Genomic DNA, 230,686 nt, shown 5'->3' with positions numbered 1-230,686 from the left:
CTAGAAAAGTTACAGATGTATTAGATGAATACAAAATAGCTTACAAAATATTCTCAGATGTTGAACCAGATCCAACATTAAAAGCAGCTAAACAAGGTGCTAAAGAAATGTTAAGCTTCCAGCCAGACGTTATCCTTTCATTAGGTGGAGGATCTCCAATGGATGCTGCTAAGATTATGTGGGTTATGTATGAACACCCAGAAGTTAGATTTGAAGATTTAGCTATGAGATTCATGGATATAAGAAAAAGAGTTTACAAGTTCCCAACTATGGGTGAAAAAGCTATGATGGTAGCTGTACCAACATCTGCTGGTACTGGTTCAGAAGTTACTCCATTTGCTGTTATAACAGATGAAGAAACAGGAATCAAATACCCACTAGCTGATTACGAATTAACTCCAGATATGTCAATAGTAGATGCTGAACTTATGATGAGCATGCCAAGAGGCTTAACTGCTGCATCAGGTATAGATGCTTTAACTCACGCTTTAGAAGCTTACGTTTCAGTATTAGCATCAGAATACACTAACGGTATGGCATTAGAAGCTATAAGATTAATATTCAAATATTTACCATTAGCTTACAATGAAGGAACAACTAACATTAAAGCTAGAGAAAAAATGGCTCATGCTTCATCAATAGCTGGTATGGCGTTTGCAAACTCATTCTTAGGAGTTTGCCACTCAATGGCTCACAAATTAGGAGCATTCCACCACATACCACATGGTACTGCTAATGCATTACTAATAAATGAAGTAATCAAGTTCAATGCTACAGATGCTCCAGTTAAACAAGCTGCATTCCCACAATACAAATATCCAAATGCTGCTTGGAGATACGCTAGAGTTGCTGACTACCTAGGTTTAGGTGGAAGAACTGAAGAAGAAAAAGTAGAATTATTAGTTAAAGCTATAGATGAATTAAAGGCTAAAGTTAACATGCCTAAAACTATAGCAGAAGCTGGCGTAACTGCTGAAAACTTCTATGCTTCATTGGATGAAATGGTTGAACAAGCATTTGACGACCAATGTACAGGTGCTAACCCAAGATACCCATTAATGAGCGAAATAAAACAAATGTATGTAAATACTTTTGAAGGTGTAAAAGCTCAAGCTAAAGAAGTTAAAAAAGACAACAAGAAAAAATAATAAGTTTTAATGGATAAGAAGGTAGTTTGAAATAAACTGCCTTCTTTTTTTACATGAATCATAACTCATAATTAACAACCTTCTTTTGATAAAATGTAAAAAATGGTATGTTAGATATGTTAAAATAAACGCAAAGATAATTGTAGTTAGGTATGAGCCAAGATTGAAAGAACATATTATGCTAACATGAATGAGGAGATAAATATGAGTTTGAATTATAGTTATGTAATGATGATAGATATAAAAAATAAGCAGAAATTTATAGATTTTATTAATAGTCATGGGGAATTTAATGAACAGGATATAGTTATAAATTGTAAAATAGATTCTTCTGTTTTTAATTATTTAGAAGAATGGTATGAAGATTCTTATATAACATATTTAAATTTAGAAAGTTACGGAACTAGGATAATATATTTTAAAGGAGAAGAGGTAAATATAGAATTTAAGGGAGACGGACATTTAAAATTAAAAAGTGGGAAGTTGGTTGAAGTGATGAATGAATTTGCAGATTCATTGAAGTATTATTGGTGGTATCATGATGAGGATTAGTAAGTGGAAATATTATATATGGAGGAAGAAATGGAGAGAGTATATAAACCTTTAGATATATTAACTGATGATGAAATTAAAAAAATATTAGAAAATGGAATTGTAGAAGAGTTATTAACACTTTCATTATCAGTAGGACAATATAATAAAAAATGGAAATATGCACAAGATGTTTGTGTGAAGTTAGCTGAGCATGAGGACTCAGCTGTACGAGCTAATGCAGTATTAGGTTTAGCATATATAGCAAGAACTAAAGGAAAGCTAGAGAAACATATTGTAAAACCTATTATTCTTAGAGAATTATCAGAAAATGTAGAGTTTAGATGGAGAATTATTGATGCAATAGAAGATATAAATGTTTTTATGAAGTGGAATCTTGGAAAGAATGCGCTTAAGCATTTAGAGTAATGTAGTAAGATTAAAATTCATTTATAAATAATAAAAATAAAGTAATTAAATATTATTTAGTATAAATGGTGAGGATAAAAGTATAGTACTTATCAAAATGGAATTAAAAAGTTATTTTAAAAGTGGATTCTTAAAGAGTTCACTTTTTATTTTGGTATATATTTTAATAATATATACTTTTTAAATCTATATACATTGACAGGCGAAGTATATAAATGATAGTATATACTTAAATAGTAAAAAATACTAATTAGGAGATGAGGTAATGTCTATAACTTCCGACATAATAAGGGGGCATACAGAAACTATAATTCTAGCCAATTTAGCTAAGAATGATAGTTATGGTTATGAAATTAATAAAGTCATACAACAAAAAACTGATAATAAGTATGAATTGAAGGAGGCTACTTTGTATTCAGCATTTAGGAGACTTGAGCAAGCTGAACTTATAACATCATATTGGGGGGATCAGACAACTGGGGCTAGAAGGAGATATTATTCTATAACAAAACTCGGACTTTTAGCGTTAGAAAGAAATAAGAATGATTGGAATGAATCTAAACTGTTAATAGACAAATTAATTAATGGAGGGGATTAAAAATGTATGAGAAGTTAAATAGAGAGGTAGATGAACTTTTCAAAAACGCACCGAAAACTTCTAGAGCAAATGAACTTAAGGAAGAAGTGTTAGCAAATCTTATAGATAGATATAATGATTTAATAGCTGGTGGTAAGAATGAAGAGGAAGCTATTAAAAAAGCAATTGCTGGAGTAGGGGATATAGATGAACTTATAAGAGGGCTTAATAAGAGTGATGTTTTTAATTATGAACAACTTCAAAAGGATAAACAGAAATCAGCATTGATTTTATCAATTTCAGTAGGTCTTTATATAATGAGTGTTGTGGTTTTAATATTATGTACTTCATTATTTGATGTATCTGGAGAAATTTCAGTGTGTTTAATGCTTACAATAGATGCTGTAGCAACAGGGCTTATAATATATAATGCTAATTCTAGACCTAAATATATAAAGGCAGATAATACTATGGTAGAAGATTTTAAAGAATGGAAGTCTGCAAATACAGAAAGAAATAATATTTTAAGATCTGTAAAATCATTAGTTTGGACTTTAACGTTAATAGCGTATTTTATTTTTAGTTTTGCATTTCACGGTTGGGCTTATTCGTGGATTATATTTTTTATAGGTTTTGCAGTAGAAAGAGTGGTTACTTTAATTTTTCAAATTAAGGAGTAAAGCATATGAATAAGAATTTGAAGATAATAAATATTACGATATGGGTTATTGTTATAATATTTCTTATAGGTATTTTGATTTATGGAGTTTCAAATGGCGTAGGACGAGGTGGAAACTTTTTTAGTATTAATTTAAGAAATGGAGCTACATCTGTTCAAAAGGAAGAAATTATACAGCTTGATAAATGTGACAATATTAATTTAGATTTTTCAAGTGATGATATAATAATATCATTAACAGATGATGATAATGTTAAAGTGGTTCAAAAGTCTGGCAATAAGTTAAGTGAAGATGAGAAATTTACTTTTTCAAAGGATGAAAATACTATTAATATAAAGAGTGGAAATTTTAAAAAGGTATTTAATATTTTCTTTTTTGGAAGTTTTGATAATAAAATAGAACTTTCTATACCTAAAAAATATAATAAGAGTTTAGATATAAAAACTAACTCAGGTAATATAGAAGTTATGGATAATCTTAATTTAGATAAATTTATATCTTATCAAAGTTCAGGTGATTTTAAGTGTAGAAAAACTATAACAGCTAATGATGTTAACTTAAAAACTAGTTCAGGTAGTATTAGGCCAGAGGATTTGGTAACAAAATCATATAATCTTAGAACTTCTTCTGGAGACATTGTAGTAGGTACACTTTCTGGTTCTGGAGAATTAGAAGCATCATCTGGAAGTATAAAAATAGACTATAAGGAAATGGGTGACAGATTAAAAGCCCATACAAGTTCAGGCGATATAAAAGTAAATATACCTAAGGGTATAAGTTTTAATTTCTATGCGGAATGTAGCTCTGGTGATATAAGTACAGATTTTGATGTGAGTTATAGTAGTAAAAAGAAAAATCGAGCTACAGCTAAGCTTGGCAATGGACCTTATAAAGAGATAAATCTGAGCGCTAATTCAGGCGATATAAAGGTTTATCAAAAGTAAAATAATAGGTTAAATAAAAAAATGTAAAAGAAATTGGGTTAGTTATACTAGATTTTCTTTTGCTTAAACAAGGGTTAATGTTTATATATAGTTATTCAAAAGTTGATAATTCTATTAATGATGGAAAAGTTACTTTTGAACAGATTCTTCTCGTAATATTATTTTTTCCTTTTACAATTTTTATTGCACCCATTGTTGAAGAATATATATTTAGGGGACTTATAATTTCAAGAGCAAAAACTCAAAAAGGAGTAAAAATATCAGTGATTATTTCTACAGCAGTTTTTTTATATTACACTTTCAGGAAGGGATAAATTCAATAGCTGCATTAGCATTAGGCATTATAAATGCTGTATTTCTTTTGAAATATAACAATATAATAATATGTATAATTACGCATATTATAGGTAATATTTATACAATAATAACCCCTCTGAATATAATTAAAAGTAGTAATATTTATAGGTTTATTGGTTATATTTTATGTGTATATAGTTTAATAAAAATAATTTTATACGTTAAGAAAAACTGGGTAAATATAACTACAGATAATCCATTGATAATAAAAGATATTCTGCAGACAAAAAGTATAATTAATAATTAGAATATAGAAAGAAAAATAGGATTCAATATCTTTGAATCCTATTTTTAGTTTATCAAGTAGGTGTATTTATTATATATGTTTTTAAAAAATATATATAGTAAATAGAGGTATGGATTAAATAAAAGTGGTTTACTACGAATAAGAATGCTTTAAAATGATAGAGAAAACATAATTTTTAGTTTATATCAATTTTAGTAAGTATATGTTTAACTTGGTTTCATATTGTTAAAAATTAGCTTTACATAGATAAGGGATGAAAATATCTTTATAAAGAGTATAATTAAAATAAGCCATTTAAAATATAAATCAAGGAGTAGGTTATGGAAAAGATATATTATGAAAATCAATATATAAAAGATTTTGTTTGTGAAATAGAAGAGGTTAAAGAGGCAGATGGTAAATTCCATGTTGTTTTGGATAAAACTGCATTTTTTCCAGGAGGGGGTGGACAGCACGAAGACGTTGGCCATATTGATGGACTACAAGTATTAGAGGTTTATGAAGAAGATGGTGTCATTTATCATGTAATGGATAAAAAGCCTAATAGAATACATAAAGTTAAAGCTTCTATAGATTGGGAGAATAGATTCGATGGTATGCAACAACATTTAGCTCAACATGTACTTTCAGGATGTTTCTTTTCTATGTTTAATGCGAATACAGTAGGATTTCATATGGGGAAGGAAATAAGTACTGTAGATATAGAAGGTATATTAACAGAAGAGACTATTAGAAAGGCAGAAAAGGCTGCTAATGATGTGATAAGAAGAAATTTAAATGTACAATTTTTAACACCAACCAAGAGTGAACTTAAAAAAATAAGATTAAGAAGAGCTCTTCCAAAAACGAATGAACAAATAAGAGTAGTCGTTATAGAGGATTTAGATATAAATGCTTGTTGCGGTGTTCATCCAAATTCTACATTAGAACTTCAAGCTATAAAGATAAGGAGATGGGAAAAGCATAAAGGAGCTACCAGAATAGAGTATGTAGCAGGTGGTAGAGCCATAGAAGACTATTTTGATAAGGATAGCTTTACAAGAGAGGTATGTAGATATTTGAATTGTAGTAGTGAAGATGCTATAAAGGCTATACAAAATTTATCAAATACAAATAAAGGTTTATATATGGAAAATAAAAAGATAAAAGCTATAGTTGGTGATTATGAAATAAAAACTATGGTAGAAGAAGCTGAGATGGCTGGAGAAGCATTAATTATTAAAAATGTGTATGAAAATGAAGATACAAAGTATATAAGTAAGATTGCAAATAAGATTGTTGATGAAAATAAAGCAGTAGTATTATTTGCTAGTATAAATGAGGATAAAGTGAATCTTGTATTTATGTGTTCTAAGAATTTAAAAGGAATAAGTATGAATGATTTGTTGAAAGATGCTATAACGTTAATTGATGGAAGGGGTGGCGGAAGCAATTTTGCAGCGCAAGGAGCGGGGAAAAATAGTAGTAATTTAAATTCACTTATGGACTATGCGATTATGAAGATTAAGAATTTATTAGGATAATTATTTATATATAATTGGGGGAGTGTATATGGAGAGTTTTGAATTTATTAATGGAGGGATAGAACTTTTAGATAATGTAAAACCTTTGTGGAACAAGTTAAATAATTATCATTTAGAAAAAACAATTAGTTTTAAAAAGAAATTTACAAATATGACCTTTGAAGTTAGAATGAATAAAGTTATTAATGATAATAATTTAAAGGTAAATATAGATTTAATTAAGGATAAAATTATAGATTCATATATAGGATATTGTATGAGTACTGTAAATAATGATTTAATTGGAGAATTATCATCCATATATATCGAGAAGGATTATAGAAAACTAGGGCTTGGACATGAACTTATTACAAAGTCATTAGCTTGGCAAAATGAGAATAATGCTAAAACTAAGATTATAGGTGTTGCAGTAGGAAATGAAAATGCTCTTGGTTTTTATGAAAAATATGGTTTTTACAAAAGGACTATAATATTAGAGAGAATTAATAAGGAATTAGAGTAATAACATTATGGAGGAATATATGAGTTACTTATTTTTAGAATATGCAAAATGTTCAACATGTAGAAAGGCTAAAAAGTTTTTACAAGAGAAGGGGGTAGACTTTATAGATAGGCCAATAGTAGAAGAAAAACCAACAAGAAAAGAGCTTGAGACTTGGTATAAAAAAAGCGGTTTACCTATAAATAAATTTTTTAATACAAGTGGAAGATTATATAAAGAAATGAACCTTAAAGATAAAGTTAAAGAAGCATCAGAAGATGAATTGTTAGAATTATTAGCTACAGATGGTATGCTAGTTAAAAGGCCTATTATAGTTAAGGATGATATTGTTTTAGTAGGTTTTAAAGAGGAACAATGGGAACAAAGTGTTAAATAAAGAATATAAAAATAATAATAACCCTTGGCGCATAACTAGATTCAAAGTTATAACCAAGGGTTATAGAATTATTACAAAAAATTAAATAAAGTATACAAAAATGGTGTTTAATTAGCTAATTTAAAAAAAACTACGTTTTACAAATGGAAGATAAATAAGTATAATTATCACGACAATATATTGTGGGATGGATGATGATAATCAATATATAGATACTAGATGTTGTGGAGAGGGGAAAATAAATGGATAGAATACAAGAGCTTTGTAAGTATGCTATTTTAGATATAAAGGATGATGAAGGACTTTATACTGCTGAAAAATTAGAAGATACACTTGAACATATAATAAGAGAAAATATGACTGAGAGAGAAATTATTAATTCTCTAGTACAAGTTTCTTTGGAGCTTACATCACAGGAAGAACCGAAATGGCAATATGCTGCAGCAAAACTTTATACTTATAATCTTTATGATAAAGTTAGGGAAAATAGAGGATTAAATAAAGGAGAAGATCCTTATAGCAATCTTTATAATTTTGTAGTAGAGCTTACTGAAAAAGGATTATATGGGAAGTATATTTTGGAAAACTATTCAGAAGAAGAAATTAATGAACTAGAAAAAGTTATTGATAAGGATAGAGACTTTTTATTTACTTATAGTGGGATTAATCTTTTAGCAAAGAGATATTTAATTCAAGATTTTAATAGAAAACCTCTTGAACTTCCACAACAAATGTTTATGGGAATAGCACTTCATCTTGCAATACCAGAAAAGAAAGAAAATAGAATTTCTTGGGTTAAAAGGTTTTATGATGTGTTAAGTTCAATAAAGGCGACTATGGCTACACCAACCATGTCAAATGCTAGAAAGCCTTTTTACCAATTAAGTTCATGTTTTATAGATACGGTAGATGATAGCTTAAATGGCATATATAAATCTTTAGATAACTTTGCTAAAGTTTCGAAGTTTGGTGGAGGAATGGGAATATATGTTGGTAAGATAAGAGCTTTAGGTTCATCTATAAGAGGTTTTAAAGGAGCCTCAGGTGGAGTTATTCCATGGGTTAAGTTGTTTAATGATACAGCTATAGCAGTTGATCAGTTAGGTGTTAGAAATGGTTCTGTGGCCATATGGTTAGATGCATGGCATAAAGATATACCGGAGTTTTTACAACTTAGAACAAATAATGGGGATGACAGAAAAAAGGCACATGATGTATTTCCAGGTCTTTGTTACCCAGATTTATTTTGGAGATTAGCAGAATCAGATATAGATGCTAATTGGTATATGATGTGCCCTCATGAGATAAGAACATATAAAGGTTATTCACTAGAAGACTTTTATGGTGAAGAGTGGGAAAAAAGATATTATGAGTGTGTAGAGGATGATAGAATAGAAAAAAGAGTAATGAGTGTTAAAGATATAGTTAGACTTATTATAAAAAGTGCAGCAGAGACTGGAACACCATTTGCTTTTTATAGAGATACAGTAAATAAGACAAATCCTAATAAACACAAGGGTATGATATATTCTTCAAATCTTTGTACAGAAATAATGCAAAATATGAGTCCTATGGAAATAGAAACTACAGAAATTCAAGATAATAATGGAGATAAGATTATAGTTGAAAAAACAAAGTCAGGAGATTTTGTTGTTTGTAATTTAAGTTCAGTTGTACTTGGAAATGTAGATGTTAATAATGATAAAGAATTAGAGTATATAGTTGAAACACAAATAAGAGCTATGGATAATGTAATAGATTTAAATTATTATTCAGTGCCATTTGCAGAGGTTACTAATAAGAAATATAGAGCTGTTGGCCTTGGAACTTCAGGTTATCATCATATGCTTGCAAATAATAAAATTGGTTGGACAACAGATGAACATTTAGAGTTTGCAGATAAAGTTTATGAAAAAATAAATTTTTATGCAATAAAGGCCAGCTTAAATATAGCTAAAGAAAAGGGAAGTTATCCACATTTTGAAGGCTCAGATTGGCAAACTGGGGATTATTTTAAGATAAGAGGTTATGAATCCACAGCTTGGCAAGAGCTTAAAAAAGAAGTTGCCGAATATGGTATGAGAAATGGGTATCTTTTTGCGGTAGCACCTAATGGTTCTACAGCAACTATAGCTGGAACTTCTGAAGGTGTAGATCCGGTTATGTCAAGATTCTGGCTTGAAGAAAAGAAAGGAAGTATAATTCCTAAGACTGCGCCTAATCTATCTATGGATAATTTCTGGTACTATATATCTGCTTATAATATAGATCAGGCATGGTGTGTAAAGGTAAATGGAGTTAGGCAGAGACATATAGACCAAGGTCAATCTTTCAACCTTTATATAACTACTGAATATACAATGAGACAAATAATGAATTTATATATAGAAGCATGCAAAGCAGGGGTCAAGAGTATTTACTATGTACGTTCAAAGTCACTAACAGTTGGGGATTGTGAGAGTTGCTCAGCATAAAATATGAGAAGGAGTATATATATGGATATAAATAAAAAACCTTTATTTAATGAATTTGGTGATACTGAAACTGCTAAAAAAAGAATGATAAATGGTAATACAACAAATCTTAATGATTTTAACAACATGAAATATGGCTGGGTCTCAGACTGGTACAGACAAGCAATGAATAATTTTTGGATACCAGAAGAAATAAATCTAGCGCAAGATTTAAAAGATTATCAAAAGCTAAGTGTTGAAGAAAGAACAGCTTACGATAAGATATTATCATTTTTAATATTTTTAGATTCAATACAAACTGCAAATTTAGGTAATATAAATAATTATATAACAGCTTCTGAAGTTAACTTATGTCTTACTATTCAGGCTTTTCAAGAAGCTGTGCATTCACAAAGTTATAGTTATATGTTAGATACTATATGTTCACCAGAGAAAAGAAACGAAATACTTTTTCAATGGAAGGATGATTCTAGGTTACTAGAAAGAAACAAATTTATAGGGGATCTTTACAATAACTTTGTAGAAGAGCCTAATACAAGAAATTTTCTAAAGACGGTAATGGCTAATTATATTCTAGAAGGAATATATTTTTATTCAGGATTTATGTTCTTTTATAATCTTGAGAGAAATGGAAAGATGCCAGGTTCAGCTCAAGAAATAAGATATATAAATAGAGATGAAAATACACATCTTTGGTTATTTAGAAATATACTAAGAGAACTTAAAAAAGAAGAACCAGAAATATTTACACCAGAAATAATAGAAGAATTAAGAGATATGATGAAAACAGGTGTTGAACACGAAATAGCTTGGGGACATTATGTAATAGGGGATAATATTCAAGGTATAAACAAAAAGATGATAGAAGATTACATAAAGTATCTAGGAAACTTAAGATTAGAAACAATAGGTTTAGAAAGATTATATGAAGGACATGACAAGAATCCAGCAACATGGGTAGATTTTTATGCAGATGCAAATTCGGTCAAAACTGATTTTTTCGAAGCAAAGTCAACCGCTTATGCTAAAGCTGGAGCCTTAATAGATGACCTATAAAATAGAAGGAGTGTATCAGATTGAATTAAGATTCAATACTGATATACTCCTTGTTTTATATAATATAGATACCATTTCTATTTTTATCAGTCACTAATAATAAGATTAGCTAGTTGTGGAGTTTTTTGCAGGAATTTGATGTTTTTTATTTATGATGATATTATTATATTAAATGTAAAATAAACAAAAGAAAGGAAAAACATATGAAAAAGAAGAAAATATTATTAATTACAGTACCTTTAATTTGTATTATTGGCATAATTATTGGAGTGGTACATTATAAAGGAAAGCAGGTAGATTCAAAAAAAGAATCTAATAATAGTACTGAGCTTGCAGACAATGAAAAGTCTGATGGAGGTACTAGTAATGAGGAAGTGAAAGATAATAGTAGTGCTTCAGAGAAATCAGACGTAGATCAAAGTGATAACAAAGAAGCTAGTGCTACAACTGCAAAAAAAACGGATACAACAAAGAATAGTAAATCTGTAGCTAAAAATGAAAAGTGGATATATGAGAAGAAAGGCTATTATCTATATAAAACTAATTCAGATAAATCTAATAAAACTAAAGTAAAGACGGAACCTATTTGGGATTATAACATAGATGGGAATACACTTTATTACATATCTGCTAGTGAAGGAAGTAATGGAATAGAATTAAAGTCTCTCTATAAAGTAAACTTAGGAACAGGAGAAAGTAAAAAATTATCGGATGCAGACACTGCTAGGCTTTGTGTTGTAGGAGATGATATATATTTTGATAAAAATTGTGAAGTATTTACAATAAAAACTAATGGGACGGGCTTAACAAAGATATCTAAAGAAAAAGGGTCCATTCTTCAAAAAGCTGATAAAGAATTTGTTGTATATACGTACAATGATAAAGGTAAAACAATGCAAGCAACAGTGCCTACGAAGTATAATAAACATCAAATTGGAGCTGTAGAAGAAGTGAAATAGAGTAAGATTTTATTACAAGTGATTTTATGTAATTTTTAAAGTATGAGGTGTATCGTGATTAATTTTAAATTTAATTTTGATACACTTTTATTTTTAATTTTTATCTTATGTATTTTTTACAATATAAGTTGAGAATTGAGTTTAAATGGAATTTGTTATAGAATTTTAGTATATAAATTTAATTTATTTAAATGAATGTATTTTAGTTTAATGTAGATAAAATTATGAAATAGACATGAAATATTATAAAGAAAGTATATGGTTTTTATATTGAAAAGTAGTTGTAAATATATAGAGTTATAAATATTATGATATTATTAAAATTAAAATTAGTATGCTAATACAAGGGGAAGGAGATAGAATGAATAAATTACCGAATAAAATATATAAAAAAATAACTGATTTATGTATGTTAGGAGATAGGCTAGCTGAGAAGAAAAAATATTCAGAGGCAATAAATGTATATTTTGAAGCATTGGATTTGCTTCCAAAACCTGAAACTAATTGGGATGCTGCAACATGGATTTTAACGGCTATAGGAGATACTGATTTCCTTATGGGAAATTATGAGGCTGGAAGGGATAATTTAATAGCTGTAATGCATTGTCCAAATGCAATAGGTAACCCTTTTATACATTTGAGATTAGGACAATGTCAATATGAGCTTGAAGAGTATGATAGAGCGGCTGATGAACTTGCCCGTGCATTTATTATAGAGGGAGAAGAATTATTCGCTCAGGAGGATGAAAAATATTTAAATTTTATTAAATCAAAGTTAGAGGAGCCAGAAGGTGGTTGGTAAAAAGGAAAGCAAGAACTTATAGGCTAATAGGGAAGAGTTTAAGAAACATATTTTTTATTATGTAATACTATAGGTTGTGATATATTAATTTTAGAAATACTTAATAGTTTATGGTGGAGAGGTAATTAATTTTCTGTAATTTGAAGCTTGTTATGAAACAAGAAAATTAATCACCTCGCCTACTATATTCAGTTTATTTATTTATATCAATATTGTATTTTTTACATTTTAGAGATATTGTTCTATGGGTTAAGCCAAGCGCCTTACCAGCTCTATTAAAACTTTTATACTTTTTCATAGCTAGTGTTATAATTTGTTTTTCATATTCTTCAAAAGGCAGAATGTTCTCTTCATCAAGGTCAAAGCTTCTGTTATTATTTGCCTTTAATTTTTGCATATAAGAAGGTAAATCCTTAATGGTTATATAAGCTTCATCACAAAGGTTCATAGAACGTTCTATTATATTTTCAAGTTCTCTTATGTTTCCAGGCCAAGAGTATTCTTGAAGAGGTAAAAGCGCTTCTCGTTCTATACCTAAGATTCCTTTATTAAGTTTTAGATTTAATTTATTTATAAAGTGTTCTACAAGAAGAGATATATCTTCTTTTCTATCTCTAAGAGGAGGTAAACTTATAGATAGAACATTTAGTCTATAGTAAAGATCTTCTCTAAATTCATCTTTTTTCATCATTTCTTCAAGATTTCTGTTAGTAGCAGCTATTACCCTAACATCTATTTTTTGAGGGGAAAGACCACCAAGACTTTCTATTTCTCTCTCTTGAAGTACTCTTAAAAGTTTAACTTGCATAGATAAAGGCATATCACCTATTTCATCCAAAAATATAGTTCCTCCATCAGCTATAGTGAATTTACCAGGTTTACTTTTAGTGGCACCGGTAAATGCACCTTTTTCATAGCCAAACAACTCACTTTCTAAAAGATTTTCTGGTATAGCAGCACAATTTACCCTAACAAAAGGTTTATTTTTTCTAGAGCTGTTATTGTGAATGGCTTTTGCTATAAGTTCTTTACCAGTTCCACTTTCGCCCCTAATAAGAACGGTAGATGTACTTTGGGAAGCCTTTTCACAAATATACAGAATATCTTTCAAAGTTGAACTAGAGCCTATAATATCTTTAAAGGATGAGTTATGAGAAAGTTGTTTTAAAAATTCTTCTTTGTAGTAATTAAGTTCTTCTTCTGATTTTCTAAGCTTACCTAAAAGCTGCTTAATTTCATTTACTGGTTTAGTAGTTGAAATAACACCTTTAAATTCACCATCTATAAATATAGGATCCACATTTGAAATTACATCTAAACCTTCTTTTTTATGAAATACATTAGTTAGAGACTTTTTGTCTTTAAAAACTTTAGCTCTATAACCATTAGGAGAAGAGTCTAAAATATTTTTACCTATCAAATTTTCACTGTGGTTTGGAAAATGTTTTTTATAAGCTGGATTTATATAATTTATATTACCATGTTCATCTAAAAAGCAAATCATATCATGAGAATTTTCTAAAATTTTGCTAAACTTTTCGTTTAGTTCTTTCATACCAACTAAATCAGAAACATCATGAAAGGCAGCAACAGCTCCTATTGGTTTAGAATTCATAAAAATGGGGCTTCTATTAACCATAGTGATTTTATTATTTATATACTGAAGTTGACCAAATTGTCTCATATTATTTTTTATAATATTCGGTAGTTCTGTATTTGGTATAATATCAGTTATACTTTTGCCTATAACATCTTCATAATTTTTCTCAACTATATTTAAAGCATATTCGTTTATACTAGTTATATTGTTGTATAAATCTATTACAAGTATGCCAATAGGAAGACCGTCTAATATTTGTTCATTAGCTATTTTACTTTCTTCTATAAAAGCATCAATTTGTTCCATATTAGATGAATTGTGATTAATATGAAGTTCTATATAATCAATAAGCTCTTTTACAGCTTTTAGATCATTTTCATTATCATTTTTACTAGCTATTATTATATCATCATTTTGAATAACTTTAAGAGATAAAAGAGCGAGCATACTTATAGCTAGCCAATCTGTATAGGGTGCTTTTTTTACATAAAGATTAACTCCGTATTTAGATTTGATTTGAGATGCTTTGTTTACAATCATTGCTGCAAATCTTGTATGGAGTCCACTTGGGTTTTTTATATATATTTGTTTTGTATAAATAACAATCACCACCTATAATATTTGATAAAAAATATCAACAATAATATATTGATATTTTTTATCAAATATATTATAACATAGATAAAACTTAAATTTAATGGGGAAAAGAAGTTTCTGAATTGATATTTTTTATCAATTTGTTGATAGGTATAGACCATCTTTATTAGACTTTGTATTATTTTGTCGAAGATAACATAGAAAAAACTCGTAAAAAAATTTTTTCAAAAACAACTGTAACAAGGAATATAACTTAATTTTATGGTATAATAATTAGTGTTACATAATTAAGTAATTTATAGCTTGGCATGAAAATTGCTGTATATATTATTGCTAATTAATTATGATTTTGAAAGAAATAAAATAGTATATGAATTATTCTTATTTTGAGGAGGACTACATAATGAAAAAAGGGATTGCTGCATCAAAAGGATATGCAATTGGAAAAGTATTTATTCAAGAACATGAAGAGATAGTAATAACTGAGGAAAAAGTTACAGATATAGTCGCTGAAAAAGCAAAATTACAAAAAGCATTAGAAGCTTCAAAAGTACAATTAGAAGCTATAAAAGCTAAAGCAGAAGAATCAATGGGAGCTGAAAAAGCAGCAGTTTTTGAAGCACACATAACTTTACTTGATGATCCAGAATTCACTGGGGCTATGGAACTTGAGATAGAAAATAATCAAAGCAATGGATTAAAAGCTATTGCAGATGTTACAAATACATTTGTTATGATATTTGAGTCTATGGATGATGCTTATATGAGAGAAAGAGCAGCAGACATAAAAGACGTTTCTAAGAGAATAACTGCTAACTTTGCAGGAAAAGGCGGAGTAGATTTTGCTATAACTGAAGCTAATACTATAGTTGTAGCTCATGATTTAACTCCATCAGATACGGCTCAATTAGATAGAAGCAAAGTTGTTGCTTTCTTAACAAATATAGGTGGAAGAACTTCTCACTCAGCTATAATGGCTAGAACTTTAGAAATACCAGCTATAGTTGGGTTAAAAGATATAACTACAACAGTTAAAAATGGAGATATAGTTATAGTTGATGGTATAGAAGGTATCGCTATAATAAATCCAGATGAAGCTACTTTAGATGCTTATGAAGCTAAAAGAGAAGAGTTTTTAGCTGAACAAGAAGAATTAAAGAAACTTATATCAGTAAAAACTACTACTAAGTCAGGTAAGAGAGTAGAAGTTTGTGGAAATATAGGTAAGCCAGAAGATGTTCACCAAGTATTAGCTAACGGTGGAGATGGAGTAGGTTTATTCAGAACTGAATTCTTATATATGGATAGAGATAGTGCTCCAACTGAAGATGAACAATATGATTCATACAAATATGTTTTAGAAAAAATGCAAGGTAAGCAAGTAGTTATAAGAACTCTTGATATCGGAGGAGATAAAACACTTCCATACTTACCATTACCAGAAGAAATGAACCCATTCTTAGGCTACAGAGCTATAAGATTATGTTTAGATAGAAAAGAAATATTCAAAGTTCAATTAAGAGCTTTATTAAGAGCTTCTATATACGGAAAATTAGCAGTAATGTTCCCAATGATTTCAGGTTTAGAGGAATTTGTAGCTGCAAAAGAAGTTGTAGATGAATGTAAAGCTGAATTAAAAGCAGAAGGAAAAGCTTACTCAGAAGATATCCAATGGGGTATCATGGTTGAAATACCAGCTGCTGCAGTTTACGCTGATGAATTAGCTAAACACGTTGATTTCTTCTCAATAGGAACTAACGATTTAATTCAATATACATTAGCAGCAGACAGAATGAGTGAAAAAGTATCATATCTTTACAACCCAATGCACCCAGCTGTATTAAGACTTATAAAGATGACTATAGAAGGTGCTCACAAACACGGTAAATGGGTTGGAATGTGTGGAGAAATGGCTGGAGACGAAGCAGCTATACCAACACTTGTAGAATACGGCTTAGATGAGTTCTCAATGAGTGCTTCATCAATACTAGGAGCTAAGAAAATAATAATTGACCAACAATAATATAAATATAAATAAATATAAAGATAACACTTTATAACCCTAAATTTTGCGTGGATTGTATCCACGCCTTTTTTTTATATTTTTTTATAACTTTTTTTGATATTATTACGTATATAAAGTAAAAGGGGGCCGGATTTATGGTTTATGATGAAGATAAGAAGCTAGTACAAGAAGTACTAGCTGGTAATATAGATAGTTTCAACATTTTAATAAATAAATATGAGATGATTGTTCTAAGATTTATTTATGGAATTATTAAAGATAAAGAAGCTTCTGAAGATATATCACAAGAAACTTTTATAACTGTTTATAATAAGCTATATCAGTATAATAATGAATACAAATTTTCTAATTGGATTTTACAAATAGCAAAGAATAAAGCTTTAGATTATATAAGGAAGTTTAGAAGAGTTTATGAAGCCAATATAGAAGAATGTGTAGATTTAAAGTCTAATGAAAAATCACCTGAAGAAAGTTATGAATATAAAGAGACTAAGGGATATATAAGGAAGTTTATAGATTCTTTAGACACTATAGATAAACAAATATTTATTTTAAGATATTCTAACGAAAAAACATTTTTTGAAATAAGTGAAATATTAGATATGAAGGAGTCAACTGTAAAAAGGCATTATTATAATGCAAGAGAAGAATTTTTGAAAATTTATAAAAAAAATATAGGGGGGGAAGGTTATGGATTGTAAGGTATTTAGAAAGAATATAGATAAACTTTTAGATAATGCTATTAGTAGAGACATGGAAATAAAGATGAAAGAACACATAGAATCTTGCAGTTCATGTAAGAGAATTTATGAAGAAAATTTGGAGATACAAAAACTATTTAAAGAAAGCTTAGCTTTTGATGATATTACATTTAAAAGTTCTAGAGAGACTATAATAAAAAGTATAGATAAAGATAGGTATGGCAAGTCTAAAAAGAAGAGGGTGAAATTTAAGTTTATGAAAAATAAAAGTAGAATAGCGTTGGTAGCTACTGCTATGTTTGTTTTAGCAATTTTTCCAGTAGGATATAAGATTTATGGTAACAGTTTTAGTGCAAAAAATGAAGTGAAAAAAGAAATTGTTAAAGACACAAAACTTACTGAAAAATCGGCAAAAAATTCCATTAAACAAGATGATTTACTATTAAAAGAGAATGATATGATGAAAAGCTATAAATCACTATCTCAAGATTTTAAATTTGATGAAGTAGTTAAGTTTAAGGCTACTGAGCTTAAAGATGAACCTAAACTAAAGTTTGCAACTCCGTGGAAGGAAATAAAAAATACAAAATATGAGTATAGTATAGAAGGAAAAGGTGAAAATGCTTTAGAAGAAGGCGTAGGAAAGCTTTTTATTAAAGGTAATAGTACTTTTAAAAGCTTTGAAGTAATAAATAATAAAGCACAAAAAACACCTATTAAAGTAATAGGTGGTACAGGAAATTATATATTAGTTATAGTAGGTAATGGATATGGTACTGTAGCTCATGGAGGTGACTTATATTTAATAGATGTAGATAAAGAAATAACTACTTTGTTATATACTAAAAATAGTAATAAGCATCAAATAATAGATGGTGAGCTTAAAGAGAATAGCTTAAATTTAAAAGTAATAAAATTTGAAGATGATAGTTTAAATAATTACACAACTAATAATGAAGAGATCAACTTTGAAAATATAGCTAACAGTTATACAGATGAAAATAAACAAAAAGAAGATGGACTACTTGGCAAACTAGGTCAAAATTCGGTATACGATGAAAATATATTTAAAAATTATTTTATGGGAGATTATAACACTTATCATAAAAACAAATTGGTGGATTTTAAAAATATAGAAGCAATAACTCCAGATAAAATAATAAAATTAGATAAAGAAGTGTATAATAAAATATTTGATAAATTTATAAACTTTGATTATAAAATATATCTAATGGAAGCTAATTATAAATTTAAAAACGAAGATAAAGCAAGGCAAGGTAGCCACTTTCAAATAGTAGTAGTAGGAAGAACTAACAGTGTAGAAGAGTGGAAAATTGTAGATATAATAGAAGCACCATAAAATAAAGGCTTTAACTAGAAGGGGGGATTCTAGTTAAGCCTTTATTTAAATTTATAAGCCTAATAAAGTTTTTTATAGGCTATCGATTATGAAAAATGTCATATTTACTAAGTTATAGCTACTAAGTATATAAATTTTAAGGATTTGCTTTTTTAAAGCTATCTTTCATTTTAGCAGTGACTGCATCTGCTTGAGATTGAGTTATGACTCCATCTGTAACTAGCTTATTTAAAGCAGAATTAGAGAAGTTTCTTTGAGGATTTGGATTTTGATTGTTATTGTCATTTGTAGAGCTTGGCTTATTTCCATTATTTGTAGAATCATTGTTGTGATTTTGTTTATTTTGCTTGTTTTGATTATTAGAATCTTTGTTAGGTCTTGTTGAAAGAGCAGTTGCTACTTTATCAGATTGCTCTTGAGTTAATGTTTTATCATCAACCAAAGGCTTAATAGTATCTTGTACTCGTTTTTTCATGTCTTCAGTATTAAATTTTCTATTTCTTCCACTATTTGAATTAGCTTCTGTAGATGGTTTGTTTTCTTCTTTTGGCGCATTACTATTATTACAACCAATAAAAATAAATGTACTTGCAGATAGTGCTAATAATAAAATAAGTTTTTTCTTTCCATTTGATAATTTTAACATTTTAATATCACCTCATAAATTTATGCTAACCAATTTATATATTTATTATAAAAATATAATGTGTTTAAAATTTGGTCAAATTTTAAATTTTTTGTATACAAAAGTTGTAATGAATATATGTTATATATGGTATAATTAACATAATAAATTTACCAATTAATAACTTAGGAGAAAAAAGATATGAGTAAATCTAAAGGTATATATAAAAAAGCTATTAAAAATTTTCAGATAGGGAAAATAAATAAAAGTCTAGAACAGGTAGAGCTAGCGATATCAGAAAATATGAAGAATTCTTCAGCATTAAATCTAAAAGGTTTAATTTTATATCTTAAAGGCGATTTAAAAGGTGCAGAGTTAGCATGGAAGATAAATAAGGATTTTAATGACGATAATTTATCTAAATCATATTTAAAAGATTTGAATGATGATAGAAATAGGAAAAATATATATGAAAATTCTTTAAAGCTTATAAAGCAAATGAAGATTACAGAAGCTATAGAAGAATTAAGTATTTGTAGACAAAGTGATTTTAATGCTATTAATGTGTATAATGCTTTGAGTTTTTGTTATATAAAGAAAGGTGATTATAAAGCTGCAGAAAGTTGTATATCAAAGGTATTATCTATAGAACTTGATAACAAAACAGCAAAGGATAATAAAAAGATACTTGAAGAATATGGAGTAATAGCAAAAAGAGAAATAAATAAAAAAGTTTTTTTAATACCTATAGCATTAATCATAATATTAGGTATTGGTTATGGTGGATATAAATATTTCCCTAAAAAAATTAGTAAAGACAAGGTTGAAACAGCAAAAGTAGTAAAAACACCAGTGGAAAAACAAAAAGAGCCGCAAATAAAATTAAGCGGAGATACAGAGAAAACAAAAACTAAATTTAATAGTATAGAATTACAGAAGGCTATAGATGAAAATAGATTTGAAGATATATATAATATATTAAATAATACGGATGAAAAAGGTCTAGGTGTAAATGATAAATCTGTATATGAGGCAGGCAAGCAAATTATAAGTTCTAAAGGAGTAGAATATTTTTATAATAAAGGTAGAGAAGATTTTAAAAATAGTGATTTTGGGAAAGCTAATAAAGACTTCTTAAAGAGCTATAAGTATGTAGAAAATGGTTATCTGAGGCCACATATAATATATCTAACTGGATTAAGCTATGAGAAAAATAATGATTATGAAAATGCCCTTAAGTATTATGAGAAATATGTGAATGAGAATGAAACAGGTGATTACGTGGAGGAGGTTTTATATAAGTTATCTACAATATACTACAAAATTGATAAACAGAAAGCAAAAACTTATGCAAGCAAATTAGTTAATAGTTATCCTAATTCAATTTATAACAATACTACTTTAAAGCAGATTTTACAATAAAACAATAGAATGGTAGTTATGGAAATTTTTAAAGAGTAAGGGATTCATTTGACTAAGAAAATAAAATATAATATAATTTATAAAAAAAGATTACCCTATGGGGGTATATTAGGAGGAAAAATAATGGCTAAAAATATTGATGAACAAGAATTTGAAAATGAAGTAATAAAACAAAATGGAGTAGTAGTTGTAGATTTTTGGGCAACTTGGTGTGGTCCTTGTAAAATGATAGCTCCTATAATAGAAGAATTATCAAGTGAGATGGAAGAGGTTAAGTTTGTAAAGGTGGATGTAGATAAGAGTCCTCAAATATCAAATGAATTTAAAATAGCAAGTATACCAACTTTAAAGCTATTTAAAAATGGAGAAGTAGTAGATACAATAGTAGGATTTAGACCAAAGAGTGAGCTTGAAGATATTATTAAGAAGCATATGTAAAGAAATGAGGGAGTAATAGTGGAAAGGTATGATATTGCAATAGTAGGTAGTGGTCCTGCTGGTCTTTCAGCCGCTATAAATTCAAAAATCAGAAACAAGACTATAATAGTATTTGGTAATGATGATTTTAGTAATAAACTTATAAAAGCTCCAAAGATTAATAATTACTTAGGTTTTCATGGTATTACTGGAGAAGAACTTAAAGATAATTTTAAAAATCATATAGATGCTATGGGAATAAAGATTACAGAGGAAAGAATAAATAATATTTATGCTATGGGTGATTATTTTGCCCTTATGGTAAATCAAAAAGTATATGAAGCAAAAGCGGTAATCTTAGCAACAGGAATAGAATACACAAAACCTTTAAAGGGTGAGGAAGAATTCTTAGGTAAGGGTGTTGGATATTGTGCAACTTGCGATGCGCCTTTATATAAAGATAAAACAGTTACAATAATAGCGTATAATAAAGAAGCAGAGGAAGAAGCTAATTATGTTAGTGAATTGGCTAGTAGGCTTTATTATGTACCTATGTACGAAGGTAATTATGATTTAAGAGATAATATTGAAGTATTGAAAGAAAAGCCAGTAGAAGTTTTGGGAGATGATAAAGTAAAGGCAATAGCTTTCAAGGATCGCTTCATAGAAACTGATGGGGCATTTGTTTTAAAAGATAGTATATCACCAGGACAATTAGTACCAGGATTAAAAATTGAAGAAGGGCATATAGCTGTAGATAGATTAATGAAAACTAATTTAAAAGGTCTTTTTGCAGCAGGAGATTGTGTTGGTAGACCATATCAGTATATTAAGTCAGCAGGAGAAGGTGTTGTAGCAGCTTTAAGTGCAGTGTCTTATATAGATAGCTTAAAATAAAAAGAAAAATTGCATAAATTTAAAAATGGATAGCTCAAAGTTTTGAGCTATCCATTTTTTATATTTGGAAAAATACATGTTGGCCTATACTTTTTTTATTCTTCTTTTCTATTTGACCCATCCAAGAACATGTAGAACTTTTAGGATTGTAAAAGAATAAAGCGTTGTTTGAAGGATCTGCGCCTTTGATAGCATCTTTTACTGCTTTGTAACTATCTGTATCAGGTTCTACATTTATAACACCATTTTTAACACAGGAAAAAGCATTTTTTTGCATTATAACTCCTGAAATGGTATTTGGAAATTTAGGATTTACTACTCTATTAAGAATAACAGATGCAACAGCAACCTTACCTTCATAAGGTTCACCTTTACTCTCAGCATAAACAACTTGTGCCATAAGATGAACATCATCTTCTGTTAAGTAGATGCTTTTATTCGAGTGATTAAAAACTTCCACTACACCATCTTTTTCACCATATAAGTCTATATATTCTGAAGATACACCTCTACTCATTATATTTTTAGTAGGCTTTGAACTACTATTATTGTCAATATTTATACTTATTTTATTTTTTTCATAGGATGGTATTGTTTTTACATTTGAATCTAAAGAATAAGAAACTTTAGAATAAAATAAAACAATATTTAGAATGAAGAATGTTGAAAAAATTAATTTTCTCATGAAAATCCTCCTTATAATTAACGACTCCTAGCATAGTGTAACCATAAGAGGATTTTTAATACATTTTATTTAGAATTTTTATATGCTTCATAGCTTTCATTAAATTTATTTAGTGCTGTTTTTAAGTCTTTATATTTAGAAAAAGCATTATCTAAATGAGCATTAGTATTAGGGTCTACCTTGTCATTAGAGTTTAAACCTAGTGATAGTTCAGAAAGATATATATCGTATATAGAGATCATATCACCAAAACTATTAAAACAGTCTAGAGCATCATTTGGTACTGTTAATGAATAGTAGTTACTTTTTATTGAGTTTAAAGTTATAGTTTTATCATTGACAGAGCTAAGAATATCTTTAAAGCTTCTGTTTTCATTTTTTGCTTTATCAATAGCAGGTGAAAAATCAGAATTTAATTTAGAGAATTCCATAATACATTTATCGATACTTAGAAGAAATGTGTTTTTTTGACTGTTGTTTATATCATGATCACGATTCACCTTTAGTATAGTATTCAAATAAGTGAATATTTTAGAGAAAAAAGGTTTTGAATCATTTTCGAGATAAACCTGAATACCTGATTTTTCACAAAGTTTGTAATAAACAAGACAATCATTTTTTATACTATTAAAATTTTCAAAAGCTGAGGATAAATCGTTACTAGTTGGATTGGATAGCATACTTACTGTTTGATCATATAATCTTATATTATTATCCAATGCTAAATTTAAATTTTGGTATAAATTTGAATATTTTTTCGAAGGTTTAATAGCTTTAAGATTATTTTTTGCATTAATTAAAGTTTCTTTATTCTTTTTTAGTAAGTTAACAGATTTTATATTATCTATAATGCTATCTTTAACTGATTCGTTTAAAGATAGATTAGAAGAAGAAATTGTTTTAGCAATATCATTCATAGCTCGCAAATCTTTAGATTGATTAAAAAATATAAAATAGCAGGATAATAAAGCTGCAATAATTATTAGGCTAGTGAAAGAAATTTTAATTAAAATGTTATTTTTAAACTTATTTTTAACTTTTTCCATAAGTATCACCTCACATAATATATACTTTTATAAATATATGATGGAAATTTAATTTGCATTACTAATAATATGTAAAATTAAATATAAAAAATTAAGTTTAAATATTATAAATATAGGATATTTTAAATATTATAAATTAAAATAAATTATTAAAAGTATTAAAATTATAAAAACAGTGTATATTAACAAGTTGTTTTTTAGTGTATAATTTATAATAGGCTTATATACGGGGGTGATTAACAATGAATGAAATATTAAATATGATAATAAACACTATTAAGAATATGGATGTATGGGCCATTTTAGATATATTAGTAGTTTCTTATGTGTTTTTCAAAGGATATATGCTAATAAAAGAGACCAGAGCGGAACAATTACTAAAGGGGATAGGACTTATACTTATTTTGATACCTATAAGTATGTTATTAAAGCTTAATATGCTTAATTTTATACTTAATAAGACTATAACAATAGGAGTTTTATCTATAATTATAATTTTTCAACCTGAAATAAGAAGAGCTCTTGAGCATATTGGAAGAAGTACTTTTGAGGATTTACATGTAATTCAGGATGATGTGGAATTAGAAAATGTAATAACTGAAATTGTAACAGCAGTAGCAGCAATGGCAGAAGAAAGAACAGGAGCTTTAATAGCTATAGAACAAAGTACAGGGCTAGGTGAAGTAATACAAAATGGTACAACGTTAGATGCTAAAGTATCTTCAGCTTTACTTGAAAATATATTTGTTGTTAATACACCACTTCATGATGGAGCAACTATAATAAAAAACGATAGGATAGTGGCGTCCGGATGTGTGTTGCCACTTACTAACAATAATTCTATAAATAAAAAACTAGGGACTAGACATAGGGCGGCTATAGGTCTTTCTGAAAATTCAGATGCATTAATAATAGTAGTATCTGAAGAAACAGGTAATATATCACTAGCTGTAAATGGAAGGTTAACTAGAAATTATGATAAAGATAAACTTAAGTCTATACTTCTTAAAATAATGAGGAATAGAAGGGATAAGAGAGTTAAGTCTTACAAAGAGAAGGTGAAGATATGGATGATAAATCTAAAAAGCAAGAAATAGTAGTTAGAATTATATGCGTAATACTTTCCTTTGGGTTATGGCTATATGTATCAAATGTGGAGAATACGACTAGAGAGTATAAATTTGATAAGGTTCCAGTAGAAATTTTAAATACTGATATTTTAAAAACAGATTATAAATTAGCGCTAGTCCCTAATCAAAACTTCACAGTTACTTTAAATTTAGAAGGACCACAAAATGATGTATATAGAGTAACTAGAGATCAATTTAAAATTGTTGCCAATTTAAAAAATTATGTTCTTAAAAAAGGTTTGAATGAAATACCAGTTGAGATTGTAAATTCACCTTCTAATATAAATATAAATAAAAAAAATACAGGAGTTTTAAAGGTTAAAATTCTTTTAGATGAATATGCTGAAAAGAAAATGCCCATTAAATCTGATATAAAGCCGATTACACAACAAGGAATATATGCTGGAATTCCGGATGTAACCCCAGCTACGGCAACTGTTTCAGGGCCTAAAGAGTATGTTAATAAGGTTAAAGTGTTATCAGTAAGTGGTGAAGTTCAGAATGTAAATAAGAACATGGATATTACATTACCTATTGTGGCGGTAGATGAAAATAATAAGCCTTTACAAGAGGTGAAAGTGGAACCAGAGGTAGCAGCTGTCAGTATAAAGGTTAATAAGGGTAAGAGTGTTCCTATAAATGTTGTTACAACTGGAAAAGCTAAAGAGGGTATAACTATTAATTCGATAGTTTCGGTACCTGATAAAGTTGAATTAATAGGTGATGATAGTATATTAGATAATATAAGTAAGATAGACACAGAACCTTTAGATATATCAAAGATAACTGAAGGTGGAGAGGTAAGCATTGGTGTAAGCATACCTAAAAATGTAAAGATTAATTTGCAGGGTAATAAAGTAAAGGTAAAGATAGCATTAGTAAGTACTATAACTAAGCAGTTTGAGGTTCCAGTAACGCTTCAGGGTTTGGATACCACTTTAGATTGTAAATTAGATGTTCAAAAAGTAACAGTAAGTTTAAGGGGTGAAGAATCTGTAATTAATTCAATTAAGAATGAAGATATAAAAGCAGAATTGAATTTACAAGGTAAAAAAGAAGGAGATTATGTAATAGCACCGAATATAACCTCTGAGAAATTAAATAATGTAAAATTAACAGGAACTGTACCTGATAAAGTTAAAGTGAATATTGTAAAGAAACAATAATAAAAAAATTCCTACTTAGATAAGTAGGAATCTTTTTTGCTATTTTCTTTTTAATACTACTAAAGCTCCAGCACCAGCTAATGCTAGTCCAAATAGTAATGAAGAAGAGGCAAAAGGCATTCCAGTTGCAGGTAACTTGCCTTTTTCAGTTGCTTTTACTTCTGGTGTACTAGGTACAGTAGGTGTAGTAGGTGTAGTAGGTGGGGTATAAGGAACTCCTTGAACATTTAAATCTTTAGCTAACTGAGAAGCTAAAACATTTTTGCTATCACAACTGTAATCCCAGAACATTGCACCGCCTAAGCCCTTAGCTTTTACATAGTCCATTTTTATACTTAAGGATTTTTCATTCTCATAAGAAAGAGCGAAAACTTCCTTTCCATCCTTGTCCTTCATTGTTAAATAAGGAACTTTAGCTGTATCATCCCATTTTTGGGTAAATAAGGGATTGTTAAGCATTTTTGAGGCTATTGTTTTGTAGGTAACAAATGTATCAGCATCTAAATCTACTCCTAATCCTTTAAATACACCCTTTTCATAATCTGTAAAGTATGGGGTAGTGACTTCTTTACCACCTTGATCCCAATCTTTTGCAGGTTCTAAGGCAATTTTAGGAACCCTTCCATAAAAGGCAGCACCTAGATTTGTTTTTTCAGCAGGAAGACCAGCCTTCAAGTAGTTATTAATTATAAAGTCTGTACTATATTTATCACCAGCTACTATTGTAGGAAATTCTTTTGAATCATATAAATTAGAATTAAAATATTGAGAACCGTACGCATAGTCGTATGTCATTACATTTACATAATCAAGTAATGGGACTACCTTAGAAAATTCTGTCCATTCTTTTACAAAGTTAGCATTCGCAGCACCGGCTATTGTAAGAAGACTATCTTTACCTAATTTGTTTCTTAATTCTTGAAGTAGAAGTGTATAATTTTGTTTGTCTTCAGGGATTGATTTTATAACACCCCAACCACCGTTAACTGGGTATTCCCAATCTATGTCTATTCCATCTAGGTTGTATTCTTTAACTATTTCTAGCGCTGAATTTGCAAATTTTTCTCTATTTTCTTTAGTTGCAGCTGCATCACTGAAACCCCTACAGCCCCAGCCACCAACAGAAAGTAATACTTTTAAATCTTTATTTTTCTTTTTTAATTCAGGTATAGTTTTTAAATCTTTTTTTACTTTATCAGGTAGGTATATTGTGTAAAGTTTACTAGAGTCAGTTGGAACTTTTTGCTCATTTGCTTCTTCATTGTGGTAGATTAAACCAAAAGAATAATTTAAGTGTGTTATTTTAGTAACATCAATGTCGTTTAAGTCTCCGGATTCTTGATAAAAATAGCCGATAGACTTATAAGTTTTGTTAATCTCAGCAGCTCTTGCTGTATTTGGAGCAAAGCTAACCATAAGAGTTGAAACAGCTAAGGCTGCTATTAAGCCTTTTAAAGATTTTTTCATTAATTACCCCTCCCAAAAGTGTTTTATACGTTTACAATATAAATGTTAAAATATAACTGAAAATAAGTCAACCTGTTTTTTACATTTATTCAATAATTTTATAAGGAAAAATTTATTATTTTAGGTATTTTGTGATTTGTATAGATTTTATTATTTTAGATATGATAAAATAATGTTTTCCTAATAATTTAAGGAGGTTCAAATATGACAATAAGAATTAATAATATAACTCTTGATATAGATGATGAATTAGAATTAATAAATAAGAAAATTGCAAAAAAACTTAAAATGCCAGAAGTAGAAATAGGTAAAATAAAGATAGTAAAAGAATCTATAGATGCTAGACGTAAGAATCAGATAAAATTTAATTATTGTGTAGATATAGAACATAAAGAGGAAAGTAAACTCGTAGCGAAGCTTAATGATAAAGATGTAAAGATAGAAACTACAAAATATAATGAGGAGTTTCAGTTTGGCAATAAAAAACTTAAGCACAGACCTGTAGTCATAGGTATGGGACCAGCTGGACTTTTTGCTGCCTTGCTTTTAGCTAAAAAAGGATATAAGCCTTTAGTTTTTGAAAGAGGGGAAGCTGTGGATGAAAGAACAAAGACTGTGGAAAACTTTTGGAAAACAGGAAAGCTTAATACTGAATCAAATGTACAATTTGGAGAAGGTGGAGCAGGATCTTTTTCAGATGGTAAGCTTACTACAAGAATAAAAGATACTAGATGTGATTTTGTTTTAGAGGAGTTTGTAAAAGCTGGTGCACCAGAAGAAATAATATATAAGGCAAAACCACATGTAGGAACAGATATATTAAAAGGTGTAGTTAAAAATATAAGAGAAGAAATAAAAAAATATGGCGGAGAAGTTCACTTTAATTCAAAGCTTGAGACGGTAATAAAAAGAGATGGAAAAATAATAGGTGCTATTATAAATGGTAATGAAATACCTTGTGAAGCTCTAATTCTTGCTATAGGACATAGTTCAAGAGATACCTATGAAAGTATATTAAATAGTGGAATTCATATGATACCTAAGCCATTTGCTATAGGTGTTAGAATAGAGCATCCACAAAGTCTTATAGACTTTAATCAATATGGAAATTATTCGAATCATCCAAAGCTTAAGGCTGCGGAATATAGATTAACATATCAAAGTAAAGCATTAGAAAGAGCAGTATATTCTTTCTGTATGTGTCCTGGTGGAGTTGTGGTTGGAGCTTCATCTGAAGAAGAAAGACTTTGTGTAAATGGTATGAGCTATCATGCTAGAGATAAGGAAAATGCTAATTCAGCGCTTGTTGTTACAGTGGGACCAAATGATTTTGAGGGAAGTTCACCTTTAAGTGGAATGGAGTTTCAAAGACATTATGAAAGCTTAGCATATAAATTAGGTGGGGAAAATTATACTGCACCAGTGCAATTAGTTGGAGACTTTTTAAATGATAAAAATTCAACTAAATTAGGAAAGGTGAATCCAAGTATAGTCCCTGCATATGAATTTAGAGAACTTAAAAATTGTTTACCTCATTATGTAATAGAGACTTTAAAGGAAGGCCTTGTAGATTTTAATAAAAAGATAAAAGGATTTAGTGATGATCATGCAGTTATGACTGGCATAGAATCTAGAACTTCAGCTCCTGTAAGAATTGAAAGAAATGAAAAGCTTGAGAGTATATCACTTAGTGGGGTATATCCAGCAGGTGAAGGTGCAGGCTTTGCAGGTGGTATAATTTCAGCTGCTGTAGATGGACTTAAGGTGGCTGAAAGTATAATGAAAGAGTATGCCCAAAAATAAAATAAATACAATTTTCTGAAAACTTCGGTTTTCAGATTTTTTTTTGTTAATATATAGATATAGGTGGTTGATTTTGTATGCAAATTTGTTATAAAATTAACAAGGAGTGTTTAATTGGGTAGTTAATATTTAGGCATATTCAAAAAAATAATAGGTAAATATATTTTTAAAGGAACTCTTACAGAGTAAGTTCATATTAGCCAAATTAAAATTTGAATTCTTGCTTATAGTAGGATTATTATTTTCTTTCATATGCTTAAAAAATTAAAATAAAAAATATTAGAAGAGGTGCATGTTCTTATGAGTAAAAATTTTGAACAATTATTTTCAAGATTAAAAGAAGTTAAAGTCAAAACCCTTTCTGTTGCGGTAGCACAGGATGAACCAGTATTAGAAGCTGTAAAATTAGCGCATGAAAAAGGATTTGTTGAAGCTATTTTAGTTGGTGATGAAAACCAAATAAAAGAAATTGCTACTAAAATAGGAATGGATTTAAGTAAATTCGAAATAGTACATGAAGAAGATACACAAAAAGCAGCTTTAAAGGCAGTAGAAATAGTATCTACTGGAAGAGCAGATATGCTTATGAAAGGTTTATTAGATACAGCAACATTCTTAAGAAGTGTATTAAATAAGGAAATAGGATTAAGAACAGGAAATCTTATGTCACACGTAGCTGTTTTTGATATTCCAAGTCTTGATAGATTATTATTCTTAACAGACGTTGCATTTAATACATATCCTGATGTAGCTACTAAAGCTGGTATGATTAAAAATGCATTATTAGTTACTAAAGCTTGTGGAGTAGAAATGCCTAAAGTTGCACCAGTATGTGCAGTAGAAGTTGTAAATAAAAATATGCCTGCTACTTTAGATGCAGCTGAACTTGTAAAGATGAATGAAAATGGAGAAATAAAAGACTGTATAGTTAATGGACCATTTGCATTAGACAATGCTATATCAGAAGAAGCTGCTAAACACAAAGGAATAGAAGGACCAGTTGCAGGAAAAGCAGATATATTGGTATTACCAAATATTGAAACAGGTAATGTTATGTACAAAACATTAACTTATTTCTCAAATTCAAAAAATGGTTGCGTATTAGTTGGAACAGCAGCACCAGTTATATTAACATCAAGAGCTGATAGTTTTGAGACTAAGGTTAACTCAATAGCTTTAGCAGCACTTGTAGCAGATAGAAAATAATATTAGTTTAAATAAATTTTTAAGGAGTTTTTAAAGATGGCTTATAAATTATTAATAATTAATCCAGGTTCAACTTCAACTAAAATAGGTGTATATGAAGACGAAAAACAATTATTTGAAGAAACTTTAAGACACTCATCAGAAGAAATAGGAAAATATGATACTATATATTCACAATTAAACTTTAGAAAAGATGTAATATTAAAAGTTCTAAAGGATAATAATTTTGATATAAAAACTTTAAATGCTATAGTTGGTAGGGGCGGAATGTTAAAACCTATGGAAGGTGGAACGTATTCTGTAAATGAAGCTTTATTAGAAGATTTAAAGGTTGGAGTTCAAGGACAACATGCTTCAAATCTTGGTGGAATAATAGCAAATGAAATAGCTAAAGAATTAAAAATCCCTACTTTTATAGTAGATCCAATTGTTGTTGATGAATTGGAAGATATAGCTAGAATTTCAGGAGTTCCTGAACTTCCAAGAAAGTCAAAGTTCCATGCTTTAAATCAAAAGGCTGTAGCCAAGAGATATGCAAAAGAAAATGGTAAAGCATATGAAGATTGTAGACTTTTAGTGGTTCATATGGGTGGAGGAGTATCTGTTGGTGCTCATATAAATGGAAAAGTTGTAGATGTAAATAATGCTTTAGATGGAGAAGGTCCTTTCTCACCAGAAAGAGCTGGTAGTGCCCCATCAGGAGATCTTTTAAAGCTTTGTTATAGCAATAAATATTCAGAAAAAGAATTATATTCAAAAATAGTTGGTAAAGGTGGGTGTGTAGCTTACCTAGATACAAATGATATGAGAGATGTATTAAAGATGACTGAAGAAGGTAATAAAGAAGCTGAATTAGTATTTAATGCATTTATATATCAAGTAGCTAAATGTATTGGTGAAAGAGCTGTAACATTTAGAGGAAAAGTAGATTCTATAATATTAACAGGTGGAATAGCCTACGGACAAAAAGTAGTAGAAGGAATAAAGAGCTATGTTGAGTGGATAGCACCTGTTACAGTATATCCAGGCGAAGATGAATTACTTGCATTAGCTCAGGGAGCTATAAGAGTATTAAGCGGAGAAGAAACTGCTAAAGAATATAAATAAAATTGTAGAAAAAATATTTATTTAGTTTAAAATGTGCCCTATAGAGTAGATACTTAAAAAATCTACCCTATAGGGTTTTTATATTTATGGTTATAAAACAGGTTATGTTAATGATTTATATTATTATAAAAAATAGTAGCATATATAAAATAAATGGTTAAATATAAGTTTTTTATATTTAACTGTATTAACAAAAAATTCATACAAATTTATATTTATACATGCGAATTTTAATAAATGATATTAAAGGGTAAAAGGAATAAATAAATTGATAAAAAAAACTCTTATTAGTTAATAAATTATTTATAAAAAATCATAACGCATAACAAAAAGAATTATCTGAATAATTAAAATTATCTCACAAAAATGATAGTATTAAGATAAGTATAATGATAATAGTTTTTAACCTAAACAAATGTATTTGATATAGGCAAGGGGGCTTTATGAAGAGAATAACAATATTTTCTGGACATTTTGGAAGTGGGAAAACTGAAATAGCCATTAATTACGCTTTGAAATTAGCTAAAGAAGGGAAAAAGGTAAATCTAATAGATCTGGATATAGTAAATCCGTATTTTTGTATAAGGGAAAAAATTAGTTTTTTAAATTCAAATGGAGTAAATGTAATATCATCAGATCCACATCTAGTTAATGCTGAACTCATGGTTGTACCACCTAATGTTATATCAGCATTTTGTAGTAAAGATGAATATGTAATATTTGATGTTGGTGGAGATGATATGGGCGCGACTGCTCTTAGTCAGTATAATGAGTATTTTAAACAAGAGGATTATGAAATGTTTTTTGTGATAAATACATTAAGACCATTTACTAAAGATGAGGTCGGTATAGAGGAGTATATAAGGAGTATAGAAAAGGCAAGTAGACTAAAGGTATCAAAGCTAATATCAAATAGTAATCTTTCAGTAGAAACTGAATTAAGTCATATAATAGAAGGTTATAATGAAATAAAACTTGTTTCGGAAAGATTAAACATACCATATGGATTCACAGTAGCTAAAAGGGAATTTGAAAGTGAGTTTAAAGGTTTAAATATTGGAGAATTTTTCTTAATAGATATTTATATGAAGCCATCATGGATGTAAGAAGTAGGAGGAGAAGAAATGGCAAAGGTTACATTTAGGGAAGATAGGTGTAAGGGGTGTGGACACTGTATTTTGGCATGTCCTAAGAGCATAATTTCATTTTCAAGTAAATTAAATGAAAAAGGATATCATCCGGCTCAAATTTTAAAAGAAAATATAAGTAAATGTATAGGTTGTGCTTCGTGTGGAAGAATGTGTCCAGATTTAGTTATAACAGTAGAAAGATAGGGGGCGAAGTTATAATGGGGAAGAAGGTATTAATGAAAGGTAATGAAGCAATAGGGGAAGCTGCAATAAGATCAGGATGCAAGTGTTTTTTTGGTTATCCTATAACGCCACAAACCGAAGTAGCAGCATATATGGCTAAGGAGATGCCAAAGTTAAATAGAGTATTTCTTCAAGCAGAAAGTGAAATAGCAGCAATAAATATGGTTTATGGAGCTGCAGGAACTGGTGTGAGGTGTATGACATCGTCTTCAAGTCCAGGAATAAGTTTAAAGGCAGAAGGTATATCATATATAGCAGCATCAGAGCTTCCATGTGTGATTATGAATATTATGAGAGGTGGACCTGGTCTTGGAGGAATACAACCAGCACAAGCAGATTATTTTCAAGCAACAAAGGGATGTGGACATGGAGATTATTATTTACCAGTGTATGTACCAAATTCAATTCAAGAGATGGTAGATATAATACAAGAGGCATTTGATGTTGCAGATATTTATAGAACGCCTGTAATGGTAATGGGAGATGGTATGCTTGGTCAAATGATGGAACCAGTAGAGTTTAAAGAAAGGGTTTCAAGAGAAATACCAGAAAAGACTTGGGCAGCAAATGGAAGGGGTAATAGAGAAACACATAATGTGATAAACTCTCTATATTTAAATCCAGAACAATTAGAAAATCATAATTTAAAGTTATTTAAAAAGTATGAAGAAATAATGAAAAATGAAGTTAGATATGAGTTATTTAATGTAGAAGAGGATACTGATTTAATATTAGTAGCTTATGGAACTACATCGAGAATATGTAAAAGTGTTATAAGACTTGCAAAAGAAAAAGGCATAAAATTAGGACTAATAAGACCTATAACTATATGGCCTTTCCCTAGGGAAGCTTTTGATAAAACTATTAATAAAACTAAATTTGGATATTTATCAGTTGAGATGAGTATGGGACAAATGGTTGAAGATATTAGACTTAGTGTTGAGGGTAGAAAGCCTGTTGATTTCTATGGAAGAGTTGGTGGGATGGTCCCTACTCCAGAAGAAATTCTTACAAAGGTTGTACAAATTGTAGGAGGTGAAAAGTAATGGCTATAGTATTTGAGCCAACAAAGGCTATGTTAGATGTTCCAACTCATTATTGTCCAGGGTGTACTCATGGAATTATCCATAGATTAATAGGAGAATGTATAGAGGAATTAGAAATTTTAGATAAAACCATAGGTGTGGCACCAGTAGGTTGTTCAGTATTGGCTTATAATTATTTTGCTTGTGATATGTTTGAGGCAGCTCATGGCAGAGCACCTGCAGTTGCTACAGGAATTAAAAGAGCAAATCCAGATAAAATAGTGTTTACTTATCAAGGAGATGGGGATCTTGCAGCCATAGGAACAGGAGAAATAGTTCATGCCGCTGCTAGGCGCGAAAATATAGTATCAATATTCGTAAATAATTGTATTTATGGAATGACAGGAGGACAAATGGCACCAACTACACTTCCAGGACAAGTAACAGAAACTTCACCTTATGGAAGAGATACAAAAACACAAGGTTATCCATTAAAAATAGCAGAAATGATTGCAACTGTGGACGGTGCCTATTCTGTTGAAAGGACTTCAGTAGATAGTGTTCAAAATGTTGTTAAAACTAAAAAGGCTATAAAGCAAGCGTTTCAAAATGTAATAGATGGTAAAGGTTTTTCTATGGTAGAGGTTTTATCTATTTGTCCAACCAACTGGGGACTTAATATAGAAGAGTCTTTAAATTGGGTAAGGTCTAGTATGATGAAATATTATCCACTTGGAGTGAAAAAGCAAGGGGAGGATGTTTAATATGAAAGGTCAGGAGATTATATTTGCAGGCTTTGGAGGACAAGGAATATTATCAATGGGAAAATTTTTAGCTTATGCAGGAATGGATGCTAATTTAAACGTATCATGGATACCTTCCTATGGAGCTGAAATGAGAGGTGGTACGGCTAACTGTTCTGTAATAATAGAGGATGGAGAAATAGGATCACCTGTAGTTACTAAGGCTGATAGTTTAGTGGTTATGAATAGACCTTCATTAGATAAGTTTGAAGATTATGTAAAAACAAATGGATTAATAATATTGGACAGTGATTTAGTTACAAGGGATGTTATAAGGAAGGATGTTAAAGTAATAAAAATTCCAGCTCAAACATTAGCGTCCAACTTAGGCAGTTCTAAAATTGCAAATATGGTACTTTTAGGAGCACTTGTAGAAGAAACTTCAATAGTATCTATAGAGGAATTATTAACTTCACTTAAAGAACATGGAAAAGAAAAGTTTTTTGAGGTTAATAAAAAGGCTTTAGAGTTAGGTGTTGAAATAGTTAAGAATAACAAATAAGGAATCATTAAAATTGAGGGTTGAGAATTAAGTTGTATTTTTTCTAGAAAAAAGTATCATTTTCAATTCTCAATTTTTTTAATATATTTTTAGGTTTTCATTTCTTAATTATGATTGCATAAAACAAGAAAATTTTGGTATAATAAATATTAACATTATGTAGGAGTGAGGTTATGAGAACTTCTTTAAATATACAAAATAAACTTACAAAGATAGCAGAAATGAGTGGTGATTCATTATTTCAAGTCTTAGAGTTTGATGAATTAGCAGGTGGACATGATATTGATTCAGCTACTAAGATAAAGTTTATGAAAGATGCTAAGATTAAATTAAGACAAGTAAGAATAATACTCCATAATAGTGGAGTAAGAACAGAAGCTGGTGCGCTTAGTTATCTAAAGGGAAATATTAATATGACTACAAAGTTTGGTGGTGTAGTAAGTTTAGGAAAAAAGATATTTACGAATAAAGTAACAAATGAAAGCACATTTAAACCTTTGTATGAAGGAACTGGTGAGATATTTTTAGAGCCATCATTTAAGCATTATGCTTTGTTAGAGCTTGAAGATGATGAGATAATAGTTGATGATGGTCTTTATTATGCTTCAGAAGAAAGTGTAGAAGTTGGTGCTTCTATGCAAAAATCAATATCATCTATGATTTTTGGAAATGAAGGTGTATTTCAAACACAAATAAAAGGAAATGGTATTGTGGTTTTAGAATTACCTGTACCAGAAAGTGAAATTTTTAAATGTAGAATTAATAATGATGTATTAAAGGTAGATGGTAATTTTGCAATATTAAGAACTGGCGATATAGAATTTTCAGTAGAAAAATCAACAAAATCCATAGCTCAGACAGTAGCATCAGGAGAAGGTTTTTTAAATGTTTATAGAGGTACTGGTGAGATTTGGTTAGCGCCAACTATGAGTATATACAATAAGATAAGAGAAAATAATTTGAATTTTGAAGGAAAAGAAATGGAAACATTAGAAGAAAGTGACGATTAAATCAATAAACTATTGTATATATTAATTTAGAATAGTAATATATTATTAGGGAAATAACAGAGTATGTGGAGGAGAATTATATGGATATTAAAAGTATAGTTGTAATTGTTTTTATGAGCTTATATTTAATTGGTGGAGCATATGCTATTTATAAGAGTGAAAAGTTTAAAGAAAATCAATATAAATAAAATTTTAATAGAGAGATATTTAAGCCATTGATTAAGTAAAAGGTATTACTTAATCAATGGCTTTTTTAGGGTTAATAACTTTTAATATAGTAAATACTACTTAAGATGATATGTTTGAATTTTTATATGGAGGTAAATATGAAAATTGTAAAAGAAAATAAAAGTCTTAGGAGTAATTTTTATAAATATTACATAATAAGTTTTTCATGTTTATTTTTATTTACTATGAGTATATTTTATTTTATAGCAAATAAAATTTTTTATAATATAGTTTTAAACAATGCAATTGGAAGAACAAATATTATGAGTGAAGATATAGATATAATTATAGAAGCGGCTAGTAAAAATTATCTTAAAAGTGTTGATGATTATATGATTAAATTTATAGTTAGAAAAAATGTTGATTTGAATAAAATTATAAATGAATTAAAAGAAGAGGCTATTGATAATAAAGTTCAGATAAGTATGCTAGATGAAAAAGGTGACTTAATATATTCGAATAATAATGAAGATATAAATAGACTAAAAAACAATAATATTATAAACCAGATCAATGAAGGAGATGAGTTTTTTTATTTAGATATAGATGGAGAGGAGTATATTTATCATATTATAAATGTAAAAGATAAGAATATAACTTTTATAAGTAGAATAAAGAGAAAGGATTTAAAAGAATATATATTAAGAGAATATTTAAATGTAAAAACTCCTGCCTATGCAAACCAAGAAGAATATACATATGTATTGGATACACAAGGAAATGTAATAATCCATCCATTTTATTCGAATAGGAATATAAATGATTTGAAAGATTATAGCGGTAATTCAGTGCTTAATCAAATGGTAAAGAACAAAAATGGCATTATAAGATATAAAATAAATACTGATACAGCTATAAAAGATGAAAAAAGAATTACACAATATAGTTACATTAAGGAGTTTGATTGGATAGTTGCGACATCTATATCAGAAGAAACAGTAATAAATAGAAATGTAAATGTTATAATAACTTCGGTTTTAATGGTTTTAATTGCTTGTTTTATAGCTATAGTGATTATAACTTTCTTTGCAATTAAAGAAATCAGAGATAGAATTAATTTTTTAGATAATGAAATAAATGAATACCTTATATTATTAGATCATAACTCAAAAATAAATTATAAAAGTAAAAATGAAATATATAGATTAAAGGAAGCATTTGATGTATTAATGAAAAAGAATAAGGAATATTCAGATTCATTAGTAAATAAAAATGTTGAACTTGAAAATGAGGTAAGTAATAGAGAACAGATAATAAAAAATAGTCTATTAGATTTAAAAGAAAAAAGTTTAAGAGAAGAGAAGATAAGGGAACTTTCTAATTTTCTTCAAAATTGCTATAGTGAAAAAGAAATTTATGAAGTTTTATCATATACATTACCTCATATATTTGTTGGAAGTAGTGGAGGGCTTTATATTAAGAATGCAAAGAAAATATTAATAGAAAAAGTAAGCTGGGGCAATTTAAAGTTAGAGGAAACAGTGAGATTTTGTGATTGTTGGGCTTTGAAGACTAATTATATTTATTTTAGAAGTGCTGAGCATAAGCCATTATGTAAGCATTGTATAGATGATATTAAAACCTATATTTGTTTTCCTATATTTGATGAAGGCAAAATAATAGGACTTTTAAATATTGATTATAATTTTGAAATGAGTTCTTCAAAAAAGGGAGAGTTTAGAAGATTATCAGGTATTATTTCAGAAACTATTGCTATAAATATAGCTAACATAAGGATAAAAAAGAAGTTAACAGAGTTATCTACAATGGATTCATTAACTTCAATTCTTAACAGAAGATATTTAGAAGAAGTTATTAAAAATGATAGGATAGATAAAAACACTGCTTTATTAATGATGGATTTAGATGATTTTAAAAAAGTTAATGATAAAAATGGGCATGTGGTAGGCGATCAAATACTTGTGAAATTCTCTAAATTAGTTAAAATGGTTTTAGAAGAGGATGCTATATTTTTAAGATATGGTGGGGAAGAATTCCTTATAATAATAAAAAATGTAGATAAAAGTAAGGCTATAGAATATGCTCAGAAGATAAGAAAGAGAGTTTTTGATTGTTTGAAAATTAAGGAATATGGAGTAGCTTGTACTGTAAGTATAGGAATGATTTATAATACTAAAGAGAATCAAGACATAAATATGCTTATAGAAAAAGCAGATAATAATCTTTATATTGCAAAGGGACAGGGGAAAAATAGGGTAGTATATAGTGATGAAGATTTGAAAAATAGTAATTAATATGGTATATTTTATAATAATAAAGTGTTAGAACATATTATTATAAAAGGTATTGTTAGGAGTTTATGAAAAATGGAGAATTTTAATTCCAAATTACAAAGTAAGGAAATGGATTATTTTTTTAATGCTATTTTGCAATTAGAAAATATGGAAGAATGTTATAGGTTTTTTGAGGATGTAGCAACAATAAATGAAATAAAATCTTTAGCTCAGAGACTTCAAGTTGCTAAAATGCTAAAATATAAAAGAACATATAATGAAATTGCAGAGGTTACAGGGGCATCTACAGCTACTATAAGTAGGGTAAATAGGGCTCTTAATTATGGAACTGATGGATATAATATAGTATTAGAAAGGCTAAAAGAAAAATAATACTATTGTTAATTTATACGCAATTGACTATAATAATTAATGAATGAAAAAGTAAAGATTGCAAAAGAGAGGTAGTTACTATGGCAAGATTATTCGGAACAGATGGTGTTAGAGGTATAGCAAATACAGAACTAACAGCACAGCTTGCATACGATTTAGGAAGAGCAGGAGCTTATGTATTAACAGAAGGAACGCATAAACCTAAAATAATAGTTGGAAAAGACACTAGAATATCAGGAGATATGTTAGAATCAGCATTAGTATCAGGAATACTTTCTGTAGGTGCTGAAGCTGTATGTGTAGGAGTAGTTCCAACTCCAGCAGTAGCACATCTAACAAGAGAATATGGAGCAGATGCAGGTATAATGATTTCAGCATCTCACAATCCTGTAGAGTACAATGGAATCAAGTTTTTTAATGATAAAGGATATAAATTATCAGATGAGTTAGAGGATGAAATTCAAAGAGTAATAGAGAATGGATTCAAAGATGTTCCATCACCAGTAGGTGAACATCTAGGAAGAAGAAGAAGAGAAAAAGCGGCGCTTGAAGATTATATAGAATTTGCAAAACAAACAATAGCTGTTAATTTAGATGGACTTAAGGTTGCGTTAGATTGTGCCAATGGTGCTTGCTATGAAGCAGCTGTTCAAGCTTTTAGAGATTTAGGAGCAGATGTTTTTGTTATAAATGACAATCCAGATGGAACAAATATTAATGAAAGCTGTGGATCAACACATCCAGAAGAACTTATGGATTATGTTGTTAAAAAAGGCTGTGATTTAGGTTTTGCATTTGATGGAGATGCGGATAGATGTTTAGCTGTAGATAATAAAGGAAAACTTATAAATGGAGATTACATTTTAACTTTATGTGCAAAACACTTAAAAGAAATAGGTAGACTAAAAGATAATACTTTAGTTGTAACAGTAATGAGTAATTTAGGCTTAATGCTTGCTTGTGAAAAAGAAGGTATTAAGAATATAATAACTAAAGTAGGAGATAGATACGTACTTGAAGAAATGGTTAAGGAAGGATATGTACTTGGTGGAGAACAATCAGGACATATAATATTCTTAGAATACAACACTACTGGAGACGGACTAGTTACAGCACTTCAAATATCTTCAATAGTTAAGAGAAGTGGAAAGTCTTTAAGTGAATTAGCTTCAATAATGAAAGAACTTCCTCAAGTTTTAGTAAATGCGAAAATACCAAACAACATGAAGAATATTCATGAAGAGGATGCTGAAATAATAGCTGAAATAAAGAAGATAGAAGAAGCACTTCATGGTGTTGGAAGAGTTCTTATAAGACCTTCTGGTACAGAACCGTTGGTTAGAGTTATGCTTGAAGGGGAAAACCAAGTAGAGATAGACAAAATGGCTCATGACCTAGCTAAAATGATTGAAGAAAAAGCAAATAAATAATATTAAATTCCTAGTGGTATAATAACTACTAGGAATTTTTTTCGGGGTGCAATACGAGGGGGAAAGTTGATTAATTTTCTTGTTCCGTCGCTGGCGCTCCAAGTCACCGAAAATTAATCAACTTCCCCCCTTCAAACACAGAAAAAAATTACTTCTATTATTAATTTAAATTGTTTATAAGTTTTAAAAACTAGAATCTTTTGTATTATAACTATAAGAAATATTTAATGGAGGTGAAGGTTGTGGCGGAATATAAAAAGCCTTTGAAAGAAGAATTAAAGAGGAAGTTAACAGAGCTTCAGTATTTGGTTACACAAGAAAATGCTACTGAAAGACCTTTTGCTAATGAGTATGATAAACATTTTGAAGAGGGGATATATGTAGATATAGTTTCGGGAGAGCCGTTATTTGCATCAGGTGATAAATTTAATTCAGGGTGTGGATGGCCTGCATTTTCTAAGCCAATAAGTAGAAAGTTTATAAAAGAAAAGGCGGATTTTACTCATAATATGCATAGAATTGAAGTTAGGAGTAAAAATGCAGATTCACATTTAGGGCATGTATTTAATGATGGTCCAGAAGAGGATGGGGGACTAAGATATTGTATAAATTCTGCATCTTTAAGATTTATACCTAAAGATAAAATGCAAGAAGAGGGATATGAAGAATATATTGATCAAATATTGTAATCAGATATTAGAAAAGAGGAGCGAAGGCTCCTCCTTTTATTAAAATAATATACCTATTAAAGATGCATTAAATAGAGTAACTAATGTTCCAGCAATAAGGGCTCTTATGCCAAGCTCACCAATTTGAGATTTTTTATTTGGTGCTAATCCACCAATACCTGCTACTTGAATACCTATAGCAGCAATGTTTGCAAAACCGCAAATAGCATAAGTTAATATAATTCCAGTTCTTTCAGGAAGAGTATTAAATACTTCTCCTAATTTTATATATGATATAAATTCATTTAAAACTATTTTTTGGCCAAGTAAATCACCTGCAAATAGTATATGTTCTTGAGGAATACCTATAGCAAATGCAATTGGCGCAAATAATCTTCCAAGTATCCAAGAAAGACTAAGTGATGAAAATCCGAATAATCCACCTATAGATCCAAGAATAGCATTTATTAAAGCTATACCAGCTATGAAAGTTAAAAGCATAGCACCTACATTTAAAGCAAGCATTAAACCTTGAGAAGTACCAGCTGAGAAAGCTTCTATTGGAGTTTTAAATTCTTTTTCAGAAGAAAGTTCTATAGAACCAGCAGTTTCAGCTATTTCAACTTCAGGAACTATTATCTTACTTATTATTATAGAAGCAGGAGCTGATATAACAGAAGCTATTATAAGATGTTTTGCAGGAATACCAAGAGCTGCATAGCCAGCTAGAGCTCCTACTGATATAGAACCCATACCAGCAACCATCATTGTAAATACTTCAGATTTAGTCATTTTTTCTATGTAAGGTTTAACGAATAAAGGAGCTTCTGTTTGACCAACAAATATGTTAGCAACAGCAGTCATTGTTTCAGCACCAGAAGTACCAAGTAACTTTTTGAAAGCAACTCCTAAAACCTTTATAACTTTTTGCATTATACCATAATGATAAAGTAAGCTCATTATAGCCGAAATGAATATTATAGTAGGTAGTATTTGGAATGCAAATATAAAACCTATATTAGGATTTTCATTATTTAAAAGATTACCAAAAACGAATTTTGTGCCTTCAGTTGTAAATTTAAATAATTGATTTACACCAAATCCTATACCTTGGAAAAATGCTTCAACTACAGGAATTTTAAAAATTGCTAAAATAAGAACAACTTCTAAAGCTACTCCAGTAGCAACCATTTTGTAGTTAATTTTTTTCTTGTTATCAGATAATAAAAAAGCTAAAAATAAAATTAAAATTGCGCCTAAAAAACTTATTATTTTCATTTTTTTCTCCTTTGTTTATAATTTCAACCGATTATACCATAGAAAGTAGACTTTTGCTCATCTGTTGACTTCTAAGAGGTGAATTTAGTTATAGTTGATATTGATTTCACAATTAGTATCCTCGAATTTATATATTTTATTAAGTAAGCGCTTTATTATTAAATTAATAGAGGAATTGTTACTAAATAAGTTAAGTGAAAGAAAGTGTTATTTATTATATTAATAAGGGTAATTTTAAATAGCCAAATAAAAAATTTAAATTTAAGTTTTTGATCCATATATAAATTAGTCTTAAAAAATCAAACCAAAAGTTAATTTTTGGATTCTTTAACGGTATATAAGTATTGATTTTGGAAGCATAAAAATAAGCTAATAAAGAGATGATAAGTGATATAGTGGTATAGACATATGGAGGATTAAACAACAATACAAAGATATATAGAGGTATAGAGAGGAAAATGAACTTAATGTTCGAAAATAGATTATTTTGCCTTAAAATAACTAAAAATACTGGACAAAAAAATTTTTTGTGCTAGAATAAAGAGTGTTCAAAAACAAATTATCTTCATACTATATAGTATAAATTATAAAAAAGGAGATGATTTATGTCTTAAATCAATTTAATATTAATCAAAATTTAATATTAAGCGCCAGAACTAAAGTTGCTATTAAAATCAAGGTTTTAGGGTAAGAGCTAAAATTAATTTTTAGAAGTTCGCCTCATAAAATCTTGATCTTAATATAGATTAATAACAATTACTTTAGTTGACGAGGATGGGGAGTATCGAAATTTTCGGCGGGTGCCCCACGGTATCGCACTACCGTAAAACATTGGCAAAACTAAAAAGTGATTTTTAGAACAAATCCAATGCGGTGTTAAAACCTAATCAAACTAGGGGTTTTTGAGTCCCTAGATTTTTTATACCCTTTTTTAAGTTTTAGAGAATAAGAATGCTTAAAAAGTGGGGAAAATATTAAGAATAAATAAAATGTTTAGAAACGAAAGGAAGAAAAAAGTATGTGCGGAATAGTAGGATATTTAGGAAATAAAAAGGCGGCGCCTTTATTAGTAGAAGGATTATCAAAACTTGAATATAGAGGATATGATTCAGCTGGAGTTGCTATATTAGAAGATGGAATGATAAATGTAAGTAAGTGCAAAGGTAGACTTAAAAACTTAGAAGAAAGACTTAATGAAAAGTCTTATAAAGGAAGTATAGGAATAGGTCATACAAGATGGGCAACTCATGGAGAACCGTCAGATGTAAATTCACATCCGCATACCAATAGTGATGTTACTATAAGTGTAGTTCACAATGGTATAATAGAAAACTATTTAAAATTAAGAGAATGGTTAACTGGTAAAGGATATGAATTTTTATCAGAAACAGATACAGAAGTAATACCAAATCTTGTAGATTATTATTACAAAGGAGATTTATTAGAAGCTGTAATGAAAGCAACTTCAAAAATGGAAGGTTCTTATGCTATAGGAGTTATATGTAAGAATGAACCTAACAAATTAGTAGCTGTAAGAAAAGATAGTCCATTAATAGTTGGACTTGGAGAAGATGAATACTTCATAGCTTCAGATATACCAGCTGTATTAAACCACACAAGAGATGTATACCTATTAGAAGATAAAGAATTTGTAGTTATAGATGAAAAAGGAGTAACTCTTTATAATGAAGAAAAAGAAGAGATTACTAAAGAAGTTTATAAAGTAACTTGGAATGCTGATGCAGCTGAAAAAGAAGGTTATGAAGATTTCATGCTTAAAGAAATTCATCAACAGCCAAAAGCTATAAAAGATACAATGACATCAAGAATAAACTTAGATTCAAAAATAGCATTAGATAAAATAAATTTTACAAAAGAAGATTTAAATAATATAGATAGAATATATATAGTAGCTTGTGGTACAGCTTATCATGCAGGGGTTGTAGGAAAAACTGCTATAGAAAGATTAGCAAAGATACCAGTTGAAGTTGATATAGCTTCAGAATTTAGATATAGAGAACCACTAATAACAGAAAAAACTTTAATAATAGTAGTAAGTCAATCAGGAGAGACTGCGGATACTTTAGCAGTATTAAGAGATGGAAAGAACAAAGGAGCTAGAGTTTTAGCGGTAACAAACGTTGTAGGAAGCTCAGTATCAAGAGAAGCAACTGATGTATTATACACTTGGGCAGGTCCTGAAATAGCAGTGGCATCTACAAAAGCTTATGTGACTCAACTTATAGCAATGTATATAATAGCATTATATTTTGCAGAAGTTAAGGGAACATTAAGTAATGAAGAAATACTTGAGATAAAGAAAGAAATGTTAGAGTTACCAGAAAAGGTAGAAGAGACATTAAAGCATAAAGAAACACTTCAAAAATTTGCGTCAAAAACTTATATGGAGAAAGATATGTTCTTCCTAGGAAGAGGATTAGATTATGCAGTAGCTATGGAAGGTTCATTAAAGCTTAAAGAAATATCTTACATCCATTCAGAAGCTTACGCAGGTGGAGAACTTAAGCATGGTCCTATAGCTTTAATAGAAAAAGGAACAGAAGTAGTTGCTTTACTAACAGATGAAAATTTAAGAGATAAGATGGTATCTAATATTAAAGAAGTTGTAACCAGAGGAGCAAAGGTTATGGGAATAGCGCTTGAAGGTGATACTGAATCAGAAAAATCATTAGATTCAGTTATATATATTCCAAAGACTTTAACTATTTTAACTCCAGTGATTTCAGTAATACCATTACAATTATTATCATATTATATGGCAAAACAAAAGGGCTGTGATGTAGATAAACCACGTAATTTAGCAAAGTCAGTTACGGTAGAATAAAAATAAAAACTATGGTCTTTAAAATGTTGGTTTGAAAAAAAGTTTGATTTATTGAAAAAAAGATTGATTCTTTGGAAAAAAGTTTGATTTATTGAAAAAAAGTTTGAATGGAAAATATTGCTAGAAGTATACTGTAATTAAGATGTGTAGTATACGAATTAAACTAAATGGGGTGAATTTGTATGAATGAAGAATTAGTAAAGTTATTAAACGAGTATAAAGAAACTGAAAGATGTATGGAAATGGGAATGAATTGGTTAAATGAGAAAGAATATGCTAAGGGAAAACTAGATATAGTTAAGACTATAATAGCAGATCTTGAAAGATTATCACAAAAAGTTTAAATATATATAAATAATTAAGGAGCTACACATTTCAAGAGAAATTGAAGTGTGTAGCTTTTATGGCTAAGTTATATATAGCTAGTATAGCATCGTTAAATTTAGTTCAATATTAAAAAATGGTTAGGAATGGGGTTTGTGGGAAAATGATATTGTTATTAAACAATTCGAACTGTAATAGAGGAAATTATGAAACAATGTATGAGAAATAATGTGTTGAAGTGTTAACTCGAAAATAATAATTTTAGTGGTGATACATAAAATGTTCATTATAAAAACACAAAACCACCTACTTTCAGTAAGTGGTAGTTGATTTGTAGGATATTTGAAAGTTCTTTAAATACTAATATACATATAAGCTTGATTGTTTCATAATATAACCGAGGTGTAGTGTAATTTCTAGTATTTATATTATTTTATAGCTTTTATTTTTAGTCGATTAAAGCTTTTTTTTATATCTCCGTATAATTCTGTTATTAAAATATCGTTCTTATTTAGGATATCTAACCATTTTAAAAATAAAGAGCTATCTGCATCATCTTTTATTTCATTGAGAGATTCAATAATTTCTCCGTTAGCAATAGCAGTTGCCGTTTTTGGAAAGTAAGAAGCATCAAGGAAATATAAATTGACTGTATTGTTAGAGCCTCTTTGACCTCTACCTACTAATTGTCGTATATCTACTAATGTATTTGATGCAATAGAATCCTTAATGCTAGATGGTAAGTTAGTATAGCTATAGCATATTTTTAAGTGTATTGATGTTTCATTTGATTGTTTTAAACATTCTCTGAAAGCTTTTTTATCATTCTTACTTTTATTTAATGCATATCTAGTGATAATTGAATTCACATAACTAACATTAGTTGCACTATTATTGGGTGAAGGAAGAATTCTATTTAGGACTAAAATATTGTGTATGTAACTTGAATTCTCACCATCAGCTTTCAGTATATTATAACCTCTATTTATTACAGCTCCAATAACTATAGCTATATCTACAGCCTCATTATCTAAGTTACTCAAGTTTTCAATATTCGAAATATTGAGTACTTCAGTGGCATCTAATTTTTTATTGTTTTGTATGGTGCTATTTGTTAGTATCTTTATATTGTAACCTTTATGTTTTAGACATTTTATTTCTTCGTATACAGTATACGCATCATCGTAGCTTGAACAGCTAAACAAAGTAGCTTTTCCAAACTTTCTTGCATCTTCTACAAGTGAAGGTAAAAAATCTCTAATTAGAATTCTACATAGTTTCTTAATGTTAAATTGTCTTTGATTTTTACTTGAAGAAATATTAACTGCAGAGTTATTTAAACCTTCAGTTAATATTACAGGGGTGAAAAACGTATTAATTGTATTATCATTTTCAGTCTGTAATTTGCTTTTAATTAAATAATCTACAGGATATTTTATTGCGTACAATGAAGAGTTTTCTTCAAATGCTGTGGCACTTACAAAAAGAACAGGGGTTGCAGGAATTTCATATGCTGAAGCTATATAATCTCTTGTAGTATATAGGATTTCTCTTCCTAAAATCGAAAAATCTTTATATATTAATAAACCTTCCTTATCCCATTTTTCAAGAGAAAATCCTGTTAATATCCAAGCTAGAGATTTGGGTAAATAAATCGACTTTAGAAGGCTATTTGAAGGTATTTCATGTCTTTCTTTATCTATAAAAAGCAAAATAGTTGGTAAAAATATATTAGTATATTTTATATAACTGTCAATATGATTTATAAAAAGTATAAAGTTATAAAATTTTATAGCTTTATTTTTATTGTACTTTTTGTTGTTAATGTAAGTAATAGTATATTTTTTCATATATTTAGATTTGATAAAACGATTATATTGCTTGTTAAAGAGTTCAATATTATTCTCAATATTGGTACTTAGATAATCAATATAATTAAAATTTAACTCTTCTTTTAGTTTATTATCTTGAAGATAGTTCATAAAAGATTGGGCAAACTCAATTGAATAATTTTCTTTACTATTATCATAATCATAAATTATATTACCATCAGCATCATGTATTTCTTTGATATAAGTATTACAATACATACTGATTAAATTAAAAGTAGTAAATGTCTTTGTACCAACTAGTTCTTTTATCATTTCATCTTTATCATTTAAAAGGAAGTTGTTGCATGCCACATCAATAAAAGCGTCAGTTTTAGCTGTATCTATAACTTTATGATTATGTAGAAATGGTATAGAACCCATTTTAGTTCTATCAATTGTACTATATAATCTTATAATATTACTTATATAACTATCATTATACAAATTAGCATTTTTGGAATATATTTGACTTTCATATATTGCAGCATTATCAAAATTGACTTGAATCAAGTCGGCTTCGTCGACAATAATAAAATCAGAAATAGCATATGCAGTTTCTATTAAACTTCGATTATATCCATCAAATGAAGCATTCACAGAAGAATAACATAAGTTATACGATGTTGTTATTAATATGTTTGAGTTTAAAAATTCTCTTGTAAGGTTGTGGTAACCACATGTAATTTTATGTTCACATTTTTTACAATTATAAGAGTGACTACTTGTTTCTTCAGCATTTGAAGAAATATAATTATTAAGACAAGTACTATCTAGATTACTTATAACACTTTCATTCCTTTTTATTGTTTGGAATATATTTAAATCGTTATTTGCATTCATTTTTGTCTTAATAAACTCATCCGTATATTTATTTCTATCATGGCCTACAATTACTGAGGCTTTAAACCCCATTTTTGTATATTTTTCTTTAATTTTTATTCCGTCGGCATGTTTTGAAGTTAAAAATAGAATTCTCTTGTTATGCTTTGCTAGTATGAAAACTATAAAATCAATTAATACAGTTTTTCCACTTCCAGTTTTTCCACACAAGTGAGTAATTTCTTTGAGTCTTATTATTTCTGATTCAATTAATTCGTTGTCTTTTAGAGCATAATATATTAGTTCGTTTAATAATTGAGTTTCAATATATTTAAAGTCTTCATTTCTTTGAATTAAATCCTTAATGTAAATTTCTAACTTATTGCTTAGAACTTCGTTTATTAAGTCATAGGATGTTAATGTTTCATTTTTTTTATTATTAATAATAGAGTTTATAGCTTCTTCAAAATCTGTGGAGTCTTTAGACTTTTTGGTTAATCCAATAGTATCCTTTGAGTTAAGAAGATTTACGTATATATTAAATCTTTTTTTATTGTAATTATTCAATGATAACTTAATAATACCCTTATCAATAATAAAGAGCTTGTAATTATTAACTCTATCATTATTATTTTTAAAATACCAATTTATTAAACGGTTTGTTTCTGTTTTACCTTTATAATTACCTAAGTAAATTAAAGATATATTAATTATATTTTGTTGACTTACGTTATAATTAGTAAAATTATGGCTTAAACCGCTGAAGATATAGCCAATATCTTCTTTTTTAAATTCGCTACTAAGTATTAGGTATACAGAAGTTAGTAATAGTTCAGTATATATGAAGTTAGCTTTTAAAATAAAATAATTGTTATCTTTATATGGTAATAAAGGAAAGTCTTTTTCAGAAAAATTATCTAAAGTATCAAATCCTTTTATATTTTCGGAAGCATTCTTGAAAACAATATCATTAAATGTTTTTCTTGCCACTATATCACTCCTTTAAGATACTGAAGAAGAGTATCTATTGAATATATTTTATAACCAAATGCTTTTAAATCAGACATAGAATTATAAACCCTTGAAGGAACTATAATAAGCCTATTTTTGTAATGTGGCTTTTTATCTAACTCTTCTTTTAAATAAGCTGGAATTTCATAAGCCTTTGCATCTAGAAATAATTCTGTGTCATTAATATATACTTTTATATCACCTTCAAGTTCTAGAGAAGGAAATAATTCATATTTATATCCATGTTTATCTAAGGCATCTTTTATTTCAATTTCAAGTCTTGTTGGTAATACGATATCTTTATATGCTGAAGCTTCAGCTACTAATAGATTGTTTGAAGCTTCAATATATAATGTTTTGTATCCTTGGCATTGTTTATGATATTTAAAAGAATTAGAGTCATTACCTATTAGGTAACCACATCTTTCACATATACCAATTTTGTCTTTAGTAACATTTATGGTTTTGTAATTGCTCTTTACATAATCAAATATAAAATCTCTATCTTTCTTTGATATTGTTGGTAGTTTTGAAAGTAGCTTTAATTCGATACCATCTTTTATATTTTTAAATATGTTTCTATGGATAATAGGATAATTTGATATAAATAATCTTGTATTTGTATAAATAATTTGCCCGTATTTATGATTTTGGCAGAATTTATATAGCTTATCAAAACGAGTTTCAGCTCTATTATTAAGGGTATCTAATATTTCAAATAATTTAATATTTACTATATTATTATCTAATAAGGTAATATCAAGCTTTGAAGTGTTAATATATTTCTCTATATTTTCAACATTCATTTCAGAGATAGTAGTTTCATTAAGATAGTTAACAAAATGAAGTATATTAGTAAATTTTATTGTTTCATGTTTATACATTACAGAATATAGATTTTCTATGCTGAAGCTTTTTTTATTTGAATTTAAAAGCATTTCTAATAAATCATCAAAATATTCAATTGTAGTCATTGTAGTAACTCCTCTCTATTAAAAATATTTACTAAAGTATGTTAAATAATTATAGAAACTTGTTTCATTGCAATGTATTTCGGATGTTAGTCTAAATCGTGACAATTTTATTAATGAAGCTAGAGAGATTTTATCCATTTTGTTTTTTATGATTTTTATTCCAAATGCTCGCCTATCTTGATACATTCCAAATGCTCCATTAACAATATTATCATCAGGTTTGTTTTTGGTTTTTCTCTTCATAAAATTAACCAATTTACTACCATAAACTAAAGATTTTCTTTGGGACTGTGTTTTATCTCCAATTGAAACAAAGGTATCATTAGTAAGTGAAAATAATGTTGGAGTAAAAGTTAAATCATCATTAGTTGCATTTTTTACAATTACTTCGATATCTAATAAATCAATTTTTACAACATTATCTGAAATAGAGATGATTTTTTTTAATAAATCAGAATCTGTTTCTTTGAGTTGATTACCTTCCAAAAGAAGTATTTTTTCTGTGTTATCATTTTTAAATATATCTAAAAGATTGATTAATAAAATATTTTCTATTTCTTGCATATTACATTTTTGAAGATCAAAAGTATAGTTTTTTAAATTGTAAAAGTTAGTATATATCTCATTTATACTAACAAAATTAACAGGTGTATTTTTTAAAACTGGTGATACTTGAATAGATTTCTCAGTAATCTTTATTATAAAAGGTAAAATAATTCCTTTACGCGACTCGCTTTCTACAAAAGAAAAAGTATATACTGTTTTTTCATCTAAATACGTTAATGCATTATAGAATCCTATGCATTGGAGTAATTTACACAATCTTTGCTTCAAATTATTTATATTCATTGTTGAAGGTATAATAAATTGATTAATAAAACCTAGTTTAATAAAAGCTTGTCTTATTATTTTTTTTGCATCTGCTTTATCAGATATCATTTCTAATTCAATTAAAAATAAAGAGTTAACAGGTATTTCTCCAATAACTTCAGTAATTAGATTAGCTCTATCATCAACAGTTTCACCTTCATAGGTATCATTTAGTATATAATCGCTACATATATCAATAATATTAATAGTAATGGCAACATTATTATTAAAGGTTACAACGAAAATATTTTCATTGGGGGATTCGACTTTTTCGTAGTTAGTAAATAAACTTTCAGTTTCTGAGGTTGATGTAAAAAGTTGATTTATAAGTTTAATTATCTCACTATTATTTTTTCTTATAACATATAGATTGAAACTATTGTATTTACCTTTGTAAGAAGATACCAATAAATCTATTTTGCTACCATTTCGTGCTGTTTTTTTTATTTCTGAAGGATAAACTACTTCAATTTCAGATACAGAATCAATGATTTCCAGACCTTTAATATTTTCTACGATGAAGTTTGAAATATCCAGTTTGTCATTATTATGTAGACTATCACTTACAAGGTTTTTTTCTTTAATTGATCTATATTGATTGTGTAATAAAAACATATCATTTCTTGAGTTAGTATCTTTTAAGAAATTTTTAATGTCATTAAATGTAATATTTGTTGTCTGTTCTAAATTTTTAATAATTTCTCTATATTCCCATTTAGGAAATATATAAATGATATCATTTTCCGATTTTTTAGTATAAAATTTAACTGATATATATTGTTCACCATCGAAAATGTAAAGCGTTGAATTTTCATTTTTCCCATAATGAATTTTTTTTATTAAATCAGTTTTTTTACCAATTTCATGTTCATAGCTATCAAGGATTACTTTTGTTCCAATAATAATATTTAAATAAAGCTCAGAATTTCTTACCTCTATTTTAGGTGTAATAAATAACGCATATCTTTTTAATTGATTATTATAGTTATAAGCTTCAATGATATCACTTACAAGTTCATGTTTGCCATTATAAGAAGGGTAAAAAGAAATTTCTTTGGCATTTTCTATAGCTTCAGCACATGTTCCTATCCTTACCTTTTTGTTTAAAAAATGTTTCATAAATAACATCTTGATTAAAGTGAAATTTTTGTTGTTTATAAAAGTATTTTTTGTTGCTTCTCCTTTATAATCTAAATCTATATTAAAATTAGTAGTTTTTAAATTTTTGGTTTCTAAATGGTCTTTTAAATCTTTTTTGAATTTATCTTCAATATAATCTGTAACTGAAGTTGATAAAAGCCATTTTATTCTTTGAATCTCTTCTTCATTTAAGGACTTATCACAAAACAAAAGTGGATTTGCATTATCAATATCAGATATAAAAACTCTATATGGTGATATTGAATTAATTTTATAAGGTATGTTTATTAGATTTTTGAATTTCCAATCCTGGCGTAAATCTTCCCAATTTTTATTAAGTACATTTGTATGAAATTTAATTATTTCAAGTATACTTTCTTTAAGTTCTCCATTTATTGAATAAATATTAAAAGTATTATTTTCTAAAAAGGAATTTGTTATTTTGTAAGATAAAACTTGAATTACTTTTTTTGACATCTTATTGCCTCCTTAATATCTTGAGAGTTAATAATGAATATATTTTTATTTATGTAAATATATAGGCATGAAAAATGAAGTAAAAAGCCTTTAAATACTAATATTACTAGCATTTAAAGGCTTAAAAAATTATATTACTTGAATTTAAATTAATAATTTGTTATAATAAACATATTAATTAAATATTGGTAATAAAGAAGTTCTTTCTAACAAGCTTTTATGTGCTAACTACGCATAATGGTTTTGGCCTATAAGATATAGTTCGAAGTATATACTATAGGAGTTGAAAGGCTTTTTTATTTTAATGTTTTCTATATAATAGCATATATGATAAAAATTATCAAATTATATAAATATATATAATATAGAAATTATAATATTTTTATAAATTAATAACTATAGATTAAAATATACTTTTATTATATTTATTAGAGATATTCCTATTATTAACTGAAAAAGTTTGAATAGTAAATATTGTTAGAAGTATACTATAATTAAGATGTGTAGTATTAAAATTAATAGTAGAATTTGTATGAATGAAGAATTAGTAAAATTATTAAACGAGTATAAAGAAATTGAAAGATGTATGAAAATGGGGATGAATTAGTTAAATGATAAGGAATATGCTAAAAGAAAATTAGATATAGTTAAAACTATAGTAGCAGACCTTGAAAGATTATCACAAAAAGTTTAAATATAAATATAGATAAAAATAATTAAAGAGCTACACATTTCAATAGAATAATTGAAGTGTGTAGTTTTTTATTTTAAAAGGGTGAAAAGTATGGCTAAAAGAAGTAGGATAAACAAAATTGAAAAGTTAATAAAGGAAGGCAGAGGGACTGGAAGGTTAGGAGAATATAAGCCTTGGATATTAATTCAGGATGTATCTTCGAGTGGAAGAAGCACTAGATTAAAAGGGATAAAAACAAAAAGACAACATGATTTTTTATCTGACATGGAAACAAATTATTTTTACATATTAGAATATGCTGATAGTGTAATAGACATAAGAGAACAATATCCACTTTTACCAATAGAAGAAACGTTACAAATAGCAAATGAGTTAGGAATAGAGCATCCTAAAAATCCAAGGACAAATGAATATATAGTTATGACAACAGATTTTTTTATAACTCAAAATAATAATTTGGATTTAGCAAGAACAGTTAAGTCTAAAGATGATTTGTGTAATAAGAGAGTGTTAGAAAAGTTTGAAATAGAGAGAGTTTATTGGGAGAGAAAAGGTATAGATTGGGGTATTGTTACAAATGAGGAGATTAATAAAACTGTAGCTCAAAATATAAAATTCTTCCATTCTTATTATGATATAAGTAATTTAGATGTTTTTATTGATTTAGATGAAATGGAAATTCAAGATATAATTTTAGAATACATTAGAAGAATATCTGATACTAATATATCAATTAGAGAGATATCTAGGGTGTTTGAAAATGATTTGAGTTTACTAAAGGGAACTGGAATATCTGTATTTAAATATCTATTAGCTAGAAAAGTTATTGAAGTTGATATAACTAAGGAGATAGATATTAATAAATCAATGGATATAAGTCTAAAAGAAAAAATAGTAAGTAAGGAGTTTAATATATCGTGATTTTAGAGAATATGGTTTTAAAATATATTAATGGTGATGAAGAGCGAATAAGAGTAATTTATATAGATAATGAAAGAGAAAATGTTTATTATGTGGATATTGATAAAGATTCAGATATGCCTAAGTTAGGAACTTTTAATAAAATAAATGAAGAAATAGAAAGTAAGATACTTATACCAGTAAGTGATCCTTATTTAAGAAATATAGAGGAAGATAGATTATCAGAAATAGAAAAAGAAAAAAGAGATGCTAATTGGAAAATTATAAATGATACATGGAATACAAATAAATTAGATATAGTAGATGAAATAAAAAGACACAAAATATTAAGACAAATTTCCAAAGATTATAGTATTAATATATCAACACTAAGAAGAATGTTTTGTAGATTTTTTCAACGAGGGATGACAAAGAACTCCTTGCTTTCTGATTATAGAAATTCTGGAGGAAAAGGAAAAGAAAAAAAACTGAAGGAAAGTAAGGTTGGTAGACCTAAAAAGCATATTTATGATGATAATTCAAATGGAATAAATATAACAGATGAAATAAAACTACAGTTTGAGGTTGCTGTAAACAGGTATTATAGAAAGGCAAATAAAATAAGTATAAAAGAAACTTATGAATATATTCTAAAAGATTTTTTTTCAAATAAGGTTATGGAAAATGGAGAATATAAGTATAAAGTTTGGCCTATTTCGCAAATTCCAACTTATGATCAGTTCTATTACTGGTTTAAAAAGAATGAAAACATAAAGAAGGATATTATATTCAGAGATGGGGCTAAACAGTATGAACTTACAGCTAGACCTATTTTAAGCAATTCTACTTTAGAAACAGAAGGACCAGGAACAAAGTTTCAAATAGATGCAACTATAGCAGATGTTTATTTAGTGAGTGAGTTAGATAGAAGTAGGATAATAGGGAGACCTGTAGTTTATGCAATTATAGATGTGTTTTCTAGGCTTGTAACTGGTATATATGTTGGATTAGAAGGACCATCTTGGATAGGAGCTATGATGGCGCTTGATAATATGGTAGCTGATAAAGTTGAGTTTTGCAATAAATATGACATAACTATAACAGAAGATGAATGGCCAGCAAAACATCTACCAGAAATAATAATATCTGATAGAGGTGAAGGCGAAAGCTATTGCGCTAAGAATTTAATAAATAATCTAAATGTGAAATTTGAAACTACACCTTCATATCGTGGAGATTTAAAAGGAATTGTTGAAAGGCATTTTAGAATATTAAATACTGAAATAAAACATAAAGCACCAGGAGCTATACAAAAGGAATATAGAAAAAGAGGAGATGAGGATTATAGATTAGATGCTACACTTACATTACCAGAATTTACTCAAATATATATAAATTTGATATTAACTCATAATAGTAAAATTAATGATAAGTATCAAATTACGAGGAATATGATGATAGATGGAGTCATTCCTATACCATTAAACCTATGGAATTGGGGAATAGAAAATAAGAAAGGTAGATTAAGAATTGTAGATAGAGAGAGTTTTAGAATTAATGTATTACCAAGAGATAATGCAACAATATCTAGAGCCGGAATAAAGTTTAAAGGATTATTTTATGGTTCTCAAAAAGCTATAAATGAACAGTGGTTTTTAAAAGGCAATGGAAGAAGTATAGAGGTAATATATGATCCTAGAGATATGAATAATATATATATTCAAAATGATGTTGATAATACATTTGAAACCTGTTATTTACTAGAACCTAGCAAACAGTATAGTGATCTTATTTTAGAGGAAATAGAGTTTAATTTTAACTATATTGCTAGGTTAAAAGCTATGGAAAAACAAACTCAAATACAAAATAAAATCGATTTGGATACTGAAATAAATGAAATAGTTAAAAAAGCTAAACAAGAAAAGAATGAGGTAGCTACAGAAGTTAATAGTAAAAGTGCAAAGATAAAAAATATAAGAAATAATAGAGCAGTTGAGAAAGAAATTAATAGAAATAGTGAGGTTTTTATATTAGGCGAGGAGCTAAATTTTAATAATAAAGGAGAAGTTATAGAATTACCAATAATTAAAGATAATGAAATTAGTAATAACTCAACAAGTAAATCTAGATTAATTGACAAGTTAAGAAAAAAGAGGGATGAGAATCGTGAAAAATAATGAAAATATTATAATTCTTAAAGGTCTTGTAGAAGATGCTGTTTATAAGGAACAAGAAATAGTTGAATATGCTAATAATCCTCTTATAGAATCTTTGCCTAATATATTCACAGAAGATGATGTAATCAATAAATTTAGTGTTACTCCAATAATTAGTAGAGCAGATAAAAATAAACCTTCAAACTTACGATACCATATTATTAAAAGGGCTAAACATTTCATACAACCATTACCAGTTCATTTTATAGTGGAAAGACGCTTATCTACTCTTATAAGGAGAGGATATTTAGCAAGAAATCCTTTAGATAAAAGCTATTTAGAACGATTGCGAATAATAAATGAAATTAGAGATGAGAATGTATATGAAGATAGAATATTGAAAGAAAGAATGGTTAATATACGTTCTACAGCAGATAGTATGGCTATAATAGGCATTTCAGGTATAGGGAAAACTACAGCAATAGAGAGATTGTTGCTTATGTATCCTCAAGTAATAATGCATACAGAATATAAGGGAGAACATTTTAGTAGAACTCAGATTACATGGTTAAAAATAGATTGTCCTTACGATGGAAGTTTATCAGTTTTATGTAAAAGTTTTTTTAAGGCAGTGGACGATTTACTAGGAACTAGGTATTTAGAGAAGTTTGGTTATTCTAACAGAATCACATCTAGTATGATGCTTCATATGACTTCTCTAGCAAGTATATATGGAATAGGAGTCCTTGTAATAGACGAAATTCAACATTTACTTAATTCTAAAAACGATATGGATGAAATGCTAAACTTTTTTGTTACATTAAGTAATACAGTAGGTATTCCAACTATATTAATTGGAACGTCTAAAGCACAGAAAATATTTGACGGCAATTTTAGACAGGCACGTAGGGCTACAAGTGAAGGAACTATAATGTGGGATAGAATGGCCAAAGATAGTGATGAATGGGAACTTTTTCTAGAGTGCTTATGGGATTATAATTGTTTAAAGCAAAATACTGAATTAAACCAAAATATAGCAAATGCTTTTTATGATGAATGTCAAGGTATTACAGCGGTTGCAGTGAATTTATTTATATTAACTCAGGAAAGAGCGCTATCTGAGGAGAAGGAAGAAATAACTGTTGAACTTATAAGATCTACAGCAAAAGAAGATTTGTATACAATTCAACCTATGATAAAAGCACTTAGAAATAATAATATCGAAGAAATACGAAAATATGATGATATAATTATAAATTTAGATAATCTATCCTTAAATTATAAAAGAAATATTGAATTAGAAGGTAAAATTCAGGAGCTATTTAAAGAGCGAAAAAATACTATTGAACTTAAAAGAAGAAATACAGTAGAAAATTTAGCTATTGAGATATCTGAAATTGGTATTCTTGATGAACTGGATAATGTAGAAATAAGAAAACAATGTGAAAAGATAGTAGAGCAATTACCAGTAGAAGAAGAATATAATAATATAAAAACTAAGGCGTTGAAGGTGTTAATTGATTTAAATGAAAAGAAAAAAATAGATAAAGATAAAAAGGAAAAGTATATTAATCAAGAAGGATTGATATTTCTATATGAAAAGGCAATTAAAAGTGAAAAACATCCATATGATGTTTTGAAAAAAGAGGGATATATTAAAAATCCAGTGGATGAATTTTTAATGGTTAAATAATAATTCTAAAAAGGGGAATGGGCGGTTTTAAAATGTATATAAAGGAGAATAAACTATGTTACATTTTTTTACTGACCCTTATAAAAACGAACTTATATATTCATCAATTGCAAGATATCACTATTATAGTGGAAATATAGATTATAAAGATACTTTAGAGGAGTTATTTGGTAAGAGAAGTATTATACCTAGTTTAGAAATAGGTAGCAATATAGAACAATTAGCTAATAATTTAGGAGAGAAGTATACGGCTGAAAATATAATCATGAAGCATACTGTATTTCCGTATTATAGTCCATTTCTACCAACTAAAAGAAAGACAGAACTTTTAGATGAAATCAAATATAAAGATGGTGGTGGGTTATACACCAAGATAGGAATGGTGGCTGGGAGTATATGTAGAAAAACGTCAATTTACTATTGTCCTTGTTGTGCTAAAGGTGAAATTGAAAAGTATGGAGAAGTTTATATTCATAGAGAACATCAACTACAAGGAGTTTTTATTTGTCCACATGATGGTGCAGAACTAAAACAATATTCTGTGGATAAAACAAATTCAAGCAGGATTGAATTCATAAGATTGAATAAAAATTTATTGGAGTTTAGGAATATACAAATTATAAATAATAAACAGTATGACAAGTTATATAAATTAGCTAAAGATGCTTATTATTTATTGGAACATGATTTAAGTAAGATATCAAAAGAACGGTTATTAGATAAATATAAAGATATTCTTTATGCTAAAGCTTTAACTACAACAACTAAGAGAGTTAAGCAACAAGATTTATATGAAGAGTTTATAGCGTTTTATGGAAAAGAATTTTTAGATTTAATGGAATCAAATATAGATAATGATGATGAATATAATTGGCTTAGAGTTATAACAAGAAACTTAAAAAGAACAGTACATCCTATAAGACATTTGTTATTAATAAATTTTTTAGATGGTGACATAGAACACTTTTTTTCAAGTTTTAAAGATGAGTTTAAGCCTTTTGGTAAAGGGCCTTGGCCTTGTTTAAATAAAGCTTCTAATCAGTATAGAAGAAATGTTGTAACGGATTTGAAAATAACAGAGGATTATAAAACAAGAGTTCCAGTAGGAACATTTAAATGTGAATGTGGTTTTATATATTCAAGAAAGGGACCAGATAAAACAAAGGATGATAGATATAAAATAGGTAGAATAAAAGCTTTTGGTGTGGTTTGGGAAACCAAGTTAGAAGAGTATTTAAAAGATGAAAGATATAGTTTAAGAGAGTTATCAAGGCTTATGAATTGTGATCCTAAAACTATATTGAAATTTAAAGAAAAGATATTAAATTTCGCTATTAAAAAAGACGGCGAAGTTGAAAAAAATAATAAGATAATTTATAAGAGTGAAATTTATAAATCAAATTTATTGAAATATATAGAGGTAAATAAAAATGCTACAAGAACAGAAATACGGAAATTATGCCAGAAAGAATATATGTATCTATATAGGCGTGATAAAGAATGGCTATACAAGCAGCTACCATCTTTAAAAATGAAAGAAAATAAGACAAAGGTAGTTGATTGGAATAAGAGGGATAGAGAAATATTAACCATATTAAAAGCTACTTATAATAAGCTTATAAATGATAAAAATCCTGTAAGAATAACTAAAAACATTTTAGGTAAAAAGACAAGATTGCTTGCAGCATTGGATAAGAATATAGACAAATTGCCTAAAAGTAAGGAATATTTAAACAAAATACTAGAAACCAAGGAAGAATTTCAGCTTAGAAGGTGCAAAAATATAATAGATTCTTTAATAAACAACAATACAGAGATAAGACTTTGGGAACTTCAAAGAAAAGCTAATGTTAGAAAGAAAGATTTTACTATTATAAAGGATAAAATATTAAATTATATAGAAGTAAAAGAGAGTGGAGAGAAATATGAAAAAGAAAGCAGCTAAAATAACAAATTGGCCGTTTGAAAAGAGTGAAAAAGCAATATTAATGTGGCTTGGGGAACCTTTTAAAAGAGAAAATAAGTGGATGGTAAATACATATTTTAAGGTAGATAATAGGAGAGAAAGAATAACACTAGATTGGTCCAATATACATTTTTTATCTATAGATAAATGTTACATTAATGGAGATTTAAATAATGGAATGAAACTAGAAGAACATGAGATTATAGATATAGATTTAACTGGTATTAAAGCAGAATATATAGAAAAAGATTGGAGTATATGGGGAAAGGGTTTTAATGATAAGCTTAAATCAAAGACATTTAATTTTATTAAAAATGGAGTTTTGTATAACGTACCAACAATTGAAATAATAAGAGCTATTTTGGCTCCTAATAGATTTTTATTAAATAGAATAGTTGAGATGAATACATTAGAAACTTATTTTGGTTATAAATTAAATGAAGGAATATTGGATATACAATTTTATGAAGAATATAATAAGGCTTTATTAACGTTTGAAAGGATATGTCATTTGGCTTGGATACTAACAAATGAGAATATATCAAGAATGTTCTATGGTATAGGACAAAAGCTTTGGTATTCAGGAGACTTAAAATTTGATTTTTTATTTGATAACTTTAATATAAAAGCTAGAGTTGAAAGAAGAGAAAAATATATTAGAATACTAGAGATAGTAGGTTTAAATAATAAAAGAATTAATGTTAATAAAATAGAAGTACATCATCCATCATTAGAAGAAACAGAACTTACAGATGAAGCAAAAAAGAGGGTTTATATACATAAAAATGATCAAAATGAAATAGGCTTAAATCCAAATATACAAGGAGCTACTAAAAGTTTTGATGCGCTTAATACACAACTTATTTCTCATAACTATGAATTGATTCCGAAGATAGAAAAAGTTAAAACAGGCAGAAAAATAAGAAGAAGTAAGCAAGATGAAGATACAAAAATACATTTAACAAATAATGAAAAGATTAGAACAACAGCAGATGAAGGTGGTGAGGAAGTTGTTAGAGGATTAGAATTTACTAATATGCAATTTATTAAAAATGAATCAGTACTTGAATTGAATGAAATCATAGAAGTATTAAAGCTATTAGAGAAAAGAGGTAATATAAAGAAAGTTGAAATAATGCTTGGGGAGTTACCAATAAGTAAAAATTTCTCATGGTTAAGTGATGGGATAACTAGGCGTAGATATATTATAGGTAAAATAATAATGATTGACGGTAGAGAGTGCTTTTTATTAGATGTAGAAAGGGAGAAGAGATCATTATCGATGATACTATTAGTAAGTGACAAAGTAGTTGATTGGAATAAGATATTATGGAGAATGCTATTTGGATTGGTTAATGAAAATGGTAAGTGGAGTAGGATTAAGTTAGGGGGGATTGAGCGATTAGGAGTAAAAGTTATAAGAAAGAAACATATTAGAAAGGATATTTATAATAAAGAAATAAGTATATATAAGGAATTATAATTTTTATTAAGATAAAGATATAGGTTTTTCAACAAAAAAATTAGTTTATTCACTAATTTTTTTGTTTATTTAACTTACTTTAATAACATAGATAAAATAACTCTTAAACTAAAAATCCTATAAATAGTAGTTACATTAAAATATTGTTATAGTTTTTTATAAGGTAATTATAATAGCAATGGTTAGGCTTTTTAATTATAAGGGATTTTTTGAATATATATAAGGGAATAAATTGGTGAAATCTACAAAAATTTGTAGTATACTAGTATTAGATTTAACCAAAATAGAATGACCAAAAGTAATTAATTTATTTAATGTTAAGTTTATTAATAAATTAATTATATATATTAAACTAAAAGTTAGATTCACATTTTAAATTAAATATATTGAGTATAGTTTTAGTGTTAATTTAAAAAAAATCATATAAAAACCTTATATAATATATATTTAATAATATGGTAATTCTTCGGATGAAAGTATAAATGTATAAGAACGTATTAATAATATAATATTGATTTATGTGTAATATAGTAAAATGTTTATTCTAGAATATACAGAAAAATTAGGAGGGCGAAATACAGTGAGTAAAAATAATGTATCACTTTTTTCTTTAAAATATATAAAAGTATCACGTTTTTCATTATATGCAGGAGAACCGCAAATTTATATTGATTTTAATAAACCTATAGTTTGCTTAGCCGGTGCTAATGGATTAGGAAAATCAACATTCTTGAATATAATAGGATTTTCATTAACAGGACTGGTGAAAAGGCCTAATTATAATTTTAAAGGTATTAGTGATATAAGGAAAATGAATTATTCAGGTGAATATTTTAAAGGTAGAATAAGACAAGTTGATAGTGAAATATCAGAAGTAGAAGTTTCTTTAGAAATAGGTGAAAATATAATAAATATAAAAAGAAGTTTTGCAAATTCAGGAGAATTTTTGAGCTGGCGTTTAAATAATGATGAAGAAAATTTTGATGAGAAAAAGTTTGAAGAAAAAATTATAGAATTAATGGGATTAGATAGTTTTGAACAATTTATATTTATAGTTCACTATCTTCTTATGTTTGATGAAAGTAAGGAAATGGTTTTCTGGAATACAAATATACTGACAAATGCTATAAATTTATTGTTAGGTATTGATTCAAAGTATGCAGCGGAAGCAGATAGATTATCAAGGTTGATAAATCAATATGATTCAAAATTTAGAAATCTCTCTTGGGATATAACAGAAGCAAGAAGGTATATAAATAAACTTGAAGCAGAAAAAAAACCTTTATATAATAATTCTGAGGATATGGAAAAATTAAGAGAAGATTATATGAATTTGAAAGAAGAAATTGAAGAAATTGAGAAAAATATAAATAATATAAAGAGTGAAAATACGTCTGTAAAATCATTACTTTCTAATATGAGTGCTAAAAAATATTCTTTAAAAAGGGAATTTGATGAAGAATATAAAAAAATGTTTAGTCATATATCAGGAAAAGAAAAAATCCTTAATAATAATATAGTTATGGAATTATTGGAGAATGAAGAATGTCCTATATGTGGAGCAAATCATATAAATGTAGATAGAGTTAGAGATTTTATAGAGAAAGAAAATTGTCCATTATGTTTATCTGATTTACATGAGAGTAAAGTAGAAGTAAATACAAATAGATTAAAAGAAATTGATATTGAATTAAATAAAACAGAAAATGAATTAAAGAATCTATATATAAGTAAAGAAAAATTAGAAATTGAATTAAATAATAAGATAAAAGAGTATGAAGATAAACAATATAAATTATCAAAAATAGAGGTGGATCCTATATTTGTAACAAAAGACACAAGTGAGAATGTTGGAGAATCAATTGATTTTTTAATTAAGAGTAAGTATGAGTTTATAAATATGCTAACTAAAGAAAAAGACGAAAATAGAATAAAGAGAGATGAGGCAAAAGCTGAAGCGCAAAAACTAAGGAATCTTGTAACAGATAAATATTTAGAGATTCAAGGTGAGTTTATACCGATATTTAGTGGTCTTGCAAGTGAGTTTATAGGATTAAATGCAAATTTAAGATTACAAGAGATTACGACATATCATAGAGCTGAATATAAATATGTATTAGAATTAGGAGATTCAGAAAGATTGTATGAGCATCAATTGTCAGAATCACAAAGATATTTTATAGATATTGCATTAAGGATGACTTTTATAATTTATGCTAGTAAAAGAGGTGAAAATAAATCAGGAATATTATTATTAGATACACCAGAAGGGTCATTAGATATTGCTTATGAAACAAATGCTGGAAAAATGTTATATGAATATGCATTAAACAATATGCAATTAATATTAACTGCTAATGTTAATAGTTCAGGACTATTAAAAGAATTATCAAAACTATCAGGTAGTCAAAACTTTAAATTAATAAGAATGATAAATTGGTCACAATTAACTAATGTACAAGAAAAAAATTTAAAACTCATTGAAGATGTTTTGAACTCATTGGAGAATGGTATGGAGGAAAATAATTAGATGAACTCGGAGGCTAATTTTGATATACTATATATTTTAAATAGTTTAGAAAATACTTATGATAGTATAAACATTGTCGAAATACAAAATATATGCTATTTATCGTTATTGGTGTCAGTATTTGATAAAAATCCAATAAGTGATTGGGGATATGAATTTATATATGATAATGATGAACCATTTTCATATGCAATTATAAATGAAATAGAAGATATGATGAAGTCTGGAACAATAATTAAAGAGGATAAAGAAAATTATAAATTAGGTAAAGAAGCTAAGAGGATATTTGGATTTATAAATAACTTGGAGGAATTTTCGAAAAGAAAAAAATATCTACAAGTATCTGCTGATGCTGCGTTGGTTATTCCAATTCCTGAATTTATGAACTCGATGAATTATGAACCGCTCATTGCTTCAAAAAGAAATTTATTTGATAGAGAAGCTTTGGGCTATGGAATTTCAATTAACAAATTATATGATCATTTTGAAGGGATAAGAAAAATAATTGGAGTAGAAAATTATGATTTATGGGCCGTATCTGTATTATGGTTAAAATATTTAGAAGGAATATCAAATGAAATGGAGGAAGAAAAAAAGTGAATTTTGAATTACTAAAGAGTCAATATGAAAATCTGTTGGTTTTTAAATTGATGAATAAAATACCTAATAAAGATTGTACTAATTTAAGAAAATTAATTAGGTTTTTAAAAGAATTTTATATGAAATGTCCTCCAGAACAAATTGATAATGATTTTACAGTTATTATGAGTGATTATGATTTTAGTAAGAATGGATTAGATAAGAATAAATTTTTCGATACACGAAAAATAGACTTATGTTCAACTATAAAGTTTCCTTGCGTAATACAAATTTATAAAAATGGTAATATTGGAATATGGAATGAGCAAACAATTGACTTATCTCAAGTAGATTTAAATGAGAGTATATCATATGAATTGAAAGATAATGAATATATATGGATTGATAATGATAAAAACCTAGTTGAGGCATCAGCGTTGAATACAAGAAGTTATTTTTCTAGTCCTACTTATTGGGACTTAGATGTTGCATTAAATAATTATTATTTAAATAATGCAAAGAAATCTGTATGTTCTAAAGTAGCAAATTCGTGGACAAACAGTAAAAGAATTAGATGGAAAAATGCACCGGAATCAAATTTGAGAGACTCATTATGGGAATATTTAAGGGCTACTCTTAGAGGTGTCAGCGAAATAAAAAGGGAGCAAAATGTTAATTCTGAAAACCCTATTGATATAAAAGTTATATGGAATTTTAATTTTGCTAGAGCATTAATAGAAATAAAGTGGTTAGGGGTATCTGTTAATGAAGATGAGACACGAAAAACATCAGATTATACAAATCAAAGAGCAGTGGATGGTGCGAATCAATTATGTGATTATATTGATGCTTCAAAAGAAGAAAATAACGAATTACACTTCAAAGGGTATTTAGTTGTTTTTGATGGAAGAAGAAGAAGTGTAAGAAATTTAACAGAAAATCAAATATCACTTGCAGATGCTAATTATTATTTAAATAAAGAAATTGTTAATATACCTGAAAAATTTAAGGATTACAAATGTAGTATTAATAGATTTTTTATCGAACCTGGTATTGAAAAAAGAAATTTTAGTAGCTAAAAGGTACATCTACTAAACTATAGGAATTAAATACAAAGTTTAGTAGATGTAGATACTTTTTTTATCACAATTACAGATTCTCTCAAAAAAGGAATGTTTTCTTTTTGTTGACTGCTTGGGTTTATTCTTCTAGCTTCTCTAATTTCAATTACAGTAAATCCTGACTTTTCAGCTATTTCTGCGATAATTTCATCTGTCTTGATCTCTATATTATGGTAGGCTGAGTTTGCAACATTAAAAAATATTAATCCATCTTTTTTTACTTTTTTATATAAAATATCAAAAAGTATGCTCATATCTTCAAAATATCCTTCAATCATATTAATTAAGCCTTTATTCCAAAAATCTGATTCGTGCTTTTTTAAATTTTCAATACTATTATTTAAAGTTTTTATGCCTATATTGTTACTTTTATTCCATTTTACTTGTACATGTGAACGAATTGTATTTTTTCTAAGATTTTTAACATCATCATCATTTTTTAAATAATCTAATAATCGTAATTCTATCATATATGTATCAGTATAATCTCTTGAATTTAAATATGGTGGAGATGTTATAACTAAGTCTATACTATCATCATCTACTCTTTTATTTAAATTTTTTCTTACATCGCCTAAATAACATTCATTATTATTACTTAGTAGTTTTTGATTTTTTTTATAAGTATTAATTAATTTTATATCAGGTAAAAAAACTTCTTTTAACTTTACTAAAAATTTTTCATGAACTTCTTTTCTGGTTATATGTTGTTCTTTCCACTTTTTTTTATATGATATACATTTACCATTTCTATATACATTACTTATTTCCAGTAAGATAGATGCTAATGCTATAGTAAAAAGTCTTTCGTATTTAGAATTATTAAATTTACTTATTGAATATTTTATATCTAAAATGCCGTTCATTGTATCTTTATCAAAATTCCATTTATCTAAGCCATCTTTTTCAACAATTCGTTTGGAAGCATTAAGATTTACTAGTGCACAAATGTTTTCAACAGGATTATTTAGATATTCTTTTATTTTTGTATAATATTTATTAAAACTTTCAACTGTATAAGAATTTGTTAACTTAACTTTTGCTAAGTTATACATAAAGGGACTAACCTCAAAAGATTTGCACTCTATTCCTAACTTTTGTAGTTCCAATGGTGTTGTTCCACTTCCGCAGAAAGGTTCAAGGCATAAAGACGGAAGACAAGAATTAATATTTTTATATTCATCAATTATAGATAATATAAATTGTTTAGAATAACCTTCTACAAATGGATACCAGCCATGAATATATGTATTTTTATTTCTATTAAATTGCATTATTGAACCATATTTAGTAGTATAGTCTACTATTTTAAATTTTTGAGCCATTGTACTAAAGCCTCCAATACATTTATTCAGGAATAATAACTCCTAAATCTAGGAGTTATTATAATTAAAATATGTTACTTAGTATTCAAATTAAATTATATATTAAAATTTTATAATGGGCAATATAAATATTAGTATGTTTATAATAATATAGGTTTTAAAATTTATTTATATTATATAATATCTTGATATATTATTATAGATCTATTTTCATGTATAGAAATATTAATGAATTAAAGATGAGTATAAAAGTTAGCATATAATATAGAGTTGAACAGAATTGATTATCTAAATACTAATTCCTTTATTTTATCCACATTTATATTAACATCAAGGGCTTTATTTATGAAATAACATATATTGTTGTAGATTTTGAACAAAGTTGTATCATTTTAAATAAAGTCATATCAAGATATCTTTGCTAAATAAAAAATACCGTTTATTCGTTTGAATAATACGGCACTCCACATTTACTACAATTTACGTAGATTATCTTTAAATTCCTTTTTTATTGCTTTATACTTTTCTTTATACGAACTCTTTAGTGGGTCTTTTTCTTTTTTTATAGCTAACAGAAATAATTCTTTAAATTCCTCCATTTTAGCAATAATCAATGGTTGCATTTTGCTTTTTACTTCTTCGCTTTCTACTATAAGGTCATCTAAGCATATAGCTAACCATTTCATACAATTTATCTGATATATTGCATCCATTGAAGTAATAGCTATTTCTTTATTTTCTCCATTAATCCAATTATAGCTATCCGATAGTAAATAATCCCTGCCTTCTAGGTATTCTTGAATTTCTATAGAATCATAATGTTGTTCTATCATTTAGCTTCCCCTCCTATATTCTTTTCTATAATTATATCATTATTTACATATTAAAATAATATTTAACTGATAATACCGTACTATTCAATTTTCAAAGATCAATATTTATTACATCATATTTTCATTTTTTGAACAAACTTTATTATAAAATTTAAAGTTAATATTATTAAAAACTTATAGTTTGATACAACTTTGTTATAAAACCAATGTTTCTATTTACCATATTTAAAGCATTTATAACATAAATTTTGATTAAATTTTATTCAAAATCTACAATTAAGGGCAAGTATCTTATTTTTAATACTACTTATAAAGCCCCAATTTGATTTTGAAACTACTCTTTGGCTTAGATAGATGTGAAAAAGAAGTTTCAATTCTTCGCTTATATTTAAAAACTAACCGTCTAAAGGTTTTAGGAAATTGAGTTTTACTATATCCTCTTTTTATAGAAATAAGAGTTGTATGTTTTTCAGATTTTAATTCATGCGCAAGAGAATTACCGACATATCCATTATCTCATATTATTATTAAATTAGATATATTATTTGTTAGTTATCATATTCGTGCCCTATCATCTACATCAGCTGATGTAATTGAATAGTTACAAATATACCAATCAAGTGCTACTAATGCATGGAGTTTAAATCTATAATATGTCTCTTTTTTTGCTATACATCTTCCATAAGATGCATCTGATTTAAAACTTTTATGAAAACGGGCTCTGCCAAAATGCTATACCGTAATAGGTATAATATCAATTAGTTTATATTTTTCATATTGATAGTTTAGTTTACGGATTATTTCTTTACTTATTTCTTCAATAACTTTAGATAAAGATTTTTAATTCTATGAAATCTCGTTCTTGTACAAAAATTAGGAAAGAAGCTTTTTAAATTACTAGCACGACAAGTTAAATAATAAAATAGTGTATAAAATTCAAAATAATTGGATTATTTGACTTTATTGAGAATTTATTTACCATATAAGTGATAATGTGATAAAATATACTAAAATACATAAAATTACAGGGGGAAATATGGAATCATTACTTCAGTCAACATTAACTGCAATGGGAACCAAAATAGTATGCGAATTAACATGGAATATTTTAAAATCAGGATCTAATAAAATAATAGATAGTTTTAAGGGTAAATTTATGAAAAAATACGATATGAGTGAAAATCAATGCATTGATTTTTTACAAGATATAACTGATAATCAAGCGATTAATCCTAAAAAACCATTTACAGAAATAATTAGTTATTATGAAAAACATACAGATAAAGAGTGCCCATATGAATTTAAAGAAGAATTTCAAGAATGGATACAAGAGAACTATGAGGAATTTAAGAAAATAGATAATAAACCGGCACAACAACAATCCTCAATAGTTGTAAATGGTAATCAATATGCAGATAGAGGAGGGAGTATTCAATTTATTGCAAATCAATATAATAATATTGAAGCTGTAAGAAGATGAATATACTAAAAAAAGAGCCAGATGGTTTAACCATTTATAATCCAATTGCTAAGGATAAATCTAATATGAATATAATAGCTAACCAAAATAATTATTATGAAGAAGATTATCTTTATAATAATTTTCTTAGTATATGTGAAAGTAGAAATGAGGAAGTATTAAATGAAAAATATAATATTATAAAATATATTATAAAGAAAGATACTTTAAAATCAGTTATTAAAAAAAAAAGAATTGATAAGGATATAGTATATAAGCAAATCTTTGAGAAAATTATTTATTGTATAGAAAATGAGGTACAGTATAAAGATATTATTGATAATATAATAGATGATGGATATAATTCAATAATATACTCCATAGTTGCTATTGCATTAGTTTTTCAAAAGTATATTGAAAACACAAATACTATTTTAATCAACAATATTCACAATATATATTGTGAATTATCTTCAACTACATTGAATATAAAATATTCAAATAAAATAAAAAATAGAAAAGAATTGAGGGATACTGAAGAAGTTGCTAGAAACTTGCAGAGTGATTTGAAAAAGATAACATATATAAACAATTTTCATAGCATATATAATTTTAATGATGTTCAAATAAATAATTTTAATTTAGATGACATAAGTTTTATTAATGAGGAAATTAAATATCGTGTAACTACAGGTATTATACCAAATTTAATTAAACCTTTGTATGGAAATAAACCAGAATGTGGAGCTAGAGAGTTAATACAAAATGCTACGGATGCATGCAAAGAAAGACTAATTAGAGAGCAATATAAAGCTAGAATAGACATTAATTTTGATGATGACTTCATTATTATTCGTGATAATGGAATAGGAATGAATATAGATATAATAAGAAATAATTATTTTTGCGTCGGGAATTCAAGCAAGAAAAAGTACGGTAACTTAGTTGGACAATTTGGAATAGGGTCGTTAGCAAGTTTTTTGTTAGGGCATAAGGTTCTTGTTAAAACAAGAAGATATGGTGAAGATAATATATTAAGGTTTGATTATAAATTAGAACAAGATGAAAATAATGACAGTATTATAGATATTTTTATAGAAAAAGATAATAATTTTGATTTTGGAACTGAAATTAAGATATTGCTAAATAATAATTTGAAAAATGATAAAAAATCTTTATTATATAAATTGAAACTTAAAGAATGGTATCTGACTTCAGAAATACAAATTTATATAAATGGACATAAAAATGAATCAATAGATGATACGGGACTGGAGTGGATTAATTTCAAATCAGAAGATGATAATTTTAAAGCAGAATTCCTTTATTCAAGCTCAGAATCTCAAAGTAAACTAAATTTAGACAAAAAAATAATTTATAATGGAATTCCATTATCCGAAAACTATGATTTAACAGATGAGGGAGTGTATCCTGTAAGTATATCTAAATCTCCATGTATTAATATAATAGACATTGGATTAAAGAAAAAAATAGAGATAAATCTAGAGAGAAGCAAACTTACCAATTTTGAATATTTGAAATGGGATTTAAAAAAAGCAATTTATAAAAAAGAACTTCAAGAATTAAAGGGAAAATCACCTGAATTAATAGATAAAAGTAACCTCATAATGAAATATGTGTATAATGGACAATTTATAAAAAATATACCGATTATTTATTCGCGCATGGGAGCAGCGTTATATAGTATTTATACTAAATGTATTTTGTATAGAAACGATATAAAAAAAATCTTTATATTATATAATTGTAGTAATATATCTTTTGAAGATTTAAATCAAGACTATGCATACATTTTTTCAAATCAAGTAGTAACCAAGAAATTTATTGGACAAAGATTACTAAATTCAGATGTTAAGAGTATGTGCGTATATAATTATTTTATGGAAAATTATTTTTTTTCAGCAGATAGTTGGAGTAATGGATTAAAAACAGAAGCTTTAGTATCTATATATAATAATTATGGATACAATATTCAAGGAAATTCTAATTTATCTAAATCTCAAGTTTGGGATGAGCATAATAGAGTAAAATTAACTATGAGAAATAATATTATGAGAAATAGTCAATATGGATTTTGTAAAATAAAAGGACAAGAAATGCTAGATTTGGAGTTGGTAAGAAAAATATTTAGTAACAACAAACAGGCATACATTGAGTGTAGAGATGTTGTGAAATCTAATATTGTAAGTCTTGAGGATTCTTTTGATAATTATTATAACAGCATTTTTAATAGTTCTTTATTTGTGTGGAAGTGGAAGTAGAGCTAAATACTGTAAAGATGAATTGTAGTATTGATTAGGTAAACAATTACTAAAATTATATGATGTCAAGAGAACCTTTTTCAAAAATGAATAATAATAAAAGCTCAAAGAACTAATTTTTAAATCAAACTTTTTAAAAAATTAGTTCTTTTATTTTGAATTTTGGAATTATGCCTCTATTAAATAAAACAATATAATTACCTGATTAATTATAAGTAAAAAAATCTAACGGTTTCTTTAAATCTATAAGCAGTACAATATCATTTGTATCAATCAATTTATATTTTTCTTTTTCAATTATTTAAACTCCTATTCTAATAATTTATATCCATTTTTTATAAATTCTTCATCACCAAAACATCTGTCATTAGGTTCTGAATATCCTTGAATATCTTCTTTCCATTCTTCTTCACTAAATATTGCTCTATCATATCCGCAACCGCATTCTGTATGGGATATTACTTGTTCATTGCACCTTATACATATAATTATAGGTTGTTGATAATTTTCTTTTTCTTTTAACCATTTAGAATTTTCATCTACAAATTTTTTTACTTCTCTATCTGTAGAAGAAAGAAATAATAATGCTGTATCATTACCTAATTTAGTGATTATAAAATTTATCCTTTCTCTTCTATTTCTAAATTCCATACTATCCTCACATTTATTTTTATAAATATTTTTATAAAATTATTTTTATTAATTTTTTTAATTTAATGTTTAGTATATATTTTTAATTTATTTTCTAATTCAAACTTTTTTTCAAAAATAATATTTAATAAAATTTTTTTATCATTACTTCTATTCAAACTTTTTTACAAAATATTTAATTTTAATTTACGAAGTAAAGCCATTTAGAAGTCTTATTTGAATCAAACTTTTTTTCAAATCTACATAAAAATAATTTATGAGGTGAAAAATAATGAAAGATGAATTAGTAAAATTATTATCAGAATACAAGGAAACTGAAAAATGTATGGAAATGGGTATGGATTGGCTAAGTGATAAAGAATATGCTAAAGGAAAATTAGATTTAGTTAAAGTAATAATAGCTGATTTAGAAAAGTTATCAAAGGAAGTATAGAGCTTAAAAGTGATAAAAAAGCTACACATTCAACTTGGGATGTGTAGCTTTAGTTATATACGCTATTTTACTAAAAGAGTTTGAGTATAATGGTGGTAATTTATAAAAATTATTTTAATTGAATTTTATTTTGAACCTATAAAAGTAAATTTCATATTTATAATTGTTAATTTATAACATAAATGTTATAATAAGAATAAGAGTGTGAATTGCCAAAAGGAAGGTGGTGAAATCATCTTATGAAAATGAATTTAAAAGACAAAATGAATTTAATAGTTATAAGTTTTTTAGTATTATGGGTTGGATGTATTAGTTTTATATCGATATTTGTAATGAGAAATAGGATAGATGATGCAAAGTATGAATACTCTAAGGTAAATATCGATACTATAATGACTAAAATTGATACTAAAATAGAGAATTTCGAAAATGATAATAATGAATTAGCTAAAAAAGTTAAATTAACTAAAAAAATTGAAGTTAAAGATCTTTTAGAAAAAGATATACAAGCATTTTATGTTATGGACAAAGAAAAAAATATACTTTTTAAGACAACAGCGTCTGATGAAAGTTTGAATAATTTAGATATAAAATTATATTATATAGATGGTAAAAGTAGAACAGGAATTACAAATATAGATGGATATCCTGCTCTTGTAAGTATGACTAAAGATGAAATGGAGAAGGTTTACATATCTGTATCTATATTAAAACAAGGGAATTTAGATGATTTCAATATTAAAGATAGTGAAGGGTACGGCATATTATTTTTAACGAAAAATAATAATTTGTTTCTAGAAGAATTAAAAGATGTAGGGGTCAGAAAGCGAGAAAAAGTTTATGCTAGGGTACCGCTAGGCACAACAAAGGTAATTTCTAACTTTGTAATAAATGATTACTTTAATAAGCCTACTGTAAATGTTAATTATAATTTTGATAAACAAGTTGGACCTTATATAACTAAGATAGATTCAAATTTCTATATGGCTATAGGTGCAATAAATGTAATTTTCTTAGGATTATTTATTTATTTATTAAATCTAAAAGTATTTAGTAGGTTGGAAAAAATACAACATGAAATAGATAGGCTAGATGAATATAAAACAAATAAAGGAGTTCATAATGATGAACTCAAGTCTTTGGAGGAAAATCTAAGTAGTGTAATAAATTCATTAGCTGGTTATAAAGAACAGGTAGATTTTTATTCAAAGTATGATAATTTGACAGGGCTTATGAAGAGAGAAATCTTTATATATGAAGGAGATCAGTATATATCAGAACATGAAGATGGTATAATAGGATTAATATATATAAATTTAGATGGTTTTTCAAATTATAACAACAGCTATGGATATTTAAAAGGTGATGAAATACTAATAAGGGTTGCAAAGATATTAAATGAGAATATAGATGAGAATTCATTACTTTCTAGAATTGGTGGTGATGAGTTTGGAATTCTAGTTAAAACTATAAAGTCAGAAGAGTATATGGAGAAGTATGTAAAGGACTTGCTTAAGCTTTTAAATGAATTTAAGATAAATGATGAATATAATCAATTTATTTCTGCAAGTGTAGGTATATGTGTAAAGGATAGTAAAGATACTACTACTTTTGAAATGTTAAATAATGCTTATTTAGCTATGATTAGTGTTAAGGAAAGAGTTAAAAATAGTTATGAATTCTTTGAAGATTTTTTAAAGAATGAAATAACTATAGAAATGATGCATAATGGAATAAAAAATGGAGAAATACAATTGTATTATCAACCTAAGGTTAATTCTATAACTAATAGGATAGATGGAGTAGAGGCTCTTATAAGGTGGTTTCATCCAATTAAAGGGTATATTCCTCCACCTAAATTTATTAAAGTTGCTGAAGAAACTGGTTATATAATAACTTTGGGAGATTGGGTACTTAATGAAGCTTGTAAACAGATAAAAGAACTAAATGACAGATTTAGTACAGAGGTTAAAGTTGCAGTTAATGTATCGTCAATACAATTTATGCAAAATGATTTTGTAGATTTATTAAAGCAAGCTTTAACTAAATGGGATTTAAATGCTAGATATTTAGAGTTAGAACTTACAGAGAGTGTAGGGGTTTATAATTCTAGAGAAGTTATAAGTAAGTTCGAAGAAATTAATGAATTAGGAGTAAGTATAGCTATTGATGATTTTGGGACAGGTTATAGTTCATTTAAGTATCTTCAACAATATAAAGTCAATACTATAAAAATAGATAGAAGCTTTGTTCAAGATATCGAAAATGATAGTGGAATAGTCAAATCTATAATAGAGTTATCACATAATTTGGGCTTCAAAGTAGTTGCTGAGGGGATAGAGAACTTTGCTCAATCCCAAAAACTAAAGCAATTAGAATGTGATTATTTTCAAGGATTTTTCTTTTACAAGCCGATATCAGTAAATATCCTTAGTGAAATCATAGAAAAGTATGAGCTTTTAAGATATTAAATTTATCATAAACCAATTTTAAAGTTTTATAAGGGGTGGAGTCTTTGGAAACATTAAGTGAAAGAATAAAGTTTGCTGAGAACCTTAGAGAAAGTGGTAAATATTATGAATCAATTGAAATTTATTTAAAAGCTAAAGAGGATTGTGTTCAAAAAAATTGGATTAATTTTATTATAGGAGATATCTTTTATATTATAGGAGATTTGGAACAATCTAAGAAGTATTATATTAAGTGTTTAGAAAATGGAAATACTGGGGATAGTTTAATTTTACATCTTGGACATGCATTGTTAGATGGAGTTATAAAGGATGATTATCAGGGAGCTTTAGTTGAGGCTTATAAAGAATGGATTGATATTTATTACAAAAATAATGTGGAAAGACTTTATGATTTTGTAGATATTGATTTGGAAGATATGACAAGTTATGACTATAAATGTTATATTGTAGCGAAAGAATATATAGAAAATAATGTATAGATAGGAAGATTTAAATGGATAAAAAAGAGTTAAGAAAACTAATTAAGGAAAAGAGATTGAATTTAGATAGAAAAGAAAAGGAATTATCAGATATAAAAATAGCAGAAAGCTTTTTAAAGAGCGCTTATTTTAAGGAATGCAAAACTATATTTATGTATGTAAGTATGGAAGATGAAGTTGAAACTAAGGAGATTTTAAAAAAAGCATTAGAATTAGGAAAACATATATATGTACCTAAAGTGGAAAATACACAAAAAGTTATGAAGGCTTTGAGGATAAATAGTTTATTAGATTTAAATGAAAGTGGTGTTTTTGGTATACTTGAACCATCAATAGATAATGAAGAACTTAAGGAAGAAGCTGATATAATTTTAGTTCCAGGTTTAGCATTTGACTTAAGTGGTGGAAGGCTTGGCTATGGTGGTGGGTTTTATGATAAGTTTCTAAAAAACAGTAAGAGTAGTAAAAGAATAGCACTATGTTACGATTTTCAAATTGTTGATGAAGTTCCTATGGAAGAGTTTGATGAAAAAATAGATTTTATAATTACAGAAAATAAAGTAGAAAAAATAATTAAATAAACAAGAAAAACACTTGAAAAAAATTACAGAAGGTATATAATTAAATTAAATAACTTAATAAGATCTTTTATCAAGAATGGTGGAGGGACTGGCCCTTTGAAGCCTGGCAACAGCTAGCAGTCATAAGCTAGAATTGTGCTAAATCCTGCAGATTAATATCTGTACTTAAAGGTATAGAATCTTTTTATATATTAGAAAGATTAATCTGAGAGATAAGAAAAAGCTTTGACACTAGCGTTAATAGAGTCTTAAGTAGCTATTTTTCTATCTCGGAATAGAAAAATAGCTTTATTTTTTATATTTCGAGAGTAAGGGAACTGCACACTGTTACACTTGTATAAAGGATGATAATTTTAAATTTATACAAATGTTAGGAGGTAGCGGTTTTGATAAAAGTAGGAGTTCTTGGTTATGGTGTTGTTGGTACAGGTATAGTAGAACTTATAGATAGGAACAAAGAAAATAATAATTTAAGAGGAGTTATTATAACATCTATATTAGTCAGAAATAAGGAAAAGCATTTAAATAAAAAATATTTTGATCTAATAACAGAAAACGCAAATGATGTTTTTAATGAAAATAATAATATAATAATAGAATTAATTGGTGGTATTAATCCAGCCTATGAATATATAAAAAGAGCTTTAAAGTCAGGAGTAAATGTTATAACTGCAAATAAAGAATTAATAGCAGAACGTGGAGATGAGTTGTTTAAATTAGCAAAGCAAAATGGAGTATCGTTAAAATTTGAAGCTTCTGTAGCGGGGGGAATCCCTATTATAAAACCGATGGTAGAAATGCTACAAGGAAATAAAATAGAAAGTATTACTGGAATACTTAATGGTACTACAAATTTTATATTAACTAAAATGTATGAGGACGGATTAGACTATAATAGTGTATTACAAAAAGCTAAAGAACTTGGTTTTGCAGAATCTAATCCTGATGCAGATGTTTTAGGATATGATGCATCAAGAAAACTTTCAATACTGATGACATTAGGATTTAATAATAGAGTTGTATGTAAGGATATAAAGATAAAAGGTATAACAGATATTACAACAAAGCATATAGCATATGCTAAAAATAAGGGGTTTAAGATAAAATTAATAGCTAAAGGATATAGAGAAAAAGATTCTGTATATGCAGCTGTGCAACCTATGCTGATAGATAATGATTCTATGCTATACAATGTTAATAATGAGGTTAATGCAGTAGTAGTTAATGGTGATGCAGTAGGGGAACTAGCATTTATAGGTAAAGGTGCTGGAATGTTACCAACAGCATCAGCAGTTTATGGAGATTTGCTGGATATATTAAATGATAGGAATACTATAATTAATAGTTTTAATTCAGAAGTTGCTAGAGTCAACAATCTAGTAGATAATGAGTTAAAAGCAATTTTAATAATAAAGAGTGAAAGATATGAAAATGTCTTGAATGAGGTAAAAAAAGAATTTTTATATACTGAAATTATAGAAGAAAATGAGGAAGAGTTAGCTTTGTTAATAAAAGCGTGTAATGAAGAACAGATAGACAATTTAGTTAAATATTTAGAAGTTAAAGATAGTAACATTGATGTAGTAAAATATTTAACAGCTTAAAGTTAAAGATAATAATTCAGTAGACCTGAGTTATTATCTTTTTATGCATTGGGTTAAATTCTTTAATGTTTAAAACATGTATTATATTGTTTAGAAAAAAATTAAAATTATCTATATAAAATTAGACTAAAATGTGAAAAATGATAAGGTAAATGTGAAATAGTTATAGTTATGTTTTGAAAATATATAGAATAAAGTAAAAATGTGATACAATGAATTTGATATTAATTTGATATAATAATATAATTAAAATTAATATAATGTTAAATAAGGGGGGCTAAAAGGTGAAATTTAATGAATTTAAGTATGAAAGACCAAATTATGAAGAATTAAAAGCTAAGCTAAATAGTTTAATCAAGGAGTTTGAAGAGTCAAATGAAATTGAGGAGGCAGATTCTAACTTAAAGAGGATAAATGAGGTAAGAAATCATATAGTAACATTAAAGAATATAGCATATATAAGGCATACTATAGATACTACAAATGAATTTTATGATAAAGAGAAAGAGTTTTGGGATATACATGAACCTTTATTTGAAGAACTTAGTTCAAAATTTTATAGAGCTATCACTTTGTCTAAATTTAGAAAAGAATTAGAAGTTAGATATGGAAAGCAATATTTTAATATAGCTGAGTTTTCATTAAAAAGTTTTTCACCAGAGGTTATAGAAGAATTGCAGTTAGAAAATAAGTTAAGTTCTGAATATGTTAAACTTATAGCAACAGCTAAGATAATGTTTGAAGGTGAGGAGAGAAACTTATCAGGGTTGATTCCATTTACTTTATCATCAGATAGAAATATAAGGAAAGCTGCGAACGAAGCAAAGTATAAATTTTTTGTAGATAATGAATCTGAAATAGATAGAATTTATGATGAACTTGTTAAAGTGAGGACTACAATAGCTAAGAAATTAGGATATGAGAATTTTGTAGAGCTTGGTTATATAAGAATGATGAGAAGTGATTATAATCCAGAGATGGTATCTAAGTTTAGAAATCAGGTTGAAGAGTATATTGTACCTGTAGCTACAAAATTGTATAATCGTCAGAAAGCAAGATTAGGTCTAGAGAGTTTAAGTTATTATGATGAAAAATTTGAATATTTAACAGGTAATGCTGTGCCAAAAGGAAGTCCAGAATGGATTGTAGATAATGGAATTAAGATGTATTCAGAGTTATCCAAAGAAACTAATGAATTCTTTAAGTTTATGGTGGAAAATGAATTAATGGACTTAGTAAATAAAAAAGGTAAAGCAGGTGGTGGATACTGTGAGTATATACCAGATTATAAATCACCCTATATATTTTCAAATTTTAATGGAACAGCTGGGGATGTAGATGTACTAACACATGAGGCTGGACACGCATTTCAATGTTATCAATCCAGATGGATAGAAATGAATGAATGTAGTTTTCCAACATCTGAAAGTGCTGAAATACATTCTATGAGTATGGAGTTTTTTACATGGCCATGGATGAATTTGTTCTTTAAAGAGGATGAAGCTAAATATAAATTCTCACATTTAGGAGATGCAATAAAGTTTATACCTTATGGAGTTTCTGTGGATGAATTTCAGCACTTTGTGTATGAAAATCCAGAAGCTACACCAAAAGAAAGAAAGGATGCCTGGAGAAGAATAGAAAAGAAATATTTGCCACATAAGAATTATTCCGAATGTGATTTTCTTGAAAGAGGGGGATGGTGGTTCCAACAAATGCATATATTTGAAATAGCATTCTACTATATAGATTATACTTTAGCTCAAATTTGTGCATTACAATTTTGGAAGAAGGCTAATGAAAATAGAGAACAGGCTTGGGATGATTATTTAAGACTTTGCATAGCAGGAGGAACAAAATCTTTCTTGGAATTAGTGAAAGTTGCAAATCTTAAATCTCCTTTTGAAGATGGATGTATAAGCTCAATTATAGGAGATATAGATAATTGGTTAGAAGCTGTTGATGATAAAAAACTTTAGAATAATTAGAAGAATATAAGAGAAATGAGATAGCAAATGCTATCTCATTTTAATCTTATTATTTTTCTTTATTTTCAATTTCTTTTACTATTCTATCTACAAATGTATCAAGAGCTATAGCGCCTTCTTCTCCATTTTTTCTGCTTCTTACAGATACTTCATTGTTTTCAGCTTCTTTTTCACCAACTACAACGATGTATGGAGCTCTTTCAAGTCTAGCTTCTCTTATTTTGTAACCTATTTTTTCAGCTCTATAATCAGTTTCAACTGATACACCTTTGTTCTTTAAGGCTTTTGATACTTTTTCAGCATAATCATTATATTTATCAGAGATTGGAAGTATTTTAACTTGTAATGGTGAAATCCATAGTGGGAAAGCACCAGCATATTTTTCAATAAGCATTGCTATAGTTCTTTCGTAACAACCGATTGATGATCTGTGAATAACAAATGGTATCTTCTTTTCACCATTTTTATCAATATAAGACATTCCTAATCTTCCAGCTAAAGCAAAGTCGATTTGGACTGTGAATAAAGTATCTTCTTTACCATGAACATTTCTAAATTGAATATCAAGTTTTGGACCATAGAAGGCTGCTTCGCCCTCAGCTTCAACATAGTTAATGTTTAAGTGGTCTAAGATAGTTCTCATAGTATTTTGAGTAGATTCCCAAGCTTCTGGATCATTTATATACTTTTCAGTATTATTTGGATCCCATTTAGAGAATCTGTAAGAAATATCTTTATCTATTCCAAGTGTACTCATAACATAATCTATTAAATCAATTACGCCTTTAAATTCATCTTCTATTTGTTCAGGAGTACAAACTATATGACCTTCAGCTAAAGTAAATTGTCTTACTCTGATTAGACCGTGCATTTCTCCAGAAGATTCTTTTCTAAATAAAGTAGAAGTTTCATTATATCTTATAGGAAGATCTCTATAGCTGTGTTGTTCAGCATTATATACAGTGAATTGGAATGGGCAAGTCATAGGTCTTAAAGCCATAACTTCAGCATCTTTTTCTTCATCACCTAAAACGAACATACCATCTTTATAGTGGTCCCAGTGTCCAGACGCTTTAAATAAGTCATTCTTAGCCATAAAAGGAGTTTTAGTTAATACATAACCTCTTTTAGCTTCTTCATCTTCAATCCATCTTTGAAGAGTTTGGAATATTTTTGCGCCTTTAGGCATTAATAATGGAAGTCCTTGACCTACTTTTTCATCTGTTGTAAATATTCCAAGTTCTCTACCTAATTTATTATGATCTCTCTTTTTAGCTTCTTCTAAGGCTTCGATATGAGCATCTAAATCAGCTTTCTTTGTAAATGCAGTACCATATATTCTAGAAAGCATCTTATTCTTTTCATCACCTTTCCAGTAAGCACCAGCACTTCTTAAAAGTTTAATAGCTTTAATTGACTTAACGGATAAAAGGTGTGGACCTGCACAAAGATCTACGAAGTCACCTATTTTGTAGAATGATATTACTTCATCTTCACCTAAGTCGTTTATAAGTTCTACCTTATAAGGTTCATTTTCCATAAGTTTTAATGCTTCAGCTCTAGGAAGCTCAAATTTTTCTATTTGAGGATTTTCTTTTATTATTTTTCTCATTTCATCCTCTAATTTTTCAAGGTCAGTAGAAGTAAATGCAACTTCCTTATCAAAATCATAGTAGAAACCATTTGCTATAGAAGGTCCTATAGCAAGTTTAGCTTCAGGGAATAATCTTTTAACAGCATAAGCTAATATATGAGATGTTGTGTGTCTAAAAGCATCTTTACCTTCTTGTGAATCAAAAGTACAAATGCTAAGTTCTACGTCTTCAGAAATTATAGTTCTTAAATCACAAACCTTTCCGTTAACTATACCACAGCAGGCATTTCTAGCTAATCCTTCACTGATACCTTTTGCTATATCTAAAACAGAGATACCAGCTTCAAATTCTTTAACTGAACCATCTTTTAAAGTTATTTTTATCATAATAAAACTTCCTTTCATTAATACTATTTTTATTGATATTTTGTGTAAAAATTTAAAATAAAAACTCTCGTCTCTTTTCAAATTTGAAAAGGGACGAGAGTATAAATCCCGTGGTTCCACCCAAGTTCACTTATATAATATAAGTCTTAAATAATCGTAACGTGATTAATACGGACTTTATTAGAGTCACTCAGAGGTGGTTTTCAGCTTTATATAATTTAAACTACTCACACCAAATGTAGTTCTCTCTGAAAATTCAACAAAAGCATACTCTTCTCTTCATAGTTTTAATTTAATTAATAATTCAAATGTAAACTTTATATTATATTTAATTATAATTACATTAGTTTTTAAAGTCAATAAGTAATAATAAATAGTTAGAAAATAAAAGAATTTATAATAATTTATAAATTTTGGTGTATAATTAGATTAAGAAAACTCTTATTTGCTTAATTATTTCAGGTGAAGTGGATTAATTTTCTTATTCCGTCGCTATGCTCCAAGTCGTGGAAAATTAAACCAATTCACTATTACGAACGTTAAAAAAGCTTTTAAAAGTTTAACTTATAAAATAAATTTATAAGTTAAACTTTTTAATTTAAAATTCATATTTATTTATAGTCTTAGGAGTAAGTTTGAGATACAAAATTAAAATTTAGGTTCTCACTTAAAGGAGGTGAATAGGAAATGGATCATATTTATATGTTGGTTTTAGCTTTAATTATATTAGCAGTAGCTTACAATTATTACAGTGAAAGAAAATTTTATATAGGGAGAGGTAATGAAGATATACTAAATTATCTAAAATCTCTAGAACATTGCAATAATATATCAATTATAAAAACAAGAGTAATAAAAGATAAGAAGCTTGTTATGTTTAAAAAAGAGAATTTGCTTGGAATAGTTGTTTTAGGTAAGTGCAGAGACGAAAGATATAAAGTAGAAAAGATTAAATATAGTAATGGATCTATGGCATTAGAGTGTTATAAAAATAAGAAGAATAAATATATTGTGGTTTATGGATTTAATGGAAGTAATAAAATTCATAATATAGGGTTTAATATATCGGAGAATTTACAAAGGCTTAATTTATATGATGAAGAATATTTTTTCAAGGTATGGCCTATGGATAAAGAAGAAAAAGAGTATGATATGCTAAGTTTAAAGGCATATGATAGTAAGAATTATGATATAACAGATAAATTGGAACCAATAAAGTCAAATACATCAGAGGAAAATCATATGATATTTTCAAATTAGTTCTGAAAGCATAAAAGGGATAAGCTAAGCTTACCCCTTTTATAATTCTCATAGATTTGGTGTTCTAAGTGATTTTGTAGAATTTTGGGTGACTCAGAACTTATTGATGAATCAAGAAAAGTCTACAAGAGTACTTTCTATGTTATCTTAATCTCCAAATTATCGTATTGGTATGAAGCCCTTCAATATTTATAGTTTCAACATTTAGGAATTCAATTCCAAGCTCATTTTGATGGACACTTAAGAAACCGTTTAAGCCTATACCAGTTGAGTTCGGAGTGTATGGCGAACCAGTTATTTTTTCTATTATTTTAATTGTTGATATTTGAGAATGATCCTTATTAAGTTCAATTATAGCTTTTTTCACCTCTTCTAATAATGCATCATCTAAGTTTTTCAAAATTACCATCCCCTCTAATTTTACCTATAATACACCATATAGTAATTTATTAAATAAATAATTAACTTATGACTAATAAAAGAAGAAAAATAATAAAATAAATAATGTAAAAGTATTGCTTTTTAAGATAAAATATGTATAATAGAATATGTAAGATGTGCAGGTGTGGCGGAATTGGCAGACGCACTAGACTTAGGATCTAGCGCTTTACGGCGTGGGGGTTCGACTCCCTTCATCTGCACCAATTAAATTAGAAAAAATATGCGGAAGTGACTCAATGGTAGAGTGTCACCTTGCCAAGGTGAAAGTTGCGGGTTCGAATCCCGTCTTCCGCTCCAAAAAAAGAACAGTTTATAAACTGTTCTTTTTTTATTTGTTAATAATTTTAAAAATTCTGTAACAAATTTATAAAGAATATAATATATTATTATATGGATAGCTTATTTTAACCTGAAAAAGAAATTAATCAATAATTTACATATAGCAAAAAATGACATATCAAATTGTAACATGTATCAAAATGTAATATAATCTAATTAGAGGATAATAATTAAATTAATGGTGGGGATGTGATTTATATGCACTCAATCTATAATTCATTAAATTATTGGGAAAAAAAGTTTAGAGCTAATAAGACTATAAAGGCTAAAATATTTAATGATGAGGAATTAACCCATAAAACAGTATATCTTCATTATGTAGTATTTAACAGAAAGTCAGGTATAGAAAGTGTGTGGATGCCATTGCCTAATGTCACAAGCTTATTAGGGTTTATTCAATATTGTTTTTTACCAGAGGCTTTCTATAAATGGTTTGAGGGAAAAGATAGTGTGGTGAAAAAAATTCCAGACCTATCAGTAGATACTATAGTATCTCTAGCTGCATCAAGTGGCAAAGTGGATAAAGATGAAATTCAGCAAATGAAAAAGCAAGTAGCAGAAATAAAGGCTATGTGGAAATTGCCATCTAAAGATCTTATGCGAAAAATTAAAGTTTTTGCTAAAGAGTTTAATAGAAAATGGATAGGCAATAATAGTGAATTTCTTTATTTAAACGTATACAAAAATTCTGAGGAACTAGGAAACTTTGTTGTGAATACTAATATACAAACAGATTTTTCAAAATCATTTGAAGAAAAGATAGGTTTGTCAGAAAGTGAATGGTTAGATTTGTGTAAGAATCCTTTGAAAGATAAATCTACACAAGAAAAGTTTAAGAATATATTATACAAGCATTTAAGTGATGTAGTTTAATAAATACTAAAGCTCTAAATAGAAATATTTAGAGCTTTATATATTAAAAAATATAGAGAAAAATACACAATTATATTTATAAAATAAGTGGAATCAGATATTCAATTTGTTTTTCATAAGCAGGAAAAATTATGTTGACAAAATAATTTTATGTATATATAATATGTTTTGTTAGTAAATGCGTTTTTAGCTCAGCTGGATAGAGCAACGCCCTTCTAAGGCGTGGGCCGGGGGTTCGAATCCCTTAAAACGCACCAGACATGGTGAATGTAGTTCAGTTGGTAGAGCGCCAGATTGTGGTTCTGGTTGTCGTGGGTTCGAGTCCCATCATTCACCCCATATAGGGATATCGCCAAGCGGTAAGGCAACGGACTTTGACTCCGTTATTCGTAGGTTCAAATCCTGCTATCCCTGCCAGAAAAGTGTGAAGTAGTTCACACTTTTTTTTATATGAAATTAGCAATAACTATAAGCTAGCTAATTGCTTATAAATTTAATCTTGTAACTATTTTAAAAATCCATATAAATATTTACATTAAATAAACAATGTGGTAATATGTAAATAGATTTGATGCTGGGGTATCGCCAAATGGTAAGGCAACGGACTCTGACTCCGTCATCTGTAGGTTCGAATCCTACTACCTCAGCCAATTTTTAAAAAGTTTAATTTACTGTTGACAAATTTAGGAGTAGATTATATAATAATAAATGTGTTAAGTGACACGAAACAAATGTGCGGGTGTAGCTCAATGGTAGAGCCCTAGCCTTCCAAGCTAGTTACGTGGGTTCGATTCCCATCACCCGCTCCATATATGCACTATTAGCTCAGTTGGTAGAGCACCTGACTCTTAATCAGGGTGTCCAGGGTTCGAACCCCTGATAGTGTACCAAAGACTGTGAATTAGTCACAGTCTTTTTTTTATACAAATTTATAAAATTAGTTATGAGTATAAATGAGAAGCCATCAATGCTCAAGAGATTACTAATATTTATATTTATAGTTATAAACACAGGTTTATTAATACTTTATGACAAAATTAAAATATATTAATTAAGTAAATATTTTATCGAAAACTACGAAAATAAAATAAATACTAATATAGTGGGGCGTTTTATATGAAGTTTGATATTAAATATAAATTTAAAAATGCATTAATAATAATAATAAATACGCTATTCTGTTGTTTTTTATATTTAATGATAAAAGATTATTTCGATAAGGTAATTACTGGCATAGTAATAATGATAGTAAATGCGATGTTATCAATTTTATTGACTATAAATGTTATAAATAAAGCAGCTATTAATGCAGAGAAACTAAAAGAAGAAGCAAAAGATGTAGAAAAGTATATAACCGAAAATAAAAATTTAGAAGAGCATGATAGATTGAAAAATGAATTTTTATCATTAGTATCCCATGAACTTAGAACCCCTTTAACAGCAATTCTTGGATTTACAAAAATAATAAAAAAGAGGATGAGTAGAACAATAATTCCATTCATAAATGATATTGCTGAAACATATGAAATAGATGATGAAAATATAAAAAAAGTTAATAGGAATAATAAAAAAATATTAGAGAATATAAATATAATGATTTCAGAAGGTGATAGATTAACAGTGATGATAAACAATCTACTTGATATAACCAAGTTAGAGGCTGGAACCTTAGATTGGAATTTTAGCATTATAGATATAAAAAATATTATAAATAAAAGTATTTTAGCCACATATTCTTTGATTGAAGAAAAAGAAATTGAAATTTTAGATGATATAGAAGGTGATATTCCCAATATTATAGCTGATGGGGATAAGATATTACAGGTATTAATAAATATAATTTCAAATGCAATTAAATTTACCGATGAAGGTACAATAACTATTTCTGCAAAACAAACTAAAAATCAAAAAATTATCATAAGTGTTAGTGATACGGGCCTAGGGATAGAGGAGCAGTATTACAAAACAATATTTGATAGGTTTAAACAAATTGATAATGCAATAAATAAATCTAAGGGAACAGGACTAGGATTGTGGATATGTAAAAGTATAATTGAAAAACACAATGGCGAAATTTGGGTAGAAAGTGAATTTGGAAAAGGAAGTATTTTTAGTTTTACTATACCAATGAAAAATGATATTGAGGGGGATTTTATATGAAAAAAATTGTTATAGTAGATGATGAGATATATATAAGAGCCTTGATTAAGGAAACTTTAGAAGACTTAGAGGAGGTAATAATATTTACTGCAGATGATGGGGAAAAGGGGATACAACTAATAGAAGAAAAAAAGCCAGATTTAGTTTTATTAGATCTAGTTTTGCCTATTTATAATGGTTATGAGGTTTTAAATCATATAACTGAAAATGATTTAGATAAAGATATGAAAGTTTTTTTATTAACAGCCAAAGGGCAGGATAAGGATAGAGTTACTGGACTTAAGTTAGGTGCGGACTATTATGTTACTAAACCTTTTGATCCAGAGTTCTTATTGCAAAAGGTTTGTGAAGTTCTGAATTTGAATCTGAATTAGAATATTTATTAAATTAACTTTTTTTATAATATGAATTAATAAAAGGCCTACTCGATTTAAGAGAGGCCTTTTAAGTTACGTTAATAGACAAATACTTTGAGCTGAAATGCCCAAACCTGAGCCTGTAAAGCCAAGCCCTTCTTCAGTAGTTGCCTTTACATTGATTTTGTCTATAGAAATATTTAATGCTAGTGCAATGTTTTTCCTCATAGTATCTATATAAGGAGCCATTTTAGGTCTTTGAGCAATTATAGTAGCATCTATATTTTCAATAGAGTACTTATTTTCACAAAGAAGCTCTGAAACCTTATTTAATAATTTGATACTAGAAATTCCTTTGTATTGTTCATCTGTATCAGGAAAATGCTTTCCTATATCACCAAGGGCTGCAGCTCCTAATAGAGAGTCCATAATTGCATGAAGCAATACGTCTGCATCAGAATGTCCTAAAAGTCCTTTTTCATAAGGTATAGTAACACCACCTAGAATTAAAGGTCTGTTCTCAATTAATTTATGAACATCATATCCTGATCCGATTCTCATTTTAATCATCTCCTATGTTATAATCTTTATAAAATATATTAACATATAAGAATAATTAAAACAAAGTAAACGTTTGCTGCAGCTATAATATTTTTCTTGTGGAATTTAAATTAGTATTAGATTTATTAGACGATTTAAAGAAAGTGCCTATTTTGTAGAAAATATTTTTTATAAAATAAAATCTAGTTTTAGTTGATTTTTTTCTATTTGTAAAATCTACATAGATAATTTTATTATCCATAAAAAACACCCCATATCTTAAATGTTTTATACTACTATTATATCACTAAATATATAAAAAATTAACATATTTACAAAAATAATTTAAAAGGTTTGATATTAATATTCATTAAAAGTTTTTTTATTAATATTTTTTTAAAAGTAATAAAAAATATATAATTTTAATAGAGATATAAAGTAATTTTAATATAGAAATTATAAAATAGTATATGTTATAATAAGTCATATGTTATAAAAAAGAATAAATTATATTTTTGATTATTTTAAGTAATATGCTTAAAATCACAGTTTTCAATTGGAGGAAAAAATCCATGAAAAATAAAATTATAAATATTATTGGAATAGTTTTAATAATAGCAGGTATTATTCTTATTGGTATTACAGGCTATAGAAAGTATGAAACATATCAAAAACAAAAGGCGCTAAAAGAACAATTTGAAAAATCTATGAAGGATTTAGGTGATAATAATAAAAATAAAAAGGAAGATGAAGCATCACCAGATGGTAGACCAGTAGGTCAAGATATAAAAACTATAGCTATGCTTGTAGTGCCTAAGTTAGATTTAAATGTTGCAGTTGCTGAAAGTGTTGATATGGATGTTTTAAAGTATGCAATAGGACATTTTCCTAATACTGCAAAACCTGGACAACCAGGGAACTTTGCATTAGCAGGTCATAGAAATTTTACTTATGCAGAATTTTTTAAGAATTTAGATAAATTAGAAAAGGGCGATGATCTAATAATAAGAACGAAAGAACAGGAGTATAAATATAAGGTCACTGAAAAATTTATAGTTGATCCTGATAAAGTTGAAGTTTTAGATGAAACAAAAGATGCTACAATAACTTTAGTAACCTGTACAGAAGGAGCAAAACAAAGGTTAATAGTTAAAGGAAAATTAGAAAAATAGACTTAGGGAGACCAGAGTCTATTTTTTTAAATATTTAATTATGTGATAAGAATAGGAGAAAACTTTTATATGAGTGAAATAATTTTTGAAAGAGATAAATACATATTTAAAAGTTCAAATAAACTTAAAGTAGTGAAGAATAATGATATTAATGGAAGAGATATATTTTTTTTTGCTAAGGAACTTAAGTTATATAAAGTAAGTTTAGAATCTTTAGTTAATAGTAGTATTACAGATGATATGAAAAATTTAAGTTTAAATATAGCATATTATTTATCAAAAGATAATTCGCTTTTTGAGAAATTCAGTAAAAAAAGAGAATTACCCTTTAATGAGTTAAGTAAGAGTATCAAAATTAGTAAACTTCAACTAGAAAGAATGAATGATTATATAATTGCTTATTCGTTAATAATAGGAAATGAGAATTTCAAGAGTATTAATGAATATGTTAATATAGGCATAAAAGAAGATAATAATGAATCTGATATTAATATAGAAAAAGACATATATAGTGGAATAGTTTTAAAAAATAATAAAAAAAATAATATTATTTTAACAGCTAATGGTGATTTCATAAGTATAAATAGAACAGAGAAAGATAGTTTAGGCCGTGAAATAGTTGGAAAGGAAAAGAAGGGATTAAAGCGTTATAAAGGGAAAATAATATTATTATTAGTTATATTAAGTATGTTGATTGGCGTAATGATTTATAGATATACAAAGTCAGAATCTATAATAAGAATACAAGCAACTTCTGGTATAAAAATAGAGGTAAATTGTTTTAATAAAATAATAAATGTAACGTCTGAAACTGAAAAGGGAAAGATGCTTGCAAATAGCATAAATGTAAAAGGTGAAGATACTAGTGAGGGAATAATAGAAGCCATAAAGTATATAACAGAAAATAAAATGTTTTTAGATAGTGGAACTGGAATGAATATAATAATAATAGGTTCACCTATAAAAGATTCTGATTTGCAAAAGGCTAAGGAATATATAAGATATGAGGAATTAAAGATCAATATCAATAATTCCGGTGAGCTTGTTGATATAAAACCCCTTACTAAAGAGGAAAAGGAAGCGAAAAAGCAAAAGGAAAAAATAATAAAAGCTAAAGAAAAAGAGAAAAAGGAACAAGAAGATAAGATAATAACTATTGAGAAGCAAAAAAAATAGAGGTTAAGAAGCAAAGGTGCACTAATAATGGAAAGTAAAAAGAATGGTAACAAAAAAGTAAAAACTACAAATGTTAAACAAGAACGTATAATAGTACATGAAGATAAAGGAAGTACTACAAGACTAAATAAGTATATAAGTGAATCTGGTTTTTGTTCAAGAAGGGAAGCAGACAAATTAATAGATGAAGGTAGAGTTACTATAGATGGTTCTAGGGCTGTAACTGGAACTAAAGTTTCAATTGGGCAAGTAGTTAAAGTGGACGGGAAAACTATAAATAGGGTAGACGAATTAGTATATATAGCACTTAATAAACCAGTAGGAATAACATGTACCACTGAAGCTAAAATAAAGGAAAATATAGTTGACTTTATAGGACATGAAAAGAGGATTTTTCCAATAGGAAGACTTGATAAAGATTCGCAAGGACTTATTTTTTTAACTAATGATGGAGATATAGTAAATAAGATATTAAGAGCCGGTAATAATCATGAGAAAGAGTATATAGTTACAGTAGATAAACTTATAACAGAAGAATTTTTAAAAGGTATGGCAAGTGGAGTTCCTATATTGGATACAGTAACTAATAAATGCTTCATTAAAAGAGAAGGTAAGAAGGTTTTTAGAATTATATTAACACAAGGTTTAAATAGACAGATTAGACGAATGTGTGAGTATTTTGGATATAATGTAACTAAACTTGAAAGAATAAGGATAATGAATGTAAAGTTAGGTAACTTAAAAATAGGTAATTGGAGAAACCTAACTAAAGAAGAGCTTAAAGAAATAAATAAATTAATAGCTAAATCCGTAAAAATAGCTAAATAAAAAAAGACCTAATAGGTCTTTTTTTATTTAGCTATTTTAAGTTGACTTATAGGATTTTCGGTAACTTGGAGCCTTAAGGCATGACAGGAAAGTTATTTAAGTAGATTTTTTTATTTGTGTGTTTTGCTAATTTTTGATATAAATTGAGATAGAGTATAATTACCACCTATATATAAGCGGTCTATATTATAGGCATTATCATGCTTATCTGCAAGCCCTCCAGCTAAATTAAATCCTAGTTTATAACCAGCTTTTTCGGCAGCTATTCTTGTATTTGGATTATATTTTCCAAATGGGTATGCTATATAAGAAACAGTTTTTTTTGTTATTTTTTCTAGAGCTTCTTTAGAATTAAGCATAGTTTCATATTGTTTATCCAAGTTTAAAGTTGATAGATTGTCATGCTTTTGAGTATGACTTTCTATATCTATACCATAGTCAGACATTTCTTTAATTTGCTCTTTTGTAAGGTAAAGATTATCTTCTATACTATCAGATATAACATAAATAGTTGCTTTGAAGTTAAATTTCTTTAATATTGGAAATGCATTTGTATAATTATCTTTATACCCATCATCAAAAGTTAATACAACTGATTTTTCGGGAACTTCTTTTTCTTCTTTCAAAAATCCATAAAGTTCATCCATAGTTATAGGAGTATAATTATTTTCTTTTAAATAATTTAATTGTTCTTCAAATTTTTTAGGCGATAAAAGAAGATCGTTATTAGTAGACTCTGAGATTGCATGATAACAAATGACTGGAATACCAATATCTTTATTAGTAAGGGTTAAGCCTTCAAAACGGTTTTCAGATATGGCGATAGAAGGTTTATCCTCTTTAGAACTTATAGTATTTGTAGGATCATTAGTTTTTGTTGCTTTAATATTTTTTTCATGGATCATGACTATCACTATAGAAACTACCAAAAAAGTACATATAAATATTAAAGCAGAAGTTGAGTTTTTTTTCATTATATCAAACCTTTCTAAAATTATTAACTAACAACATATTTGTATTATTTGACTACATTTATAATATTATACCATAGTAGTATTGATAAATAAAAAAATAAATATATATGTTGTAATATGATTTCCAAAAATTAAATTTAATATTATATTTATTTTGTGTTTAACAAGTGTATTAATATAAATGTAGGTTTCAAATTGAAATATATATATTTAGTTTAGAATAATACGTATAATTATACTTAAATTAACAAAATACTAAAATTTTTTAAGTATGAAACTATATTTTATTTTTAAAGTTTAAATAAAAAAAATAAAACAAAGAAAAAAATACATAAAATGTAAATTATACACATTATCCACATAGGCTTGTGGATAACTTTTTAATTTATAGGAAAAATCGAGATTACTATAGTTAAAAAGTTAATAATATTAAGATTTTAGAGTGTTAAAGACAGAAATAAATGAATAATTGATGGTATATTAGGGGAATAATAAACAAAAAGAATGTTTTATGTGAGGGAAGAGAAAATATGAGAAAACGAAAGGTTATATTACTTATTGTTTGCATTATTTTATTAATATCAACTAATGGTTTTGCTATAGATGATAAAAGTATTGATGTTAGAGTTACAGTAACTTCAAAGGAAATAAAAGAAGATTTAACCTATATACATCAAGATGTAACATATCCAGTAGTAAATATAAATAAGTATAAAGAAGCTCAGGAGAAAATCAATAAAAAAATAGGTGGAGATATTGAATCCTGGAGGGTTGATCTAAATAAATCAGCAAAACAATATGAAAATGATTATAAAGATATACAAGGGGAATTAATACCTTTTGAAATTGTAAGTAAATATAAAGTAGCTCTAAATAAAGATAATATATTAAGTATACCTGTAGATTATTATCAATATACCGGTGGTGCGCATGGATTAACTATAAGAAATGGATATAATTTTGCAGTAAATACAGGAACTTTATTAAGTTTAGGAGATTTATTTAAAGATAACTATAATTATATAAAGATAATAAATAATAACATTAAAAATCAGATAGCTAAAAATCCAGAAGAGTATTTTGATAATGGGGCCGTGTTTAAAACTATAAAGGTAAATCAAGATTTCTATTTAACAGAGGATGCCTTAATAATTTATTTTCAACTTTATGAAATAGCTCCATATGTAGGTGGTATAAGGGAATTCAAAATACCATATTCAGAAATAAAAGAGGGTTTAAAATATCCTATAACTTAAAATAGTTATATATTTATCATGACTAATATAGTAGAATATATTTATTAAATTTGGTATATGAATGGAGAAAATTTAAGAACCAAAAAATAAAATGGTTATAAAACGGCGGATTATTTAATAATTTATCGTTGGGGGAAAAGTAATGAAATTAAAGAATTATAATGAATATATATTACTTTTTAAATTAGTGGCTATTATTTTATGTATATATTTTTACATAAATGACATTGCACTTAAGGCTGATATAGGAAAGCTTAAAAATAGTATGTATATATTATCTGTATTAGTATATATATCATTGAATTTAGGTATAGCTATAGTAAGTGACATGAAAGCTAAAAGAAATATAATTAGCGGAACATTAATATTTATAGTGATAGTATCTTTATTTGTAGAACCAGAGTTGGCAATATTGATGTCCTTAAATATTTATGATTTTATATTTATAAATAAAAATAAATATTTAAGGATGTTCATGTTAACAATATTATCTTTATATATAGTTCCATATATATATTGGCCAATTTATATAGTTATTTCAATTTGGGCATTTTTATTATATTATATTGTAGAGAATTATGTAAAAGGAATGGACAAACTCTTAAGCGAGAATGATGATTTAAGAGAGTTAAATTTTAAAATTGAGAAAAAATTATTAGAAAGAAATAATTATGAAAAGCAGATAGCATATACCTCACAGTTAGAAGAACGAAATAAGATAGCGCAGCAAATGCATGATAAATTAGGTCATACCTTAGCTGGTGGAATATTTCAATTAGAAGCAGTAAAACTTATTATGAATAGTATGATGAAAACTAATAATGAGGTTGAAAATGAAAAATTTAAACAAGGAAAAACAATGCTGAGTTCTACTATAAATTTACTTAGAGTTGGTATGGATGATATAAGAATGACTTTAAGAGAAATAAGACCTGAAAAAGAAGTTTTAGGTATAAATAGAATAAGATTGATACTAGAACAAGGGGTTAATGGGACTGGCTTTAATTCTAATTTAGTATTTAATGGAGATTTAGAGGTTATAGAATATAATCAATGGCTGATTATAGGGGACTGTCTTAGAGAATTTATAACTAATTCTATAAAATATTCATCAGGGAAAAATATAAATGTAAGCATATATATACTTAATAAGCTCATAAAGGTTGAAATAAGAGATGATGGAAAAGGGTTTATTAATTTGAAGAAAGGTATGGGGATAACAGGGATAGAACAACGGGTTATTGAGGCTAATGGTAAGGTAATAATAGATGGAAGTAATGGATTTTCATTAAGAATACTATTTCCAATATATATAAAGGGGGAAAAACAGTGATTAAACTTTTAATTTGTGATGATGATATGTTAATAAGAGAAAGCCTTAAAATAATACTTGGTATGGATGAAGAGATAGAGGTAGTTGGAACTTGTGAAAATGGAAGTGTTGCTTCAAAATTCATAGTAGAGAATAAAGTTGATGTAGCACTTTTAGATGTTAGAATGCCAGTTATGAATGGAGTTGAAGCTACTAAAAACATAGTTAATAAAAGTGAGACGAAAGTAATTATACTTACAACTTTTGATGAAGATGATTTTATAAAAGATGCTATAAGATATGGTGCTAAAGGCTATATACTTAAAAACACACCTCCTGATAAAATAATAGATACCATAAAAATGGTTCATAAAGGACATAGTGTTATCCAAGATGTAGTATTAGAAAAATTAAAAAATAATATGGATGATAGTTGTGAAAAAATAAATAAAGATAATTTTACAGAAAGAGAAATTGAAATTATAGAATCAATAGCTGAAGGATTATCAAATAAAGAAATAAGCTCTAAGTTATTTATTTCTGAAGGAACAGTAAAGAACTACATATCTAATATATTAAATAAGACTGGGTTAAGTCATAGAACTCAAATAGCTATTTCATATATAAAAGGCAACTTCAAGTAAAATAGCAAAAGAAGTATAAGTAAAATATTATTTATAAGAGTTATTTAGAATATATATAAATCCACAAAGTTTTAGATGAACTTTGTGGATTTCTTTTATCTTTTTTTAGGTTCTGCCCCATTTGCCCTGAAGCCAGGACCATCTGAGACAACCCTACCTATTTTTGTTATTTTTCCAGTTATACAACCTCTACAATGAGATGGCGTATCGCCAGTGCAGATTTTTCCTGGATATAAAGCATAAAGTTTTCTATATTCACCTTCAGTAACATTAGGCATAACTACATTAGCACCACATTGAAGGGCTATAACTCTACCATTTTTATCTAGTGTTTCCATGGCTGTAGTAGCAGGGATATTTATATCAGGTAAAAGTAGTCTAGTAAGTGCCATAACCTTTAAAGATAAAGTGAAATTTCCACCCTCAGCATCGCTAAGTGGTGTATCTTCATTAGGAATAAAAGGTCCTATTCCTATCATATCAGCATCTAAATTCTTAAAGAAAAGAATATCATCTGCTAAAGATTCAATAGTTTGGTTTGGAAGACCCACAAGGCTACCACTGCCAACCTCATAGCCTAGTTTTCTTAAGTCACTTAAACAACGTTTTCTTTCATCATGACTCATGCCTGGATCAAGTTCTTCGTAAAGATCCTTATCTGTAGTTTCTATTCTAAGTAAGAATCTATCAGCGCCAGTTTCTTTTAGTATTTTATATTCTTCGAAACTTCTTTCGCCGATACTTAAAGTAAGAGCAACACCTAAAGCCTTGATTTCTTTGACTATTTTAGTTAATCTTTCTACTGTAAAGTAAGCATCTTCACCACCTTGAAGCACTAAAGTTTTATAACCATAACTTACAGCTTTCTTTGCAAAATCTAAGATTTCATCTTCTGATAATCTATATCTCTTAAGATTTTTATTGTCACGTCTAAGGCCACAATACATACAATTCCTTTGGCAAATGTTTGTAAATTCTATAAGACCTCTTAAATGAACAAAATTTCCTAAATATTTATCCCTGACTTCATCAGCAGCCTTAAATAACTCTTCATTTATATCATTGTTTTTTAGAAGTAAAACTAATTCTTCCTTAGTTAAACTGTGGGTAGTTTTGGCTTTTTCAATTAAATTTAGCATAATTAGAATCCTCCTACGGGGAAATGTTATTATTTAATAATTATATAATGAAAAGTGAATAAGGGAAAGAAATAATATATTCTAAATTTTATACGTATCCTAAATTCTACTTTTTTCAGCATAGGATTGTAGCTTTTTTACAAGTGATTTATTATAAATCAGTACATTTATTAATTTATTAGTTAAAAGAAACACTTCAATAATTATTAGCAAAAAATAGTGTGACTAAATTATTCACCAAGTAACAACATTATACATAAAATGGAATATAAACAATTCATGGAGTTGAAGGCATCTTGCTTTATGCACTTATTTTAGCAGGAGGGAAAGGAACAAGACTGTACCCATTATCAAGATCAAGTCAGCCTAAACAATTCTTAAAAGTAGTAAATAAGAAAAGCTTCTTGGTTAATACAGTTGAAAGGGTCACTCCGGTAATACCCAAAGAAAATATTTATGTAGTGACTAATAATGATTACCAAGAGAAGATAAGAGCAGAGTTATTAGATATAAGGGGCGAGAATATATTTACTGAACCTGCTAATAAAGAAACTGCTTTATAGTCAACAATGGTCATTTGTAGAACGGAATAGTTTAATGAGAAAAACAGTAAGTATGTTTAATGATAGTTGGCTTATTCTAAAAGAAGAGTATGTGAGGCAGTTTGTTTATATAATTATATAAAGTGGAGTATTGGAGAAGTGAGTTTTTCTTTCAATAAACTTTTGAAATTTGAACAAGTTGATATCTTGTTAGCTTTGATGTAAAATATAGGTAATAATTAAAAGTATAAAGTTATAGTAATAGATGATTCACCTTGGATTCTAATTGTAACCATTTAATTGGTAGATTAGATGATTAAGAGAACATCTATGATAAGAAGTTATTTTCAAGAAAACTATAATAACTGATATTAGAGAAAGATATTTTACCTACATCAGTTATTATAAGAAAAAAATAATTTTTATAAAGGTGATTGTATGAGTTTAGAACATGAATTTTTTCTTATTCCTAAAGATTTAAAGTTAGAAGATTGCTTTGACTGGTATTCAGAAAATAGATATACCTGGAAAGATAAAGTAGGTATTGATGATTCATTAATTAGGTATATCAATGATACATTAAAATGGATCCCTTCTTTAAAACAGGGAAAAACTAGTGAATTCTATGGCTTAGATTATTATGGAGAAACTATAATAAACTATTCAGGAGCTAAAAAATTATATCAGGTTATACTAGCGTGGATTGATATATTTTCAGCTGCACCAAGTAAATTTAAATTAGCTAGTGAGCTAATATGGGTAGAAGAAAATGAAACAGATGGATATTGGAAACGGGAGTATGTTGAGTATGATAGGGAATTAGTAGTTGAGAATTTTAAGAAGATTTCTCAATTCGCTGAGGTTACTCAGCAGGGTAATAATTTTATACTTCATATTGGAATTTAGGATATATATTATGAGTTTAAATTAGGTTTTATAGTGTATAATAAAATTTTGTTATCATAAATATGTAACATTATATGACGACTATACAAAGTACATAATGGAGGGGTATATGAGTAGATGCTTTTATCATTATTGAAGTATTAATTCGGTTAAATCATTTTCTGTTTTCTTGAGTATTATTAATTTATCAGAAATGTCTTTGTTAGAGTTATCATCTAAATATAAATTTACATATTTAGTTTGAGATTTTATATTTTCCTTAAGCTCATCTTTAGTAGTATTTAATTTAGAATTAATATTTCGAGTGCAAATTTTTATATAATTATTAAGTCTAAATTCATCTAATAGATCATTTCTAAGAAAATTATTTAATCGCTTAATAAGCTTATTATAACTAATCTTGACATCTGAGCAGTTAGTACATATATATGAGGTATTTGCTTTATGTAATAAGCTAGAACAGTTACCACAAAAAACTTTTCCTTTAAATAAATCTTTTTGTATAGTTTTTAAGTTATCATTAATCTTTTTTTCAGTAACACTTAAATACTTACAGATTGCCTCAAACCAAAGGTTTTCGTCTATAATAGCATCTACGTTTTTACAGTTAATAAAATTATTAAAAGTAAACTCTAGTGGTTCATTAATAGCTGTATCTATTAAATAACCATTTATAAACTTAAAAGCTGGTTTAAAAAACATTTTTCCACAGTAAATAGGGTGTAAAATTAAATTTGTAATCTTTTCTGTGGAAAGATTACAAATGTTTTCATCCAATAGTTTAGTTCTAAGTTGAGAAAAATCTAAAATGTCATCTTTATCAACATAGATTTGAAAAATATTTTTTATCATATCTACATAAGTATTATCTGGGTAAAAATAAGAACGTTCTTTATTTTCAATAAAAATCTTTTCTTTTATAAATCCAAATGGAGCTAAGCGGGCCTCATAATAGCCACTTTCTCTTTTGATTTTTCTACCATTAGCTGTTCTTATAGCAATGTTATTAGGTTCAAGTTCACTAACAGCCATTAATATGTTATCTATAAATGAAGATAGAGGAGAATCATCAGCGACCATTGTATCTGCTGTATAGTGAAGTTTAACACCATATTTTTTAAATTTACTTTTTAGTATTAAGAAGTCTTTAGATGTTCGAGCAAGTCTGTCTCTTCTATATAGTATTAGATTTTTGAATTTGCCAGACTTTGCATCTTGAAGTAATTTCTCAAGTTCTGTACGGTTATGTATATCATTTTTCACAGCAGACAAAACCTCAGAGTATTCTTTAAAAATTAATAAATTATGTTCATAAGCATATTTCTTAGCTAGACTTAATTGTGTTTCTATAGAACAACCTTCACTATTAAGATTAGATTTTCTAGCATATATAGCTGTGTAGTTATTCGCTTGTGTTGCCATTTTCAACATCAACTCTTCTGGCTCTGGAATTTTTATTATCATCTAAAGACCCCTTATTAAAAATATTATCTAATAAAAGGTTTATTACAAATTGGTTAAATTTATTACTTCTAAGACCTTCTTCGTTTAACATAAATTCTATATCATTATCTATCATGAAAAGACACCTCCTATAAAATAGAGTATCCATTAATAAATTGAATATTCATTTTGTTAAATAAAAAATGACTAAGATTTTTCTTAGCCATTTTTAGAATTAGATTTAATTAATTCATATAAATTATTTATTGTTTCGTAAAGTAAAATTAAATTTTCATTACTTGAGCTGCCAGCACACAGTAAATAGAATAGAGAATTATATTGTTCTAGGTGTTTTAAATATATTTCATATAGCTTTTCATCAGTAAGTTTAATAGGGATAGATGTATTATGCTTTGAAAAGTTTATTACAAAGTCTGTTTTAGGGAAAATCACGTCTAAGGGAATAGCAAGTTCCTTTACCAATTTGTTTAATACATCTAAATGGAAAGTATCAACCTTAGCATTTTCTATATTATTTAAAGTACCATCAGATATTTGTAACAAAGTACTCAATTCTTTAGTTGAAAGTTTTCTTGCTTTACGTCTTTCATTAACAACTTCACCTAGCTTTTTATTTATATTAGAAATACCAATCACCTCCATATAGCTTGATTATTGACTCTAATAAAATTAAATATTCAACTTATTGTGACATATAGAAATTTAATATAAAAATGGCTAAGTAAACATAAAAAATAGAAGGTGAAAATTCTAGGTTTATTATCATATAAAGATAAAAGCTTATGTATTAATAAGTAAAGCAATAATTAGGAGAATTAATTTGAAAAATAAGGAGATAGAAGTAAGCTTTATATATGGTAATGAGGATTTTGAGAAAATAATAAAAGAGATAGTAATCAGAAAGTTGAATATTTATAAAAATGAATTAATTAAAGAAAAAGGGATAAGTTATATAAGAGAAGAATCATCAGAGACTCCTATTATTATAAACAGTGGGAGTGAAAGCAAATGAAGAAAATATGGAATATAGCTATATATGCTAGAGTTTCTACAGATAAGAAAGAACAAAGTGAATCTATACCAGCTCAAGTCGATAGTCTTAAAAAATGGGTTTTAGATAAAAGTAAAACTGATGTTGAAAGCATATATAATCTTGTTGAAATCTATGAAGATCAAGGTTTTTCAGGTTCAAATTTTGAAAGAGCTAGCTTTATAAAAATGAAAGATGCTATAGAAGCAGGAAAGATAAATATGGTAGTTACAAGGGATTTATCAAGATTTTCACGTAACTACGTTATGGCTGGTTATTACTTAGAGGATTATTTTAAGGTAAATGGAATTAGATTTATTTCAGTTCTAGATAATGTAGATACAAATAATGAATTTGATGATATTATACCTTTTAAAAATATATTGAATGAGATGTATGTTAAGGATTGTTCACGAAGAATAAAAGATGCATTAAAGCAAAGAATGCTTAGAGGGTCAAGCATAGCTAGTAAGCCACCTTATGGGTATAAGTTTGATACTCTGTATGAAGGAAATGTTAAAACAATAAAGTTAATACCTGCAGATGATATAACGACAGAAGTAGTTAAAGATATTTTTAAATATTATTTAAGTGGCTGGGGAGCAGGTAAGATAGCAACTGAACTAAATAAAAGAGGAATAGAACCACCGTCAGCAAGAATAAAAAACTTTGCAAAGTCTAAGTTTGGATTATGGAATGCAAATACTATTTTATCAATCTTAAAGAATCCTAAATATGGTGGGTATATGGTACAGCAGCGATTTAAAAAAGTAAGTTATAAAATAAAGAAAGTTAAAACAACTGATAAAGATCAATGGGTTTTGGGTGGAGAATTTGAAGGGATAATAGATAAGAATACATTTAATGAAGTTCAAAGATTAATAAAGGTTAGAGCAAAGAAAAATAGACATAAAGGGGAATTACATTTGTTTTCTACAGTTCTTCAATGCGGGGACTGTGGAGGAAGTATGTGCTATAGAAAATCCTATGAAGGCTATAAGTGCTCGAACTCTCAAAGAGGAGGGGGAAGGTGCACAGCACATTCTGTGAAAGAAGAGTATTTAAAATCTATTTTAAAAGAGGAGCTAAAAAGATTAGTTGAGGAAAAGATAGATAAAGACAAGCTGTGCGATGATATTAATAAAGAGCTTAGTAAGGAAAATAATGATGATAAGGAACTTAAAAATATAGAGAAAGAACTAAAAAAATTGGATAAAAAGATTAGTATTATTTATGAAGATAAATTAAATGGTGTTATTAATGAAAGAAACTTTAAAGGGATAATAGCTGATATAGAAAGTAAACAAAAAAAGTTAGAAATAAGAAAAGAACAGATAATTTCTAGAATAAATGATACTAGAAAGCAAGAAGAGATTTTTGAAAGTTATAGAGGATATATTGATAAAATATTGGAATTTGATGATTTTGATAGAGAAACTGTTGAAAAAATTGCTAAAAAGATTGTGGTATTAAAGAAGGATGGAAAAAATAAACTAGAAATATTCTTAAATTTTAATAATTAATTTCAAACTATATTACACTATATTATAAATGATAAATATTTTATAAAAAAAGTGGTGTGGGAGATATAATAATTTATTTTTATAATGAAACAATATATTGAAATAAATGTAAGATGCAATAACTATATTAACTTTAATTAGTAATGGAACAAAGAAAAAAATGTCGTTTTATAAGTGAATTTGAGTTATTGTAAGTAAAAAAAGTAAAAGAAAACACTTGAAGGGTTAAAATGTAAATATTACAATTAAAAGGTAAAGAAGTTTAAGGGGGAATTTATATGAAAATTAGGTTGAATAAGAAGTATATAGCTTATTTGCTTGTAATTGTATTATTTATACAGTTATTACCTGCTAGAATGGTTCTAGCAAATGAGAAAACAAAGGTTGGTAATTGGAGTGAATATACACTTTTATCAACATCTGATTCGACATTAGAAATTAGTACTTCAGAGATGCAGATGAAAGGTGATATTCATTCAAATGGGATTTTTAAATTCTCAGGTTCTAAATTGAATATCAATGGTAAATGCGAAACAAAGGATAAAATTGATGCAAGTGGTTCAATAATTAACATTGATAATAAAATTGAAGGGACAGAAAATATTAAAGTACCAGATTTAAGTGGTGGGATAAAGCAAAAAATATCAAATAATGCAGATGTAATAGATGGAAATAAACAATTAAATAATAAAACCATAAAAGTGGACAAACCTATAATAGTACATGGTGAAATGCAAATTAGTGGATCATCTTTAAATATCAAAAGTTATATTATGGCAGATAAAGACATAAATATTAAAGCAACTAGTTTAAACCAAGATGTATCCGAGAAGCTTGTTATTTGTTCAACTAATGGAAATATAAATATTAATACTACTAAAGCAAATTTTAATGGTATTATTTATGCACCTAAAGGTACTGTAACTATAAATAGTTCAAATTTTAATTTAAATGGTAGAATAATTGCAGATAAGATTATATATAGAGGTAGCTTATTAAATGTAACGAGTAATAATGATGATTTAAGTTTAATTGGTGGAAATATTAATTTAGAAGACGAAGATAATGATGGATTACCAGATATTTATGAAAATGATATTTTAATTTCTGCCATGTTACAAAATGGAGTACAATTACATCATCCGCTTGCAAATGAGGATTATGACAAAGATGGACTAACAAATTTAGAAGAATACAAGCTAGGAACAAATCCTGGATCAGCTGATACAGACGAAGATGGAATATCAGATTATGATGAAGTAAATAAATATCACACTAATCCTAAACTTTATGATACAGATGGTGATGGAATGGGAGATGGGACAGAAATAAAAAATGGTCTCAACCCATTAGTTAAAGACTCCGATGGAAATGGAGTTATAGATTCAGAAGAAATATTAACACAAAAGTTAATAGATTCAAAATATAATGGATTGGATATTTCAAAAAGCTTAGTTACACCACAGTTAACAATTAAAGGTAAAGGAGATTTTAGTAAGGAAATTACTATAAAAGATGTTAGTGAAAATAAAAAATTTACTAATATTCATAGTATGGTAGGACATCCTTTTGAAATAGAGCATAAAGACTCATTAAAATTTGATAGTGCTGAATTGACTTTTAAAATAGGAGATAATGTATTAAAAAGTCATAAAATAAAAAATTTAAAATTAGCTTACTATGATACAGAAAAAAATAAAATTGAAATTTTAGAATCAAAAGTTGATGAAGAAAATAATACAGTATCTTCAGTAGTAAATCACTTTAGTTATTACTTTGTTATAGATGAAGAAGATTATTATTATGATATTGATGTATTAAATAGCAATAGTAAGATAGAAACTGGAAAAGCTGATGTTGTTTTTGTAATTGATACTACTGGTTCAATGTCTAATGCTATAAGTAATGTAAAAAATAATATAAATGCAGTTGTAGAGGAATTAAAAAAGAAAAAAGTAGATATTAGATTGGGATTGGTAGGATTTAAGGATATAACTACAGATGGACTATACTCCACAAAAGATTATGGATGGTTTACAAATGTAGATGATTTCAAAAATTCAGTAAGTGACTTATATGCAGATGGTGGTGGTGATTGGGAAGAATCATCTGTAGATGGGCTTGATGTAGCTAGGAATAAAAATTTCAGGGAAAGTGTGTCAAAATATATAATATTAATTACAGATGCAGGTTATAAAGAAGGTACAGCAAATGATCCATCTATAACTATGGATAAAGAAATAAAACTTTTAAAGGAAAATAATATAAGTGTTTCAGTTATTACTAGTAGTTCTGCTAAAAAATATTATGAGAAGTTATATACTGAGACTAATGGTATAATAGCAGATATTTATGATGTTTTTGCTTCTATTTTACACCCTTTAATTGAAAAAATGTCTTCGTTATCAAATGATGGAGCTTGGATTAGACTTTCAAATGGGAGTATTGTACACTTAGCCAAGGATCCAGAGTTGGGAGATTACTCTGTAGATACGGATAAAGATGGTGTACCAGATTTAATAGAATTGAATAGACAAGAAGAAATATACTATGGTGGATCAGGGAATAAATCTTATAAATGTTGGACATTCAACTCTAATCCAGCAGTTAAAGACACAGATGGGGATAGCTTAGATGATTCAAAAGATATAAATCCAACTAAATATGATATTTGTATAAGCGAAAAAAATAATAATAATATAACTTTCAATAATGGCGATAAATGGATTATGTTTGGACACGATATCTATAGTTTTAGATCAGATATAGCCAAAATAACAAGAGGGATAAAATCAGAGGATGACTATGAAACTTTTACTCATAGTGATATGTATAAAAATTTGCAAAAGCTTTTAGAAAATAGAAAAACTAGCTGGAGTAAAGAAGAGGCGGCAATAATTGCTACATTTGATATTAACGGAGTAAGGGATTATCTAACTGTACAGAATAAAGCTATTGTTAATGATGTATTTAAGATACTTACAGGTAAAAACCCTCATTACTATAAACACGAATGGTTTAATGGATGGGTGGATAAGGGAGAGACACCAATTGAGGAAAGTTGGATAGATTTCTTTACTGGCGATGTTAAAACAGATGCAGAAGGCACATTAACTATTTATTATAGTATTGATTTAAATAAAGTGCTAAAAGATGTTGCATTTGCAGGTATTATAATAGGTGCATCATATTTGGCTGCTGGAGAGATTGCTTTACTTGCAGAAGGAATTGAAGCATTTGGTGCATGGAATGCACTTACAATGTATAGTAATGGTGGAAGTACTTTATTACAAAATAATATAAATTATTTAAAAAATATTGAAGATGCAATTCCAACTTCAGAAATTTTATATTTTAGGGGGACTACAGTTGGATATAAAGGTAGTTCAGGATTACAAAGAGTGAGAATAACTCCTGTTTCTACAGATCCGGTTGTATCAACCGTTTTTGCGACAGAGGCAAATAATTATGGAAATGGAGTATTATATATTGCTACAAAAACAGATTTAGAAGGAATAGTTATAGAGGAGGGAAATGTTATATCTGTATTAGAAAAAGAAGTCGGAATAAATCTACTTCCAGAAGAATTTGCCAAAAAGGCAAGTATCAATTTAACACCAGAACAATCTAGAAGTATTTTAAGATCTATGGGGATTGATTTACCAAGTATAATAAGTGATAAGACCCAATTAAGTTATGTGTTGCATAATACACCACGATTATCAAATGAACAATTAATTGAGTATTATAAAAAAGTGTTAGAATTAGTAGGAGATTAGATAATATGAAGGAAATATTTATAATTGAAGGAGTAGATATAAGAGAGGGCGAACTATATTTAATAGGGAGAACTATAGAGGATTTTAATAAAGAGGATATATTATATTTAAAAAATAATAAAACAAATGAGTATAGACAAATAAGAATAACAAAAATAATAGCTTATCGTAGAGAATTTGATGAATTATATTCTGGGCTAACAGCTGGAATTTTTATTAAAGGGCAATATGATAGTTTTGATGGATTTGATAACTACTTATACTTAAATGATAATTAAAGGTATATTAAGAGAACACTTAAAATAAATAAGTCTATAAATGAATTTTAGAAGTAATAATAGAGTGGTATAAAAATAAAAGAATATACCGCTCTATTATTTTTGTAATATATATAAGTTCCAATTAACTTTCTACATTAAAACAATTCGAAAATATAGGTGACTCTAATGTTATAGATGTAGATTATTTATTAGAGCATATATATTTAAAATGACCAATATAATTTACAGTGCAACTGCCACATGCATAGGTCTTTCAGCAGTTAAGCTTTTAAAGAAGGACAAGGATGCTGTGATGATTGTATTGCCTTCAGATCATCATATAGAAGGAGAAAAAAGTTATTTAGAAACTCTAGAGCAAGCAGTTGAAATTGCTGATAGAAGAAGAGGCATTGTAACCATAGGGATAAATCCTACAAGACCAGAAACTGGTTATGGTTATATTGAAATGGGGGAAAGAATTTCTGGAAATATATCAAGCTTTAAGGTTGCTAGGTTTACTGAAAAACCAAATCTTGAAGTGGCTAAAGACTTTCTATTAAAAGGCACTTATTTATGGAATAGTGGAATGTTTGTATTCCGCGCTGATGCAATTATTACTAAACTTGTACGCTAATTCTTCTATGCTTTTAGTTGAGTGGGAGGTAGTGTTTTTTCATTGTTTAAATCAGCTATTTTACATCATCCTTTATGTTTTTGTTATAGTTTAAGTATTTCCTTAAATTATAAAATAATTCAATAGCGTAATCTATTAAATAAAAATACAGTAATAAATGGAAATTGAATTTGTGTAGTGTTAAACTTAAAATATATTATTTAAGAGGTGATTAGATGTCTCAAAAATCTACTAAAAATAATTATAAAGAAAACTTTCTTAATATTTTAGCTGAAGTAGAAGATACCTATTATAAATCTCAAGAAATTTCCACAATAAGAAGGTTTATTGAAGAGTATAATCCTACAAATGATTTTTTAAAAATATGTTTTTCGCGGAGTGGTGGTAATGGTATAGAATTTAAAGATAGAAACCAAGATTTTCGAGATAAAATTGCAATATATATTTGTTTAAATACCGATGTTACAGTTTCACCACTGCTTTTAAGTGATCTGATTCAAGAAACCGGTAAAGCTTCGCGAGATTCTTGGGGTGCACCTGAATATTTATTTTTATTATCTGAACGTCTCCTAAAGGAGACTGGTGGAAAATATATTGAAACCTTTGGTGAAATGCTTTTTAGTAATATGGATACATATGGAGCATGTATTGGTATAGATTTTAAAAATATAGATATTTTAGGTATTCTTGATGAACTAAAACGAAAGGAACAGAAGGATAAGCTTATATTAGACTTAATAGAATACTTTGAAGCGCAGTTGTAACTTATTATAATAAGGTATTTTTAAAGGATGTGTAAAGAATTCAGCATACTTTGTAGTTCGAATTGATTAGATAGCTTATGTATACTATAAAAACACAATATATACAACCTAGTAAATTAGAATGAAGTAACTAAATTCAAGGAGGGATATAATGAAATTATGCGTTAAGGAAGCTTATTTAACAATGGTTTGGTTTATTGATTCATTTTATTGTGAAAGTAAAGATAATGACTTAGGGGCCTTGCTTGGCGATTTAAGCCCTAGCACATTTCTAGATTGTATATCTGCCGACCCAGCAGCTTGGGATATATGGAATAAAATAATTAGTAAATTTGACTTGAAAGATAGAGAATATAAATATGTCAAAGAGGATGAACTGTTAAAAATCATTGAATTATTTCTTAATGATTTTGCTGGTAACTGTTTTGAATTAGGTATCATATATGAAAATTTAGGATTATTAAGTAATAATAATTTTGATAGTGAACTATTAGAGAGGTGGAACAAGGCAATTAAAAAGGGAAAAGAAAAGCACAGTGAGCATTTTTATGGACTGAAATAGATATTAATTATATTGGCATTTTCCCATAGGTTATTTAGGGTTTGAATAAAGTTTAATCAAAATTAGAGTTATAAGTGTCTAAAATATGTTAAATAAAAATAATAGTTTTAGAATAAAGTTGTATCAAACTTATAAATTTTTTAATAACATTAACTTTAACTTTTATAATAAAGTTCGTTCAAAAAATGAAAAAGCTAATAAATATTTATAATTTATTGTGTTTTTAAATTTTAGTATAGATAACATGTATATTTTGTTTGTACCAGGTGCTGGAATATATAATATGTCTTGAAAATATAGAACAATCTTTTTATGTCATATTGTTAATCTACTTTTTGACTACAATATATATTCCTGAAATTACAATTCCAATAACTCCAATAAAATAAGCTATTTTTAGAGCAACATTAAATGAATGTTTTATATTATTATTTAATATAGTATTGTTATTTACTATAGATACTAAAAATGTTAGTAATACTAAATATAAAAAGGAACATACAGAGCATAAAATTAATTTTTTTTTCATAAAAACCTCCTATAAAATATATTTAAAACATAAAATTACATTTTGGTAATAATACCCTCAACTTATCTTTTAATAAGTTCATTTTTATAATATGTTTTTAATACATTTTCACATCTATTCAAGAAAATAAAATATCTATTAATTGAATCTAACAATAAATCTAATTTAGCGCCATTTGAAATGTTAATTTCTAAATCATCAATATCATCAATATATTTATTTAATATTGTTATAGGGTGATTTATATTATAACAAGTATAGTCAGTAGTTTCTTTAGCATTTTTTATAAATGAATTTATGTTTAGCATAATTTATATTTAGTAGGATAACTCTACTAAAATACCTCCTTAATTTACATTTATATATATTTACTAATAGTACTATTGTAATATTAGATAAAAATGTATAAAATCCTTCAAGAGATATAAGTATTTTCATATGTGGGGTAGAAGATTTAATAGTTTTCTACCCCTTTAACTGTAATGTAATATTGCCAGTATCACCATCAGCAAATACCTTATTAATAACAGAAGATATAAGCTTCCTTTTTTCATCAATATCACAGCTATCAACAAAATCTGTTATATGTTTGAGCTTAGCTATTAGATTATCATAGTTCACAGTTTTATTTTCTTCTTTACTTAATTTTTCTTTTAGTGTAGTAAGTTTTTCTTGTAGCATTGTATTTTCTTTAGTTAGTTCAGTTATTCTATCCATAAATATTTTAGCTGTAGTTTGCTCTGATGTCATTGAAACATTAGTAATTAGGTTACTTATCATAGCTTTATTTTGAGTTATTGAATTAGTTATTGCTTGAATTTCTTTATTTGCATCAGAGTTTAGAAGGTTTTGTTTGTAGTTTTCAACATATTTTATTAATAGGTCTTTATTTATAGACAATTCCTTGAGTTTTTCTATTGCTGCTGCATCTAAATCAAGGCCGTTTATATTCCTATTAGCACATCTTGTTTTTCCTGAGTTATGTTTTAAGCTACACATATAATAAAATCTCTTTTTGTCTATTTTAGCATTAAACTGACCATAGGCAACTCTCATATAACTTTCACATTTAGCACATCGTATTAATCCTGATAATAGGGCTGAGTGAGAAGTACCAATATTGGGAGCTTTACTTCTATTTGCAGCTAGTTGTTTCTGAGTAGAAAGCCATTTTTTAGAATCTATAATACCTTCATGATGAGAAATAACGTAAAGCCAATCTTCAACATTTCTATAGCCACCATTTTTACCTATTTTCTTATTATAAATTAAAATACCATTTATTCCATTAGGGGTTCCTCTAACAGATAATCCCTTGTTTTTAAAATGTTTAATTATACTATTATCAGCCTTAACATATGCAGGATTACTTAGTATATAGCTTAAAGTATTTTTAGACCAATCCTTACCACGTCTTGTCTTTATATTATGGGTAAGTAGATATTTTTCTACTTTGCTTAAACTACCTAATTCTAAGTATAAAGAGTAGATCTCTTGTATAATTTTAAGCTCATGTTCTACGGGTGATAGGATACAATAACTTCTTTCTTTACCACCTTCATCAGTAAAGGAAACTCGTTCGCTTTTAAACCCCATAGGAATCTCACCACCAAGCCAATTACCTTTCTCGGCTAAGGCATACATATTGTCTCTAACTCTCACAGAAATAGTTTCACGTTCAAGTTGAGAGAATACACTACATATAAGCATCATAGCTCTTCCCATAGCGTTTGAAGTATCAAATTGTTCGTTAACTGATATAAATGATATGCCTAAGAGTTCTAGTTCACTAACTAAGGTAGAAAAATCAGCTACATTTCTACTTATTCTGTCAAGCTTATAGCAGATTAATAAATCAAACTTCTTTTCTCTAGCACCTTTGAGCATTTCTAAGAATTTAGGTCTATCTGTATTCTTGCCAGAAAAGCCTTCATCTTTATAAATAATATAATCATCAATACCTATATTAGCAAGATAGCCTATGCATAGCTTAATTTGATTATCTATAGAATCACCTTTTTCAGTTAACTTAGATTTTCTAGCATATATAGCAGCTTTCTTCATATTAAATCACCACCTAAGTCATAGATCAGTTTTTATTTTTTCTATGAATTCATCTATAGCTTCAATAGATTGAGGTAGTTTTGTAACTAATATTTGAGCTAAGGCCCTTGTAAATTCATCATTCAAAAAATCAGGTTCCTTTGGTGGAATAACTGTAATATCTAAATTAACCTTTGGATATTGGTTAGTCATATTTATCTCCTAAAACATATTGAATCACATTATAATATATTCAGAAGTAAGTTGATTAATAAGTATTTATTTTGAAATAAGAAAAGTTTCAATAGATTTTGTAGTTATTCGAAAGATTAGAAAAGCATTTGTTATGAAGAGTGATTTTTCATGAAATTACATTATGTAGCTTTGCAGCATTAATTAGATTTTTATGAAGTAATAGGAGTAATGCTGTGTCAGAGAAAATATCTTTGAAAGAATGTGAAATTTATACATCATTTGGGAAGAAAGAAGCTTATAATAAGTTTTTTATGTTAAAATAAGGTATTATATTAGTAGGATTGTATGAAAGGGGATTATTTATGAAACGAAAAAGATTTATTATTTTAATTCTTTTAATAATTTTTTTAGGCGTAGTTACTAGCTATTATTTACATAGTAAGAATGAAGAAAAGTATAACAAGATACTATCTAGTGCTGAAAAGTTTGAGAAAGATGGAGAATTCGAAAAGGCTGAAGAATTATATAAAGATAGTTTGAAATTAAAAAATAATAAGGTTGTGAGTTCTAAATTAGAAGATATTAATAAAAGCAAAGAGAACTTAAAAAAATTAGAACAAGTTGAACCTATTGTTAAAGAGAACAAATTTGACTATGCATTAGGTTCATTAAATGCTATAGTTGATAATTCAACATATGTAATGGACAAGGTTGATGGTAAAAAACAAGAAGTTATAAAATTAAAATCTGAATATGAAGAGCTAATAAAAAAACAAAAACAGGAAGAAGAAGACAGAAAGAACAGAGAAGCTGAGGAACAGGCTAAACAAAACGCACAGATAAAGCAGAATGCAAGTGTTAATAATCAGAAGAATAATAGTGCTACATCTAATTCGGCTAAAACTACTTCAAATAATTCAAAATCGAAATTGAATTTAAATATTCCTTATTATCCACCTATTAATAAGGCGTATATCTCTTGGGACAAAGCTGTATATATAGCGGTTGAAGATTTTCTAAATAAAAATCCTAACCTTACTCAAAATGATATTGCATTTTATGACGAGTATGGATCAACTACTACTGTAGATGGAAGTTATTGGATTACAATATGTGAAGCTTCCACAAAGAAAGATTTAAGTAGATATGAAATACAACCTACTTGCGGTGGCTGCGTTGCTAAAATTCGTACGCCTTAACAACAATAGGAATTATTTTTTATATTATTATAAAATTAAAAAGTTGATAGCAGATAATCTATCAGCCTTTTTTGTAGAAGTTTAAAATATTTTATTCATTATAACGTTCAATTTTAATGACAAATTTAGAATTTGGTAGATAGCATACATGATACTTTTTTCCTTCAACTAAAAAATCTGAAGAAGGGATGCCATCAATTGAAAACTTTATACCATCAATAATAAACTTTGTAGAAGAACCTCTCCCTTTATGTATAGAAAGATTAGTTAACTTACCATCAACTGATGGATATTCTGAAGTAATAATTTTAGGTATATCTTTGTAGTAATCTGGAAGAGTTGATATACAAAGATAAAATATTAAGCTTACACCAGCTATAGCTAATATATATACTGTGATATTAGTTTTGATTATAGCTTTATTTTTTGACTTTGTATTCATAATCAAGCTATAGATTGTAATTAGCAACATAATTAATAATACAATAGAGAAAAAACTATGAAAAGTGACTGAAGCTCCAAATGCTATTTTACGATTGCTTGAGAAAAGAAAAGGAAAAGGGAGAACAGATAATATAACAAGGATTGCAAATATAATACTAAATTTCTTGTTTCTTTTATACAACATTTTTCTATTCATAAATACCTCCATAAATAATAAAGCAAATATCGAATATACTACGATAAACCTAATGAAGTTAAAAATATGTTATTCTTTAATCTTATAATTAATTTTAAATATATTTTATATTTAGATATTTGTCCTGCTTTCAAATGTAGCAAGTATATTAGAGTTAGACTAAGTTTAAATGTAGTTATTTTATAATTAATCTAGTTTTATTTTTATGATTTGCAATTATACCTTTATATATGATAAGAATAAAGGCATAATTGCTATCTCCATTAGGGTTAAATTAAAATATATTAAAAGTTAAACCATTTATTTATAACATCAACTGTTTCTTTGCTAGGATAATACATTTTATCTGAGTTGTTATTGCCAACTGCGAAAAACGAAAAACCTAAAAACCATGGTTCAGCTTCATAGGTTATTCTATATGCTTCGAAACAGTTAGCTTGTTCTTGATTATTTATTTCTGTTGAAGCATATGGGTTCCAAGGGTCAATAGAGGCTTTTGTTGTCCTTGGAAAACCTAATTCTCCGAAAAAGATAGGCTTTTTCCATTTATCATAAAAGTTTTTTACCTGTGTCTTTATTTCTTGACCTCTAGAAAATTTTTGAGAAGAAATCAAAGACTTGGTAAGATTCTCTACTGTATTTACATCATTGTTAGTTAATTCGAAATATGATGCAATAGATATAAAGTCTACTTTTGAAAATATTTTATTGTTTAACTTTTGATTATATTTTTTATTAAGCTCTTCGACTTGTTTTTTTGTAGCCTCATCAGTCCAATTAGCTGTTACCCATTGACTAGTTCTATAAGTAATTAACCCTTTGTAATAAGTTCTAGAGAAATCAGCTAAATCACAAAGATTATCCTCCATATCCTCTAAATAAGAAAAGCTTGTACCAACAACTAAAGCATCAACTCTATAAGGAATAGCTATCTTATCTATCAATGGTTTTAACGCATTATTCTTCCAGTTTGAAAAGAATTCTTCTTTATTAGTTGGATTAAAGTCGGTTTCTGGTTTGCTTCCATTTGCAATCCATGGATAAGGTTCTAGAATAATATTTATTTTTTTCCCTTTAAGCTTGTCTAAAAGCCATTGAGCTCTTTGAAGGCTGTTGTAGTCTACACTAACATTACTTGACTTTATATCAGGTATATTGATAACTATAGGTAAATTTATAGTGTTTAATTTTAATGTTTCAATATCTTCTAATGCCTTCTCTACTGAATAGTCTGTAGCTAGATTTGCTGACTTAATTTTTGTATTAAATTCTTTATTTAGAGTTTTACCCTCTCTCTTGTTTAGAAAATTATTTATCCATCCTCTGCTAGTATAATTTACTGAATATAAATAATACCCACTCCCAACAAGTATAAAAAATATTATACAACATAGTATTGCAAATTTCTTTTTCATATAGTCTCCCCCTACTTTATTAAATATCTCTAAGTTATAGTAACATATTTATTCAATAAATTACAATTAATTCTATTGGTGAGTTTATTGATAAGGATATTTTAAATTAGTTTATATGAAGGATAGAATGCTTTTAAAAGTGTTCTATCCTATTTTTTAGCGTAGACAGATAATATATTTAGAGATTATGAGATTAATAGGTTCTTATTTTAAAATAATATAATGTTTGTCATACGAGCAGATGTAATCCTAAGAGAAATAGAGAAATATATCCCTAAGATGTATAAAAGTTTAATGGAAATATATAAACACTTAGGAGAGATAGATGAAGAAGAGGTTATAAGAGAACAATATAACTTAATCGATGGAATCTCCATAGATTTTGGAGTTATGCAAAAGACGAGAAAAGCTTTTGTTATAAAGAGTGATTTTTCATGGGATGATATAGGTAGCTTTACAGCATTAAGTAGATTTTTAGGAAGTAATAGGAGTAATGCCGTGTCAGAGAAAGTATTTTTAGAAGAATGTGAAAACTGTGCAGTATTTGGCGAAAAGAAAAAGCTTATAATAGGTTTTGGAGTTAAAGACTTAGTGATAGTTGATGCAGGAGATGTAATACTTGTGATGGACAAAAACAGAGATCAAGAAATAAAACACCTATTAAATAATTTAAGTGAACAAGAAGAATATAAGGATTATCTATAAAATTTTAGGCTAAGCAAGTATATTAAGTAAGCATAAAATTTAAATAGATCCTTTTATAAAAATCTCATGGTATAAGGTATACCATGGGATTTTTAAATTGTTATTGTATTTAGGTCTATGTTAAATATTTCTTTCAATTTATTGACAAACTCTTGATTATTTTCAATTTTAGTTTTACTTTGAACTCCACTTTGGGTTATAGATAAAGTGTCATTTTTTAATGAAATTCTGGCTTCCTCAGTAGAGATAGCACAAATTTTATTATTTACAAATGGTGATGTAATTGAAGCTTCAAAAAATGCACAATAAGGTTTAAAATCTTCAATTTGTCTTTCTTGTAATGAAAATAGATACTTGGTTTTGTAGTTATTTCCGTCAAGAGAATATAATAATTTATAACCCCAATCTTCATGGGTAATTATTTTGAAGTACCCAACTTTATCCTTTTGAACTTCATTTATACTAAATTTCAATGGTTCAAAAAAGTTTTGTTCTAAACCTACATCAAAGAGCCAATTTTCATTTTGCAATTCTACCATTAAAAAGTTATGATCAAATAGAGTGCCCTTATCAGATACTTGTCCAGATAAACATTTCACATTAAATCCAATATATTTTAATAAGCGCAAGGCCAATCCATTTAATTCATAGCATACACCACCTCTATGGCCATTTATTATTCTATTTAGAACTTTATCCGCATCTAATTCAATTTTTTTATTATATACTATATCTAAATTATCAAATGGTATATGTAACAAGTGTTGAATATGTATTTTTTTTAGTGTTTCTAAATCTAAATTAAGATTGTTATGGAAATTAATTTTTTTCAAATACTCTTTTACAAACAGTTCCTTATCCAAAAATATTACTCCCTTTACATTTTTTATATATTAAACATATTTTATCATAATTAAATATTATTTCAAATAATTCTATGTAAAATTTTGTGATTTTGGGGAATATATTAAGATTTTGTGTTATTAAAATCAAAAAAGTTATTTTAATAAGAAATATTTAAATGTTTATTATTTTTATTTAATAAACATTTTAATATAAATTCTAAAAATAAAATATATTTTAAATAATATAAATAAGAACAAAGATATAAGTGTAAAGTAATAATTTATTTAATAAAGATATTGTGATAAAATATATTTTGGATTAAATGTAGAATATTAGAAGAAGGGTAATGTATGAATGTTAAGCAAGTTTTAGAGATTTCATTGTCAGCCGGGGAAATCCTTTTAAGTAATGGAGCAGAAATTTATAGAGTTGAGGAAACTATTGAGCGTATATGTAAGGCTTATGATTTAGAATGTGAGTGCATGGCAACACCAAAGGGTGTTTTTGTTTCTGTTATGGATGAGGAGGATGAAAAGGTTACTTCACTTAGAAAAGTTAAAACAAAACATGTTGATTTATATAGAATAGAACTTATTAATTCATTTTCAAGGAATCTCCAAGAAAAAATACTATCCTATCAAGAGGCAAAAAATATATTAAAAGATATAGAAAAAGCACCTTATTTTAGTTTTCCAATAAGATGTTTAGCTGCATATATGACATCTTTTATATATGCATTATTTTTTTATGGGACAATTTGTGATGCCATTGTAGCAGGAATTATAAGTGTAGGAATTTATTTTATATTAGAAAGAATAGGGCCAGCAGGATTTTTTCAGCTATTTGTTTCTGGTTTTATTATAGGAATTTTAACTTTAATATGTAAGTCATTAATTCCATTTGTGAACAAGGGAAATGTTATTACTGGAGTAATAATGATATTAATACCTGGAGTAGCACTTACTAATGGAATTAAAGATGTTATTTATGGTGATTTTATGTCTGGTATTGTTAGATTTGGCGAATCAATGCTTATAATAATAGCCGTAGGAGTTGGAATTGGTGTGGCGTTAACTTTTGGAATGTGGGTGGGATTATGATAAAGCAAATAGTATTAGCATTTTTAGGGAGCGTATTTCCTGTCATTCTTTTTAACATTGATAGAAAAAAGATAGTATGGGCTGGGCTTTGTGGAGTAATAGGTTGGACAACCTATCTTGGGGTTTATAGTTTTAATAAAAGTTCTGTTGCAGCCGCTTTTATAGGTGCGTTTATGGTAGGAATATATAGTGAATTTATGGCAATAAGACTTAAGACACCTGCTATAGAATTTTCAATACCAGGAATATTTCCGTTGGTTCCAGGAATAACAGCATATAATACTATAAATTGCATAGTAGAGGGACAATATTCTTTAGCATACTCTAAGGGAATGCAAACTATAATAGTTGCAGGGGCAATTGCTTTTGGAATAATGCTTTCTTGTACAACCTATAAGTTTGTAAAGAGAAAAATAAGATTATAAAAAGGAAGTATTTTAAATAAATCTCATGGAAATAAATATATCCGTGAGATTTTTCATTATAAAAAATTCAATTATAAAAGAAAATTTACTAGGAATAAAAATATTAATAAGACTAATACAAAGATAAGATTATATTTTAAAAATAATGAAGAAATTATAAATACAATAGAAGGGGAAAGTCCAGTAAAAATTGAGATGATTAATTATCAAGAAGAATAATATAGATTAAGATTTATACTTGTTGTAAAAATAAGTAATATAAATAATTATTTGACAATCAAAGTTTTGTAAGGTAAACTAATTTGTAGAGAATTGAATAAATGGTTTTAAATTCAATATGTGGTAAAATAATATAAAATTAAATATATTTAAAATTTAAATAAATATTTTGAATATATTTATAAAGTATAAATAATTAATATTTGTTTTATGAATGGGTGCTTTAAATAGATTTGCTGTTTATTAATAAATTTTGTATTTTGATGTTAAAATCCTTTATATTTGTAGTTAAAACCTTATAATCTTAATGATTATAAGGTTTTATAATATATTAATAAATTATAAAAGAGGGGGATTCCATGATAAAAAAGAAGGTTATTTTATTAACCATATTAACTACATTAAGCGTAAGTGCAGTTAATGTTCAAGCATTAGAAGCTTTACAACAGCAAACGAACTTAGCGGTAAATACAAATGATAATAAAAACATATCTAATCAACAAACATCAGATAAGAGCTTAACAACAAATAATCAAGGGATAGCTAATAAGGAGAATAAAATTATAGATAATGTTAAGCAAACACCAAATCAAGACTTTGTGAAGAGTCAAGGAGCACTTACAAATGACAATAAAAACTTACCTATTACCAAATCAAGTACAAATGAAACTAAAAGCTTATCTAAAACACAAACTAATACAAATCAAGTACAAACCCCAGCTAAGAATGAAAAGGCAAATGTACCAATATCTGAGCTTGATAAAAATACATTAGTAAAAGATGTTCCAGAATTAGTAGAAGAATTAGAAGGTCAGACTTGGCTTTATAGTGCAATTGGTAGTTCTAGTAAATATACTACTGAAACACAAGAAACACTTACTTTAAACGATTTAGAAACTTATGATACAATTAATGTTACATCAAGTAATATTCCCCCTTTATCCAAGATACCTAAGATTGTAGGTAGAATGCAAAATTTAACTTATTTATGTTGTATATCAAATAGTGGAACATATAATATGTTTACGCCTACACGATACTTTAGTCCTAACGGACAGTTAGTTTCTATTTCAGAAGAAATAAGTAAATGCCAAAAACTAGAATGGATAGACCTTAGATGGAATAATTTATTACATTTTCCCAAAGGAATAACTAAGCTTGCTAATCTAAAGTATCTAAATTTAGATTATACTGGTGTAGCATTTACCGAGCATTTACCAGCTGAGCTTGTTAATCTTAAAAATCTAAAATTTTTAGGTTTATCAGTAACAGGAATAACTGCTGAAGATATAAAACTATTAAGCAATTTTACAGAATTAGATGAATTACATTTAACTGCTAATGCTACTTTAGACTCTATAGAGAATATATGTAAAATAAAAGTGAAAAAAGCGATTGCATTTGATAGAAATAAAATTTATGGAGAAGGTTCGGAATTATTGAAATATCCTTCAGATTTATCAATTGTATGTAATTCAAACAATCTTCATTTTACAGATGATGATGTATTAAAGATATCAAATTCAGATGATAATAAGCCAAGAACAGTTCATAGCAATTTCTTTGAAAATAATAAACCTACTAATCAAACTCATTTAAAAATGGTAAGTGCTTTAAAGGATAAAAAAATCAAAAAAGGTACTTCTATAGAAGATATTAAAAAGATGTATTTATCTTCAATTAGAATACCTTTATATAGAGAAAATAATACTACTCCAGAGAAAGAAAATTTTGATGTACATTTTCAAGGAAGTCCTTTTAAGATAAATATTCTAGACAATAGTCTTTTCAATAAAGAAGGTGTAGCAATAAATGAAGGGACTTTTAAAGTAGGTGGTTCTTATGAAAATTTGAAATCTAACTTAATAGAAGATTCTTTTGAAGTAATACCAAATATAACTACACTTACTATTAATTATGTTGATGATAAAGGTAATAGTCTTTATCCTTCAAAAACAGTTTCTAAAGATTATGGTTCTAAACTTAGGATTATACCACAAGAAATAGATAAATATACTTTTAAAAATGTAGATGAACCTTCAATGTTACAAAATAATGAGTATACATTTGGAAATGAAGATAAAACTATTAATTTAATATATGCAAAAGATATTCCAGGAGTAAATAAAGCACCAGTTATAACTGGTATCGAAGATTATATATTGATAAAGGGAGAAGCTTTTAATCCATTAAAAGATTTAGAATTAAAGGCTATGGATAAAGAAGATGGTGATTTAACTAAAAATATAAAAGTTATTAAAAACACAGTAGATATAAATAATTCAGGAGAATATGAAGTAGAAGTGTCAGTTACAGATTCTAAGGGAGCTGCTTCAACATTTAAAACAAAAGTAATTGTTAATGAAAAGAATGTAGAACAACCTAAAACTCCTGAGCAAACTAATACTACTAATAGTAGTAATGCAAGTACTACGACTAATATAAGTAAATTACCTACTACTGGATCACCAATTAAAGATGCTACAGCAGTAATAGGGATTTCAAGTTTACTTTTGGGATTATTTTTAAGAAAAAGAAAATAAATTTTAAATTATAATGAAAAAAGTTCTAAGAAAAATCTTAGAACTTTTTTTATTATAATTTTCTTTTTCTAAATAACATAAATCCGCCATATCCGCCAAATATTAGGATTCCCCCGCCTACAGGAATAGCTACTTTAGCAGAGATATTTTTAAAGTAAGAATTTGATTTATTATTGTTGCCATTATTTGAGGCTTTTTTAGCATCTTCTTTTGAGCCTATAGTAAATTTGTAAACTGCTTTACTCTTATTAGATAACTTATCAGTTGCAGTTATTACTAATTCATAATCACCCTTTTCACTTATTTCTTCTCCATTATAAGGCTTACCATTAAGAGTCATTTCAATAGTAGCATCCTTAGAAGCAGAAACTTTAGGTTTTACAGGTTCAGTATAGAATTTACCATTTTCTAAACCGTCGACTACAATTTGAGGTAGAGTTGCATCAAGCGTAAAACTAATACTTTTAGTACTTACATTACCAGCAAGGTCTACAGCTCTAACTATTAAGGTGTATTTTCCACTTTCTGTTATATCTCCTCCAAAATAATCTTCTCCATTTAGAAGAGAATTAATTAATGCACGAGCGTCATCAACACTGATTAAAGGAGTTAACTTTCCACCATTAACTTGGTTTTCAAGAATACCCTTGATTGTTATTATTGGAGCAACTGTATCAATAGTAAATATTATTTTAACTTCTGTTCTATTTAGAGCTCTATCTACAGCAACTAAAGTCAAGATATAATCACCATCTTTAGTTAAAGTAGCACCATCATAACTAGAACTATTAAGGGATGCAGTAAGCTTAGCTGTAATATCATCTACCCTAAAGCTTGGAGTGACATTTTTATTATAATATTTATTATTAATTACACCGTCTACAGTTATTACTGGAAATACAGTATCTAATATAAAGCTCTTTTCAAATTGAGTGGTGTTACCTGCGTAGTCACTAACTGTAACTTTATAGTTGTGTTTTCCGTTTGAAGTTATAGTTGATAAAGGATATACAGAACCATCTAAGCTTATAGTTCTAGCACCTATATCTTCAGAGTTGGTATCACTAACACTAATTTGAGGAGTTATATTGTGATTAATATAATATTCATTATCTTCAGAACAGGAATTACCATCAAACCCATTTACAGATAGCGATGGACGAGTTCTATCTACTACAACTGTATAATTATAATTTGAAGTATTATTTGCTTCATCAGTTAGACTAATAGTAATATTATAGGTTCCTTCTGCAGCTACAAGTTCATTAGGGATATAATCTCCGGACAAATCATAAGTTCTATTATTTATAGTAGCTTTCTTAACTATATTAGAATTACTAGTGTAAGTATCAGAACTATTAAATCTAATGTTAGGAGATTCAGCATTTGAATAATAAACACCATTTACTATTTTCCCATTGCCAAGATTCAAGCTCAAATTAGATAATGTAGGAGCCGTTCTATCAACAATAAAATTAAAGCTATCATCACTAGATTTTCCTACAAGTGAATTAATGTTGTAATTAAATGTGTATATTCCCTCTGCGGCGCTATTAGTAGGTAAAGTAAAGGTTAAATTACCACCAACAGCTTGCCAATCAAAATTACTAGTTAGGAAATCATTAGTAACATTAATACCATTTCGAGTAAGAGAATATGATGAATTAATAAAGCCTGCAATGTGGCTAGCTACATTCACACTAAAAGTTAAGTCTGTATTATAGTGTTTACCCCTTATAAAACCTGTAGAGCCAGAAAGTGATGCGTTAATATTGGTATTATCTACAGTAAAAAATTGATTAAATGAAGAGGTAGCATCGCTATTATTAGAGAAATCTATAGCTGTACTTTCCACATAATAATATCCATTTCCAGGTAAAGGCATTGTGAACATATAGCCATCACCATAAGGTTTTAAATTATTAGAATCTATTTCAAGAAGACGGCCTCTATCAATAACATCTTTAGTTGGATTATTTGAAACTGTATCTAAATATCTAATTTTTAACCTTTCAATAAAGGCTTGTTTGTTTAGATTACTGTCATTAACTTTTATTTCAAAGTTATTGCAATTATTAAATGTAGTAGCCCTAATATCTGTATTTTTAGTTATATCTGTGCCAGATACTGATATATTATTTTGTGGTGCTTCTGAATCAAATATGAATTTGTAGTTATTATTTGTAGATGAGTTATCTAATAGGTCTGTTACACTAAAGGATAAATCTATCTTACATTCATTACGTTTAGTTAATTGAGTTTTTAATCTCTCTATTTCCTTACGGAGCTCTTCATTAAACTTGTCTGCAGAGCAAGAATAACTGGTATTATTTAAAGTATATCTTACAGTTAGTTTAGTATTAGGGGTTAAATCCTGTATCTTAAATTCAGGAATATAATCTTTCTTAGTATAGCACTTAATACTATCAGTAGGATTTTCTTTGTTCATAGTATATATTGGATTATTCTCTAAGCTTACGGTAGGAGCCTCATTATCTACATAAAGTTTGAAATTAGATTTAAACTTATCAGTATTCAAAGTGTTTCCGCATGTATCAATACAATTCACTGCTACATCATAAATTGTATTTGCATTAAATTGCGCAGCAGTAAGCATATCAGTAGTAGAGTCATCAGCAGCTATTTTATAAAAATTAGGGTTATCTTTAGTAGCAATAGAAATAGATTTATTTAATTTAGTAGCATCAGGAATACGAGTAAAGGACGTAGAATTATCTTTAAAATTAAATTTTAAATTTGAAGTATTATCTTTAATATACACATTATAATCTTCGTCAATTACAGGTTGATTTAGGTTTTGATTATCTTTAAATAAATCAATAGTATAAGAAGGTTTTTCAGCATCATAAACAAAAGTAAAGCTTTGACTCCCTGGCTTACAATTTGACTTAGGCTGAGCAGTTAAGTTGACAGTATAAATACCTGATTTTAAAGAGTTTGTATCATTAACTACTAATTTGAATTTAGAGCAATAATCAGAATAACCAGCAGATTTTAAAATAAATTCAGAAGTACAATCAGTTTCAATATCATCTTTACCATTAGCTCTAACTACCTTAAAGTTAGGATTTACTATTTTATTACCATTGCTATCTTCAGTTAATAATTTTGAATAGTTATCTAATATATCTATATCTATATTAGGAGTTTCATTTATATATTTTTCTTTAGTGTCAGCTAAAGAGATTTCTTTAGCGTTAAGTTTAGTTTTTATCTGGGTTTTTGTTTCTATTGCAAAACTACCATTTAGTTTTACAGCATCATCTGAATCGAAAGTAGCATTTTTAAACATGTCAGTAGCTTGAATATTAAAGTTAGTAAGTCCATCACTTAATGAAGCTAAGTTTTGGTCTTTTTGTAATGCTAAGATTTGTTCAGTATAGCCATTATATTTTAATGTTTTAAAGTTAGATAATATATTTTCAATACCTTCTTTATTGCTAGAGGTTAAAGTTTTTAGACTTGATTTGTCTAAAAAGTATGATACATCTTTACCAGAGCAAGTTCCTAAAACACCATTAATCTTTAATGCCGGTGTAATATTAGTATTAAATGAATCATCATTTTTCATTTCTTTAAAATCTTTATTAGAATCCAAATAACCTAATGTAATCTTAGGTGCTGTAACAACAGCAACTTTTACAGTGTAAGGAGTTTGATTTCCACTTAAGTCTACGAAGTAGGCAGTAATCTCATATATACCTGGATTGTTTTTATCTATTGTTTTAGTTATTTCTTTAAAGCTTTTAGTTGTTTCATCACGTTTAATATCAAACTTGTCAAAGGTTATTTCTTCAGTATCACTTAATACTTTTTTTATTTCCACAGTACCAGAAGCAAGATAAGGTTCATCTACTTCTATATTAAAGCTGTTTTTATTATTGTTAGTAGTAGCTTTATTAAAGCTTATATTTAAATCAAGTGAAGAATCAAAAGCATAAAATGATTGGGTTGATTCATTTGGTAAATTACATTTATTGATTAAGCTGGCGCTATTATTTTTAACAACTGGTTTAGTTTTATCAACTATCAAATCAAATTTAGTAGAAAGTTTATTAGAGCTTTTATCTAATGATTCGATATTTATATTATACTTACCCTCAGGTAAAGTTTGTTTTGTTGTAGTTATTGTTTTAGAAGTAGTAGAGTTACCATTAAAGATAGCTTTACCCTCAGAATTAGTTATAGTAACAGCATTTTTATAATCATAATTTGGGTTGTTATTTTTAGCATAAAAACCATCTGAATTATCATGAAAATTAAATTTAATACCTATATTATCATTTGATGTATAAACAGCATTTTCATAATTGGTAGGATTTTCATTGTCACCTATACTTCCATCCTCATTGAACTTGAAATATTCAACACTACAAGTTGGAGCCTCTTCATCATAAATAAATGAGAAGTTTGAAGTAATATCATTTTCACAATAAGAAATAAAATGAGCATTAACCTCATAATAACCTTGAGTTAAATCTGAGTTTGGGTTAGGTTCTAGAGTGATTTTTGGTGTAAAATTAGAAGTACTAATTGTTTGTTTAAAATCACTAGTAACATTATGCCGAGCTCCATTTTTATCTACTTTTGTGATAATTATATTGGTACAATCAGGATCTAAATCAGAATAGTTTTTATTTATTGTAAAATCTATCTTTGGTAAAGATTGAATAAAATTATTTGAGTCATCTTTAATGTCAATTTGCTTATCTTTATTAGTTTCTTTATCTTTTAAAGTAAATGTTGTATTTATTTTTGGTTTATTAGATTCAATAGAAAAATAACTATTTAATACATTAGAAGAATTATCAAATATATCAGAGAGTTGAATATTATAACGAATACGACCATCCTGTAAATTTATTAATTCACTATTGTCGATATTAGCTAATTTAAAATAACCTTCTGAATAGTTATCACAAACAAATTTTAAATTATCCTGATTATATTTAGTTTGATTATAAGTTTCATCAGTTTCAATTAGACTAAATTGATTAAACTTAGTTAAATAACCACATCTTTTGTTATCACTATCTAAATTATAGCCTAGTACACCTTTTACTTTAACTACAGGATTTATTAAATTTTTTAAAGAAGCCCTTTTCTTTAATGGTTTAAACTCACCGTTATCCAAATAACCTAATGTTATTTCAGGTTTTTTTAAAACAGCAAGTAGAACTGACTTTTCTAAAGGTTCATTACTAAAATCATAAATAGTATATTTGACTTCATATATTCCAGAATCTGATAAAGAAATACTTGGTATTTTGTTGTTTTCAAAATCTTTCTTGTAAAATGTTTGTGTTTTATAATTTGTTTTATCATTATTTGAATTTACTTTATTAATAGATACAGAAACCTTTGATAAATTAACTTCATCTATTTTTATATTAAAATTATTATCAACATCTGTTTTGGTAAATGTATCTAAGGAGAAATTTAAGTTAACGTTAGAATTAAAACTATAAAATGAATTTTTTTCAATTTTATCAGCATCAGCATCGACATTAGGTAATAATCCTTTATGTTTTAATAAATATTCATTTGTACTAGCTTGAGGTTTTAAATTGTCCACTACTAAATTATATGATGCTGTATTAACTTGATTAAAAGAATCACTTGCTAGGATATCTATACAATATTCACCATCGACTAATTTTAATTTCTCAAAATTAATATTTAAATTTTTATGCTCATCAAAAGTTAACATATCAGGAGATAATTTGATACTAGAAGTAGTATTGCTATAGTTTAATATGTCAGCATATAAATCATTATAATTAGGAGATTTCTTTTTAGGATAAAGAAATACAGCTACTTCATCGGCTTTAATTGCCTCTTCAAATCCTTCTCTTTTTTCAGGAAGAATATAAGAGTTAGGATCAAATTTAGTAAAAGTATCAGTAATATTAACTTTAAACGAATTTTTATCCTTTTTTAAATAATACTTATTATCTTCAGTATTGTAAGTATAAATATCATTATTCTCGCAAACTTTTATTATAGGTGCATTAAGATCTACTGAAAATTTAACAGGTGCAGAGGTAATAGTACTATTATCTCTTAAATCAGTAGCTATAGCTTTTATAACATAATTGCCTTCATTTTCTTTAACAGTATCAAGACTGATTTCATTTTCTAAATCGTTAGCTTTATACAATTTATAAGTTAAAGACTTTAAATATTTAGCGTTAGTTTCAAAAAGCTCTTTTTCGTTTAATGATATGACTTTGTTGTTAGTATCAGAGGTTATTTCAACTTTATTAACTATAATATTAGAATCTGATGGTATTTTTGAATTAACTTGAAAATCGTTATTGTCAATAGTTATATCTTTGGAAATGATGTTTGATTTGTTGCAAGCATCATCGTAAGATATTACTTTTAGACGATAAGTACCATCAGTTAATTTATCACTATTTTTTAATAAATTTTTAAAATCAAAAGAACCTTTTAGAGTATTAGTATTATAATCGTATTTAGTTTTTAAAGTATCATTCTTAAGGCTAACTTTAGTATCGTTAGCAGTAATATTAGTAAGTTCAAAATATATAGTATTGGCAGTAGGTTTTGCCAAATTTGTATCACTATTTATAATAGGAATTTCCTTTATATTAGAATCACTTCCCTCATCACTATAATCAAAGCTTAAATCTACAACACTAAGATCTGATTTAGAAGGTTGAGGTGAAGGATCTTTAAAGGTTAAAGTTGGTGAAATTGAATCAATAAAATAATTTACATTATAATTAATATCTCTATTAAAGGAGTCTGTATAGCTTATCCCAATATTAGGTATATTATTTTTTATATTAGTGAAAATAATATTATTTTCTTTAACAGTATAATTATATTTGCTAATATTTTTAATTTTAAGTTTTGAAGTGTCTATTTTTTCATCAGTATTTAAAAGAGATATAGTAAAACCAGAGTTTGATGCAGATATTATTTTATAGTTGCTATTATCTATTTTAATAACTGATCCAGAATAATTAGAAAAATCAACATTATATTTGTCTTTAGGTATATCAACAGTAAAATTATAGTCAGCAGCATAATTAGCTTGATCTGTAGCTTTAACAGTTACTTTAGTACTTGATTTGGTTAATTTTAAGTTTAGATTGTTAGTTAAACTATCGTTTAATTTAAAATCATTAGGTAAAAGGTTATTACCCAAGTCATCAGTTATCTTTATATCTTTTAATTTCTTATTTGTATAAATATTAATAGGAAATGTACCTGTTTGTTTATCATCAAATTTTATTGCATCATTATTATATATATCTACAAAATTATATGAAGGAGTATTTTCAGGATGATATTTTATAGAATCTATAGTTAAAGGTGTTTTATCATGAGTGTATTTTTTTGTGAATTTAAATGTAGAATTATTTTCGGTTGATACTCCATAGAAGCTTAAATTAAAATCATCTTTTCCATAAGTATCTATTGCAGCAGAATTATGAGATTTATCTAAACGAAAACTTTTACCATCATCAGTTTTGATCTCTATATAGTCATTGTCATTTTCAATTTTAGGAACTGTAAGATTAAATATAGAGTGAGTAATAGTATCAAAATTACTGTCATTTAATGTTTCATCATCAAAAGAAATTGGAATAATGTTGTTTAAGTTAACTTCTTTTGAATATATTTGAAATAAATTGTCACATGTATATAACTTAACAGAATTATTAGTAGTTTTAGTATCTACCTTAATGTTTTCGTAATTAAATGAACTAGTATTTTTTTTCGTAGGTATTTTTAATTCATTATTAATTAAAATTCTATTGTTATTTTCAATATAATTTCCATTTATATTGAAGCTTAAATCAACATTCAAGTTCTTATTGTCATCAACAACATAATCCTTCTTTATATTAGAGAAAGTAGAAGGTGTAGCAGTAGAATAGTTGAAATCAATATATGTTGAGGTATTATCTTCATAGTTAATAACAAGCGATTTTATAGCTTTATTGTTATTATTATTGAATGTAGAAGATGAATCAATATCTAATGGAAGTACATACAAAAGGTTAGCATTTATTTTGTTAAACTCAAGAATATTTCCATTTTGTAATAAAGCATTTAATTTTGTAATGTTTTTCTTAGGTTCTAAAGTGAATTTAAAATTGTTATATATTGATTCAAATGGAACATCGTATTTATAAAGTCCGTTTGTTATTGAAGTTGGAGTTAATGGAAAGTATGTTTTATCATCAGTTGCTAATAGCTTAAGATTAGAGTCTTTATCGACTGTAGATGTTGAGCTTCTTATGTTATTAAAAGTAGTTGTATCCTTATTTTGGCTAGCAATACTAGCCGTTGTAGCTGAATTAAGTTGTTCTAATGGATGGCTAGTAGTAATAAAATTTTTATATTTATCATCAGTAGTTTGATTGTTTTGTACATTAGTTTGATTATTAGTTGTAGTATCAGCAAAAGCATAAACTGTAGTTAAACTATTAGAAGTAAAATAAGTTAATGCTAAAGCTAAAGTAATAATGGTTTTAAGTTTTTTTCGGTTCAATGAATTTTCCCCCCCTTAGATTCTTCATATTATAAATTATAACTATAAATACATAAAAATACAAATAAGTATTTAAAAACAATATACTTAACAAAATGTAAAAGTTGTAATAAATAATTATAAATGATAAAATATTAAATAAATAATATTTTATGTAATAATTTTTGGGATTTTTTATTAAATGGAGGAAGGAAATGAGTGAGGTAAAAGGCAAAATAATAGATGGTAGGTATAAGATAACTGATATACTTGGTAGAGGAGGTATGAGTATAGTATATAAGGCTATTAGTCTAAATTTGGAAAAAGAATGGGCTATAAAAGAAATAACTTTTGACAGTAATTCAGATGTGGATTTTCTTGCAGAGCCTAATATACTTAAGAACTTAGATCATCCAGCGTTACCTAGAATAGTGGATATAATAAATAAAGATGAAAAAATTTACATAGTACTTGATTATATAGATGGAACTAATCTAAACACATTATTAAATCAATGTACTTCGTTTCAAGAAGATAAAGTAATAGGATGGGCAAAGGAAATTTGTGATGTTTTAATTTATTTGCATAATCAAAAACCAAATCCTATTATATACAGGGATATGAAGCCAGGAAATCTAATGCTAAATAAACAAGGTCATATAAAGCTTATAGATTTTGGTATAGCAAGGGAATATAAGGAAAACACAGAAGCGGATACAGTTGTAATAGGAACTAGAGGATATGCAGCACCAGAGCAATATGGAAATCATCAAACTGATCAAAGAACAGATATTTATAGTTTAGGGGTAACTCTATATCATTTATTAACTGGGAAGGGTCCAAATGATCCACCTTATGAACTTCTACCAGTAAGATCAATAAACAATAAGTTTTCAGAAGGAATAGAATATATAATAATTAAATGTACCAAACAAGATCCTCATTATAGGTATCAAAATGTAGAGGAATTACTTGAGGATTTAAATAATATAGACAAGCTTAGTGCAGAATATAAAATACAAAAAAGAAGAAGTAAAGGTAAATTTTTTATAGCTTCTTTAATTATATCAATTTTATTTGTAGGTTCAGGAATATATAAGATTAATAGTGTTAAAACAGGTGAATATTTAAATGTATTATCAGCAGGTGATAATAACAAAAAATCTAAAAAATATGATGTAGCTATAAGTAAATATAACGAAGCTATAAAACAGGATCCAAAAAGAGATGAAGGATATTTAAATGTTGCAAAATTATATTATGATACAGCACAATTTGATAAGCTTATAAATTATTTAAAAATAGAAGCACCTAAAGAAAATGAAAAAATAACTAAAAATGAGGAATATTCATACCTTTTAGGGTTAGCTTGCTTTGCAAAAAGTGATTATAAAGGTTCAGAAGAGAATTTTAACAACGTAAAGAGTAATAATTTCGATGGAATAGAATTCTATAGAGCTATATCAAAAGCTCTTAATAAACCAGGAAATTTATCAAAAGATGATGAAGCTACTAAAGTGGTTTCAAACTTAAGACAATATATAGAGCAGCAAACAGATGCTGCAAAGAGGGTAAGAGGATATATAATGTTATCAGATTTATATGCTGCTAATGCTCAAGTTTTTGATAATAATATTGATAGTCAAATAGAATTATTAGAAAAGGCTATAGCTCAAAGTGAGGATAAGAGTAATACAGCTCTTTATGAGAAACTAGCACAAGCTTATAATGCAAAAGCTTTTGCTGTAGCAGATGATGAGACACAAAGAAATAAATACTCAAACTTAGCACTTAATAATTACAAAATATTGGAGAATTTAGGCTATGAAACATCCTCACTATATTACAATATAGGGAATATAGAAAGGACACTTAAAAATATTGAAGAAGCAGAATCTTATTATAATAAACTAGTAAAAAAATATCCTAAAGATTTTAAAGGTTATATGGGGCTAGCAAAATTGAACTATGATAGAGAATCAAAAAAAGATGCTGCCTCTAGAGATTATTCAAAATTTGTCGAGAATTATAAATTGGCAGAGCAGAATAATTCAGCTGAAAATAATCCGGAAATAAATAACCTTAAAGTATTATATAAGGAAATCCAAAAGCAAGGATATATAAAATAGGAGGTATATTATGAGGATAGGAATGGCACTTCTAGTAGTTGGAATAATAGGAATTTGCGTATCTATAGTAGGAATATGTATTTGCTTTTTTTCTAAAAGTGTATGGATAACTAGCAAAAAAAATGATATTAAAGTTAAGAGTAAAAGTAAGGAAAAGTCACAAAGAGGTATTAAAATAGGAAATAAAATTACTACAAATCAAGTGATAAGTAATGATACATCAAGTCTTCAAGATGAGTATTCAGATGGGACAGAATTATTAAGTCAAGAATATGAGGACCATATTTCAGATAATAATTCAGAAGGTACTGAACTATTAAGTGAGGAAGAAGGTACTCAGTTGTTAGAAAATAACTCAGAAGAAACAGAATTATTAAATCAGGAGTATGAGAAACATATTTTAAGTAATGGTTCAGAAAATACTGAATTATTAAGTAAGGAAGAAGGCACAGAGTTATTGGGGCAAGAGTATGAAAAGTATAATTTAAATAATAGTGGAGAAGATACTGAGTTGTTAAAAGAAGAAGAGGGAACACAATTGTTAAATTAAGTATATAAGATATTTTAAAGTTACATTTTTTATTTAAACATAAGGACAAAGATAAAAAGCTATGAGGTATAAGAATAAGGCTATTACTTCATAGCTTTAAATGGTTAAAAATGAAATATGAAATGTATTGAACGCAAAGGGATTAAATGGTAATATATTTAAATAAAGGGTATAATGGTAAATTTATAAGGGGGTATAAGATGGCTAACTTTAGAACTAATGTGAATTTTGATAGTAATAAGAGTATAAGAATGCACATTGTTAAGTTATTTTTTTATATTATAAGTATTATTTCAGTAACAATGATACTTTTGCAAAGAATAGGTACAAAACTATTTTTAAAATACAAACTTGATGATTTAGATAATATAACTAGAGAATCTTTAAACCAGAATATAGATAGCTCTTTAAATTATATAACTATTTTACTTATTGTAGTAACTATAATTCTTATAGGGACAGGTTTGTTTATAGTCTGGAAGATATTTGGAAAGTCAGCTAGATTGTTAAATGGCTTAAGAATGCATATAGATTATTTAAGTCATGGGGTTTATCATTATTCAATAAAAGAGAAGTATTTTAAACGTCAGGATGAGATTGGGGCTATTTGTAGAGGAATAGATACAATGCAAAAGTTTACAGTGCAAATGTTAAATGATATGGCAAATTGTAATGATATTATGAAAGATCAATCAAATAATTTAACCAATATTTCTAGTGGTTTAAATAGAACTACTAATACAATATCAAGTTCAATAAAACATATAGCTTGTGGTATATCAGGTGAAACTAACGATATAGAAATTATTGTAAATGGTATAAATGAGTTTAATGAATTATTAAAAGATGCTGTTTACGATATAGAAAATGTTTCAGAAATGGTTAAAAATATTCATAAAGATGCCACTGAGGGAAATGGTTATATGAATGATTTAATTAAGGCGTTAGAAGGGTTTAATAATAATTTTCTAACTTTTGTTAATGTACTCGAAGCGATGAGTGCTAATATAAAAAAGGTTAATGATATATCTGAACTTATAAATAATGTAGCTCAGCAAACTAATCTTTTAGCGTTAAATGCAGCAATAGAGGCTGCAAGGGCAGGTGAGGCTGGAAAGGGATTTACTGTAGTTGCAGAGGAAATCAGAAAGTTATCTGAGAAAACTAAAGAATCCTCTATATCAATAAATACACTTATAAATAATGTACTTATAAGTTCTGATAATCTTAAAAATAAAACATCAGAAATGAGTACAGAAATAGAGAAGCAAAAACAAAGTATGTCTAAATCTATAAAAGCATATAAATATATATCTGAATCTGTTTCAGAAGTAACCCCGAAAATTATAAATTTAACTAAAAGCTCTAACAAGATATTAATTAGTAATGATGAAATTATAAGTAGGATACAAACCTTGTACTCTGTTAATCAAGAAATCTTTAGTACAACTGAACAAATATCAGCATCAGCTGAAGATACAAGTATATCATCCGCTAATTTGTTGAATTGTGTAAATGAACTTAAAAATATTACTGAAATTAATAAAGATTATATAAATAGATTTGAGTTAGTTGGACCTAAGGAGGAAGAATAATTTATGGAATATATAGAAGAGGGTGTTAGGAAGGGGTATGGTAAATTTAAGAGTTTAGAGACAAGTATATGGTTTGCATTAACTTTTTTATTTACTTATATACTTTTTAAGTTAACTAAGCTTATAATAGCTGGAGGTGCTTATAAATTATTATTACCAAAACTAAAAGGAGATATGATTTATTATTCCTTTGGAACTGGACTAATTGCTGAAGTAGTAGCACCTATAATTTTATTCATAGCAGCTAGCTTTTGGGCATCATATTTGACAGATAAAATATTTTTTTGGCTACATTATATTGAAGCATGGGAGTATTTTTTTGAGTATAGAAGTAATAGAATGTTTTATCATATTAGTTCTAATATTATATATACTACAATAACATTTTTGGTTCTTTTTATAGGATATATAGGTATATTAAAATTTAATTATGTTGCTATAACTACTGAGGAATTCAGTCAAAATATCTTAAATATAGAAAACAAAATAATTAAAGTATCAGAATTAGACAAATTTGATATTCGTTGTAGGTATTCTTTTGATCCTAAAGAAATATTTGAACATTCTGTTTTAGATAGTAGAATTGAAAAGGACAATATAACTTTTCAGCCTATGTTAAGAGGCGAAGAACTGGGTGGTATATACATGTCAAAAACAGAAGATGAAGTCTCGAAAATGTTTTTTATGATGGCAAAGAAAAACAATAAACCAGTAACTTATTCATTTGATATAAAAGGACACAATGATAAAAATAATACAGTAATAGAGAATATATCAAAAGATGCTTTAAAAGAAAAACTATCTTTTGTATCTTGTAAGAAATGTTTAGAGAAAATAGATAATGAATTAAAAAAACAGTAAATATTAAAAAAGGGATTATCTTGATTGATAATCCCTTTTAAAAATGGTAATTCTTTTAGATAATTTGAGCCTAATCTAATTGAATTACAGAGATTGAAGCAGTAACAACATTAGAAGAATCACTTGTTGTCTTATATTCTAGTTGTAATAATCCGCCGCTAGTTATTATAACTCCACCGGAAATTGAAACGCTAGTCTCACAAGCATAGGCAGAACCAGAATTTACAAAACTACCTACTACATAGTAATTATTCAATAATAATAAACCAGCTATATTACTTTCGGTATTTGGAAGCATGCTTCTTAAAATATATGAAACATAGTAACTATGACCATCAGCAAGGTTTATTTCAGTTGAGTTATCTTCATGATAAATATCACTACCACTAATTGCTACTGTATCTAGTGGTACTAATTGCCCGTCACATAAAACAACTCCAGCTCCTCCAGCATCTGTGAATTGACCATGTTGTGAAGTACTTGGATACCCGCATGGACCTTGAGGACCTTCAGGACCTACATCACCTTTTGGACCTCTAGGACCAGGACACCCAGGTTCACCTTTTGGACCAGGGCACCCAGGTTCACCTTTTTCGCCTTTAGGGCCTCTAGGACCAGGGCAACCAGGTTCGCCTTGAGGACCAGGACAACCAGGTTCACCTTGAGGGCCAGGGCACCCAGGTTCACCTTTTTCACCCTTAGGGCCTCTAGGACCAGGGCAGCCAGGTTCACCTTTTGGACCAGGACATCCACGTTCACCCTTAGGACCTTCATGACCAGGGCAACCAGGCTCACCTTTTTCACCCTTAGGACCTTGAGGGCCTGTAGGACCTCTAAAACCTCTAGGCCCCTCACAACCGTGTTCGCCTTGAGGACCTTGAGGACCAGGTATACCTTGAGGGCCACGACAACCATGTTCACCTTGAGGGCCCATAGGACCTGTAGGACCCATATGACCACAACATCCTGTAGTACCTCTAGGACCAGTAGGACCTATAGGACCCTGTATTCCAGGTACTCCTTGAGGACCGCGATGACCAGGTAAGCCTTGAGGGCCAGGTATACCTTGAGGACCTTGAGGACCTTCAGGTCCGGTACATCCTTTAGGACCTTGAGGGCCTTGTGCCCCTTGAAGTCCAGGAAGACCAGGTAAGCCTTGAGGACCTTGAGAACCTGTTATACCTCTAATACCCTGAGGACCTTGAGGACCTTGAAGTCCAGGAAGTCCCTGTACACCTTGATGTCCTCTTTCACCTTTTTCACCTTTAGGACCTTGAGGACCCTGAGGACCTTGAGGGCCAGGAAGACCAGGAAGTCCTTGTAGACCATGAGGACCTCTTTCACCTTTTTCTCCCGTTTCACCTTGTTCTCCTTTTTCACCTCTAGGACCATGACAGCCAGGTTCTCCATGAGGACCTCTATCACCTTTCTCTCCTTTTTCACCTTTCTCTCCCTTTTCACCTCTAGGACCAGGGCATCCAGGTTCCCCATGAGGGCCTCTATCACCTTTATCCCCTTTATCCCCTTTTTCTCCTTGAGGACCAGGATAGCCAGGATCACCTTTAGGACCTTGAGGACCAGTTGGACCTTGAGGACCAGGACAACCATGTTCACCTTGAGGACCAGGATAGCCAGGAATTCCTTGAGGACCAGTTACACCCCTCTCTCCTTGAGGACCTTGAGGACCTTGAGGACCATTGTGTCCAGGTTTTCCTTGAGGGCCTTGAGGACCAGTTGGACCTTGAGGACCCATTAAACCACGATCTCCTTTATCTCCTTTAGGGCCAACAGGGCCCATATGACCATCTAATCCATTTTCACCCTGAGGACCTTGAAGACCTGGTTGGCCTTGAGGACCACGTTCACCTTTTTCGCCTTTAGGACCTTGAGGACCAGGGCATCCCTTAGGACCCTGAGGACCTGTAGGACCAACACATCCTCTTTCTCCTTTAGGACCTTGAGGACCTTGAGGGCCTGGAGGGCCTTGATGTCCAGGGCAACCTCTATCTCCTTGAGGACCTTGAGGTCCCATATGACCAGGTTCACCTTTTTCACCCTTATCACCTTTGTCTCCTTTAGGACCTGGAGGACAAATTGGTGGACATGGACATGGAGTAGAATCTTCATAGTGAACTACTAAATATGGAGTATATTCATCTCTGCTAGAAGAAAATGTTATTGATTCTCTAGCGGATGCACCAATTAAGCTTATGCCATAGTTTGTATATAAGTTGTGTGACCAATCCTTAACTAAATCTGTAATGTCTATTGATACATATTCATTTATATCAGATGTTAAGATAGAAGCAGAGTATTTGGTCTTTTCAACCTGAGGAGCGCTAGCCCATGTTACTGTGTTGTAATCAAAGTCTTCAAGGTTTTTATATACATTTAGTTTGAATTTACTTGAAGTTCCAGAACAATGAGTAGCTTTTAGGTATAAAAATAATTCTGCTTTTATAATTTTGTCACAGTCATCAATAGAGGATAAATCAAATTTTAGTAAAGATATAAGTGTATCGTTGATAGTATTTTTAATAGTATTGTCACCAACTATTAAGTATTCTAGCTTACTAAAATTTGAGCTTGAATAGTAGTTAGATATAAAAGTATCATTTTTAATAGATATACGAGTAGAGTCCAAAATACGCACCTCCTGTAAAAGTAAGAAATATAATAAATTTACAATTTCATCATACAATATATAGTATTAATATAAATTTTATTTGTTACTTTGAATTGTAAAAAAAGTCAAAGTTTGCAAAATAATATTGGCTTGTAATTTTAAAGCTTAAAAAAACTATAATTTTACCTTACATTAAAAAATATTAATGATAAAAAATATAATAAATTAAAGCTTAACAAAAACATAATAGTTTGTTATCATTGAAAGTATGATAAACGCAAAATAATATATAAAATTAGGAGATTGAAGTGGAAATTTTTACTGAAAAATCGATAAAGAAGTGTACTGGAACTGTAATGCTTAAACGTGGTGAAAGCTTATATGATTATGGATCAGTTTCTGATTTAAGCAAGATACAGACTTCAAGCGACATAGAAAAAATAACTGCTACTGTATATGAAGGTAGAGATAAAAAATTTGGAAACAATATAGAAATGGAATTGGATTTTAAATCAGGTAATATAAATTATTTCAAATGCGATTGTGTTGATTTTATAAATTTAAAAGGAAAAAAGGCGTGCAAACATATAGTGGCAGCCTTTTTAACTTATTTAAAGCCTAAATCTAATAATGAAGAAAAAGTATCTTATACACCTAAAAATAACGAGGGAGTAGAGGATTTAGAAGCAGGTTTGGATTCTGATAAAAATACTAATAACATAAAAGAAATCAAGGAAAATGAAAAAGAAGTTATAAGAATAAAGAATAATTTCATAATAAATAATTTAGGAAAAGATATATATATATCTTTAGAGTTAGAAGAGAATAGGTCTTATAAAGTAGATAATATACTAGACTTTCTTAATTCATATAAATACAAAAATTATTCAGTAAGTTGTGAAGATGGTTTTGTTTATTCACCAGAAATATTTGAATTCAAAGAAAGAGATACTAAAATTTTAGATATAATATCATCTAATTTAGGAAAAAGAAGCACATTAAATGATAGTGAGTTGAAACTTGAATTAGATGAATTTAATGAAATAATAAAGCTTTTAAAAGATAAACATTTTAAAATTCATTACAATGGTGGAACATATAAAAGAGCTAAATTGTTACAAGAAGACATTCCTTTAGAATTTATTATTAATAAAGATTTTAAAGGTGTTTTTATGCTTAATCATATAGATGAAATTCCTTTAGATTTACTAGATGAAGGTAAGTACTACTTCTATAAAGGAGATATATATGAACCTTCTCAAAATCAGATAGAATTATACAAACCATTACATAAAATGTTCTCAGAACAAAAAAAATCAATAATTACACTTACAGAATCTACAAAGTACATAGAAAATAGTTTTATACCAAGGTTAAAGGATATAAGTGCTAAAGTTTTAGTAAATGATAATAAAGATTCTATAAAGAAAGAGTTAAATGCTATAAAAGAAAATGAATATTTTAAAACTTTTATACATTTAGAGAAAAAGTTAACAGGTTTAGCTGTAAATCTTAAATTTCTTTACGATGATGTAGAGTTTGATATATTTAGTAGTGATAAATTTAAAAAAGCTGAACTTATAAAAAATAGACAGATAGCTAAGGAAAGGCCAATAATAAATGTAATAAAAAATATGGGCTTTGAAATGACTAGAAATTATTTTTTAATGGAAGATGAAGATTCTATAATGGAATTTATGCTTTATTATTTCAATAGCTTAAGTAAGTTTGCTACTGTTACATATGGAGAAGAAGTAGAAAATCTTAAATTATATAACCCTTCTGAGTATAACGTTAATATAGGCATAACAGAGAGGGGAATGCTTGAATTTAGTTTTGATATAGAAGGTGTAAATAGGTGGGAATATAAAGATATATTTCATGCTATGGAAAATAACGAAACATACTATAGAACTGAGAAGGGAAAATTCATATACCTTAGAGATGGTGGACTTATAAGTGTTAATAGACTTATAAAATATATGGATACAGAGAGTTCGTTTGAAAGAGATAGATATTTAGTTTCTTCAAGGCATAATGCTTTTTATGTTGAACAATATTTAAAAGAAAATGAAATGTTTTATGTTAAGAAAAATGCAGAATATAGAAGATTGATAGATGCTCTGGACAATTCAGAATCTAAAGAAGTTATATTACCAGAAAAATTAGAAAAAACATTAAGAAGTTATCAAAAGGTTGGTGTAAAGTGGATAAAAGCCTTAGCCACTATGGGTTTTGGTGGAATTTTGGCAGATGAAATGGGACTTGGAAAGACTCTTCAAGCAATAGCATTTATAGTTAGTGAAATGGAAAATATTAAAAAGTCTAATAAGCCAGCTATAGTAATAGCTCCAACTTCATTGATTTATAATTGGGAAGGAGAAATAAAAAAATTCGCGCCAGAACTTAAAACTTTAGTTATTTATGGAGCAAAAAGAGAGCGGGATGAAGTAGTAAAAGCTATTACGGATTATGACATTGTAATAACCTCTTATGCTGTTATAAGAAATGATATAAGTAATTTTCAAAATATAGAATTTAGTTATTGCTTTATTGATGAAGCACAGCAAATAAAAAATCCTAGAAGTTTAAATACTAGAGCTGTAAAAAAGATAAATGCTTATTCAAGATTTGCGTTAACAGGAACCCCAATGGAAAATTCGCTAGTTGAATTATGGTCTATATTTGATTTTATAATGCCAAGTTATCTGTTATCTCAAAAGAGATTTAATGCTAAATATGAAGAACCTATAGTTATAGGAAGAAATAAAGAAGTTTTGGGAGATTTAAAAAAGCATATTACACCTTTTATGATGCGAAGATTGAAAAAAGATGTGCTTAAAGATTTACCAGAAAAAATAGAAAGTACAATATTAGTAGATATGACTGAGGAGCAAAAGCTAGCTTATGCCAATTTTGTAAATAAGGCTAAAAATAATTTATCTGTACTTGCTAGTAGCGATGGGATTAAAAATAGAAAAATACATATATTATCTGCAATGACTGGGTTAAGACAAATTTGTAGCTGCCCTAGTGTGATGCTTGAAAATTATTCAGCAAGTAGTGGTAAATTAGAAGTATTAGATAATATTTTAGATGAATGTATATCTAATGGACACAGAATACTTATATTTTCACAATTTATAGGTGTGCTTAATGAAATTGCCAATTTACTTAAAAATAAAGACATAGATTATATGTATTTAGATGGAAGTACAAAGAGCAAAGAAAGATATAGACTTGTTGAAGAATTTAATGAAGGGCGTGGAGAAGTATTTTTGCTTTCACTTAAAGCCGGAGGCTTTGGACTTAATTTAACTGGGGCAGATACAGTTATACATTTTGATCCATGGTGGAATCCTGCTGTAGAAGAACAAGCCACTGATAGGGTACATAGGATAGGTCAAAAAAGTAATGTTGAAGTTATAAAACTTGTAGCTAAAGGAACCATTGAAGAAAAAATATTACAACTTCAAAATAAGAAAAAAGAAATCATAGAAGATGTTATTTCTAAAAATGATTCTCAAGATTTAATAATATCAAATCTAACAGAAGAAGAATTAGAAGATTTATTTACGTATTAAAGCAAAAAAAGTGAGTGTGTTAAAATTATATATTTTTAACACACTCACTTTTTTGTTTCTTATCTTTAATAATCTAATATTACTTTATTATTGATTTATATAAAAATATAAACTATAATTAAAGCAAACGGTTGCATAAATAGTAAAATAAGTTACATAAAAAGACAAAAAAATAATGCTTAGTTGCATAGAATGATAATTAGAGGAATATATATTAATGCAAAAGATGCATTGATAATGAAAATTTAAAGAGTTTGGGAGTGTAGAATATGAAAAAAATATGGTGGAAAGAAGCAGTTGCCTATCAAATATATCCAAGAAGTTTTATGGATTCCAATAATGATGGAATAGGTGATATTAAGGGAATAATATCGAAGTTAGACTATTTAGAGGACTTAGGCATAGATGTTATATGGATTTGTCCTATGTATAAATCGCCAAATGATGACAACGGTTACGATATAAGTGATTATAAAGACATAATGGACGAGTTTGGTACTATGGAGGATATGGATGAGCTTTTAGAGGAAGTTCATAAAAGAGGAATGAAGCTTATAATAGATTTAGTTATAAATCATACTAGTGATGAACATGAATGGTTTGTTGAATCTAGAAAATCTATAGATAGTCCTAAAAGAGATTGGTATATATGGAGAAATGGAAAATATGGTGCAGAGCCAAATAATTGGGAAAGTATTTTTGGAGGGTCAGCTTGGGAATTTGATGAAAGAACTAAGGAATATTTTTTACATTTATTTTCTAGAAAACAACCAGATCTAAATTGGGAAAATAAAGAAATGAGAAATGCTCTATATGAAATGATAAATTGGTGGCTTAATAAAGGTATAGATGGATTTAGAATAGATGCTATAAGTCATATAAATAAAGAAAAAGGTTTAAAGGATATGGAGAATCCAAAAAAATTAAAATATGTTTCTTGTTTCGAAAAACATATGAATGTACCAGGGATACACAAATATTTAAAGGAATTGAAAGAAAATACTTTTGATAAATATGACATTATGACGGTAGGAGAAGCAAACGGTGTAAAGGTTGAACATGCTCTTGATTGGGTAGGTGAGAAAAACGGCAAATTCAACATGGTTTTTCAATTTGAACATTTAAATTTATGGTCTACAGATAAAAATAAAAAAGTAGATATAATAAATCTAAAGAAAATACTTTCTAAGTGGCAAAATGGACTAGATAAGGATGGGTGGAATGCACTTTATATAGAAAATCATGATATTCCTAGAGTTACTTCGACTTGGGGAGATGATGAAGTTTATTTAAGGGAGAGTGCTACAGCATTAGCTACTATGTATTTTATGCAAAAAGGAACACCTTTTATTTATCAAGGACAAGAATTAGGTATGACAAATGTCAAATTTAACACCATAGATGAATATAATGATGTAAAAAGTATAAATATGTATAATGAGATGCTTAAAAGTGGAAAGACCATTGAAGAGATTATGCAAAATATTTGGGCAACATCTAGAGATAATTCACGTACACCTATGCAATGGAGTGGGCAAACAAACGCAGGATTCTCCAAAAAAACCCCTTGGATAGGTGTGAATCCTAATTATAAAGAGATAAATTTAGAGGTTCAAATAAATGATGATAAATCAGTATTTAATTATTATAAAAAGTTAATAAGTCTTAAAAAAAGTAATGAGGCATTAATTTATGGTAAATATAATTTAATCATGGAGAATGATGAAAATGTATATGCATATACTAGAGTATTTGGAGAGGAAAAGTATATTATAATATGTAATTTAACTTCTAAAGAAGCTAAATATACTTATGAAAATATAGAATTAAAATTTAATAAACTTATATTAAGTAATTATGATATTAAAAAACACAATGTTTTAAAGAGTTTTGTTTTAAGACCATACGAAGCTAGAATATACAAAATTTAAATTAAAAAATCCCCCGTCCATTTTATGAACGGGGGATTAAATTATTTTATTCCGTGAATTTTTCCCTTAAGAGCTTTTAGACGACCATTAACGTAACTTTTTAGCTTTTCCTTATCATCTTTTATATCGTTAGGAGCATTAGCAACTATGTTGGCTATATCAGGTTTAGAAGCTTTAATTTCCTTACCTAGTTCATGAGCTAAATGTCTATTTTTTACTGACCAGTATGCATCATTAAATTTATAAACATGTCTCTTGTTATAATAACCTTTTTCGATACCAAATTGAAATAGATCAGCTGCAGCCTCCAATTCCTCTAAATCTTCACAATCTAATGTTTCTTCAATTAATTTTTGAAATGTTTTCATAAAATTCACCTCTTTAAGTCTAGGTATTAATATTTTAATCTTATATCTATCACAATATACAGTGAAATTTTAATTATATTTTAGCAACAGATACAAATATAAACTAATCGATAATTTAGTATACCATAAATATTTAATTAAATACAATTTAAAGAAAATTCGAAAAAATAAAATGTTAAAATTTAAAATCAACTGGTCTAGACATATAGATAGAAGATAAGTGAGATAATAAGAGATTTTATATTAAATTTGTATAAAAATAAGCTATAAATGAATTATTTTGATATAATGTTAATTTTTTTATTTTTTTATAAAATGATATAATAATATAGAAAACAAATAATGAATTTTATTAGTAAGAGAGGAATTGAATTTATGAAAAAAATATTAATGATATGTAGGAAAACTGGACAAGCAACAATGTTTCAAAAAGCAGCAGTTGAATATGTAAATGTAAATAATGTAGCAATTGAATGGCTATTTGCAGATGAAAATCAATATAATCAAACAGTGGAAGAAAACAATGTTGATTATGTATTGCTTTCACCAGAAATGGTGCTTTTTGAAAGCAAAATAAAAGAAAGTTTAACAAGTAAAGGAATAGAATTTTTTAATGTTAAACCAGCAGATTTTGGGTTAAGAAGAATTGAAAACATATTAAAGGTTTTAAAACCAGTTTTAGAAAAATAATTTTAGGAATAATACTCCTACGTATTTATATAGATACATAGGAGTTATTTCTATTTAAATAAATTTTTTGTTTTTTGTTTTATTTTAGGAAACACTTTAATAATTTGGTGATATATTAAAAAATTCAAAATGAACTTTATTAAATTTCTAGAGAATTTCATTTTGAATTTTCTAGTGGGCTTATATAATTTTTGACGATTTGGATTTAATCCATATGAGTAAGAAAATTATATAAGCCCACTTTTTTAAAATGTGATATAATTTATAGGGTAAATTTTTTGTATTACGGCAAAGAATGAAAGCTAAGATTATTGATTTTATGAAAATGCTTTTACGGAGTACAAAGAAATGTTACAATTAGGAGTCAGAGAATAAAAGTTAATAAAATGAGGTGTAAATATGAGTGGCAAAGATGTAGTTAATTTAGTAGAACAGCAGGGCAGATTAAGTGTACTTAGAGAAGGCGAAAAAGTACTAGCTTCAGACTTGATAACTCATATGGATTATGAAATAGAGGATAAGTGTTTAGTTACTGATGCTTGGGTGCTTTCAGAGGATTTGTTTAGTGAATATGAAGTCTCTTTAGTTGTAGATTTAGGAGTTAAAAGAATAAAACTTTCAAGTTGTACTTGTGATGAATATGAAAAACATAGTATTAAGAATAATACGTATTGTTGTAAGCATATAATGGCTACAGCTTTAAAGGTAGCAAAGCAGTTAGGAAATTTTAAAAATACTAATGAAAAGCCAAGTTTAAGTAAAAATATTGAACCTATAGAAGAAAAAGGTGAGTCATTATTAAAGGATATATTATTTGAAAAGAAGCAAAGAGAAAATCTAAAATATGAAATTATAGTTAAACGTAATAAGCAAGGATATTTAGGAGAAATAAAAATAGGAATAGATAAACTATATATAGTTAAAGATATTAGGGAGTTTATTCATTGTTATACCTATGGAGAAGATTTAAATCTTGGAAAAGGCTTTTGCTATAATTCATGGAAATATAAAATGCCAGTTAGACTCAAAGAAATAATAACCTTTATAAATTCTTTAAAAGAGACAGAGGATATAGGAGAAAGAATTTTTGAACTTAACAAACAAGGTCTTATAAATGGGAAAAATTTTGTTATAGTTCAAAGTAGACTTAAAGATTTTTTTAGTATATTAGAAGGGGATAAGGTTTCGTTAGAATTAGAATTTGGAAAATATAAAGATGTTAAGATTGAAAAAGAAAATATGAACTTATTATTTGGCATAGATGAGAAAAAGAATAACGTTGTTTTAACATACAAAGGTAGCGTACCAAAACCACTAAATACTAAAGGGGATGTATATTTATTTTCTAATAAATTATACTTATTAGATTATAAGAGAGCTATAGACTATAAAAAATTATTAAAAGCATTAGATAAAGATAAAAAGATATATTTTTCAAAAGATAATTTAAATGTTGTTTTAAATTATCTAGTTCCTATAATCAGAAATATAAATTCAGAAGTAGAAATAACTAGTAAAATAAAAAAGAAACTTATAAAGGAAGATCTTAAGGTTGAACTTTATTTTGATATAGATAAGCAAAAAAATATAAGTTTAGATATTAAGTTAGTATATGGTGATTATAAAATAGGCTTAAATGAGACTACAGTTAATAAACCAATATTAAGAGATATGACTAAAGAAGATAACCTTATGAATTATGTTTATAGTTTAGGGTTTGAAGAGTCTTATGATAAACTATATTTTACAGGTAGTGATGAGAAAGTATATGATTTTTTAACACAGGATATAATTACTTTAAAGGAATATGGTGAGGTGTTTTATTCTCAAAGCTTTAAGAATATAAAGCTTAATAGAAATATTTCACCTAAATTTAAAATTAAATCTAAGGGGAGAAATTATTTTGAATTTTCCTATGATTTAGATGGAATAGATAAAATAGAGGTTAATGATATATTAGAAGCATTTAAAAATGAAAAGAAGTTTTATAAGCTTAAGGATGGTGATCTTTTAAATCTTCAAGATAAAAATATTTATAATTTTTTAGATGCTTTAGATAATGTTACTTATGGTAATGATGTAAACAAAGAATCTTTAAATATAACAGCAGAGAAAGCTGTATATTTAAGTTCTATAGCTGAGGAAGAAAATTTGAATATCGAAGGTGATTTACAAGATATAAACAAGATAAAAGAAAAACTTAAAAATTTAAATTATGAAGAAATAGTTAGTCCTAAAAATCTAAAGGCTGATCTTAGAGAGTATCAAAAGCTTGGCTTTAAGTGGTTTAAAACATTATCACATTTGGGGTTTGGAGGAATACTAGGAGATGAGATGGGACTGGGTAAAACTCTTCAGGCTATAAGTTTTATAAGTAATGAAAAAGATAAAAATACATTAATAGTAGCACCAACTTCTCTTATATATAACTGGGAAGCTGAATTTAAAAAGTTTTCACCAAATACTAATATATTAGTTGTTAATGGTAATAAACAATTTAGGAATGAAGTTATAAAAAACTATAAAAATTATGATGTAATAATAACTTCATATAATCTTTTAAGAATAGATTTTGACTTATATAAAGATTTAAATTTTCATAATTTCTTTATAGACGAAGCTCAAAATATAAAAAATCCTACATCTAATATAAGTAAGTTAGTTAAAGAGATAAATGCGGAAAGTAAATTTGCATTAACAGGAACTCCAATAGAAAATTCTATTTTAGAACTATGGTCTATATTTGACTTTATATTACCCGGGTACTTATATAGTGAAAAGAATTTTATGAACAGATTTGGAAATAACATAAGAAAAGATAAGAATATGATAGTTGAATTAAATAAGATGATAAAACCTTTTATTCTTAGAAGATTAAAGACTGAGGTTATAAAAGAACTACCTCCTAAAATAGAGAAAAAGCTTATTATAGATATGTCAGAAGAGCAGAAGAAGGTTTATGCTGTTTATGTAAATGAGGCTAAAGCTGTGATAGAACAATCCATTAAAGAAGAAGGCCTTGCAAAGAGTAAGTTTAAGATTCTTTCACATCTTACTAAACTTAGGCAATTATGTTTAGATCCAAGTTTGGTTATGGAAGATTACAAAGGTGAAAGCGCAAAATTTGAAGCTCTTAGAGAGCTATTGACACAAAGTTTACAAGCAGGGCATAAAATTCTTGTGTTTTCCCAATTTACATCAGTACTTTCAAAACTTAAAATTATATTAAACGAAGAGAAAATTAAATATTCCTATTTAGATGGAACTACTAAAGCTGAAGATAGAATTAGGTTAGTTAATGAATTTAACGAAGGAGAGAATGCAGTTTTCCTGATATCACTAAAGGCTGGCGGAACAGGATTAAATTTAACTTCAGCAGATGTTGTAATACATTTTGATCCTTGGTGGAACCCTGCTGTTGAAGATCAAGCTACAGATAGAGCACATAGATTTGGTCAAAAAAATGTAGTTGAGGTTATAAAACTTATAGCTAAAGGCAGTGTTGAGGAAAAAATAATAGAATTACAAGAGGAAAAAAAGGAAATAATAAATTTAGTTTTAAATGAAAGTATACAAGGAACTGAAGGTTTCAAGAACTTTAGTGAAAAAGATATTCTAGATATATTTAATTAACTATTAATATTGCTTTTAAAGATATAATTACTAAAATTGAAAGTATAGAGTTTGATATATTAGACTATGTACTTTCAATTATCAAATATTTTTTTATGTATCTATAAAGTTTGGATACAATATGATAAAATGAAACTATAATGTTTGTAAAAAATGGTTATAAGGAGATTAATCCTATGGATGATAAAATTGTTGATTTCAATGAGCTTAAGAACAAGGCTAGAGATAAGGATATAGAAAAATTTGAATCATATATTTATGATTGTTATTATGCATTTGCAGAAGGCAGATTAACTATGGCAGACTTAAATAAAAATATAAGAAAATATATGGATGATAATAATATATCAGAAGAAAAGTTTTTTAATATACAAAAAGAGATGATGAAAAGATATGGTCTAGATGTGGATAGTTTAGAGGAACAAATGAAAGGCTTTGGAATTAATATGGGGGGGCTTAATGTTCAAAAGGATTATGAGTCTATTAGAAAGAATCTAAGCTTTAAGGAAAAATATAAAGGTAAAATTATTGAAAGAAATATAAGTCAGTATAATATAAAAAATGAATTTAATGAAGTAGAAGTATTATTAGAAGATAATAAGGTTATATTAAAAAGTGAAGGACATATAGATCTTAAAGATGTTGAATTAAATGAGTTTTTATGTTCTTATAAAAAAATTGTTAATGACGAAAAATTAAATATAAGTATTTGTGAAAATACTAATAGTTATGATTATTAATACTTAAACGAACTGTAGAGCTTTGGGAATAAAAAATTAAGAGACAAATTTAATTTTTATTATTTATTATACTTTGAATGGTATATTTAATTAGCTTAGAAGAATAGATATGTTAATATAATGTCAGTGAAGAATAAATTTCATATATATGAATTAGTTCAATATTATAATTTTATAACTTTTATATTATAATCTTCTCAAAGCAAGAATAAAAAATTTGTGAGGTGTATGCGTATTGTTAATGAATACTCATAAGATTATAGCTCAAGGTGTAATTACTAATTTAGAATTAAATAAAAAAGTTTTAATAAATGATAAACATTTCATATGGGGAAATTTAAAACCAGATATGACATCAAAATATAAGCTTGTTAAGCATTATAAGGATGAATCCTTCAATCTTATATTAAATAAAATAGATTACTTAAGTAGTTTAAGCTTTGATGATATAAGAAAATGGTATCCAATGAGTAGCTTTAATCAAGAATTAGGCGTTATATGTCATTTTTTATGTGATTTTTTCTGCATACCTCATTATGAGAGATGGGAATTCAAACATAGCATGAATAAACATATAAAATATGAAAGAGAACTTGATTTAGTAGCCAAGGAATATCTTGTGAAGAATGAAAGAGAGATTATTGTAACTGGAAGAACAGCTAAAGATTTTATAGATAAGCTTCAAGTAGAATATAACAGTAAAAAAGATTATATAAATGATTTAGAATATGCAAGTTATGTTTGCAATTCGATTGTAAATTATATTTTAGATAATGTTATTTATAATAGCAATGTGATTGTTTTCTCAGCAGTGTAGCATTAGCTACACTGCTTATCTTTTATGGTAAAGGGGAGTCTTTATGAAAACGTATGTAGCTTTTGATGTAGGTGGAACAAAAGTTAAGTTTGGAATAGTTGATGAGGTTGGAAATATTTTAGAAAAAGGCCAATATAACACAAGAGCTGAGAATTTGGAAAGATTTATAAAGGATTTAGAAGATATAATAAATTCTTATAAAAGAACATATAAGATAGAAGGTATAGCTATAAGTATGCCAGGAGTTATAGATTACAGGACTGGAACACCATTAGTTTGTTACTCTATCAGAGTTATTGAAGGAGTCGGTATTAAGGACTTGTTAGAAAAAGCTACGGGGATTAGGGTGGAGGTTGAAAATGATGGTAGATGTGCAGCATTTGCAGAAAAATTTAATGGAAATGCTGTAGATTGTGAAGATTTTATATGTCTTACTGTAGGAACTGGTATAGGTGGAGGAATATTTTTAAATGGTAAGCTTATAAGAGGTCATAATTTCAAAGCCGGAGAAGTTGGATATATGATAAATAATGGTATAAGAGAAGAGAATAAAGGTTCTGAAATTTGGAGTAATAATGCATCTATAAGGACATTAGTTTTAAAGTATAAAGAATATAGAGGATTAGATAAAGAATTAAATATTGAAGGAACAGAGGTTTTTAGTGTTGCTAAATTTGATAAAAATATACAAGCTATGGTTGATAAATGGTATAAGAATTTGTCATATGGGATATTTAATCTATCAGCATCACTTAATCCACAAAAGGTATTAATAGGTGGAGGAATAAGTAATAGGGAAGATTTTTTAGACAAACTCAAGCTACATTTAGAAAATATTGAATGGTGGAATGAAGTTTATACAACTGTAGATTTATGTAAGCATAAAAATGATGCTGGACTTATTGGGGCAGTTTATCACTTTAGAAATGTTTAAAACTTTTTTTAATTTTGAAACTGTATAAGTTTTCAAAGTCTTAAAATTTAAGGCAGAGAAAGCTTATACAGTTTTATTTTGTTAATAGACTTATATTGGCTATGAAATGAAAGGAAATAAATTTTTTACGACTTAAAATCTATAAAATAAATAAAAAATATATTTCTTTTTGTTGACACAAATTGAAAGTAAGGAATATAATATAAGTGAACATATGAACAGTTATTCATATGTTGCAAATGGTTTGCATATGGAGGGGTAACAATGAATGATAATAAAGTAGAAAATTGTAATTGTACTATCATCCATGAGGATATAGTAAATAAACTTAAGGATGTTTTACCACAGGAAGAAACTTTATATGATTTAGCAGAACTTTTTAAAGTTTTTGGAGATTCAACAAGAATAAAGATTTTATGTAGTTTATTTGAAGCAGAAATGTGCGTATGTGATATGGCAGCATTACTTAATATGACTCAATCAGCTATATCACATCAACTTAGAGTACTAAAGCAGGCAAGACTTGTTAAATTTAGAAGAGAAGGAAAAGTAGTTTATTATTCCTTAGATGATGAACACGTAAAGCATATATTTGATGAAGGTTTAAATCATATTATGGAAAAGTAGAAAGGAGGGTGTATTATGAAAAATATTAAACTTTACCTTGAAGGAATAGATTGTGCAAATTGTGCAGCTAAAATTGAAAATAAAATAAATAAATTAGAAAGTGTAAAGGAAGCTAGTTTGAATTTTGCAAATGGAGCACTTGTAGTAGAACCAGTTGAAGCTGACAATAAAGAAGAGGTTTTAATTCAAGTTAAAAAAATTATAAATAAACTAGAACCTGATGTTATTATAAATAATAAAGAAATTTCTACTACAAAGAATCAAATATCAAAAAAAGTAAAACTAAAAAATAGTAGTATAAATGATGAGAAAAGAATAAATGACCTAAAGAAGGTACAGATTAAGAATTTTAATACAACAAAAGAAAAAAATGAACATGAGCACAATCATAGTCATGAACATGAACACAGTCATAGTCATGATAATAGCGATGCTCATAGTCACAGTCACGATCATTCACATTCTCATGCACATGGAGATGGTAAAATAGATAAAAGTAAGATAATAAGATTTTCTATAGCTGTAATTCTTTTTATGGTAGGATTTATTTCTAAATTAGATATAAAAATAGAATTTGTAATATATTTAATAAGTTATATATTGGTTGGTGGAGATGTTGTTTTACAAGCGTTTAAAAATATAAGAAAAGGAGAAATTTTTGATGAGAATTTTCTTATGGTAGTAGCAACTATAGGAGCTTTTGCAATAAAAGAGTTTCCAGAGGCAGTAGGAGTTATGCTCTTTTATCAAGTTGGAGAAACTTTTCAAGATTTAGCTGTAAACAAATCAAGAAAATCAATTGCTGAATTAATGAATATAAGACCAGATTATGCGAATTTAAAAACTGCAGATGGTGAAAAGGTAGTTTCTCCGGAAGAAGTAAAAATAGGTGATTTAATAATAGTTAAAACTGGTGAAAAAGTACCTCTAGATGGAATAGTTGAGGAAGGAAAAGGATTTTTGGACACTTCAGCACTAACAGGAGAAAGTATTCCAAGAGAGATTGAGGTAGATGATGAAGTATTAGCTGGTTCTATAAATAAAAATGGATTGCTTCAAATAAGGGTTACTAAAAACTTTGCAGAATCAACTGTAGCAAAAATATTAGATTTAGTAGAAAATGCAGGTAATAAGAAAGCTCCTACTGAAAAGTTTATAACTAAGTTTGCAAGATATTATACTCCAATAGTAGTAATAGCTGCTTTACTTTTAGCTATAGTACCACCTATATTTATGGAAGGTTTCACTTTTCATGAATCAGTGTATAGAGCATTAGTATTTTTAGTTGTTTCATGTCCTTGCGCATTAGTTATATCAATTCCACTAGCTTTCTTTGGTGGGATTGGAGCAGCTTCTAAAAATGGTATTTTAATAAAGGGTGGAAATTATTTAGAAGCTTTAAAAAATGCAGAAGCTGTTGTATTTGACAAAACAGGAACTTTAACAAAGGGAATTTTTAAGGTAACAAAAATAAATGCAGAAGCTGATTTAAATGAGGATGAGCTTTTAGAGCTTGCAGCTTATACTGAAAGTTATTCTAATCATCCTATAGCTATTTCAATAGTTAAAGAATTTAAAGGTGAAATTAAAAAAGATTTAATAGAAGATTATTCAGAGATTTCAGGTAAAGGTATAAAGGTTAAGGTATCTGGAAGACAAGTTTTAGCAGGAAATAAAAAGCTTATGAAGGATTATGGAGTAGATATACCAGATACTGATGAAATAGGAACTGTAGTTCATTTTATTTTAGATAATAGTTATGTAGGTAATATAGTTATAGCAGATGAAATAAAAGAAGATGCTAAAAAAGCAATATCTATATTAAAGAATATAGGAATAAAGAATACTGTAATGTTAACAGGTGATTCAATAAAAGTTGGTGAGGCTGTTGGTAAGAGTCTTGGACTAGATAAGGTTTATGGTGAATTACTACCTCAAAATAAAGTTGAAAAACTTGAAGAAATATTCAATAATAAAACAGAAAAAGGCAAAATTATATTTGTTGGAGATGGTATAAATGATGCCCCTGTACTTGCGAGGGCAGATGTTGGAATAGCAATGGGTGGATTAGGTTCAGATGCAGCTATTGAAGCAGCAGATGTTGTAATAATGAATGATGAACCATCTAAAATAAGTACAGCTATAGATATAGCTAAGAAAACTAACATTATAGTATGGCAAAATATAATATTTGCACTTGGAGTAAAAATTGTAATTTTAGTACTAGCATCCTTTGGAATAGCAACTATGTGGGAAGGTGTATTCGGAGACGTTGGGGTTGCATTAATTGCAATAATAAATTCTATGAGAGTTTTAAGAAAGTAAGATTACTATTAAAAATAATGAGTCGATATATTAGGTTAGTCGATTCATTATTTTTTTAATTATATATATTGTATTTTGATTGCTACAAGTTAAATTTAATAGTGCATTTATTTTATGTTTAACAATTAATTAAGATAATTGCAGATTGTAAATTGCAATAAATATAAATGCACTTTACAAGAATTTAACATTAGACTGTAATAATTTACAATATATTTATCATATTAATAGGAAGTATAGAAAATAAGGCATGGAGGGGGATATGCTTAGTTATATGCTCTTAATCTTATTAGTGCTAGGAATTATTTTCTTTATAATAGGGGGAAATAAAGAGAAAACCATAAAATGGATGGGGGTGCTATTTATATCAGTATATTTAGTATATACTATTCCAAGTTTAATAATTTTACATTAAATTAAATGTTGATAATATGAGAAATTATATATTAATAAATAGTAAATAATAGACAAATTTTCTTGTATTCCATAAATAAATATGGTTATTATTAAATTAAAATATAAAATTCAAAAAATAGAAAAATTATATTGTTGACATTAGTCGAAATTTTTCGTATAATCATTTACGTTGAGAATACTTTCAGGCATAGGGAGTTAGTAAAATATTAAATTTTACTAGATTGTCAACATTGTTATTGAAGCTTTTCATCTAGCTTTGAATTTACTTGTGAGACTTATGTATAACGTGGGTTGTGTTATACATAAGTCTCATTTTTTTAAAGTGTAATTTACCATATATTAGTATGGTTCTTTATAAATTGAATTTTTATTTTTAGATTAAATCTTTGAACTACTTATTTAATCTCATTTTTATAAAATATAAAAAGATAATTAATAATCTTTTCAGCTTGTTTTATAGATGATTAAGCGTTTGTAGGTGGAGTAAATACTCTAGTTGCTAATTCATCATCTAACATATAAAGCGCAGCTGGATTGGCTTCAACTCTTCTAAGTTTCTTTATTAAAGAGTTAAAAGTATTTTCTTCTTCTACTTGCTCATCTATAAACCATTTTAACAAACTCATAGTAGAGTGTTCTCTTTCTTCAGCAGCTAAATCAGCTAGCTCATATATTCTTTTAGTCACTGCCTGCTCATGATCATATCCTTTTTGAAATACATCTAATAAATTTTCATATTCAATTTGAGGCTGAGGAATTGCTTTAAGTTCTACAAAACCATTTTTTTGAAATATGTAATCGTAGAATTTCATAGCATGAAAAAGTTCCTCTTGAGCTTGCACTCTAAAAAAGTTTGCAAATCCTGTTAAATCTATAGATTCAGCGTAAGAAGCCATAGCTAAATAAGTGTAAGATGAATAAAATTCAAAATTGACTTGATTATTTAATGTGTTTAATAAATTTTTGCTTAACATAATAAACCTCCTAAAGTTATATTATAAAATTTAGTTATTTGTAATTATTATATAATAATTAATATTATATAATTATTGTTAATTAATATTATAATAGTTATTTTACAAATAATCAAATGTTAAAGAATAATATTGTTAAATATTTTTACAGAAGAAAAATGATATCAAGATAATATAATAAATGATATTTTTAGTATTAAACAATTAATTAAAAATATTATAATATATATGTTGCAATTTAAATTTTATATTTAATCAAATAGAAATAATGAATATAACTTATATATCTAAAAAAAATTTGAGATTAAACCGCTGAGAGAATAGTACAACTTATATATAATAAACAATAAAGATTTTATACAGTAAAACGATAAAATTTGGAAGGTTTAAATTTAGGCTAGGGGTGAATAATATGATTATATATTTTTTATTAGCAATAATGATATTTTTAATAATTATTGAAGTTATAACAGTATTATTTAAATTAACAGGTTTAACGGAAGAAAAAGCAAGATTTCAAGTTATTTCTCTTTTAACAGGTGTTGGGTTTACAACTAAAGAGTCAGAACTTATAACACAACATGATACTAGAAGACATCTAGCACAAGCAGTTATGTTGTTAGGATATGTAGGATTGGTTACGGGTATATCTTTCTTTGTTGATTTTATAAAAAGCTCAATATCTTTTGAAAATGTAATAGTAGTAGTAATATGTGTTATTCTCCTATTTTTAATTTTCAAAAATAAAGCTTTTATTTCTTGGTTTGACGATATAGTAGAGGATCTTATAGTGAAGAAAAGAAAAGGATTTAAAAGTTCCAATAAATTATATAAATTAGTTACAAGAGCAAAGGGATATGGTATTTTTAATGTGTTTATAGATGAGAGTTCTCCACTTATAGGTGTTAGACTTAGAGATTCAAATTTAAAACCTCATAAGATAATAATTTTAAATATAGATAAGGGAAATGATTTTATAGGTTTTGCTAATAGTCAATATATAATTGAAAGTGGAGATAATATACTTTTATATGGGAAAATAAGTGAAATTGCTAGAGTGTTTAACTTAAAAATTTAGGAGTTTATAAGCATTGATTTGTATTTTTATAATAATAAATTGTTTATATTAATATAAACAATAGGAATTTCTATATTTTGTTTGACGAAAAGGATGTTAAAATATAGATTAAGTAGTTGAAAATATGGTAATATATATAATGGAACATAATTTTAAAATTTTAGATTTAATTAATTTATATAAAAGTTGTTCAGTGAGGAAGTAAGTTCGAATAACCAAACTAAAATTTGGCTTAATAAAAATGGAATTCCTACTCATATGCATTCGTAGGAGTAAGTTCGAATAGCCAAATCTAAGATTTGGATTAGTAAAAAGGAAACTCCTACTCATTACATTCGTAGGAGTAAGTTCGAATAACCAAATCTAAGATTTGGATTCTCACTTAAATACAAGAAGAGGTGAAAGAATGGAAAAGAAAAAGAATATATCAATGGCGGTTATAAAAAGGCTTCCGAAATACCATAGATATTTAAATGAATTAATGAATAATGATGTTGATAGAATATCGTCTAAAGAATTAAGTGAAAAAATAGGTTTTACAGCATCACAAATACGTCAAGATTTAAATTGTTTTGGGGATTTCGGACAACAAGGTTATGGTTATAATGTAAGAGAACTATATAACCAAATAAGTTCTATATTAGGACTTAACAAAAAATATAATACTATAATAGTTGGGGCTGGAAATATTGGCCAAGCAATAGCAAATTATAAATTTGATAGATTAGGTTTTAATCTTATAGGAATATTTGATGCAAATCCTAAATTAATAGGAATAAAAATAAGAGATGTAGGTATACAAGATATAGATGAATTAAAGACTTTTTTAGTTGAAAATTCAGTAGATATAGCATTCATATGTGTGCCAAGGGTTAACGCTCAAAAAGTAAGCAATGAACTGGTAGTAAACGGTGTAAAGGCAATATGGAACTTTGCTCCAGTTGATTTAGATGTGCCAGAAGATGTAACTGTTGAAAATGTTCATTTAAGCGAAAGTTTACTAACTTTGGTATATTTGTTAAACCAAAATGAAGAAAAATAAATCAGAAAATTTAATTATTTAAATGTAAAAAATAATTGCAAAAGGTTTCACGATAGATTATAATCGTAATTGAAGTGAATGTAATCACTTCAATTATTTTCATTATATTTGTTAGGAAATTAACAAAGAATTAATATTTGTATCCAATTTTATTCAATTTTGTTACTTAGTTTAAAAACTATAGGGTTAATATAAGGAGGATCAACTAATGGAATTAAAAAATGTTATTCTTGAAAAGAAGGGTAATGTAGCCACTGTAACTATCAATAGACCTAAAGCTTTAAATGCTTTAAATTCTGATACTTTAAAAGATATTGATGCAGTGCTAGAAAATTTAGAATTAGACAATGAAATCTATGTAGTTATTTTAACAGGAGCTGGAGATAAAGCTTTTGTTGCAGGTGCAGATATTTCAGAAATGAAAGATTTAAATGAAGAAGAAGGAATTGCTTTTGGTACATTAGGTAATAATGTATTTAGAAGACTTGAAAACTTAAACAAACCAGTTATAGCTGCTATTCCAGGTTTTGCTTTAGGTGGAGGTTGTGAACTTGCTATGGCATGTGATATTAGAATCGCATCAGAAAAAGCTAAGTTTGGTCAACCAGAAGCAGGTCTTGGAATTACTCCAGGTTTTGGTGGAACTCAAAGACTTCCAAGAATAGTTGGAGAAGGAAAAGCTAAAGAACTTATATATACATGTGACATAATAAAAGCTGATGAAGCTTTAAGAATAGGATTAGTAAACAAAGTAGTTGCACCAGAAGTTTTAATGGATGAAGCTGTAGCAATGGCTACTAAAATAGCTAGCAATGCTCCTATAGCTGTTAAGCTATGTAAGGATGCTATAAATAGAGGAATGCAAGTAGGAATAGATGAAGCTATAGTTATAGAAGCTGAAGATTTCGGAAAATGTTTCTCATCAGAAGATCAAAAAGAAGGAATGACTGCTTTTATGGAAAAAAGAGCAAAGAATTTCCAAAATAAATAATAGGAACGTGCAATAAGGAGGTATCGTCAATGAATTTTGAGTTAACAAGAGAACAACAATTAGTGAGACAAATGGTTAGAGAATTCGCAATAAATGAAGTGAAACCAATTGCTGCTGAAATTGATGAAACAGAAGAATTTCCAATGGAAAATGTACAAAAAATGGCTAAGTTAGGTATGATGGGTATTCCATTTAGTAAAGAATATGGTGGTGCCGGTGGAGATGTATTATCATACATCATAGCTGTTGAAGAATTATCAAAGGTTTGCGGAACAACAGGAGTTATAGTTTCAGCTCATACATCACTTTGTGGTTCAGTAATAAATGAATTCGGAACTCCAGCTCAAAAAGAAAAATACTTACCAGATCTTGCAACTGGTAGAAAAATAGGTGCTTTTGGATTAACTGAACCAAACGCAGGAACTGATGCTGCAGGACAACAAACAGTTGCAGTTTTAGATGGTGATAACTATATATTAAACGGAAGTAAAATCTTCATCACAAATGGTGGAGTTGCAGAGACTTTCATAATATTTGCTATGACTGATAGAAGCCAAGGAACTAGAGGAATATCAGCTTTCGTAGTTGAAAAATCATTCCCAGGTTTCTCAATAGGTAAGAAAGAAGATAAGCTAGGAATAAGAGCATCTTCAACTACAGAACTTATCATGGAAAACTGTATAGTACCAAAAGAAAACCTACTTGGAAGAGAAGGAAAAGGCTTTGGTATAGCAATGAAAACACTTGATGGTGGTAGAATCGGTATAGCAGCTCAAGCTTTAGGTATAGCAGAAGGAGCTTTTGAAGAAGCTGTAAATTACATGAAAGAAAGAAAACAATTTGGTAGACCATTATCAGCATTCCAAGGATTACAATGGATGATAGCTGAAATGGATACTAAAATAGAAGCTGCTAAGCATTTAGTATATAAAGCTGCATGCTTAAAAGATGCAGGACTTCCATACACTGTAGAAGCTGCTAGAGCTAAATTATTTGCAGCTGAAGTAGCTATGGATGTTACTACAAAGGCAGTTCAAATCTTTGGTGGATATGGATATACAAAAGAATATCCAGTAGAAAGAATGATGAGAGATGCTAAGATAACAGAAATCTACGAAGGTACTTCAGAAGTTCAAAAAATGGTTATCGCAGGAAGCGTTTTAAGATAATTTAGGGAGGGCACGATTAATGAATATAGTAGTTTGTTTAAAACAAGTTCCAGATACTACAGCAGTTAAAATAGATCCTAAAACAGGAACTCTTATAAGAGATGGTGTTCCATCAATAATAAATCCAGAAGATAAGCACGCTTTAGAAGAAGCTTTAAGAATAAAAGATGCTAAAGGAGCAAAGATTACTGTAGTAAGTATGGGACCTCCTCAAGCACAAAATGCTTTAAGAGAAGCATTATGCATGGGTGCTGATGAAGCAATATTAATAACTGATAGAGCATTTGCTGGAGCAGATACACTTGCAACCTCAAAAGCTTTAGCAGGAGCTATAAAGAAATTAGAATATGATATAATATTTGCTGGAAGACAAGCGATTGATGGAGATACTGCACAAGTTGGTCCAGAAATTGCAGAACACTTAGGAATTCCACAAGTAACTTATGTTCAAGGTGTAGAAGTTAAAGAAGATGGATTATTAGTAAACAGAGCTTTAGAAGATGGTTATGAATTAATCGAAGTTAAAGCACCAGTATTATTAACAGCTATCGAAGAATTAAATAAACCAAGATATATGAACGTTGCTCACATATTTGATACTAAAAACAAAGAAATCACTATATGGTCAGCTGATGATATAGATGTAGATAAAGCGGTTTTAGGACTTAAGGGGTCTCCAACAAAAGTTAAAAAGTCAATGACTAAAGAAGTTAAGGGCGCTGGAGAACTTATTGTTAATAAGCCAGTAGATGAAGCTGTAAGCTATGTACTAGGAAAATTAAAAGAAAAACACTACATCTAAGATTTAGGAGGTATTGATGATGAATATAGCAGATTACAAAGGCGTTTGGGTCTTCGCTGAACAAAGAGAAGGCAAATTACAAAAAGTTTCACTAGAACTATTAGGTGAAGGAAGAAAGATAGCTGATAAATTAGGAGTTAAATTAACTGCTCTTTTATTAGGTCATAACATAGAAGGTTTAGCTAAAGAATTAGGAACTCATGGAGCTGATGAAATATTAGTTGTTGATAATGAAGCTTTAGCAAACTACACAACTGATGGATACACTAAAGCTATATGTGAATTAGCTACTGAAAGAAAACCAGGAATACTTTTCATAGGAGCTACTTTCATAGGAAGAGATTTAGGTCCAAGAGTTGCTGCTAGACTTTCAACAGGTCTTACAGCTGACTGTACAGTTTTAGATGTTGAAGTTGAAAATGGAGATCTTTTAGCTACAAGACCAGCATTTGGTGGTAACTTAATGGCTACAATAGCATGTCCAGAACATAGACCACAAATGGCTACAGTTAGACCAGGAGTATTCTCAAAGGTTGAAACTTTAAATGCTGATTATAAAGTAGAAAAAGTAGATATAACTTTTGCAGAAGGTGATATCAGAACTAAAGTTGTTAAAGTTGTTAAAGAACATAAAGATATAGTTGATATATCAGAAGCTAACATTATAGTATCTGGTGGTAGAGGAGTTGGAAGCAAAGAAACTTTTGCTATGCTTCAAGAATTAGCTGACGTATTAGGCGGAACAGTTGGAGCTTCAAGAGCTGCAGTTGAAAAAGGTTGGATAGAAAGAGATTACCAAGTTGGTCAAACTGGTAAAACTGTAAGACCTACAATATACATTGCATGTGGTATATCAGGAGCTATACAACATACAGCAGGTATGCAAGATTCAGATATGATAATTGCTGTAAATAAAGATGCTAATGCTCCAATAATGAAAGTTGCTGACTATGCTATAGTTGGAGATTTAAATAAAGTGCTACCTCAAATGATAGCTCAAGCTAAATCAATGAAGAGTGCTGAATAATTCGAATAAAATGAGAAGAAGTTTCCTTTAAGTAAGAATCTAAATTTTAATTTAGTCATTCGAACTTACTCATTCGAATGAAATGAGAAGGAGTTTCCTTAAAAATTATAAAATATATGGGGATGAGAAAGTTGAGATGTTTATATAAATTAACTTTCAACTTTCAATTCTTAACTTTCAACTAAAAAAATGGAGGGTATAAAAATGGAAAAGATATTTGTACTTGGTGCAGGAACAATGGGTGCTGGAATAGTTCAAGCATTTGCTCAAAAAGGTTATGAAGTTATAGTTAGAGATATAAAGGAAGAATTTGTTGATAGAGGAATAGCTGGAATCAACAAAGGTCTTTCAAAATTAGTTGCTAAAGAAAAAATGACTGAAGAAGTTAAAGAAGAAATACTTTCAAGAATTTCTGGAACAACTGATTTAAACTTAGCTGCTGATTGCGATTTAGTAGTAGAAGCTGCTGTTGAAAATATGGAAATCAAAAAACAAATATTTGCTGACTTAGATAAGATCTGTAAACCAGAAACTATCTTAGCTACAAATACTTCATCTTTATCAATAACTGAAGTTGCTGCTGCAACAAACAGACCTGATAAAGTTATAGGAATGCATTTCTTCAACCCAGCTCCAATAATGAAGCTAGTAGAAGTTATAAGAGGAATGGCTACTTCTCAAGAAACTTTTGATGCTGTTAAAGAATTATCAGTAGCAATAGGTAAATCACCAGTAGAAGTTGCAGAAGCTCCAGGATTTGTTGTTAACAGAATCCTTATCCCAATGATAAATGAAGCAGTAGGAATTTATGCAGAAGGAATAGCTTCAGCAGAAGATATAGATACAGCTATGAAACTAGGAGCAGCTCACCCAATGGGACCTCTAGCTTTAGGAGATCTTATAGGCTTAGATGTTTGTTTAGCTATCATGGATGTTCTATACAAAGAAACTGGAGACTCTAAATACAGAGCTCACAGCTTACTTAGAAAGTATGTTAGAGCTGGTTGGTTAGGAAGAAAGACAGGTAGAGGATTCCACAACTATAACGCTTAATACTAATTAAAGTAATTAATTAAATAAACGATAAAATTAATGGCATTATGAATATAGAATTGATTCATAATGCCATTTTTGGTGTTATAAGTTTAAAAAATTAACTTTAATTTTAAGGAGGATTTCATAGTGGAAAATGAAGAACTGTACAACCTATTAGAGGATGGTGAGATAAATTTACCTTCTGAAATGGCATTAGTTTTTAGAAAAAATTCAAATCCAATTAGTTATGAAGATGTAGTTTCTAAATTAAAAGAAAATAATACTTTTGATAATGTTATGTTACAAGTTGATGAAAATGGAATACAAGGAACAATTTCTGTAGATGATGTAGAGTATGATATAAGGATAATGTTAGGTGCTTCAATTGATGACATGATAGATTTAGAAGCATTAACTGTAATGAATAGAATTACAGAAGAAGAAATAGAAGAAATAAAAGAATCAAATATGAATGTATATACTAGCATGAAATTTAATGAAGTTTCCGATAAGTCTTATTTAGTACAACTTAAGATAATGGCAGCTATTTCAGATGATTATGTTGCTTTAGTAGATTTAAGTGCTTGTAAGATTATATCAGGTAAATGGGTAAGAATGACTATAGAGACTGATGTAGAACCTTTAACTAAGTATTTATATACAATACATGGTGTGTATGACGAAAAAAAAGGGAAGAGAAGTTATTGGATGCATACACATGGTTTACATAGATGTGGGTGTGTAGAATTAGAGGTATTAAATATAGATGATTTAGCTACTGAACATCAAAGCGCATTAAATACTTTTGCTGCTAGATTTGTAGAAGAAGGAATGATAAAAAGAGGTGAAGAAATCTCAATAGGATATGCTGGTGATATGTATTTAGGTTATACTTGGTATCCATGGGAGCAGGCTTTAGATATGATGTCTAAGAAAAAATCTATATTTAGCAGAAAAAAGAATTTCTTAGGAGATATACAGGATAGAGATGAATTTCATAGTCAACCATCAGGAATATTATTCGCTTGTAATGAGGGAAATATTGCTGAAGTTACTGTATTCAATGAACTATTAGTTAATAATCCAATTTTCTTTTTAACTAATAGAGAAACTTATAAGATGTCTATGATAGCAAAAAAGAGATTTAATTATTTTAGTGAGTTATTCAATAAATATAAAAATGACGAAGAAAATTGGAGATTTTTATTTAAAGCAGGAATACCTACAAATTTAGATAATGATGATATAGATGCAGAGCATTTATGGTTTATACTTGAAGGAATAAAGGATAATAACCTAATAGGAAGACTTATAAATGAACCATATCACATAGCAGACATGAAGGTAGAAGAAATATATGAAGTAAGTATTGATAAATTAACAGATTGGTTAATACAAAGCACCAAAGGCGAATTTAGTCCAGATACTATTTATAGCTGTATAGATCAATAGATTCTAAGATTTAATACAAAAAGTGATTGCATTAAGTTTATTATTTTGCAATCACTTTTTATAGTCTTAAAAATATATTATTTTCGTCTACTTCTTCTTTTACCTATTAATCCCCTTAGGGTAACTCCCATACCAGCAGCAGTTAAGCCATACATAAGTATAGTATAATAAAGACTTACAGGTCTAAATGAAATTCTAAGACCAAAAAGAATCCCAAGAAGTATAGATATAACGCCAAATATTATAAGAAACCAACCTAAAAAAGATGTATCTTTATAAAAAAGTATTATTATACCTATAAGCAATGGTAATAAAACTAATCCAAAAGGTGGATTAAAGCCTAACATTCCTCCTAAATTAAAGCTAGTGTATATTGTAGTATTTTGAAATATTAAATAACAACCTACACAAAACATTATTAAACCGATGAAAAAACTAGAAAAACTAGGCCCTTCATCATAATCATCTTCAACATCAAAATTTGATTTTCCCATAGATAACCCTCCTCAAACCTATATATGTAAATTATAACACATATTAACTTGTAAGTATCTTAAGTTTTAAAAAAGATTATCTATAATTTATAACCTTTTAGCGAAGGTTGAAAATGTGAATTTATCAGGTCTATGTCTAGATTCAGTATATTCAAATAATAAACCATCTTCAAGATAAACATAGTTTTTTATTATAGCAACTAAATTATAATTTTTTAAATCTAAGTATTTTTTATCATATTCAGAAGCAGGCTCTATTGAAATTATTTTTTGAGCACCTGCTATTTTTAAGTTTAGAGAACTTTCTATATATTCATATATAGAATTTTCAGCAATCTCTTTAGTTAAATCTTTAAGAATATCTTTAGAAAAGTAATTTATATCAAGAATAGTTCTTTCTCCATCTATATTCCTAGATCTTAAAATATGAATTACTTCAGAATCTATATTAAAGTTAGTTTTTTTAGATAGTTTTTCATTAATTTGGATAGTTTCAAATAACTCTACCTTTGTAGAAAAAGTTATTGTATTACTTAGAGACGCTTCTTTAAAACTTTGTAATCCACCAACAAGAAATTTTAATTGCTTTTGTTCTAATACAAATACTCCTTTACCATGCATACTAGTTACAAAACCTTCGAAGGCTAATTGACTAATAGCGCGTCTAACAGTATTTCTACTTACATTAAACATTGTTGTAAGCTCAGTCTCAGAAGGTAATTTTTCACCTGGCTTGAAGTCTAAATTTAGGATTTTGTCTTTTAAATAATCATATATATCAGTGTATTTAACGCCTTTCATAGCTATTAATATCCCCCTAATAGTTTCAAATAATATGGTTAATTATAAGTATAACATATATAACTTTTATCACAAAATTATAAAAAATAAAAAAATTTATAACTTGTTTAAACGAGTTATTGACATACTTGTTTAAACAAGTTATAATGTAATCGTAATCAAAAATAATTAATAAGGGGCGATAAATTGTGGGTAAATTTAAAAATGAAGCAATTGAGTTATTAGATTTAGTTGGTGGCAAAGAAAATATAGCTAGTGTTTCTCATTGTGTAACTAGATTAAGATTCGTTCTAAAAAATGAAAGTATAGCAAAGGCAAAGGCTAAGGAAATTGAAAAATTACCAACTGTAAAAGGTACTTTTACAAATGCAGGTCAGTTTCAGGTAGTTATAGGACAGAGTGTTGAAGCTTTTTATGAAGATTTAATTGGGGTTAGTGAATTAGATATTCAATCAAAGGAAGAAGGTAAAAAAGCTGCTCAGGAAAATATGTCACTTATTCAAAGACTAGTAGCAGGACTTGCTGAAATATTTATTCCTATATTACCAGCCATAATAACTGGTGGACTTATATTAGGTTTTAGAAATATAATAGGTGATTTAGCTATATTTGGAGATGGTACTCAAACTTTAGTTAAATTATATCCTGTATTAGGCGAAGTTCATAGTTTCTTATGGGTACTAGGTGAAGCAATATTTCATTTTTTACCAGTAGCTATAACTTGGTCAACTGTTAAAAAATTTGGTGGTTCTGAAATTTTAGGAATAATATTAGGTATAACTTTAGTTTCTCCACAATTACTTAATGCATATGGTTATGCAGAGGCACTTCAAGCAGGCAAAGTTCCTTTCTGGAATTTTGGATTATTTACAATTGATAAAGTTGGGTATCAAGCACAAGTTATACCAGCAATTTTATCAGGTATAGTACTTGCAAAATTAGAATTAACCTTACGTAAATATATACCAGATGTACTGAAATTGATAATTATACCATTTACAACTTTATTATTAACTATGTTATTATCATATATAATAATAGGACCAATTTCTCGTGAACTAGGTAATGGAATAGCATTTGTATTTAATTATTTATTAACAGGTCCATTCAAAGTTGTAGGAGCAATAATTTTTGGTTTATGCTATGCACCATTAGTTATAACAGGGCTTCACCATACATTTATAGCAGTAGATTTACAACTTATAGCAAATGGTGGAACAATGATTTGGCCTTTAATTGCATTAAGCAATATAGCTCAAGGAGCTTCTGCTGTAGCGATGTTAGTTTTATATAAAAAGAATGATAAAATCAAGTCAATAGCTGCATCAGCAGGAATATCAGCTTGGCTTGGAGTAACTGAACCAGCTATGTTTGGAATAAATTTAAAATTTAAATATCCATTCTATGCTGCAATAATAGGATCTGCTACTGCAGCGGTAGTAGCTATAGTTTCAGGTGTATTAGCTAATTCAATAGGTATAGGAGGATTACCAGCATTCTTAGCTATCAATCCTAAATATTGGGTTCCTTATATAATAGCTATGATTGTTGCTGTAGTAGTACCTATGGTGTTAACAGTAATATTTTATAAAAAATTTGACAATGGAATTCAGGGGTAATTAACTGCTATAGGGAGCGCTATGTTCCCTATAGCTTGATATTTTTAACTAACATATGAATAATTTTAAGGTAGGTGCAGATTTATGGAAAATAATAATTGGTGGAAATCTTCAGTTGTTTATCAAATATATCCTAAGAGCTTTAAAGATAGTAATGGCGATGGTATAGGTGATATAGGTGGAATAATAGAAAAGTTAGATTATTTAAAGGATTTAGGAGTTGAAGTTTTATGGCTTACTCCAATATATGTTTCACCACAAAGAGATAATGGTTATGATATAGCTGATTATTATAATATAGACCCAAGATTTGGCGATATGGAAAAATTTGAAGAGCTTTTAGATTCTGTTCATAAAAAAGGAATGAAACTTATTATGGATATGGTTGTAAATCATACATCAACAGATCATAAATGGTTTAAGGAAGCTCTAAAAGGTAAGGAAAATCCATATCATGATTTTTATATATGGAAACAAGGTAAGGATAATAAAGCACCTAATAATTGGACATCCAAATTTTCAGGTTCTGCTTGGGAATATGTAGAAAGTTTAGATAGTTATTATCTTCATTTATTTGATAAAACACAGGCAGATTTAAATTGGGAGAACCCTAAGCTAAGAGAAGAAATATTTAAAATGATGAGATTTTGGATGGATAAAGGAGTAGATGGGTTTAGGCTAGATGTAGTCAATTTACTTTCTAAAGATAGTAATTTTTCTGATGATGATTATATAACACCTAATAGAGATGGTAGAAGATTTTATACAGATGGACCTAAAATACATGAATACTTACAGGAGATGAATGAACAAGTATTTTCAAGATATCCAAGCAGTATGACTGTTGGGGAAATGTCGTCAACTACTATTGAAAATTGTATCAGATATACAAATCCAGAGAATAAAGAGCTTAGTATGACTTTTAATTTTCATCATTTAAAGGTAGATTATCCTAATGGTGAAAAGTGGAGTTTGGCACCAGTAGATTTTAAGCTTTTAAAAGAAACATTATTTGATTGGCAGGTTGAGATGGAACAAGGCAATGGATGGAATGCAATGTTTTGGTGTAACCATGATCAACCAAGGAGTTTATCTAGATTTGGAAATGATACAAAATATAGAGAAGAATCAGCAAAAATGTTAGCAACTATGATACATTTAATGAGGGGTACACCGTATATTTATCAAGGTGAAGAAATAGGAATGACTAATCCTAACTTTGAAAACATAGAAAAGTATAGAGATGTAGAATCATTAAATATATTTAATGAATTAAAAAGCAAAGGTATGGAAGAAAAGAACATTTTAGATATTCTGATGAGCAAATCAAGAGATAATTCTAGAACACCTGTACAGTGGAATTCTTCTAAAAATGCAGGGTTTACTGATGGAGAGCCTTGGATTGAAGTTAGCAAAAACTATAAAGAAATAAATGCAGAAGTTGAAATGATTAAAGAAAATTCAATATATAAACATTATAAAGATTTAATTAGTTTAAGAAAAAAATATGATGTGATTTCTATGGGAACAATCAAAACTATTATGTTAGAACAGGATAAAATAGTTGCATATATAAGGGAATTTAAAAATGAAAAAATGCTTGTAGTATGTAATTTTTATGGAGAACAAGTAGATATATTTTTAGATATGGATATAAATAAGCAGCAATTTATTATAAGTAATTATGATTTTTGTAGATTACAAAAAGAGATGACTTTAAGACCTTATGAAGCTTTTGCAGTTATGATTTAATAAGTAACCGAAGTTGATTTTTTAATAATAATTAACTTCGGTTTTTATTATATATATATTGTAATATATATTCTACACTATAATTTTAAAATTATTAACAATTATTCTTTTTTTGATAATATTTGATTAAATGTAATATTTTATTGAACATATATATTAATATTTGAGGTTAAATAAATAAAATTTTTATATGGTATTATTGGATAATCAAAATATTTGACTATAATAAAATATTCGTGATAGTATATAGATTATTAAATAAAAAATTTAAAACAAAGGATAGATTATAATGATAAAAAACAAAAGAAAGATATATGGAATAATAGTAGCAATTATAGTTCTAATTTTAGTATCTATTATAGCTATTTCGGTTTATGTAGGTGTGAACTTAACTAGGCCAGAACGAGAAGAAATAAAGGATAATCCAAAAGCCTATGGATTAAATTATGAAGATATTAATTTTAATAGTAAAAAAGATAATACACTACTTAAAGGTTGGTATATAAGTGCTCAAAACAATGGACAAACTATAAAAAGTGATAAAACTATAATTTTTTCTCATGGTTATGGAGATAGTAGAGGTCTTTATGATATTAAAGTAATAAACCTTGCAAAAACATTAGCTAGTAAAGGATATAATGTACTTACATTTGATTTCAGGGCGTCTGGGGATTCAGAAGGTAACTTTTCATCTATCGGTGCATTTGAAAAATATGATTTATTAGCAGCTATTGATTTTGCTAAAAAGGATAAAGGTGCAAAACATATAGGATTAATTGGATGGTCTATGGGAGCAACAACATCTATATTAACAGCATCAGAAAGTGAAGATGTACAAGCTGTAATAGCAGATAGCCCTTTCTCGAGCTTAAAGCCATATTTAGAAAAAAATATGTCATATTGGTCAGGACTACCTGATTTTCCGTTTACAAAAATAATTTTAAGTACTCTTCCTTTAATAAGAGGTATAGATATAAATGAAGTAGATGCGATAAAAGCAGCTAAGTCTTTAGGAGATAAAAAGTTATTTCTAATTCATAGTAAAGATGATAAAGCTATACCTATAAAAAACAGTGAAGATATTTATTCATGCGTAAATAATAAAGAGAATGTAACCTTATGGACTACTGAAAAGGCAGATCATATAAGATCATATTTACTTTATAAAGATGAGTATGAGAAAAAAGTAGTAGAATTTTTGAACTCTAATATAAAATAGTTAATAAATATTTTTAGATTTGGAACTCCTACTTATTATAGGTAGGAGTTTTTTTACGTTTGTCTAGGCTTGACCAAGGATTTTGAATAGCGGTATACTAGATTAAAATAATTAAATTCATGAAAGAAGGTGATTTTTTGTTTAAAAAATTTATAACATATTATAAACCGTATAAAAAAGTATTTATTTTGGACTTATTAGCTGCATTTTTCGTAGCTGCTTGTGATTTGTTTTATCCTATGCTCACAAGAAATATTATGAATGATGTGGTACCTAATAGAAAGTTAAATACATTAATTGTATTTACTATAGTCTTAGTTATTTTATTTATAATAAAAGCAGGTTTAAATTATTTTATGCAATATTATGGACATGTTATAGGTGTTAGAATGCAAGCAGATATGAGAAAAGAAGTATTCACACATCTTCAAGACCTACCTTGTACTTATTTTGACAATAATAAAACAGGAGTAATTATGTCAAGAATAATAAATGATTTAATGGATATTTCAGAGCTTGCACATCATGGGCCAGAGGATTTATTTATATCTATAGTTACAATAGTAGGATCCTTTGTAATCTTATTAAATGTAAATGTTCCACTTACAATAATAGTTTTCGCTTTTTTGCCAGTACTTATTTGGTATACAATTCATAAAAGACAACAAATGTTAGATGCATTTTTGAAAACTAGAGAAAAAACTGGTGATGTTAATGCTGGCTTAGAAAATAGTATTTCAGGTATAAAAGTAACAAAATCCTTTGGAAATAAAGAATATGAACTTCATAAATTTAATGAAAGTAACAATATATTCAAAGATGCTAGAGAATTTGCGTATAAATCAATGGCTGAATATTTTTCAGGAATGTTTTTATTTGTAGATATACTAGAACTAGTAGTTTTAGGGGCTGGAGGATATTTTGCTTATCAAGGTAAGATTAGTTTAGGTGATTATGTAGCATATATACTATATATAAAAATGTTACTTCAACCTATAAGAAAGCTTATAAACTTTAATGAGATGTACCAATCTGGTGTTACAGGCTTCCAAAGAATTATGGATATAGTAAATGAAGATAAAGAAAAAGAAGTTGATAATCCTAAAGAACTTAAAGATGTTAGAGGAAAAATAGAAATAAAGGATGTAAGCTTTAGGTATGAAGAAAAAGAAAGTATATTAGAAGATTTAAGCTTAAAGATAGACGCTGGTAAAATGGTGGCTTTAGTTGGACCATCTGGTGGGGGAAAATCAACACTATGTAACCTGATTCCAAGATTCTATGATTTTGAGCAAGGAGATATATTAATAGATGATGTAAGTATTAAGGATGTTTCTCTTAATTCTTTAAGAGATTCTATTGGTGTTGTTCAACAAGAAGTATTCTTATTTACTGGAACTATAAGGGACAATATTTTATATGGAAATACAGAAGCTACAGAAGAGCAGATGATAGAAGCTGCAAAAAGAGCAAGCCTTCATAACTTTATAATGAGTCTTGAAGAGGGGTATGACACCTATATAGGTGAAAGAGGAGTTAAACTTTCAGGCGGACAAAAGCAAAGAATATCTATAGCAAGAGTATTTTTAAAGAATCCACCAATACTTATTTTAGATGAAGCTACTTCAGCTTTAGATAATGTAACAGAATATGAGATTCAAAAATCTTTAGAAGAATTAAGTAAAGAAAGAACTACTTTAGTTGTAGCACATAGACTTACTACAGTTAAAAATGCAGATGAGATTGTAGTTCTAACAGATAAGGGGATAGAAGAGAGGGGAACTCATTCAGAACTTGTGAATTTAAATGGAATATATGCATCCCTTCATGGAATGTATTAATTATATTTGAATATTATATAAAGGAAACTCCTTCTCATTTCATTCGAGTGAGTAAGTTCGAATTACCAAATCTAAGATTTGGATTCTTACTTATAAGAGATATTAAGTTAACCACAGAACTAATAATTATAATATTAGTTAGTTTGGAAAATGATAAAGATTTAAAAGTAAAATTAACAACAAAATATCTTTTATAAAATAAAATTAATAAATAATAAAAAATATTCATATTAAAGTTGAATTTACAAAAGATGGATTAGTATAATAGAAGTATGATTATTTTTATAAGGGGGTACAAAATTTGTATAAGATAGTAAAAAAAAGTTTGTTAGCAGAAAATATATATCTTATGGATGTATATGCACCAAGGGTTGCAAAAGCAAGTAATCCAGGTCAATTCTTAATAGTTAAGGTGGATGATATTGGGGAAAGAATTCCACTTACAATTTGTGATTATGACAAAGAAGCAGGGACAGTTACTATAGTATTCCAAACTATGGGGACTTCTACAAAGAAAATGGCAGAGCTTAAAGAAGGGGATTTCTTTAGCGATTTTGTAGGACCTTTAGGAAGAGAATCAGAGTTAGTTCATGAGAGTCTAGAAGATTTAAAACAAAAGAATATATTATTTATAGCAGGTGGAGTAGGAACAGCTCCAGTTTATCCACAGGTAAAATGGCTTCACAATCATGGGATTAAGGCAGATGTTATAGTTGGATCTAAAACTAAGGACATGCTTATACTTGAAAATGAAATGAGAGAAGTAGCAGGTAACTTTTATATAACTACTGATGATGGATCATATGGACAAAAAGGGTTAGTTACAACTGTACTTAAGGATTTAGTAGAAAATCAAGGAAAGAAATATGACTTGGTTGTAGCTATAGGACCTATGATAATGATGAAATTTGTAACTTTATTAACTAAAGAATTAAATATACCAACAGTAGTTAGCTTGAATCCTATAATGGTAGACGGAACAGGTATGTGTGGGGCATGTAGAGTTACTGTAGGAGGAAAAGTTAAATTTGCTTGTGTAGATGGACCAGAATTTGATGGACATCTTGTTAATTTTGACGAGGCTATGAGAAGACAAACTATGTATAAGACAGAAGAAGGAAGAAAAGTACTTAGGGAAGTTGAAGGCGACACTCATCATGGCGGATGTGGTCAGTGCGGAGGTGATAATTAATGGATAGATTTAAGAGAGTTCCAGTTAGAGAACAAGATCCAAAGGAAAGAGCAAAGAACTTTAAAGAAGTATGTCTTGGATATAATAAGGAAGAAGCATTATTAGAAGCTCAAAGATGTTTAAATTGTAAAAATCCAAAATGTGTTTCTAAGTGTCCAGTTAATATATCAATACCTGAATTTATAAGTAAAGTAAAGGAAGGGGATATTGAATCAGCAGCTAAAGTAATAGCAAAATCTTCAGCACTTCCAGCAGTATGTGGAAGAGTTTGTCCGCAAGAAAGTCAATGTGAAGGGCAATGTGTTTTAGGAATAAAAGGTGAAGCTGTATCAATAGGTAAGCTAGAACGTTTTGTAGCAGATTGGACTAGAGAAAATAATATAGACTTAACAGAAAAGGTTGATAAGAATGGTAAAAAAGTAGCTGTTATAGGTAGCGGTCCTGCAGGTTTAACTTGTGCGGGAGATTTAGCTAGGATGGGCTATGATGTTACTATATTCGAAGCTTTACATGAAGCAGGCGGAGTTTTAGTTTATGGTATACCAGAATTCAGACTTCCAAAAGAAACTGTAGTTAAGCATGAAATAGAAAGCTTAAAGAAATTAGGAGTAACTATAGAGACTAATGTTATTATAGGTAGAACTGTAACTATAGATCAGCTTTTTGAGGAAGAAGACTTCAAGGCTGTATTCATAGGTTCAGGAGCAGGTCTTCCAAGATTCATGGGAATACCAGGAGAAAATGCTAATGGAGTGTTCTCAGCAAATGAATTCCTAACTAGAAATAACCTAATGAAAGCTTTTAAAGAAGGATATGAAACTCCTATAAAAGTGGGTTCTAAAGTAGCTGTAGTTGGTGGAGGAAATGTAGCAATGGATGCTGCAAGAACTGCATTAAGACTTGGAGCAGAGGTTCACATAGTATATAGAAGAGGTGAGTCAGAACTTCCAGCAAGAATTGAAGAAGTTCATCATGCAAAAGAAGAAGGTATAATCTTTGATGTATTAACTAATCCAGTAGAAATATTGCAAGATGAAAAAGGCTGGGTAAAAGCTATGAAGTGCGTGAAAATGGAACTTGGGGAACCAGATGCTTCAGGAAGAAGATCACCAAGAGAAATAGAAGGCTCAGAATTTATAATGGAACTAGATACAGTAATAATGTCCCTTGGAACTTCACCAAATCCATTAATATCTTCAACAACTGAGGGCTTAGATATAAATAAGAGAAGATGTATAATAGCTGAAGAAGAAACAGGGTTAACTTCAAGAGAAGGAGTATATGCTGGTGGTGATGCCGTAACAGGGGCAGCAACAGTAATACTTGCAATGGGTGCTGGTAAAAAAGCTGCTAAGGCTATAGATGAATATTTAAATAAATAAAAAACATAAAAAGTTCACAGAATAAACTGTGAACTTTTTATGTTTAATTTGAAATTAATATTTACTAATATTTATTATCTGATAAAATTAAATATAGAAGAAAATATAAAGAAATTAGGTGGTAGAAATGGATTTTGAAAAGATAGAATACTGCGAAGATAAGGTTATTATAAAAAATGCAACAAGTTTTAATATAAAACAAACCTTTGAATGTGGTCAATGCTTTAGATGGGAAAAACAAGACAATGGGAATTACATAGGTGTGGCTTATGGTAAGGTATTAGAACTAGAACAAAAAGATAACGATGTTATAATACATAATACTAACAAAGAAGACTTTGAAAATATTTGGTTTAAGTATTTTGATTTAGCAAGAGATTATAATGAGATAAAAGAAGAATTATCAAAGGATGAGTTATTAAAAAAGGCTGTAGAATATGGTTATGGAATAAGGATACTTAATCAAGAACCCTTTGAACTTGTGATATCTTTTATTATATCAGCAAGAAATTCTATACCTGTAATCTCAAAAACTATTAAGAAGATAAGTGAGAAATGGGGAAAAGAAATAGAGTATAAGGGGAAAAAATATTATGCTTTTCCAACAGAAGAAGAGTTTTCAAAAGTAACTGTAGATGAAATAAGAGAAACAGGAGCATCCTTTAGAAGTAAATATATTTATGATACTGTGGCTAAAATTTATGAATGTAATAATTTAAAGCAAGGTAAATCTAAAGAGGAGATAGAATCATTAAGAGCTAGTGATGAAAGATTAAATTATGATTTAGAATATATATATAATTTAAGTGATGATGATTGTCATGTGGCACTCCAAAAATTTATGGGAGTAGGAGCTAAAGTTGCTGATTGTATAATGCTATTCTCCATGGAGAAACATTCAAGTTTTCCAGTGGATGTATGGGTTAAGAGAGCTATGCAGCATTTCTATTTAGCCCCAGATGTATCATTGAATAAAATAAGAATTTTTGCAAGAGATAAATTTAAAGAGTTATCAGGCTGTGCTCAACAATATCTTTTCTATTATGCAAGAGAAAAAAATATAAAGGTTTAACCTCGAAAAATGTAATAATTTTGATTAAATTGACGTTATAAATTTAAAAAAGTTGTGTTATAATTTAATGGTAAAATATTGGGGATGAGGGGAGATATTTATGAACTTTCAATTTGAAACACAATTAAAAAAATTAAAACATGAGGTTTTAAAAAGTGTTGCTATACTTGCAAGAGAAGATAAGGTTACTTTAGATGAACTTGAGAAGATTCCTTATGAAATAATAAAAGGGGATAAGGCAGAATATAGATGTTGTGTCTATAAAGAAAGAGCTATAGTTATAGAAAGAGCAAAGCTTGCAGCAGGATTTTTGGCAGATGGTGATAACAAGGAAGTTAACCTTAAAGATATAAAGGATCATGAGCAAATAATATATGTTATAGATGCGGCTTGTGATAGATGTCCAATTAATAAATTCGTAGTAACAGAAGCCTGTAGGGGATGTTTAGCACATAGATGCAAGGAGGCGTGTCCTGCAAATGCTATTACTTACATAGGGGGAAGAGCTTATATAAATCAAGAACTTTGTAAAGAATGTGGTATGTGTAAAAAAGCATGTCCTTATGATGCTGTATCAGAAGTTATGAGACCTTGTAAGATATCTTGTCCTACTGGTGCTTTGGATGTCGATACAGATAGTAGAAAGGCAATGATAAAAGAAGAAGAGTGTGTTAATTGTGGTAGATGTATGTCGGCTTGCCCTTTTGGAGCTATATCAGACAGAAGCTTAATAGTTCCAGTAGCAGCCGCTTTAGAGAAAAAAGAAAATATATATGCAGTTGTAGCGCCAGCAATAGTAGGTCAATTTGGTAATAATGTTAGTTATGGACAAATAAAAGCAGCACTATTAAGTTTAGGTTTTAAAGATATGGTAGAAGCTGCTTGTGGTGCTGATGCTGTAACAGTTCATGAGAGTAAAGAATTTATAGAAAGAATAGAAAATGGCGAAAAGTATATGACAAATTCTTGTTGTCCAGGCTTTTTATCATATATAGAAAAGAAATATCCAAGTGAAATTAAAAATATATCAAATTCAGTGTCACCGATGATAGCTACAGCAAGGTATATAAAAGCTAAGCACAAAGATTCGAAGGTCGTATTTATAGGACCATGTACAGCCAAAAAATCGGAAGCTGTAAAAGAAGCAATTAAAGATGCAGTAGATTATGTAATAACTTTTGAGGAACTTTTAGCTTTATTAGATGCTTTTAATATAGAAACAGCAAATATAGAACCATGTGAAGTAAATGATGCTTCAATATTTGGAAGAGGCTTTGGTGCTCATGGTGGATTAACAGAAGCTATAAAGAATTATACAAGCTCAGAAAATATTAAATTAGAATTTAAGCCAGTAAAAGCTTCTGGGGTAGAAATCAAGAAATGTATGACTCTAGCAAAAGTGAAGAAACTACCAGGTAATTTTATAGAAGGTATGATGTGTGATGGTGGTTGTATAAATGGTGCAGGTACAGTAACATCGGCTATGAGAGCAAAGAATATATTTATTAAACAAAATTCAGAGGCTACTAAAAAGGCAGTAATAGAGAATGAAGCGCTTGAGGAGTTTGAAAAAATTAATCTTGATAGAAAGTAATTTTTAGAATCAATAGTTCCTTCTGTACACTTAAACAAATGGAATAAGTCACTTTCTATGAATACCATATGAAGTAATATGTGAAAGCTTTTTAGTTTTAACTAAAATTATATGAGTTATAATATGAATGGTAAAAAAAGTACTCGTTAATTAATGAGTACTTTTTTCTTTATGTAGATAATTTTAAGAACTATAGCTTCACATAATAAAGTGGAGATTATAATTAAACCATAGTTCATAAAAACATCTTCAGGTAGGGCTAGTATTATAGGGTCTGTTGAAGGATCAAATATCCAATAGTTATTTGAAAATAAAAGTCTATGAAAAGCATAAAAAAGTTCGGTGAAGTCAAAAAACGTAAAAGTGATTAAGGTTAAGGTAAAACAAAGAGTTATATAAAAGAAATAATTAAAACTTTTATAATTCTTAGTTATTAATTTTTTTCTAGATTTTAAGATAAAGAAAATTTTTATTACTAAAATCAAGATTAATAGGCTATATATAAATATAAAGATATTTTTTACATCACTAAAATGAATTTGCCCTCGTTTAGACATAGAAAAATAAGAAAATTTTAAATTATGTATAAAAGGAGATTGTAAATAATTTATTAAGGTTTTAAATTCTTGTTTAAGCTGTAAAGAAGATAAACCAGTAGCTGCTTCTAAATTATAATATCTTATAAAAAAACCATATATAGGTGTTAAGTTTAATACTGAAATGACAATAACCCCTAAGGAGAATAAGAATATTAATATTGAACTTACAAAAATTTTTAAGTTTTTCATTAATTAAAAAATCCTTTCTTGGCAAAAATATAAATATATCCTATATTATTATTGACCAAATTTCAAACTCTAATAATTAACAATTAGTAAAAAATAGTGAAAAAATTAAAAAAATAGAGTAAACTTAAGAGAGCGGATAATATTTTCATTCAATAGCAATTATTGGCCTAAAAAAAGAAAAATAAATTTGTTATTCTAGTTGAATTAAATCCATGTTTTGGCTATTATAATAATTGTATTAGCACTCTTTATTAATGAGTGCTAACAAAATGAAAATAATATATAAATATAGCTTTAATTTAAAGGAGGTTTTTACTTATGAATATTAAACCACTTGGAGACAGAGTAGTAATTAAAAGGTTAGAAGCAGAAGAAACCACTAAAAGTGGTATAGTGCTTACAGGTACAGCAAAGGAAAGACCACAAGAAGCAGAAGTAGTAGCAGTAGGACCTGGTGCTATAGTAGATGGCAAGAGGATAGAAATGGAAGTTAAAGTTAAAGATAAAGTTCTATTCTCAAAATATGCAGGAACAGAAGTTAAATTTGATGGTGTAGAATACGTAATTTTAAAGCAAGATGATATTTTAGCAATAGTAGAATAAGAGGGAGGTTTTAATTATGGCAAAAACAATTATGTTTGGAGAAGAAGCAAGAAGAGCAATGCAAGCAGGTGTTGATAAGCTTGCTGATACAGTAAAGGTTACTTTAGGACCTAAAGGAAGAAACGTAGTTTTAGATAAAAAGTTTGGATCACCACTTATAACAAATGATGGTGTATCTATAGCTAGAGAAATAGAACTTGAAGATGCCTATGAAAACATGGGAGCACAACTTGTAAAAGAAGTTGCAACTAAAACTAATGATGTAGCAGGAGATGGAACAACTACAGCTACACTTTTAGCTCAAGCTATAATAAGAGAAGGATTAAAAAATGTGACTGCTGGTGCTAACCCAATGTTAATTAGAACTGGTATAAATCAAGCAGTAGATAAAGCAGTAGAAGAAATAAAGAAAATATCAAAACCAGTAGCAGGTTCAGAAGATATAGCTAGAGTTGCTGCTATATCAGCTTCAGATGATACTATAGGTAAACTTATAGCAGACGCTATGAAGAAAGTTGGTAATGAAGGTGTTATAACTGTTGAAGAATCAAAATCCATGGGAACTGAACTTGATGTAGTTGAAGGTATGCAATTTGATAGAGGATATGTATCACCTTACATGGTTACAGATACAGAAAAAATGGAGGCAGTATTAGATAATCCATATATCTTAATAACAGATAAAAAGATATCAAATATCCAAGAAATACTTCCAATACTTGAGCAAATAGTTCAAGCAGGTAAAAAGTTGTTAATAATAGCTGAAGATGTAGAAGGCGAAGCTGTTGCAACTTTAGTTGTAAATAAATTAAGAGGAACATTTACTTGCGTAGCTGTAAAAGCACCAGGATTTGGAGATAGAAGAAAAGAAATGCTTCAAGATATAGCTATACTTACAGGTGGTACTGTAATATCAGAAGAGTTAGGAAGAGACTTAAAAGAAGCTACTATAGATATGTTAGGTCAAGCCGAAAGCATTAAAATAGGTAAAGAAAGTACTACTATAGTAAATGGTAAAGGAGACTCTAAAGCAATTCACGATAGAGTCCACCAAATAAGAACTCAATTAGAAGAAACTACATCAGAATTTGATAAAGAAAAGCTTCAAGAAAGATTAGCAAAACTTGCTGGTGGAGTTGCAGTTATAAAAGTAGGAGCAGCTACTGAAACAGAACTTAAAGAAAGAAAATTAAGAATAGAAGATGCTCTAGCAGCTACAAAGGCAGCAGTAGAAGAAGGTATAGTACCAGGTGGTGGAACTGCTTATGTTAGTGTTATAAATGAAGTAGCTAAATTAACTTCAGACGTAGCAGATACTCAAGTTGGTATAAATATAATAGTAAGATCGCTAGAAGAACCTATGAGACAAATAGCTTACAATGCTGGAGCAGAAGGTTCAGTTATAATAGAAAAAGTTAGAAATAGTGAAGCAGGTATGGGATATGATGCCCTTCATGGTCAATATGTAAATATGTTAAAGGTTGGTATAGTAGATCCAACTAAGGTTACTAGATCAGCACTTCAAAATGCAGCATCAGTAGCATCAACTTTCTTAACTACAGAAGCAGCAGTAGTTGATATTCCAGAAAAGAATCCTCCAATGCCAGGAGCTCCAGGTATGGGAATGGGAATGGATGGAATGTACTAAAATCAAAATTTAAATTTAATTAAATAAAAAATTTAACAAAAAAAGTAAGGCTATAGCCTTGCTTTTTTTTGTTTTAGAATACATAATATAATTGATAAGAATATGAAAAATTTTCATTAATTATAAGATAATTGTATGTAAAGGAAATTTTGCGAAAAATATTTGGCTATAGAATTAAAATTTAATCTTATTTTAATTTTTTAATGTTGAAATCAAGAGATTACTTTAAATATGTAATAATGAAAATTTAAAGACATATATTAAATGTGGAGGAAGGACAATGATAGATATTTTTATATTTATAATTGGAGTAGTAATAGGAAGTTTTTTAAATGTATGTATTTATAGAATACCAAATGAAGAATCTATAGTATCTCCACCATCACATTGTGGTAGTTGTAATCATAAATTAGCAGCTAAAGACTTAGTACCTATATTTAGTTATTTGTTTTTAAAAGGGAGATGTAGATATTGTAAAGAGAAAGTTTCTATAAGATATCTATTAGTAGAATTATTTACAGGTATTGTATTCTTAGCTATTTATGAAAAATATGGACTTGCACTAATAACAGTAAAATATATATTAGCCGCTTCTATAATGATAGTAATATCATTAATAGATTTTGATACTACAGATGTATATCAAGAAGTAACTCATTTTGGTATAGGGGTAGCTGTTATCTTCGATGCTATTGAAATATTTAAATATAATGGAGATTTTAAAAACTATTTAATAGCAGTACTTATTGCAGGAATTACTTTTGGAATAATAGTTTATTTAATATGTGGAATGGGTGCTGGAGATTTGGATATTGCATTAATAGGTAGTTTATTTCTAGGATGGAAGTTAACAATATTTATGATATTAACCTCGTTTATTTTGGGTGGCATTATTGGAGTAATTTTAGTACTGTTAAAAATAAAATCAAAAAAAGATTATATACCTTTTGGACCTTATATAGGAATGGGATTTTTACTAGCTATTTTTATAGGGTCAACAATAATAGAAAAGTATTATTCATTTCTTTTATGATAAATATGGTAAATAAATGTCGATAAGTGAAAAAAAATAAAATAATGAATTTATTGTAAATAAGGTATTTGATTGATATACTTTAAGTATAGAAAGGTATAACTTGGTATTACTAGATTATGAGTAAGGAGCAATGTGACTTATGAGTATTAGAAAAAAGCGTTTAGGTGATTTACTAGTAGAAGAAAAGAAAATAAACTTGCCTCAACTTCAAAAAGCTCTTAAAAGACAAAGAGTAGAAGGGAAAAAATTAGGTGAGATTTTAGTTGAAGAGGGTCTTGTAACCCATGAAGATATTATAAATGTTTTAGAAAAGCAGTTAGGTATAGAACGTGTTCAATTAGATATGATAGTTGTGGACAAAAGGGCTGTAAGACTTATTCCTCAAGCCATGTGTAAGAAACATGATTTATTTCCTTATGAAATAGAAGAAAATATTATAAAAATAGCTGTAGCTGATCCCTTAAATATTTTTGCTATAGATGATGTGGGAATTTCAACTGGACTTCAGGTAAAGGCTTATATAGCTACTAAGGAAGAGATAACACAAGCTACTGAGAGGTATTATTCTGGTGAAAATGTAATAAATGCAGCTGAAGAATTGTCTAAGGAAAAAATGCATACTGCTAAAGAAGAGGAAGAAGAAGAAGAAATAGATGACATTAAGAATGCACCAGCAGTAAAGATGGTTGAGTACTTGTTTAAAAATGCAATTGAACAAGGTGCTTCAGATATACATATAGAGCCTTACGAGAATTATATCAGAATAAGATATAGAGTAGATGGACAACTTCAAACTGTATCAACTTTAAATCGTGATGCTCTAGGTGCTTTAGTTACAAGAATTAAGATATTAGCTAATCTTAATATAGCAGAAAAAAGGATACCACAGGATGGTAGAGTAATGACTAACATAGGAGATAAAGCTGTAGACATGAGAGTTTCCATCCTTCCACTTATAACTGGTGAGAAGGTGGTAATCAGAGTTCTAGACAAGGACAACTATAAGGTAGATAAAAAGGATTTAGGATTTACGGAAGAAGAGCTACAAAAAATAGATAATATTATAAAAAGTCCATATGGAATAATACTTGTTACAGGACCTACAGGAAGTGGTAAATCTACTACACTTTATACTATATTAAGTGAATTAAACAAAGAAGACAAGAATATAATTACAGTAGAAGACCCAGTAGAGTATTCTTTAGAAGGAATAAATCAAGTAACAGTAAACAACAAAGCAGGGCTTACCTTTGCATCAGGGTTAAGATCAATACTTAGACAAGACCCTGATATAGTAATGATAGGTGAAATAAGAGACAATGAAACTGCTCAAATAGCAGTAAGAGCATCTATCACAGGTCACTTAGTGTTAAGTACACTTCATACAAATGATGCTCCAGCATCTATGGTAAGACTTGTGGATATGGGGATAGAAGCATATTTAGTATCTACAGCTGTTTCAGGCATTGTAGCACAAAGACTTGTAAGAAAAATTTGCCCTAACTGCAAAGTGGCTCATGAAGCAACTGCTTATGAAAAAAGGGTTATGGGAGTAGCCGAGGACAAGCCTCTTACAGTTTATAAAGGTGAAGGGTGCGTATATTGCAATAAAAGTGGCTATAAAGGTAGACGTGGTGTATATGAAATAATGGAAGTAGATAGAGAGTTAAGAGAACTTATTTTACACACTCAAAACTCTGATAAGATTAAGGACTTAGCGGTGAAGAAAGGCATGAAAACATTGTCAATGAGATGTAGGGAGCTTGTATTAGAAGGTATAACTACAGTTGAGGAAATGATTAATATTACATTCCTTGGAGAATAAAAATGAGAAGAGGGAAGTAGATGGGAAAGTTTAAATTTAAAGCTATGAGTAAGGCTGGTGAACGTTCAGAAGGTGTCTATGAAGCAACTTCAAAAGATGAAGTTTTAGCTATGATAACCTCTAATGATTGCTATCCTTTATTAGTAGAAGAGTTAAACGAGGGGACAAAAATTGAATTTGGTAAAAATTCAAGGATAAAAACTAAGGACTTATCAATTTTTTGCCGACAATTTTCAACTATGATAGAGGCTGGTGTATCTATAAGTTATGCAGTTAATATACTAGCAACTCAATTACCTAATAAAAGACTTAGGGACATATTAAGTAAGATTGATGAATCTATAAAAAAGGGAGAAAGTTTATCTTCGTCTATGAAAGAACATCAAAATGTCTTTCCTCCACTTTTAATAAGTATGATAGAGGTTGGAGAAGTCAGTGGTACATTAGATACAATTCTTAAAAGAATGGCTGTTTATTATGAAAATGAAAATAAGTTAAATGGTAAGGTTAGAAATGCTATGATATATCCTGCAATATTAGCGATTTTGACAATCGGAGTTGTTATATTAATACTTACTATTTTAATGCCTATGTTTGTTAGTATGTTTACCGAATCAGGGGTGCCACTTCCATGGACTACAAGATTTACATTAGCTTTAAGTTATGGAATAAGAGATTATTGGTTTATAATTTTTCCAGTGATAATAGCTATTGTTGTAAGTATTAGGTATTATTGTACAAAAAATGAAGACGGGATAATGAAATATAGTAGTTTTAAGTTAAAATATTCAATATTTAAAAGAATAAATCAACAATTAGTAGTTTCTAAATTTACAAGAAGTCTTGCAACTGTTCTATCAGCTGGTGTTAGTTTAATGCAATCCTTAGATGTAGTAGCTGGAGTTGTAAACAATAAATTAGCTGAAGCAGAAATAAGGAAAATAAAAGAGAGGATACTTAAGGGTGAAGGATTATCTGAGCCTATAAAGGAAGCTGGAGTTTTTCCTCCTATGTTAGGCTCAATGGTAAAAATAGGTGAGGAATCAGGTGCTTTAGATGATATATTGGCAAAGACAGCAGACTTTTATGATGACGAATTAGACAGAGCAGTTCAGGCTTTTACAGCAATGCTGGAACCTATAATGATAATTATAATGGGGGTTGTAATAGGTTTTGTAATAATATCTATGATGACACCGATGTTTACTATGTTCCAAACAATTAAATAAGATTTATAAGGCTAAGCCTTTTAAATACAAAAAATATTAAAATATAGGGGGTCTTTTATAATGATTAAAAGAACAAAAAATAACAAAAAGAAGGGTTTTACCCTAATCGAACTTATCATAGTATTAGCAGTACTTGTTATAATTGCAGCAATTGCTATACCGAACTTTGTAAATGTAAGAAAGAATTCGGAAACTAAAGCTGATAATGCGAGTATTGAGCAAGTTAAGAGAATTATATTAACAGAAATATCTGATAGAGAAATAACTGGTTCAGGAAAAATTGATTATGTTCCAAGTTCTAAAACATTAACACCAGCAGCTAATGGTGTTACAATTAGTAATCCTCAAACAGTTAAAGATGCACTAAATCAAGTTAAAGAACCAGCAGATAAGACTAAGACAACATTTGAAATAGATGTACAGTCAAATGATGTTAGTGTTAAATTAAAACCATGATATAACTATATTTAAATAAAATAAGTGTAAGGTTCTAAGAACTTTACACTTATTTTTAGAAAAGCCATTTTATTTGAAAGGGTGATATTTTTGGAAGAGAAGGTTGAAAAAAAGGGTCTGACCTTTAAAGAAGCTGTTACTGAAGAGAAAAAAATAAAAAAAGCTTCTAAACCTAAAAGGTCTGTACAAAAATCTATTAAGTTAGTTTCTATAGACATAGGAAGTAAATTTACTAAGATAGTTGTAGGTGAGAAAAGAAAAGATATTCTTTATATAAATAAGGTTATGAGAATTAAAACGGCTGAAAACTCTTTAACAGATGGTACTTTAGTTAATGGGGTCCTTTTAGGTAAAAACATAAGAGCTGTTTTAAATAATCAAGGTATTAAGGTAAAGGATGTAGCTTTTACTAATAATTCTACATCTATAATAAATAGAGAAGTTACAGTGCCTAAGGTTTATGGTGATGAGTTAGATACTTTAGTTAGGTATGAGATTCAACAGTTTTTGCCTATAAACCTTAACGATTATATACTTCAGTATTCAGAAATAGAAGAGGTTCAAGAGACAGAGGCAGTAAGGAATAGGTTAATTGTAGTTGCTTATCCTAAGAGAATAGCTAGATCTTATTTCGATATGGCAGCTAATATTGGATTAAAACCAAATGCTTTGGATTTACACAATAACTCAATAAAAAAGTTATATGATAATTGTAATGCAGTAAATGGAAGTTTAAAAAGTGTACAAGGTACCACATTGTTTATAGATATGGGAGCTGAAAGCTTTGATGTATCTATAATGCTTAATGGAAAGCTTGAGTTTATGAGAATAATGAAAACAGGCGGGAATATAATAGATAATAAAATAGCCGATAAGTTTGAAATAAATTTAGAAGAAGCTGAAAATAAGAAAAAAAGTGAAGTAGATTTAGGAAGTTTTGATTTAAATAATGAGCTTAATGAAGTAGTAAAAGAAACAGTAAATGAATGGATAGAAGAATTAAGAAGGATAATACAATTTTATGCCAATAAAAACATAGGAAATAAGGTTAGTAAGGTTTATCTTTACGGAGGTACCTCTAATTTAAATGGGTTAGAACAATACATGGAAAAGAAATTAGGTATAGCAGTATCTAAAATATCATCCATTGACAATATAGATATAGATAAAAAGATAAAAGTAGATAATATAGAAGATTATTTAAATGCCTTTGGGGCATTAATAAGGCTTTAAGGTGGTGAAGTTTGTATGACGGATTTTAACTTTTTTGAACCCTATTTAGCCACCAATAAACCTAACAGTAGTGTTAAATGGGTTGCAATAGCAGGAGGAACTATGACAGCTTTATTCATAGTATCAACCTTAGCTGTAAATAGTTATCAAATAATGAAGTTTAATAATGATATAAAAGATACAGAAGCAAAGATAGCAGATTCTGCTTTTCAAATGAAGCTTAAAAAAAGTGAAGATTTATTAAAGAAAAAAGGAATTTTAAATAAATATGATCAAGCTTTAACCTCTATAAATTACAAGGTGAAAAATAGAGCTATAGTGACACCTAACTTTATGGTTAATATTAATGGAGCTATACCAGAAGGTGTATTCTTTGATTCAATAAGTGTGGAAGGTTCTGAACTTTCGATAACAGCAAGGAGCAAAACAAGAAAGGCTATAGGAGAGTTTCAACATAACTTAAAAGGTGTAAGCTTTATAACTAATGCTTTTGTAGATGGTATAGCTTCAGATTTGGCAGGTTCGGCTACAGAAGAATTCTCTTTTACAGTGAAATGTGATTTAAAGGAGGATTTCAGTGATGAAAGTAAATAATAGGGAAAAGGTATTATTAATAGTTTTGTCAGTAATAGTTATTTGTTTCCTTTATTATAAATTTGTTTTTATGAAGCAAAGGGTAAAAGTAAATGATTTACTGTCACAAAAAATAGCTTTAGAAGATGATTATAAACACCTTAAAGAAAAAGTAGAATCACTTTCTAAATATGAAACAGATGTAAAAATTGCAAATGCAAAGATTATGGATAAATCATTAAAATTTTATCCAGTAGTAATGCAAGAAAAATTAATATTAGAGATAGATAAGCTTTTAAAAGATTCTAATGTAAAAGGTAATCTAAGTTTTTCAGAAGCCACAGTTAATGATGTAGAGGATAGAGCTAAAGGTGATGGTAAAAATAAGAGTAACAACTCAAACACACAAAAACAAGGTGAGGATCTAGGTAAATTAGCTAATGCATATAAAAATAAAGCTGATGAAAATAAGAAACCTAAAAATGATGACAAAAATGCAAAGCCAGTTTCTGTGGAACAGATGAAAACCACTTTGTCCTTTAAAGGAACTTATGAAAATGTAGCAAAGTTTTTAGAATTAGTAAATAATTATGAAAAAATAATAGCTTTATCTAGTCTTTCAGTAGCTAATTCTGGACCAAGTCAAGTTTCGGGAACTATAACTTTAGAATACTATGCTATACCTAAGCTATCTGATGAAGAAGCTGAATATATGAAGTGGACAGAAACAGGAAACTATGGGAAAGCCAATCCTTTTGCGGGAAGTGGAAAGGCGCCTAAAACCGTAGAAGATGCAACAAAAGCTCAAAATGATTTTGTTATGTCTTTAAGAAATGTTAATTCAGATATACCTGCATTTATGATGGGTAAGGCTAATGATGCTAATAGAACAAGTTATATTTATAATGATACAAACAAAGCACAAAACATAGAAATAACAGTAACTAAGAAGAATGATAAATATTATTATAAGTATAAAAATGAAAAATCAACTTATCCTACAAATTATAAGGAGCTTGGAACAGAGTTTACGCCAGTAGGTGATAGGGTAGTGCTAAAAGTTATATCTACTGAAAGAATGGATGTAAATGATTCAGTTTCAGCTGTAATTTCTGTAGTGAATGAAACAGATAAGAGCTTTGAAGTCGTCATAGAAAATGACGATAGAAAGTTACCAAGAGTAAAAGTAGAAGGAAAAAAGGGTGCAGTAACCTATACTAATAATTAGAGGGGGCTGTATTATGAAAAAAAAGAAAAAAGGTCTTACTCTTTTAGAGGTGGTAATAAGTCTTGCTATATTTGCTATTTTACTTATACCATTAGCAAATCTAATTTTAACTTCAGTAAAGATAAATAGGGCAGCAGAAGAAAAACAACAGGCAAAAATAGCAGCTCAAAAATCAATGGAAGCTTTAAAACAAGTTAAAGATTTAAGGTTAGCACCATTACCTTTAACTTTAGCAGATGGAGAAAAACTAACTTCTACACCAAATGCAGGAGAATATGACTTTAAAGCTACCTATGGAGAATATAAGGTAGATGGAATTATAAAAAAAAGTAAAGATATAAATGTAGATAATGGAAATCAAGAAAAATTTGATATTTTAAATAATAAGGTTAAGAATATAATAGCTATTACAGAAAGTGATGCTTATTATAAATTTGGATTTGAGTATCAAGTTAAGAGTTTAAGTTCAAATGATATAAACTATTTTAAAGGACTTACAAAAATTAATTTTCCTACTCCAAATGAATTAAAAATAGATATCAACGAATCAGATGTTGTATATATAAATAATGATAGTACCATTATGAATTTGGATACTCCTTTAATAATTTATTTGGTTGAAAAAAGAAATAGTTCTAATAAATTAAAAATAGAATTTACTAATAAAGGTTCTAAAAATGAGGTATATATTCTTAGAGAAAATAATATAACATATGATGAATTTAAATCTTCTATTGAAGAAAATGTAAAGCCACCAGCAACTACTGGAGAGATTAGAGTTTCCCCTTTAGATGTTTATAAAAATATACCTATTGTTAATAAACTTCAAAATAATGCGGTATATTCAGCAGAATTCAGTATATCTAAAAAAGGAAAAAACATTGAAACTATTAGAAATGATTTTAATGATTTTTAAGGAGGTGTGTATATGAAGAAAACTAAAAAAGGTATGTCAATACTTGTTGTAGTTGGATTTTTAGCTGTCCTTGCGATTCTTGGTGTGTCTATACTAGCTGTAGTCGGAGCTGATTATAAAATGAGGATGGATGAAAATAGAAGAATAGAAAACCTCTATGCAGCAGACTCAGGCTTAGAAATAGCGCGTGGAATTTTAGTAAAACAATTTAGTGAAGCCACTAAAGCAGGCAATGCAAGTATTACAGATAAGAGCAAAGCAAATGATGAGTTTAAGTTAGCTTTTAAATCTTACTTAAAAGACAATCTTACTAATAGTTTACAACATTCAGATTCTAACCCAAATCCTGAATATGATATTTTGAAAGAAAAAAGAAGTTATATAAAGAATTTAAGTATAGAACCAACTATAGCTCAAACAGTTACTGAAAATGGAATTAAAGTTTTGGATATAACTAAAGGTGAATTTGATTTAAAGTTAACTTCAAGTTTTACAGATAAAACTAATAAAGAAAGAATAGTATCAGTAACTTATGGTATAAAAGTACCTGATTATTCAACTATTAGTTCTTCAGGACTTCCTTATCCTCATAAATCCCTTTATACAAATGTATTTTCAAGTGATGGAGATATTCTTATTGATGGTAAAGGTGCTGGCTCAGTATTTGTAATAGGAAATATGTGGGCTAAGGGTAATAAGGCCAGTGATTCAGATATAAGAAGTGATATAAATAATAAATATCAAGGTGGTATAACTATTAAATCAGCTCCTGATGCTAATATAGATTTTTCAGGAAAATTAAGAACTGCTAGTACTTTAACAATTGAAGATGCAAATGTCACTGTAAGAGAGTCATCAAAAGTTGGAGGAATAAGCGGATTAACAGTACAAGGGCTGTATGCTGAAAATTTAGTTGTAAAAAGAACTAATGAAAATTCAAGTGGTGTGGTAGGATTAACAACGTTACATGATCAGGCTAATAGTATAACAGAACCTAATAAAGTTAATTCATCGGCATATGTATATAATGATTTATTTTTAAAAGGTGAAAGAGTTCAAGCTACTTTTAATGATTCTTATTATGGATTAAATAATATGTCAAAGGCTAGACCAACTCAAACTTATAGGCAATCAAGTTCTATAATTTTTGATTCAAAAGTATATGGTGATAATGGAACAAAAGTAACTTTTAATCCTAAAAAAGAGTATAGTAACAATAATTCTAAATATAAAAATGATATATTGTTAGCTGGTGTTGGATATTTAAAGACAGATATAGATAAACCTTATAAAACGGCTGAAAGTGTAGGCTTTAAAGGAAATTATGAGACGTACACTAAACCAGTTGAAAATGGTATATATGAGTATGTAAATCCTGTACAAGTTATAACTGAAAAAATAGAAAAAGATAGCAAAGGAAAAGATGTAAAGAAAAAGCTACAAGGTGAAGATACCACAAATGATTTAGCTAAATTTTTTAAGGAAAACTATAATAAGGAAACATATAAAAATTTCTCAAAAGGAATACAATTCAATACAATACAAAAAAGTGAAGACTTTGTTAAGAGTACTTCTGCATTTAACTTAAATAATACAGGTGCAATCATATATGGTGATGAAGCTACCTATAAGGCTCCTGAGCCTATTATTGATACAAAGCTAGATGATCTTCAAAAAAAGTTTGCATTAGAGGTTTTCGGTATGGAAGATTCTTCTGGAGCAAAGAAGCCATCCACTACTAATGACTTTTTTAATGCTAGAGTTTATAGATCAGTAGAAAGTCAATTAGATTGGGATAAAATTGATGGCTTTATAAAGGATGGATTTAATAGTGCTGATATCTTGGAAGGTTTTTATGATTACAATAATAAATATAGGGTTAGTTACTTTAAAAATGAAAATATACTTTTAGTATTGAACAATAATAAAAATGAAATAAATCTTGATGGATATAGATTATCCTTTAAAGATAATATTACAAATAAAGAAATAAATAATATAAATGATATTAATGCTAAGTATAAGCTTGGAAATAAAACTAATCTATTTATAATAACAAAGGGAAAGGTTAATATAAACAGCGTTCCTTCCGGAGATTTTAATCCGTTGATTATGGCTGTAGGAGATATTAATCTTATAAATGGAAGTAATTTAACAAATAAAAATTTATGTAATTATAATGATGCATATAATGATTTTATAGAAAGAAACTTTCAGTTGAATCCTATAAGCGGCATATTTACTACTAAGGATAGCTATGAAGTAAGTGAGTATATAGATTATAATACTTTTATAACGAAGCAAAGATGGCATATTGAAAAGTAGGTGATTTTTAGTGAAAAAAAAGGGTTTTACATTATTGGAGCTTATAATAGCATTGGGGCTTACTGGAATAATAATTGCTGTTGTATTTGCTTTTGTTGCATCAAATCAAAGACAAGTTAAAAAAATAGAGAAAAGATCAGAAGTGCAATTTCAAACTCAAGAGGTTAGTTCTAAAATTTCAAATCTTTTAATGCAATCAGTCAGAGTTAAGGATATAAGTTTTGATCCTACTTCTAATAAGTTTATGAATTTAGAATTGTTATTTGATAATACAGATAAAGAAAATCCTATATATAAAACAATAGAATTAAATGGCAAAGAATTAAAAATTGGAAATGTTAAATGTAGTGATTCAATAAATGATATAGTATTTTATTGTAAAGATGCAAGTGGTAATTATGTAAATATAACTTCAAGCAATAAGAGTTCTATTGAATTAGATAAGATTGAATCTTTAAAGTTTGTAGTAAATTTTGAGTATAAAGAAGAAAAAGGTTCAATTAATAGTGAATTAAATATTAAGAATCATAAAAGTGTTTATGAAGAATTACTTGATCAAGTTCAACTGTTTAATGTAACTATAAGGAAATTTGATTTGAAAAATTCTGAATTTATAAATCTTAATAATGATGAATTCACTATAAAAAACAAAAAGAATAATAATACTATAAGAGTTTATACCTTTGATAATAATGGAAAGAAAACCTTAAAGGTAACCTCAAAAGTGGCTAGTAATGGTTCCGAAACAACTGTTGTTATAGCTTCTAATTTAAAGGATTTTAACAATACTGCGCCACCAGGTAATCTTGCAAATATAAAGAGCTTTAGAATTAAATTTACTATTAACAATGAGAATAAGCAATATGAAGTTGAAAGTGATAGTTTTAATTTAGGAAGTTAGACCTTCTAAGTAAACAGAAAGGAGGTAAGTATGAAAATAAAAATAAATAATAAAAGAATTTTAAGTATTATAGTAGTATTTATTTCAGTAATTTTATTTGGGGGATGGATTGTAGCAAAGGCAGTAGGTTCCACATCTACGGTAAATAAGGTAACACCTAATCTCACTATAGCCTCTGATAGTAATGAATATAATATATTTCAAAATCAGGTTGGTGAATTTAAGTTTACAGTTAAACCGGAGCCAATTCCTAAAAACTCAGTAGACAAGGCTAATAGAGATAAGCATATAGTATTATTAGTAAATACATCAAGATATATGGATGGGACAAAATTTTCAGAGCAAATAACTTCTGCAAAAGAATTTCTTAAAAAATTTAATGGAGATTCAAAAACAACCTTTTCAATTATAGAATTCAATGCAGTTTCTAAAATTAAATCAAAGAGTAATGAAATCTTTAAAGATTGTAGATATAGCTCGGAAGAGGCATCTAAGTTTTTAGATACTTTAACTATTAATAATAGCTATGGAGAAAATATAGGAGATGCAATAAGGACTACAAGGTTATTTTATAAAAATAGTGGAATAAAAGATAATGCTAATATAGACAAATATATGATAATGCTAACTCCAAATAAACCATCAGTTTTTTCCCATAGTCAATTACCATGGGATTCTGATTCAAAAAAGAATAGGCAACAAATAGGAGAGACGAAAATTTGGAATTGGGCTCCTGATAATGTTAAAAATAAATGTGAGTATTTTAATAGTACAAATTCTGATGAAATAAGTGGGACGTTTTGGAATATAGAGTTAGCTCAGTATGGAGATGGAACTGATCCAAAGGGATACGCAAAAGAATATGCTAATATGATGGCACAAGAATTAGTTACTGATAATATCAAAGCTTATTTTGTAGGATATTCAAATTCTGTTGATAAGACTACTATCTCTGATATAGCAAATAAGGCTAATGGAACTCTTTATTTTGCAAATGATGCAAATGAATTAGTGAATTTATACAAGGCAATTCCAGATGTTATAACATTAGGCTATGATGGAAGTGGAGCAACTGTAAAGATAAACGTTCCAGAGGGCTTGAAAGTATATACCCCTGTAGCAGTGGGAAATTCAGCAGTAGGATGGAATTCTAGTGCTACAATAGCTCTTCCAAATGTAAATTATAGATTAGATGGAGATAATTATGTAGCTGATCCTATTAAGGTTTCTGTTAAATTTAAAGCAGAAAAAGCAGGAGTTTTTGAAGATATAAATAGTAATGGTCAAACAAGTAATATCTTATTAACTTATAATAAACTAGATGGAAAAGCACAAGATGTTCTTATGGACTCTTCTATTAAAGTTAATGTAATGAAATTTAATCCAAGTGTAGCTATGGTAGCTAGCCGTAAAAGTGCTAATAATAATGGAGATACAGAAACTGTTCAAATTGGTAGTGCATATGATCTTAACTATACGTTAAATGTTAAATCTTCTGATCCTGCTAATGTACTTGATAATGCAGTTACAGCTATTAAGAATAAGAAAATAGTAGTAGCCATTGATAGCAGTATAACAGATAAATGCAAAGCTGATTTAAATATGTTTGTAGATAAAACCGTAAATTCAAAAACATCTTTAGCTATAGTTCAATATAGTGATATTGCTGAATGTTTAAAAATAGATGGAAAATCTTTTTCTAATGATATAGCAAGTATTAAGAAAACTATAAGTTCATTGCAAACAGTAACTAATAAAACTAGGAATACAGGAGATGCTCTAAGGGTATCAGCTGGAGTTCTAGCTGATGGAGATGAAAATAAGAGTATTTTACTTATAAGTGGAGGGAATCCTACAAGTTATGGAAGTACTGGAAGTGATAAATATAATGTGAAATTTGATGAGAAAATAAAATCGATTTCTATTCCAGATACAGATGGATACTCCCTTGAATATGCGAATTTAATAGCAAAGAATATTTCAGAGAGAGATGACTTGCAAATAAATCTTTTTGGGATAAATAATAACTCACAGGAAACTAATCTTAATGAAATTATTACTAGTGGAGCAGGAGAACTTTGTGCGTCGTATACCTCGTTGTTAGGAAGAATAGATGCAGATCAAGTTCTAAAAGGATATTTGAAACCAGTTTCTTTTAATTCAAATCTTAAAATGGATAATGAAGAGGAGGAAAATAAGGCTTATAGATGTGCAAAGATATATTTTGCTAATAACAATGGGAATTTAAGTAGCCAAGATACAATTAAGTTAGCAACACTTAGATTCACTGGTGAAGGTTTATACAAGCTTCATAATAGTTCTAATCATGAAAATGAAATGGCATATATGATAGGAAATGAACAGAAGTGTACAGCAACTCCTATGATGCAAGTTTTGGCCATAGATAATTGCAAACAAGCTATTGGATTATATACAAATTCAAAAGAAATTAGTAAAGTAGATGATAAGCCTAAAGTAGATGATGTAATTATATCTAGGTCTGATAAGACATTTGACATAGCAAATAAGAGTTATTTTCAAAGTGGAACAATCATACAGACTACAGGAAACGATAAATATAGTTTTATGATTGATATAGCAGGATTGAATTATATAGGAAGAGGTACAGATGGGAAACCGGAAATTACTATTAAATTGTTAAAGATTGAAGAAAGAAAGAAGCCTGATGGAACAACATATTATCAGATTCAGGATGAGGGTCTAGGGCAAGAATTAACTAATAAAAATCCAGTACTATTAGATAATACAGGGAGTTGTAAGTATTTAATCACTGTAAAAGGTAAAATAGATGTTCCAGGATATACTGAAAATAATTTATATAAAATTACTGTTCATAATAAAATTTTATTAAATAATACTATTGTTAAGGATGGGGCTTTAAATATTAATGTAGTTAAGAGTCCAGATTTATTCTAAAAAATAAGAGAATATTTATCAGAATATCGTTTTAAAAAACAATTATATATCTTCTTATTGTTAATAAGATCATTTTTCTCTTAAGAAATAACAAGATATTAATAAAGGTGAAGACTAAGTTAAATATAAAAAGGTTTAGCTTAGTCTTTTATTTATGGTTATTGATATATTTTCTATTATAAAGAGAAAATATATTATTATTAGACTACGTTAAATATAATGATTAATGAGTTTTTCCTTTCAGAATAATCAATAGTTATAATTTATTTTATACATGAATTAATTCAAAAAACACGCTAAAAAGCGAAAGAATATATTCTTTTTTAAAACGCAAATGCAAGTTAAAAATCATTTGTGTAAATGGAGAAAAAATATAGCTTATTCTGTTGACAAGCTTTATTATATGCCCTATAATAAGTTTTAATATAAACGAATATCCCTCGTATATACCTTGAATATGGCAAGGAGTATCTACCGGAAACCATTAAATTTCCGACTATGAGTGGCTTTGATGTGGTGTAGAATTTTCTATGGCGTATTAATTTCACTTATGGAATTAATACGCCTTTCTTGCATAAAAATAAAAAAATGCAAGAAAGACTTCAAATTTTATAAGTGCAAGCTGCTTTTATATAAGTCTCTGGTGGATAAACTTTCCGGAAAGGTTAATTATTTGAAGGTTTTAAATTGCTTTCAATGAGGGAACAATAACTTTTAGGAAAGTTATTTTAATTTACATAAAAAAATATATTCATAAAAAATAAGTTTTGGAGGAGTAAATATGGCAAGAATATTAAAAACAGCTTACACATTTGACGACGTTTTATTAGTACCAAACAAATCAGAGGTTTTACCAAATCAGGTAAGTTTAAAAACTAAACTTACAAAATCAATTACTTTAAATATTCCACTTCTTAGTGCAGGTATGGATACTGTAACTGAATCTAAGATGGCGATAGCTATAGCTAGAGAAGGTGGTATAGGTATAATACACAAGAATATGTCTATAGAAGCTCAAGCTAAAGAAGTTGATAAGGTAAAAAGACAAGAAAATGGAGTTATAACAGATCCTTTCTTTCTTTCTCCAAATCACACTTTAAGAGAAGCTAATGAACTTATGGGACAATACAGAATTTCTGGTGTTCCAATAACTGAAGAAGGTAAATTAGTTGGAATTATTACAAATAGAGATATATTATTTGAAACAGATTTTGAAAGAAAAATATCAGAAGTTATGACTAAGGAGAATCTTATAACTTCAGGAGAAAATACTTCTATTGATGAAGCTAAGGAAATACTTAAGAAGCACAAAATAGAAAAGTTACCTTTAGTAGATGAAGAAGGTTATTTAAAGGGCTTAATTACTATTAAAGATATAGAAAAAGCTAGAGTATTCCCAAATGCAGCTAAAGATAATAAGGGTAGACTATTATGTGGTGCAGCTGTTGGAGTTACAGTTGATATGATGGAAAGAGTAGATGCATTAGTTAAGGTTAAAGTAGATGTTATAACTATAGATACTGCTCATGGACATTCAAAAGGAGTTTTAGAAGGAGTTAGAACTATAAAGCTTAAATATCCAAACTTGCAAATTATAGCTGGTAATGTTGCTACAGCAGAAGCTACTAGAGATCTTATAGAAGCTGGAGCAGATTGTGTAAAGGTAGGTATAGGACCTGGTTCTATTTGTACAACAAGAGTTGTAGCAGGTGTTGGGGTACCTCAATTAACAGCAGTTATGGATTGTGCTGAAGAAGGAAGAAAGTATGGCGTTCCTGTTATAGCAGATGGAGGAATTAAATACTCAGGAGATATAGTTAAAGCACTTGCAGCAGGAGCTACTGTAGCTATGATGGGTTCTATGTTTGCTGGTTGTGATGAAGCTCCAGGAGCAGTAGAAATTTATCAAGGAAGAAGCTATAAAGTATACAGAGGAATGGGTTCTTTAGGAGCTATGGAAAAAGGTTCTAAGGATAGATATTTCCAAGCAGGAAATAAGAAGTTAGTTCCAGAGGGTGTTGAAGGAAGAGTTGCATATAAAGGCTTCTTAGCAGATACAATATTCCAACTTATCGGTGGTATAAGATCAGGTATGGGATATTTAGGAGCAGCAACTTTTGAAGATTTATATGAAAATGCTAATTTTGTAGTTCAAACATCAGCAGGATTTAGAGAAAGTCATCCTCATGATATAAATATAACTAAAGAAGCTCCAAACTATAGCGTAAGTCAATAATATGAATTAAAATAATAGAATGAGAGATTGAGAATGATTAGAAAAATTCAAAAATAATTTTCTATGAGTTCTCAACTGTCAATTATGAATTTCAGTTTTTAAAAATATATACATAAATTAAATCAAAATAAGGTGGAGGTCTAAGTATGAAGAGAGATTTGATACTTGTAGTCGATTTTGGCGGACAATATAATCAACTTATAGCAAGAAGAGTAAGAGAATGTGGTGTGTACTGTGAAATAATCCCTTATCATTATAGCTTAGAGCAAATAAAAGCTAAAAATCCAAAAGGAATAATATTTACAGGCGGTCCAAATAGTGTTTATGGAGAAAATACTCCAAAGATAGATGAAGGTGTATTCAATTTAGATGTACCTGTACTTGGAATCTGCTATGGAGATCAACTTATGTCATATATGCTAGGTGGAAAGGCGGCTACAGCTCCAATTAGTGAATATGGTAAAAGTAATATAAATATAGATTCTTCTTCAAGACTATTTAAAGGTATTGAAAAAGAAGAAATATGCTGGATGAGTCATACTGATTATGTTGAAAAAGCACCTGAAGGTTTTAAAATAACAGCTTATACAGATGTATGTCCAATAGCTGCTATGGAAAATGAAGAAAGAAAACTTTATGGAGTTCAATTCCACCCAGAAGTTGAACATACTCCATTTGGTCAAAAGATGCTTCAAAACTTCATACATGATATTTGTGGCTTAGAAGATAACTGGTCTATGGCTTCATTTGCGGAAGAAAAAATAAAAGAAATTAAAGAAATAGTTGGAGATAAGAAGCTTATATGTGCTTTATCTGGTGGAGTTGATTCATCAGTTGCAGCTGTTATGGTTCATAAAGCAGTAGGTAAGCAATTAACTTGTATATTTGTAGATCATGGTTTACTTAGAAAAGATGAAGGAGACCAAGTAGAAAAAATCTTTAGAGAAGGTTTTGATATGAATCTTATAAGAGTTAATGCTCAAGATAGATTCTTAGGAAAACTTGCAGGAGTTTCAGATCCAGAAACTAAGAGAAAAATAATAGGTGAAGAATTCATAAGAGTATTTGAAGAAGAAGCTAACAAAATAGGTGATGCTAAATTCTTAGTTCAAGGAACTATATACCCAGATGTAGTTGAAAGTGGAACAGGAACTTCAGCTGTTATAAAGAGTCACCACAATGTTGGAGGACTTCCAGAAGATATAGACTTTAAGCTTATAGAACCATTAAGAGAGTTATTTAAAGATGAAGTAAGAAAAGTTGGAGAAGAACTAGGAATACCTCATCACTTAGTTTGGAGACAGCCATTCCCAGGACCAGGTTTAGCTATAAGAGTTTTAGGAGATATAACTGAAGAAAAACTTGAAATAGTTAGAGAAGCTGATGCTATATTCAGAGAAGAGATAGCAAATGCAGGTCTTGAAGGTCAAATATGGCAATACTTTGCTTGTCTGCCTAATATACGTTCAGTAGGAGTTATGGGAGATGAAAGAACTTATTCACATACTGTAGCTTTAAGAGCTGTAACATCATCAGATGGAATGACTTCAAATTGGGCTCATATACCATATGAAGTTTTAGATAAGGTAAGTAGAAGAATTGTTAATGAAGTTAAGGGAGTAAACAGAATTGTTTATGATGTAACTTCAAAACCACCAGCAACTATTGAGTGGGAATAAACTAGAGTTATGATAAATTAAGGTTTTAGAAGGTTTGGTACTGCTAAAGGTACTGCAAAGTAGGTTTTGATTTTAGGGAAATTTTCCGTATATCAAAGCCTACTTTATTTTTATGTTTTTGGTTATCTTGTAACTTAAATTTAACTATACGGAGGGTTACATAATGGCTAAAACAAAAGGTTATAAAATTGGAATGGTTAACAAACAAGGAATGTTATTCAAGGACTTGTGCGAGATGTATTTTAAAAGGTGTGAAGCAAATGGGGTATCACATCATACCACCAACGGATACAAGAATATCTTAAAGTATTTCTATGAGTATTTACAATATAAAGGTGTATCAGAGGAGTTTTATTGCTATGAGTTTACTGCATATACTTTTGAGGATTTTAAGGTACATATAAAACAAGTAAGGAAAGTTAAGGATATTACAGTTAACAGTTATATCAGAAAACTTACACCTATGCTATCATACGGAATGGAGTTAGGATATATTGAAAAGTTTCCGTATTCATATGTTAAACATCAAGAAGTATTCAAAGATATTTACACAGAAGAGGAACTGAAGTTGTTGCTTAAAAAACCTTCTAAAGAGGATACTACAAACAGATTTGCAGAGTTTAGAAATTGGGCAATAATAAACTTCTTATTAGGTACAGGGATAAGGGCATTAGAATTAAGGGAGTTAAAAATAAGTAATGTAGATTTAAAAGAGGGGTTAGTAAATCTTTCTCATACAAAGAATAGAAAACCGAGACAAGTACCAATAAGTAATGTGTTGCACAAAGTGTTAGTTGAATATTTACAAGTAAGAGGTGGTACACCAAATGATTATTTATTCTGTACCTCTTACGGAGATAGAATGCCAAGGACTACATTACAAATGGGTATAGTTAAATATGCTAAAAGGAGAGGTGTGTTCAGATATTCACTACATCTATTCCGTCACACATTTGCTACACTTTTCCTTAGAGAAGGTGGCGACATCTATACTCTTAAAAGACTGTTAGGACATAGTAGTTATCGAATGACAGAATATTACTTACACCTAGATGGTAAGGATTTGAAATGTGCTACTGCATTTAATCCGTTGGATAAAATTAAGGTGGAAAACACAATGATTAAAATGAAATAGTTTTCTGTTTATAAGAAAGATACTACGCTTATTATACTCTATATATAAAATAAGTCTTTATGACATATATTATCACTTGTAAAACCGTTGGAAATACTCATTCTAGAGGGGGATAGGGTAATTTTGAAGGGGTAAAAATATGACTTTCCTTAAATGCAAAACCGTAAATTTTCCATGCACTCATACCAATGATACAAAAGAGAAGGATTTAAATATCCCCCTCCTTAAAAAATAGTTCCATATGAGAAATGATTAATTACAGGTACATCAAAAATTCATTTTACACCTCGTCATAGTTTAATTTCATTGTAAAATATGCATCATCATCATGATTATCAACGTAACAGCAAACGAAAAACTGATTTGATTTTGGAATATAGTGACAGTGTATAACACAACCTTTATAAAGTTCTTGCGAGGTTTTTAACAAGAACCTCTTCTTAGCTTTTATATCTTCTGTTTATTTCCATTTAACTCACCACCTTGTTTTTATCTTTATTTATTTTCTAAGTTAGTTCTTTATCGTTTATGGTTACTTTTACATTTTCTTTTACTACCGTTTCTTTAGGTTCTATATCTTTACTTCTTTTTTAGGTTTTGTGTTGAATCTAAGTCCTTTATTAGCTGAAAGTTGAGACGGTATAATTTCTTTTACAAATATTTTGGTTGGTTTATTCTTTCCTTGGTCAATCATTTCCCATAAGCCCCAAGCTTCTAATTCTTTTCTAATTTTAACAGCCTTTTGACTAGCACAACCTAAGTCCTCCATCACTTGGTCTACAGAATAGAAAATAAACTCTTGTTGATGTGTGTAGTCATACCACTCGTTTAATTTAGATAATTGAAGCCTGTCCAAGCCCCAAGTATAAAGTAACTTAGCATCACTAGATAAACCTTTGTAAGTTATTTTTTTAAAAGCTTTTGGCATTTTAGCAAATAGTTGACTTTCCTTTTGTAAAATGGGTTGGTTATCCATTGATATCCTCCTTTCGTTTGTAAATTTTATCTCATACCTACTTAACAAGTGAAGTTGTTAATATGGGACATTTTTAATGGTGTTATACTAATCTAGTCATAAGGGTAATATGGGACAAACGATGGTTTTTGAATAGTGATTATAAAAAGTCTGAATAGTGATTATAAAACTATGAATTGTGATATTCACTATCGAATAATACTTAATTAGTAAGACTTAATGATAAATACTTATATTTACCTGCTAAGGCAGGTTATTACTCCGTTATATAGATATTAAAGAATCAATCCGTTATAGAGTAATTAATAAATAGTGGATAAGAGTTTATATTAAAGTGGGCTAGACAGGATGCGATTTTCGTATACCTCGCCCTTTGTATAAATGAATAACGGACATGGAATATCAAGTAATTAAATTAAATAAAAGGTTAGTTTGTATGAGAAAAATGGGATATTCTATTAAGATTTGAATTTTTGTAATAATATGGTATAATTTAATCAATATATTGATTCGACTTTGTAAAATTTTGCGAATTAATTGCCTTACTTGGAGGTGTTTTTATGGATGATGATTTATGGTATTGTCCTGCTACTGAAAAAGAAATTGATTGGGGACTATGTTGGGAATATTGTTTTGTAGATATAGGCGGACCTATTGATACTGCTTATGAACTAAAGAGGTGGATTGAAGTAACAAAGAAGTTTAATGATATTAAAGAATTTCATAAGGTATGTGAAAAATGTATTCATTGTCAATGGACAAATTAGTTCACAACATTCTTTTATTGCGAAGAAGTAGAGTTTATTTAGGTATAGGACTTTAGTATAAGAATAACTAAATGATATATATAAAGAATTATTTGCATATAGTTATGGATATACTTTTATTGAAATAGGTTAAATGGAAAGCACTCTATCATTGGATATAGAAAGGTTTATTAATAGCTTTAGCTTATACAGAAATTATAAAAATAGCCTTGCTATCTAATAATAGGTAGTAGGGCATTTTTATTTTAGTTACACATCTTTCAGTCAATCTTGTCTTATACGGAATGCATTAGTGAAGGCTAGATGTGTCCTTAATTAGATTTGAAAAAAATAAAAATGAACCCTTAATTAAAATCAAGAATTTACTATATATTAATGCCTAAACATGACTGGCAAAATTTATTAAATACCCCCCACCTCTTACACATTTACAATACCTTTGAATCATATAATGTTGGATAGCATTAAACTGTTTATCAGAAGTGTACTTATAACAAATATATTAAAGTAATGCAGATGTGTTTGTTATAAGTTATTTTATGAATTTATAAATAAATGTTTGTATAAATCATTGATTCTAAATAAACACTTTAGTATACTATATACATCTAGTAAGTTATATTAAAGGAGTTGTTATAGTATGAATATTGGATATGTAAGGGTAAGCACTGTTGAACAGAATGATGGTAGACAAGTTGAAGCATTGGCTAAACACAATATTGAAAAGTGGTTCAAGGAAAAGGTATCAGCTAAGGATACTAATAGACCACAGTTACAAGCTATGTTAGACTTTGCTAGAGATGGAGATACAATATACATACATGATTTTTCTAGACTTGCTAGAAGTACAAAAGACTTGTTAGAACTTATAGAGGTGCTTCAAGATAAGGGCATTAACCTAGTTAGTAACAAAGAGAATATTGATACCTCTACACCAACTGGTAAGTTGATGCTTACAATGATAGGTGCTATAAATGAATTTGAACGTATGAACCTTTTAGAAAGACAAAGAGAAGGCATAGCATTAGCTAAAGCTGATGGGAAGTATAAGGGTAGAAAGGAAATTGGTTATCCGTCTAACTGGGAAGATGTTTATAACCAATGGAAGACTAGAAAAATTACTGGCAATAATGCTATGGAATTACTTGGACTTAAGCGTAATACATTCTATAAATTGGTGAAGGACTATGAACAATAAGTTTGTAGCCCTTTTTTATTTTGTAGTTGTCCCATTCCGTTTACTCAGCTTGTTATCAAAGCATAAGGGTTAGATAAATCCCCTTAAAAAATGATAAAAAGGTGGAATGAAAAAATGAGTAAAGGTATTTTAGAAATGAACAATGGAAACAACAACAATAATGGTGGTGAAAAGAAAGAAACTGCTTTAAGATTCTTAAAAGAAGGAGAAAGCCTTATAGTAGGAATCCCTTCAATAAAAGAGTTCTACTTAAAGCAAATCGTTAGTGTGTATGATTCAGTAATCAATACTCCTGTAATTCTTCCGACAGTAGTTGAGAAGATTGAGAAAACACTGTATGACAAAGTAGTTAAGGAACTTTGGAATGACTACAACGAGGTTAAAGGTGATGAGGTTACGAGAAAGAAAGTTCTTAACAAAATTAATGCTTTAAAAAGACAGGACTATGTTTACTTTGGAATGAAAGACATCAACACTGGTGAGGACATCATCTTATCAATGGGAATCAACTTAGAAGAGGGTAGAAGGAACAAAGCAGGAAACAACTTTTATCAAGCTATTACTAAGATGGAAAAGCATTTAAAGAAGTTCCCATTAGAGATAACTAAAGGTAGCATGGGTGCGTGGACAATACTTCCGTACATGGAAGATTTAACGGATAAACAAGAAGTAAATTTAAAAGCTACAACAGAGATTAGAGAAGAAGTTTATACATCAGTATTCTTCAAGTCAAGTGAAGAGAAACAAGCTTCTGATGTAAGAAAGTTTGGAAAGAAATTTGGATTCAATGTTGAAAGAGTAGGTATTTCAGCAGACGAACCTTCTAGGGAAGAAATTAATACATGTGAAGAGAATTATTGCTTCTAATTAGGGAAAGGGGAGAAAAGTCCAAATACCAATATAACGGAACACGAAGATTTACTTGCTTATACATTTTCACACACACATTTTAATAATGTTGATGTTGCTAGGAATAACAGATTTTAATGTAAGTGCTATTAAGAATAAAAGAACTTGGAGGTAAGTTACAGATAAGTTAGCACTACAAGCAAATTAGGCTAGGGAAACCTAGTCTTTTTTATGCCTTGAAGTATCAGTTATAACCTTAGGGAAGCCTTATATAAGACTTAGAAAAAGCTTATAATAAATCTGCTTTTAATTTTGGCTATGTAAAAGAATAGTGTGTTGAAATAGCATATATTTCGTATGCAAGTTTATCCAAAAACTATATAATATACTTAATGCACAATTGTTTTAAATACGAATCATGTGAGGTGATATTAATGAATAAATTGAAGACACCATTAGGTTTTATAAAAATATATAAGGATGATATAGAGATAGAATATAATGCTATAAGATTGGAAAATAATTCAGCTATATTTCCTAATGTTGATGGCAGATATAGAATAGCAGTAGAATATGAAAGTGATAGTTTACCACATTTAATTTGTTGCATCATTGATGACATGAATTATAGCAAAGTTAAATGTTTTCCTGAATCAGGAGAAAGACTGGAGTGCCAAGCTTTTTATCAAGGAGGGGTAAAGTTATCAATTGGAATAGAATGCGATACTGGGTACTTTGATACTGGAGAAAGAATTGGTAACTATGATTTTGATAGCAAGTATCTAGAAAACGGAATAGGATACAACATATTACCAACCACCGAATCTCATGAACTTGTTTTTGGCATAGCTTGGATTAATGATTGTACCGATGAAAATGATTTGCAAACGTGGTTTGGGGCAGACCCAACACTTATGTAATTAATTGGGGAAATTGAAGTTCTAATAATTTGTAATATTTATTCATGGTGACTCAGTAGAAAGGTATTTTAAAAGGTGATTTTAGATGCTATTAAAAAATTTATTGTATCTTCTTTTTAATTTGTGATAAACTTACTGTAGTTACAAGGTAGTTATTTTTGTAATCAAAACCTACTACAGCAATTACATACAAACCACCATTCTGCTAACATACTGCAAATACAGGGACTTAGGGGAGTGGGAAAGTTAGTACAAACTATTTATGATGTAACTTCTAAACCACCAGCAACTATTGAGTGGGAATAAAATAAACATAATAAATTTAATAGAATAGATGATTTAAAGACATATTAGATAAAGAATTTTAATTCTTTATCTAATATGTCTTTTTTATTTTTGAACATTAAAGGAAGTATTTTGAAATTTAAGCAAAAGATGATGTTGTTAAAATTTATTTTATATTAATTCTTCACATATAACCTTGCATTTTAATCCTGTAGCCTCTTTATCATCTATCCACATTGTATAAACTAAAAAATCTTTACTAGTAATTTTATCTAAGTTTGATAGGTTTTCTATGACATATATATTATTATCCTCACACAATTTGTCAGCTGGAGTATGTTCCTCTCCTTGTCTTATACCTGCAGTATCTATTCCTATAAAACTTACTTTTCTATGGCATAATTCTTTGATAAGTTCATGAGAAAGTTGTGGATGATTTTCAAAGTATTCTTTAGTGCCATAGACTTTCTTTATTCTATCTGTTCTAAATATTACGAAATCACCTTTTTTTATATTCTCTAAATCTATATCATTTTTGTTAATTTCTCGTTTTTCAGAAAATGCTGTTGTATTAACCAACACTCCTCTTCGTTTAAAATACTCCAATGGAATTTGCGATTTTAAGTATGTGTCTAAATGCGTACCAACATGGCCCATGGCTATATGCTTATTTTCTTGACGCCTTAACCAAGGCTCAATCAACTCCATTTTACATTTTGTTGTTAAATCTATAATCATATTATCAACCTCTTTCTTTAATTAATTCACTTAGATATTTGTTGTAGTCTTCCAAAAATTCATTTATTATCTTTTTTTTCGTTATATCTATGCATTTGAAAAACTTAAGCTCGCGCTCTTCCCAATCTCTGTGCGATTTTTGATGGGAGTTATATATTTCAAGCCCAGCAGCTGTTAATTTATAATAAATTTCTTTTTTGTTTTCATCGTTCTTATAACTTTCAATTAATCCGTTTTTTCTTAATTTAGATAGGATTTTACTTACAGCGCTTCTTGTTAGTTTGAGTTCATCGGCAATTAAAACTCCATTAAATTTCTCTTTACTCCCAATAAGATCTATTGTATGAACCTCTGAAATGGAATAAGCATTAAAAAGCTTTGAATCTGTTAAAATACTTAATTCGTTTTGTTTTTCGTAAATATTTTTAAATAAATTTAATATTGTTTCATCCATTATAATCAGCTCCTATATTGTTTCCTTAGTCAACAATATTATTGTATTATTTATTGTTTCCTTTGTCAACAATAAATAATTAGACTGAAGTACTAATGAGAATTAAATTAGTAATGATGAATTTTTTAATATTAAAGATACTTTTGAAATTCATAGATAACTCCTAATAAAAGACCGGATAAGCTTATAATTTTTCTAAAGAAATTCTAATTTTCATACGGTAAAACTTTTGTATTTTAATGAGAAATAATATATATAATTTCAACACAAATTTTTACATATTAAATAATAACGTTAAAAAATTTTTAATGTTAAAATTATCTAAATGAAATTTTTTAACAGGAAACTTGTAACAATTTTTAAAGAAAATAATTGGCTAAAGATAAGTTATATTTTAATAATGGCTATTTTAAAGGGATTGGACGATATAGATAAGAATGATTTATCAAATAATAAAAAAATATGTAAAAATATTAAAGGATGTATATTTACAAAGTATTTGTTAAGATATATAATAATAAATAACAAATTTGAATTGTAAATTGTTTAAAAAAACACTTTTTTATTAATAAAATGATTTTGAATGATTATATTGTAATAAATTTCATATGAAGTGGCATAAAATAAAATATTCAAATGTTTTTAAATTAAGAAAAAGTGAAGAATTAAAAATAAGATATTTAATGATAAAAACCAGCATAAAAATATATAGTTGGTAAAAAATATATATAAAAAGTTTTAGGGGGAAAATTCATGAAAAGAAAATTGGTAACTATGTTATCAGTAGTGATGGTAGCATCAACAATATTTACTGCATGTGGCAAAAGTGGCGAAGCCGCAAAGGAAACTAAAAAAATTGACAAAAAATCATCAGAAAAAAAAGAAGCTAAAGATCCAGCTAAGCTTCCACAGACGGCTAAAAATAGAAAAGATACTTTAATAGTAGGGGTACAAACACCACCAGGAAATTTTAATCCTATATATGGGCAAACTGTAGATGATCAATATGTTGTAAACTTAGTTTTTGATTCTTTAACAGCAAATGATAAGGATGGAAATCCAACTCCAAGGCTTGCTGAAAAGTGGGACCTTACAAATGGAGATAAGACTTATACATTCCACTTAAGAAAAGGAGTAAAGTTCTCTAATGGCAATGACTTTACTGCAAAAGACGTAGCTTTTACATATACTGCTCTATGTGATCCAAGTTATGATGGTCCAATGGGTAATTATGTAGAACATATAGATGGTTATGAAGAATATAAAAAAGGGAATGCAACAGAAGTAAAAGGAATTAAGGTTATAGATGATAATACTATTTCATTTACAATGAAGGAAGTATATGCGCCATCTATGGATGCTTTTGGTTATGGTGTAGGAATTATGCCTAAGAGCGAATATGATTTCCCTAAAGGTAATATTCAAAAGTTAAAAGACAAATTTTTAACACCTGTGGGCTCAGGTCCTTATAAATTTGTGAATTTTAAACAAGGACAAGAGGTTAATCTTACAAGAAATGATAATTATTGGAATGGTCAACCTAAAATAACTAATATCATATTAAAAAGTACAAATGCATCTACACAAATTCAAGAATTAGTGAGTGGTGGTGTAGATATAGATAGAATTCCAGCAAGACCAGAAAATATTCAACAATTAGAGGCAGCTGGATTTTTAGAAGAACAAATATATCCTAAAAATGGTTATGGATATATAGGTTTCAACTTAAGAGATAAAAAATTTGCTGATAAAAAAGTACGTCAGGCTTTGACTTATGGATTTGATAGACAAAAGTTTGTAGATACTTATTATAAAGGTTATGCAGATGTATGTCATAGCGCAATAAATACAGTATCTTGGGCTTATGAAAGTAATTTAAACGAATATAAGTATGATAAGGATAAAGCAGAAAAACTTTTAGATGAAGCAGGATGGAAAAAAGGATCAGATGGTATAAGAGAAAAAGATGGCGAAAAATTCAAAATAAAATGGCTTACTTATACAGGATCTAAATATGTTGATACATTAATACCTATACTACAACAAGATTGGAAGAAAATAGGGGTAGAGGTTGTTCCAGAACTTGTGGAATTTGCAACTTTATCATCAAAGGTAACGGACAAAAGAGAGTTTGAATTGTGTAATATGGCATGGGCAAGTTCCTTAGATCCAGATCAATTAGGTACCTTTGGAATCCAACAAGATGTTCCAGGTGGATTTAACGCTGGTGGATTTAGAAATGAAGAAAGTGATAAGCTTCTTAAAGAAGGAATAGCAGTAACAGACAAAGCAAAGAGAAAAGAGGTTTATTCTAAATGGCAAAAATTAGTTAATGATGAGCTGCCATATATTTTCTTAGATTCATCAAAAGAAATGTTCTCAGTAAGTTCAAAGGTAAAGAATATGGATATATCTACTTATGTAAATTGGACTATGAATATAGATAAGGTAGAATTACAATAGCAAATAAGTAATGATAAGAAAGCCTGGAAGGAGGTTCCAGGCTTTATTTAAAATAGGGGGGTTAGTATGAAACAGTATATCATAAGAAGAGTATTACAAATAATACCTACATTAATAGGTATATCTTTGTTTATATTCATAATATTTGCATTGGCGCCTGGTGATGCGTTATCAGCTAATATGGATCCACATATGAGTGCTGAAAGAAAACAAGAAATAAGAGCACAATATCATTTAAATGAACCAAAACATGTTCAATATTATTATTGGTTAAAAGGTGTAGTTAAAGATCATACATTTGGGGAATCTTTTTACTACAAAAAACCAGTTACAGCTGTAATGCATGATTTTATCGGAAATTCATTTTATTTAGCCTTAGCTTCGCTAGTTTTAGGAGTTATAATAGCCGTTCCAATTGGAGTTGTGTCGGCTACCAAACAGTATTCGGGATTCGATAAATTTTTCACGGTATTTGCACTCATAGGTATTTCATTGCCATCTTTCTTCTTTGGATTATTATTAATAAAATGGCTTGGAGTTGATTTGCAACTTTTACCATTCTCAGGTATGAGAACAGCAGGAAGTAATTATACAGGAATTGAAGGATTTTTAGATGTATTAAAACATATGACATTACCATTAATAGTATTAACTTTAGGTAGTGTTGCGGGGTGGATGAGGTATACTCGTTCAAGTATGTTAGAAGTTATAAGACAAGATTATATTAGAACAGCTAGAGCTAAAGGTCTTAAAGAAAAGGTTGTTGTGTACAAGCATGCGTTGAGAAATGCTCTTATACCAGTAATAACTTTATTAGGATTTTCAATACCAGGATTATTTTCAGGAGCTACCTTAACAGAAACTATATTTAACTGGCCTGGTATAGGACCAGTTCAATTAGCAGCTGTTAACAATAGAGATTATTATTTATTAATGGGATTAAATATGCTACTTGCTACATTAACACTAGTAGGAAATCTTATAGCAGATGTGTTATATGCATTAGTAGACCCAAGAATAAGATTAAAGTAAGGGGGAGCTTTCATGAAAAAGGACGATAAAGTTATAGAAAAAAAAGAAAAGATAGAAAGTCCATGGACCGTAGCCTGGAAGAGACTTAAAAAGAATAAGCTATCAATGGCTGGTTTATATATAATAATAGCCCTTATTTTAATTGCAATAATAGGGCCTATCGTTTATCCACAAAGTTGGGAGACAACAGATTTAGTGAATACTTTTGCAAAACCATCATCTGAGCATTTATTAGGTACTGATAATGTTGGTAGAGATGTACTTGCAAGACTTATGTATGGTGGAAGAATATCCTTAGCAGTTGGGTTTATAGCAGTATCAATTTCAGTTGCAATAGGTACTATTTTAGGAATTGTAGCTGGTTATTATGGTGGAATAGTAGATACTATAATAATGAGAATAGTTGATATATTTTTATGCTTCCCATTCTTACCACTTTTATTAATGGTATCGGCAATGATGTCGGATAATAGTGTAGCACCAGATAAAAGAATGTATATAGTTATGGTTATAATAGGTGTTTTAAGTTGGCCGAGTCTTTGTCGTTTAGTAAGAGGACAAATATTATCACTTAGAGAACAAGAATTTATGCAAGCTGCAGAAGCTTTAGGGTTAAGTGATAGAAGAAAGATGTTTGTTCATTTATTACCAAATACTCTTGCATCTATAATAGTTTCAGCTACATTAGGTATAGGTTCAGCTATCCTTACTGAATCAGCATTAAGCTTTTTGGGTCTTGGAGTTACTCCTCCTACACCAACTTGGGGAAATATGATACAAGCAGCTAATGATGCATATGCATTACAATTTCAACCATGGCTTTGGATGCCAGCTGGAGTTTGTATATTCTTAACAGTTATGTCTATCAATTTATTTGGTGATGGTTTAAGAGACGCTCTAGATCCAAAACTTAAGGTGTAGAAGGGGGAGATTGATTATGGCTAAGACATTAGTGGAATTTAAAAATTTAAAAACCTACTTCCATACAGGAGAAGGTGTTGTAAAAGCAGTTAATGATGTTAGTTTTAAAATAAAAGAAGGCGAAACAGTTTGCGTAGTTGGAGAATCTGGTTGCGGAAAATCTGTTACTGCCATGTCACTTATGAGACTTATACCAAATCCTCCTGGAAAAATTGAAGGCGGAGAAATATTATTTCAAGGTAAGGATATATTAAAGCTTAGTGAAGATGAAATGAGACATATAAGAGGAAATGATGTTTCAGTTATATTCCAAGAACCAATGACTTCTTTAAATCCGGTATTTAGGATTGGAGATCAGATTTGTGAAGCTATAATACTTCATCAAAAGCTAACTAAGCAGGAAGCTGAGAAAAAAGCTATTGATGTACTTAAGATAATAGGTATACCAAGGGCTGAGGAAATTATGCAATGTTTTCCTCATGAATTATCAGGTGGTATGAGACAAAGAGTTATGATAGCTATGGCTGTATGTTGTAACCCTAAACTTTTAATAGCTGATGAACCAACAACAGCTCTAGATGTTACTATCCAAGCTCAAATACTTGATTTGATGAGAGATATTAAAAAGAAGCTTAACACTTCAATAATGTTTATAACACATGACCTTGGAGTTGTTGCTGAAATGGCTGATTATATAGTTGTTATGTATGCTGGTAAGGTAATAGAAGAAGCTCCAGTAGAGGAATTATTTAAAAATCCACTACATCCATATACTAAGGGACTTTTAAAATCAAAACCAGTTTTAACAGAAAAAGCAGATAGATTATATTCAATACCAGGACAAGTTCCTTATCCAATAGGAATGCCTGATAATTGTTATTTTAGTTCAAGATGTGATAAATGCAAAGCTAAATGTAAAGATGTTCAGCCTGAACTTAAATATGTTAATGATAGACACAAGGTAGCTTGTTGGCTTTATGAGGAGGGAAAATAAATGAATGATGATGTAGTTGTAAAAGTTGAGAATTTAAAAAAATATTTCCCTATTAAAGCTGGAGTTCTTTCAAAGGTAGTAGGAAATGTAAAGGCTGTAGACGGTGTTTCTTTTGAAATAAAAAGGGGAGAAACATTAGGGTTAGTTGGAGAGTCTGGTTGTGGTAAATCTACTACTGGTAGAGCTATATTAAGATTGTTTGAAAAAACAGAAGGAAATGTTTATTTTGAAGGTAAAGATTTATTTGCTTTAAATAAAAAAGAACTTAGAAGCATGAGACCTAAAATGCAAATGATATTCCAAGATCCTTATTCATCTTTAAATCCAAGATTATCTGTAGGTGAGCTTGTAGGTGAAGCGTTATTGAGTCATGGATTATGTAGTAAGGAAGAAGTTTCAGAAAAGGTTGCTCAAACCTTAACAAGATGTGGGCTAGCTCCATATCATATGAAAAGATATCCACACGAATTTTCAGGTGGACAAAGACAAAGGATAGGTATTGCAAGGGCTCTTATATTAAATCCAAGTTTTATAGTTGCAGATGAGCCAGTATCAGCTCTAGATGTTTCTATCCAATCACAAGTTATTAATCTTATGATGGAATTGCAACAAGAAATGGGATTTTCATATTTATTTATCTCTCATGATTTAAGTGTTGTAAAACATATTTGTCATAAGGTTGGAGTTATGTACCTTGGAAGCTTAGTGGAACTAGCACCAAAGGATGAATTATATGACAACCCACTTCATCCATATACTAAGGCATTACTTTCAGCAGTACCAGTACCAGACCCAACAATTAAAAGAGATAGAATAATTCTTAAAGGAGATATTCCATCGCCTGCAAATCCACCTAGTGGATGTAAGTTCCATACTAGATGTCCTTATGCGACAGAGAGATGCGCAAAGGAAAATCCAGAGTATAGAAATGTAGGAAATGATCATTTTGTAGCATGTCATATTGTGTAGAAAAATAGATAATACAAAAAAATTCAAAATAAGACCTCCTATGCTTAATAAGGCTACGGGGGTCTTATATTGTAAAAAAAGAAAGATATTATTCAGTTGATTTTTTTTATGTAAAGAGTATAAAATAGAACCTAGAAAGTTGGAAGTTAAACCAAAATTTAATTTAATAATTATTTGCTTAATAAATTATACTAATAGTATGATATAATAACTCTAGGCTTATTAACAAAATAATAGTAAAATATACTTTGTATTTTTTAATTGTTATTTTTTATACATGCCTTAGACCTTAATGTTATGGGGTGTAATTATGTTTAGATATGATCCATTGGAAGAAAAGCAGAAACAAGAAGAAAAACAATTATTTGAAGATATAAAAGATAAAGAAAAGCCAAAGTTCAAAGACTTAGTGGCTATTATGGTTGCTCAATATTTGATAATATTACCTATGTTAGTTATAGGTATTGCTATTTTTGGTTTAATACTTTATTTATTAGATAAGTTCTGGCTTAGTTAATAAGTTCTCTTCAAGACCCTTATTGGGCCTTATTAGATAAATATATTTTTTTGGAGGTTTATTTTATTATGAAAAAAGGATTATCAATTGATTTATCAAAAGCTGCTCCTTATTTAAAAGAGCATGAAGTTCAATATATGGGAGAAACTGTTAAGGTTGCTCATGAAAAATTGCACAATAAAACAGGTGCTGGAAACGACTTTTTAGGATGGGTTGACCTACCAGTTAATTATGATAAAGATGAATTTGCAAGAATAAAGAAATCAGCTGAAAAAATAAGAAAAGATTCAGATGCTTTAATAGTTATAGGTATAGGTGGATCATACTTAGGAGCAAGAGCTGCTATAGAAATGTTAACAAACAATTTTTATAATAGTTTAAGTAAAGATAAGAGAAAATCACCAGCTATATTCTACGTGGGAAATAATATAAGTTCAACATACATGGCAGAACTTTTAGAAGCAGTAGAAGGTTTAGATATAAGTGTTAATGTTATATCAAAGTCAGGAACTACTACAGAACCTGCTATAGCATTCAGAATTTTTAAAGATTATATGGAAAAGAAATATGGAAAAGATGAAGCTAAGAATAGAATATATGCTACAACAGATGCAAGAAAAGGAGCTTTAAAGTCTTTAGCTGATGCTGAAGGTTATGAAACTTTTGTAATTCCAGATGATGTTGGAGGAAGATTCTCAGTTTTAACAGCAGTTGGTTTACTTCCAATAGCAGTAGCTGGAGTTAATGTTGATCAAATAATGGAAGGAGCAGCTGATGCAAGAGAAGAATATCAAAATCCATCTTTAATGGAAAATGAATGTTATAAATATGCAGCAGCTAGAAATGCTCTATACAATAAAGGTAAATCAATAGAAGTTTTAGTTAACTACGAACCATCAGTACATTTCTTTAATGAATGGTGGAAACAATTATACGGAGAATCAGAAGGAAAAGACAACAAGGGTATATTCCCAGCAGCAGTTGACTTCTCAACAGACCTTCACTCAATGGGTCAATACATCCAAGAAGGTAAGAGAGACCTATTTGAAACAGTTATAAATGTAGGAAAAGCAAAGAGAGAAATAGTTATAGAAGAAAGCAAAGAAAATGTAGATGGATTAAACTTCTTAGCTGGAAAGACTATGGACTTTGTTAATAAAAAAGCTTATGAAGGAACATTACTTGCTCACAATGATGGAGGAGTTCCAAATTTAGTTGTTAATGTTCCAGAATTAACTCCATACTACTTTGGAAGAATGGTATACTTCTTTGAAAAAGCTTGTGCTATAAGTGGTTATATCTTAGGAGTTAATCCATTTGATCAACCAGGAGTTGAAGCATATAAGAAAAATATGTTTGCTTTACTTGGAAAGCCAGGTTTTGAAGATTTAAAAGCTGAATTAGAAGCAAGATTATAATTTAAATTAATATTAACCTCAGAAATAGCTAAGTGGTTAGTTGTTTCTGAGGTTTTAAATTAATGAAAATTAGAGTTGAGAATTGAGAATTGAGAATTGAGAACTGTGCATTATTAATTTTATGAACTGGTTCTCAATTTTGAATTTTTAATTCAAATGGAGGTGCTTGCATTGAAAATAGTAGTAGATGGTGACGGATGTCCTGGGAAATTATTAATAGAAAAAGCAGCTAAGGAAGAAAAAATTGAAGTAGTTATATTTTGTGATATAAATCATTATATAACTTCTGAATATAGCACTATAAAGTGTGTAGATGCTGGATTTCAAAGTGTAGATATGTATGTCATGAATGAGACAAAAAAGAATGATATAGTAGTAACTCAAGATTTTGGTGTAGCTGCAATGGTTTTAGGAAAGAAAGCTTTTGCTATAGGACCTAAAGGGTATGTTTTTGATGAAGGTAATATTGATAAATTATTATTTGAAAGGCATATATCTCAGAAAGTTAGAAGATCAGGCGGAAAAACTTCAAGTCCTAGTAAAAGAACATCAGAGGATGATGATAGACTTTATAGAAATTTAAAAAAATTAATAATTAAAGCTAAGGAATTAGAGGTATAAAGTGTAAAATATTCTTACACTTTTTTCTTTATTGAAGTATAATTATTATATGTAATATCTTCAAGGATTAAAAGGGTACATAAAATCAAAAAGCTTCAAGTTTGTACTAATTGCTTTTATAACATGGATTAAGGTTGGTAATTAAAAGGGGAAAATATAAAAATATAAAAGATGTATTTACATAATATGGTAAATGTAATATAATTTTTATAGGGTTAGTTATTAATTTGATAACTAGTTATAGGGTTCTAAATCTAAAGGTTAATTTGTAAATTTATTTAAGTAAGATAAATAAACGATATTTTTAATGAATAAATTAAGGCTTAATATTAAAACTCTATAAAATTATTAAAATTATATTTTAAATATCAAGTATGTACAAGTTGTAATTAAAGATACTTGTTTACAATATATCTAAATTATATTTTAGTGGAGTAATTGAGAAGAAAATGGGGGGCAAAATGATGAAGGATTTACTATTAGAATTAGATAAAAGTAGTCCTCAAGAATTAGGACAAGATATTATTATAGAAGCTAAGTTTGATAAAGCAGGATTACTATATAAATTTTTAATTGGCAAGGACGGTATGTGGGAAACTCTTGAAGATTTTAGTGAATATTCAAGAGTTGTGTGGACGCCTAAAGAGGAAGGCGAATACATGATACTAGTTCAAGCAAAAAACAAAAAATCTAAAAAGCCTTTTGATTATAAAGGTACAGTTAGCTATATTATAGGAAATGACTCTGATAAATTAATATCTAATATATATATAGATAAGAAGAATTTAAGTGTCGGAGAAAAATTATCCTTAGAAGTTGAAACTACTAAAGTTCCGTGTATGTTCAGATATTTGATTAGCTCAAAGGCTGGATGGCAGATAATAAAGGATTATACAGTAGAAAATAAAATAAATTATACAGTAAGAGAAGGGGGAGAATTTGAAATTTTGGTAGAATGTAAAAAACCAGAGTCCTCTAATAATTTTGATGATTTTAAAACTATTAAATTTGAAGTAAAAGATGTAGATAAGCCGGAAATTACCAATTTTAAATGCTTAACTAATGATCTTTTAGTTGGAGAAGAGCTTGTTTTTCAAGTTGATGCAAAGTATTCAGATGATAGAACTTTGTTGTATAAATTTGTAAAGTTGAATCCTGATGGAAAGGTTTATTGTATACAGGATTATTCATCAAGACGGATGGTTACTTATACAGAAAAAGAAAGAGGAACTTATAAACTATTATGTTTAATTAGAGATATGTATTCAACTAGAGAATATGATGATAGAGCTATTATAGTTTATGAGGTTATGCCTTATAATAATATAGAAATTCAAAGTTTTACAACAGATATAAGCTCACCTCAGGTTAATGGAACAAATGTTTTATTAAAGGCAGTAGCAGAAGGTGGAAAGAATCTTTTATATAGGTTTAAGATAGATGGTAATTATGGGGAAGATTCAGGATACACAAGAAATTCTAGTTATTTATGGACATCTAAATATGAAGGTGAATATAGATTAATAGTTGAAATTAAAGATGAAAGCTTTAATGGTGAATATGAAGCAAAAGCAGAAATTGAATATGTTATTGAAAAAAAGTGTAATAAGCCAGTTAAGATTTTAGATTTAGTTCTAGATAAAAATAAAAATTATCTTATAAATGAGCCAGTCAATATAAAAGTCATTGCTGAGGGTGGTACAGATTTAAAATATGAATTTTTAGTTTACAAAGATGAAAAAGAAATAGAAAAGATGAATTATGGAAATGCAAATTGGGTTAATTTTACACCAGAATCAGAAGGACAATATAAATTTGAGATAAGAGTTAAAGATAAATATTCGCAAAAAGAATATGATGCACATTCAATAATTCATTTTAATGTTAAAGCGTATATACCAGGAGAAATAGAATATATTTTAGTACCATCTAATGGATATTTTTTAGTTGGAGATATTATAGAAATAGAAGCTATAACTCAAAATACATCTGAAGTGCTTATGAAGTATGTAACAAAGATAAATGATCAAATTGTTGAAGAGACAGAATTTATACAAAATAAGAAAATGATTTTAACACCAAAATGTGCAGGTAAGTATATAGTTGAAATCTTTGCTAAAAACAAAAAATGTAAAGAGGGTTTTGATAGTAAGAGGGAAGTCAAGGTTTATGTTAATGAAGCTCCGCCAATAACAGAAACCAAAATAATATGTGATAAGAAAACTTTTAAAGTAAATGAAGAAATTAATTTTTCAGGTATTTGTCAAGGTGGCAAAGAAGTATGCTATGAGTATTATTTAATGCAGGGTGATAATTGGAATCTTGTACAAAGATATAGTAGAAAAGATTATTATGCTTTCAGACCATTTAGAGCAGGGACATATAGAATGCTTTTATTAACAAAAAGCTACTATAAAAAATCTGCTTATGAAGATTATGATAATTTTGAATTTATTGTGGAAGAATAATAGAAACTCTTCTTAAAAGTATTAAACTTTTAAGAAGAGTTTTTTTGTTAAACTATAGAAAAATATATACTATTTTAATAGTTTTAAATTTAAATAAATATAATTTTTGTGGGTACTATATAAAGTGATAGAAAAAAATGTTTTTTTGTAAATGTTTTCGTGGAAAAAAATGAATATTAGTGATTAAATATATTAAGAAAATATTAAAAAAGTTATTTTATTTAACAAAACTTAATATATTCTTAACATAAAGAGTTTATTATAAAGATGTTGTCCAAATTATTATATATATATTTAGGAGGAATTTATGTTTAATTTATCACCGAAAAATGACAAGTTTTTTGACTTATTTAGTGAATTTGCAGAAATAATAGAGGAAGCTGCTAAAACTTTAAATGAATTAGTTGAAAAACCAGAACAAAATGCAGTACATAAATTTGAAGAACTAAGAGATATTGAACACAAAGGAGATAAAAAGTTACATGAAGTTCTAGAAGAAATAAATAATAGCTTTATAACTCCGCTAGATAGAGAAGATTTATATGTTATAGGTAAAGCCCTTGATGATGTAGTTGATAACATAGAAGAAACTGGCGGAAGATTTATGATGTATAATGTTGCACATTCAAGAGAAAATGCTAAAAAGTTTTCTCAATTTATAGTTCAGGCTTCAGTAGAGTTAAAGAAGTTAATGGTTGAACTTGCAAAAATGAAAAATTCAAAAGAATTTTCAAATTTAATTATTGAAATTAATAAAATAGAAAATCAGGGAGATGTTCTTTTTAGAGAATCAATAAGAGAATTATTTGATGGAAAGACTAAAGAAATAGACATAATTATTTGGAAAGATATATACGAAGTTCTTGAAAAAACTGCTGATTCATTTGAAAAACTAGCCAATATAATAGAAGGAGTTGTAATGAAGCATGCTTAATTCTGTTATGATTGTTACTATTGCTGTAGTTGTTTTAGCATTAGTGTTTGACTTTATAAATGGTTTCCATGATACTGCAAACTCTATAGCTACATCAGTAGCTACAAGGGTTTTAACAACAAGGCAAGCTATCATTATGGCGGCTAGCTTGAATTTTTTAGGAGCATTTATAAGTGAAGGTGTTGCAAAAACCATAGGAGCAGGTATAGTTGATCCAAAAGGAATACCGCAAATGGTTATATTAGCAGCTTTAGTTGCAGCGATTATATGGAATCTTATTACATGGTATTATGGCATTCCTAGTAGTTCATCACATGCTTTAATAGGTGGATTGATAGGTTCAGCTATGACATATGCGGGAACAGCTAAAATAGTATATTGGTATTCATTCTTTACTAAGATAGTTTTATGGCTTTTTTTATCTCCAGTTATAGGTTTTATAATGGGGTATTTAGTTATGGTAGCTATCAATTGGATGCTTAGAAAAACTAAACCAGCAAAAGTTACAAAAATATTCTCTAAGGCACAAATTGCTTCAGCAGCATTGATGGCTTTTAATCATGGTGGAAATGATGCTCAAAAATCTATGGGTATTATATCTATGGCACTTTTAAGTGGAGGATTAATAACTACATTCCATGTTCCAGTATGGGTTAAAATAAGTTGTGCTATAGCAATGGCGTTAGGAACATCTGTAGGTGGATGGAAGATAATAAAAACTGTAGGTGTTAATATGGCAAAGCTTACTCCAGTTAATGGTTTTGCAGCAGAAACAGGAGCAGCAGCTATGATATTTACAGCAAGTATGTTACATGCACCAGTTTCAACAACTCACATCATTTCAGGATCTATAATGGGTGTTGGAGCTTCAAAAAGATTGTCATCAGTAAGATGGTCACTTGCGAAAAATATAGTAATGACTTGGTTTATAACTATACCTTCAACTATAATAGTTGGGGCATTAGTAACAGCAATAATAAAGTTATTTTAATAGATAATCCAAAATTTAATTTACTTAATGGAATGTAATTTGTAAGATTTCTCTTACAAATATATTTAAGTAGAAGTTTTATATATAGAAAATTTAATTATTTAAAATTAGATAAAATTAGAGCTATTTCTTGTTATTAAGGATAGCTTTTTTACGTTTTCTTAATTTTTAAATTGATTATAAAATTAATTATCTTTAATAAAGAGTAGAGTAAGAAAATTAAATTTTAGTGTTCATTATTTTGTAAATATGTTTTAATATAAGAGTCTTTAAAAACGTAATTTTTTAATATATAATAAGGCATACTAAATTATAAGGAGTGTTATACTTTGGAAAGATTAGATAAGGTTTTATCAAACCTTGGTTATGGAACGAGAAAAGAATTAAAACAAATAATAAAAAAGGGTTATGTTAAAGTTAATAATATTATAGTTAAAGATAATGGGCTGCAGATAGATCCAGAGAAAGATATAATTCATGTTAATGATGAAGAAGTAATATATAGAGAGTTTATATATCTTATGATGAATAAGCCTGATGGAGTTATATCTGCAACATTTGATAATAGAGATGAAACAGTTATAGATCTTTTATGTTATGAGCATCAGGTTTTTGAACCATTTCCAGTAGGAAGACTAGATAAAGATACAGTAGGATTACTTTTATTAACTAATGATGGAGATTTAAATCATAAATTAATATCACCCAAATGGCATGTAGACAAAGTTTATTATGCAGAAATAAATATGCCAATAGATGAAGCTGATATAAAAGCTTTTAAAGATGGTGTGATTTTAGATGATGGTTATAAGTGTATGGAAGCTGAATTGGAGATAATAGAAAATTTACAAGATTCAGCAAGAGTCAAAGTAACCGTACAAGAAGGAAAGTATCATCAAGTCAAGAGGATGTTTGAAAGCAGAGGTAAAAAAGTTGTTTATTTAAAAAGAACTAACTTTGGTAATTTGGCTTTAGATGAAAGTTTAGAAGAGGGTGAATATAGAGAACTTACTCAAGAAGAATTAGATATACTTTATTCTAATTGGGAATAATTCCTATAATAAAAAAGAAAAAAACTTTCATATTTGTAGTAAAATAATAGATAAATTTCATTTTAACAAAATATTTATAATAATTTCTATAAAAAACTTGCATTTTTCAATTAAATTTAATATAATATGTCTGCAAGGATAAATAAAAGGATTAAATAGCCCCCTTTTTATTTATTGCTTATTGCTTTAAGCGCAACCTGGCCCCAAGGGTTGCGTTTTTGATTTTTTAAACCCTTTAAACCCTTTATAAAAATGCAGGAAGAACGTCATAAAATCCTGCATTTTTTGCTTTTTATGAATTATAAACTATAAATGAATGTTATAACGGCTTAAACTTATTTTAAATAATAAATTTAAGTCGTTTTATTATGTATATAAAGTTATTAATCTATTAATTTTAATATTATGTTTTAGGGGGAAGCCATTATAAATATATAGGAGCCTATAGTTAATTTGGAATAGTTCTACTTATAGAAAGTTTAAGAGTTGTACTATTACTTTTTTATTATTATTTAGATATAAGTAATAGTAATATGATATAATATTCTTTAGCAACAATTATAAAAGCTAAGCCTTATTAAGGTTTTGCGATAAGAAGGAGTGATTGTATGGATTTAAAAAGCTTGCTTAACAAAGAACAATTTGAAGCAGCAACAACTATAGATGGGCAGGTACTTATATTAGCAGGGGCAGGTTCTGGGAAAACAAGAGTTCTAACACATAGGATAGCATATATGATAGGTGATAAGGGGATAAAATCTTACAATATATTAGCTATAACATTTACAAATAAAGCAGCTGCTGAAATGAGAGAGAGAGTAAAGGCTTTAATTGGAGATGAAGCTGATAATATGTGGATATCAACATTTCACTCCACTTGTGTAAGAATATTAAGAAGAGAAATAGATAAAATAGGATATAAAAAAGATTTTACAATTTATGATTCTTCAGACCAAAAGACTTTAGTAAAGCATGTTATGAAAGAATTGAATATAAATGAAAAAGATATTGATGGTTCGGAAATTCTATCAAATATAGGTAAAGCGAAGGATAAATTGCAAACAGCAGCTCAATTTAAAAGAGAATATGAAACTGACTTTAGAAAAAATAAAATAGCAGATGCTTATTTGCTTTATCAAAAGAAACTTAAAGAAAATAATGCATTAGATTTTGATGATTTAATAGTTAAAACTGTAGAATTGTTTAAAACAGTACCAGAGGTACTTGAATTTTACCAAAATAAATTTAAATATATAATGGTAGATGAGTATCAAGACACTAATAAATCACAATATGAATTTATAAAATTATTAGCTGCAAAATATAAAAATATATGTGTTGTGGGTGATGATGACCAATGTATTTATCAATGGAGAGGTGCTGATATTAGAAATATATTAGACTTCGAAAAAGATTATAAAGATGCAAAGGTAGTTAAATTAGAACAAAATTATAGATCTAAGGGAAATATATTAGATGCAGCAAATAAGGTTATAGCTAACAATACAGAAAGAAAGAGCAAGGTACTAAGAACAGAAGAAATACCTGGTGAAAAGGTAAGGATATATAGAGCTTTTTCAGATACTGATGAAGGAAAATTTGTAGCTTCAGAAATTAAAAAATTAAGAGAGGCTGATGAATTAAACTATAAAGATTTTGCTATACTATATAGAACTAATGCACAATCACGTATATTCGAAGAAGTTTTTAGACGTAATAATATACCATATAGGATAATTGGTGGGCTTAAATTCTATGATAGAAAAGAAATAAAGGATATTTTAGCATATTTAAGAGTTGTAGTAAATCCTGTAGATACAATAAACTTAAGAAGAATTGTAAATGTTCCTAAGAGAAGTATAGGAGATGCAACTATAGAAAAAGTTCAACAATATGCATCAAGTATAGAAGATAGTCTTTATAATGCATTATTAGATGCAGAGATAATTCCTACATTAACTGCGAGAAATATAAATTCTATACAAAAATTTACTGAAATAATGGAAGATTTAATTATGATGTCAGAACAACTTTCAGTTTCAGAGCTTATAGAATATGTACTTGACAAAACTGGTTATATGAAGTCATTAAAAGAATCTAAAGAACTGGAAGATGAAAGTAGAATAGAGAATTTAAAGGAATTAGTTTCAGATGCTGTTGATTTTGAAAAGAATAATCCGGAAGAGAAGTCTCTTGCAAATTATCTTGAAAAAGTTGCATTAGTGCAAGATGTAGATAATATGGATCAAGATGCTAATTCTGTACTTATGATGACAGTTCATAGTTCTAAAGGTTTAGAATTTCCAGTAGTATTTATGGTTGGTATGGAGAATGGAATGTTTCCAAGTTCATCTTCTTTTGAAAAAGATTCAGAAATGCAAGAATCAAGAAGACTTTGTTATGTTGGTATAACAAGAGCTAGGGAAAAACTTTATATGACATCATCAGAAATTAGAAGAGTTTTTGGAAGAACTGTAGCATATCCACAATCGGATTTTATATCAGAAATACCATCAGAACTTAAAGAGTATGTAAATGCACGTAATACTAAACCTAAAACAAGTCAAAATATGTTTGCTAAGGATTTAGGACCTACAGCAAATCCACATAGCTTAAGAAGCAGTATGGGTTTGGGTTCAAATAATCATACTAAGAAGGAAACAGCTGCAGATGCTCTTGAAAAATTAAAAGATATAATAAATGAAGGTGAAAACAAAATGCTTACGGCAGAAGAAGCCACAATGGGAAGGAAAGTTAAGCATAATAAATTTGGTGTAGGTACTATAGTGAAAATAACAAAAGAACCTAATGATGTTAAACTTATGATAGCCTTTGATAATCAAGGTATTAAGAATTTGATGCTTAGTTTTGCACCTTTAGAGTTATTATAATAATAAAAACACCTACTAGGATTTATTTGTAGGTATTTAATTAGATAAGCAGCTATGATAAAGTGGCGTAGTATTTTCTAAATAGGATATAAAGCTTCATGTAAAATAGGAGGATATATGGATAAGATTAAAAGAATTGAGGAGCTTGTAAAAAACTTAAATGAATATGCTTATGAATATTATGTTTTAAGTAATATTAAAGTTTCAGATAAAGAGTATGATGAGCTTTATTATGAATTAGTTTCATTAGAAAAGGAAACTAATTATATTTTACCTTATTCACCAACTCAAAGAGTAGGAGATATTGTTCTACCTGAGTTTAAAAAGTATACTCATAAAGCTAAGCTTTGGAGTTTAGATAAGGCGCAAACAGTAGAAGAACTTACAGAATGGCATAATAGAAATGTTAAATTTGTAAATGAATATAATAAAGTAAATACAGAAAAGCTTCCAGAATTAAAATATGTAGTTACTAAAAAGTTTGATGGACTAACATTAAATCTTTCTTATAATGAAGAAGGAATAATGATAACTGCAGCTACAAGAGGTACAGGTTTTATAGGGGAAGATGTAACAGCACAAGCTAAGACTATTAAATCTATACCATTAAAGCTTAATACAAAAGATTTCTTCGAAATACATGGTGAAGCTATAATGACAAAGGAAGCCTTTGATAAGTACAATTTAACAGCTGAAACGCCACTTAAGAATTTAAGAAATGGTGCAGCAGGAGCACTTAGAAATTTAAATGTTAGAGAGACTGCAAAAAGAAATCTATCAGCCTTTTTTTATGATGTTGGATATAATGAAGGTGAAGGTTTTAAAAGCTATATTGAGATGTTAGATTTTATAAAACAAAAAGGTTTTCCTGTAGATGATTATATTAAATTATGTACATCAATAGATGAAATAGAAAAAGAAATTGAATATATAGAAAATATAAGATTTGATTTGAATTATGATATTGATGGTATAGTGATAGCAATAGATGATATTAAGACAAGAGAACTTTTAGGGAATACTATAAAATTTCCTAAGTGGGCAATAGCTTATAAGTTTGAAGCACAAGAAACAACAACAAAGCTTTTAGAGGTTGAATGGAATGTAGGAAGAAGCGGTAGAGTAGCACCTACAGCAATTTTAGAGCCTGTAGATCTTGGAGGGGTTACTGTAAAAAGAGCTACACTTAATAATATGGATGACATAAAAAGAAAAGGTGTTAAGCTTGGCGCAACAGTATTAGTAAGAAGGAGTAATGATGTTATACCAGAAATAATGGGAGTAACAGAAGATAGTCTAGAGGATGCTCAGGAAATACCTCTACCAACAGTGTGTCCAGCTTGTGGGGGGCACTTAATACAAGAAGGTGTTCATATATTTTGTGAAAATACTTTAAGCTGTAAACCACAAATGGTTAAGACTATAGTTCATTTCGCATCTAGAGAAGCTATGAATATTGAAGGTTTTTCGGAAAAAACTGCAGAACAATTATTTGAAAAGCTTGATATAAAGGCTATATCAGATCTCTATAAGTTAGAGACACAATATGATAATCTATTAACATTAGAAAAGTTTGGTCCTAAAAAGGCACAAAACTTGTTAAATGCAATAGAAAATAGTAAGGTATGTAAATTGCCTGCATTTATATATGCATTAAGCATTCCAAATGTGGGTGTAAAGACTGCTAAAGATTTATGTTCAAGATTTAAAAGTCTTGAGAATTTAAAAAATGCTAAATTTGAAGAACTTATAGAAGTTTCAGATGTAGGCGATATAGTTGCAAAATCCATAGTGGAATTTTTCAAAGAAGAAAGAGCAATTGTTACTATTAATGAGTTATTAATTCTTGGTGTAAAACCAGAATATGAAGAAGTAGAAGTTAAAGAGAATCCGTTTGAAGGAAAAACCGTAGTAGTCACAGGAAGTCTTGTTAATTATTCTAGAACTAGCATAAAGGAAAAACTAGAAAGTTTAGGAGCTAAAGTTGCTGGAAGCGTAAGTAAGAAGACTGATTATGTTATAGCTGGAGAAGCAGCAGGCTCTAAGTATGAAAAAGCTAAAACTCTAGAAATAAAAATATTATCAGAGGAAGAGTTTGAAGGTATGTTAAATGGATAATTTAAAAAAAATAATACAGTTATTGAGTCTTATAGCAGCTACTATGACAAGTATAATAATTATATGTACCTTACTTACAACCTATCAGTTTATATATATAAGTCAGGCGTTTAATTCTTATTATATGATAAAATTAGGCGTAGGTATAACTATGATATTATGGGCAATTAGGTTTTTATTTCATGAAAATGGTAAAGCTAAATATACTTATAGTATAATCTGTGCAATAATAGCTTGTTTAGCATTCTTTTTTATGCATACTTATGTAAAATAAATAACAAAAATCCTTAGCTTTAAAAAGCTAAGGATTTTGTTTATCATCTTGTAATATGCTATTAGGTGGTTCTATATTTTCAGAGTTAACATTTTCATTAGAATTATTACTAGTACCGGATGTTAACGAATTGTTTTTCTTTACTAATAAATAAATATTTTGAGTAAGCTTTTCTAATAAATAATTTTGGTAGCGTGCTTGAGCATAAAATTGGTTTGCTAAAATAAAGCCCCACACAGCCACAAAGATTAAAGTAAGCATGAAAATTATACCTATAATTTCTAATACTAAAATCATATGTAATCCTCCAAGATATTAATAATTTAAATAGATTATACCATATGTATATAAATATTATAAAGGATTAAGAGAGAAAAATCTAAAATAAAATGTTTAATATTTTTCTTATATGTCAATTATAAGTAATAAAGTTATAATTTATTTAGGAGAATTCTTATGAAAAAAAAGTTGATGGTTTTAATAAGTATATTACTTTTAGCTACAACATTTATGTCTTGTATTACAATAAGAAAAAAGAGTAATGAAGAAGATGAAAGTAAATACATAATATATGCAACAACAGCTATGCCAAAATCGTTAGATCTTAATGAAACTGGTATTAGAGAAAATGATTTAATTTGTTCATTATTTGATGGTTTGGTAGAAATAAATGAAGATGGAACAATATTGCCTTCAATAGCTAAAGCTTGGGGGTGTACACAAGATGGTATAGAATATACTTTTGTAATAGATGATAAAGCTAAATGGAGTGATGGGAAAAAAATAAAGGCATCTGATTATGTAAACTTCTTTAAAGGCATATTAGATAATCATAAAAATTTAGACTTTTACAAAGAATTATATTGTATTTATGGAGTTCGTGAATATATAGAAGGTAAAATTGCTTTTGAAAAAGGAGTAGCAATATCAGCCCCTAGTGATGATAAACTTAAGTTTAGAATGAATTCTAAAAATGATGGATTTCTAAAAATGTTGACAGAACCTAGATATAGGCTTAGAAATTTAGATGATAAGCTTAAAAATTATTCTAAAGAGTATTCTAGCATATTATATACAGGCGCATATAGAATAGAGTATGTAGCAGAAGGAGATAAGGTAAGAGTTGTACCTAATGAGAACTATAATATAAGAAATCAAAGACTAATACAAAATCTTGAATTTAAACTTACACAAGGCGATGAGTTAGGTTTTGCAGCATTTAACACTAGTAAAATAGATTTATTACTCAATCCACCTGTAGCGTCAATTAGTAAAGTTAAAAATAACAGTGGTTTTAGTATTTATCCAAGTAATTCATTAGTTACGTTGGTATTTAATGAACAAAATAAAATAGCATCTGATTTGGAGTTTAGAAAAGGAATATGGAAAGCATTGATGTGGGAAGTTTTTGATTCTGACCTTGTGAAAAATAACTTTAAAGAGGTTGCATTAGGAGATTTTGTAAGAAGAGAAAAGCCAGACAAATCTCTTATGACAAATTCAAATATAACTGATAATAGTAAACAAAAAGAAATTAACAAAAAACAAGCAAATGATATATTTGAAAAATTAAAAGTTAAATCAGGTAAGCTTAATTTAATAGCAGTAGATAACAGTGAGAGTAGAATTTTACTAACTTTTATTCAAAAAAAATTACAAGAGAATAATGGGTTGAAAATAAATATTAATTTTTATAATGAGCAAGAAATAAAAAATGTTATAGATAGTAAAGAATATACTATGTATTTAAAAACTTATGATGTTGATTCTAACAATATAATAAGCTTTTTAAAAGAGTGGAACAAAGGTGAAAATACTTTAGGAGGTTTTTCTGATTCTTCTTATAGTAAGGTTGTTGGAAAATTAGATTCAAATAGTAATAAAGCTGAATTGATGCAAAATATAGCAACAGCAGAGGGAATATTGAAAGAGAAACTACCATTTATACCGCTTTATTTCAATAATGTGGTTTGGTGTAAATCAGATAGAATAAAAGATATTAGCTTAGATGGTAACGGGAATATATTATTTAAAGATGTTGAAATGGAATGAAAAAATACTAAGCTTACAGGATAACCTATAAGCTTAGTATTTTTTAATGAGTATCTTTTTTATTATCAACAATAACAGTATATTCTTCAGTAATTTGGTTTAAAGATCTAAAAGCGTTTTGTTCATTTTTAGAAGAAAGTTCTTCCCTAGTTACTATATCCATTGTCTTAATAAGAGAATTTAAACAATTTTCTTTTATGAAGAATAATATAAGATATATAATAAGCATATTTTTACTACTATCAAATGTATTTCTACCAGATAAGAAACATTCTTTTTTCTTAGAATAGATAATTGTTTTGTTAAATACAGGAGCCATTCCATTAACATCAGAGGAAACTAAATTTGGCATTCTAAACATAGTTTCTTCTAACAAATCCTCAAATTTTAAAGAAAAGTTAGTATAACGTTCTATGGAATCTAAAGATGGAGCTTCAGGCCATGAAACTACCATGCCTGAGTTAACAAAAAATTGTTTGTAAAGATTACCTAGGGTTGTTTTTAATTCTTTTGAAGAATCTATATGCTTATCATACATATGAAGATTTAAATAGTATAAAGTTACTTCAGAACTTGTATATTTACATTCTTTTTTATCATCACTATTAAAGAATATTCCATTTTCAGAATCATAAAGTTTTCTATGATTAGCAGTAATATCTTCGAAATAATCTTTAAAGGATGAAATATTAGTATTTTTATAAGATAAAAGTAAATTTAAAGCTGTAAAACATGATAATTCTAATTCATCAGTAGAAAGAGGCGATTCATTGGATTTAGATATTAAGAATTCACTAATGTCAATTAAAAATAGTTTACATTCATTATTAGGATAATACTTATACATCACATTAAAGGCAAAACATATTTTAGAACATTCTTCAAAAGAAAGATTGTATATTTCTTCCTTATAAGAAACAAACATATTAAGTATATCTAGTGAAAAGATTTTGAAGTTTTCAGAATCCTTATCTAAAGGGCAAGTTATAGAATATAAATAATAAGTTACCATCATAATAGCTTGGTCTGAAAATTTAAATTTTCTATCCTTTTCAACTAAATTATATTCACTACTAAGAGATTCATTGGAATTTTTCTTATCTACAAATATGCCTTCACTATTTCTTAAATATGAAGAATAAAAATCTAATTGTAATTTTGCAATGCTTTTATAAAGGTTAGCAAATGAATGAAGTTCTTCATTAATGTTTTTAAATTTATCATAGTAGCTTGTTAGCTCTAATAAAGATAATGTCATTAAAGCATTAGGAAAACAAAGAATCTCTTTCTTAAAACTATCTTCCTGCCAAGCTTTAGAATGCTTGACAGAATAAATTTTAGGAGTAGCTTTTTTGTAGAGACATAAAAGTGGAGAAAAATCTTTTAATATGTTAATATCATTATTGGAAAGAAATTTTTTTGAACTTTTAGATGAAGTAACAATTCCGCATTTAGATTCTAAAACTATGTGTTTAATAGCTTCTCTAGATAGAAAAAACAATTGATTTTCTATTTCTTTAGTAGATAAGGAATTCATTCTAAAGAAGGGTCCTATATATCTCAAGATATTCACCTCATAAAAGTAATATTGATATAATAATATGAGAATTTTATGATAATAAGACCTTTTTTAGAATATATAGAAGGAGATTTTTTTATGAAAATTGGTAAATTAAATTGGACAGATTTAAAAAATCTGATAAACAGAAATAATACAGTAAAAAGAGAAGAGGTAAGAATAAGAAGTGGAATAGGCGAAGATTGTTCGGTTGTGAATTTTGGAGATTATGAATGTGTAATATCAACAGATCCAATAACAGGAACTACTAAAGATATAGGTAGATTAGCTGTGCATATTAATTGTAATGATATAGCTTCAAGTGGAGTGGAGCCACTTGGAATAACTGTAACTATATTAGCACCTGAGGATGCTACATTAGAAGATATTAATAAAGTAATGCAAGAAATTAATGAAGAAACTACAAAATTAAATGTCGAAATAATTGGAGGTCATACAGAGGTAACTTCAGCTGTAACCAGAATGGTTGTATCATGTACTGTATTTGGCAGATGTATTAGTGGAAAGGCTGTTGCATCATCAACTGCAGAGGTAGGGGATGATATAATAGTTACTAAATATTTAGCTTCTGAAGGAACAGCTATACTTGCTAATGATCATAAAGAAAGATGTGAAAAAATATTAACTACTTCTGAATATAATGAAGCATTAAAAATGATAAATAACATAAGCGTTGTAAAAGAAGGTGTTATAGCTGGTGAAATTGGTGTTAATTCAATGCACGATATAACTGAGGGAGGTCTTTTAGGTGCATTATGGGAGGTATGTGAAGCTTCGGATGTAGGTTTCGAAGTTAATTATGATAAATTACCTATTAAAGATGTAACTAAAAAGATTTGTAAGGAGTTTAATATAAACCCTTTAAAACTAATATCTTCAGGAAGTATGCTTATGACAAGTAAATATGGTAAGGATATAGTTAAAGAATTAAATAAAAATAACATAAAGGCTGATATAATTGGGAAAATTACAGATAGTAATAAAGTTATGATGTATAATGGTGAAAAAATATATATTGACGCACCAGAAACAGATGACTTATTTAATATAAAGTAATAATTCTTGGAGGGAGATTGTGTTGAGAGGTCAATCAAGAAAAAAAGATCAAGTAAGACCAGTTAAAATAACTAGAAATTATACAAAATATGCAGAAGGGTCAGTTCTTATAGAAGTTGGAGATACAAAAGTACTTTGTAATGCATCTATAGAAGAAAAGGTACCACCATTTTTAAAAGGCAAAAGTGAAGGATGGATAACAGCTGAATATAATATGCTTCCAAGAAGTACACAAACTAGAAAAGTAAGAGATATTTCAAAACTTAAGATAGATGGAAGAACTATGGAGATTCAAAGGTTAATAGGTAGAGCTTTAAGAACTGTAGTAGATTTAAAAGCTTTAGGTGAAAAAACTATATGGATAGATTGTGATGTAATACAAGCTGATGGAGGTACGCGAACCACAGCTATAACAGGTTCATTTATAGCATTGGTAGATGCTGTGAATAAATTACATAAGGAAAATCCATTTAAAATATACCCTATAAGAAATTTTGTAACAGCTATTAGCGTTGGAATAGTAGATGATGAAATTTTATTAGACCTTTGTTATGAAGAGGATTCTAAGGCAATGGTAGATATGAATATTGTTATGACAGATGAGGGAGAATATATAGAAGTTCAGGGGACAGGTGAACAAAAGTCATTTTCTAGAAATACTTTAAATGAATTATTAGATTTAGCTGAAAAAGGAATAAAGCAAATGATTCATATGCAAAAGGAAAGTCTTAAGATGGATTCACTTTGGATTGGAACAGGGGGAGTTATAGATTAATGAAGAAGGTAATAGTGGCATCGAATAATGAACATAAGGTAAAAGAAATAAAAGAGATTTTAAATAATCTAAATGTAGAGATAGTTTCATTAAAAGATGCAGGAATATTTATTGATGTTGAAGAAGATGGGAAAACTTTTGAAGAAAATGCATATAAGAAAGCTAAGGTAATAACTGAATATTTACTTGAAAATGGAGAGAGTAACTTTATTGTTATGTCTGATGATTCTGGACTGGAAGTGGAATGTTTAAATGGAGAACCTGGTGTGTATTCGGCAAGGTATGCAGGAGAACATGGAAATTCAGAAAAAAATAATGAGAAATTATTAAATAATTTAAGAGGCGTAGAAAAAGAACAAAGAGGAGCAAGTTTTGTTTGTTCAATTGTTCTAATAACAGATAACTTAGAAGAAATAAAAGTAGAAGGAAGAACACATGGTGAAATAACAGAAACTTATAGTGGATCTTCTGGATTTGGTTATGATCCTATATTTTTTGTAAAAGATTTTAATAAGACTTTTGCTCAAATGACGAGCAAAGAGAAAAATTTAATAAGTCATAGAGGAAAAGCCTTAAATAAGATTAGGGCTGCTTTAGAGAATTTTCTAAAGTAAGAATAGATATAAGGGGGAATACTATGGTTGTAGCTGTTGTTAGTGATACACATAATTTTACTAGCTTTATGGATAAGGTAAAAGCAAGGATACAAAAAGCAGATATGCTTATCCATTTAGGGGACAATATAAAGGATTTATATTATATTGCTGAAGGATTTAGTGGGAAAATATATGGAGTAAAAGGAAACTGTGATTTTGATACAAAAGAATTGAAAGAACAGATAATAGAGATAGAAGATAAAAAATTTCTAATAACTCATGGTGATAAATATGGTGTAAAATATGATCTTAATAGAATCTATTTAAGAGCATGTGAACTTGGGGTAGATGGAGTAATGTTTGGACACAATCATATTCCAAGTATAGATGAAAATAATAATATTTGGCTTATTAATCCAGGCAGTGCTTCTTTACCAAAACTATCTAAGCATACTATGGCGTTTATTGAAATTGAGAAAAATAGACCAATATATCCATATATAATAGAATTGTAATTTCTGTCCTTAATATTTAAATAGGAGTTATAATGAGAAAAATATATTTTTATGGAAGTAAATATACGATTTGTTTAATAATTAGATAGAAAAATTAAATCATAATATATATTGTAATATGATTTTTGAAAATAAATATTCTGAAAATTCTTTAATGTTTTAAAATTTAAACTTTAACAATGTTTAAGCTTGAATTGTAATAAAACATAGTGGTAGTAAGACTTGACAGAGTTTTCATTGGAAATAAAAAAAGGTGTTGACGAAAGAGTTTATATCGTGTAGAATAATCTTTGTCGCTAAGAAGTAACAGCTTAGTAGGCAGCAACACTTCGGGGTGTGGCGCAGATGGGAGCGCGCGTGGTTTGGGACCATGAGGTCGCAGGTTCAATCCCTGTCACCCCGACCACTTAAGCGGGTGTAGCTCAATGGTAGAGCCCTAGCCTTCCAAGCTAGTTACGTGGGTTCGATTCCCATCACCCGCTCCA

At 28.1% G+C, this 230,686-nt stretch carries 186 protein-coding genes, 10 tRNA genes, 2 pseudogenes, 2 riboswitches and 1 other annotated feature (1 of these 201 cut by a window edge); of the genes and pseudogenes, 158 read left to right on the top strand and 40 right to left on the bottom strand.

The genetic code is table 11. The features are described 5' to 3' along the window. The 14 genes from adhE to BUB01_RS12450 all read left to right on the top strand — a co-directional run. A protein-coding gene (gene adhE, locus BUB01_RS12515) for a bifunctional acetaldehyde-CoA/alcohol dehydrogenase (RefSeq protein WP_072988119.1) crosses the window boundary here: on the top strand, positions 1-1,148 show its final stretch. It extends 1,483 nt beyond the left edge of the window; the window shows 1,148 of its 2,631 coding nt (coding positions 1,484-2,631); its start codon lies beyond the left edge, outside the window; the stop codon is at positions 1,146-1,148. A 204-nt stretch (positions 1,149-1,352) separates the two neighbouring features. Further along, positions 1,353-1,700, top strand: coding sequence for a hypothetical protein (locus tag BUB01_RS12510; protein WP_072988116.1), 348 nt, complete (start codon positions 1,353-1,355; stop codon positions 1,698-1,700). 30 nt (positions 1,701-1,730) lie between these two features. Next, positions 1,731-2,108 carry a hypothetical protein gene (locus tag BUB01_RS12505; RefSeq protein ID WP_072988297.1) on the top strand — a complete coding sequence of 126 codons (378 nt, stop codon included), beginning with the start codon at positions 1,731-1,733 and terminating at the stop codon, positions 2,106-2,108. Positions 2,109-2,373: 265 nt separating this feature from the next. Further along, positions 2,374-2,706: a PadR family transcriptional regulator gene (locus BUB01_RS12500; protein ID WP_072988113.1), complete on the top strand. Its 333-nt coding sequence runs from the start codon at positions 2,374-2,376 to the stop codon at positions 2,704-2,706. Positions 2,707-2,708: 2 nt separating this feature from the next. Further along, entirely contained in the window at positions 2,709-3,365 is a 657-nt protein-coding gene (locus tag BUB01_RS12495; protein ID WP_072988110.1) for a permease prefix domain 1-containing protein, read from the top strand. A 5-nt stretch (positions 3,366-3,370) separates the two neighbouring features. Next, on the top strand, positions 3,371-4,309 hold the full coding sequence (locus BUB01_RS12490; RefSeq protein ID WP_072988108.1) for a DUF4097 family beta strand repeat-containing protein: 939 nt from the start codon (positions 3,371-3,373) through the stop codon (positions 4,307-4,309). A 77-nt stretch (positions 4,310-4,386) separates the two neighbouring features. After that, positions 4,387-4,623 (top strand): CPBP family intramembrane glutamic endopeptidase, encoded by a 237-nt coding sequence (locus BUB01_RS24060; RefSeq protein ID WP_072988105.1) that lies wholly within the window; start codon positions 4,387-4,389, stop codon positions 4,621-4,623. A 610-nt stretch (positions 4,624-5,233) separates the two neighbouring features. Then, entirely contained in the window at positions 5,234-6,436 is a 1,203-nt protein-coding gene (locus tag BUB01_RS12480) for an alanyl-tRNA editing protein (protein ID WP_072988103.1), read from the top strand. 28 nt (positions 6,437-6,464) lie between these two features. After that, entirely contained in the window at positions 6,465-6,938 is a 474-nt protein-coding gene (locus BUB01_RS12475) for a GNAT family N-acetyltransferase (RefSeq protein WP_084108729.1), read from the top strand. A gap of 19 nt (positions 6,939-6,957) precedes the next feature. Then, positions 6,958-7,314 carry an arsenate reductase family protein gene (locus BUB01_RS12470; RefSeq protein ID WP_072988096.1) on the top strand — a complete coding sequence of 119 codons (357 nt, stop codon included), beginning with the start codon at positions 6,958-6,960 and terminating at the stop codon, positions 7,312-7,314. A gap of 242 nt (positions 7,315-7,556) precedes the next feature. Then, positions 7,557-9,788 carry a ribonucleoside-diphosphate reductase subunit alpha gene (locus tag BUB01_RS12465; protein ID WP_072988093.1) on the top strand — a complete coding sequence of 744 codons (2,232 nt, stop codon included), beginning with the start codon at positions 7,557-7,559 and terminating at the stop codon, positions 9,786-9,788. A 21-nt stretch (positions 9,789-9,809) separates the two neighbouring features. Then, positions 9,810-10,844, top strand: coding sequence for a ribonucleotide-diphosphate reductase subunit beta (locus BUB01_RS12460; protein WP_072988090.1), 1,035 nt, complete (start codon positions 9,810-9,812; stop codon positions 10,842-10,844). Positions 10,845-11,047: 203 nt separating this feature from the next. Next, complete coding sequence (locus BUB01_RS12455; protein ID WP_072988087.1) at positions 11,048-11,803, top strand: DUF5050 domain-containing protein; 756 nt, start codon at positions 11,048-11,050, stop codon at positions 11,801-11,803. Positions 11,804-12,164: 361 nt separating this feature from the next. Then, positions 12,165-12,605: a tetratricopeptide repeat protein gene (locus BUB01_RS12450; RefSeq protein ID WP_072988083.1), complete on the top strand. Its 441-nt coding sequence runs from the start codon at positions 12,165-12,167 to the stop codon at positions 12,603-12,605. A 193-nt stretch (positions 12,606-12,798) separates the two neighbouring features. On the opposite strand, the gene BUB01_RS12445 is transcribed toward BUB01_RS12450, so the two are convergent. Then, positions 12,799-14,805: a sigma 54-interacting transcriptional regulator gene (locus tag BUB01_RS12445; protein WP_072988294.1), complete on the bottom strand. Its 2,007-nt coding sequence runs from the start codon at positions 14,803-14,805 to the stop codon at positions 12,799-12,801. Positions 14,806-15,205: 400 nt separating this feature from the next. Between BUB01_RS12445 and ptsP the strand changes: the two genes are divergently transcribed. From ptsP to BUB01_RS12430, 3 genes are all read left to right on the top strand, one after another. Continuing rightward, positions 15,206-16,825, top strand: a complete 1,620-nt coding sequence (gene ptsP / locus BUB01_RS12440; RefSeq protein ID WP_072988080.1) for a phosphoenolpyruvate--protein phosphotransferase — start codon at positions 15,206-15,208, stop codon at positions 16,823-16,825. A gap of 137 nt (positions 16,826-16,962) precedes the next feature. Next, complete coding sequence (locus tag BUB01_RS12435; protein ID WP_072988077.1) at positions 16,963-17,529, top strand: RNA polymerase sigma factor; 567 nt, start codon at positions 16,963-16,965, stop codon at positions 17,527-17,529. Beyond that, complete coding sequence (locus tag BUB01_RS12430; protein WP_072988074.1) at positions 17,519-18,889, top strand: DUF4652 domain-containing protein; 1,371 nt, start codon at positions 17,519-17,521, stop codon at positions 18,887-18,889. Before BUB01_RS12435 ends, BUB01_RS12430 begins: the two co-directional genes overlap by 11 nt. Positions 18,890-19,025: 136 nt before the next feature. On the opposite strand, the gene BUB01_RS12425 is transcribed toward BUB01_RS12430, so the two are convergent. After that, the gene (locus tag BUB01_RS12425; protein WP_072988071.1) at positions 19,026-19,535 is read right to left on the bottom strand and encodes a hypothetical protein; all 510 of its coding nucleotides are present in this window, start codon (positions 19,533-19,535) and stop codon (positions 19,026-19,028) included. Positions 19,536-19,715: 180 nt separating this feature from the next. Between BUB01_RS12425 and BUB01_RS12420 the strand changes: the two genes are divergently transcribed. From BUB01_RS12420 to BUB01_RS12410, 3 genes are all read left to right on the top strand, one after another. Continuing rightward, entirely contained in the window at positions 19,716-20,936 is a 1,221-nt protein-coding gene (locus BUB01_RS12420) for a tetratricopeptide repeat protein (protein WP_072988068.1), read from the top strand. 123 nt (positions 20,937-21,059) lie between these two features. Beyond that, entirely contained in the window at positions 21,060-21,374 is a 315-nt protein-coding gene (trxA, locus tag BUB01_RS12415) for a thioredoxin (protein ID WP_072988065.1), read from the top strand. 15 nt (positions 21,375-21,389) lie between these two features. Then, on the top strand, positions 21,390-22,250 hold the full coding sequence (locus BUB01_RS12410; RefSeq protein WP_072988063.1) for an NAD(P)/FAD-dependent oxidoreductase: 861 nt from the start codon (positions 21,390-21,392) through the stop codon (positions 22,248-22,250). A 58-nt stretch (positions 22,251-22,308) separates the two neighbouring features. On the opposite strand, the gene BUB01_RS12405 is transcribed toward BUB01_RS12410, so the two are convergent. Both BUB01_RS12405 and BUB01_RS12400 read right to left on the bottom strand, forming a co-directional pair. Then, entirely contained in the window at positions 22,309-22,935 is a 627-nt protein-coding gene (locus tag BUB01_RS12405; RefSeq protein ID WP_072988060.1) for a cell wall hydrolase, read from the bottom strand. A gap of 65 nt (positions 22,936-23,000) precedes the next feature. Then, positions 23,001-23,981, bottom strand: coding sequence for a hypothetical protein (locus BUB01_RS12400; protein WP_072988058.1), 981 nt, complete (start codon positions 23,979-23,981; stop codon positions 23,001-23,003). A 242-nt stretch (positions 23,982-24,223) separates the two neighbouring features. Here BUB01_RS12400 and cdaA point away from each other — a divergent pair, with 242 nt between their 5' ends. Both cdaA and BUB01_RS12390 read left to right on the top strand, forming a co-directional pair. After that, entirely contained in the window at positions 24,224-25,078 is an 855-nt protein-coding gene (gene cdaA / locus BUB01_RS12395) for a diadenylate cyclase CdaA (protein WP_072988056.1), read from the top strand. Beyond that, complete coding sequence (locus BUB01_RS12390; RefSeq protein WP_072988055.1) at positions 25,048-26,277, top strand: CdaR family protein; 1,230 nt, start codon at positions 25,048-25,050, stop codon at positions 26,275-26,277. Before cdaA ends, BUB01_RS12390 begins: the two co-directional genes overlap by 31 nt. A 39-nt stretch (positions 26,278-26,316) precedes the next feature. On the opposite strand, the gene BUB01_RS12385 is transcribed toward BUB01_RS12390, so the two are convergent. Beyond that, on the bottom strand, positions 26,317-27,744 hold the full coding sequence (locus BUB01_RS12385; protein WP_072988053.1) for a glycoside hydrolase family 18 protein: 1,428 nt from the start codon (positions 27,742-27,744) through the stop codon (positions 26,317-26,319). Positions 27,745-27,948: 204 nt separating this feature from the next. On the opposite strand from BUB01_RS12385, the gene BUB01_RS12380 reads away from it, so the two are divergent. From BUB01_RS12380 to msrB, 13 genes are all read left to right on the top strand, one after another. Further along, on the top strand, positions 27,949-29,547 hold the full coding sequence (locus tag BUB01_RS12380; protein ID WP_072988052.1) for an NAD(P)/FAD-dependent oxidoreductase: 1,599 nt from the start codon (positions 27,949-27,951) through the stop codon (positions 29,545-29,547). Between the two features lie 288 nt (positions 29,548-29,835). Next, on the top strand, positions 29,836-30,753 hold the full coding sequence (gene ptb, locus BUB01_RS12375) for a phosphate butyryltransferase (protein WP_278337135.1): 918 nt from the start codon (positions 29,836-29,838) through the stop codon (positions 30,751-30,753). Between the two features lie 36 nt (positions 30,754-30,789). After that, a complete protein-coding gene (gene buk / locus BUB01_RS12370) occupies positions 30,790-31,860 on the top strand; it encodes a butyrate kinase (RefSeq protein WP_072988049.1) in 1,071 nt (356 codons plus the stop codon). Positions 31,861-32,303: 443 nt separating this feature from the next. Continuing rightward, the gene (locus BUB01_RS12365) at positions 32,304-32,966 is read left to right on the top strand and encodes a nucleotide-binding protein (protein ID WP_072988047.1); all 663 of its coding nucleotides are present in this window, start codon (positions 32,304-32,306) and stop codon (positions 32,964-32,966) included. Positions 32,967-32,984: 18 nt separating this feature from the next. After that, positions 32,985-33,194 carry a 4Fe-4S dicluster domain-containing protein gene (locus BUB01_RS12360; RefSeq protein WP_072988044.1) on the top strand — a complete coding sequence of 70 codons (210 nt, stop codon included), beginning with the start codon at positions 32,985-32,987 and terminating at the stop codon, positions 33,192-33,194. A 14-nt stretch (positions 33,195-33,208) separates the two neighbouring features. Beyond that, on the top strand, positions 33,209-34,279 hold the full coding sequence (locus BUB01_RS12355; RefSeq protein ID WP_072988041.1) for a 3-methyl-2-oxobutanoate dehydrogenase subunit VorB: 1,071 nt from the start codon (positions 33,209-33,211) through the stop codon (positions 34,277-34,279). Next, positions 34,279-35,022, top strand: a complete 744-nt coding sequence (locus BUB01_RS12350; protein WP_072988038.1) for a thiamine pyrophosphate-dependent enzyme — start codon at positions 34,279-34,281, stop codon at positions 35,020-35,022. Before BUB01_RS12355 ends, BUB01_RS12350 begins: the two co-directional genes overlap by 1 nt. Position 35,023: 1 nt before the next feature. Continuing rightward, complete coding sequence (locus tag BUB01_RS12345) at positions 35,024-35,563, top strand: 2-oxoacid:acceptor oxidoreductase family protein (protein WP_072988036.1); 540 nt, start codon at positions 35,024-35,026, stop codon at positions 35,561-35,563. Between the two features lie 173 nt (positions 35,564-35,736). Next, entirely contained in the window at positions 35,737-36,573 is an 837-nt protein-coding gene (locus tag BUB01_RS12340; RefSeq protein WP_072988034.1) for an AIM24 family protein, read from the top strand. A 326-nt stretch (positions 36,574-36,899) separates the two neighbouring features. Next, positions 36,900-39,056 (top strand): diguanylate cyclase, encoded by a 2,157-nt coding sequence (locus BUB01_RS12335; protein WP_072988031.1) that lies wholly within the window; start codon positions 36,900-36,902, stop codon positions 39,054-39,056. 72 nt (positions 39,057-39,128) lie between these two features. Then, complete coding sequence (locus tag BUB01_RS12330; protein WP_072988030.1) at positions 39,129-39,428, top strand: YerC/YecD family TrpR-related protein; 300 nt, start codon at positions 39,129-39,131, stop codon at positions 39,426-39,428. Between the two features lie 80 nt (positions 39,429-39,508). Continuing rightward, positions 39,509-40,858: a phosphoglucosamine mutase gene (glmM, locus tag BUB01_RS12325; RefSeq protein WP_072988028.1), complete on the top strand. Its 1,350-nt coding sequence runs from the start codon at positions 39,509-39,511 to the stop codon at positions 40,856-40,858. 242 nt (positions 40,859-41,100) lie between these two features. Then, positions 41,101-41,547 carry a peptide-methionine (R)-S-oxide reductase MsrB gene (gene msrB / locus BUB01_RS12320; protein WP_200802864.1) on the top strand — a complete coding sequence of 149 codons (447 nt, stop codon included), beginning with the start codon at positions 41,101-41,103 and terminating at the stop codon, positions 41,545-41,547. 39 nt (positions 41,548-41,586) lie between these two features. Here the strand turns inward: msrB and BUB01_RS12315 are convergent, their stop codons facing one another. Further along, the gene (locus BUB01_RS12315; protein ID WP_072988025.1) at positions 41,587-42,804 is read right to left on the bottom strand and encodes a NupC/NupG family nucleoside CNT transporter; all 1,218 of its coding nucleotides are present in this window, start codon (positions 42,802-42,804) and stop codon (positions 41,587-41,589) included. Between the two features lie 1,018 nt (positions 42,805-43,822). Between BUB01_RS12315 and glmS the strand changes: the two genes are divergently transcribed. Both glmS and BUB01_RS23480 read left to right on the top strand, forming a co-directional pair. After that, positions 43,823-45,649: a glutamine--fructose-6-phosphate transaminase (isomerizing) gene (gene glmS / locus BUB01_RS12310; RefSeq protein WP_072988024.1), complete on the top strand. Its 1,827-nt coding sequence runs from the start codon at positions 43,823-43,825 to the stop codon at positions 45,647-45,649. A gap of 182 nt (positions 45,650-45,831) precedes the next feature. After that, a complete protein-coding gene (locus tag BUB01_RS23480; RefSeq protein ID WP_200802863.1) occupies positions 45,832-45,993 on the top strand; it encodes a hypothetical protein in 162 nt (53 codons plus the stop codon). A gap of 408 nt (positions 45,994-46,401) precedes the next feature. Here BUB01_RS23480 and BUB01_RS12305 read toward each other — a convergent pair whose 3' ends face one another. Genes BUB01_RS12305 through BUB01_RS12295 form a run of 3 tightly spaced genes read right to left on the bottom strand, consistent with a single transcriptional unit; the run spans position 46,402 to position 53,135 of the window. Continuing rightward, positions 46,402-49,653, bottom strand: a complete 3,252-nt coding sequence (locus BUB01_RS12305) for a hypothetical protein (RefSeq protein WP_072988022.1) — start codon at positions 49,651-49,653, stop codon at positions 46,402-46,404. Continuing rightward, positions 49,653-50,648, bottom strand: coding sequence for a restriction endonuclease-related protein (locus tag BUB01_RS12300; protein WP_072988020.1), 996 nt, complete (start codon positions 50,646-50,648; stop codon positions 49,653-49,655). The genes BUB01_RS12305 and BUB01_RS12300 overlap by 1 nt, the downstream gene beginning before the upstream one ends. An 18-nt stretch (positions 50,649-50,666) precedes the next feature. Further along, on the bottom strand, positions 50,667-53,135 hold the full coding sequence (locus tag BUB01_RS12295) for a hypothetical protein (RefSeq protein WP_072988017.1): 2,469 nt from the start codon (positions 53,133-53,135) through the stop codon (positions 50,667-50,669). Positions 53,136-53,919: 784 nt separating this feature from the next. On the opposite strand from BUB01_RS12295, the gene BUB01_RS12290 reads away from it, so the two are divergent. The 8 genes from BUB01_RS12290 (at position 53,920) to BUB01_RS12255 (ending at position 66,215) form a co-directional block, all read left to right on the top strand. Next, the gene (locus BUB01_RS12290; protein WP_072988014.1) at positions 53,920-54,750 is read left to right on the top strand and encodes a heteromeric transposase endonuclease subunit TnsA; all 831 of its coding nucleotides are present in this window, start codon (positions 53,920-53,922) and stop codon (positions 54,748-54,750) included. Further along, on the top strand, positions 54,747-56,906 hold the full coding sequence (locus BUB01_RS12285; RefSeq protein ID WP_072988011.1) for a Mu transposase C-terminal domain-containing protein: 2,160 nt from the start codon (positions 54,747-54,749) through the stop codon (positions 56,904-56,906). The genes BUB01_RS12290 and BUB01_RS12285 overlap by 4 nt, the downstream gene beginning before the upstream one ends. Continuing rightward, positions 56,896-58,578 (top strand): ATP-binding protein, encoded by a 1,683-nt coding sequence (locus BUB01_RS12280; protein ID WP_072988008.1) that lies wholly within the window; start codon positions 56,896-56,898, stop codon positions 58,576-58,578. The genes BUB01_RS12285 and BUB01_RS12280 overlap by 11 nt, the downstream gene beginning before the upstream one ends. A 55-nt stretch (positions 58,579-58,633) precedes the next feature. Next, the gene (locus BUB01_RS12275; RefSeq protein WP_072988005.1) at positions 58,634-60,523 is read left to right on the top strand and encodes a TnsD family Tn7-like transposition protein; all 1,890 of its coding nucleotides are present in this window, start codon (positions 58,634-58,636) and stop codon (positions 60,521-60,523) included. Continuing rightward, on the top strand, positions 60,504-62,027 hold the full coding sequence (locus BUB01_RS12270) for a Tn7-like element transposition protein TnsE (RefSeq protein WP_072988003.1): 1,524 nt from the start codon (positions 60,504-60,506) through the stop codon (positions 62,025-62,027). Before BUB01_RS12275 ends, BUB01_RS12270 begins: the two co-directional genes overlap by 20 nt. Positions 62,028-62,607: 580 nt before the next feature. Beyond that, entirely contained in the window at positions 62,608-64,557 is a 1,950-nt protein-coding gene (locus BUB01_RS12265) for an AAA family ATPase (RefSeq protein WP_072988001.1), read from the top strand. Beyond that, entirely contained in the window at positions 64,558-65,157 is a 600-nt protein-coding gene (locus BUB01_RS12260; RefSeq protein WP_072987999.1) for a hypothetical protein, read from the top strand. It begins immediately after the preceding gene. Next, positions 65,154-66,215 carry a hypothetical protein gene (locus tag BUB01_RS12255; protein WP_072987997.1) on the top strand — a complete coding sequence of 354 codons (1,062 nt, stop codon included), beginning with the start codon at positions 65,154-65,156 and terminating at the stop codon, positions 66,213-66,215. The genes BUB01_RS12260 and BUB01_RS12255 overlap by 4 nt, the downstream gene beginning before the upstream one ends. Positions 66,216-66,241: 26 nt before the next feature. Here the strand turns inward: BUB01_RS12255 and BUB01_RS12250 are convergent, their stop codons facing one another. Next, the gene (locus tag BUB01_RS12250) at positions 66,242-67,582 is read right to left on the bottom strand and encodes a TRM11 family methyltransferase (RefSeq protein WP_072987995.1); all 1,341 of its coding nucleotides are present in this window, start codon (positions 67,580-67,582) and stop codon (positions 66,242-66,244) included. 473 nt (positions 67,583-68,055) lie between these two features. Next, positions 68,056-68,415, bottom strand: a complete 360-nt coding sequence (locus BUB01_RS12245; protein WP_072987992.1) for a hypothetical protein — start codon at positions 68,413-68,415, stop codon at positions 68,056-68,058. 1,036 nt (positions 68,416-69,451) lie between these two features. On the opposite strand from BUB01_RS12245, the gene BUB01_RS12240 reads away from it, so the two are divergent. After that, the gene (locus BUB01_RS12240) at positions 69,452-69,895 is read left to right on the top strand and encodes a hypothetical protein (RefSeq protein WP_072987988.1); all 444 of its coding nucleotides are present in this window, start codon (positions 69,452-69,454) and stop codon (positions 69,893-69,895) included. Beyond that, on the top strand, positions 69,892-72,156 hold the full coding sequence (locus tag BUB01_RS12235) for an ATP-binding protein (RefSeq protein ID WP_072987985.1): 2,265 nt from the start codon (positions 69,892-69,894) through the stop codon (positions 72,154-72,156). The genes BUB01_RS12240 and BUB01_RS12235 overlap by 4 nt, the downstream gene beginning before the upstream one ends. A gap of 309 nt (positions 72,157-72,465) precedes the next feature. Here BUB01_RS12235 and BUB01_RS12230 read toward each other — a convergent pair whose 3' ends face one another. Then, positions 72,466-72,807 (bottom strand): hypothetical protein, encoded by a 342-nt coding sequence (locus BUB01_RS12230; RefSeq protein ID WP_072987982.1) that lies wholly within the window; start codon positions 72,805-72,807, stop codon positions 72,466-72,468. A 271-nt stretch (positions 72,808-73,078) separates the two neighbouring features. Here BUB01_RS12230 and BUB01_RS23235 point away from each other — a divergent pair, with 271 nt between their 5' ends. From BUB01_RS23235 to BUB01_RS12205, 6 genes are all read left to right on the top strand, one after another. Further along, the gene (locus BUB01_RS23235; RefSeq protein ID WP_159433245.1) at positions 73,079-73,240 is read left to right on the top strand and encodes a hypothetical protein; all 162 of its coding nucleotides are present in this window, start codon (positions 73,079-73,081) and stop codon (positions 73,238-73,240) included. A gap of 239 nt (positions 73,241-73,479) precedes the next feature. After that, positions 73,480-75,711 carry a putative bifunctional diguanylate cyclase/phosphodiesterase gene (locus BUB01_RS12225; protein WP_072987979.1) on the top strand — a complete coding sequence of 744 codons (2,232 nt, stop codon included), beginning with the start codon at positions 73,480-73,482 and terminating at the stop codon, positions 75,709-75,711. A gap of 44 nt (positions 75,712-75,755) precedes the next feature. Then, positions 75,756-76,190, top strand: coding sequence for a hypothetical protein (locus BUB01_RS12220; protein WP_072987976.1), 435 nt, complete (start codon positions 75,756-75,758; stop codon positions 76,188-76,190). 14 nt (positions 76,191-76,204) lie between these two features. Next, positions 76,205-76,771, top strand: coding sequence for a 5-formyltetrahydrofolate cyclo-ligase (locus tag BUB01_RS12215; protein ID WP_072987973.1), 567 nt, complete (start codon positions 76,205-76,207; stop codon positions 76,769-76,771). A gap of 64 nt (positions 76,772-76,835) precedes the next feature. Beyond that, positions 76,836-76,943: riboswitch (SAM riboswitch) on the top strand. 214 nt (positions 76,944-77,157) lie between these two features. Beyond that, positions 77,158-78,375 (top strand): homoserine dehydrogenase, encoded by a 1,218-nt coding sequence (locus tag BUB01_RS12210; RefSeq protein WP_242958401.1) that lies wholly within the window; start codon positions 77,158-77,160, stop codon positions 78,373-78,375. A gap of 284 nt (positions 78,376-78,659) precedes the next feature. After that, positions 78,660-80,354: a M3 family oligoendopeptidase gene (locus BUB01_RS12205; protein WP_072987970.1), complete on the top strand. Its 1,695-nt coding sequence runs from the start codon at positions 78,660-78,662 to the stop codon at positions 80,352-80,354. Positions 80,355-80,412: 58 nt separating this feature from the next. On the opposite strand, the gene thrS is transcribed toward BUB01_RS12205, so the two are convergent. Further along, positions 80,413-82,344: a threonine--tRNA ligase gene (gene thrS, locus BUB01_RS12200; protein ID WP_072987967.1), complete on the bottom strand. Its 1,932-nt coding sequence runs from the start codon at positions 82,342-82,344 to the stop codon at positions 80,413-80,415. Between the two features lie 86 nt (positions 82,345-82,430). After that, positions 82,431-82,636 (bottom strand) — a binding site (T-box leader). Between the two features lie 395 nt (positions 82,637-83,031). On the opposite strand from thrS, the gene BUB01_RS12195 reads away from it, so the two are divergent. Then, positions 83,032-83,604 (top strand): hypothetical protein, encoded by a 573-nt coding sequence (locus BUB01_RS12195; protein WP_072987964.1) that lies wholly within the window; start codon positions 83,032-83,034, stop codon positions 83,602-83,604. A gap of 142 nt (positions 83,605-83,746) precedes the next feature. Here BUB01_RS12195 and BUB01_RS12190 read toward each other — a convergent pair whose 3' ends face one another. Next, on the bottom strand, positions 83,747-84,004 hold the full coding sequence (locus tag BUB01_RS12190) for a hypothetical protein (RefSeq protein ID WP_072987961.1): 258 nt from the start codon (positions 84,002-84,004) through the stop codon (positions 83,747-83,749). 159 nt (positions 84,005-84,163) lie between these two features. On the opposite strand from BUB01_RS12190, the gene BUB01_RS12185 reads away from it, so the two are divergent. The 11 genes from BUB01_RS12185 (at position 84,164) to BUB01_RS12135 (ending at position 87,791) form a co-directional block, all read left to right on the top strand. Then, a tRNA-Leu gene (locus tag BUB01_RS12185) sits at positions 84,164-84,248 on the top strand. Between the two features lie 19 nt (positions 84,249-84,267). Then, positions 84,268-84,342: transfer RNA gene (locus tag BUB01_RS12180), tRNA-Gly, on the top strand. Between the two features lie 240 nt (positions 84,343-84,582). Next, positions 84,583-85,257 carry a hypothetical protein gene (locus BUB01_RS12175; RefSeq protein ID WP_072987958.1) on the top strand — a complete coding sequence of 225 codons (675 nt, stop codon included), beginning with the start codon at positions 84,583-84,585 and terminating at the stop codon, positions 85,255-85,257. Positions 85,258-85,437: 180 nt separating this feature from the next. After that, a tRNA-Arg gene (locus tag BUB01_RS12170) sits at positions 85,438-85,514 on the top strand. Positions 85,515-85,520: 6 nt separating this feature from the next. Beyond that, positions 85,521-85,596 (top strand) — tRNA-His (locus BUB01_RS12165). Positions 85,597-85,599: 3 nt separating this feature from the next. Beyond that, positions 85,600-85,674, top strand: a tRNA-Gln gene (locus BUB01_RS12160). 158 nt (positions 85,675-85,832) lie between these two features. Then, positions 85,833-85,907 (top strand) — tRNA-Gln (locus tag BUB01_RS12155). An 85-nt stretch (positions 85,908-85,992) separates the two neighbouring features. Next, a tRNA-Gly gene (locus BUB01_RS12150) sits at positions 85,993-86,066 on the top strand. Between the two features lie 5 nt (positions 86,067-86,071). Further along, positions 86,072-86,147, top strand: a tRNA-Lys gene (locus BUB01_RS12145). A 226-nt stretch (positions 86,148-86,373) separates the two neighbouring features. Next, positions 86,374-87,417, top strand: a complete 1,044-nt coding sequence (locus tag BUB01_RS12140; RefSeq protein ID WP_072987955.1) for a sensor histidine kinase — start codon at positions 86,374-86,376, stop codon at positions 87,415-87,417. Next, positions 87,414-87,791: a response regulator transcription factor gene (locus tag BUB01_RS12135; RefSeq protein ID WP_072987953.1), complete on the top strand. Its 378-nt coding sequence runs from the start codon at positions 87,414-87,416 to the stop codon at positions 87,789-87,791. The genes BUB01_RS12140 and BUB01_RS12135 overlap by 4 nt, the downstream gene beginning before the upstream one ends. 75 nt (positions 87,792-87,866) lie before the next feature. Here the strand turns inward: BUB01_RS12135 and ispF are convergent, their stop codons facing one another. Continuing rightward, positions 87,867-88,334 (bottom strand): 2-C-methyl-D-erythritol 2,4-cyclodiphosphate synthase, encoded by a 468-nt coding sequence (gene ispF / locus BUB01_RS12130; protein ID WP_072987949.1) that lies wholly within the window; start codon positions 88,332-88,334, stop codon positions 87,867-87,869. An 82-nt stretch (positions 88,335-88,416) separates the two neighbouring features. Continuing rightward, a complete protein-coding gene (locus BUB01_RS23230) occupies positions 88,417-88,575 on the bottom strand; it encodes a hypothetical protein (protein ID WP_159433244.1) in 159 nt (52 codons plus the stop codon). Positions 88,576-88,885: 310 nt separating this feature from the next. Here BUB01_RS23230 and BUB01_RS12125 point away from each other — a divergent pair, with 310 nt between their 5' ends. The 3 genes from BUB01_RS12125 (at position 88,886) to rluF (ending at position 91,489) form a co-directional block, all read left to right on the top strand. Next, positions 88,886-89,485 carry a class D sortase gene (locus tag BUB01_RS12125; protein ID WP_072987946.1) on the top strand — a complete coding sequence of 200 codons (600 nt, stop codon included), beginning with the start codon at positions 88,886-88,888 and terminating at the stop codon, positions 89,483-89,485. A gap of 69 nt (positions 89,486-89,554) precedes the next feature. Continuing rightward, complete coding sequence (locus tag BUB01_RS12120) at positions 89,555-90,661, top strand: anti-sigma factor domain-containing protein (protein WP_072987943.1); 1,107 nt, start codon at positions 89,555-89,557, stop codon at positions 90,659-90,661. Between the two features lie 27 nt (positions 90,662-90,688). Beyond that, positions 90,689-91,489, top strand: a complete 801-nt coding sequence (gene rluF, locus BUB01_RS12115; protein ID WP_072987940.1) for a 23S rRNA pseudouridine(2604) synthase RluF — start codon at positions 90,689-90,691, stop codon at positions 91,487-91,489. A 110-nt stretch (positions 91,490-91,599) separates the two neighbouring features. On the opposite strand, the gene BUB01_RS12110 is transcribed toward rluF, so the two are convergent. Beyond that, positions 91,600-92,463, bottom strand: a complete 864-nt coding sequence (locus tag BUB01_RS12110) for a polysaccharide deacetylase family protein (protein ID WP_072987938.1) — start codon at positions 92,461-92,463, stop codon at positions 91,600-91,602. A 530-nt stretch (positions 92,464-92,993) separates the two neighbouring features. Between BUB01_RS12110 and BUB01_RS12105 the strand changes: the two genes are divergently transcribed. From BUB01_RS12105 to BUB01_RS12095, 3 genes are all read left to right on the top strand, one after another. Next, a complete protein-coding gene (locus BUB01_RS12105; protein ID WP_072987935.1) occupies positions 92,994-93,719 on the top strand; it encodes a DUF3298 and DUF4163 domain-containing protein in 726 nt (241 codons plus the stop codon). Between the two features lie 142 nt (positions 93,720-93,861). Continuing rightward, positions 93,862-95,052 carry a sensor histidine kinase gene (locus tag BUB01_RS12100; protein WP_072987933.1) on the top strand — a complete coding sequence of 397 codons (1,191 nt, stop codon included), beginning with the start codon at positions 93,862-93,864 and terminating at the stop codon, positions 95,050-95,052. Continuing rightward, complete coding sequence (locus tag BUB01_RS12095; RefSeq protein WP_072987930.1) at positions 95,049-95,675, top strand: response regulator transcription factor; 627 nt, start codon at positions 95,049-95,051, stop codon at positions 95,673-95,675. Before BUB01_RS12100 ends, BUB01_RS12095 begins: the two co-directional genes overlap by 4 nt. 95 nt (positions 95,676-95,770) lie before the next feature. On the opposite strand, the gene hydE is transcribed toward BUB01_RS12095, so the two are convergent. Continuing rightward, positions 95,771-96,814 carry a [FeFe] hydrogenase H-cluster radical SAM maturase HydE gene (gene hydE, locus BUB01_RS12090; RefSeq protein ID WP_072987928.1) on the bottom strand — a complete coding sequence of 348 codons (1,044 nt, stop codon included), beginning with the start codon at positions 96,812-96,814 and terminating at the stop codon, positions 95,771-95,773. A gap of 296 nt (positions 96,815-97,110) precedes the next feature. On the opposite strand from hydE, the gene BUB01_RS12085 reads away from it, so the two are divergent. Together BUB01_RS12085 and BUB01_RS12080 are read left to right on the top strand one after the other, a co-directional pair. Beyond that, positions 97,111-97,377: a sugar phosphate nucleotidyltransferase gene (locus tag BUB01_RS12085; protein ID WP_072987925.1), complete on the top strand. Its 267-nt coding sequence runs from the start codon at positions 97,111-97,113 to the stop codon at positions 97,375-97,377. 417 nt (positions 97,378-97,794) lie between these two features. Further along, complete coding sequence (locus tag BUB01_RS12080) at positions 97,795-98,262, top strand: hypothetical protein (RefSeq protein ID WP_072987922.1); 468 nt, start codon at positions 97,795-97,797, stop codon at positions 98,260-98,262. A 129-nt stretch (positions 98,263-98,391) separates the two neighbouring features. Here BUB01_RS12080 and BUB01_RS12075 read toward each other — a convergent pair whose 3' ends face one another. From BUB01_RS12075 to BUB01_RS12070, 3 genes are all read right to left on the bottom strand, one after another. Beyond that, positions 98,392-99,726, bottom strand: a complete 1,335-nt coding sequence (locus BUB01_RS12075; protein WP_084108717.1) for a recombinase family protein — start codon at positions 99,724-99,726, stop codon at positions 98,392-98,394. Next, positions 99,665-99,841, bottom strand: a complete 177-nt coding sequence (locus BUB01_RS23225) for a hypothetical protein (protein ID WP_159433243.1) — start codon at positions 99,839-99,841, stop codon at positions 99,665-99,667. The genes BUB01_RS12075 and BUB01_RS23225 overlap by 62 nt, the downstream gene beginning before the upstream one ends. A gap of 83 nt (positions 99,842-99,924) precedes the next feature. Continuing rightward, a complete protein-coding gene (locus BUB01_RS12070) occupies positions 99,925-100,368 on the bottom strand; it encodes a helix-turn-helix domain-containing protein (RefSeq protein ID WP_072987916.1) in 444 nt (147 codons plus the stop codon). Between the two features lie 178 nt (positions 100,369-100,546). Here BUB01_RS12070 and BUB01_RS12065 point away from each other — a divergent pair, with 178 nt between their 5' ends. From BUB01_RS12065 to BUB01_RS12035, 7 genes and pseudogenes are all read left to right on the top strand, one after another. Beyond that, positions 100,547-100,738 carry a hypothetical protein gene (locus BUB01_RS12065; RefSeq protein ID WP_072987912.1) on the top strand — a complete coding sequence of 64 codons (192 nt, stop codon included), beginning with the start codon at positions 100,547-100,549 and terminating at the stop codon, positions 100,736-100,738. Continuing rightward, positions 100,735-102,279 carry a recombinase family protein gene (locus BUB01_RS12060; RefSeq protein WP_072987909.1) on the top strand — a complete coding sequence of 515 codons (1,545 nt, stop codon included), beginning with the start codon at positions 100,735-100,737 and terminating at the stop codon, positions 102,277-102,279. The genes BUB01_RS12065 and BUB01_RS12060 overlap by 4 nt, the downstream gene beginning before the upstream one ends. A gap of 278 nt (positions 102,280-102,557) precedes the next feature. Beyond that, a complete protein-coding gene (locus BUB01_RS12055) occupies positions 102,558-106,058 on the top strand; it encodes a vWA domain-containing protein (protein ID WP_072987905.1) in 3,501 nt (1,166 codons plus the stop codon). 5 nt (positions 106,059-106,063) lie between these two features. Further along, positions 106,064-106,336 (top strand): hypothetical protein, encoded by a 273-nt coding sequence (locus BUB01_RS12050; RefSeq protein WP_072987902.1) that lies wholly within the window; start codon positions 106,064-106,066, stop codon positions 106,334-106,336. A gap of 235 nt (positions 106,337-106,571) precedes the next feature. Continuing rightward, positions 106,572-106,943, top strand: a pseudogene (locus BUB01_RS12045) (sugar phosphate nucleotidyltransferase); the annotation flags it as partial. Positions 106,944-107,167: 224 nt separating this feature from the next. Next, positions 107,168-107,716 (top strand): hypothetical protein, encoded by a 549-nt coding sequence (locus BUB01_RS12040; protein WP_072987896.1) that lies wholly within the window; start codon positions 107,168-107,170, stop codon positions 107,714-107,716. A 151-nt stretch (positions 107,717-107,867) separates the two neighbouring features. Continuing rightward, the gene (locus BUB01_RS12035; RefSeq protein ID WP_072987893.1) at positions 107,868-108,278 is read left to right on the top strand and encodes a hypothetical protein; all 411 of its coding nucleotides are present in this window, start codon (positions 107,868-107,870) and stop codon (positions 108,276-108,278) included. A 328-nt stretch (positions 108,279-108,606) separates the two neighbouring features. On the opposite strand, the gene BUB01_RS12030 is transcribed toward BUB01_RS12035, so the two are convergent. From BUB01_RS12030 to BUB01_RS23220, 4 genes are all read right to left on the bottom strand, one after another. Continuing rightward, a complete protein-coding gene (locus tag BUB01_RS12030; protein ID WP_072987891.1) occupies positions 108,607-108,807 on the bottom strand; it encodes a hypothetical protein in 201 nt (66 codons plus the stop codon). A gap of 62 nt (positions 108,808-108,869) precedes the next feature. Beyond that, a complete protein-coding gene (locus BUB01_RS12025) occupies positions 108,870-109,115 on the bottom strand; it encodes a hypothetical protein (protein ID WP_072987889.1) in 246 nt (81 codons plus the stop codon). 157 nt (positions 109,116-109,272) lie between these two features. Further along, complete coding sequence (locus tag BUB01_RS12020) at positions 109,273-110,871, bottom strand: recombinase family protein (protein ID WP_072987886.1); 1,599 nt, start codon at positions 110,869-110,871, stop codon at positions 109,273-109,275. Positions 110,872-110,889: 18 nt separating this feature from the next. After that, entirely contained in the window at positions 110,890-111,063 is a 174-nt protein-coding gene (locus tag BUB01_RS23220; RefSeq protein ID WP_159433242.1) for a hypothetical protein, read from the bottom strand. A 344-nt stretch (positions 111,064-111,407) separates the two neighbouring features. On the opposite strand from BUB01_RS23220, the gene BUB01_RS12015 reads away from it, so the two are divergent. Then, positions 111,408-112,244, top strand: a complete 837-nt coding sequence (locus BUB01_RS12015; RefSeq protein ID WP_072987883.1) for a hypothetical protein — start codon at positions 111,408-111,410, stop codon at positions 112,242-112,244. Between the two features lie 91 nt (positions 112,245-112,335). Here the strand turns inward: BUB01_RS12015 and BUB01_RS23595 are convergent, their stop codons facing one another. Together BUB01_RS23595 and BUB01_RS12005 are read right to left on the bottom strand one after the other, a co-directional pair. Further along, on the bottom strand, positions 112,336-112,686 hold the full coding sequence (locus BUB01_RS23595; protein WP_207649989.1) for a hypothetical protein: 351 nt from the start codon (positions 112,684-112,686) through the stop codon (positions 112,336-112,338). 482 nt (positions 112,687-113,168) lie between these two features. Continuing rightward, the gene (locus BUB01_RS12005) at positions 113,169-114,299 is read right to left on the bottom strand and encodes a glycoside hydrolase family 113 (protein ID WP_072987877.1); all 1,131 of its coding nucleotides are present in this window, start codon (positions 114,297-114,299) and stop codon (positions 113,169-113,171) included. A 213-nt stretch (positions 114,300-114,512) separates the two neighbouring features. On the opposite strand from BUB01_RS12005, the pseudogene BUB01_RS12000 reads away from it, so the two are divergent. Next, positions 114,513-115,004: pseudogene (locus BUB01_RS12000) on the top strand (mannose-1-phosphate guanylyltransferase); the annotation flags it as partial. A 92-nt stretch (positions 115,005-115,096) separates the two neighbouring features. Here BUB01_RS12000 and BUB01_RS11995 read toward each other — a convergent pair. Beyond that, positions 115,097-115,867, bottom strand: a complete 771-nt coding sequence (locus tag BUB01_RS11995; protein ID WP_159433241.1) for an arylamine N-acetyltransferase family protein — start codon at positions 115,865-115,867, stop codon at positions 115,097-115,099. A gap of 333 nt (positions 115,868-116,200) precedes the next feature. On the opposite strand from BUB01_RS11995, the gene BUB01_RS11990 reads away from it, so the two are divergent. From BUB01_RS11990 to BUB01_RS11980, 3 genes are all read left to right on the top strand, one after another. Further along, entirely contained in the window at positions 116,201-116,950 is a 750-nt protein-coding gene (locus BUB01_RS11990; protein WP_072987871.1) for a threonine/serine exporter family protein, read from the top strand. Then, positions 116,947-117,375 (top strand): threonine/serine exporter family protein, encoded by a 429-nt coding sequence (locus BUB01_RS11985; protein WP_072987868.1) that lies wholly within the window; start codon positions 116,947-116,949, stop codon positions 117,373-117,375. The genes BUB01_RS11990 and BUB01_RS11985 overlap by 4 nt, the downstream gene beginning before the upstream one ends. A 578-nt stretch (positions 117,376-117,953) precedes the next feature. Then, positions 117,954-120,137: a MucBP domain-containing protein gene (locus tag BUB01_RS11980; protein WP_072987866.1), complete on the top strand. Its 2,184-nt coding sequence runs from the start codon at positions 117,954-117,956 to the stop codon at positions 120,135-120,137. A gap of 52 nt (positions 120,138-120,189) precedes the next feature. Here BUB01_RS11980 and BUB01_RS11975 read toward each other — a convergent pair whose 3' ends face one another. Then, positions 120,190-128,688, bottom strand: a complete 8,499-nt coding sequence (locus BUB01_RS11975; protein WP_072987863.1) for a hypothetical protein — start codon at positions 128,686-128,688, stop codon at positions 120,190-120,192. A gap of 194 nt (positions 128,689-128,882) precedes the next feature. Here BUB01_RS11975 and BUB01_RS11970 point away from each other — a divergent pair, with 194 nt between their 5' ends. The 4 genes from BUB01_RS11970 (at position 128,883) to BUB01_RS11955 (ending at position 133,802) form a co-directional block, all read left to right on the top strand. Continuing rightward, the gene (locus tag BUB01_RS11970) at positions 128,883-130,796 is read left to right on the top strand and encodes a serine/threonine-protein kinase (protein WP_072987860.1); all 1,914 of its coding nucleotides are present in this window, start codon (positions 128,883-128,885) and stop codon (positions 130,794-130,796) included. Between the two features lie 10 nt (positions 130,797-130,806). After that, entirely contained in the window at positions 130,807-131,346 is a 540-nt protein-coding gene (locus tag BUB01_RS11965; protein ID WP_072987840.1) for a hypothetical protein, read from the top strand. A 200-nt stretch (positions 131,347-131,546) separates the two neighbouring features. Beyond that, on the top strand, positions 131,547-132,941 hold the full coding sequence (locus tag BUB01_RS11960) for a methyl-accepting chemotaxis protein (RefSeq protein ID WP_072987837.1): 1,395 nt from the start codon (positions 131,547-131,549) through the stop codon (positions 132,939-132,941). 3 nt (positions 132,942-132,944) lie between these two features. Beyond that, on the top strand, positions 132,945-133,802 hold the full coding sequence (locus BUB01_RS11955; RefSeq protein ID WP_072987834.1) for a hypothetical protein: 858 nt from the start codon (positions 132,945-132,947) through the stop codon (positions 133,800-133,802). 70 nt (positions 133,803-133,872) lie between these two features. Here BUB01_RS11955 and BUB01_RS11950 read toward each other — a convergent pair whose 3' ends face one another. Then, a complete protein-coding gene (locus BUB01_RS11950; RefSeq protein WP_072987830.1) occupies positions 133,873-136,446 on the bottom strand; it encodes a DNRLRE domain-containing protein in 2,574 nt (857 codons plus the stop codon). 290 nt (positions 136,447-136,736) lie between these two features. Here BUB01_RS11950 and BUB01_RS11945 point away from each other — a divergent pair, with 290 nt between their 5' ends. Beyond that, entirely contained in the window at positions 136,737-140,012 is a 3,276-nt protein-coding gene (locus BUB01_RS11945; RefSeq protein ID WP_072987827.1) for a DEAD/DEAH box helicase, read from the top strand. 269 nt (positions 140,013-140,281) lie between these two features. Further along, complete coding sequence (locus tag BUB01_RS11940) at positions 140,282-141,943, top strand: glycoside hydrolase family 13 protein (protein WP_072987824.1); 1,662 nt, start codon at positions 140,282-140,284, stop codon at positions 141,941-141,943. 41 nt (positions 141,944-141,984) lie between these two features. On the opposite strand, the gene BUB01_RS11935 is transcribed toward BUB01_RS11940, so the two are convergent. Next, positions 141,985-142,311: a hypothetical protein gene (locus BUB01_RS11935; protein WP_072987819.1), complete on the bottom strand. Its 327-nt coding sequence runs from the start codon at positions 142,309-142,311 to the stop codon at positions 141,985-141,987. Between the two features lie 375 nt (positions 142,312-142,686). Between BUB01_RS11935 and BUB01_RS11930 the strand changes: the two genes are divergently transcribed. The 7 genes from BUB01_RS11930 (at position 142,687) to BUB01_RS11900 (ending at position 152,077) form a co-directional block, all read left to right on the top strand. After that, positions 142,687-143,001: a hypothetical protein gene (locus tag BUB01_RS11930; RefSeq protein WP_072987815.1), complete on the top strand. Its 315-nt coding sequence runs from the start codon at positions 142,687-142,689 to the stop codon at positions 142,999-143,001. Between the two features lie 399 nt (positions 143,002-143,400). After that, the gene (locus BUB01_RS11925; protein WP_072987812.1) at positions 143,401-146,634 is read left to right on the top strand and encodes a DEAD/DEAH box helicase; all 3,234 of its coding nucleotides are present in this window, start codon (positions 143,401-143,403) and stop codon (positions 146,632-146,634) included. A gap of 176 nt (positions 146,635-146,810) precedes the next feature. Continuing rightward, positions 146,811-147,374 (top strand): DUF3867 domain-containing protein, encoded by a 564-nt coding sequence (locus BUB01_RS11920; RefSeq protein ID WP_072987809.1) that lies wholly within the window; start codon positions 146,811-146,813, stop codon positions 147,372-147,374. 241 nt (positions 147,375-147,615) lie between these two features. After that, positions 147,616-148,191: a zinc dependent phospholipase C family protein gene (locus BUB01_RS11915; RefSeq protein ID WP_341422846.1), complete on the top strand. Its 576-nt coding sequence runs from the start codon at positions 147,616-147,618 to the stop codon at positions 148,189-148,191. A gap of 43 nt (positions 148,192-148,234) precedes the next feature. Then, a complete protein-coding gene (locus BUB01_RS11910; protein WP_072987803.1) occupies positions 148,235-149,125 on the top strand; it encodes an ROK family protein in 891 nt (296 codons plus the stop codon). A 264-nt stretch (positions 149,126-149,389) separates the two neighbouring features. Continuing rightward, positions 149,390-149,752 carry an ArsR/SmtB family transcription factor gene (locus tag BUB01_RS11905; RefSeq protein WP_072987800.1) on the top strand — a complete coding sequence of 121 codons (363 nt, stop codon included), beginning with the start codon at positions 149,390-149,392 and terminating at the stop codon, positions 149,750-149,752. A 15-nt stretch (positions 149,753-149,767) separates the two neighbouring features. Beyond that, a complete protein-coding gene (locus tag BUB01_RS11900; protein WP_072987797.1) occupies positions 149,768-152,077 on the top strand; it encodes a heavy metal translocating P-type ATPase in 2,310 nt (769 codons plus the stop codon). An 881-nt stretch (positions 152,078-152,958) separates the two neighbouring features. On the opposite strand, the gene BUB01_RS11895 is transcribed toward BUB01_RS11900, so the two are convergent. Beyond that, positions 152,959-153,468, bottom strand: a complete 510-nt coding sequence (locus BUB01_RS11895; protein ID WP_072987794.1) for a ferritin — start codon at positions 153,466-153,468, stop codon at positions 152,959-152,961. Between the two features lie 412 nt (positions 153,469-153,880). On the opposite strand from BUB01_RS11895, the gene BUB01_RS11890 reads away from it, so the two are divergent. The 8 genes from BUB01_RS11890 (at position 153,881) to BUB01_RS11855 (ending at position 162,064) form a co-directional block, all read left to right on the top strand. Continuing rightward, positions 153,881-154,546, top strand: a complete 666-nt coding sequence (locus BUB01_RS11890; RefSeq protein WP_072987791.1) for a TrkA C-terminal domain-containing protein — start codon at positions 153,881-153,883, stop codon at positions 154,544-154,546. A 406-nt stretch (positions 154,547-154,952) separates the two neighbouring features. Beyond that, on the top strand, positions 154,953-155,588 hold the full coding sequence (locus BUB01_RS11885) for a redox-sensing transcriptional repressor Rex (protein WP_072987788.1): 636 nt from the start codon (positions 154,953-154,955) through the stop codon (positions 155,586-155,588). Positions 155,589-155,796: 208 nt separating this feature from the next. Beyond that, positions 155,797-156,579 (top strand): short-chain-enoyl-CoA hydratase, encoded by a 783-nt coding sequence (locus BUB01_RS11880; protein ID WP_072987785.1) that lies wholly within the window; start codon positions 155,797-155,799, stop codon positions 156,577-156,579. Between the two features lie 29 nt (positions 156,580-156,608). After that, a complete protein-coding gene (locus BUB01_RS11875) occupies positions 156,609-157,748 on the top strand; it encodes an acyl-CoA dehydrogenase (RefSeq protein WP_072987782.1) in 1,140 nt (379 codons plus the stop codon). Between the two features lie 19 nt (positions 157,749-157,767). Next, the gene (locus BUB01_RS11870) at positions 157,768-158,550 is read left to right on the top strand and encodes an electron transfer flavoprotein subunit beta/FixA family protein (protein WP_072987779.1); all 783 of its coding nucleotides are present in this window, start codon (positions 157,768-157,770) and stop codon (positions 158,548-158,550) included. A gap of 19 nt (positions 158,551-158,569) precedes the next feature. After that, the gene (locus tag BUB01_RS11865) at positions 158,570-159,577 is read left to right on the top strand and encodes an electron transfer flavoprotein subunit alpha/FixB family protein (protein WP_072987776.1); all 1,008 of its coding nucleotides are present in this window, start codon (positions 158,570-158,572) and stop codon (positions 159,575-159,577) included. Positions 159,578-159,781: 204 nt separating this feature from the next. Continuing rightward, complete coding sequence (locus BUB01_RS11860) at positions 159,782-160,630, top strand: 3-hydroxybutyryl-CoA dehydrogenase (RefSeq protein ID WP_072987773.1); 849 nt, start codon at positions 159,782-159,784, stop codon at positions 160,628-160,630. Positions 160,631-160,759: 129 nt separating this feature from the next. Beyond that, on the top strand, positions 160,760-162,064 hold the full coding sequence (locus BUB01_RS11855; RefSeq protein WP_072987770.1) for a DUF4026 domain-containing protein: 1,305 nt from the start codon (positions 160,760-160,762) through the stop codon (positions 162,062-162,064). Positions 162,065-162,141: 77 nt separating this feature from the next. On the opposite strand, the gene BUB01_RS11850 is transcribed toward BUB01_RS11855, so the two are convergent. Continuing rightward, positions 162,142-162,558 carry a hypothetical protein gene (locus BUB01_RS11850; RefSeq protein WP_072987767.1) on the bottom strand — a complete coding sequence of 139 codons (417 nt, stop codon included), beginning with the start codon at positions 162,556-162,558 and terminating at the stop codon, positions 162,142-162,144. Between the two features lie 87 nt (positions 162,559-162,645). Beyond that, positions 162,646-163,359 (bottom strand): trehalose operon repressor, encoded by a 714-nt coding sequence (gene treR, locus BUB01_RS11845; protein WP_072987765.1) that lies wholly within the window; start codon positions 163,357-163,359, stop codon positions 162,646-162,648. 188 nt (positions 163,360-163,547) lie between these two features. On the opposite strand from treR, the gene treP reads away from it, so the two are divergent. The 9 genes from treP (at position 163,548) to BUB01_RS11805 (ending at position 175,030) form a co-directional block, all read left to right on the top strand. Then, positions 163,548-164,978: a PTS system trehalose-specific EIIBC component gene (gene treP / locus BUB01_RS11840; RefSeq protein ID WP_072987762.1), complete on the top strand. Its 1,431-nt coding sequence runs from the start codon at positions 163,548-163,550 to the stop codon at positions 164,976-164,978. A gap of 84 nt (positions 164,979-165,062) precedes the next feature. After that, positions 165,063-166,730, top strand: a complete 1,668-nt coding sequence (gene treC / locus BUB01_RS11835; RefSeq protein ID WP_072987759.1) for an alpha,alpha-phosphotrehalase — start codon at positions 165,063-165,065, stop codon at positions 166,728-166,730. Between the two features lie 289 nt (positions 166,731-167,019). Then, positions 167,020-167,949, top strand: a complete 930-nt coding sequence (locus tag BUB01_RS11830; RefSeq protein WP_084108705.1) for an alpha/beta hydrolase — start codon at positions 167,020-167,022, stop codon at positions 167,947-167,949. Positions 167,950-168,086: 137 nt separating this feature from the next. Continuing rightward, the gene (locus tag BUB01_RS11825) at positions 168,087-169,790 is read left to right on the top strand and encodes an ABC transporter ATP-binding protein (protein WP_072987756.1); all 1,704 of its coding nucleotides are present in this window, start codon (positions 168,087-168,089) and stop codon (positions 169,788-169,790) included. A gap of 47 nt (positions 169,791-169,837) precedes the next feature. Beyond that, positions 169,838-169,987, top strand: coding sequence for a hypothetical protein (locus BUB01_RS23590; protein WP_207649988.1), 150 nt, complete (start codon positions 169,838-169,840; stop codon positions 169,985-169,987). A gap of 104 nt (positions 169,988-170,091) precedes the next feature. Beyond that, positions 170,092-170,982 carry a sulfide/dihydroorotate dehydrogenase-like FAD/NAD-binding protein gene (locus BUB01_RS11820; RefSeq protein ID WP_072987753.1) on the top strand — a complete coding sequence of 297 codons (891 nt, stop codon included), beginning with the start codon at positions 170,092-170,094 and terminating at the stop codon, positions 170,980-170,982. Next, positions 170,982-172,364, top strand: coding sequence for an NADPH-dependent glutamate synthase (gene gltA / locus BUB01_RS11815; protein ID WP_072987750.1), 1,383 nt, complete (start codon positions 170,982-170,984; stop codon positions 172,362-172,364). The genes BUB01_RS11820 and gltA overlap by 1 nt, the downstream gene beginning before the upstream one ends. Positions 172,365-172,491: 127 nt before the next feature. Further along, positions 172,492-173,436: a DNA-3-methyladenine glycosylase family protein gene (locus BUB01_RS11810; protein ID WP_072987747.1), complete on the top strand. Its 945-nt coding sequence runs from the start codon at positions 172,492-172,494 to the stop codon at positions 173,434-173,436. Positions 173,437-173,536: 100 nt separating this feature from the next. Beyond that, positions 173,537-175,030, top strand: coding sequence for a 4Fe-4S dicluster domain-containing protein (locus tag BUB01_RS11805; protein ID WP_072987744.1), 1,494 nt, complete (start codon positions 173,537-173,539; stop codon positions 175,028-175,030). Positions 175,031-175,176: 146 nt separating this feature from the next. Here BUB01_RS11805 and BUB01_RS11800 read toward each other — a convergent pair whose 3' ends face one another. Then, positions 175,177-175,818, bottom strand: a complete 642-nt coding sequence (locus tag BUB01_RS11800) for a TIGR01906 family membrane protein (protein ID WP_072987741.1) — start codon at positions 175,816-175,818, stop codon at positions 175,177-175,179. Between the two features lie 318 nt (positions 175,819-176,136). On the opposite strand from BUB01_RS11800, the gene groES reads away from it, so the two are divergent. From groES to BUB01_RS11720, 16 genes are all read left to right on the top strand, one after another. Continuing rightward, entirely contained in the window at positions 176,137-176,421 is a 285-nt protein-coding gene (gene groES, locus BUB01_RS11795) for a co-chaperone GroES (RefSeq protein WP_072987738.1), read from the top strand. Positions 176,422-176,437: 16 nt separating this feature from the next. Next, the gene (gene groL, locus BUB01_RS11790) at positions 176,438-178,069 is read left to right on the top strand and encodes a chaperonin GroEL (RefSeq protein WP_072987735.1); all 1,632 of its coding nucleotides are present in this window, start codon (positions 176,438-176,440) and stop codon (positions 178,067-178,069) included. A 280-nt stretch (positions 178,070-178,349) separates the two neighbouring features. Next, a complete protein-coding gene (locus BUB01_RS11785; RefSeq protein WP_072987732.1) occupies positions 178,350-179,102 on the top strand; it encodes a prepilin peptidase in 753 nt (250 codons plus the stop codon). 142 nt (positions 179,103-179,244) lie between these two features. Continuing rightward, positions 179,245-180,930 carry a GspE/PulE family protein gene (locus tag BUB01_RS11780; RefSeq protein ID WP_072987729.1) on the top strand — a complete coding sequence of 562 codons (1,686 nt, stop codon included), beginning with the start codon at positions 179,245-179,247 and terminating at the stop codon, positions 180,928-180,930. 20 nt (positions 180,931-180,950) lie between these two features. Further along, complete coding sequence (locus tag BUB01_RS11775; protein ID WP_072987726.1) at positions 180,951-182,159, top strand: type II secretion system F family protein; 1,209 nt, start codon at positions 180,951-180,953, stop codon at positions 182,157-182,159. Positions 182,160-182,219: 60 nt separating this feature from the next. Beyond that, positions 182,220-182,615, top strand: a complete 396-nt coding sequence (locus BUB01_RS11770) for a type II secretion system protein (protein ID WP_072987723.1) — start codon at positions 182,220-182,222, stop codon at positions 182,613-182,615. Between the two features lie 90 nt (positions 182,616-182,705). Next, entirely contained in the window at positions 182,706-183,848 is a 1,143-nt protein-coding gene (pilM, locus tag BUB01_RS11765) for a type IV pilus assembly protein PilM (protein WP_072987720.1), read from the top strand. Between the two features lie 15 nt (positions 183,849-183,863). Continuing rightward, positions 183,864-184,442: a PilN domain-containing protein gene (locus BUB01_RS11760; protein WP_072987717.1), complete on the top strand. Its 579-nt coding sequence runs from the start codon at positions 183,864-183,866 to the stop codon at positions 184,440-184,442. Continuing rightward, on the top strand, positions 184,429-185,649 hold the full coding sequence (locus BUB01_RS11755) for a hypothetical protein (protein ID WP_072987714.1): 1,221 nt from the start codon (positions 184,429-184,431) through the stop codon (positions 185,647-185,649). Before BUB01_RS11760 ends, BUB01_RS11755 begins: the two co-directional genes overlap by 14 nt. A gap of 13 nt (positions 185,650-185,662) precedes the next feature. Then, positions 185,663-186,565 carry a type IV pilus modification PilV family protein gene (locus BUB01_RS11750; RefSeq protein ID WP_072987711.1) on the top strand — a complete coding sequence of 301 codons (903 nt, stop codon included), beginning with the start codon at positions 185,663-185,665 and terminating at the stop codon, positions 186,563-186,565. Between the two features lie 12 nt (positions 186,566-186,577). Further along, positions 186,578-188,890 (top strand): pilus assembly PilX N-terminal domain-containing protein, encoded by a 2,313-nt coding sequence (locus BUB01_RS11745; RefSeq protein ID WP_072987708.1) that lies wholly within the window; start codon positions 186,578-186,580, stop codon positions 188,888-188,890. Positions 188,891-188,900: 10 nt separating this feature from the next. After that, complete coding sequence (locus BUB01_RS11740; RefSeq protein ID WP_072987705.1) at positions 188,901-189,791, top strand: PilW family protein; 891 nt, start codon at positions 188,901-188,903, stop codon at positions 189,789-189,791. 30 nt (positions 189,792-189,821) lie between these two features. Continuing rightward, complete coding sequence (locus BUB01_RS11735) at positions 189,822-192,728, top strand: vWA domain-containing protein (RefSeq protein WP_072987700.1); 2,907 nt, start codon at positions 189,822-189,824, stop codon at positions 192,726-192,728. Between the two features lie 420 nt (positions 192,729-193,148). Further along, positions 193,149-193,247: riboswitch (purine riboswitch) on the top strand. A 262-nt stretch (positions 193,248-193,509) separates the two neighbouring features. Then, complete coding sequence (gene guaB / locus BUB01_RS11730) at positions 193,510-194,964, top strand: IMP dehydrogenase (RefSeq protein WP_072987697.1); 1,455 nt, start codon at positions 193,510-193,512, stop codon at positions 194,962-194,964. A 146-nt stretch (positions 194,965-195,110) separates the two neighbouring features. After that, complete coding sequence (guaA, locus tag BUB01_RS11725; RefSeq protein ID WP_072987694.1) at positions 195,111-196,643, top strand: glutamine-hydrolyzing GMP synthase; 1,533 nt, start codon at positions 195,111-195,113, stop codon at positions 196,641-196,643. 163 nt (positions 196,644-196,806) lie between these two features. Continuing rightward, positions 196,807-197,778: a tyrosine-type recombinase/integrase gene (locus BUB01_RS11720; protein WP_072987691.1), complete on the top strand. Its 972-nt coding sequence runs from the start codon at positions 196,807-196,809 to the stop codon at positions 197,776-197,778. Between the two features lie 571 nt (positions 197,779-198,349). Here the strand turns inward: BUB01_RS11720 and BUB01_RS11715 are convergent. Beyond that, positions 198,350-198,754 (bottom strand): replication initiator protein A, encoded by a 405-nt coding sequence (locus BUB01_RS11715; RefSeq protein ID WP_072987688.1) that lies wholly within the window; start codon positions 198,752-198,754, stop codon positions 198,350-198,352. A 560-nt stretch (positions 198,755-199,314) separates the two neighbouring features. Here BUB01_RS11715 and BUB01_RS11710 point away from each other — a divergent pair. The 4 genes from BUB01_RS11710 to BUB01_RS11695 all read left to right on the top strand — a co-directional run bounded on the left by BUB01_RS11710 (position 199,315) and on the right by BUB01_RS11695 (position 202,488). Then, a complete protein-coding gene (locus BUB01_RS11710; protein WP_072987685.1) occupies positions 199,315-199,521 on the top strand; it encodes a hypothetical protein in 207 nt (68 codons plus the stop codon). A gap of 640 nt (positions 199,522-200,161) precedes the next feature. Next, positions 200,162-200,719, top strand: a complete 558-nt coding sequence (locus BUB01_RS11705) for a recombinase family protein (protein WP_072987682.1) — start codon at positions 200,162-200,164, stop codon at positions 200,717-200,719. Positions 200,720-200,833: 114 nt separating this feature from the next. Beyond that, a complete protein-coding gene (locus BUB01_RS11700) occupies positions 200,834-201,586 on the top strand; it encodes a hypothetical protein (protein WP_072987680.1) in 753 nt (250 codons plus the stop codon). 416 nt (positions 201,587-202,002) lie between these two features. Beyond that, positions 202,003-202,488 (top strand): hypothetical protein, encoded by a 486-nt coding sequence (locus tag BUB01_RS11695; protein WP_072987677.1) that lies wholly within the window; start codon positions 202,003-202,005, stop codon positions 202,486-202,488. A 456-nt stretch (positions 202,489-202,944) separates the two neighbouring features. On the opposite strand, the gene BUB01_RS11690 is transcribed toward BUB01_RS11695, so the two are convergent. Both BUB01_RS11690 and BUB01_RS11685 read right to left on the bottom strand, forming a co-directional pair. After that, positions 202,945-203,511, bottom strand: coding sequence for a cyclase family protein (locus tag BUB01_RS11690; protein ID WP_072987674.1), 567 nt, complete (start codon positions 203,509-203,511; stop codon positions 202,945-202,947). A 4-nt stretch (positions 203,512-203,515) separates the two neighbouring features. Then, the gene (locus BUB01_RS11685; RefSeq protein WP_072987671.1) at positions 203,516-203,965 is read right to left on the bottom strand and encodes a MarR family winged helix-turn-helix transcriptional regulator; all 450 of its coding nucleotides are present in this window, start codon (positions 203,963-203,965) and stop codon (positions 203,516-203,518) included. A 325-nt stretch (positions 203,966-204,290) separates the two neighbouring features. Between BUB01_RS11685 and BUB01_RS23585 the strand changes: the two genes are divergently transcribed. From BUB01_RS23585 to BUB01_RS11605, 16 genes are all read left to right on the top strand, one after another. After that, positions 204,291-204,506 carry a hypothetical protein gene (locus BUB01_RS23585; RefSeq protein WP_072987668.1) on the top strand — a complete coding sequence of 72 codons (216 nt, stop codon included), beginning with the start codon at positions 204,291-204,293 and terminating at the stop codon, positions 204,504-204,506. Between the two features lie 212 nt (positions 204,507-204,718). Beyond that, on the top strand, positions 204,719-206,428 hold the full coding sequence (locus tag BUB01_RS11675) for an ABC transporter substrate-binding protein (protein ID WP_072987666.1): 1,710 nt from the start codon (positions 204,719-204,721) through the stop codon (positions 206,426-206,428). Positions 206,429-206,494: 66 nt separating this feature from the next. Then, positions 206,495-207,460 carry an ABC transporter permease gene (locus BUB01_RS11670; protein ID WP_072987663.1) on the top strand — a complete coding sequence of 322 codons (966 nt, stop codon included), beginning with the start codon at positions 206,495-206,497 and terminating at the stop codon, positions 207,458-207,460. 12 nt (positions 207,461-207,472) lie between these two features. Continuing rightward, a complete protein-coding gene (gene opp4C / locus BUB01_RS11665) occupies positions 207,473-208,381 on the top strand; it encodes an oligopeptide ABC transporter permease (RefSeq protein WP_072987660.1) in 909 nt (302 codons plus the stop codon). A gap of 16 nt (positions 208,382-208,397) precedes the next feature. Beyond that, a complete protein-coding gene (locus BUB01_RS11660) occupies positions 208,398-209,375 on the top strand; it encodes an ABC transporter ATP-binding protein (RefSeq protein WP_072987657.1) in 978 nt (325 codons plus the stop codon). Further along, complete coding sequence (locus BUB01_RS11655; RefSeq protein WP_072987655.1) at positions 209,376-210,344, top strand: ABC transporter ATP-binding protein; 969 nt, start codon at positions 209,376-209,378, stop codon at positions 210,342-210,344. A gap of 310 nt (positions 210,345-210,654) precedes the next feature. Then, positions 210,655-210,861, top strand: a complete 207-nt coding sequence (locus BUB01_RS11650) for a hypothetical protein (protein ID WP_143152490.1) — start codon at positions 210,655-210,657, stop codon at positions 210,859-210,861. A gap of 68 nt (positions 210,862-210,929) precedes the next feature. Then, the gene (locus tag BUB01_RS11645; RefSeq protein WP_072987649.1) at positions 210,930-212,279 is read left to right on the top strand and encodes a glucose-6-phosphate isomerase; all 1,350 of its coding nucleotides are present in this window, start codon (positions 210,930-210,932) and stop codon (positions 212,277-212,279) included. A gap of 171 nt (positions 212,280-212,450) precedes the next feature. Then, positions 212,451-212,900 (top strand): YaiI/YqxD family protein, encoded by a 450-nt coding sequence (locus tag BUB01_RS11640; RefSeq protein ID WP_072987646.1) that lies wholly within the window; start codon positions 212,451-212,453, stop codon positions 212,898-212,900. A gap of 464 nt (positions 212,901-213,364) precedes the next feature. Next, a complete protein-coding gene (locus tag BUB01_RS11635; protein WP_072987643.1) occupies positions 213,365-215,368 on the top strand; it encodes a triple tyrosine motif-containing protein in 2,004 nt (667 codons plus the stop codon). Between the two features lie 307 nt (positions 215,369-215,675). Next, positions 215,676-216,302 (top strand): DUF47 domain-containing protein, encoded by a 627-nt coding sequence (locus tag BUB01_RS11630; RefSeq protein ID WP_072987640.1) that lies wholly within the window; start codon positions 215,676-215,678, stop codon positions 216,300-216,302. Further along, entirely contained in the window at positions 216,295-217,293 is a 999-nt protein-coding gene (locus tag BUB01_RS11625; RefSeq protein ID WP_072987637.1) for an inorganic phosphate transporter, read from the top strand. The genes BUB01_RS11630 and BUB01_RS11625 overlap by 8 nt, the downstream gene beginning before the upstream one ends. Before the next feature lie 329 nt (positions 217,294-217,622). Further along, complete coding sequence (locus BUB01_RS11620; RefSeq protein ID WP_072987634.1) at positions 217,623-218,345, top strand: pseudouridine synthase; 723 nt, start codon at positions 217,623-217,625, stop codon at positions 218,343-218,345. Between the two features lie 608 nt (positions 218,346-218,953). Next, positions 218,954-221,236 carry a DNA helicase PcrA gene (pcrA, locus tag BUB01_RS11615; RefSeq protein ID WP_072987631.1) on the top strand — a complete coding sequence of 761 codons (2,283 nt, stop codon included), beginning with the start codon at positions 218,954-218,956 and terminating at the stop codon, positions 221,234-221,236. A 117-nt stretch (positions 221,237-221,353) separates the two neighbouring features. Continuing rightward, positions 221,354-223,354, top strand: a complete 2,001-nt coding sequence (ligA, locus tag BUB01_RS11610; protein ID WP_072987628.1) for an NAD-dependent DNA ligase LigA — start codon at positions 221,354-221,356, stop codon at positions 223,352-223,354. Next, positions 223,347-223,628 carry a hypothetical protein gene (locus BUB01_RS11605; protein ID WP_072987625.1) on the top strand — a complete coding sequence of 94 codons (282 nt, stop codon included), beginning with the start codon at positions 223,347-223,349 and terminating at the stop codon, positions 223,626-223,628. Before ligA ends, BUB01_RS11605 begins: the two co-directional genes overlap by 8 nt. Before the next feature lie 27 nt (positions 223,629-223,655). On the opposite strand, the gene BUB01_RS11600 is transcribed toward BUB01_RS11605, so the two are convergent. Next, positions 223,656-223,925, bottom strand: coding sequence for a hypothetical protein (locus tag BUB01_RS11600; RefSeq protein ID WP_072987621.1), 270 nt, complete (start codon positions 223,923-223,925; stop codon positions 223,656-223,658). Between the two features lie 159 nt (positions 223,926-224,084). On the opposite strand from BUB01_RS11600, the gene BUB01_RS11595 reads away from it, so the two are divergent. Continuing rightward, positions 224,085-225,680, top strand: a complete 1,596-nt coding sequence (locus tag BUB01_RS11595) for an ABC transporter substrate-binding protein (protein WP_072987618.1) — start codon at positions 224,085-224,087, stop codon at positions 225,678-225,680. Between the two features lie 43 nt (positions 225,681-225,723). On the opposite strand, the gene BUB01_RS11590 is transcribed toward BUB01_RS11595, so the two are convergent. After that, positions 225,724-227,244 (bottom strand): hypothetical protein, encoded by a 1,521-nt coding sequence (locus BUB01_RS11590; RefSeq protein ID WP_072987615.1) that lies wholly within the window; start codon positions 227,242-227,244, stop codon positions 225,724-225,726. A gap of 93 nt (positions 227,245-227,337) precedes the next feature. Between BUB01_RS11590 and BUB01_RS11585 the strand changes: the two genes are divergently transcribed. From BUB01_RS11585 to BUB01_RS11560, 6 genes are all read left to right on the top strand, one after another. Continuing rightward, a complete protein-coding gene (locus BUB01_RS11585) occupies positions 227,338-228,315 on the top strand; it encodes an AIR synthase family protein (protein WP_072988286.1) in 978 nt (325 codons plus the stop codon). Positions 228,316-228,337: 22 nt separating this feature from the next. Continuing rightward, positions 228,338-229,090 carry a ribonuclease PH gene (gene rph / locus BUB01_RS11580; protein ID WP_072987613.1) on the top strand — a complete coding sequence of 251 codons (753 nt, stop codon included), beginning with the start codon at positions 228,338-228,340 and terminating at the stop codon, positions 229,088-229,090. Then, positions 229,090-229,704 carry an XTP/dITP diphosphatase gene (locus tag BUB01_RS11575; protein WP_072987610.1) on the top strand — a complete coding sequence of 205 codons (615 nt, stop codon included), beginning with the start codon at positions 229,090-229,092 and terminating at the stop codon, positions 229,702-229,704. The genes rph and BUB01_RS11575 overlap by 1 nt, the downstream gene beginning before the upstream one ends. Before the next feature lie 23 nt (positions 229,705-229,727). Further along, the gene (locus BUB01_RS11570) at positions 229,728-230,201 is read left to right on the top strand and encodes a YfcE family phosphodiesterase (RefSeq protein ID WP_072987606.1); all 474 of its coding nucleotides are present in this window, start codon (positions 229,728-229,730) and stop codon (positions 230,199-230,201) included. Between the two features lie 330 nt (positions 230,202-230,531). Continuing rightward, positions 230,532-230,607 (top strand) — tRNA-Pro (locus BUB01_RS11565). Positions 230,608-230,612: 5 nt separating this feature from the next. Beyond that, positions 230,613-230,686, top strand: a tRNA-Gly gene (locus tag BUB01_RS11560).

This window comes from Clostridium cavendishii DSM 21758 (assembly GCF_900141845.1).
Classification (GTDB): domain Bacteria; phylum Bacillota; class Clostridia; order Clostridiales; family Clostridiaceae; genus Clostridium_AG; species Clostridium_AG cavendishii.
This window is presented reverse-complemented; position numbering and strand designations above follow the sequence as displayed.

Coding starts and splice junctions, on each gene's coding strand:
- BUB01_RS11885 (WP_072987788.1), top strand. CDS start 154,953: ATGGAAAAGAAAAAGAATATATCAATGGCGGTTATAAAAAGGCTTCCG.
- BUB01_RS11830 (WP_084108705.1), top strand. CDS start 167,020: ATGATAAAAAACAAAAGAAAGATATATGGAATAATAGTAGCAATTATA.
- cdaA (WP_072988056.1), top strand. CDS start 24,224: ATGAATGAAATATTAAATATGATAATAAACACTATTAAGAATATGGAT.
- opp4C (WP_072987660.1), top strand. CDS start 207,473: ATGAAAAAGGACGATAAAGTTATAGAAAAAAAAGAAAAGATAGAAAGT.
- BUB01_RS12215 (WP_072987973.1), top strand. CDS start 76,205: ATGGATAAAAAAGAGTTAAGAAAACTAATTAAGGAAAAGAGATTGAAT.
- BUB01_RS11925 (WP_072987812.1), top strand. CDS start 143,401: ATGAGTGGCAAAGATGTAGTTAATTTAGTAGAACAGCAGGGCAGATTA.
- BUB01_RS23230 (WP_159433244.1), bottom strand. CDS start 88,575: ATGGATAATAAAATTATCTATGTAGATTTTACAAATAGAAAAAAATCA.
- BUB01_RS12295 (WP_072988017.1), bottom strand. CDS start 53,135: ATGTCAAAAAAAGTAATTCAAGTTTTATCTTACAAAATAACAAATTCC.
- BUB01_RS12425 (WP_072988071.1), bottom strand. CDS start 19,535: ATGTTAAAATTATCAAATGGAAAGAAAAAACTTATTTTATTATTAGCA.
- BUB01_RS12275 (WP_072988005.1), top strand. CDS start 58,634: ATGTTACATTTTTTTACTGACCCTTATAAAAACGAACTTATATATTCA.
- BUB01_RS12020 (WP_072987886.1), bottom strand. CDS start 110,871: ATGAAGAAAGCTGCTATATATGCTAGAAAATCTAAGTTAACTGAAAAA.
- BUB01_RS11920 (WP_072987809.1), top strand. CDS start 146,811: ATGGATGATAAAATTGTTGATTTCAATGAGCTTAAGAACAAGGCTAGA.
- BUB01_RS11660 (WP_072987657.1), top strand. CDS start 208,398: ATGGCTAAGACATTAGTGGAATTTAAAAATTTAAAAACCTACTTCCAT.
- BUB01_RS12235 (WP_072987985.1), top strand. CDS start 69,892: ATGAATATACTAAAAAAAGAGCCAGATGGTTTAACCATTTATAATCCA.
- BUB01_RS12335 (WP_072988031.1), top strand. CDS start 36,900: ATGAAAATTGTAAAAGAAAATAAAAGTCTTAGGAGTAATTTTTATAAA.
- BUB01_RS12055 (WP_072987905.1), top strand. CDS start 102,558: ATGAAAATTAGGTTGAATAAGAAGTATATAGCTTATTTGCTTGTAATT.
- BUB01_RS12110 (WP_072987938.1), bottom strand. CDS start 92,463: ATGAAAAAAAACTCAACTTCTGCTTTAATATTTATATGTACTTTTTTG.
- pcrA (WP_072987631.1), top strand. CDS start 218,954: ATGGATTTAAAAAGCTTGCTTAACAAAGAACAATTTGAAGCAGCAACA.
- BUB01_RS11705 (WP_072987682.1), top strand. CDS start 200,162: ATGAATATTGGATATGTAAGGGTAAGCACTGTTGAACAGAATGATGGT.
- treC (WP_072987759.1), top strand. CDS start 165,063: ATGGAAAATAATAATTGGTGGAAATCTTCAGTTGTTTATCAAATATAT.
- BUB01_RS12505 (WP_072988297.1), top strand. CDS start 1,731: ATGGAGAGAGTATATAAACCTTTAGATATATTAACTGATGATGAAATT.
- thrS (WP_072987967.1), bottom strand. CDS start 82,344: ATGATAAAAATAACTTTAAAAGATGGTTCAGTTAAAGAATTTGAAGCT.
- glmM (WP_072988028.1), top strand. CDS start 39,509: ATGGCAAGATTATTCGGAACAGATGGTGTTAGAGGTATAGCAAATACA.
- BUB01_RS12075 (WP_084108717.1), bottom strand. CDS start 99,726: ATGATAATAAAAATTCCAGAGCCAGAAGAGTTGATGTTGAAAATGGCA.
- BUB01_RS12135 (WP_072987953.1), top strand. CDS start 87,414: ATGAAAAAAATTGTTATAGTAGATGATGAGATATATATAAGAGCCTTG.
- glmS (WP_072988024.1), top strand. CDS start 43,823: ATGTGCGGAATAGTAGGATATTTAGGAAATAAAAAGGCGGCGCCTTTA.
- BUB01_RS12465 (WP_072988093.1), top strand. CDS start 7,557: ATGGATAGAATACAAGAGCTTTGTAAGTATGCTATTTTAGATATAAAG.
- BUB01_RS12105 (WP_072987935.1), top strand. CDS start 92,994: ATGAGAAAACGAAAGGTTATATTACTTATTGTTTGCATTATTTTATTA.
- BUB01_RS12470 (WP_072988096.1), top strand. CDS start 6,958: ATGAGTTACTTATTTTTAGAATATGCAAAATGTTCAACATGTAGAAAG.
- BUB01_RS11810 (WP_072987747.1), top strand. CDS start 172,492: ATGGATTTTGAAAAGATAGAATACTGCGAAGATAAGGTTATTATAAAA.
- BUB01_RS11905 (WP_072987800.1), top strand. CDS start 149,390: ATGAATGATAATAAAGTAGAAAATTGTAATTGTACTATCATCCATGAG.
- BUB01_RS11935 (WP_072987819.1), bottom strand. CDS start 142,311: ATGAAAACATTTCAAAAATTAATTGAAGAAACATTAGATTGTGAAGAT.
- BUB01_RS12385 (WP_072988053.1), bottom strand. CDS start 27,744: ATGAAAAAATCTTTAAAAGGCTTAATAGCAGCCTTAGCTGTTTCAACT.
- BUB01_RS11675 (WP_072987666.1), top strand. CDS start 204,719: ATGAAAAGAAAATTGGTAACTATGTTATCAGTAGTGATGGTAGCATCA.
- BUB01_RS12290 (WP_072988014.1), top strand. CDS start 53,920: ATGGCTAAAAGAAGTAGGATAAACAAAATTGAAAAGTTAATAAAGGAA.
- BUB01_RS12430 (WP_072988074.1), top strand. CDS start 17,519: ATGGATTGTAAGGTATTTAGAAAGAATATAGATAAACTTTTAGATAAT.
- BUB01_RS12070 (WP_072987916.1), bottom strand. CDS start 100,368: ATGGAGGTGATTGGTATTTCTAATATAAATAAAAAGCTAGGTGAAGTT.
- rluF (WP_072987940.1), top strand. CDS start 90,689: ATGGAAAGTAAAAAGAATGGTAACAAAAAAGTAAAAACTACAAATGTT.
- BUB01_RS12060 (WP_072987909.1), top strand. CDS start 100,735: ATGAAGAAAATATGGAATATAGCTATATATGCTAGAGTTTCTACAGAT.
- hydE (WP_072987928.1), bottom strand. CDS start 96,814: ATGCTAAATTTAATTGAAAAAGCCAAAACTACCCACAGTTTAACTAAG.
- BUB01_RS11715 (WP_072987688.1), bottom strand. CDS start 198,754: ATGGATAACCAACCCATTTTACAAAAGGAAAGTCAACTATTTGCTAAA.
- BUB01_RS11890 (WP_072987791.1), top strand. CDS start 153,881: ATGATTATATATTTTTTATTAGCAATAATGATATTTTTAATAATTATT.
- BUB01_RS11575 (WP_072987610.1), top strand. CDS start 229,090: ATGAAGAAGGTAATAGTGGCATCGAATAATGAACATAAGGTAAAAGAA.
- BUB01_RS11605 (WP_072987625.1), top strand. CDS start 223,347: ATGGATAATTTAAAAAAAATAATACAGTTATTGAGTCTTATAGCAGCT.
- BUB01_RS12400 (WP_072988058.1), bottom strand. CDS start 23,981: ATGGAAAAAGTTAAAAATAAGTTTAAAAATAACATTTTAATTAAAATT.
- BUB01_RS11960 (WP_072987837.1), top strand. CDS start 131,547: ATGGCTAACTTTAGAACTAATGTGAATTTTGATAGTAATAAGAGTATA.
- BUB01_RS12365 (WP_072988047.1), top strand. CDS start 32,304: ATGAAGAGAATAACAATATTTTCTGGACATTTTGGAAGTGGGAAAACT.
- BUB01_RS11685 (WP_072987671.1), bottom strand. CDS start 203,965: ATGGATGAAACAATATTAAATTTATTTAAAAATATTTACGAAAAACAA.
- BUB01_RS11940 (WP_072987824.1), top strand. CDS start 140,282: ATGAAAAAAATATGGTGGAAAGAAGCAGTTGCCTATCAAATATATCCA.
- BUB01_RS11570 (WP_072987606.1), top strand. CDS start 229,728: ATGGTTGTAGCTGTTGTTAGTGATACACATAATTTTACTAGCTTTATG.
- BUB01_RS11600 (WP_072987621.1), bottom strand. CDS start 223,925: ATGATTTTAGTATTAGAAATTATAGGTATAATTTTCATGCTTACTTTA.
- groES (WP_072987738.1), top strand. CDS start 176,137: ATGAATATTAAACCACTTGGAGACAGAGTAGTAATTAAAAGGTTAGAA.
- BUB01_RS12300 (WP_072988020.1), bottom strand. CDS start 50,648: ATGACTACAATTGAATATTTTGATGATTTATTAGAAATGCTTTTAAAT.
- BUB01_RS23235 (WP_159433245.1), top strand. CDS start 73,079: ATGAAAGATGAATTAGTAAAATTATTATCAGAATACAAGGAAACTGAA.
- BUB01_RS23480 (WP_200802863.1), top strand. CDS start 45,832: ATGAATGAAGAATTAGTAAAGTTATTAAACGAGTATAAAGAAACTGAA.
- BUB01_RS11670 (WP_072987663.1), top strand. CDS start 206,495: ATGAAACAGTATATCATAAGAAGAGTATTACAAATAATACCTACATTA.
- BUB01_RS12270 (WP_072988003.1), top strand. CDS start 60,504: ATGAAAAAGAAAGCAGCTAAAATAACAAATTGGCCGTTTGAAAAGAGT.
- BUB01_RS11805 (WP_072987744.1), top strand. CDS start 173,537: ATGAACTTTCAATTTGAAACACAATTAAAAAAATTAAAACATGAGGTT.
- BUB01_RS11990 (WP_072987871.1), top strand. CDS start 116,201: ATGAATGTTAAGCAAGTTTTAGAGATTTCATTGTCAGCCGGGGAAATC.
- ptsP (WP_072988080.1), top strand. CDS start 15,206: ATGAAAAAAGGGATTGCTGCATCAAAAGGATATGCAATTGGAAAAGTA.
- BUB01_RS12360 (WP_072988044.1), top strand. CDS start 32,985: ATGGCAAAGGTTACATTTAGGGAAGATAGGTGTAAGGGGTGTGGACAC.
- BUB01_RS11770 (WP_072987723.1), top strand. CDS start 182,220: ATGATTAAAAGAACAAAAAATAACAAAAAGAAGGGTTTTACCCTAATC.
- BUB01_RS12230 (WP_072987982.1), bottom strand. CDS start 72,807: ATGGAATTTAGAAATAGAAGAGAAAGGATAAATTTTATAATCACTAAA.
- BUB01_RS12450 (WP_072988083.1), top strand. CDS start 12,165: ATGAATAAATTACCGAATAAAATATATAAAAAAATAACTGATTTATGT.
- BUB01_RS11690 (WP_072987674.1), bottom strand. CDS start 203,511: ATGATTATAGATTTAACAACAAAATGTAAAATGGAGTTGATTGAGCCT.
- BUB01_RS12175 (WP_072987958.1), top strand. CDS start 84,583: ATGCACTCAATCTATAATTCATTAAATTATTGGGAAAAAAAGTTTAGA.
- BUB01_RS12380 (WP_072988052.1), top strand. CDS start 27,949: ATGACAATAAGAATTAATAATATAACTCTTGATATAGATGATGAATTA.
- BUB01_RS12260 (WP_072987999.1), top strand. CDS start 64,558: ATGAACTCGGAGGCTAATTTTGATATACTATATATTTTAAATAGTTTA.
- BUB01_RS11625 (WP_072987637.1), top strand. CDS start 216,295: ATGCTTAATTCTGTTATGATTGTTACTATTGCTGTAGTTGTTTTAGCA.
- BUB01_RS12120 (WP_072987943.1), top strand. CDS start 89,555: ATGAGTGAAATAATTTTTGAAAGAGATAAATACATATTTAAAAGTTCA.
- groL (WP_072987735.1), top strand. CDS start 176,438: ATGGCAAAAACAATTATGTTTGGAGAAGAAGCAAGAAGAGCAATGCAA.
- BUB01_RS11645 (WP_072987649.1), top strand. CDS start 210,930: ATGAAAAAAGGATTATCAATTGATTTATCAAAAGCTGCTCCTTATTTA.
- BUB01_RS11630 (WP_072987640.1), top strand. CDS start 215,676: ATGTTTAATTTATCACCGAAAAATGACAAGTTTTTTGACTTATTTAGT.
- BUB01_RS12250 (WP_072987995.1), bottom strand. CDS start 67,582: ATGGCTCAAAAATTTAAAATAGTAGACTATACTACTAAATATGGTTCA.
- trxA (WP_072988065.1), top strand. CDS start 21,060: ATGGCTAAAAATATTGATGAACAAGAATTTGAAAATGAAGTAATAAAA.
- BUB01_RS11775 (WP_072987726.1), top strand. CDS start 180,951: ATGGGAAAGTTTAAATTTAAAGCTATGAGTAAGGCTGGTGAACGTTCA.
- BUB01_RS12125 (WP_072987946.1), top strand. CDS start 88,886: ATGAAAAATAAAATTATAAATATTATTGGAATAGTTTTAATAATAGCA.
- BUB01_RS11895 (WP_072987794.1), bottom strand. CDS start 153,468: ATGTTAAGCAAAAATTTATTAAACACATTAAATAATCAAGTCAATTTT.
- BUB01_RS11785 (WP_072987732.1), top strand. CDS start 178,350: ATGATAGATATTTTTATATTTATAATTGGAGTAGTAATAGGAAGTTTT.
- BUB01_RS23225 (WP_159433243.1), bottom strand. CDS start 99,841: ATGATAGATAATGATATAGAATTTATGTTAAACGAAGAAGGTCTTAGA.
- BUB01_RS12040 (WP_072987896.1), top strand. CDS start 107,168: ATGTCTCAAAAATCTACTAAAAATAATTATAAAGAAAACTTTCTTAAT.
- BUB01_RS23585 (WP_072987668.1), top strand. CDS start 204,291: ATGAAATTTTTTAACAGGAAACTTGTAACAATTTTTAAAGAAAATAAT.
- treR (WP_072987765.1), bottom strand. CDS start 163,359: ATGAAAGGCGTTAAATACACTGATATATATGATTATTTAAAAGACAAA.
- BUB01_RS12245 (WP_072987992.1), bottom strand. CDS start 68,415: ATGATAGAACAACATTATGATTCTATAGAAATTCAAGAATACCTAGAA.
- gltA (WP_072987750.1), top strand. CDS start 170,982: ATGGATAGATTTAAGAGAGTTCCAGTTAGAGAACAAGATCCAAAGGAA.
- BUB01_RS11800 (WP_072987741.1), bottom strand. CDS start 175,818: ATGAAAAACTTAAAAATTTTTGTAAGTTCAATATTAATATTCTTATTC.
- BUB01_RS11880 (WP_072987785.1), top strand. CDS start 155,797: ATGGAATTAAAAAATGTTATTCTTGAAAAGAAGGGTAATGTAGCCACT.
- BUB01_RS23220 (WP_159433242.1), bottom strand. CDS start 111,063: ATGACTAACCAATATCCAAAGGTTAATTTAGATATTACAGTTATTCCA.
- BUB01_RS12490 (WP_072988108.1), top strand. CDS start 3,371: ATGAATAAGAATTTGAAGATAATAAATATTACGATATGGGTTATTGTT.
- BUB01_RS11755 (WP_072987714.1), top strand. CDS start 184,429: ATGAAAGTAAATAATAGGGAAAAGGTATTATTAATAGTTTTGTCAGTA.
- BUB01_RS11870 (WP_072987779.1), top strand. CDS start 157,768: ATGAATATAGTAGTTTGTTTAAAACAAGTTCCAGATACTACAGCAGTT.
- BUB01_RS12005 (WP_072987877.1), bottom strand. CDS start 114,299: ATGAAAAAGAAATTTGCAATACTATGTTGTATAATATTTTTTATACTT.
- BUB01_RS11865 (WP_072987776.1), top strand. CDS start 158,570: ATGAATATAGCAGATTACAAAGGCGTTTGGGTCTTCGCTGAACAAAGA.
- BUB01_RS12460 (WP_072988090.1), top strand. CDS start 9,810: ATGGATATAAATAAAAAACCTTTATTTAATGAATTTGGTGATACTGAA.
- BUB01_RS11650 (WP_143152490.1), top strand. CDS start 210,655: ATGTTTAGATATGATCCATTGGAAGAAAAGCAGAAACAAGAAGAAAAA.
- BUB01_RS12330 (WP_072988030.1), top strand. CDS start 39,129: ATGGAGAATTTTAATTCCAAATTACAAAGTAAGGAAATGGATTATTTT.
- BUB01_RS11900 (WP_072987797.1), top strand. CDS start 149,768: ATGAAAAATATTAAACTTTACCTTGAAGGAATAGATTGTGCAAATTGT.
- BUB01_RS12340 (WP_072988034.1), top strand. CDS start 35,737: ATGAGAACTTCTTTAAATATACAAAATAAACTTACAAAGATAGCAGAA.
- ispF (WP_072987949.1), bottom strand. CDS start 88,334: ATGAGAATCGGATCAGGATATGATGTTCATAAATTAATTGAGAACAGA.
- BUB01_RS11695 (WP_072987677.1), top strand. CDS start 202,003: ATGAATAAATTGAAGACACCATTAGGTTTTATAAAAATATATAAGGAT.
- BUB01_RS12030 (WP_072987891.1), bottom strand. CDS start 108,807: ATGAAAAAAAAATTAATTTTATGCTCTGTATGTTCCTTTTTATATTTA.
- BUB01_RS24060 (WP_072988105.1), top strand. CDS start 4,387: ATGTTTATATATAGTTATTCAAAAGTTGATAATTCTATTAATGATGGA.
- BUB01_RS11860 (WP_072987773.1), top strand. CDS start 159,782: ATGGAAAAGATATTTGTACTTGGTGCAGGAACAATGGGTGCTGGAATA.
- BUB01_RS11700 (WP_072987680.1), top strand. CDS start 200,834: ATGAGTAAAGGTATTTTAGAAATGAACAATGGAAACAACAACAATAAT.
- guaB (WP_072987697.1), top strand. CDS start 193,510: ATGGCAAGAATATTAAAAACAGCTTACACATTTGACGACGTTTTATTA.
- ligA (WP_072987628.1), top strand. CDS start 221,354: ATGGATAAGATTAAAAGAATTGAGGAGCTTGTAAAAAACTTAAATGAA.
- BUB01_RS12015 (WP_072987883.1), top strand. CDS start 111,408: ATGAAACGAAAAAGATTTATTATTTTAATTCTTTTAATAATTTTTTTA.
- BUB01_RS12225 (WP_072987979.1), top strand. CDS start 73,480: ATGAAAATGAATTTAAAAGACAAAATGAATTTAATAGTTATAAGTTTT.
- BUB01_RS11745 (WP_072987708.1), top strand. CDS start 186,578: ATGAAGAAAACTAAAAAAGGTATGTCAATACTTGTTGTAGTTGGATTT.
- BUB01_RS12500 (WP_072988113.1), top strand. CDS start 2,374: ATGTCTATAACTTCCGACATAATAAGGGGGCATACAGAAACTATAATT.
- BUB01_RS11875 (WP_072987782.1), top strand. CDS start 156,609: ATGAATTTTGAGTTAACAAGAGAACAACAATTAGTGAGACAAATGGTT.
- BUB01_RS11930 (WP_072987815.1), top strand. CDS start 142,687: ATGAAAAAAATATTAATGATATGTAGGAAAACTGGACAAGCAACAATG.
- BUB01_RS12455 (WP_072988087.1), top strand. CDS start 11,048: ATGAAAAAGAAGAAAATATTATTAATTACAGTACCTTTAATTTGTATT.
- BUB01_RS11710 (WP_072987685.1), top strand. CDS start 199,315: ATGGATGATGATTTATGGTATTGTCCTGCTACTGAAAAAGAAATTGAT.
- BUB01_RS12100 (WP_072987933.1), top strand. CDS start 93,862: ATGAAATTAAAGAATTATAATGAATATATATTACTTTTTAAATTAGTG.
- BUB01_RS12510 (WP_072988116.1), top strand. CDS start 1,353: ATGAGTTTGAATTATAGTTATGTAATGATGATAGATATAAAAAATAAG.
- BUB01_RS12315 (WP_072988025.1), bottom strand. CDS start 42,804: ATGAAAATAATAAGTTTTTTAGGCGCAATTTTAATTTTATTTTTAGCT.
- BUB01_RS11750 (WP_072987711.1), top strand. CDS start 185,663: ATGAAAAAAAAGAAAAAAGGTCTTACTCTTTTAGAGGTGGTAATAAGT.
- BUB01_RS12035 (WP_072987893.1), top strand. CDS start 107,868: ATGAAATTATGCGTTAAGGAAGCTTATTTAACAATGGTTTGGTTTATT.
- BUB01_RS11910 (WP_072987803.1), top strand. CDS start 148,235: ATGAAAACGTATGTAGCTTTTGATGTAGGTGGAACAAAAGTTAAGTTT.
- BUB01_RS12080 (WP_072987922.1), top strand. CDS start 97,795: ATGAGTTTAGAACATGAATTTTTTCTTATTCCTAAAGATTTAAAGTTA.
- BUB01_RS11655 (WP_072987655.1), top strand. CDS start 209,376: ATGAATGATGATGTAGTTGTAAAAGTTGAGAATTTAAAAAAATATTTC.
- BUB01_RS11735 (WP_072987700.1), top strand. CDS start 189,822: ATGAAAATAAAAATAAATAATAAAAGAATTTTAAGTATTATAGTAGTA.
- BUB01_RS11850 (WP_072987767.1), bottom strand. CDS start 162,558: ATGGGAAAATCAAATTTTGATGTTGAAGATGATTATGATGAAGGGCCT.
- BUB01_RS23595 (WP_207649989.1), bottom strand. CDS start 112,686: ATGAATACAAAGTCAAAAAATAAAGCTATAATCAAAACTAATATCACA.
- BUB01_RS11955 (WP_072987834.1), top strand. CDS start 132,945: ATGGAATATATAGAAGAGGGTGTTAGGAAGGGGTATGGTAAATTTAAG.
- BUB01_RS11585 (WP_072988286.1), top strand. CDS start 227,338: ATGAAAATTGGTAAATTAAATTGGACAGATTTAAAAAATCTGATAAAC.
- guaA (WP_072987694.1), top strand. CDS start 195,111: ATGAAGAGAGATTTGATACTTGTAGTCGATTTTGGCGGACAATATAAT.
- BUB01_RS11915 (WP_341422846.1), top strand. CDS start 147,616: ATGAATACTCATAAGATTATAGCTCAAGGTGTAATTACTAATTTAGAA.
- BUB01_RS12195 (WP_072987964.1), top strand. CDS start 83,032: ATGGATCATATTTATATGTTGGTTTTAGCTTTAATTATATTAGCAGTA.
- BUB01_RS12240 (WP_072987988.1), top strand. CDS start 69,452: ATGGAATCATTACTTCAGTCAACATTAACTGCAATGGGAACCAAAATA.
- BUB01_RS11720 (WP_072987691.1), top strand. CDS start 196,807: ATGGCTAAAACAAAAGGTTATAAAATTGGAATGGTTAACAAACAAGGA.
- BUB01_RS12480 (WP_072988103.1), top strand. CDS start 5,234: ATGGAAAAGATATATTATGAAAATCAATATATAAAAGATTTTGTTTGT.
- BUB01_RS11780 (WP_072987729.1), top strand. CDS start 179,245: ATGAGTATTAGAAAAAAGCGTTTAGGTGATTTACTAGTAGAAGAAAAG.
- BUB01_RS12025 (WP_072987889.1), bottom strand. CDS start 109,115: ATGCTAAACATAAATTCATTTATAAAAAATGCTAAAGAAACTACTGAC.
- BUB01_RS11595 (WP_072987618.1), top strand. CDS start 224,085: ATGAAAAAAAAGTTGATGGTTTTAATAAGTATATTACTTTTAGCTACA.
- BUB01_RS11985 (WP_072987868.1), top strand. CDS start 116,947: ATGATAAAGCAAATAGTATTAGCATTTTTAGGGAGCGTATTTCCTGTC.
- BUB01_RS12050 (WP_072987902.1), top strand. CDS start 106,064: ATGAAGGAAATATTTATAATTGAAGGAGTAGATATAAGAGAGGGCGAA.
- BUB01_RS12435 (WP_072988077.1), top strand. CDS start 16,963: ATGGTTTATGATGAAGATAAGAAGCTAGTACAAGAAGTACTAGCTGGT.
- BUB01_RS11760 (WP_072987717.1), top strand. CDS start 183,864: ATGACGGATTTTAACTTTTTTGAACCCTATTTAGCCACCAATAAACCT.
- BUB01_RS11635 (WP_072987643.1), top strand. CDS start 213,365: ATGAAGGATTTACTATTAGAATTAGATAAAAGTAGTCCTCAAGAATTA.
- BUB01_RS12390 (WP_072988055.1), top strand. CDS start 25,048: ATGGATGATAAATCTAAAAAGCAAGAAATAGTAGTTAGAATTATATGC.
- BUB01_RS12420 (WP_072988068.1), top strand. CDS start 19,716: ATGAGTAAATCTAAAGGTATATATAAAAAAGCTATTAAAAATTTTCAG.
- BUB01_RS12140 (WP_072987955.1), top strand. CDS start 86,374: ATGAAGTTTGATATTAAATATAAATTTAAAAATGCATTAATAATAATA.
- BUB01_RS12345 (WP_072988036.1), top strand. CDS start 35,024: ATGAAAGGTCAGGAGATTATATTTGCAGGCTTTGGAGGACAAGGAATA.
- BUB01_RS12350 (WP_072988038.1), top strand. CDS start 34,279: ATGGCTATAGTATTTGAGCCAACAAAGGCTATGTTAGATGTTCCAACT.
- BUB01_RS12475 (WP_084108729.1), top strand. CDS start 6,465: ATGGAGAGTTTTGAATTTATTAATGGAGGGATAGAACTTTTAGATAAT.
- BUB01_RS12355 (WP_072988041.1), top strand. CDS start 33,209: ATGGGGAAGAAGGTATTAATGAAAGGTAATGAAGCAATAGGGGAAGCT.
- BUB01_RS12495 (WP_072988110.1), top strand. CDS start 2,709: ATGTATGAGAAGTTAAATAGAGAGGTAGATGAACTTTTCAAAAACGCA.
- BUB01_RS11980 (WP_072987866.1), top strand. CDS start 117,954: ATGATAAAAAAGAAGGTTATTTTATTAACCATATTAACTACATTAAGC.
- BUB01_RS11965 (WP_072987840.1), top strand. CDS start 130,807: ATGAGGATAGGAATGGCACTTCTAGTAGTTGGAATAATAGGAATTTGC.
- BUB01_RS12405 (WP_072988060.1), bottom strand. CDS start 22,935: ATGAGAAAATTAATTTTTTCAACATTCTTCATTCTAAATATTGTTTTA.
- buk (WP_072988049.1), top strand. CDS start 30,790: ATGGCTTATAAATTATTAATAATTAATCCAGGTTCAACTTCAACTAAA.
- BUB01_RS11970 (WP_072987860.1), top strand. CDS start 128,883: ATGAGTGAGGTAAAAGGCAAAATAATAGATGGTAGGTATAAGATAACT.